The organism is Spirochaetae bacterium HGW-Spirochaetae-1 (assembly GCA_002839375.1).
Taxonomy (GTDB): domain Bacteria; phylum Spirochaetota; class UBA4802; order UBA4802; family UBA5550; genus PGXY01.
In genome coordinates this window covers 115,344-341,966 of record PGXY01000006.1, presented here as the reverse complement: position 1 = coordinate 341,966, position 226,623 = coordinate 115,344, and the positions used below count along the sequence as shown (strand labels likewise).

216 protein-coding genes and 1 tRNA gene (1 of these 217 cut by a window edge) are annotated in these 226,623 nt (G+C 47.0%); 56 read left to right on the top strand and 161 right to left on the bottom strand.

Annotated features, from left to right (window positions below; genetic code table 11):
- Nucleotides 1–109 precede the first annotated feature (109 nt).
- From CVV44_13700 to CVV44_13590, 23 genes are all read right to left on the bottom strand, one after another.
- Nucleotides 110–694 (bottom strand): hypothetical protein, encoded by a 585-nt coding sequence (locus tag CVV44_13700; GenBank protein ID PKL38215.1) that lies wholly within the window; start codon nucleotides 692–694, stop codon nucleotides 110–112.
- Nucleotides 695–717: 23 nt separating this feature from the next.
- The gene (locus CVV44_13695) at nucleotides 718–1,572 is read right to left on the bottom strand and encodes a hypothetical protein (GenBank protein ID PKL38214.1); all 855 of its coding nucleotides are present in this window, start codon (nucleotides 1,570–1,572) and stop codon (nucleotides 718–720) included.
- A gap of 2 nt (nucleotides 1,573–1,574) precedes the next feature.
- The gene (locus CVV44_13690) at nucleotides 1,575–2,375 is read right to left on the bottom strand and encodes a 3-hydroxybutyrate dehydrogenase (GenBank protein PKL38213.1); all 801 of its coding nucleotides are present in this window, start codon (nucleotides 2,373–2,375) and stop codon (nucleotides 1,575–1,577) included.
- Between the two features lie 33 nt (nucleotides 2,376–2,408).
- Nucleotides 2,409–3,236 (bottom strand): hypothetical protein, encoded by an 828-nt coding sequence (locus CVV44_13685; protein PKL38212.1) that lies wholly within the window; start codon nucleotides 3,234–3,236, stop codon nucleotides 2,409–2,411.
- Nucleotides 3,233–3,727: a CoA-binding protein gene (locus tag CVV44_13680; GenBank protein ID PKL38211.1), complete on the bottom strand. Its 495-nt coding sequence runs from the start codon at nucleotides 3,725–3,727 to the stop codon at nucleotides 3,233–3,235. Before CVV44_13680 ends, CVV44_13685 begins: the two co-directional genes overlap by 4 nt.
- Nucleotides 3,728–3,951: 224 nt before the next feature.
- Nucleotides 3,952–4,593: a cobalamin-binding protein gene (locus CVV44_13675; protein ID PKL38210.1), complete on the bottom strand. Its 642-nt coding sequence runs from the start codon at nucleotides 4,591–4,593 to the stop codon at nucleotides 3,952–3,954.
- A 32-nt stretch (nucleotides 4,594–4,625) separates the two neighbouring features.
- Nucleotides 4,626–6,812, bottom strand: a complete 2,187-nt coding sequence (locus tag CVV44_13670; protein ID PKL38209.1) for a hypothetical protein — start codon at nucleotides 6,810–6,812, stop codon at nucleotides 4,626–4,628.
- Complete coding sequence (locus CVV44_13665; GenBank protein PKL38208.1) at nucleotides 6,809–7,213, bottom strand: hypothetical protein; 405 nt, start codon at nucleotides 7,211–7,213, stop codon at nucleotides 6,809–6,811. The genes CVV44_13670 and CVV44_13665 overlap by 4 nt, the downstream gene beginning before the upstream one ends.
- Nucleotides 7,206–7,808 carry a cobalamin biosynthesis protein P47K gene (locus CVV44_13660; GenBank protein ID PKL38207.1) on the bottom strand — a complete coding sequence of 201 codons (603 nt, stop codon included), beginning with the start codon at nucleotides 7,806–7,808 and terminating at the stop codon, nucleotides 7,206–7,208. The genes CVV44_13665 and CVV44_13660 overlap by 8 nt, the downstream gene beginning before the upstream one ends.
- A 9-nt stretch (nucleotides 7,809–7,817) precedes the next feature.
- Nucleotides 7,818–8,954 carry a uroporphyrinogen-III decarboxylase gene (locus CVV44_13655; protein ID PKL38206.1) on the bottom strand — a complete coding sequence of 379 codons (1,137 nt, stop codon included), beginning with the start codon at nucleotides 8,952–8,954 and terminating at the stop codon, nucleotides 7,818–7,820.
- A 33-nt stretch (nucleotides 8,955–8,987) separates the two neighbouring features.
- The gene (locus tag CVV44_13650) at nucleotides 8,988–9,998 is read right to left on the bottom strand and encodes a methylcobamide--CoM methyltransferase (GenBank protein ID PKL38205.1); all 1,011 of its coding nucleotides are present in this window, start codon (nucleotides 9,996–9,998) and stop codon (nucleotides 8,988–8,990) included.
- Nucleotides 9,999–10,080: 82 nt separating this feature from the next.
- Entirely contained in the window at nucleotides 10,081–11,040 is a 960-nt protein-coding gene (locus CVV44_13645; GenBank protein PKL38204.1) for an amidohydrolase, read from the bottom strand.
- Between the two features lie 37 nt (nucleotides 11,041–11,077).
- Nucleotides 11,078–11,290, bottom strand: coding sequence for a hypothetical protein (locus tag CVV44_13640; GenBank protein PKL38203.1), 213 nt, complete (start codon nucleotides 11,288–11,290; stop codon nucleotides 11,078–11,080).
- Nucleotides 11,291–11,326: 36 nt separating this feature from the next.
- Nucleotides 11,327–12,028, bottom strand: coding sequence for a hypothetical protein (locus CVV44_13635; GenBank protein PKL38202.1), 702 nt, complete (start codon nucleotides 12,026–12,028; stop codon nucleotides 11,327–11,329).
- 26 nt (nucleotides 12,029–12,054) lie between these two features.
- Entirely contained in the window at nucleotides 12,055–12,825 is a 771-nt protein-coding gene (locus CVV44_13630; protein PKL38201.1) for a 3-oxoacid CoA-transferase, read from the bottom strand.
- Nucleotides 12,826–12,845: 20 nt separating this feature from the next.
- Entirely contained in the window at nucleotides 12,846–13,802 is a 957-nt protein-coding gene (locus CVV44_13625) for a CoA transferase subunit A (protein ID PKL38224.1), read from the bottom strand.
- A gap of 235 nt (nucleotides 13,803–14,037) precedes the next feature.
- The gene (locus CVV44_13620) at nucleotides 14,038–15,051 is read right to left on the bottom strand and encodes an amidohydrolase (protein ID PKL38200.1); all 1,014 of its coding nucleotides are present in this window, start codon (nucleotides 15,049–15,051) and stop codon (nucleotides 14,038–14,040) included.
- Between the two features lie 42 nt (nucleotides 15,052–15,093).
- Complete coding sequence (locus CVV44_13615) at nucleotides 15,094–16,512, bottom strand: flavin oxidoreductase (protein PKL38199.1); 1,419 nt, start codon at nucleotides 16,510–16,512, stop codon at nucleotides 15,094–15,096.
- Between the two features lie 40 nt (nucleotides 16,513–16,552).
- Nucleotides 16,553–18,115 (bottom strand): hypothetical protein, encoded by a 1,563-nt coding sequence (locus CVV44_13610; protein ID PKL38198.1) that lies wholly within the window; start codon nucleotides 18,113–18,115, stop codon nucleotides 16,553–16,555.
- Between the two features lie 15 nt (nucleotides 18,116–18,130).
- A complete protein-coding gene (locus CVV44_13605) occupies nucleotides 18,131–19,300 on the bottom strand; it encodes an acyl-CoA dehydrogenase (protein ID PKL38197.1) in 1,170 nt (389 codons plus the stop codon).
- Between the two features lie 55 nt (nucleotides 19,301–19,355).
- A complete protein-coding gene (locus CVV44_13600; GenBank protein PKL38196.1) occupies nucleotides 19,356–20,183 on the bottom strand; it encodes a hypothetical protein in 828 nt (275 codons plus the stop codon).
- 9 nt (nucleotides 20,184–20,192) lie between these two features.
- Nucleotides 20,193–20,606 (bottom strand): hypothetical protein, encoded by a 414-nt coding sequence (locus CVV44_13595; protein ID PKL38195.1) that lies wholly within the window; start codon nucleotides 20,604–20,606, stop codon nucleotides 20,193–20,195.
- Entirely contained in the window at nucleotides 20,606–21,787 is a 1,182-nt protein-coding gene (locus CVV44_13590; protein ID PKL38194.1) for a hypothetical protein, read from the bottom strand. Before CVV44_13590 ends, CVV44_13595 begins: the two co-directional genes overlap by 1 nt.
- Nucleotides 21,788–22,097: 310 nt before the next feature.
- Here CVV44_13590 and CVV44_13585 point away from each other — a divergent pair, with 310 nt between their 5' ends.
- On the top strand, nucleotides 22,098–22,964 hold the full coding sequence (locus CVV44_13585) for a hypothetical protein (protein PKL38193.1): 867 nt from the start codon (nucleotides 22,098–22,100) through the stop codon (nucleotides 22,962–22,964).
- Between the two features lie 2 nt (nucleotides 22,965–22,966).
- Nucleotides 22,967–23,809: a hypothetical protein gene (locus CVV44_13580; GenBank protein PKL38192.1), complete on the top strand. Its 843-nt coding sequence runs from the start codon at nucleotides 22,967–22,969 to the stop codon at nucleotides 23,807–23,809.
- Nucleotides 23,810–24,502: 693 nt separating this feature from the next.
- Here the strand turns inward: CVV44_13580 and CVV44_13575 are convergent.
- Nucleotides 24,503–26,938 carry a hypothetical protein gene (locus CVV44_13575; GenBank protein PKL38191.1) on the bottom strand — a complete coding sequence of 812 codons (2,436 nt, stop codon included), beginning with the start codon at nucleotides 26,936–26,938 and terminating at the stop codon, nucleotides 24,503–24,505.
- A 135-nt stretch (nucleotides 26,939–27,073) separates the two neighbouring features.
- On the opposite strand from CVV44_13575, the gene CVV44_13570 reads away from it, so the two are divergent.
- Nucleotides 27,074–29,620 carry a hypothetical protein gene (locus CVV44_13570; GenBank protein ID PKL38190.1) on the top strand — a complete coding sequence of 849 codons (2,547 nt, stop codon included), beginning with the start codon at nucleotides 27,074–27,076 and terminating at the stop codon, nucleotides 29,618–29,620.
- A complete protein-coding gene (locus CVV44_13565; protein PKL38189.1) occupies nucleotides 29,613–30,194 on the top strand; it encodes a hypothetical protein in 582 nt (193 codons plus the stop codon). Before CVV44_13570 ends, CVV44_13565 begins: the two co-directional genes overlap by 8 nt.
- A 93-nt stretch (nucleotides 30,195–30,287) precedes the next feature.
- Here the strand turns inward: CVV44_13565 and CVV44_13560 are convergent, their stop codons facing one another.
- From CVV44_13560 to CVV44_13540, 5 genes are all read right to left on the bottom strand, one after another.
- Nucleotides 30,288–32,798 (bottom strand): hypothetical protein, encoded by a 2,511-nt coding sequence (locus CVV44_13560; GenBank protein PKL38188.1) that lies wholly within the window; start codon nucleotides 32,796–32,798, stop codon nucleotides 30,288–30,290.
- Between the two features lie 249 nt (nucleotides 32,799–33,047).
- On the bottom strand, nucleotides 33,048–33,929 hold the full coding sequence (locus CVV44_13555) for an MBL fold metallo-hydrolase (GenBank protein PKL38187.1): 882 nt from the start codon (nucleotides 33,927–33,929) through the stop codon (nucleotides 33,048–33,050).
- Between the two features lie 2 nt (nucleotides 33,930–33,931).
- The gene (locus CVV44_13550; protein ID PKL38186.1) at nucleotides 33,932–34,783 is read right to left on the bottom strand and encodes a phosphohydrolase; all 852 of its coding nucleotides are present in this window, start codon (nucleotides 34,781–34,783) and stop codon (nucleotides 33,932–33,934) included.
- A 157-nt stretch (nucleotides 34,784–34,940) separates the two neighbouring features.
- Nucleotides 34,941–35,291, bottom strand: a complete 351-nt coding sequence (locus CVV44_13545) for a hypothetical protein (protein ID PKL38185.1) — start codon at nucleotides 35,289–35,291, stop codon at nucleotides 34,941–34,943.
- Between the two features lie 66 nt (nucleotides 35,292–35,357).
- Complete coding sequence (locus CVV44_13540; GenBank protein PKL38184.1) at nucleotides 35,358–36,524, bottom strand: hypothetical protein; 1,167 nt, start codon at nucleotides 36,522–36,524, stop codon at nucleotides 35,358–35,360.
- A gap of 400 nt (nucleotides 36,525–36,924) precedes the next feature.
- On the opposite strand from CVV44_13540, the gene CVV44_13535 reads away from it, so the two are divergent.
- The 4 genes from CVV44_13535 (at nucleotide 36,925) to CVV44_13520 (ending at nucleotide 40,899) form a co-directional block, all read left to right on the top strand.
- Nucleotides 36,925–37,938, top strand: a complete 1,014-nt coding sequence (locus tag CVV44_13535) for a hypothetical protein (protein PKL38183.1) — start codon at nucleotides 36,925–36,927, stop codon at nucleotides 37,936–37,938.
- Nucleotides 37,939–38,040: 102 nt separating this feature from the next.
- Entirely contained in the window at nucleotides 38,041–39,345 is a 1,305-nt protein-coding gene (locus CVV44_13530; GenBank protein ID PKL38223.1) for a glutamine synthetase, read from the top strand.
- Nucleotides 39,346–39,368: 23 nt separating this feature from the next.
- Nucleotides 39,369–40,454 carry a hypothetical protein gene (locus CVV44_13525; GenBank protein PKL38182.1) on the top strand — a complete coding sequence of 362 codons (1,086 nt, stop codon included), beginning with the start codon at nucleotides 39,369–39,371 and terminating at the stop codon, nucleotides 40,452–40,454.
- Between the two features lie 85 nt (nucleotides 40,455–40,539).
- Nucleotides 40,540–40,899, top strand: coding sequence for a hypothetical protein (locus CVV44_13520; GenBank protein PKL38181.1), 360 nt, complete (start codon nucleotides 40,540–40,542; stop codon nucleotides 40,897–40,899).
- Between the two features lie 3 nt (nucleotides 40,900–40,902).
- Here CVV44_13520 and CVV44_13515 read toward each other — a convergent pair whose 3' ends face one another.
- From CVV44_13515 to CVV44_13415, 21 genes are all read right to left on the bottom strand, one after another.
- Nucleotides 40,903–41,559, bottom strand: a complete 657-nt coding sequence (locus CVV44_13515) for a riboflavin synthase (GenBank protein PKL38180.1) — start codon at nucleotides 41,557–41,559, stop codon at nucleotides 40,903–40,905.
- A gap of 8 nt (nucleotides 41,560–41,567) precedes the next feature.
- On the bottom strand, nucleotides 41,568–42,803 hold the full coding sequence (ribD, locus tag CVV44_13510; GenBank protein ID PKL38179.1) for a riboflavin biosynthesis protein RibD: 1,236 nt from the start codon (nucleotides 42,801–42,803) through the stop codon (nucleotides 41,568–41,570).
- Nucleotides 42,796–43,692 (bottom strand): hypothetical protein, encoded by an 897-nt coding sequence (locus tag CVV44_13505; protein PKL38178.1) that lies wholly within the window; start codon nucleotides 43,690–43,692, stop codon nucleotides 42,796–42,798. The genes ribD and CVV44_13505 overlap by 8 nt, the downstream gene beginning before the upstream one ends.
- 12 nt (nucleotides 43,693–43,704) lie before the next feature.
- Nucleotides 43,705–44,589, bottom strand: coding sequence for a protein translocase subunit SecF (gene secF, locus CVV44_13500; GenBank protein ID PKL38177.1), 885 nt, complete (start codon nucleotides 44,587–44,589; stop codon nucleotides 43,705–43,707).
- A 20-nt stretch (nucleotides 44,590–44,609) separates the two neighbouring features.
- The gene (gene secD, locus CVV44_13495; protein PKL38176.1) at nucleotides 44,610–46,265 is read right to left on the bottom strand and encodes a protein translocase subunit SecD; all 1,656 of its coding nucleotides are present in this window, start codon (nucleotides 46,263–46,265) and stop codon (nucleotides 44,610–44,612) included.
- 18 nt (nucleotides 46,266–46,283) lie between these two features.
- Complete coding sequence (locus CVV44_13490) at nucleotides 46,284–46,919, bottom strand: hypothetical protein (protein ID PKL38175.1); 636 nt, start codon at nucleotides 46,917–46,919, stop codon at nucleotides 46,284–46,286.
- 9 nt (nucleotides 46,920–46,928) lie between these two features.
- Nucleotides 46,929–47,228 carry a preprotein translocase subunit YajC gene (yajC, locus tag CVV44_13485; GenBank protein ID PKL38174.1) on the bottom strand — a complete coding sequence of 100 codons (300 nt, stop codon included), beginning with the start codon at nucleotides 47,226–47,228 and terminating at the stop codon, nucleotides 46,929–46,931.
- Between the two features lie 113 nt (nucleotides 47,229–47,341).
- Nucleotides 47,342–47,983 carry a hypothetical protein gene (locus tag CVV44_13480; protein PKL38222.1) on the bottom strand — a complete coding sequence of 214 codons (642 nt, stop codon included), beginning with the start codon at nucleotides 47,981–47,983 and terminating at the stop codon, nucleotides 47,342–47,344.
- 70 nt (nucleotides 47,984–48,053) lie between these two features.
- Nucleotides 48,054–48,554 (bottom strand): hypothetical protein, encoded by a 501-nt coding sequence (locus CVV44_13475; GenBank protein ID PKL38173.1) that lies wholly within the window; start codon nucleotides 48,552–48,554, stop codon nucleotides 48,054–48,056.
- Nucleotides 48,554–51,085 carry an outer membrane protein assembly factor BamA gene (gene bamA, locus CVV44_13470; protein PKL38172.1) on the bottom strand — a complete coding sequence of 844 codons (2,532 nt, stop codon included), beginning with the start codon at nucleotides 51,083–51,085 and terminating at the stop codon, nucleotides 48,554–48,556. Before bamA ends, CVV44_13475 begins: the two co-directional genes overlap by 1 nt.
- A 173-nt stretch (nucleotides 51,086–51,258) precedes the next feature.
- Complete coding sequence (locus CVV44_13465; protein PKL38171.1) at nucleotides 51,259–51,660, bottom strand: hypothetical protein; 402 nt, start codon at nucleotides 51,658–51,660, stop codon at nucleotides 51,259–51,261.
- A gap of 37 nt (nucleotides 51,661–51,697) precedes the next feature.
- Nucleotides 51,698–52,312: a hypothetical protein gene (locus CVV44_13460; GenBank protein PKL38170.1), complete on the bottom strand. Its 615-nt coding sequence runs from the start codon at nucleotides 52,310–52,312 to the stop codon at nucleotides 51,698–51,700.
- A gap of 214 nt (nucleotides 52,313–52,526) precedes the next feature.
- Entirely contained in the window at nucleotides 52,527–54,035 is a 1,509-nt protein-coding gene (locus CVV44_13455) for a hypothetical protein (GenBank protein ID PKL38169.1), read from the bottom strand.
- Between the two features lie 350 nt (nucleotides 54,036–54,385).
- Nucleotides 54,386–55,537 (bottom strand): methionine adenosyltransferase, encoded by a 1,152-nt coding sequence (locus CVV44_13450; protein PKL38168.1) that lies wholly within the window; start codon nucleotides 55,535–55,537, stop codon nucleotides 54,386–54,388.
- Between the two features lie 21 nt (nucleotides 55,538–55,558).
- Nucleotides 55,559–55,747 (bottom strand): ferredoxin, encoded by a 189-nt coding sequence (locus CVV44_13445; GenBank protein PKL38167.1) that lies wholly within the window; start codon nucleotides 55,745–55,747, stop codon nucleotides 55,559–55,561.
- Between the two features lie 52 nt (nucleotides 55,748–55,799).
- A complete protein-coding gene (gene secG / locus CVV44_13440; GenBank protein ID PKL38166.1) occupies nucleotides 55,800–56,153 on the bottom strand; it encodes a preprotein translocase subunit SecG in 354 nt (117 codons plus the stop codon).
- A 91-nt stretch (nucleotides 56,154–56,244) separates the two neighbouring features.
- Nucleotides 56,245–56,997: a triose-phosphate isomerase gene (locus tag CVV44_13435; protein PKL38165.1), complete on the bottom strand. Its 753-nt coding sequence runs from the start codon at nucleotides 56,995–56,997 to the stop codon at nucleotides 56,245–56,247.
- Nucleotides 56,998–57,019: 22 nt separating this feature from the next.
- Nucleotides 57,020–58,030, bottom strand: coding sequence for a type I glyceraldehyde-3-phosphate dehydrogenase (gap, locus tag CVV44_13430; protein PKL38164.1), 1,011 nt, complete (start codon nucleotides 58,028–58,030; stop codon nucleotides 57,020–57,022).
- A gap of 271 nt (nucleotides 58,031–58,301) precedes the next feature.
- Nucleotides 58,302–59,120 carry a hypothetical protein gene (locus CVV44_13425; protein ID PKL38163.1) on the bottom strand — a complete coding sequence of 273 codons (819 nt, stop codon included), beginning with the start codon at nucleotides 59,118–59,120 and terminating at the stop codon, nucleotides 58,302–58,304.
- Between the two features lie 185 nt (nucleotides 59,121–59,305).
- Nucleotides 59,306–60,931 carry a hypothetical protein gene (locus CVV44_13420; protein PKL38162.1) on the bottom strand — a complete coding sequence of 542 codons (1,626 nt, stop codon included), beginning with the start codon at nucleotides 60,929–60,931 and terminating at the stop codon, nucleotides 59,306–59,308.
- Nucleotides 60,928–61,464, bottom strand: coding sequence for a hypothetical protein (locus CVV44_13415; GenBank protein ID PKL38161.1), 537 nt, complete (start codon nucleotides 61,462–61,464; stop codon nucleotides 60,928–60,930). Before CVV44_13415 ends, CVV44_13420 begins: the two co-directional genes overlap by 4 nt.
- Here CVV44_13415 and CVV44_13410 point away from each other — a divergent pair.
- Nucleotides 61,447–61,683: a hypothetical protein gene (locus CVV44_13410; GenBank protein ID PKL38160.1), complete on the top strand. Its 237-nt coding sequence runs from the start codon at nucleotides 61,447–61,449 to the stop codon at nucleotides 61,681–61,683. The genes CVV44_13415 and CVV44_13410 overlap by 18 nt on opposite strands.
- A gap of 82 nt (nucleotides 61,684–61,765) precedes the next feature.
- Here the strand turns inward: CVV44_13410 and CVV44_13405 are convergent, their stop codons facing one another.
- Together CVV44_13405 and CVV44_13400 are read right to left on the bottom strand one after the other, a co-directional pair.
- Complete coding sequence (locus CVV44_13405; GenBank protein ID PKL38159.1) at nucleotides 61,766–61,954, bottom strand: hypothetical protein; 189 nt, start codon at nucleotides 61,952–61,954, stop codon at nucleotides 61,766–61,768.
- 121 nt (nucleotides 61,955–62,075) lie between these two features.
- Nucleotides 62,076–63,401 carry a hypothetical protein gene (locus CVV44_13400; protein ID PKL38158.1) on the bottom strand — a complete coding sequence of 442 codons (1,326 nt, stop codon included), beginning with the start codon at nucleotides 63,399–63,401 and terminating at the stop codon, nucleotides 62,076–62,078.
- Nucleotides 63,402–63,825: 424 nt separating this feature from the next.
- Between CVV44_13400 and CVV44_13395 the strand changes: the two genes are divergently transcribed.
- Nucleotides 63,826–64,110, top strand: coding sequence for a hypothetical protein (locus CVV44_13395; GenBank protein ID PKL38157.1), 285 nt, complete (start codon nucleotides 63,826–63,828; stop codon nucleotides 64,108–64,110).
- Between the two features lie 44 nt (nucleotides 64,111–64,154).
- Here the strand turns inward: CVV44_13395 and CVV44_13390 are convergent, their stop codons facing one another.
- The 3 genes from CVV44_13390 to CVV44_13380 all read right to left on the bottom strand — a co-directional run bounded on the left by CVV44_13390 (nucleotide 64,155) and on the right by CVV44_13380 (nucleotide 67,417).
- On the bottom strand, nucleotides 64,155–64,766 hold the full coding sequence (locus CVV44_13390) for a hypothetical protein (protein ID PKL38156.1): 612 nt from the start codon (nucleotides 64,764–64,766) through the stop codon (nucleotides 64,155–64,157).
- On the bottom strand, nucleotides 64,754–65,098 hold the full coding sequence (locus CVV44_13385; protein PKL38155.1) for a hypothetical protein: 345 nt from the start codon (nucleotides 65,096–65,098) through the stop codon (nucleotides 64,754–64,756). The genes CVV44_13390 and CVV44_13385 overlap by 13 nt, the downstream gene beginning before the upstream one ends.
- 168 nt (nucleotides 65,099–65,266) lie before the next feature.
- Nucleotides 65,267–67,417, bottom strand: coding sequence for a hypothetical protein (locus tag CVV44_13380; protein PKL38154.1), 2,151 nt, complete (start codon nucleotides 67,415–67,417; stop codon nucleotides 65,267–65,269).
- Between the two features lie 279 nt (nucleotides 67,418–67,696).
- On the opposite strand from CVV44_13380, the gene CVV44_13375 reads away from it, so the two are divergent.
- Nucleotides 67,697–68,329 (top strand): hypothetical protein, encoded by a 633-nt coding sequence (locus CVV44_13375; GenBank protein PKL38153.1) that lies wholly within the window; start codon nucleotides 67,697–67,699, stop codon nucleotides 68,327–68,329.
- 36 nt (nucleotides 68,330–68,365) lie between these two features.
- On the top strand, nucleotides 68,366–68,563 hold the full coding sequence (locus CVV44_13370) for a hypothetical protein (GenBank protein ID PKL38152.1): 198 nt from the start codon (nucleotides 68,366–68,368) through the stop codon (nucleotides 68,561–68,563).
- Nucleotides 68,564–68,598: 35 nt separating this feature from the next.
- On the opposite strand, the gene CVV44_13365 is transcribed toward CVV44_13370, so the two are convergent.
- The 9 genes from CVV44_13365 to CVV44_13325 form a co-directional block, all read right to left on the bottom strand.
- The gene (locus tag CVV44_13365; protein ID PKL38151.1) at nucleotides 68,599–69,279 is read right to left on the bottom strand and encodes a hypothetical protein; all 681 of its coding nucleotides are present in this window, start codon (nucleotides 69,277–69,279) and stop codon (nucleotides 68,599–68,601) included.
- On the bottom strand, nucleotides 69,276–69,848 hold the full coding sequence (locus tag CVV44_13360) for an RNA polymerase subunit sigma (GenBank protein PKL38150.1): 573 nt from the start codon (nucleotides 69,846–69,848) through the stop codon (nucleotides 69,276–69,278). Before CVV44_13360 ends, CVV44_13365 begins: the two co-directional genes overlap by 4 nt.
- A gap of 132 nt (nucleotides 69,849–69,980) precedes the next feature.
- Nucleotides 69,981–71,201, bottom strand: coding sequence for a tyrosine--tRNA ligase (locus tag CVV44_13355; GenBank protein PKL38149.1), 1,221 nt, complete (start codon nucleotides 71,199–71,201; stop codon nucleotides 69,981–69,983).
- 103 nt (nucleotides 71,202–71,304) lie between these two features.
- A complete protein-coding gene (locus CVV44_13350) occupies nucleotides 71,305–71,610 on the bottom strand; it encodes a hypothetical protein (protein ID PKL38148.1) in 306 nt (101 codons plus the stop codon).
- 330 nt (nucleotides 71,611–71,940) lie between these two features.
- On the bottom strand, nucleotides 71,941–73,029 hold the full coding sequence (gene dnaJ, locus CVV44_13345) for a molecular chaperone DnaJ (protein ID PKL38147.1): 1,089 nt from the start codon (nucleotides 73,027–73,029) through the stop codon (nucleotides 71,941–71,943).
- A 128-nt stretch (nucleotides 73,030–73,157) separates the two neighbouring features.
- Nucleotides 73,158–75,095: a molecular chaperone DnaK gene (locus CVV44_13340; GenBank protein PKL38146.1), complete on the bottom strand. Its 1,938-nt coding sequence runs from the start codon at nucleotides 75,093–75,095 to the stop codon at nucleotides 73,158–73,160.
- A gap of 134 nt (nucleotides 75,096–75,229) precedes the next feature.
- Complete coding sequence (gene grpE, locus CVV44_13335; protein ID PKL38145.1) at nucleotides 75,230–75,982, bottom strand: nucleotide exchange factor GrpE; 753 nt, start codon at nucleotides 75,980–75,982, stop codon at nucleotides 75,230–75,232.
- Between the two features lie 134 nt (nucleotides 75,983–76,116).
- Nucleotides 76,117–77,175 carry a heat-inducible transcription repressor HrcA gene (hrcA, locus tag CVV44_13330; GenBank protein PKL38144.1) on the bottom strand — a complete coding sequence of 353 codons (1,059 nt, stop codon included), beginning with the start codon at nucleotides 77,173–77,175 and terminating at the stop codon, nucleotides 76,117–76,119.
- Nucleotides 77,176–77,268: 93 nt separating this feature from the next.
- Entirely contained in the window at nucleotides 77,269–78,090 is an 822-nt protein-coding gene (locus CVV44_13325) for a hypothetical protein (GenBank protein PKL38143.1), read from the bottom strand.
- A gap of 365 nt (nucleotides 78,091–78,455) precedes the next feature.
- On the opposite strand from CVV44_13325, the gene CVV44_13320 reads away from it, so the two are divergent.
- The gene (locus tag CVV44_13320) at nucleotides 78,456–79,775 is read left to right on the top strand and encodes an inositol-3-phosphate synthase (protein PKL38142.1); all 1,320 of its coding nucleotides are present in this window, start codon (nucleotides 78,456–78,458) and stop codon (nucleotides 79,773–79,775) included.
- Between the two features lie 62 nt (nucleotides 79,776–79,837).
- Here the strand turns inward: CVV44_13320 and CVV44_13315 are convergent, their stop codons facing one another.
- On the bottom strand, nucleotides 79,838–82,294 hold the full coding sequence (locus CVV44_13315) for a hypothetical protein (protein PKL38141.1): 2,457 nt from the start codon (nucleotides 82,292–82,294) through the stop codon (nucleotides 79,838–79,840).
- Nucleotides 82,295–82,401: 107 nt separating this feature from the next.
- The gene (rsmA, locus tag CVV44_13310) at nucleotides 82,402–83,247 is read right to left on the bottom strand and encodes a ribosomal RNA small subunit methyltransferase A (protein ID PKL38140.1); all 846 of its coding nucleotides are present in this window, start codon (nucleotides 83,245–83,247) and stop codon (nucleotides 82,402–82,404) included.
- A gap of 166 nt (nucleotides 83,248–83,413) precedes the next feature.
- On the opposite strand from rsmA, the gene CVV44_13305 reads away from it, so the two are divergent.
- Entirely contained in the window at nucleotides 83,414–85,297 is a 1,884-nt protein-coding gene (locus tag CVV44_13305) for a hypothetical protein (GenBank protein ID PKL38139.1), read from the top strand.
- Nucleotides 85,298–85,594: 297 nt separating this feature from the next.
- On the top strand, nucleotides 85,595–87,766 hold the full coding sequence (locus CVV44_13300) for a glutamine synthetase type III (GenBank protein ID PKL38138.1): 2,172 nt from the start codon (nucleotides 85,595–85,597) through the stop codon (nucleotides 87,764–87,766).
- A 75-nt stretch (nucleotides 87,767–87,841) separates the two neighbouring features.
- On the opposite strand, the gene CVV44_13295 is transcribed toward CVV44_13300, so the two are convergent.
- The 4 genes from CVV44_13295 to CVV44_13280 all read right to left on the bottom strand — a co-directional run bounded on the left by CVV44_13295 (nucleotide 87,842) and on the right by CVV44_13280 (nucleotide 91,903).
- Complete coding sequence (locus tag CVV44_13295; protein ID PKL38137.1) at nucleotides 87,842–88,243, bottom strand: VapC toxin family PIN domain ribonuclease; 402 nt, start codon at nucleotides 88,241–88,243, stop codon at nucleotides 87,842–87,844.
- On the bottom strand, nucleotides 88,243–88,473 hold the full coding sequence (locus CVV44_13290) for an AbrB/MazE/SpoVT family DNA-binding domain-containing protein (GenBank protein ID PKL38136.1): 231 nt from the start codon (nucleotides 88,471–88,473) through the stop codon (nucleotides 88,243–88,245). Before CVV44_13290 ends, CVV44_13295 begins: the two co-directional genes overlap by 1 nt.
- Nucleotides 88,474–88,925: 452 nt before the next feature.
- Nucleotides 88,926–90,239, bottom strand: coding sequence for a histone deacetylase (locus CVV44_13285; GenBank protein ID PKL38135.1), 1,314 nt, complete (start codon nucleotides 90,237–90,239; stop codon nucleotides 88,926–88,928).
- Nucleotides 90,240–90,241: 2 nt separating this feature from the next.
- Entirely contained in the window at nucleotides 90,242–91,903 is a 1,662-nt protein-coding gene (locus CVV44_13280; protein ID PKL38134.1) for a hydantoinase, read from the bottom strand.
- A gap of 142 nt (nucleotides 91,904–92,045) precedes the next feature.
- Between CVV44_13280 and manA the strand changes: the two genes are divergently transcribed.
- Entirely contained in the window at nucleotides 92,046–93,236 is a 1,191-nt protein-coding gene (gene manA, locus CVV44_13275) for a mannose-6-phosphate isomerase, class I (GenBank protein PKL38133.1), read from the top strand.
- Between the two features lie 2 nt (nucleotides 93,237–93,238).
- On the opposite strand, the gene CVV44_13270 is transcribed toward manA, so the two are convergent.
- The 24 genes from CVV44_13270 to CVV44_13155 form a co-directional block, all read right to left on the bottom strand.
- Nucleotides 93,239–93,925 carry a hypothetical protein gene (locus tag CVV44_13270; GenBank protein ID PKL38132.1) on the bottom strand — a complete coding sequence of 229 codons (687 nt, stop codon included), beginning with the start codon at nucleotides 93,923–93,925 and terminating at the stop codon, nucleotides 93,239–93,241.
- Nucleotides 93,926–93,932: 7 nt separating this feature from the next.
- Nucleotides 93,933–94,934 carry an AmmeMemoRadiSam system radical SAM enzyme gene (amrS, locus tag CVV44_13265; protein PKL38131.1) on the bottom strand — a complete coding sequence of 334 codons (1,002 nt, stop codon included), beginning with the start codon at nucleotides 94,932–94,934 and terminating at the stop codon, nucleotides 93,933–93,935.
- A gap of 8 nt (nucleotides 94,935–94,942) precedes the next feature.
- On the bottom strand, nucleotides 94,943–95,356 hold the full coding sequence (locus CVV44_13260; GenBank protein ID PKL38130.1) for a cell division protein: 414 nt from the start codon (nucleotides 95,354–95,356) through the stop codon (nucleotides 94,943–94,945).
- A 48-nt stretch (nucleotides 95,357–95,404) separates the two neighbouring features.
- Nucleotides 95,405–95,626, bottom strand: coding sequence for a hypothetical protein (locus tag CVV44_13255; GenBank protein PKL38129.1), 222 nt, complete (start codon nucleotides 95,624–95,626; stop codon nucleotides 95,405–95,407).
- Nucleotides 95,627–95,695: 69 nt separating this feature from the next.
- A complete protein-coding gene (locus tag CVV44_13250) occupies nucleotides 95,696–96,670 on the bottom strand; it encodes a hypothetical protein (GenBank protein ID PKL38128.1) in 975 nt (324 codons plus the stop codon).
- A 9-nt stretch (nucleotides 96,671–96,679) separates the two neighbouring features.
- Nucleotides 96,680–97,012 (bottom strand): anti-sigma factor antagonist, encoded by a 333-nt coding sequence (locus tag CVV44_13245; GenBank protein PKL38127.1) that lies wholly within the window; start codon nucleotides 97,010–97,012, stop codon nucleotides 96,680–96,682.
- Between the two features lie 100 nt (nucleotides 97,013–97,112).
- Nucleotides 97,113–97,823, bottom strand: a complete 711-nt coding sequence (locus CVV44_13240) for a hypothetical protein (protein PKL38126.1) — start codon at nucleotides 97,821–97,823, stop codon at nucleotides 97,113–97,115.
- The gene (gene queC / locus CVV44_13235; protein ID PKL38125.1) at nucleotides 97,820–98,515 is read right to left on the bottom strand and encodes a 7-cyano-7-deazaguanine synthase QueC; all 696 of its coding nucleotides are present in this window, start codon (nucleotides 98,513–98,515) and stop codon (nucleotides 97,820–97,822) included. The genes CVV44_13240 and queC overlap by 4 nt, the downstream gene beginning before the upstream one ends.
- A gap of 122 nt (nucleotides 98,516–98,637) precedes the next feature.
- Nucleotides 98,638–99,954, bottom strand: coding sequence for a rod shape-determining protein RodA (locus CVV44_13230; GenBank protein ID PKL38124.1), 1,317 nt, complete (start codon nucleotides 99,952–99,954; stop codon nucleotides 98,638–98,640).
- A complete protein-coding gene (mrdA, locus tag CVV44_13225) occupies nucleotides 99,951–101,780 on the bottom strand; it encodes a penicillin-binding protein 2 (protein ID PKL38123.1) in 1,830 nt (609 codons plus the stop codon). Before mrdA ends, CVV44_13230 begins: the two co-directional genes overlap by 4 nt.
- Nucleotides 101,781–102,284 carry a rod shape-determining protein MreD gene (gene mreD / locus CVV44_13220; protein ID PKL38122.1) on the bottom strand — a complete coding sequence of 168 codons (504 nt, stop codon included), beginning with the start codon at nucleotides 102,282–102,284 and terminating at the stop codon, nucleotides 101,781–101,783. It lies immediately after the preceding gene.
- Nucleotides 102,281–103,144, bottom strand: coding sequence for a rod shape-determining protein MreC (mreC, locus tag CVV44_13215; GenBank protein ID PKL38121.1), 864 nt, complete (start codon nucleotides 103,142–103,144; stop codon nucleotides 102,281–102,283). The genes mreD and mreC overlap by 4 nt, the downstream gene beginning before the upstream one ends.
- Before the next feature lie 8 nt (nucleotides 103,145–103,152).
- On the bottom strand, nucleotides 103,153–104,178 hold the full coding sequence (locus tag CVV44_13210; GenBank protein PKL38120.1) for a rod shape-determining protein: 1,026 nt from the start codon (nucleotides 104,176–104,178) through the stop codon (nucleotides 103,153–103,155).
- Nucleotides 104,179–104,336: 158 nt separating this feature from the next.
- Nucleotides 104,337–105,341: a hypothetical protein gene (locus CVV44_13205; protein PKL38119.1), complete on the bottom strand. Its 1,005-nt coding sequence runs from the start codon at nucleotides 105,339–105,341 to the stop codon at nucleotides 104,337–104,339.
- 29 nt (nucleotides 105,342–105,370) lie between these two features.
- On the bottom strand, nucleotides 105,371–106,072 hold the full coding sequence (locus CVV44_13200; GenBank protein ID PKL38118.1) for a hypothetical protein: 702 nt from the start codon (nucleotides 106,070–106,072) through the stop codon (nucleotides 105,371–105,373).
- Between the two features lie 128 nt (nucleotides 106,073–106,200).
- A complete protein-coding gene (locus CVV44_13195) occupies nucleotides 106,201–107,172 on the bottom strand; it encodes a hypothetical protein (protein ID PKL38117.1) in 972 nt (323 codons plus the stop codon).
- Nucleotides 107,173–107,228: 56 nt separating this feature from the next.
- A complete protein-coding gene (locus tag CVV44_13190; GenBank protein PKL38116.1) occupies nucleotides 107,229–107,858 on the bottom strand; it encodes a 2-dehydro-3-deoxyphosphogluconate aldolase in 630 nt (209 codons plus the stop codon).
- Between the two features lie 174 nt (nucleotides 107,859–108,032).
- A complete protein-coding gene (locus CVV44_13185) occupies nucleotides 108,033–108,563 on the bottom strand; it encodes a hypothetical protein (protein ID PKL38115.1) in 531 nt (176 codons plus the stop codon).
- 116 nt (nucleotides 108,564–108,679) lie between these two features.
- Nucleotides 108,680–110,506: a glutamine--fructose-6-phosphate transaminase (isomerizing) gene (gene glmS, locus CVV44_13180; protein ID PKL38114.1), complete on the bottom strand. Its 1,827-nt coding sequence runs from the start codon at nucleotides 110,504–110,506 to the stop codon at nucleotides 108,680–108,682.
- 66 nt (nucleotides 110,507–110,572) lie between these two features.
- A complete protein-coding gene (locus tag CVV44_13175) occupies nucleotides 110,573–111,265 on the bottom strand; it encodes a hypothetical protein (GenBank protein ID PKL38113.1) in 693 nt (230 codons plus the stop codon).
- Entirely contained in the window at nucleotides 111,262–112,065 is an 804-nt protein-coding gene (locus tag CVV44_13170) for an indole-3-glycerol phosphate synthase TrpC (protein PKL38112.1), read from the bottom strand. The genes CVV44_13175 and CVV44_13170 overlap by 4 nt, the downstream gene beginning before the upstream one ends.
- 71 nt (nucleotides 112,066–112,136) lie before the next feature.
- Nucleotides 112,137–112,652 carry a hypothetical protein gene (locus CVV44_13165; GenBank protein ID PKL38111.1) on the bottom strand — a complete coding sequence of 172 codons (516 nt, stop codon included), beginning with the start codon at nucleotides 112,650–112,652 and terminating at the stop codon, nucleotides 112,137–112,139.
- Between the two features lie 3 nt (nucleotides 112,653–112,655).
- A complete protein-coding gene (locus CVV44_13160) occupies nucleotides 112,656–113,453 on the bottom strand; it encodes an amidohydrolase (protein PKL38110.1) in 798 nt (265 codons plus the stop codon).
- A 196-nt stretch (nucleotides 113,454–113,649) separates the two neighbouring features.
- A complete protein-coding gene (locus CVV44_13155) occupies nucleotides 113,650–114,714 on the bottom strand; it encodes a hypothetical protein (GenBank protein ID PKL38109.1) in 1,065 nt (354 codons plus the stop codon).
- Nucleotides 114,715–114,951: 237 nt separating this feature from the next.
- Between CVV44_13155 and CVV44_13150 the strand changes: the two genes are divergently transcribed.
- Entirely contained in the window at nucleotides 114,952–115,713 is a 762-nt protein-coding gene (locus CVV44_13150; protein PKL38108.1) for an imidazole glycerol phosphate synthase subunit HisF, read from the top strand.
- 11 nt (nucleotides 115,714–115,724) lie between these two features.
- On the opposite strand, the gene CVV44_13145 is transcribed toward CVV44_13150, so the two are convergent.
- Both CVV44_13145 and CVV44_13140 read right to left on the bottom strand, forming a co-directional pair.
- Nucleotides 115,725–116,828 (bottom strand): hypothetical protein, encoded by a 1,104-nt coding sequence (locus CVV44_13145; protein PKL38107.1) that lies wholly within the window; start codon nucleotides 116,826–116,828, stop codon nucleotides 115,725–115,727.
- 90 nt (nucleotides 116,829–116,918) lie between these two features.
- The gene (locus tag CVV44_13140) at nucleotides 116,919–117,365 is read right to left on the bottom strand and encodes a hypothetical protein (protein ID PKL38106.1); all 447 of its coding nucleotides are present in this window, start codon (nucleotides 117,363–117,365) and stop codon (nucleotides 116,919–116,921) included.
- Nucleotides 117,366–117,584: 219 nt separating this feature from the next.
- Here CVV44_13140 and CVV44_13135 point away from each other — a divergent pair, with 219 nt between their 5' ends.
- From CVV44_13135 to CVV44_13120, 4 genes are all read left to right on the top strand, one after another.
- The gene (locus CVV44_13135; protein ID PKL38105.1) at nucleotides 117,585–120,662 is read left to right on the top strand and encodes a hypothetical protein; all 3,078 of its coding nucleotides are present in this window, start codon (nucleotides 117,585–117,587) and stop codon (nucleotides 120,660–120,662) included.
- A 141-nt stretch (nucleotides 120,663–120,803) separates the two neighbouring features.
- On the top strand, nucleotides 120,804–122,303 hold the full coding sequence (locus CVV44_13130; protein PKL38104.1) for a hypothetical protein: 1,500 nt from the start codon (nucleotides 120,804–120,806) through the stop codon (nucleotides 122,301–122,303).
- 116 nt (nucleotides 122,304–122,419) lie between these two features.
- Complete coding sequence (gene glyQ, locus CVV44_13125; GenBank protein PKL38103.1) at nucleotides 122,420–123,316, top strand: glycine--tRNA ligase subunit alpha; 897 nt, start codon at nucleotides 122,420–122,422, stop codon at nucleotides 123,314–123,316.
- On the top strand, nucleotides 123,316–124,308 hold the full coding sequence (locus tag CVV44_13120) for a bifunctional oligoribonuclease/PAP phosphatase NrnA (protein PKL38102.1): 993 nt from the start codon (nucleotides 123,316–123,318) through the stop codon (nucleotides 124,306–124,308). Before glyQ ends, CVV44_13120 begins: the two co-directional genes overlap by 1 nt.
- An 8-nt stretch (nucleotides 124,309–124,316) precedes the next feature.
- Here CVV44_13120 and CVV44_13115 read toward each other — a convergent pair whose 3' ends face one another.
- The 10 genes from CVV44_13115 to CVV44_13070 form a co-directional block, all read right to left on the bottom strand.
- A complete protein-coding gene (locus tag CVV44_13115) occupies nucleotides 124,317–126,575 on the bottom strand; it encodes a hypothetical protein (protein PKL38101.1) in 2,259 nt (752 codons plus the stop codon).
- Nucleotides 126,576–126,753: 178 nt separating this feature from the next.
- Nucleotides 126,754–127,260: a tRNA (N6-threonylcarbamoyladenosine(37)-N6)-methyltransferase TrmO gene (tsaA, locus tag CVV44_13110; protein PKL38100.1), complete on the bottom strand. Its 507-nt coding sequence runs from the start codon at nucleotides 127,258–127,260 to the stop codon at nucleotides 126,754–126,756.
- A gap of 34 nt (nucleotides 127,261–127,294) precedes the next feature.
- The gene (locus tag CVV44_13105) at nucleotides 127,295–128,293 is read right to left on the bottom strand and encodes a hypothetical protein (GenBank protein ID PKL38099.1); all 999 of its coding nucleotides are present in this window, start codon (nucleotides 128,291–128,293) and stop codon (nucleotides 127,295–127,297) included.
- A 44-nt stretch (nucleotides 128,294–128,337) separates the two neighbouring features.
- On the bottom strand, nucleotides 128,338–128,739 hold the full coding sequence (locus CVV44_13100) for a hypothetical protein (GenBank protein ID PKL38098.1): 402 nt from the start codon (nucleotides 128,737–128,739) through the stop codon (nucleotides 128,338–128,340).
- Between the two features lie 42 nt (nucleotides 128,740–128,781).
- Complete coding sequence (locus CVV44_13095; GenBank protein ID PKL38097.1) at nucleotides 128,782–129,540, bottom strand: ABC transporter ATP-binding protein; 759 nt, start codon at nucleotides 129,538–129,540, stop codon at nucleotides 128,782–128,784.
- A 15-nt stretch (nucleotides 129,541–129,555) separates the two neighbouring features.
- Nucleotides 129,556–130,482, bottom strand: coding sequence for a ribosome small subunit-dependent GTPase A (gene rsgA / locus CVV44_13090; protein PKL38096.1), 927 nt, complete (start codon nucleotides 130,480–130,482; stop codon nucleotides 129,556–129,558).
- A gap of 188 nt (nucleotides 130,483–130,670) precedes the next feature.
- Nucleotides 130,671–131,063 carry a hypothetical protein gene (locus CVV44_13085; GenBank protein ID PKL38095.1) on the bottom strand — a complete coding sequence of 131 codons (393 nt, stop codon included), beginning with the start codon at nucleotides 131,061–131,063 and terminating at the stop codon, nucleotides 130,671–130,673.
- 2 nt (nucleotides 131,064–131,065) lie between these two features.
- Nucleotides 131,066–132,703 carry a DEAD/DEAH box helicase gene (locus tag CVV44_13080; GenBank protein PKL38221.1) on the bottom strand — a complete coding sequence of 546 codons (1,638 nt, stop codon included), beginning with the start codon at nucleotides 132,701–132,703 and terminating at the stop codon, nucleotides 131,066–131,068.
- A 70-nt stretch (nucleotides 132,704–132,773) separates the two neighbouring features.
- The gene (gene fliG / locus CVV44_13075) at nucleotides 132,774–133,787 is read right to left on the bottom strand and encodes a flagellar motor switch protein FliG (GenBank protein PKL38094.1); all 1,014 of its coding nucleotides are present in this window, start codon (nucleotides 133,785–133,787) and stop codon (nucleotides 132,774–132,776) included.
- Entirely contained in the window at nucleotides 133,784–134,662 is an 879-nt protein-coding gene (locus CVV44_13070) for a hypothetical protein (GenBank protein ID PKL38093.1), read from the bottom strand. Before CVV44_13070 ends, fliG begins: the two co-directional genes overlap by 4 nt.
- A gap of 151 nt (nucleotides 134,663–134,813) precedes the next feature.
- Here CVV44_13070 and CVV44_13065 point away from each other — a divergent pair, with 151 nt between their 5' ends.
- Nucleotides 134,814–135,473 carry a hypothetical protein gene (locus tag CVV44_13065; protein PKL38092.1) on the top strand — a complete coding sequence of 220 codons (660 nt, stop codon included), beginning with the start codon at nucleotides 134,814–134,816 and terminating at the stop codon, nucleotides 135,471–135,473.
- A 170-nt stretch (nucleotides 135,474–135,643) separates the two neighbouring features.
- Here CVV44_13065 and CVV44_13060 read toward each other — a convergent pair whose 3' ends face one another.
- Both CVV44_13060 and CVV44_13055 read right to left on the bottom strand, forming a co-directional pair.
- The gene (locus tag CVV44_13060; protein PKL38091.1) at nucleotides 135,644–136,588 is read right to left on the bottom strand and encodes a radical SAM protein; all 945 of its coding nucleotides are present in this window, start codon (nucleotides 136,586–136,588) and stop codon (nucleotides 135,644–135,646) included.
- A 12-nt stretch (nucleotides 136,589–136,600) separates the two neighbouring features.
- On the bottom strand, nucleotides 136,601–138,304 hold the full coding sequence (locus CVV44_13055; GenBank protein PKL38090.1) for a hypothetical protein: 1,704 nt from the start codon (nucleotides 138,302–138,304) through the stop codon (nucleotides 136,601–136,603).
- Nucleotides 138,305–138,638: 334 nt separating this feature from the next.
- Between CVV44_13055 and CVV44_13050 the strand changes: the two genes are divergently transcribed.
- From CVV44_13050 to CVV44_13015, 8 genes are all read left to right on the top strand, one after another.
- On the top strand, nucleotides 138,639–139,856 hold the full coding sequence (locus tag CVV44_13050) for a hypothetical protein (protein ID PKL38089.1): 1,218 nt from the start codon (nucleotides 138,639–138,641) through the stop codon (nucleotides 139,854–139,856).
- Nucleotides 139,857–139,898: 42 nt separating this feature from the next.
- A complete protein-coding gene (locus tag CVV44_13045) occupies nucleotides 139,899–140,618 on the top strand; it encodes a hypothetical protein (protein ID PKL38088.1) in 720 nt (239 codons plus the stop codon).
- An 88-nt stretch (nucleotides 140,619–140,706) separates the two neighbouring features.
- Nucleotides 140,707–141,138: a (Fe-S)-binding protein gene (locus CVV44_13040; GenBank protein PKL38087.1), complete on the top strand. Its 432-nt coding sequence runs from the start codon at nucleotides 140,707–140,709 to the stop codon at nucleotides 141,136–141,138.
- Nucleotides 141,051–143,804, top strand: a complete 2,754-nt coding sequence (locus tag CVV44_13035) for a hypothetical protein (protein PKL38086.1) — start codon at nucleotides 141,051–141,053, stop codon at nucleotides 143,802–143,804. The genes CVV44_13040 and CVV44_13035 overlap by 88 nt, the downstream gene beginning before the upstream one ends.
- Nucleotides 143,805–143,891: 87 nt before the next feature.
- Nucleotides 143,892–144,545: a DNA-binding response regulator gene (locus tag CVV44_13030; GenBank protein PKL38085.1), complete on the top strand. Its 654-nt coding sequence runs from the start codon at nucleotides 143,892–143,894 to the stop codon at nucleotides 144,543–144,545.
- Nucleotides 144,546–144,746: 201 nt separating this feature from the next.
- A complete protein-coding gene (locus tag CVV44_13025; protein PKL38084.1) occupies nucleotides 144,747–145,154 on the top strand; it encodes a hypothetical protein in 408 nt (135 codons plus the stop codon).
- Between the two features lie 11 nt (nucleotides 145,155–145,165).
- Nucleotides 145,166–145,543 (top strand): heat-shock protein Hsp20, encoded by a 378-nt coding sequence (locus tag CVV44_13020; GenBank protein ID PKL38083.1) that lies wholly within the window; start codon nucleotides 145,166–145,168, stop codon nucleotides 145,541–145,543.
- A 267-nt stretch (nucleotides 145,544–145,810) separates the two neighbouring features.
- Nucleotides 145,811–147,145: an MFS transporter gene (locus CVV44_13015; GenBank protein PKL38082.1), complete on the top strand. Its 1,335-nt coding sequence runs from the start codon at nucleotides 145,811–145,813 to the stop codon at nucleotides 147,143–147,145.
- Between the two features lie 161 nt (nucleotides 147,146–147,306).
- Here the strand turns inward: CVV44_13015 and CVV44_13010 are convergent, their stop codons facing one another.
- Nucleotides 147,307–148,176 carry a hypothetical protein gene (locus tag CVV44_13010; GenBank protein ID PKL38081.1) on the bottom strand — a complete coding sequence of 290 codons (870 nt, stop codon included), beginning with the start codon at nucleotides 148,174–148,176 and terminating at the stop codon, nucleotides 147,307–147,309.
- A gap of 498 nt (nucleotides 148,177–148,674) precedes the next feature.
- Between CVV44_13010 and CVV44_13005 the strand changes: the two genes are divergently transcribed.
- A complete protein-coding gene (locus tag CVV44_13005; protein PKL38080.1) occupies nucleotides 148,675–150,285 on the top strand; it encodes a hypothetical protein in 1,611 nt (536 codons plus the stop codon).
- Nucleotides 150,286–150,405: 120 nt separating this feature from the next.
- On the opposite strand, the gene CVV44_13000 is transcribed toward CVV44_13005, so the two are convergent.
- On the bottom strand, nucleotides 150,406–152,517 hold the full coding sequence (locus tag CVV44_13000) for an elongation factor G (GenBank protein PKL38079.1): 2,112 nt from the start codon (nucleotides 152,515–152,517) through the stop codon (nucleotides 150,406–150,408).
- Nucleotides 152,518–152,900: 383 nt separating this feature from the next.
- Here CVV44_13000 and CVV44_12995 point away from each other — a divergent pair, with 383 nt between their 5' ends.
- Together CVV44_12995 and CVV44_12990 are read left to right on the top strand one after the other, a co-directional pair.
- On the top strand, nucleotides 152,901–154,316 hold the full coding sequence (locus CVV44_12995; GenBank protein PKL38078.1) for a hypothetical protein: 1,416 nt from the start codon (nucleotides 152,901–152,903) through the stop codon (nucleotides 154,314–154,316).
- Nucleotides 154,313–154,837 (top strand): hypothetical protein, encoded by a 525-nt coding sequence (locus tag CVV44_12990; protein ID PKL38077.1) that lies wholly within the window; start codon nucleotides 154,313–154,315, stop codon nucleotides 154,835–154,837. The genes CVV44_12995 and CVV44_12990 overlap by 4 nt, the downstream gene beginning before the upstream one ends.
- Nucleotides 154,838–154,840: 3 nt before the next feature.
- On the opposite strand, the gene CVV44_12985 is transcribed toward CVV44_12990, so the two are convergent.
- A complete protein-coding gene (locus CVV44_12985; GenBank protein ID PKL38076.1) occupies nucleotides 154,841–155,983 on the bottom strand; it encodes an aspartate aminotransferase in 1,143 nt (380 codons plus the stop codon).
- A gap of 73 nt (nucleotides 155,984–156,056) precedes the next feature.
- The gene (locus tag CVV44_12980) at nucleotides 156,057–157,532 is read right to left on the bottom strand and encodes a hypothetical protein (GenBank protein PKL38075.1); all 1,476 of its coding nucleotides are present in this window, start codon (nucleotides 157,530–157,532) and stop codon (nucleotides 156,057–156,059) included.
- 241 nt (nucleotides 157,533–157,773) lie between these two features.
- Here CVV44_12980 and CVV44_12975 point away from each other — a divergent pair, with 241 nt between their 5' ends.
- The 4 genes from CVV44_12975 (at nucleotide 157,774) to CVV44_12960 (ending at nucleotide 160,881) form a co-directional block, all read left to right on the top strand.
- Complete coding sequence (locus tag CVV44_12975) at nucleotides 157,774–158,040, top strand: hypothetical protein (protein ID PKL38074.1); 267 nt, start codon at nucleotides 157,774–157,776, stop codon at nucleotides 158,038–158,040.
- Between the two features lies 1 nt (nucleotide 158,041).
- Nucleotides 158,042–158,734, top strand: coding sequence for a hypothetical protein (locus CVV44_12970; GenBank protein PKL38073.1), 693 nt, complete (start codon nucleotides 158,042–158,044; stop codon nucleotides 158,732–158,734).
- 27 nt (nucleotides 158,735–158,761) lie between these two features.
- Nucleotides 158,762–159,259, top strand: coding sequence for a hypothetical protein (locus CVV44_12965; GenBank protein PKL38072.1), 498 nt, complete (start codon nucleotides 158,762–158,764; stop codon nucleotides 159,257–159,259).
- A 65-nt stretch (nucleotides 159,260–159,324) separates the two neighbouring features.
- On the top strand, nucleotides 159,325–160,881 hold the full coding sequence (locus CVV44_12960) for a hypothetical protein (GenBank protein ID PKL38071.1): 1,557 nt from the start codon (nucleotides 159,325–159,327) through the stop codon (nucleotides 160,879–160,881).
- A gap of 22 nt (nucleotides 160,882–160,903) precedes the next feature.
- Here the strand turns inward: CVV44_12960 and mviN are convergent, their stop codons facing one another.
- Complete coding sequence (gene mviN / locus CVV44_12955) at nucleotides 160,904–162,532, bottom strand: murein biosynthesis integral membrane protein MurJ (protein PKL38070.1); 1,629 nt, start codon at nucleotides 162,530–162,532, stop codon at nucleotides 160,904–160,906.
- Here mviN and CVV44_12950 point away from each other — a divergent pair.
- From CVV44_12950 to CVV44_12940, 3 genes are read left to right on the top strand one after another with little or no spacing between them, the layout of a single operon-like run.
- Complete coding sequence (locus CVV44_12950; protein PKL38069.1) at nucleotides 162,531–164,096, top strand: hypothetical protein; 1,566 nt, start codon at nucleotides 162,531–162,533, stop codon at nucleotides 164,094–164,096. The two genes, mviN and CVV44_12950, sit on opposite strands and share 2 nt — an antisense overlap.
- A 39-nt stretch (nucleotides 164,097–164,135) precedes the next feature.
- On the top strand, nucleotides 164,136–165,014 hold the full coding sequence (locus CVV44_12945; GenBank protein ID PKL38068.1) for a hypothetical protein: 879 nt from the start codon (nucleotides 164,136–164,138) through the stop codon (nucleotides 165,012–165,014).
- Nucleotides 164,954–165,790, top strand: coding sequence for a hypothetical protein (locus CVV44_12940; protein PKL38067.1), 837 nt, complete (start codon nucleotides 164,954–164,956; stop codon nucleotides 165,788–165,790). The genes CVV44_12945 and CVV44_12940 overlap by 61 nt, the downstream gene beginning before the upstream one ends.
- A gap of 25 nt (nucleotides 165,791–165,815) precedes the next feature.
- Here CVV44_12940 and CVV44_12935 read toward each other — a convergent pair whose 3' ends face one another.
- The 27 genes from CVV44_12935 to CVV44_12805 all read right to left on the bottom strand — a co-directional run bounded on the left by CVV44_12935 (nucleotide 165,816) and on the right by CVV44_12805 (nucleotide 191,398).
- Nucleotides 165,816–166,166, bottom strand: coding sequence for a hypothetical protein (locus CVV44_12935; GenBank protein PKL38066.1), 351 nt, complete (start codon nucleotides 166,164–166,166; stop codon nucleotides 165,816–165,818).
- Between the two features lie 27 nt (nucleotides 166,167–166,193).
- Complete coding sequence (aroB, locus tag CVV44_12930; GenBank protein PKL38065.1) at nucleotides 166,194–167,288, bottom strand: 3-dehydroquinate synthase; 1,095 nt, start codon at nucleotides 167,286–167,288, stop codon at nucleotides 166,194–166,196.
- Entirely contained in the window at nucleotides 167,273–167,728 is a 456-nt protein-coding gene (locus tag CVV44_12925) for an NUDIX hydrolase (protein ID PKL38064.1), read from the bottom strand. The genes aroB and CVV44_12925 overlap by 16 nt, the downstream gene beginning before the upstream one ends.
- Nucleotides 167,722–168,513 (bottom strand): ribonuclease III, encoded by a 792-nt coding sequence (rnc, locus tag CVV44_12920; protein PKL38063.1) that lies wholly within the window; start codon nucleotides 168,511–168,513, stop codon nucleotides 167,722–167,724. Before rnc ends, CVV44_12925 begins: the two co-directional genes overlap by 7 nt.
- 35 nt (nucleotides 168,514–168,548) lie before the next feature.
- Nucleotides 168,549–168,779: an acyl carrier protein gene (locus tag CVV44_12915; GenBank protein PKL38062.1), complete on the bottom strand. Its 231-nt coding sequence runs from the start codon at nucleotides 168,777–168,779 to the stop codon at nucleotides 168,549–168,551.
- A 124-nt stretch (nucleotides 168,780–168,903) separates the two neighbouring features.
- A complete protein-coding gene (rpmF, locus tag CVV44_12910) occupies nucleotides 168,904–169,095 on the bottom strand; it encodes a 50S ribosomal protein L32 (protein ID PKL38061.1) in 192 nt (63 codons plus the stop codon).
- Nucleotides 169,096–169,264: 169 nt separating this feature from the next.
- On the bottom strand, nucleotides 169,265–169,957 hold the full coding sequence (locus CVV44_12905) for a hypothetical protein (GenBank protein PKL38060.1): 693 nt from the start codon (nucleotides 169,955–169,957) through the stop codon (nucleotides 169,265–169,267).
- Between the two features lie 19 nt (nucleotides 169,958–169,976).
- On the bottom strand, nucleotides 169,977–171,644 hold the full coding sequence (locus tag CVV44_12900; protein ID PKL38059.1) for a hypothetical protein: 1,668 nt from the start codon (nucleotides 171,642–171,644) through the stop codon (nucleotides 169,977–169,979).
- Nucleotides 171,645–171,698: 54 nt separating this feature from the next.
- On the bottom strand, nucleotides 171,699–172,385 hold the full coding sequence (locus tag CVV44_12895) for a cytidylate kinase (protein ID PKL38058.1): 687 nt from the start codon (nucleotides 172,383–172,385) through the stop codon (nucleotides 171,699–171,701).
- A gap of 44 nt (nucleotides 172,386–172,429) precedes the next feature.
- Nucleotides 172,430–173,476, bottom strand: coding sequence for a prephenate dehydratase (locus tag CVV44_12890; GenBank protein PKL38057.1), 1,047 nt, complete (start codon nucleotides 173,474–173,476; stop codon nucleotides 172,430–172,432).
- A gap of 1 nt (nucleotide 173,477) precedes the next feature.
- A complete protein-coding gene (scpB, locus tag CVV44_12885; protein PKL38220.1) occupies nucleotides 173,478–174,143 on the bottom strand; it encodes an SMC-Scp complex subunit ScpB in 666 nt (221 codons plus the stop codon).
- A gap of 127 nt (nucleotides 174,144–174,270) precedes the next feature.
- The gene (locus CVV44_12880) at nucleotides 174,271–175,053 is read right to left on the bottom strand and encodes a ribulose phosphate epimerase (GenBank protein ID PKL38056.1); all 783 of its coding nucleotides are present in this window, start codon (nucleotides 175,051–175,053) and stop codon (nucleotides 174,271–174,273) included.
- A 276-nt stretch (nucleotides 175,054–175,329) separates the two neighbouring features.
- On the bottom strand, nucleotides 175,330–175,689 hold the full coding sequence (locus CVV44_12875; protein ID PKL38055.1) for a two-component system response regulator: 360 nt from the start codon (nucleotides 175,687–175,689) through the stop codon (nucleotides 175,330–175,332).
- Nucleotides 175,690–175,858: 169 nt separating this feature from the next.
- Nucleotides 175,859–176,932, bottom strand: a complete 1,074-nt coding sequence (locus tag CVV44_12870) for a chemotaxis response regulator protein-glutamate methylesterase (protein ID PKL38054.1) — start codon at nucleotides 176,930–176,932, stop codon at nucleotides 175,859–175,861.
- Nucleotides 176,925–180,218, bottom strand: coding sequence for a hypothetical protein (locus tag CVV44_12865; GenBank protein ID PKL38053.1), 3,294 nt, complete (start codon nucleotides 180,216–180,218; stop codon nucleotides 176,925–176,927). Before CVV44_12865 ends, CVV44_12870 begins: the two co-directional genes overlap by 8 nt.
- 91 nt (nucleotides 180,219–180,309) lie before the next feature.
- Complete coding sequence (locus CVV44_12860) at nucleotides 180,310–180,858, bottom strand: chemotaxis protein CheW (GenBank protein ID PKL38052.1); 549 nt, start codon at nucleotides 180,856–180,858, stop codon at nucleotides 180,310–180,312.
- Nucleotides 180,859–181,100: 242 nt separating this feature from the next.
- On the bottom strand, nucleotides 181,101–183,077 hold the full coding sequence (locus CVV44_12855; protein ID PKL38051.1) for a hypothetical protein: 1,977 nt from the start codon (nucleotides 183,075–183,077) through the stop codon (nucleotides 181,101–181,103).
- A gap of 13 nt (nucleotides 183,078–183,090) precedes the next feature.
- Nucleotides 183,091–183,660, bottom strand: a complete 570-nt coding sequence (locus CVV44_12850; protein PKL38050.1) for a hypothetical protein — start codon at nucleotides 183,658–183,660, stop codon at nucleotides 183,091–183,093.
- Between the two features lie 90 nt (nucleotides 183,661–183,750).
- On the bottom strand, nucleotides 183,751–184,083 hold the full coding sequence (locus CVV44_12845; GenBank protein ID PKL38049.1) for a cell division protein ZapA: 333 nt from the start codon (nucleotides 184,081–184,083) through the stop codon (nucleotides 183,751–183,753).
- 35 nt (nucleotides 184,084–184,118) lie between these two features.
- A complete protein-coding gene (locus tag CVV44_12840; GenBank protein ID PKL38048.1) occupies nucleotides 184,119–184,880 on the bottom strand; it encodes a hypothetical protein in 762 nt (253 codons plus the stop codon).
- A gap of 246 nt (nucleotides 184,881–185,126) precedes the next feature.
- Nucleotides 185,127–186,044: a hypothetical protein gene (locus tag CVV44_12835; GenBank protein ID PKL38047.1), complete on the bottom strand. Its 918-nt coding sequence runs from the start codon at nucleotides 186,042–186,044 to the stop codon at nucleotides 185,127–185,129.
- Nucleotides 186,045–186,060: 16 nt separating this feature from the next.
- A complete protein-coding gene (locus CVV44_12830; GenBank protein ID PKL38046.1) occupies nucleotides 186,061–186,417 on the bottom strand; it encodes a 50S ribosomal protein L20 in 357 nt (118 codons plus the stop codon).
- A 177-nt stretch (nucleotides 186,418–186,594) separates the two neighbouring features.
- Nucleotides 186,595–186,792 (bottom strand): 50S ribosomal protein L35, encoded by a 198-nt coding sequence (locus CVV44_12825; protein ID PKL38045.1) that lies wholly within the window; start codon nucleotides 186,790–186,792, stop codon nucleotides 186,595–186,597.
- Between the two features lie 33 nt (nucleotides 186,793–186,825).
- A complete protein-coding gene (locus tag CVV44_12820) occupies nucleotides 186,826–187,380 on the bottom strand; it encodes a translation initiation factor IF-3 (GenBank protein ID PKL38044.1) in 555 nt (184 codons plus the stop codon).
- A 251-nt stretch (nucleotides 187,381–187,631) separates the two neighbouring features.
- Nucleotides 187,632–189,551, bottom strand: a complete 1,920-nt coding sequence (locus CVV44_12815; GenBank protein PKL38043.1) for a threonine--tRNA ligase — start codon at nucleotides 189,549–189,551, stop codon at nucleotides 187,632–187,634.
- Between the two features lie 30 nt (nucleotides 189,552–189,581).
- A tRNA-Val gene (locus CVV44_12810) sits at nucleotides 189,582–189,655 on the bottom strand.
- 72 nt (nucleotides 189,656–189,727) lie between these two features.
- A complete protein-coding gene (locus CVV44_12805) occupies nucleotides 189,728–191,398 on the bottom strand; it encodes a hypothetical protein (protein PKL38042.1) in 1,671 nt (556 codons plus the stop codon).
- 365 nt (nucleotides 191,399–191,763) lie between these two features.
- Between CVV44_12805 and CVV44_12800 the strand changes: the two genes are divergently transcribed.
- The 11 genes from CVV44_12800 to CVV44_12750 all read left to right on the top strand — a co-directional run bounded on the left by CVV44_12800 (nucleotide 191,764) and on the right by CVV44_12750 (nucleotide 201,673).
- Nucleotides 191,764–192,525, top strand: a complete 762-nt coding sequence (locus CVV44_12800) for a hypothetical protein (GenBank protein ID PKL38041.1) — start codon at nucleotides 191,764–191,766, stop codon at nucleotides 192,523–192,525.
- Nucleotides 192,526–192,631: 106 nt separating this feature from the next.
- Nucleotides 192,632–193,096 (top strand): 6,7-dimethyl-8-ribityllumazine synthase, encoded by a 465-nt coding sequence (locus tag CVV44_12795; protein ID PKL38040.1) that lies wholly within the window; start codon nucleotides 192,632–192,634, stop codon nucleotides 193,094–193,096.
- Entirely contained in the window at nucleotides 193,096–193,536 is a 441-nt protein-coding gene (gene nusB / locus CVV44_12790; GenBank protein PKL38039.1) for a transcription antitermination factor NusB, read from the top strand. Before CVV44_12795 ends, nusB begins: the two co-directional genes overlap by 1 nt.
- Complete coding sequence (locus CVV44_12785) at nucleotides 193,520–195,571, top strand: hypothetical protein (GenBank protein PKL38038.1); 2,052 nt, start codon at nucleotides 193,520–193,522, stop codon at nucleotides 195,569–195,571. The genes nusB and CVV44_12785 overlap by 17 nt, the downstream gene beginning before the upstream one ends.
- Nucleotides 195,568–196,722 (top strand): deoxyguanosinetriphosphate triphosphohydrolase, encoded by a 1,155-nt coding sequence (locus CVV44_12780; GenBank protein ID PKL38037.1) that lies wholly within the window; start codon nucleotides 195,568–195,570, stop codon nucleotides 196,720–196,722. The genes CVV44_12785 and CVV44_12780 overlap by 4 nt, the downstream gene beginning before the upstream one ends.
- Before the next feature lie 13 nt (nucleotides 196,723–196,735).
- Nucleotides 196,736–197,236, top strand: coding sequence for a hypothetical protein (locus CVV44_12775; protein PKL38036.1), 501 nt, complete (start codon nucleotides 196,736–196,738; stop codon nucleotides 197,234–197,236).
- 1 nt (nucleotide 197,237) lies between these two features.
- Entirely contained in the window at nucleotides 197,238–198,476 is a 1,239-nt protein-coding gene (locus tag CVV44_12770; protein PKL38035.1) for a hypothetical protein, read from the top strand.
- Between the two features lie 112 nt (nucleotides 198,477–198,588).
- Complete coding sequence (locus tag CVV44_12765; protein PKL38034.1) at nucleotides 198,589–199,251, top strand: hypothetical protein; 663 nt, start codon at nucleotides 198,589–198,591, stop codon at nucleotides 199,249–199,251.
- 66 nt (nucleotides 199,252–199,317) lie between these two features.
- Entirely contained in the window at nucleotides 199,318–200,592 is a 1,275-nt protein-coding gene (locus tag CVV44_12760) for a hypothetical protein (GenBank protein ID PKL38033.1), read from the top strand.
- 91 nt (nucleotides 200,593–200,683) lie between these two features.
- The gene (locus CVV44_12755) at nucleotides 200,684–201,124 is read left to right on the top strand and encodes a hypothetical protein (protein ID PKL38032.1); all 441 of its coding nucleotides are present in this window, start codon (nucleotides 200,684–200,686) and stop codon (nucleotides 201,122–201,124) included.
- Between the two features lie 15 nt (nucleotides 201,125–201,139).
- Nucleotides 201,140–201,673: a hypothetical protein gene (locus tag CVV44_12750; protein ID PKL38031.1), complete on the top strand. Its 534-nt coding sequence runs from the start codon at nucleotides 201,140–201,142 to the stop codon at nucleotides 201,671–201,673.
- A gap of 28 nt (nucleotides 201,674–201,701) precedes the next feature.
- Here the strand turns inward: CVV44_12750 and priA are convergent, their stop codons facing one another.
- The 9 genes from priA to CVV44_12705 form a co-directional block, all read right to left on the bottom strand.
- Complete coding sequence (priA, locus tag CVV44_12745) at nucleotides 201,702–203,660, bottom strand: primosomal protein N' (GenBank protein ID PKL38030.1); 1,959 nt, start codon at nucleotides 203,658–203,660, stop codon at nucleotides 201,702–201,704.
- A gap of 1 nt (nucleotide 203,661) precedes the next feature.
- The gene (locus tag CVV44_12740; protein ID PKL38029.1) at nucleotides 203,662–204,342 is read right to left on the bottom strand and encodes a hypothetical protein; all 681 of its coding nucleotides are present in this window, start codon (nucleotides 204,340–204,342) and stop codon (nucleotides 203,662–203,664) included.
- Between the two features lie 2 nt (nucleotides 204,343–204,344).
- On the bottom strand, nucleotides 204,345–205,700 hold the full coding sequence (locus tag CVV44_12735) for a Fis family transcriptional regulator (protein PKL38028.1): 1,356 nt from the start codon (nucleotides 205,698–205,700) through the stop codon (nucleotides 204,345–204,347).
- On the bottom strand, nucleotides 205,675–207,501 hold the full coding sequence (locus CVV44_12730; protein ID PKL38027.1) for a hypothetical protein: 1,827 nt from the start codon (nucleotides 207,499–207,501) through the stop codon (nucleotides 205,675–205,677). The genes CVV44_12735 and CVV44_12730 overlap by 26 nt, the downstream gene beginning before the upstream one ends.
- A 77-nt stretch (nucleotides 207,502–207,578) precedes the next feature.
- Nucleotides 207,579–207,845, bottom strand: a complete 267-nt coding sequence (locus CVV44_12725) for a phosphocarrier protein HPr (GenBank protein ID PKL38026.1) — start codon at nucleotides 207,843–207,845, stop codon at nucleotides 207,579–207,581.
- Nucleotides 207,842–208,792, bottom strand: coding sequence for an HPr kinase/phosphorylase (locus tag CVV44_12720; protein PKL38025.1), 951 nt, complete (start codon nucleotides 208,790–208,792; stop codon nucleotides 207,842–207,844). The genes CVV44_12725 and CVV44_12720 overlap by 4 nt, the downstream gene beginning before the upstream one ends.
- Nucleotides 208,793–208,813: 21 nt before the next feature.
- A complete protein-coding gene (gene raiA / locus CVV44_12715) occupies nucleotides 208,814–209,623 on the bottom strand; it encodes a ribosomal subunit interface protein (GenBank protein PKL38024.1) in 810 nt (269 codons plus the stop codon).
- Nucleotides 209,620–211,128, bottom strand: a complete 1,509-nt coding sequence (rpoN, locus tag CVV44_12710; GenBank protein PKL38023.1) for an RNA polymerase sigma-54 factor — start codon at nucleotides 211,126–211,128, stop codon at nucleotides 209,620–209,622. Before rpoN ends, raiA begins: the two co-directional genes overlap by 4 nt.
- 249 nt (nucleotides 211,129–211,377) lie before the next feature.
- Nucleotides 211,378–212,022: a hypothetical protein gene (locus tag CVV44_12705; protein ID PKL38022.1), complete on the bottom strand. Its 645-nt coding sequence runs from the start codon at nucleotides 212,020–212,022 to the stop codon at nucleotides 211,378–211,380.
- A gap of 688 nt (nucleotides 212,023–212,710) precedes the next feature.
- Here CVV44_12705 and CVV44_12700 point away from each other — a divergent pair.
- Both CVV44_12700 and CVV44_12695 read left to right on the top strand, forming a co-directional pair.
- Nucleotides 212,711–213,202, top strand: coding sequence for a hypothetical protein (locus CVV44_12700; protein ID PKL38021.1), 492 nt, complete (start codon nucleotides 212,711–212,713; stop codon nucleotides 213,200–213,202).
- Nucleotides 213,203–213,303: 101 nt separating this feature from the next.
- Nucleotides 213,304–213,606, top strand: coding sequence for a hypothetical protein (locus CVV44_12695; GenBank protein ID PKL38020.1), 303 nt, complete (start codon nucleotides 213,304–213,306; stop codon nucleotides 213,604–213,606).
- 61 nt (nucleotides 213,607–213,667) lie between these two features.
- Here the strand turns inward: CVV44_12695 and CVV44_12690 are convergent, their stop codons facing one another.
- From CVV44_12690 to CVV44_12655, 8 genes are all read right to left on the bottom strand, one after another.
- Nucleotides 213,668–215,299 (bottom strand): hypothetical protein, encoded by a 1,632-nt coding sequence (locus CVV44_12690; GenBank protein ID PKL38019.1) that lies wholly within the window; start codon nucleotides 215,297–215,299, stop codon nucleotides 213,668–213,670.
- Between the two features lie 174 nt (nucleotides 215,300–215,473).
- A complete protein-coding gene (locus CVV44_12685; GenBank protein PKL38219.1) occupies nucleotides 215,474–216,496 on the bottom strand; it encodes a chemotaxis response regulator protein-glutamate methylesterase in 1,023 nt (340 codons plus the stop codon).
- A 13-nt stretch (nucleotides 216,497–216,509) separates the two neighbouring features.
- Nucleotides 216,510–217,091 (bottom strand): chemotaxis protein CheD, encoded by a 582-nt coding sequence (locus CVV44_12680; GenBank protein ID PKL38018.1) that lies wholly within the window; start codon nucleotides 217,089–217,091, stop codon nucleotides 216,510–216,512.
- A 34-nt stretch (nucleotides 217,092–217,125) separates the two neighbouring features.
- Nucleotides 217,126–217,962, bottom strand: coding sequence for a chemotaxis protein CheR (locus CVV44_12675; GenBank protein ID PKL38017.1), 837 nt, complete (start codon nucleotides 217,960–217,962; stop codon nucleotides 217,126–217,128).
- 24 nt (nucleotides 217,963–217,986) lie between these two features.
- Complete coding sequence (locus CVV44_12670; protein PKL38016.1) at nucleotides 217,987–218,571, bottom strand: hypothetical protein; 585 nt, start codon at nucleotides 218,569–218,571, stop codon at nucleotides 217,987–217,989.
- A gap of 35 nt (nucleotides 218,572–218,606) precedes the next feature.
- Nucleotides 218,607–218,987: a two-component system response regulator gene (locus CVV44_12665; GenBank protein PKL38015.1), complete on the bottom strand. Its 381-nt coding sequence runs from the start codon at nucleotides 218,985–218,987 to the stop codon at nucleotides 218,607–218,609.
- Nucleotides 218,988–219,044: 57 nt separating this feature from the next.
- Nucleotides 219,045–219,335 (bottom strand): hypothetical protein, encoded by a 291-nt coding sequence (locus tag CVV44_12660; GenBank protein PKL38014.1) that lies wholly within the window; start codon nucleotides 219,333–219,335, stop codon nucleotides 219,045–219,047.
- A gap of 26 nt (nucleotides 219,336–219,361) precedes the next feature.
- Nucleotides 219,362–221,476 carry a chemotaxis protein CheA gene (locus CVV44_12655; protein PKL38013.1) on the bottom strand — a complete coding sequence of 705 codons (2,115 nt, stop codon included), beginning with the start codon at nucleotides 221,474–221,476 and terminating at the stop codon, nucleotides 219,362–219,364.
- A gap of 310 nt (nucleotides 221,477–221,786) precedes the next feature.
- Here CVV44_12655 and CVV44_12650 point away from each other — a divergent pair, with 310 nt between their 5' ends.
- Both CVV44_12650 and CVV44_12645 read left to right on the top strand, forming a co-directional pair.
- A complete protein-coding gene (locus CVV44_12650) occupies nucleotides 221,787–222,455 on the top strand; it encodes a lytic transglycosylase (GenBank protein PKL38012.1) in 669 nt (222 codons plus the stop codon).
- A gap of 98 nt (nucleotides 222,456–222,553) precedes the next feature.
- Nucleotides 222,554–223,300 (top strand): hypothetical protein, encoded by a 747-nt coding sequence (locus CVV44_12645; GenBank protein PKL38011.1) that lies wholly within the window; start codon nucleotides 222,554–222,556, stop codon nucleotides 223,298–223,300.
- Nucleotides 223,301–223,358: 58 nt separating this feature from the next.
- Here CVV44_12645 and CVV44_12640 read toward each other — a convergent pair whose 3' ends face one another.
- From CVV44_12640 to CVV44_12625, 4 genes are all read right to left on the bottom strand, one after another.
- A complete protein-coding gene (locus CVV44_12640; protein ID PKL38010.1) occupies nucleotides 223,359–223,832 on the bottom strand; it encodes a hypothetical protein in 474 nt (157 codons plus the stop codon).
- A 19-nt stretch (nucleotides 223,833–223,851) separates the two neighbouring features.
- Nucleotides 223,852–224,955 (bottom strand): hypothetical protein, encoded by a 1,104-nt coding sequence (locus CVV44_12635; protein ID PKL38009.1) that lies wholly within the window; start codon nucleotides 224,953–224,955, stop codon nucleotides 223,852–223,854.
- 91 nt (nucleotides 224,956–225,046) lie between these two features.
- Nucleotides 225,047–225,490 carry a hypothetical protein gene (locus tag CVV44_12630; GenBank protein ID PKL38008.1) on the bottom strand — a complete coding sequence of 148 codons (444 nt, stop codon included), beginning with the start codon at nucleotides 225,488–225,490 and terminating at the stop codon, nucleotides 225,047–225,049.
- Entirely contained in the window at nucleotides 225,490–225,981 is a 492-nt protein-coding gene (locus CVV44_12625; GenBank protein PKL38007.1) for a hypothetical protein, read from the bottom strand. The genes CVV44_12630 and CVV44_12625 overlap by 1 nt, the downstream gene beginning before the upstream one ends.
- A gap of 182 nt (nucleotides 225,982–226,163) precedes the next feature.
- On the opposite strand from CVV44_12625, the gene CVV44_12620 reads away from it, so the two are divergent.
- Nucleotides 226,164–226,623, top strand: the beginning of a protein-coding gene (locus CVV44_12620) for a hypothetical protein (protein PKL38006.1). 725 nt of this gene lie beyond the right edge of the window; only the first 460 of its 1,185 coding nucleotides appear in the window; the start codon lies at nucleotides 226,164–226,166; its stop codon lies off the right edge, out of view.

The window sequence follows — 226,623 nt, the reverse complement described above, 5'->3', positions numbered from 1 at the left end:
TTCAAAAGAAGAGAAAACCTGTTGGCAGTCAACCCTTCTTTAACAAGAAAGGGTTGCACTTGTTACTTGAATCCAAGATATAATTTAAATTTAATGAATGAAACCAGCATTATTTCATCCTCTCCTTTTCAAGCAAACTAATAACTTTCTTATATTCATCTCCATCTTGTCGCCACAAATAACATGTATTCAGAAGTGTTCCAAGAAAATAATTCTCAATGTCTTTGTTCCCGGCGATAATACTGTAATCCAGAGGCTTCTGTGCTCTGATGGCATAGGTCCCCTGGATAGCCCCGGAGGACATGGCTATTAACAGTGTCCTCAAATGGGCGCATCCCTTTTCCCGTCCCAGCAGTTCCTGCACTCTTCCGGTAAAGCCTTTCACTATCGACTCCCCTTCAATCTTTCTCAAACTGTTTTCTATTTTAAGACAATCCTTGCGCGGGGTTTTAATCATATGAACTTCGACATCGACAATTTTCATGGTACCCATATCGATAAGAAGACGCACTGACATATTATGAAAAATACCCTTGGGTCTCTTCTCGCCCGTCACCAGATGATTTTCCTTATAGCGATTATCAACAAGCCGTCCTTCAACAACGGCATAACCGGGACCGGCATCATAGGTCGTTACTGTTATGATCCGCTCCTGAATACATTCTCTGTTTGTTGTAACATCCTTTAGTTTCATGAATTATCCTCCAGACCTTCATCTCATTCATAGTAATACGGCGCAAGATTATATCTTCCGGGAATACGGTGATCGTGGCTGCAAACCATTTCGATAGAAGGCTCCATTGCCGCAAGTTTGTATAAAGCGGCGATAGTCCTGTCCGCTTCATCCTTTTCATGAACCAGTGTTTTCATCAACCGCGATTTCGGCGCAAGTTTTTCAAGATTCTCGGGAAAATAAAAAGAATCACCCCCGAAGAGAAAACGTCTTCCAGAAGGCATGGTAAGGATCAATCCCATTAATCCCTCGGTGTGGCCGGGAAGATCGACAAGAACAAAAGAGCCGTCTCCGAATACGTCAAAGGAATCAAGGAACGTAAGAAATCCCTTACCCGGGATTGTTGTTATCTGTTTTATAGTGAGCACACCATCCCTGCCGAATTGTTCACGGATATACGCGCGTTTATGTGATTTTTCGGCTGTTGCCGTCTCAAATTCTTTCCTGCTGACAATAAATTCGGCATGGGGAAAATCCAGCATTCCCCCGGCATGATCCCAGTGCAGATGGGATATTATCACATGTTTCACCGACATCGTGTCATAACCCAGGGCTTTAATCTGTTTTACCACGGGATCGACATCCGGATCGAAATCAATTTTCATGATGAGCTTATTGAAAAGCCAGTTATGCCGATATTTGAGAGGTCGCATCTCTTCATTTATTCGTTCTCCCAGGCCGGTGTCGAAAAGGACTAGATCACCTTTCCGTTCTATCAGGATGCTGAGGATGGGAAACCTGACCTTTTTCCAGTGTTCCCCCCTGACAAAAAGACCTTTCGGAACGGTCGCATAACCCGAGGATAAAAAAAATAATTTCATCACGACCTCCCGTCTCATTTTCAATAAAACACGGACCCGCCGCAGACATTAATTGCCTGACCGGTTATCCCGCGACCTTCTTCCGATGCCAGATAGAGGGCCATGGAAGCGATCTCTTCCACATCGAGCATCCTTCGTTGTATGCTCATAGGCTTGATTCGTTCTTCAATGACCGCTTCCCGTGTCGTGTTCAGCATTCCGGCAAGCTGGTCGACGGCTCCGCCGGGACCGGAAACCAGGTCTGTATCGACGACCCCGGGACAGATGGCATTAACGGTTATCTCTCCCAGTCCGAGCAGCCCAAGCTCGACGGCTACCGTCCTGGTAAGACCTATTACGGCATGCTTTGATGCACTATATGCCGAGTTAGTCGGGCTTGCCTGTTTGCCCTGAATAGAGGCCATGTTTATAATGCGACCTTTCTTTCTCTCGACTAAAAGCGGCAGAAAGACCCGCGTCATATAATAACAGCCAAAGAGGTTTACTTCGATTATCTTCCTCCACTCCACGTCATTGGAGGCAAACATAAAAGAACGCTTTCCCATGATCCCGGCGTTGTTCACAAGGATATCCAGTCCCCCGTATTCTCTCACCACCAAGTCTTTAAGACGAACGACATCATTCTGTCGCGACACATCGGTTCTGAGATGAATTGCTTTCGAACCGAGTTTCCTTATCTCTTCCACAGTCGCCAGGGCCTCCCCTTCATCGATATCGACGACAACGACATTCGCTCCTTCTCCGGCGAAAGACTGCGCAATGGCTTTCCCTATTCCTTTTCCCGCTCCGGTTATTACTGCGGTTATATTTTTCAGTTTCATATATGATCCTTTTACACAGAAATTTTTTATTGTTTACATTTTCTTCATTATAAGATTATCCAGCAACGTGTCGGATATCAGCTTGAGGAGTTTTACGATTCTATATTGAAATTGATTTTCCGTGACAAGATATCTCGGTTTTGGGTTTTCCGCGCTCAGAGCCTCGTAGATTTTTAAAGCCACTCTTTCAGGTGCTATCCCCTTTTCATTTGCCGTATGAATTTCATGCTCGATCTTCTTCCTGTTAGCATCATAAAAAATTGATCCGCTGAATTGTTCTACCCTGTTATCGATATCCTTATCCCATAAGGGTGTCTTTATAAGCCCGGGCTGGATGACCGTTACCTTCACATCATGCGGCATCAGTTCCCTGCGCAGCGAATCGGACCATCCTTCAAGAGCATGTTTGCTCGCCGCGTATGGTCCGGAAAAGTGCATTGCCAGGAACCCGGCGGCGCTTGAGATGTTGATTATTCTTCCCTTTGATTCAAGCAACAGGGGGAAAAAATGCCTTGTCATCCTCTGTGTCCCGAAAAGGTTTATCTCAAATTGCCGTTCAAACCGTTTCTGGGGGAAATCCATCAGGGGTCCCGGAAAGAAAACGCCCGCATTGTTGACAACGGCCCACAGGCCCGTTTTTTGTCTTTTTACGAATTTTACAGCCTTTGTCACTTCATCATCATTCGTGATATCAATTTTTATCGTCTTTATATCATCAGCTTTCCTGTATCGCGATAATCCTTTTTCATCGATATCAGCAGCGTAGACTCCCCATCCATTGAGAGATAAAATTTCAGTTATGGCCTTCCCAATTCCGGAAGCCGCCCCGGTTACAATGACCCATTTTTTTGCAATTGTCATTTAGCCACCTTCCCATATGCGCATTTCCGATAATCAATATGATTATCAATTTTATCCTGACCCGTGGCAAGCCACCACCAGCGATGCAGCAGGTGATATGAACGAACAGGTCGGGCGTGCATCAGAATGCATCGTCCATATATAACATCAATCCCCTTTGACATGCATATCGCTACGGCTTCTTCGGATGCAGCACCGTTTTGCATCCAAACCATGCCGATGGCTGATTTGGTAATCTCTCTGACCAGTTTTTCAGTACTAACCGGGGGGAGAATAATCAGGATATTCTTCACTTCCGGCGGCAGATCAAAGACGCTTCGGAAGCAGTTGTCCCCGTCAATGGTCTTCCTGGAAGTGTTTACGGGATAGAGCTTATACCCTCTTCTTTTCAATTCCCGATACGCGAGGCAACCGAACTTTCCTGCGCTTTCGGTCGCTCCGACGACCCCAATGACTCGCGGCGCGATAAATTTATTTATTAAATCTTTCATTCAGGTCACGCAATAATATCCGCATAATCTCTTCGGGCACATCCAGTGCATGAAGGGCATATTGCCCATCATGTCCCGCCTTCACCGAAGCCTGTCAATCCAGCTCATTTCTTGTTCATCAAGCAGCAGATCTTTATTGGTTACAGCCCTTTGAAGAATATCAAGAGACAACTATGCCGTGTGTATTGAACTGCTTGACCATTATTTCATCTCTGATTTTATGTTTACTTTTTTTTCGAAAGAAGATAATCCTTGGCTTTTATTGACGCATCATTTGCATCCGGTGAATATTTATCCGCTTTAACCTGATCAGCATATTCCTGATTGACAGGCGCTCCACCGATCATTATACAGTACTTGTCCCGGACTCCAGCTTTCTCGAATTCTTTAATAACATCCCCAATAGCAGGCATAGTGGTCGTTAATAATGCAGATAGACAAATAATGTCCGCTCCGACCTCTTCCGCCTTCTGGATGAAATTGATATCAGGTACATCTACCCCCAGGTCATAAACCGTCGCACCAGCACCTTTCAACATCATTGCAACAAGATTCTTGCCGATATCGTGTAGGTCTCCTCTAACAGTGCCAATGACCACCTTTCCGATAGTTTCAATTCCCTGGTCTGACATGAGTGGCTCCAAAATGGCCAACCCGGCAGTCATCGCTCTTGCCGCTACCAGCATTTCCGGAACAAAAATTTTATGCTGCGAAAAACTTTCTCCGACTACAGCCATGGCGCTGATCAAGCCCTCATTCAGAATACTTTGCACCGGAATGTCGTCCACGACCGCCTGGTTCACCAATTCCTTCACCAGTTTTACCTTTCCTTTTCCCACTGCCTCTGAAATTTCCTGAACTATCATAAGAATTCTCCTTAACGTATATTAATCACCAATTAAAAGGTAATATTTCCCATAAACAACTCGTTAAAATCATTTTCTCCCGACAGATTTACTTCGCGCGAGTTGGTAATTATCTTTTCAATTCTTGATAACGAATGTTCCACAGTAAGATATTTAAAAACACCGCCAAGCGATGTATTGCCGGCTATTTCAGTTTTTTCAATAAATTCATCCGGGATGAGTCCTATATAAGCGGTATTATGAAGGTTAACGGTATACCCGAATCCACCGGCGAAGAACACGGCATCAATATCATTATAATTTATTCCATAATGTTTGATCAAAATATCTACTCCTGAACGAATTGCAGATTTTGCCAGCTGGATTTCCCTGACATCCTTCTGTGTGATCAGAATTTCTCTGTCATTCAGCCCTTTATAAAGAGCGAATCCCCTGTTGAAAAACTTTTCTTCCATAAGACCACTGCTATCTATTATTTTCTCTTTCAATAATTCTGCGGCAATATCTATTATCCCCGAGCCACAGATCCCTTTCGGCGGCAGATGTCCAATTGTTGCAAGTTTCACATCGTCTCCGATTAACTGAACACCGCATATTGCTCCGGAAACGCTTCCCGTTCCGCATGTAATATTGCCGCCTTCAAAGGCAGGTCCGGCGGCTGTAGATGTGCACAGTATGCCGTCCCTGCATCCAAGGGCTATTTCGCCATTTGTGCCGAGATCAATAAAAAGGGACGGTTTTTTTAACGTATCAAAATTGCAGCAGAATAGTCCTGAAACAATATCACCGCCGACATATGTTGATATTCCGGGCATTATTATGACCTTGCATTCAGAATTAATGCCGAAGATATCGCTTGCCAGAACCTCAATTCTATCTATATTCACGGGAGTGAAAGGCGAGACACCCAGAGAAATGCAGGAATACCCCATGAGAAAATGGATCATGGTCGTATTTCCGGATATTACAATCTTCAATAATTCATGTAAAGAAATACCTTCCGCGGACAGCATTTCCATGATGCATTTTTTCAGATCGCTTACGATTGCTTTTTTCAGCGGTTCCGATTTGCCCTGATTTGATGCTCTTATCCTTGAGATAACATCAGCGCCATATATCCTCTGGGAATTGAGCGAAGTATATGTCCGGATCACTTCGCCGCTCTTCATTGCAAAAAGCTGTGATGCGATTGTCGTTGTCCCTATATCTATGACTATTGCATACTTGTTATCTGTCTTTAAACACATTTCGTCATTGTTTTTATCGTAATCCGCTACTATCGTAAAATCGGAATTATAACCGGAATCGAGCTCTATCGTGCAGTCCTTCCCGGGGTATGCTTTGCAGGCAAGCCTGCATCCATGTTGTATGTCATCAAAATTGATTGTATCTCTGTCAGCCTGTGAAATATCAAGATTGCCTTCTATCACACGGATCCTGCATTTACCGCATGTGCCCATCCCCCCGCACGCCGCATTATGATAATATTTATTCCGGATTAATGCTTCGAGCAGGCTTTCACCCGCATTGCAGCTCATAATAAATTTTCTATTTCCGAAAATGACTGTTATGTCTGCATGCGGGACGCTGCGAAACTTACATTCAATGGAATCACAGTTACTGCAGTTATGATTGACGTTGCATAACGAAATATCGTCTGACAGCTTTAATACAAAACCTATTGTCTTAACAGGATCAAACATATTTCCTTCGGTTATATTAATGCCCAGCAGTCCGGCTGAATCCGTCTGTTTATGGATGATTCTCTGAAAACTCATCGAGATGTCTTTCGGGGCTTCCAGCCTCACCGCTATTCCCATATTGATCTTGCGACATTCCTCTTTTACTATTTCATTTACGATGTTTTCCATCAGGAGAAAGTGGTAATTGGCCATTGCATCGGCCAGCATACCGCCTATATAATCCCCATTCTTAAATAATTCCGTGCATGTTTTAGATGCATCCCGTCCTATTGTTGCAATGACATATAAAACCTTCGTGCCTGATGGAAGTTGAGCGCATGCGGTTGAATCATCAATAATACCGAAATTCATTATTATCGCCGGTTTAATGATTTGAAACAAATCGTGCGATATTTCCTCATAAGATTCCATAACCGCACCAAAAACCGGACTGTCTTCACGGCAATCGATCAGCCTCAGGATATCTTCCCTCTTTATTTCAAAAGAAAAATCATTAATCATCATAATACTTATCATGCATCAATTTCATTGAACAACTGCCGGAGCTTGGCAACAAACAAGGCTTCATTAATCGATATGCCAATGGCGGCAACAATGATTACAACAGAATCATCGAAAGAACCTCCAATGCTTTCTGTTGATACATCTCCCTCAGTCAAGGAGAGAAATGATAATCGATCACCGGATTGAATGGAAACCTTTATATGACCGATAATCCCGTCATTCTGCCCTATCCATTCTGCCGCTCGATAGATGAAGGAAACCACTTCAGATTCTATTATGTTAAAATCTCCCTTGATCCTCTTTTCAGACGAAAACACTGCTGCGTCTTTAAGATGAGGCGCACTTTTATTCAGGGTCAGTTTATTAAACTTTTTATCTGAACGGCGATGATGAATTTCACTACATTTATACATGCATTATCCCTGTCCATACGGAATGTTCGATTCCCTTTTTTGCGCTCACAAAAAACATCTCTGACTTATTATTAATCAAACTCAGCTCATCATGAAGCATGGATATTGTTTCATTGTTTAAGAGATCACACTTGTTCACCAAAAGCACGTCGGCACTCTCAACCTGTCCCCTGACTAAATCCGGTACAGATTTTACAAATATCTTCCACCTCTGACCATCTATAACTACAATACTCAATATTGAATCAATACCGTCTGCATAATCCTGGATCTTTCTGCAAATATTTGCAGGATATGCAAGCCCGGTCGTTTCAACTATTACCCATTCAGGATTAATAGTTGAAGATATTTCATTCAGTGTTGAGATAAGATCTCCGCTAAGCGAGCAGCAAATACAGCCCGAAAACAGAGACCTTACGCTGTAACCGCTTGCACGGATAATCACATCATCAATACCGACTTTACCTATCTCATTTTCAACAATAGCCAGTCTGGTTGCATACGCACCCTCTTTGCCGCTTATGTATTCAGCGATAGAAAGCAGCAGGCTGGTTTTACCCGATCCCAGAAATCCCCCCAGAACGATCAGATTCATACCATGCCGCTACTTGTTTTTTGCCGCGTCAAGACAGGCTTTCCCCATCATCTGCACATTTTCGAGTTTGGCATTGAATGGGATATCGCACCCTGATGAAAGTATGAATCCCGTCGGACCCATCGTCCTGATCAGGTTCATGGAATAATCATAGACCTTGTCCGGAGTGCCGAACGCCAGCATTTCGGCGGGGACATCCCCCATAATACACATCATGTCCCCGACAACCTCCTTGGCTTTATGGATATTTGTATTACCATCAAGAGCCATAATGCATCTCCCTTTCGGTAGCTCACGGAAGTATTCAAGGCCACGTTCCCAGTCGGAATCGAGATGAAAAATCGGCACCACGTTTTTGGATAAAAGCATTAATGCGAGGTCTTTCATATATTGCCATGAAAACCGCTCGAACATCTCTTTATTTACTATTCCCGGCGTGCCCCTCCAGCCTCCAATCCATGCGCCGTATGGCTTCAGCATTTTCAATTGCAGCTTATAAAGCGTTTTATTTACCGTATGGACTTTTTTAAAAACTTCATCCACCTTGTCAGGTATCTCCATAAGATCATCAATCAGGAATGATTCCATTGATCGTCCGCCACAAAACATCTCGAAAGGACTGCCGAATCCCGGACCACCAATACAAACATAACCGGCCTTCATAAAGGGCTTCCTGGCCTTTCGTATCTTCCAGAAATAACGAGGCGCATATTGCATCGGATTATCCAGTTTCTTCCGCATAAAACCAAGGTACCATCTGAAAAATCCCTTTTTCAGGATATCGTCATAGTCTTCCTGTTTGATCAGTTCCTGCTCATGAATCTGCCACAACTCATTGTCAGACAGGTGCACTCCCGGAACTTTAACTTCCGAAAGCCAGGAAGTTGCTAGAAGCTTAGGGTCAAATACCATATTCTGAATACCGTCAACACCTCCGATTTTTTCAAGTGCTCCTAAATTTACCTTGTAATTAAGATCCATGTCTTTAATATAATCGCCAAGCTTCACGCCTTCTATTTTGGCGTAAATCGATGTACCGCAGGGTATAAAAGGCACTTTATCAACCGGCTCAAGAGCAACTGCCTTGTTTATCCTGTTCAATTTTTCTTCATATGGTGTCATGTGGTATTTCCTCCTTTTAAACATTAAACGATTAATTGAGATCAAAATATATTATAATCATCTTCTGCTGTTGTATTGAACAAGGGCATCATAGAAAGCTTCCACGTTTTCGATCGGAGTTTGGGGAGGTACATCGCATCCTGATGATAAGACGAAATTCCTGTAACCGGCTGTTTTTTCAAGCAGATCGTTAACCCTGGTCCTCATTAATTCCGTTGTCCCGTTACGGAAACCCCCCGCCGGTTCGATATTTCCGAATGCGATACTTGTATCAGGAATCTGGGGCATGATATCGGCCATATCGACAACATTACCAAAATGGTATCCCATCGCGCCTGTCGATAAAAGTGAGGGAACAAGTTTCTCCGTATTGCCGCAATTGTGAAGAATTATCATAAAATTTTCATCCTGAAGTGCATCCACAATATTTTTCACATATTCAGATGAAAACTCAGTGCACATCTCCGGGGACAGTAAACCGGCGGCAGGCTCAGCGATGATCAGACCGTTTACTTCTTTATTCTTATAAGCTTTACCATATTCGACGAGAAAACGGGTGCATTTGTCCAGTACCCTATGAACCGTTTCAGGTTCGGTTATCATCTGCACCATGATTTCCGTCATATCCATGAGCCTTCCGGCCAGTGACATAGGTCCGATAATTCCGCCAAAGACGGGTTTGTCTGTTATATTCTTAGCAGCCAGTTCGGCAGCAGTTATATACATGCCGGTTCTGCCTGCACCAATTTCAGGAATTTTGAGTATATCAGCTTCATCTGAATCGTTGACTATTGCAGCAATGACTGATGGAACTTCATTTTCGGTAAATTGAATCGGACTGCCGAATGCTTCCGCTTCAACGGAAAGATCCATTATGGTTACCGCTGCTATTGAAGGGTACTTATGGGACAATGCTTCGATACATTGTGCCTGCGATGCACCATCCCGCACAACATCCATTATTTGTTTATTCGCAAGTTTAAGGCCCGGGTAAGTCATAATCGGGAGGACTTTACGTTCCGATGAATTAATAATTTCTTCAACCCAATGTTGCATGTTTAATTTCATAATCCTCCAATGATACCATTTAGTATGAGATTTTATAATATCTGATTAAGCATTTCCTGAAAATTTTCTAAATCCCAATATATCATTTTCTTAATCTCGGAAAAAGATCAAGAGCGTTCTTAAATTCAATTTTCTTTAAGTCATCCTCGGAAAAACCGTCATACGCATGGAGCCCTTTTATCGTCTCTGCTGACAATATATCAGGCGCGAAAGGATAATCAGTACCTAAAAGAATCTGTTCCGGTTCAACCAGCTCCCGCAATGTCCTGAATACATATGGATTTGCCGACAGTCCGGTATCATAATACAGCTTTTTTAAATAATAAGGAACACCCTTGGGCACGGCCTTCCCGGCATCAGGAATTACAAACTGCCCAAGTGAAATCCGCCATGTTAAACATGGTAAAGCTCCGCCTGCATGTGCAAATATCCAACGAATATTTGGATATCTCTCAAGCACACCCTTATAAAGAAGATTAAAAATAACACGAGCGGTTTCAAAGGTCACTTCCATAAGAAATGTTGGTATTTCTTTTCCGAGTGGATTCCCGGCCTCTGGTTCAGTCGAATGAACGTAAACAACTGCATTTCTTTTATCAAGATCAGCATAAAGCTCATCATAGAGATCATCGCCGATATAAATACCCTTTGTGTTTGATAGAACGACAAGACCATCAAGATGTAACACATCCAGCGCATATGACAGCTCTTCCATGGACGATGCAACATCCGGTAATGGGAGGATCGCAAACGCACCGAAGCGCAGAGGATAGTCGGAAATTATTTTTGCTGATACTTCATTGGATAAACGCGCCAGTCTTTTTGCAAATGATGCATCTCCGAAAAAGATACCGGGGCTGGACATGGAGGTAATTACGGTCTGTATTCCGTTAGCGTCCATAACGGCAAGTGCTTGCTCCACAGACCATTCCGGGAACATCTTTCCCAGCGAACCTTTTATCCCGATTGTTTCCAGCTCCCTGAGATATTCAACAGGAATAATGTGATTGTGTACGTCAATCCGATATGCATCAGTGTTCAATACAGCCTCCTTTTATTCCACGGTTAAAACCAGATTATTAGATGTTAACATCCCGCTTCAACATCTCCGCAAGTTGCCCGACCATATCCGCGTCTGAATAAAGATTGCGCGAACCGTCAACATACGTCTGTGTAATTTCATTAATACTTGATATCGATTTGACTATTTCATTGAGCGCAATCTGTTGCATGCCCATCATCTCTTTAATCTGATCGGATTTGACTTTAAAGTTTTCCGACACCCTCATCATACCGGCCTCCAATTTCTTGAGGGCCTCGTTTCCCCGCTAGGCCATGGAAGTAACTTCCTCGATCGACAGGTTGACTTTTTGTATTTGTTCACCGATCAGAGTGGTCATTAAAAACAGATCCTCCATCTTTTGAAGCAGTGTGAGAAGCCCTTGATGCTGGTCATGGAAGACTTCAAAGAATGAATTGGCGTTATTGGTGAGGAGATCTGAATGATCTACAAGCTTAGTTGATGTTTGCGCTACAGAATTTAGAAGCGCTTTTATTTTTTCATACTGTTTAACATTTACAGCGCTTTCATTCTCAGATCTTTCTATTGCCGCCTGTATTATTATTTTTATAAAAAATAATAATACATACACTGAAAGGATAGTGATCAAACTTGAAATGAAACTTGCTGTAAAAGCTAATAAATCATTTTCCTGAAAATGATTTATTGAGATATAAGCATATACATCTAAAACAATGAACAATACTGTAATGCCACTGAGCCAAAGTTTATTATTAAAAAGCGATGCTTGAACAATTACTACGAAAATAAAATACACAGGGATAGATCCGATCATCTTCATGATATCCAAATTCACATAAAAATACATATAACATAAATGTGAAGGAAAAACAATAAGACCTACCAAATAATACACAACCAGCAATCTGGATTTATATCGAATTTCTAATGACATATCCTTATATCGATACAAAATTTTTTCATCTATGATTTGATATAATTTATTCATAATTTACTTCAATCCAATTAGGATCGTCATCTCCCGATGATATATCTTCCCGGATCGACCTGTTCCCTCAGTATCTGCAGCTCCTCTTCTTTCGGATGATCCGTATCTGCAAGATTATCCGCCCAGATCAGTTCAAACCCGCAGTTATCCTGCACATCCTGACGCGAATACCCGGGATTGATCGACAGGACTTTCATCCTTTTCGTTCCATCATCGAATCCCATGATAGCCATGTTTGTAATTATCCGGTACGGGCCGGTGCCTGCAGGCAAACCAGCGTCATACCGTGAAGTCCCGCCGGTGAGATATCCCGGCGAGGTGATAAAATCGAGCTTTTCGGTAAAACGTTTCGAGTCCTGGGGCGTCATCATCATGGTGCGCCAGCAGAGGGAAGCCAGGTCGTTCGCCCCGCCCGATCCCGGAAAGCGAACTTTTGGTTTCGCGTGATCGTCACCGATCATTGTTGAGTTGATATTCCCATACATGTCTATCTGGGCACCGCCCAGGAAGGTATAGTCCACCATGCCCCGCTGGCAGGTCTCCATTACATCGGGCATGGAGCTGGCCAGGATCGCCTTGTGAAATGTCCGGGAGTCGCCTACTGATATCGGCATGGCAGGCAGGATCGGAGCGACACCGCCCGCTTCGAACATGATAGTGAGATTAGGTGAATAGGTCTTCTGGGCCAACATGGCAGCTGCGCAGGGAGCACCGGTGCCCACGACTACGGTCGCCCCGTCCTGGAGGTTCCAAGCAGCAATGCATATCATGAGCTCCATGGAATTATAATCTGTCATGACGTGGTCCCTTTTTTTATTTAAATCAGGTTTTCGATCGCCCGAAGCTTTATCATTTTCTCAATTCCTCCATTGAGGCGGAGGTACTCATTGAAATCACGGGTTTCCAGCACTTCTTTTTTAAAAAACATTCTGAAGAGTTCCGGGTCCTTTTCCAGGGAAAGCCAGCGTTTCAGGTATTCCTCGTCGGAAAAGTACTCATAGGGCATGTTCCCAGGATAACTACCGTAGGGAACTTCAACAACGGCATCAACGCACCAGAAAGGAATAAACGTCAGGTGCGGAGCGCGCCGGATTTCTTCATTGGGAACAATCCTTTCAGTAGTCAGGACAACCCGTTTTGCCGCTTTTGCCAGATCCTGGTCTGAAACCGATGCTCCATAGATACGGGCGTTGCCGTAGATATCGCACTCATGCACATGAATGGCCGCAAGATCGGGATAGAGCGCTGGGCAGGCAGTGAATTTTTTCCCGGTAAACGGACACTCAATTTCCTTTGCTGCGCTGTAAGTAAATGTGTCAGTGCCCAGCATGTTCCGCGCGGGAATAAAGGAGATTCCCATGGCCGCCGCCTTGAGACGCCATGACATGGCGGCATTGGTCCATTCAGTGAGTCGTATCCTGCCGCTCTCAACAGCCTTTCTTGCGTTGGGCGAAAGCCCCCGGGCTTCCAGCCCGATAATATAGGCTATATCCAGCCTGTCGATGCAGTCTCCGGCAACCAGTATCTGCATGTCATGGGTTGATGTGTGACCGGCGAAGGCTAGGTTCTTTTTTCCCTGGCGGCAAATCTCATGTAGTATGGCCGTAGGAATCCGGTTTGCACCGAAACCTCCCATGGCAAGATAGTCACCGTCATTAAGCATTGTTTTTACCGCCTTCCGGGCGCTGATAACTTTATTCACCATAGCCCTTGACTTGGTCCTGAAGAATCCCCTTGCCAGATCCGGGTCGGGATCCGTGAACAATGTATTCATCCCCTGGAGAAAACCATTTTCATTGGTTGATTTGCTTGTTTTTGAATTCATGCTGATTCCACTAAATAATCATTAACTCTAATATATTCAGGTAACCGGTTATCTTTGTATCTTTCTGTAAAAATAGGGGGACGGGGCAAAAAGGACTGATAAATCGCCTTTAACAATGCACTCCTCCTGTCCCCCGTGTGAGGAAATAACTGTATTAGATTATCCAGACGAAATTGGCGAATACTCAACCGGCTTTAATTCTTCGCTTCGTCGTATCGATCCCCATGAGCCGTCCCAGATTTCCGCCGAACATTTTTGCGCGATCTTCATCGGTGATCGGAAGGTATCCATATTGATCCTGCATATCCTCAGGAATCTGGAAATCCCGAAAGCCCTTGACCGCTCCAAGGATCTGGGCAGCGAATCCGGCATAATCCGTCCCCCAGGTAATTCTATCCGGACCTACAAAACGCATCGCCTCTCCCAGCAGCCGCGCGAATTTCCTCGGCGCCGTAATGGCCCATGGAACCAGGAGGCTCATGCAGATATATACATTGGGATGTCCCAGGGCCACCATGTTGAGCACATCGGCATAGGGATATCCCATGTGAAAAGCGTTGATTTTCAGGTCAGGGAAATCACGGGCAACATCATCGAGCTGCACGGGATGGCAGTACTTACTCTTTCCGGGCGGCACCCATACCATACCGGTATGAAAGTCCAGGACAATGCCCAACTCCTGAGCCTTCTCGTAGAAAGGCCACAACTCAGGATCATTCATATAGGTATCTTCCGGTGAGTAGTATTTAAATATCTTCGCACCCTTTTCCTTCACCCAGTACTCCAGTTCCCAGATGGCATTTTTCACGCCACGCTGCTTGATTGGCGAGATATTTGGCTGGTACATGAACCGGTCAGGATTCGTTTCGACGATCTTCGCCATTTCGCCGTTTGTGCACCACCGGCTGGTATACCCGGTCGTATCCATCATGGATTCGGGAAGCAGACATGCGATGTCTACTCCATATTTGTCCATGGCCCTAATGATGTTTTCCGGAGAAGCATCCTTTTGGGCTTCCCATTCTTCAACTCCTTCTGCTGCTTTGATGAGAAGTTTCGGCGGTGCTCCGGTCATCAGGGGCCGCCGTATGTTATCGATGGCCCGCCACCACATCTGCACGCCGGGAAAATGATTCACCGGTTCCATATCACCGATAAGATGGCACTCGGGATCTATCTTGAAATAGTTATCGCTCATGTTTCCACTCCTTGAGTACAATTTTGCAAAACGAGACTACCCTTATATTTGCTCGAGACCAGAAGATCTCTTGATGAATTTTTCCGCATGCTTCTCCAGCGGACCGCCCTTGATCCAAAGCTCCGGATAGTTCTTTTCCCTGCCCGCGGTAGGATTAACCAGACAGTGCATCCATCTCGATTCAAAAAGATTCATATAGCAATTCTGACAGCGGGAGCATTTTACGATGTCTTCAATTCTTCCGGACTTGACCTTTGCGGGCCAGAAAGGATCGGCTATGGATTGACGGCCAAGGGATATAATATCGGCATTGCCGTCTTTAATGGCATTTATCGCCGTTTCAGGCGAAATGAAATTCGGCACTATAACCGGCAGCGCGGTAGTTTTTTTAAATCCTGGCGCCCATCTGGTAAAATCATTTTCATCGTCGGGCGCAAAACCGGCGCCCGGATTTTCATAAGAACCCTGGGAGACATTTATAAAATTTGCCCCTGCGTCTCTGCACATTGCGGCGATTTGAGTTGCCTCATCATGTGAGAGCCCTCCCTTCATTAGTTCATCACCGGACAGACGACATCCGACCGGCATGTTCGGCCCCACCTTGCTCCTGATTTTACGGACGATATTTAAAAGAAAACGTGCTCGGTTTTCCAGTGAACCGCCGTATAAATCATTCCGGTGGTTCGATCTGGGTGAAAGGAAGGAATGTATCAAATACCCGTGCGGGCTGTGGATTTCAATGCCATCATAAAAAATCTCCTTTGCCGCCAGGGCCTGTTCCGCCATTCCATCTTCAAGGTCTACGATTTCCGGAATGCTGAGTTTTCGCGGGACATCACCGTCGATAACGTGCGCCATCGCAGGCATAAGCTGGTTTATCAGTCCCGACAACAGTGAATGAAAGACTTCATACTGCTCATCATTCATTTTTCGTATGCTGTCAAATCCGTCTTTGTATCCCATATTTGTCAATATCTGCTCGATATCAAGTCCTGAACGGGAAGCAAGACGCCGAATCTGTTTTTCCCATCCCTTGTTGAAATTGCGGGCTTCCATTCTCATTGGTATAGCGGACGGTCCGGCTGCCGGTACATCCGGCGTCTCGTGGGCCGGATGCCCCTGCCTGCCCCATCCGGGGCTTAATTGTATAAAAATTTTGCATTTATTGAACGAATGCACATATTCAACTATTTCACTATGAAAACGCATATACCGCTGGTCGGTTAGCAGAAGCGGATTTAGACTATCACACCCCCTCCATCTTTTTGAATTCATGACGACACATTCGGTAATCAATAATCCGAAACCACCCCTAGCTCTGGTGGCATACCAGGCTATACTCTGTTCGCTCGGGTATCCCATAGGACCTGTATACCCCATGTTCATGGGTGACATCGCGATTCTATTTTTTATTTCACAATCACCGATTTGAATTGGTTGAAATAACGCATCAAAAGTCATGTTTCTATCCCTCCTGTAATATTTTGCTGCAAAGGCAACTTCAGCTGATAACCCTTTCTTTACCTTTCCAGAACTTAGCCTTTATTTCCTTCTTGATGATCTTCCCGATAATTGTTTTCGGGATAGAATCCCAGAAGGCCACCGCCTTGGGGCACTTGTACCCCGCCAGCGTATTCCTGCAATGATCGATGATCTCCTCCTCGGTCGCCTTTGCCCCGGGCTTAAGGACAACCACCGCCTGTACAATTTCCCCCCACTTCGCATCCGGGGCCGAAACCACCGAGCATTCGGACACCGACGGGTGCTGGTAGATCACGTTTTCCACCTCACCCGGATAAACGTTCTCCCCTCCCGAGATGATCATGTCCGCCTTTCGATCCGTCATGAAGATGTACCCGTCTCTATCGATGTAACCGATGTCTCCGGTATGATACCAGCCATCGATCAGGGAACTTCTGTTCGCTTCCTCATTTTTCCAGTATCCCATCATGATGTGCTTCCCTTTCGCACAAATCTCCCCCATTTCACCCGGTTTCAGGATATTGTTTTTATCATCTACAATTTTAATCCTCGAACACGGGGATGGTTTACCGGCACTGACAAGGTATTTCGATTTCGGGCCTTGAAGAAAATGATCTTCCATTGCCAGCATACTTATGGCTGCGCCGGCCGTTTCTGTGGCGCCATAACCCTGGCAGAATTTGTTGCCAAATTTTTGTATGCATTTTTTAAGTACTTCCGTGGGAAAAGGACTTCCCGCATAAGAACACACTCTCAGGCTGGAAAGGTCGTATTTATCCACGTCGGAATTATCCACCATCCAGCCGTATATCGTGGGAACGAGATTTATATGCGTGCACTTCTCGTTCTGGATGAGCTCGAAGATTTTTCCCAGGTTCGGCTTCCTGTTTATACATACTTTACCGGAAACCATGAATATGGCGAGGATCGGCCACCACGAGACATGGAATATAGGAAGAACATAGCAGGTCGAGTCATTCCTGGTAAATTCCATAGCAAGGGCGGAGGTCAATCCGGCCAGCATACAGCTTCGATGATTCAGCATGACGCCCTTGGGAAGACCTGTCGTTCCCCCAGTGTACATAAGGACCGCCAGATCCTCCTCCTGCACGCTATAAACATCCGTATCGGGCTCGGCATCGGAGGAATTCAATAGGAACTCTTCATAATTTGCAAAGCCATCGACAGAATTATCAATAGTTATCCATTTCTTGATGTTTTTCAATTCCTCCTTCATTTTACTCACTCGTTCTTCAAATCCGTCCCCGACAACAAGGAGCGTCGATTCACAATGGTTAATGATATAGACGAGTTCCTGGTCTCCCAGACGATGGTTTATCGGTGTCACACATATCCCTATTTTAGCCGCACCAAAATACACCTCAAGATATTTCGAACAGTTATCGGCCAGAACACAGAGACGGTCCCCCTTCTTGAATCCCATTTTTACAAGGGCGTTTGCGAATCTATTAACGCGATTGTTGAATTCACGGTAGGTCAGTCGTGTATCCTCAAATACAATAGCCGTCTTATCAGGGAAGAACTGAGCTCCGTTTCTTGTAAGATCACCCAATGTATACATTAAACACCTCCTTTATCATGGCCATGATTTAGGCAGTCCCTGAAACTGCATCAGCATATTGCGGCTCATCTCGTTGGATATGGGTGAGAACTGAATCTGGTAGGCGTCCCGCAGAAACATCGATACAGGGTACTCATTACATATACCGTATCCGCCGAATATCTCCGAACCATAAGTCCCGGCATGACGCGCACCTTCAGCAGCCACCAGTTTGGCCATAGTCGCCTCAAGATGATAGGGTTTCACATTGTCACAGAGCCAGGCCGACTTGTAGGTAAGATTTCTCGAGTTTTCCAGGTTGATATACATATCAGCAAGATAGTTCTGCAGAATCTGGAATCGGCTGATTGGACCGCCGAAGGCATTCCGCTCCTGAACATACCTCATGCACGCTTCATATATGGCAGCGATAATTCCAACTCCCATCATGGCAACACCGATACGTTCCGGGTTCAGAACCGTCATTATTTCAAAGAAGGCATTTCCCCTCGTACCCAGCATGTTCTCCTTGGGCACTTCAACATTATCGAAAAATATCTCAACCGATTCACAATGATGGCAGCTTATCTTGCCGATCTTGTTGATTGTTATTCCCTTCGAATCGCCGGGCACTATGAACGTGCTCCAGGACTTTGCCTTTTTTGCATCCTTCTCGGTTTTGCAGATGGTCATGAGTCCATCCGCCACATGCGCGCCGGTGATAAAGACTTTTTGTCCGTTGATTACGAAACGATCGCTCTTCTCTTCGGCCGTGGTGGAAAGCGCGCCGAGAATATCGGTGCCACCCGCCGGCTCCGTCAGAGCCATGCAAGTTTTATATTTGCCTTCAGCTATAAGTGGAAGGTATTTCTCCTTCTGTTCCTTTGTTCCGAGTTCGCTGATAAAGCGAACGCCGAAACCGCTGGTGACACCCACTGCCAGGGCCACGGACATAGATCGTTTGCATATCTCTTCATAGGCGAGCATTATATCAAACTGTCCCAGACCCTGTCCGCCGTATTCCTCGGCAATCGACGCTCCGAACATTCCAAGATCGACAAATTTCTGCCAAAGTTCATTCGGCGGGAAGTCGACATTCTCATCCATCCACCTTACATATTCCCAGGAAAGCTCTTTTTCACAGAAAGCTTTCATCGTGTCCTTTATTATTCGTTGTTCATCGGTTAATCCGAAATCCATAATCATTCTCCTGTATTATAGGCCGTAGAAGTACAACCTGGTGCACCTCTACGGTCTTTTTTCACTTTTTAACATCCGATGCGCTATTCGCCGCTTTTTGAGCATTCAACAGCACTTCAGGTTTTTGCCGGAGAGTGTCCATAACCGCCTGGATTTCCGGTGAATATATAAGCCACTGGATCGCGTTCCGCTCAAGAGCCAGTGCCGCGTCGATGCTCCCGCACTCAAGGGAGCGCGCCATGACCTCCTTGCCCATCCTGATGGCTATCGGTTTCTTTGTGGCCAGATTCGTCACCAGCGCTTCGAAATCTTTCTCAAAGGTCTCATCGGGAAACACGCGGGTGAGTAAACCCATTTCGTACATCTCTCGGGCCGGGTAGTCCTTCCTTCCGCTATAGATAATCTCGCGAGCCCGGAATATCGGCATAGATCGGGTAATACGCACTGTGCCTCCCCAGCCAGGAAGTATTCCCATGTTGATCTCCGTAGTGCCCAGCTTCGCCGACTCACAGGCATACACAAGATCGCACATGAGGGCCAGCTCAAGTCCCCCGGCAAGGCAGTAGCCCTTTATCTTCGCCACCACCACCTTCTCACACTGTTCTATGGCCTTATTCAGGTCAAAGCCATCATGGGCCAACCAGTTGAGAGAACTCTTGTGTTCCGCCAACGAGGGGAACACCGAAAGGTCTCCGCCCGTGCAGAATGATTTACCCGCACCGGAAAGGACAACAACGCCGACCTGACTTTCATCGCGCACCCTGCGGAAGGCATCGAGAAGCTCGGCAGCCATTTCGCGGTTGATGGCGTTTTTCTTATTTTCACGGTTCAGCGTGATATTACACACGGAGCCGCTAACTTCATAGAGAATTGTCGCATACGCGCTCATGGCTCCTCCTTACATGCCAGCAGGCTTGAAATAGGGCATGAAAAAATCTTCACGCTGGAAAAAGGTCACTTCGACATCCATGCCGATTTTTATTTCTTTGGGATCGCACTCTACAATCCGCGTCATTAACCGAACTCCCTCATCAAGGTCTACGTAGGCGACAGTATACGGGATCTCATCCATAAACCGGGGCTCTACCATGCTGTAAGCGGTGGAGAATGTGAAGATCGTTCCCTTGCCACTTGCTTCTATCCAGTCCAGATTGCCGGACCAGCATTCCGGACAATATTTTCGAGGATAAAAAATCTTTGCACCGCAGTCCCTGCACGTCTGGATCAGCAGTTTGCCCTCTTTTGTTCCCTCCCAGAATTTAAGAGACCAGGGCTGCACTTCAGGTAATGGTTTTGTCATATCGAAGCTCATTATAGTTCCCTCCCCCAGATAGTTGCTATATTGTTGAAGCCGGAACCACCGGCTGTGTTCTGGTACACGTATTTGCAATCCTTGACCTGTCGCTCACCGGCCTTGCCCATGAGCTGGCGCGCCGTTTCCACATAGGTTGCTGCACTAACTCCAGAGCCGGTATGCCCCCTTCCCGGCGCATCACCGATGGTTGACCAGGGGATATCGCCGCCGAAGGACATGCGTCCCTCCAGAAAATATTTACCTCCTTGCCCCCTCGGCGCCACTTCAAGCGCTTCAGCCATAAGGGGATGCGCGAGAGGATACGCAAGATAGCAGTTCCACAGATTAACATCTTCTTTCCTGATGCCGGCCTGCGCCATCGCCTCTTTTGCGGTAACGATTAAACCGTCTACGACCCCCATGAAATCGCGCAGAATGGGGGAACCGCTGAAATATCGTACAGACTCACCGAGCTTGTATGCCGCGGGCCGCTTCATTTTCATCGCATCCTCGGCGGAGACAACCACCATGGCGCATCCTCCATCACCGAGAACATTGCTCTCCCTTTTGTGAAGCGGTGTGTTTAGGAGATCAGAAGAGAGAACCTTTTCGGGTGATGGGACGTCCTTGCCATAAAAAATTGAATTGGGATCGCGGCTTGCCCAGCTTCGTAATGCAGTAACGACTGAAGCCATCTCCATCTCGGTACAGCCGGTTTCAAGCATGTACCGGTTGGCCATCATGCCCATGATGATGTTATAGGTCGAGCCGTAGGGGTATTCCCACTGCAGGTCAACACCGGCCCTGGCGAAGAAGTTCACTACGTCGGGCAGGGGAATTGTCGAATGTACCGTAACATGGGGAATGAGCACCGCTTTCGCCACACCGCTCTCAATCCACTGCTCGGCCATTCTCAGACAGTTAGATGTGGACGCGCCTCCGGCATTCACCACGACACTGTCCCTAACACCTTTAAGTCCCAGCTCTTCAGGCAGTTTACCAAAAGATAATTCGCCGGTAAGACGCTCCTGGGCCTGGGGTGACACTATCACTGTTCCTTCGATATCATTCTTATGAAGTCCTGAATCCTTTACCGCCTGCATGCATGTTTCATAGAGAATGTCCCATCGGGTTCTCTCCGGCATGGTGGCTGTGGGGACTTCTCCGATACCTATAATCGCGATTTTCCCTTTACTCATAATCTTTTTACCTCCCGGTCGGTCCTGTTTGACTATTTGACTTGACGGTACCGTTCCGTATTGTATTATTGATTTATACTATGATAATTAATAGTATCGTTCTATACCGTCAAGTCAAATAATCTTTTTTTCTGATTTTTTTAGAAAAAAGTGAAGAAAATAATAGGGGCAAGGGCTTATCCAATATTTATGTTGCATAATTATTATCATGGCATAATTGTGATTTTTATATCACATTAATCGGAATACAGTAAAACAAGTGCTTACCGGGCATTTGCTTTATTTCATTTATCATATAGGTAAAAATCGAATGGAAATCGAAGACAGAATAACTATATCGGAACTGGCCCGAATTACCGGAATCCCTGCCTCGACCATCAGGTTTTACCTGCGGGAAGGCCTAATCACACCGCCGGTTAAACAAAGCAGGACGAGAGCTTACTATAATAACGATAATATTATGGAGCTGAAAAGGCTCAGAAAACTCCGCGATGAAGATGGCCTTTCCATTGAGGAAATAAGGAAGATTGCACGATATCCAGGCGCTGTAAAGGAAAAGGGCGTTACTAATGAATCATCCCAGCCTGACAGGAGGAGCGATATTCTTGATTCGGCGATAGAATTATTCCGGAGCAAGGGATACGATGCGATCAATATTAACGATATAGCCGAAAAGGCCGGAATCAGTAAGGGGACTTTTTATAAACACTTCCGTGATAAGGAGAACCTGTTTTATGAATGCGCCGATAAAGTGTTCCTTGATATCGACAGGGAGTTCAGGGAACTGCTGGACGAAAAAAATATAGTTAAACGTCTGGAGCTCCGCACTTCACTCTTCATAAGGACTCATCATTACATGATAGACATGTTGCATATTATGCGCGGCTCATCAACAGGAGCCAATTCCGAAAACAGTGTAAGACTCAACCGTATAATTGATAACCTGATAAATCCTATCGCCAGTGACCTCAAAGAAGGAATTAAACAGGGTATTTTCAGGGACATGGATACAACCATCGTTGCCCACCTTCTCATGGGAGCGGCCGAATATGGTATCTATTTCTGTGAAGGTAAAAACAACGAGGAGATCGACCAATTGGTAGAGAAAGGATTAAGGTTAATAATGCAGGGCGCTATACGTACTCCTTTAAACAGTGAAACAGTGGGACTTGTATAACAATGAATCCTACCAATTATTACAAAATTTCAGAGCTGTCACGGATTACGGAAACGCCCATTCCCACAATCCACTACTACCTGAAAGAAAGACTGCTTCCTCCAGCGTTGAAGACAGGAAAAACAACGGCCTACTATACCGATGAACATATTGCCCGTCTCCAGCTTATCAGAAAACTGCAAATCAAAGAACGAAAATCTCTCGCCTCCATTAAAGAGTGGTTGGATCGTGTACCCACTTCAGAGCCACACGTTGAAGAAACGTTAATCGTATCCAGTGAGAAGAGAAGCGCCATTGTCAAGACAGCCATCGAACTCTTCATCCGCAAAGGTCTGGGTGAGACCAGTATTGATGACATCGTTAACAACGCCAGGATAGGAAAAGGTACCTTTTATAAATTTTTCAAAGACAAGAATGACCTCTTCTTTCAGTGCGCCGACAGTGTGTTCTATGAGATGTACAGTCATGTTTGGAAAGAAATAAAAGATGAGCGCGACATGACCCGACGTCTTTTCAAGCGCGGTGCGGCATTCCTCGATTCATACCCCAGATGGGTCGACATGATGAACCTTGTGAGGCATGCATCTGTCGGGAGCGAACCTTTCTTTAAAACCAAATTCAAAGAAATCCTGGACCAGATAATGCGGCCCATAGCCCGTGACATTGAGGTCCTTCAGCACGAAGGCAAGATAGATGCTGATCTTGACTGCCTGGGCATGGCCTACCTGCTCATGGGAATGACTGAATATGGCGCCTGGCTCAGCCATAACTGTAATTACGATACTAAAGAGATAATAAAAACCTTACAGGATTTAATCAATAATGGACTGGTGAGAAAAAAATAGGATGGTCCCGTACCGCTTACCTGTTAAAATCACAACATTCACCAAACTATTATCTGATTGTTCTAAGGGATTCTCAGGATCTTGACTATTCTTAACAATTTTTATTTCATTTATCCTTTCAGAAGGGATGTGTTCAGGTTGGGGATCTCTTTTGGGGTTATTAGTAGCAATTCTTTTCTCTTTTTCCATTTTGCCGGTAAAGTATTAAGAATGTCCTTTAGTTTTATGGCCTCTTCTTTTTTAGTCAGCAGAAAATCGACGAGTTCCCTGGCTGTTTCAAGACGGCCTTTGTCTCGAGTTCATGATTGGGTGGTAACGGTTTTAATTTATAATCACTCATGTTTTTTTATACCTTCATTATCAGACCACAATGGGCTCTTCTCCCAATCGAAAGGGAATCCCATTGATCGTCGAGAAATATTCAATACCAACAGTACCCGGACTCTTTGTCCCTCGCTCAATCGGTATTCAATAATTGACGTTAGGCGCAGGTAGCAAAATGTAGCAAAACGAAATGAACAGCGTTGAACGGAAGTAAACGTAGATGAAAAAAGCAATTGACTTTTTCCCTTATAATAGTAACAGTAATATACAACAAGAAACGCCGGTAAACATGGATAGAACTTTTCCTGGCCAGCTTCCCAAGCTGAACGTCGCCGGTTCGACTCCGGTCACCCGCTCATAATTTTATCATCACAATATAAGCCGCACAACCGATCGAACTTTAAACTGCATCATTCTGCCGTAAAAAGCTATCCTGCCGCCGAAACCGACAGTCACCGTGGCAATAGTCATGCCCATGATAAATAGTGAAACCAGCAGGCCCCGTCCTGTCAGCTTGCCTACGACCAGGCGCCCGTAATGCTGGACAGGTGAAATAATGCCGGGGTTCAGAACTGAAAATTCCGCCGTGCTCTCGGGGCTCCAGTGATACTCCTTTCTGCCATTTACGACACGGTAATATTTCGCACGGACTCCCACATGGTATGTACCCGTGGCAAGACTGTCCACCGTCAAGATATTATTCTTCTGCAATACCCTGAGGGGCGGAGTTCCCTTTTTCCTGTCGATATACAGGGAGTACCCCAGCACCTGTTCCTGCCTGACATTCTTCATTTCTATTGGTGCCTTGAAAGCCTCTCCCGTCCAGGGTTTTCCCGTATCGAAAGGAAAGAGTATCCGCAATGAAGGCTCTTTGGTCCGGGAAGCCAGCCATCGCATATCCACGGGCTCCTTACGCTTGGTCCGGTCAAGAAGGTCTTCCGGGGTCAGGTTCTTCACATCACCCACCACTATATAATAATCGGCGATCCTGCTTCTCTGATTGGTTTTATCAATGGCGCCAAGGCTGAAAAAATATATCCCCGATTCCAGGCCGCTGAACTTTGCCTCAAAGTTGGTTGTAAAAGTCTCGGGCCTGGTGACGGAATCCTTAGAGAGACTGTAGACAAAACCTTTCAGCCTTTCTGTATCATCAATGGTCCACCGGAACACGGGTTCCCGGGAATCGACAGCCTTTCCCTGGGGATGCGTCGGTGAAAGTACAATGGGCATGGGCAGAGGATTGGAACTCACCTGTATTTTATAGTGAATGGTCCTGCTATAGTTGCCTGCCCCATCTACGGATCGTATATGGAAGTAGGTGATTCCATCTTCCAGTTCCGGCAGAATCATCCTTCTTGTTCCTGCATTAAGGTTCTGGATGGTTGGATTAAGATCTGCGGTTATGCCGCCGCGCATGGGTTTACTCACCATGGTTGCGTAACCCACAATTTCCGATTCATCAAAGGGGGGTACCCATTCAATCCTGGCCACGGAATTTCTTGACCATATACCTTCCGGATGGGTAACGGAATAAACCCTGGGAGGCGCGGCATATACATCGGTCAGCTTGGCGATTATCCTGTCAGCCGCCTCCCAGAATACGATGGCCTTATTTCCCGCTGTAACGGCAAAGGGATTTCGTGCCGCGGGCGGTTCCTGCGATATTTTTTCCTCGGCCGAAAGCTCCCGTGTACGGGTATTGTAAAGCCTGGTGAATATCTTTGATCTCCCTTCCCTGGTATCATACCATGCAATAAGAAGCTCATTGCTTCTGGACAGCGCCAGTTTCGGCGCGTAGCAGTTTGCCCTGGTATCCGAAATGGTTACCGGCCTGGCGCTCCAGTCAGCGCCCTTTTCCCTGCCGACAAGCAGTTTAATCGACCAGCTCTTTTCATCATTATTCTGATAAACGACATAGAGAGAATCATCCTTCATGAAAAGATCAGGCGCCTCACTATTAGCAGCGCTTGTGGTAATCAGTTCCATGGAGCTCCAACTCCTGCCGTAATTCGATGAACGGGTATAATAAAGATCATCGGTAAAATTCTTGCCCTTCCCCTGCCAGACCATGTAGATACCCGACCCGGAAAAGTGAATCGCCGGAAAGAATGCTCCCTTCATTTCCGGAGTCAGCTTGATAAGGGACTGCGTCGTTGTAAACTTTACCTCATCGGAGCTTTCCGCATGAAAAAGATTAAATGCCCCACCGGCAAAGGCATGATAAAAGAGATGCAGCATTCCCCTGTCATCGTAATAGACACGGGGAAGCATTTCCATTTCATAGCCGATAAAAATCTGCTGCGGCTGCGACCACTGCGCCCCCATATCGGCGGACTTCACATAAAAAATACGGTTCGTGGCTTCATCCACAATATGATTCTGCCAGGCGACGAATATGTGTCCGTTGCCTGAAATGGCTACCTTGGGATTATTGTCTATGATGGTATTTACTTCCGAAATAATTATCGGTTTGAGGTAATTCATGCCTCCATCAAATGAAACCGATACATATATGCCATGCTTTCCCTTGTCATCACCTTCATAGACGGCTATTACATAATTGCCCTGTGACGCAACGTTGACATTTTTCACCTTTATATTATAGGGTGAAACGTAATAGCTTTTTTCCCATCCCACCGGCTTCGTGGTCACATCGCCGGACTGGAAAAGAAGCAATGCGATGACGGCCATTACCAGAATGACCAGGGCCGACCACAGGCCTTCCCTGAAAAATGCCACCCTGAAACAAAGGTTTGCTATGTAGGAATATAGACTTTTCATTGTTATAGACTCTTTGAGACTCATTCAAAGGTAGCAACTGATGCTCCCTCATGTCAAGATAAAGTTACACTCAACAGATAATATCGGCACATTCACCAATAATTACAGATATATAAAAATTTAATTGCATTCCTGCATCATTCCCGATAATTATGTCTTATGGAAATAAGCGATATCATTCAAAGCGACAGGGACCGTCTTTTCATTGTTGATCCCGAATGTTATATTATTTTCACCGGTGATTCAACACTGGACGAACAGCCCTTCATCCGCATAGGAAACTGGCAGGACATGCCCGTGGAACTGATACCCCTGATTGAAAATATAATCATAACCGATGGCATACCAGGCAATCCCTCCCATGAGCAATTTAACATCGACGTACGAAACCTGGGTAAAAACAGATACATAGGCAGCGAGAACATAGTACGCCGTTTTCTTGATTATCAGAGAATTTTCGGCCTTGATCTGACCAATGCCATTATAGTTAACATAGAGAAAGATATTCCCGAACTGTCGCAGGAAAAAAACATTTCGGGTAAAAACCATTTTATCGGTGTTTTCTACCGCGATGGAAACTTTAAAACTGTTCACAATGAAAGTGCCATCATGGATCTGAAAGACGCGGAAAATCAAACCCTGACGGCAACGGCAATACAATCCAGGATGAGCGAGATCTTTCAGAAATGCGATCGCTACGATGGATCAGGAATGATAATTCTTCAGCATAATCCCCTGTTCTATCACCGGGGATACCTGACATCATATCTCTTCCCATCACGGTACCTGAAGGATTTCAGCAGGCTCGAAATCAATCCCCTGCGGATAAAAAACATAATTTTCCCTTCGGGGAATTATCTGAATCTAAGCCGTTTTTTAAAATGGAAGCATATCAACAAAGGGAATATAACCGTATTCAGCGACCACGAAGTGCAGTTCCAGCTCATTAAAGGCCTGTTCAGAAACTGCACCATGAACCGACAGAGTTTTCAGGGCCTGCAGTATAACTCCGGCGACGGCCTGACCGTCACCGGCTATGCTAACAGTTATAACGTACGCGTCTCCTACAAACAGGGTCCTTCCGATAACGATGTTGTAAACATCGCCTTTATCAAGGGAACTTCGGGAATCCAGAAAGTACTTAGTGACGACGTGGATGCTGTTTTTATAGAATATTCAGTCTTTGAAGAAACCAGCCTTCTTTTCAAATCAACGGTTATTCCCGTGGCTGTCATCAATGACCGGAACAGGAATATCGCACCGATATTGGCAAGTGGTATCACCCTTCTGCATCACGGTGTTCCCTATGAATTCAAGAAGATTAATTCCCTTGAAGAGATACTTGAGCGTTACAGCCCCATACCGGACCTGTCTCTTATGCTTACACCGGAGTCCGCCGAAAGCATCGAAGCCATCATGGAAAAACTGGGAGGGGGCCAATCCGGCGAAACAGAATACCAAAAAAGGCTATACAACCTTCGTGCCATTCTTAGGGCGATGCTCAATGCAACGGGAAACCGAAAACTCTTTCAGCAGATAAAATCACTCATTCAATCAATTGATTTTCACCTGAAGCAGGAACAGCTTTTCAACGATGATATACGAACCATGATTGATCTGGTTATTTTCGATAATTACATCTACACCTTCATTACAGAAACGCAGCCTTCGGGACCGCCGGTTTTTGTCGATGAGATAGAAACCGTTCATCGCTATCCCGCGGAATATGTATCAGCCCAGATTCCATCGAGCGAAAAAATAATAACAGACCGGATCCGTCTCATGAAACTGCTGGAATGTTACCGTGAAGCCAGGACAGCTCATGCCGGTTATTTCAATGATGAAGTGGAGAAGCTTACCAGGGCTATTGAGGATCGAAAAAATCGCTACGCTGAGGATCTTCACGAGGAGCCCGCCATAATCAATGGTAATGGCGTAATCCCGGCTGGGAAAATCACATCGCTGTCAGACCAATCGTATGCAGACCGTGACGCCGATGGAATAATCATAACTGCCGGGGAGACCGGTCTTCCACGTTTGATGAACGGGTTAAAACAGGGTTTCCATGCAGCCGTCGCAGCTTTTCAGACTATGCGCATGGAGGCTCCATGGAAACTGGCGGGTATTTCTTCTATCGTGCTGCTCGTCCTGGTTCTTTCAGTCATCCTTCTGTTAAACTACGGCGATACTGCCGATAAAAACATCAATGCTCCCGGAAAAAACGGTACTGCCTCACATACAGGAAAGGCCTTGTCTCCCGATAAAGCAGTCACGGGGCCGGTGACAAAAAGTACTGAAATACTTTCAGCGGAGCAGATAAGGACATATGATAAAATTCCCGTTAATTTTAAATCCGTTATAACCGACACCGATATTTACCGCTATGCGAACCGTGTCGCTGTCAGGAATGGCTATAATGAAATCGCCGTTGGAACCATACAGGGCAAAGATCCCCACTGGATATTCCCCTCCAATGTTTTTCTCCTTCTCGATGGCGAACAAATCATCGTCGTACAGGGCGACACTCTGTGGGATATCGCCCGTAGAAAACTCATGGAAACCGATATTCTCTTTTACCAGACCGTTACGGCGCTGCGTAAAGCCCGCGGCAAAGAACGGGATGAACTTCAGAAAAAGGCTGAAGGATACGCCTTTTCGCAAAAACACAGGATAATTCTGCAGGACCTGCTGAAAAAAAATGATTAATGGCAAATTACATTATTATACGGAGCCGGTGGAAATAGAGGTATATCTCAAAAAAATCGGCAAGGTCCGCACCATAATCAAAGATCTCAGCATCGAGCTCATCGATGTTGTGCCAATCAGCGAAAAGAGCAGGGAAATATTCGACTCCTTCAAAGAAAGCAACGAACCCATCGATCTCATGGAGGTGCAGAATAACTTCCCGGAACTCATTAAATTCATCTATGAATCTTACTATAAGAACATGGACCTTTTTGAAAAACTGAGCATGCACTTTAAATCGGGACTCACGGGAAGCAATGATTCCTGGAGGCTGGCCATATATTTTACGGAGCTTCTGCTGAAATATGAACCCACCGTTGCATCATCGCAGTACCTGGGCGACTTCCAGACCTACAACCTCAATTATCTCATCATAAAATTGAACGAGCTGGGAGAAAAATTTCTCCTGGAGGATTCCACTGTGGCATATCTCATAAAACGGCGAAACCTGGCCTACCGGGACAAGCCCAGGGACCGGCAATTCGAAAAGCTCGTGGAATTATGGGAATATAATATCAAGGAAAAATTCTATTAGCAATCGTCTGTTTGAGGGAAATTGCTGATGATGATCATCCTGTCCGCCCGGGTTTTCCGGACAGACAGGATGATTAGATGCGCGATAAGGCCTTTACCGGTACACGGCCTTTAATGAATTCCGTACAGAAGCTACCTCGCCGCTGTCAAGCCCCACAAAAATATCGTTCCCCTTGATCCCGGCTGATGTTTTCACTGATCTGTCGAAACGATGGGTCCACTGTATGCCGCCATTCTTCATGTTCAGGGCATAGATCTGGTTTCCACTCGTTATAAACAGAAATTCACCGTTCGTCGAGGGACTGGATTTCACCTTGCTTCCCGTTTCGAGTTTCCACATCATCTTGCCGCCATCCGCCGACAGGGCATAGAGGTTTCCGTCATTGGAACCGAAAAATACCATCCCACCACTGATAAGCGGTGTTGAAAAAATGGAATCACCAGATTTAAATTTCCATTTCTCATTGCCCTTGTCTGTATCGATTGCGTAGAACGAACCGCTATAGCAGCCGACAAACAGTGTTTTTCCTGATATCATCGGTGATGAGGAAACCATCCTGCTGTCTGTCTTAAACTTCCACTGAACGTTTCCTTTTTTCGCATCCATCGCATAGATATAATGGTCTTCAGCGCCTACGTAGAGTTTCCCATTGTTATAGGCTACGGACGAGTAAACACCGTTTTCCAGGTCGGTATGCCATAATTCTTTACCTGCGGTGCTGAATGCATAGACCCTGCCAAAACTCGTGGCAAGAAATATGGTATCCTTTTCAATAACGGGTTTTGAACCAAACAGCAGCGCGCCGAACATCTTATTCTTCCATGATATCTGACCGGTTGTTATCCGTATTGAATAAAAATCACCGTTATTTGCCACTACGTATGCATTCCCTTCATGGATAACGGGAGTGGACTCAATGCCCCGCTTCAGATTAGCCTTCCATATCCGAGCCCCTTCCCTGTTCATGGCGACGACACTTCCATCCCCGGCCACGACAAGAAGATAATTGCCGTAAGCGATGGGGTCCACCAGGACCTGGGATCCCACGTTCTGGCTCCAATTCAGGCGATCGAGAAGTTTTTCCTGTTCCAGTTCAACTTTTATTTCCTTCGATTCTCCTGTATTGAGTACAACCTCGGCCGTGTATTTTTTAAAGCCGCGCGACACAACCTGGATTTCGATTTTTTTCCCGGCTCCGGGCTGAACGGTTACACGGTCCTTACCGACAAATTTGGAATTAACATAAATACTGCTGTTACTCACGGGAGAAATAATCGTCAATTTTGCTTTTTCCATAAGCTGTACATCCAGGACCCTGTTTTCACCCTCCTTAAGGGTGACCTCGTCCTTATACGAACCAAATCCCGGCGCCATGACTTCAACAGTCAGAGACGCGCCCGGCATGGGTTTCAATACAGCCGTATCATATCCGATAAACTTTGAGTTCACATAAATGGAGCTTTTCTTTACCGGTGAATTTATAGTGAGCTGTGTTACGGCCCCTTCCTTTTTCTGCTCAACCAGTTTCTGTTCCCTGGCCTGGTCAATGGCCTTGTCCAGCTCCTTTACCTCTTCAACGTATCTGGTTTCTATCTTCTCCTGGATTTTTATCTGAACTACTTCTTCCTTTTCCTTCTTCATGATATCAAGGGAAGCCAGGGCAGTGGTGATATCCTTTTCCTGTTTTAGAAACTTTTTACTTTTTTCTTCTTTTTTGTCTTCAGGCGCCTTCTGATTATCAGCCACCTGGACTTCCTTCATTTCTTCTTTCTTCTCTGCAATTTTTTCTTTGGCCAGTTCCTCTTTTATCGTTTCAACGTGTTCGGCCACGATATCATTGATTACAATATTCTCCGCTTCAGCCTTTTTATTGTCGATAAAAGCCGAACTGTTGGCATCGATAACGATAGTCTCTTCATCGACTTTTTCCTTCAACATTGTCAGAGCCTCGGATTTTGCAATGACCTCATCATCAACCCTGTCAAGAGCGGGAACACGCCGACTCAATTCTACTTTACCGTCGACCACGGCTACTTTCATCTGCTCACCGGGCTGTGACTCAACAACAAACTTTGTTCCCCGGACAGCAGCAACAGCTGTTGGAGTCTTGATTCTAAAGCTATCCCCTTTCAGAAGCTTTTTAGGATTAACAATAGTCCGTCCCACCTTCAGCTCCAGTGAATTGTTTTCCGTACCACTGGCGTTTTTAATAATCTCCTCAATTACCAGGTGAGAGCTTTCCTTTACGGTTATAAAGGAATCGGTCCCAATGGCTATATTACACTGCGCCTTAGCACCGGTTTTAATTTCATTGCCCTGCACAAGCTTCATTTGCTGCTGGGCCGCGTTCCATATCTCTCCGGTTTTAACCTGGACATCGCCAATGGAAAAAACCAGTTTGGCGTCATTCATGAAGTCACTGGCAGCCTGGTCCTTTCCACCTCCCTTGCATCCTGTCAGCACCAAACCGACCAGGGCGAAAAAAAGCACAACAGTTTTACTATATTTCTTCATGGGCACCTCCACGTCTCGCATGAAATTTTTACAAAAAAAGCAAAGAGTACAAAAATATGATTTTTTCGGAATTTTGTGGCACACCTGCATAAATCCTCTTTAATATACTTAAATTAAATTTAAACGTCAACAAATAAGCCCGCCCGTATGGGCTGTTGCAAACCATAGTGCTTATCAACAATGTATCAACAATTGTTTATAAAAAATAACATCTCTGCTAATATTATTCCCGTCATATCACTTGATTTCAGATTCTTTATCATACCATATCTTTTTCAGGGCACCAGTATAATACTTATATCCTGCACCAATAGGGTAAAAAAATATCATCGGGCATAATTATATTTCAATTATTTCGCCTTCCCGGGCCCCATCTATCATCAGGGACAGACCCTTGGCTTTCATGCGCTGTCGGTAATGGGATATAATTTTATCCATATCATCATCGTTACGAAGGGGCTCGTGATGAAAAAAGAGTACCTTTTTCACCGTACCCTTTAATGCCAGGTTAACTACATGATGGGTTGTACTGTGCCCCCATCCTCTTTTAGCCTCATACTCCGAAGGGATATACTGGGAATCGGCTACAAGGAGATCACTGCCCCGCACAAAATCAATAACTGCCCGGTTCATTCCCTGTATGACCGATTCCACATCGGGATCACTGTCTTTGTAAATGTTATAATATGGCTCATTATCGGCCAGATATACGAATATCCTGCCCTCCTGTTCAACCCGGTACCCCAGACAGTTCACGGGATGATTCAGCTTCCGCGTCGATATGGTCACACCGCCCAGATTGAAGGTCTGTCCGTCTACGAGTTCAACGTACTTGATATTCGCCCGCAGTTCAGCCATCCGGATGGGGAAGTAAGTATACTGCATCTGCCCGTTTAGAATATCCTCCAGGGACAACTCGTGTGTCCGTGGACCATATATGGTAATATCATTGCCGGGAATAAAAAGCGCGGGGAAAAATGGCAGACCGTTAATATGATCCCAGTGAGGATGGGAGATAAAAAGGGATATCCTGTGAGGTTTTGACAGATCCAGGGAAAGCCCCAGATTTCTCAAGCCCGATCCGGCATCAAAAATGATGCGCTCGTCGCCGGCGGTAAAAAGCTCCAGGCAGGATGTATTTCCCCCGTAACGTACCGTATAGGGACCGGGAACAGGTATTGAACCGCGTACGCCCCAGATCTTTAATCTGAACCTGCTCATATTTACTGAAGAAATTTCCTCGCCTTCATTATTTCATCTTTGATCGAACCCAACGATTCAAAGAGTGTATTCTCTTCAAGATTCAACATGGTCCAGATTTCCTCCGGGATCGGCTCAATCAGGCCATGGACCATTCTACATATCTCCAGCTTATTGATGGAATAGTTGGCCAGCGATACCACCATGGAGTAGACCGCCGACTTCCCCTGCGTTACCGGAGCATGATGCTTTCCCACGGCATAGAGCAGATTATTTTCAAACTTCCAGTTTTTACCGATGGCGATTCCGATTTCCTCGTGGGTCAGTCCCAGTATTTTCTTTTCTATGATGGTTATGGGATATTTTTCATCCGACGCGACTTCCAGTATCTTTCTCATCTCGTCCTGGAACACATTGTTGATAAGGACCTTGCCTATATCGTGAATCAAACCCGCCACAAAATATTCTTCCCGCAGCTTGGCGTCAATACCGATGAGCCCGGCAATGACTTTCGATGCAGCGGCAACACCGAATGAATGCTTCCAGAATTCCTCACCATCCAGAACCGTGTTGGCTTTTACATTAACATTTCCCACAACAACGCTTGAAAGTGCCACATTTTTTATGGTATTTATCCCCAGAATGACCACAGCCTGCTTCAGGGATTTAATCTCCTGGGAAAAACCAAAATAGGCGCTATTGACCATTTTTATGACCTTTGCCGTGAGCACCGGGTCCATCTGGATTACTTCAGTAAGATGCTGGGCCGATGAAGTAACATCATTGGCAACCTGCACCACTTTATGTATAACCGGCGACAAGGGAGGCATTTTCTCAATGGAGGCTTTTACCGTGGCAATCAGGCTATCTTTCATCTAGGGGGCTCATTTACATTTAATTTCCAGACCGGGTCATCAGCGATAGCCCACCCAATACAGAATATCGAGGATTATCACCGTAATCAGGAACAGTGAAAAGGCGACAATGATTTTCCATGCGGCATTTTTCATTTCAACAACTCCAACACTCGTTTCATCGCCCACCACGTATCACCTGGATGATTTTTGTTTCGCCGTCTCTCTCCACCACAAAGGTAACCGCTGTTCCCTTCTTGCCCAGCACGAGTTTTTTATATACATAATCGTGACGAAGTCCTTTGAGCGGTACACTGTCTATCTGAATTATCACATCATCGGGGCGCATACCTGCATTGTAGGCGGGACTGTCCACCACTACTTCATGAACAACATAGGGAGTCTCACTACTTACCTTCCCGTCCCCAATGGGAACCCGTATTCCCAGCAGCGGACCCTCGGGCTTCGAGCAGTTGAACGAAAGCAATACCGTTAGAATAAGTAGGATATTTCTGCCTGAAAAATTCATAAAACTACTCCTGGTTGCCTGTATCTTTTCTCCGGTAAATCCGACCTTAATGCGCCTGTTAGACAATTATTTACCGTCCGTCTTCTCTTTTTTGTCTGTATCATTCATGTTTTCCACGGGAGTTGCGGGTTTTTCTTCTTTTACAGTTTCATCAGGGGCTTTTTTTTCTTCCTGCACTGCGTCCTTATCAATCTCATCATCGACTTTTATTTTATCAAGAAAGCCCTCAACAGCGGATTTTTTCGAAAGCCTGCTATAGTTATCAAGTAAATGAAGCTTGTACTGATCCACGCTCATGGAAGCACCTGAAGATTCCTCTTTTTTTTCTGATGAAAGAACCTCAAAAGTAGCACTGATTAATTTATAGTTAAAATCGTCGACATACTGACGCAGTATATCCTCGGCCCTGTCGAACTCGTTATCCATGAGATAACGTGCCGCGCGCTCTTCCCGCCGGTACCGCACCCTTTTAATGAGCTTATTGTCATCAACGGATTTATTCTGCGCCCCATCCTGAAGTTCCCTCTTTTCAATTTCTTCAAAGCTCACATTGAGTTCGTTCAGAAATGCATCCCCTTCCTTGTCCAGAAACCGGTTAAAAAAGGGATTTCCCTCTTCCTTCTCCTTTTTAAGCACCTGTTTATATATATTGCGCTTAACCTCGGGATTCTGGCTCTCAAAAAGCGCCAGGAAGGCATATCGCTTGGCGCGACGTGCCATTTTAATGCCTTCCTCGTATTTATATATCTTATACGAAAAAAGCTTGGGATTTGAGGCTTCCCCGATGGTATAATGGGTCATACTTATGGTTCTGTCCCGATACCCCAGGGTGAGATACAGCCTTGCCCGTGAGTTTTTCGACTTGATTATTCCAGGCGCCAGCCTGTCCAGGATGTTTTTTGAATCCTCAAGGTACAAATCCCTCAGAATTGATTCATAGAGCTTGACCATCTCTCCCTGGCAGGCATAAACTTTTTTATAAGCCCGTTTGTAATCGGACTGCAGGTAGGCAACATCGGCGTTAAAATGCATTTCGTAGATTTTCATGAAACCATCGGCTTTCGCATCGGCAAAATTGGTCAGGCTGACATTGATAAATTCAATAAAAGCCTTATTTTCCTTTAATATTCTCTCGGAAGTCGTCTGATCGGTAAATGCCGGCACCGGAACAGTGCGGGAGAAAAGCAAAATTATTGTGATAATGATCCTTTTTGCATTTCTGTTTTTTATCATTATAGTCTATCCTCTGTTCTTTCCTGCTAACCATTAGTCATGAGGATATGCCCCATACCCTCACTTCATCAGTCGCCGTCTATTCGGTCACGTCACTGATATATTTATCGTAATTATTGTACTCAAATAAAAATAATTTATAGCGTTTAAACATTAATTATTTTTTAAACAAATGTCATCAACATTTTCATAAATTCCGGAAAAAACAGCATCTCACTGTAGCGGATTTATTGCCCTGGGGGCGCTATTTTTATATTGACACAGGGACTTTGGCACTTTAAGATAACCGGCATTCAACCGGAAAAATTTCCGAGGCGTACATTCTGTGTATTCCATTCTGACAATTTCAGACAGGAAATATCACTAAAGCAAGTCCAGGCAAATGAGACAGACAAATAGTATGAATAATGAAACCAATATCATGTCAGATGAGAATATTTTAATCGTAAAGGCCCGTTTTAAATCAGCCGGAATGAATCTCTACGGTCAGGTCCTTATAATTTTCAACAACCAAAAACTATTTGAATCATATAACGCCGTTGTTTCGACCTACTCCGATGCCTATGATCTTGAACTCCATACAAGCTGGGACCGATACGAAGAATTTATAGCCGATCTCAAATGGAAAGGACATTTTAACACCAGCATGACCACGTCCCTGATAAATCAGTTTAAGGAGCTCTCCAGCGACAATGGCGCCATGACCCGATTTTTTAGCAGCGTCAACAATTATGATTATGACAATCTCGATATTTTACTATATGACCTGATAAACCGGATTTTCCATGAAAAAAATCTCACCCTGGAGTCGGTTATACAGGAAATAACGCCGGCAGAATTTTATGAAGTCAAGGAACGAAGAAGCAAGCCGCTGGATAAATCTGCAGGGGGCAAGGGGCTGTCAGACAAACTGGGCCTGGGAAAGGATGCTGTAATCCTCACTCTTAAACCCCTTCTTGCTCCGGTAAAAGGAACCCCCATCTATGCACTGAAAATCGGCGATATTATCATGTCCAAGGTACTGCCGAATTCGGAAAAACAGAATCACTACATCGACATCCTGGGCCTGCGAGAAGAAAATCAGATACGCCCGGTACCTGCCGAGGTTATTGATATAAAGGCAGGTACGGGAAAAAATGACCCCATAGAGATACTGACCAAACTTGGAGATGATATCTATGGAAAAATCATTGAAGATGAGAAACAGGTGAAATTGCGGATATACAATCCCGCCGTAGACGGATATATTGCCGGCGGTACGCCTTTTCAAAAGACCAACAAGACCAACAAGGCTAAAACACTTTTAGATGACGGCGCGATTCCATTTGGACTCTCCAGGGGAACCATAACAATACTCCTTCTTTTTATGGCCATCATGATCATGTTTACCGTACTCATCTTTCTGAGCTGGTAAAACGGTAAGGCGGAGTCCTTTCATGCTCACCGATGCAATCGGAAATAATAACAGTTTTTTTCAAACAGATAAACTACATTTACGGAGATAAGTGCCCCCATGATGCATGACCAGGATAAGGAATATGTTCTAAAACTTGCCCATGAAAACAAGGTCAAGTTTATACGTTTATGGTTTACCGATATCCTCGGTTTTCTGAAAAGTTTCGCCATAACGATAGACGAACTCGAGGACGCCCTGACTGAAGGTGTCCGCTTTGACGGAGCCACTCTCCAGGGCTTCATCCGCTCAAATGAAAGTGAAATGATCGCCATGCCTGACGTTTCCACCTTCCAGATTCTGCCCTGGCGCCCGAAAGAAGATTCCGTTGCCAGGTTTTTCTGTGATATCCTCCTCGACGACAAAAAACACTTTGAAGGAGATTCCCGGTATATCCTCAAGCAGAACATGCAGAAGGCCGCTGAAAAGGGGCTTGCCTTCTATACGGGACCTGAAATCGAGTTCTTCTTTTTTAAAAATTCCTCCTCACCGGAAACACTCGATCGCGGCGGCTATTTCGACCTTACTCCCCTTGATACCGCAGCCGATTATCGGAGACAGACGGTGCTGACCCTGGAAAAAATGGGAATCAATGTCATCTCATCGCATCATGAAGGATCACACAGCCAGCATGAAATAGACCTGAGGCATGAAGACGCCCTCTCCACGGCCGATAATATCATGACATTCAAGCTGATAACCAAGGAAGTCGGCCAGCTCAACGATATCTACGCTTCTTTCATGCCCAAGCCCCTGGCTAACCAGAACGGTTCGGGACTGCATATTCATCAATCCCTGTTCAGGGGAGACAAGAACATCTTCTTCGATAAAAACCGCGAGCATTACCTTTCTGCCAACGGGGAACATTTTATCGCGGGACTTCTGCATCACAGCAGGGAATTCTTCGCTCTTACAAACCAGTGGATTAATTCATATAAACGGATAATACACGGTTTTGAGTGTCCCACTCATGCCACCTGGGGTATCACCAGCCAGGAGGCCATGGTGAGAATACCGCAATGCGCATCGCACAAATCCAATTCAATGCGGGTTGAATTACGCAATCCCGATCCCTCATGCAATCCCTACCTGGCTTTTTCGGCCATGCTTGCGGCAGGCCTCAAGGGCATAGAGGAAAAATATAAACTTCCGGCACCCCTCGACGTGGAGAACGACCTGAATAAATTCGAGCCGCTTCCCACGCAGCTCCAGGAGGCACTGAAGGATTTTGAAAAAAGCGATTTCATGAAAGAGACCGTGGGCGCAATCATCCACAAAAAATTCGTTGAAAATAAATTATTCGAACTCCATAAGTACAACCGATATATCACTGACTATGAAATAAATGAATATCTTCCGTTGTTATAATCCATGCACAGTAGCAGGAGCCTATGAATCATATTAATGTCGCCCTCATAGGCTGCGGCCGTATCGGTTTTTTGCTGGAAAATGATCCTCTGCGCAATAAACCATGCACACATTATGGCGGCTGCCTTTCAGCGGGAATTTCCATCACCCATGCAGTGGACATCAATGAAGCGAGACTGCACCATTTTGCTTCACTGGCAGGCCTTAGTTCCAGTACAATTTTCCGTTCCCATACCGATCTTTTCAGACAGGCCGCACCTGAAATGGTGATTGTGGCCACCTGGACTGAAAGCCATCATGAAATAGGTATTGCAGCCGCAAAAAACGGCGCCAGACTAATAGTTATGGAAAAACCCATTGCCCCCAGCCTGATAAAAACCCGTGAATTATTGCGCGCCTGTAAAGATAGTGGAACAATTCTTCTTGTAAACCATGAAAGAAGATACGACAACAGATATAAAAAAGTAAAGAGTCTGATAGAATCAGGCGCTATTGGAGAAATAAGAACCGTTCATGCGTCGGTTCTGACCGGCGAATACCGGGGCAATTCCCGTATCGATGAAGGCGGCGGTCCCCTGCTGCACGACGGTACACACCTCGTAGACATCATACGTTTTTTCTTCGGTGAAATAACTTGTGTCTCGGGCGAAATAACCCGGTACACGAGAAAAAGCGGGTTCGAAGACAGGGCAGCAGCCTGGTTGAAGACCGATACGGGAATAGATATTTTTCTCGAAGCCGGCGGTAAAAGAAATTATTTCACTTTCGAACTGGTCATATGGGGCAGCGAGGGGAAAATAGTCATTGGCAACGGTTATGAAAAATTGTATAAAAATGAAAAATCCGGATTTTACAAGGGATTCCGCGATCTGAGGGAACGGGCTTTTCCGCGTTACAAGAAGACCAGTTGCTTCAGCAATTTGTACGAGGAAACGAAAAGACTGATAAAAAACACTGAATTGCCGGTTACCTCCTCGTCGCTGGATGGATACAAGGCCCTGGAAATAATACACGCCATCTACCTTTCGGCGCATAAAAACGGTCAAAAAATCAATTTGCCCGTGTCCCCCTCTTCTATCCGGTTAAATAAAATATTCGATCTGGGCTGAATCTATTGCATAGTTAAAAAAAAGACTTTTTAAATATAGCTACATGAGGTATAATATCATAAATTAATACCTGCCGATTCCGGGCATGAGGAAACAGATGGAAATCACTATATCAGTAAGTAAAAAAGGACGGGCTGTTGTCATTCTGAACGGAAAGTTCAATATAGAGCATGTGCAGATCTTTGAAGAAAAAATGTCACAGCTCTTTTCCGCTAAAGCGAAGCTCATTGTCATTGACTTAAAAAAGGTCAGGCTCATCGATTCATCGGGCATCGGCTCGTTGATAAAAACTTTGAACACGGCGAAAAACAGCGAAAGCGAGCTTATACTTATTAATATCACCGAAGAGATCGCAAATATCTTTTCCATTTCGTATCTTGATAAATTTTTTACCATCAAAACAGACAAGGAGCTTATGCGTCTCTATCCTGACCTGAACCTGTAACGTTTATATATACCCCTCTTCGAAAAGTTTTCGCCGCAAAACATCGTCGCGATCCGATTCGTGTTCGTCTTTATTATTACCCAGCATTCGCTCTACATACTTGGCAAGAATATCAACCTCAATATTGACCGTGCCGCCCGGCTTCCAATCGCCGATAATTGTTTTTGACAAGGTTTCCGGTATGAGATACAGGACAAATGAATCATCATGCAGTGAAACCACGGTGAGAGATATACCGTCGACAGAGACAGAACCTTTCGCCACCACATATCTTAAAAGCTCATGAGAAGCGGCTATATGTATCTCCTGACCGCTGGCATCTTTTTTTACGGATTGTATAATACCCGTACCGTCTACATGTCCCTGAACAATATGGCCCCCGAATCTCGACGAAGGAGTCATGGCCCTTTCCAGGTTTACCTTCCTCCCCGGCTTGAATTCCCCCAGGGTGGTGATTGATGCTGTAATCTTTGAAACAAAAACTGTAAAGGATCTGCTTTTGACTTCTGTTACGGTCTGACAGGCACCATTAATTGAAATGGAATCGCCAATCCGCGTTTCACCCAGGACTACCTGCGCCTCGATCTCGAGAAGATATCCATCTCCCGAGGAAGTGATGCTTTTCACAGAGCCAATCTCTTCTATCAGTCCGGTAAACACGTTTCACCTCACATCATTTCGAAATTATACGATTCCCTGTACCCATTATAAAAAATATCATTTTTAATAATCATGCCCGATATGTCGTGAAGCATCAGTGAATCGGCAATACGGGATTTTTCCCTGCCCCTCATCACCGGCAGACCACTGCCAAGCACCTTGGGAGCTATGATATACAGGAACTGATCAATGGCCCCGGCATCGAGGAATGAGCCGTTCAGCGTGCCTCCTCCCTCGAGCATGGCCAGCATAACGCCTCGGTCATAAAGGACCTGTAGAACTCCGTCCACCATATCAAGGTAGTCATGGCAGTCAACGGTTTCAATATTTAATTTTTCCAGTAACCGCGACCTTTCTCCACCTTTCTCGGCCATGGACTCATACACGTCTTTTCGTTCGATTATGATATAATTGCCGTCGGTAAAAAATTTTTTAGTTTCATCAATTTCTTCGGGCAGACCGATCAATACCCTCAGGGGCTGCACGATATTGTCCGGTTCTCTTTCCACAAGCCCTTCAAGAAAAATGTTTCTCCTGCCGAAAAAAGGAATTTTCCCTTTAAAATATTCAGTCACTTCATCACTGAATGATTCAAGGCGTACATTGAGGGATGGATTATCGTTAAGATACGTATTTTTACCGACGATTATGGCATCGACCCTGGCCCGCAACCGGTGCGTAATGAAACGTGAATGTTCCGATGAAATCCATTGTGAACTACCCGTGTCGGCGGCAATCCTTCCATCGAGAGTAATGGCGCTTTTATTCAGTATATATGGCCTTTTTCGAAGAATATATTTTTTAAAGGGCCGCAGGAGATCCGCCGCCTGAGCGGTATATTCATGCATGAGCACGACATCAATGCCGGCATCCTTTAATCGCTTCACGCCCTTCCCTGCCACAAGTGGATTGGGATCTAGCATGGCCAGATATACCCGTTTTATTCCCGATGCAATAATTGCCTCGGTGCATGGCGGTGTCTTGCCGTGATGATTGCAGGGTTCAAGGGAGACATACATAAAAGCACCATCTATACTATTTCCCGTCTTTGCAGACCATTCACGGGCCGATTTCAATGCCACGACCTCGGCATGATCAGAGCCGCAGGGACGGGTTCCGCCCATAGAAATGACCGTATCATTTTTTACGATGACCGCACCAACGGCCGGATTGGGCGACGTGCTCCCCATTTGGTCAAAGGCTATACCCAGGGCCATCGCCATGTATGTTTGATGCTCACTCATGCGTTGCCGGTCCAAAGTTATTTAACAATAATTCATGATCCTTATCAAGCCCTGCCCCGTTTATCAAATCTTTTTTCATCTGATCCATTACTGACCGGTTATAGTTTCTCGTGCGCATATAGCCGCCGAGAATGCTGCCTGTGTAGAAAAAGGTACCAATGGCCCCGATAAAGATGCCGGCAGCTTTGTTATTATAGTGAAAGGCTGAATATGTCAATACCGCACTCAGGGATATTACCACAAGAGCTACCAGGCCTGTATTAGTATCACCGGAATAAACATATCCCATACCGGGTATGATGCCGAAAACGGACGCCGCTACAGGCGATTTGAGCCGGCCATGGCCTTCCTTTGCCCAGGCAACCAGTTCCGCGTATGCACTGAAATCCCTGCCGGCATACATCCGCCTCGTTTCTTCAAGTGCAGTAAAATTACCGGTCATACAAAAAGACAAAGTTCTTCGCCTGAACATCATTTCATCAAACAGGTCATTCCCGCCCATGGTCCATTGACTGATCAGGGTATCCATACGCTCATATCGTGACAGCTCCAGGGATGCATCGATTGCAAACAATAGCAAAGGTGGATTAGACATTTTTGTATTAGCATCAAATTTCGTCAGCAGCGTATTGAACTGCCGTCCCCTGAAGAGAAGATAATTTTCCATGACTGAGAACTCAAGGGGGGACAAATACCCCGGGTGGTAGGCATTCAGGCGGAGAAGTTCCGTATATGCCCGGTAATATTCCTCCTGATTGACAAGGTTCTTCGTAAAGGAATATATATGCCGGGCGCTGTATTCTTCTGTCAGGGGATCATTTTCCCCCTGACCATGGATTGCTGATAAAAATATAATGAAAAACAGGGCTGTAAAAAATGATATTTTCACCGCATTAAAACATCATTTTTTTATCAATAATTTTTCCCAGGCCACCAATATTGGTGAAGCAATGTATATGGAAGAATAGGTACCGACGGCGATGCCGAAAAGCAATACCTTGGCAAAATCATTCAATACCTCACCACCGAGAAAATACAATGCTGCAACGGAAAAGAGCGTGGTCAAAGATGTGAGGAGGGTCCTGCTCATGGACTGATTTACGGATTTATCAATTACCTCGGTAAATGTCTGTTTCGACTTTACCTGAACGTTTTCCCGTATCCGGTCAAATATAACAATAGTATCGTTGACTGAATATCCGAAAATAGTCAGCAAGGCAGCTACTACGGGAATATTTAATTCAACCCTAGCAAAACCGATAAATGCCACTGAAATGGCAATGTCATGAAGCAGCGCCGCCATGGCTCCCACTGAATACTTGAATTCGAAGCGAAAGGCCAGATAAACGGTCATCAGTATAATCGATATTATAAAAAGTTTTATTGCTGAACGCTTTAAAATATTTCCTATGGCAGGACCAACGGTTTCTTCGCTGAGAAATTCAATATTCTTAAAATTTTTGTTTAACTCCGTCTTGATCTGCTCCAGGCTCTTTTTACTATCATCGGTACTGTCACCGGCAAGTTTTGTGGATATGATGAATTCATTGAGATCTTTTTCTCCGATCTGCTGGATCAGGGGATTCATACCGCTCAATGACTTCCTTAAGTCAGTTTCGCTCACATGCTTTTCAAATTTGGCAATTATTTTGACACCGCCGACGAAATCAATACCGAAATTGATACCGCCCTGCATAACAGTAAAGGTGGTAAAAGCTATAAACAAGCCCGCTGAAACAGCATAGGCAATATATCTAAATTTCAGAAATTCAATGGTCGATTTCAAGCTCTCTCTCCTTGTTATGCTTAAATATGAAGCTTCTTTATCTTCTTGTTCAGGGATATGATCTCATATACAAAACGCGTGACATAGAGCGCCGTGAACATACTGGTCAGAATTCCAATAAAAAGAATGACGGCAAATCCCTTAATCGGCCCGGTCCCGAACTGGGACAGGATAAAAGCCGCAATGAGTGTTGTCAGGTTCGCGTCAAAGATGGTCCAGAAGGCCTTGTCAAACCCATATACAATGGACATGCGCACGGATTTTCCCGAGGCAAGTTCCTCCTTTATCCTCTCATAGATTATAACATTGGCGTCAACGGCCATACCAACTGTAAGAATGAATCCGGCAATACCTGGAAGAGTCAGGGTAAATCCCAGGAGTGAAAGCAGGGCCAACATAAATATCATGTTTAAAATAAGGCCTATGGCTGAAATGAGACCGCCCATTTTATAATAGACGATCATGAACAGAATAACCCCTGCCATACCTATGATCATGGCCTTAATCCCCGATTCGATAGAGTCCTGCCCCAGAGAGGGACCCACGGTACGTTCTTCGATAATCTGCAAGGTGACAGGAAGAGCGCCTTCCTTGATGATCCTGGCCAGGGTCTGAGCTTCCTCATGAGAGAAACCACCGCTGATATGGCCGCTTCCCGTGGTTATCTGCTCATTGATATGAGGCGCGTTTCTAATATTATTATCGAGTATAATGGCAAGCCGTTTGTCGCGATTCTCTTCACGGGTGACGTTGGCAAACTTGGCGGCTCCCTCAGCGGTCGTCTTGAACTGAACAACAATCCGTCCATATTCATCTCTGTCAACCGTGGCTTCTTTTATGTCAGTACCGGCCACGGCAATTTTCTTTTCCAGGGCCATGGGATATACGGGAAAAATCTTTTTGCTGTCTTTATCTCTTTCAAAATAAAACATGAGCTCCAGCGTATCGGGAAGTCCAATGGCTTTTGCCGCTTCATCAAGAAGCTGTTTCTGTCCTCCCCATTCCTGGGGCAGTTCTTTTGCTTTATAATTATTTTTGATCCATTCTGCTGAAGAGCGGGAATATTTTTCGTCCACCAGGCGGTATTCGAGACTTCCCGTGGTTCCAATTGCTTTTTTTACTGCCCGGGGATCTTTAACACCGGGAAGCTGTATTTCTATTGCCTCAGCACCGCTGGGCCTGATGGACGGTTCGGAAACACCGAACTTGTCTATCCTGTTCCGCAGCAGTTCCAGGGCCTGTTGGGTTATTTCAATTTTATCTTTTTCTTCCAGAGTTCGTCCCAGTTTTGCCTCGATGCCGGAAAAATCGGCCCTGAGAACCAGGTGCATCCCGCCCTGGAGGTCAAGACCCAGGTTGATCTTTTTCGCCATGAGCTTTTCTTCGACCCAGTGCTTGAGAAGACGGGCCTCGGTAACGCCATCTAGAATTCTCACCTTGTTCATGAAGGCATCGGTGAGTGACCTGCCCGATACGATAAGAGAGGTACCATTATCTTTTATGGTAAATTTATCACCGGCAAATATCTTTTTAACTGCATCTTTCTGCTCTACGGTTATGTCCTTGTTGAGCAGCACCTCCATATCCTTCTCGCCTACCGTGGGCAGAATGAGTATGACTGATAATGCAACCAGTACCAATATCCAGATAAGCTTATATATCATTCCTCTTGTCATTGATTTCCTCTAATTATATCATAGCCTGTTTTTAGGAAAAGTTCTCATCACACTTCTTGAAGAGCCCTTTGAACGCATGCGGTACAGTATGAAGATAAACAGAATAAGAAGTACGAGAGCTACCCTGACAACCGTATCAGTGGTCTTCCCGGAAAAACCGAAAAGTCCCTTCTGCTTCTCACCGTCATCAGCGGATGATCCGGGGGTTTCCTCGGGCATTTTTACAATGACATCCTCGACAGCAGCGCCTCGCTTCATGGTGATGCCGATATCGGGAATGCGCACATACTTAAAATCCCCTTCCTGTACAGGAAGCAGGGATTCGGAAATATTAAATCCCGGGTTACCGGCCGGCTCCTGGTCTTTTTTCGGGATGACGGTTTTTTTCATCTCCGCTGTGCCGGCGGTTTTATTGCCCTCTTTCTTTGTTTTGACAGCGGGCTTTACCACTTCAATGGACTTTTCTTCGACTTTCCGCCCGGTGTCAGGCTCATTCACGACAGCATCATCGGTAATAACATCACGGGAACCATCGATTTTATTCACATCGGTGCTTCCCGCCGGCGCATCAACATCCTGCGCCCGGATAACCGCCGTCGTAAAAATAAAAGCAGCAGCCAAAAGAATAAATAGTATTATACGATGTTTCTTCATACGCATTGATCAGGATATTTTTGCCGTAATACTGTTTCTCGTAAATTCAGCCTTTGCCCCATCGGCAATTTTCAGTATCACCGTATCATCATCCTTAAAACTGGAGACAACACCGTAAATACCGCCGGCTGTCAGCACTTTATCGCCCTTCTGAATGGAAGAGATCATATCTTTTCGCTCTTTCTCTTTTTTCTGCTGAGGACGGATTAAAAGAAAATAGAAGATCACAAACATTAAAACGAAGGGAACGATCGTAAGCCATCCCGATCCGCCGGCTCCCTGAGCGCCGCCTGACTGTGCAGGCCCCATAGCATAAGCAATTCCAGATAATTGTAACAAGGTTTTCCTCCCAATTTAAAAAAAATCAAAGACAATATGCAATACTTACAATATTAATGTCAACCTTTTAAAGTGTGAAATTTTCAATCAACGGCAATTATGACCGGTGTGGAGATCTGCACGTACTGTTCCAGCTCAACTACGTCATTGTTGAACATCCTGACACATCCGCTCGACGCGAGATGGCCTATTGAATCGGGATCATTGTTCCCATGGATAGCGATACCAAAACCGATGCCGGAGACTTTCCCATTTTTTTCAGGAATCCCTTTCTTTTCAAGCATATCCCGGTATCGCTTTTTATCATCCTCATTAGGATAGCTCAAGCCGTAGAAACGAGGACCGTAGGCATTGTCTCCAAGATCCACGCGCGGTTTCCCGAACTGGTGATGCCCGTCCCTGGCCCGAAAAAAAGCAGCATTCATGGTTTTTAACTTTCTATACGCATCGGAATTTCTGTCGGCATCCATGCTCAGAATCTCATGGACGAAATACAGGCCTTCCGGAGTCCGGTTGTCTCCCTCGTGAAGCTTGGCCCCCCTGTCGGGGTTCTCGCCGTAGGATATGCTGTATATTGCGATTTGTTTTATATTCCGGTCATATACCGTGAGAGTGTAATCTCTCTTACTGACATAAATGAGCCACTTGCCTGAATAATTTTTAAAGGCGTTTTCCACGGCCCTTTCCCTGCTTGAAAAGCAGCCCGTGAGGACAAACAGAAACATGAATGTAATGCAGAGAAGTAGCCTTATTTTCATAATCACCTTCTCCTCCCTTTTCCGGATGAATACATGATTACCGGACAACGGGATCCCTCCTCTGCTCCTGGCGCATAACTTCGCGAATAACTTCCTCGGTGATATCATATTTTTTCTGCGAATATAAAACCTCATCGCCCATATTGAGGACAAAATCGGCGCCGATTTCCTTTGCCACGACTTCCACTGCCGTGCTTATCTTCTTCAGGATTTCTTCCTTGAATGCCTGTTCCTTTTTATCCAGACGCCCGCTCCCGTCCCGCAGTGACTGCAGATCCTGCATGAGCTTTTTCCTGTCGCCTTCCCCCGAGAGGAGTTTTTCCTCTATCTCCCGCATCCGGCTCTGCAGCTGTTCCCTTTCCTTCTTCAGCGAGGCGGCCGTTTCAGAGCGGTTTCGGAGGATTTCATACACGGAGCCCAGGTTCATGTACCGGATAGTTACCGTTTCTTTCGGCCCCTTCTGTTCGGGCCTCAAGGATGAACAGGATACTGCCATGACAGCCGCTGCCGCCAGTGATAACAGGGCAGTGCTTTTCATCAGAAGCGCATATCCCCAATCTGGAATTGAAAGGTCAGGTCCCCCACGTTCCTGAAGGATGAACCGTCATAGATGAACTTCTTGCCGAACCAGAATCGCAGAGGCATCATGGGAATCTGTATCCGGAAACCGAAGCCATAGGAATACTTGAAATACTGAAGCAGGTTCACCCTGCTGCTGAAAATCTGGTTAATGGCATACAGATCACCATTATCTTTATCAGTTTGAATGGTAGTCTGCGCATCGCTGCCTTCCGTAAGCTGTTTTTCCCAGAAGGTATCAGTCCAGAGCGAACCGGCGTCAAAGAAAAGGACCAGCCAGAGCATCTGGGGATGGATCGGCACACGGAACTCCACGCCGTAGAGGATGCGGTGATACAGTCCATTATAGGCCCATGAATCGGGAAATGCAAAATCATAGTAGTCCCAGCCTCGAAGGGTTTCGGGACCGCCGATGGTGAGTCGATCCTCGGCCTCAAGCCACTGGTTGGTCTCATAGTTTTGGTGTGGATTGCCCAGCGGCCGTACAATAAAGGATCCATTTGCACGGAACTCAAAAACACAGGGGTGCGACTTCAGAAAAGGGAGATGAAAAGGTGAATAATAGAGATAGAGCTCGGGATCAAAACGGACGTAATGGTCCTGGCCGCCGTAAATGGCGCCGCCCGTCAGTTCTATGGACATTCCCACACGGGAACCCGAGGTGGGGTTCAGGTAGTTGTCCTTGGAATCCCGGAAGGCATAGAATGATTGTGATCGTTTTTCCTGAATTCTATCCGCCGCAGCTATAAATATTTCGTCACTGGCATTGCCCGTAGGATTGAGATAGCTCTTGAAGGCATGGGACCAGTTGGTACCGATCACATAGTAATACATGAAGCGGTAGCTGAGTCCCAGGGAATAGCCGAAGGCCTGTTTCTGATATTCGGCCGTCTGATTCGTATTACTAAACATGGACGATGTTTCAATGGTATATAGATAATAGAATATGGATGTGGAAAATGCTACCGGATAGTCCATGAGCCACGGTTCCGTAAAGGAGAGCGTGATGGATGAGCGGCGCGGGCCATATTCAAACTTAACTCCCACACGCTGACCGTTGCCCAGGAAGTTGTTTTCCGTGATATCGGAGAAGATGGAAAAACCGGACTGTGTCCCGTAACCGCCGCCCAGGGAGATGGTTCCTGAAGGCTGCTCTTCCACATCCACGACAAGGTTCATGTAACCTTCCCTGCTGCCGGGCCGTACATCGAAGTCAACCTGTTTGAAATATCCCAGGTTATAGACCTTCTCTCGCGAGACCTGCATTTTTGCTGAATTAAAGAGCTCTCCTTCTTTTATAACCAGTTCCCGTCGAATGACCTTCTCTTTGGTCTTCTTGTTCCCTTTAATAATAATGGATTCCACGTAGGCCTGGGTTCCCTCGGTAACAACATAATCTATGGTCACATACTTTCGCTTTTCTTTTTTACCCTCGACATCGACCTCTTTTTCAGTTATAGACCGCTTGGGAATGACACGGGCGAATATATAGCCTTTTGACGCATACTTGAAACTTATCATCTGGCGGTCCATCTGGAACTTGGTGTCGTTGAAAACCTCGCCGTTTTCCTTCAGCTCAAAGTCTTTGGAAATTTCCTCGGGCGTAAAGATTGTTTTCTCCTTCTCACCGCTAATGGTCACTGTTGATTTGTCGAAATAATACTTTTCACCCTCACTGATTTTTATCACGATATAGATAACACGGGTTTCTTTTTTCTCCGGGTCTTCCCATTCATAGTCAACACTGTCTTCAAGAATCTGTGCGTCCAGATAACCCTTCTCCCTGTAGAAGCCGACGATCTTGGCCTTGTCCTGGTCATAGATTTCTTTTTTAAACGCCCCGTCGCGGATAAGCCCCTCTTCCTTTGTCTCCATCAGATCCTGAACTTCCTCGGAATAAAGCTTATCGGTTCCCAGAATGGATATTTTCTGAACCTTGATCTGCTCCCCTTCATCGATTATGATCTGCACATTGACATCATCTTCATCCTTCACCGGCAGGACTTTGTATGTTATGTGCGCATTGAAGAGTCCCTCACCGTCATACTTCTCCTTGAGCAGGGCTACGCTCTTCTCCAGGTAGTCCTTGCGGTATACTTCGCCTTCCTTCAAAAGAATCGTTTCCTTGAGATCGGTTTCAACAAATTCATCGAGCCCTCTGAATTCAATGGATGCAATCCGGGGCCTTTCCTTGCAGATAAAACGAAGCTGGACACCGTCCTGAAACTCCTCGATCTCCACGTCGACCTTTTCAAATTTTCCTTTATCGAAAATATCCTTTATATCCTTGCGCACCTCGGCTGATTTAAGGGGATATCCCGCCGACGTCCTCATTATGTACAGCAGGTCTTCGGGACTTACGGATTTCAGTCCTACGAAATCAATTTTCCTGACGATCTTGCCCTCGTATTTCGACGGCTGGGAGGACACTCCGGTAATAGCCAGGACAGCAAGGAGAGCGGTGAGCGTTAACGAGATGTATAGTTTCATATATTACCGTTTCAGCATTCTATTTTTCATTGTTCATAATTTCCGTGCAGGACCGGACGATGCGGTTTGTCAGCCCCACGACTCTTATCATTATAAGTTCTTTCATGTCAAGGAATTATAATGATATTCGGTATTTATTGTCACCACAAATACCTTCCCGGAAAGACCCGGGATTAATCTGTTGTGGCAATGGTAAACTTCGGGATTCCCGCCTGATTAAGTCTGTCCATAATGGTGACTATCATTTCATAATCCGCCTTTCTGTCACCGCGAATTACTACTGACAAATCACTGTTGGAAGTTTTGAGTCTCTTTAATTCTTCTACTATGGTTTCTTTCGTATAGAGAACATCATTTATAAAAATTTCATTTCTCTCATTTATGGAAACCACTATATCGCCGCCCTTATACTGGGCCGTCTGTTCCGCCTTGGGAAGATGTACCGTAATGGAAGATTCCGACCCGAGACTGGAAGTGACCATGAAAAAAGCAACCAGGAGAAACACCAGGTCAATCAGGGAGGTGATATCAATAAGTGCCCTGTGCTGTAGCCTGCTTTTAAATTTCAATGTCATGATATTTTTTCCAAACCATGCATTCCCGACAGACCCGTTATGACCGCATACCAATGAAGCTGTTGCCGATGTATTCTACTTCCCGTATATAAATTTCAATGCGGCCGACCAGAAAATTATAAAACATAAGCGACGGGATGGCCACCAGAAGGCCAAGAGCCGTTGTCACCAGCGCTTCGGTGATTCCCATGGCAAGCAGGTCATGTGCCGAAGGCCCCATGCTGGCCAGACCGCTGAAGGATTTCATCATACCCGTAACAGTCCCCAACAGCCCGAACATGGGAGACACGGTGGCTATTGTTGCCACCACACTACCGTATTTTTCAATGGAGCGGATCGCCCTTTCCGCCATATCGCGTATGCGCATTTCAAAATCGCCGGGCTCCTTCCAGTTCTCGACTATTTCCCTGATCATTACAACCAGGGGTCCCGAATAGCCCTCGTACAAACGCTTCGCCTCATCGAACCGGTCAGCCTCTATTTTTGCGCCGAGTGAACTGATCAGGAGGCGGTAATCTATATTGATCCTCCGGTAGAATATCATCCTCTCCACAAAAACGGCCAGCACCGTAACGGAGCATATAAAGATCGGCAGCAGCATTACCCATACAGGAATGGAATCAAAAATTGATATGAAGAATTTGCCTGTCATAGTTTATACACCGGTAATAATTGATTTGTACTACACACATGAACCCTGAAAGCGGTAAAAAACGCCAACAAATAAAATGATCTGCATATCTCTTTTTAACAGCTTTCACAATTTGTATACTGAAACGGGATTATGTTACAATACATTCACGGATATTCCGCCCTTGCAGAAAATTCCAGGCCTCTCAAGAATCTCCTCGTAGTGCCTTATCGCATTAAATGATTATGCGCAGACCCGCCAGAACGGTGAACCCCGGTTCCGCATATCCGGGAATATAACAGTAATTCATGTTATAGAGATTGTTCAGCTTGATATTAAAGAACAGGGAATCGACCATTTGAATCCGCAGCTCAAGCATCCCTACAATAAAATCCCCGAGTTTTTCACTTGAACCGGGATACACATACATGGAACTGTTATATTCATTAGACCATTCAAGCGCCCATTTCTCCGAGGTGAAAGTAACACCACCGTTAAACCGGTGTTCCGGACGATATGTAATATTGTCATCGGCGTAATATCTGTCAAACCGGTAGCTGAACAGAAAACCCACTTCGTAGGCGAACATGGCAACATCTATCGCGGCTTCATTTTCCATGCCGAGAGAATGGGCATGAACTGTTTCGGCACTCAATACATTCCCGGGCAAAAGACCAAAGTTGTAATTATAAAAATTATTATTATCCTCAAATAAACCGCGGCATTTAATTTTTATCTTTTTAATGTAAATATCTGACTTGCTTTTTTTCGACAGCTCGAAACTTCCCTTCACGTCGCCCTTATGCACTTTCCCCGGAGGAAGATTATTGTTAGGATAAATAAATTTCTGGTCAAAATATAAATCTTCGGGCATAAAAGGAACCAGATCATATATATAGGCTCCTTCCAGAATGAAATATTTCAGACCCACGCTGGCAATCTGGGCTTTTCCCGAAGGAAAGAAGCCGGCATCACGATTCCAGTCCATAATGCCACCGGCGCTGATTTTTATATATTCCATGATTTTGAAACTTCCCAGAATCTCATTACCCACATGGTAGTCATCATTGGTAGTATTCTTATAAAAATAATGGCTCGAATAATGCCGGAAGGACCATTGATACGATGACGACCAGACATACTCCCATTCAATTTCCTCGTTCAGCTTGTAGAAGCTCATGTCGTATGGATCTGCTCCCATAAGTCGGTGAACATACTGGCCTCCGCCGAAATTGACCTGCCAGCGTGAGGGCGTGGGTTTATATTCATTTTTTAAAAGCAGAACGATCTTGTCCTTCTCTTCCCGGTTATAGAAACTGTTGCCGAACATGCCATGAGATTCATTATATATATCGAGCTGCGGTATGATCGACCAGTTTTTAGTGATTTGACCTTTGCCGGAAAAGCCCACCTCGCTTTCATAAAAAGATGAATTATCATAGCCAAAATCATTCGACCTGGTGAAATCGGTGTTGAGCTGATAGGTAAAACTGTCGGTACTCTGGATGAGACTCAGTGTGGACAGAATATTATTATACTGCCCATACATCAATTCAGCATCAATATTGATATTCTTTCCGTTATTTTTTTCCTGCGGGGATATCTCATTTTCAGCAAGCGGTGCATCTGTCACAGGCAATTCGGCGCCGGTGACGGTGTCCTGCGAAAAAACAGAACAGGGGATGATGATGGCCAGAAAGAAAAAAAACAGGCTGGCTCTCTTTTTAATTGATACAAAATTCATGATTCATCTCATTTTTCAAAACGAAGTGTGCAGCAAAGTGAGATGAAAAAATGGCAGGTTTTTAAATTTCCATTCGTTTAACCCTGGCACCGCACTTTCTGCATGTATATTGTTCCTGCGGAATACCACAGTCGATATATACCCGGACCTGGTATCCGCAGGGGCAGTTGTAACCGAAGGTTTTCAATTTTGTTTCTTTCATTGCCTGAATTCCTCAATGATATATATACATAGTATCGGAATTACAGCCTTCATTACTTAAAAATTGAAAACCTTCAATCTTACAAAAAGAACCTTAGATTGATTGAGTGATTAAGAGAACCTCAATAAATCAGGTTTTAATAGTTACTTTATTTCAGCAAAGCAGCCTTATCGGTTTTTTCCCAGAAGAATCCGGCATCCTCCCTGCCAAAATGCCCGTAATTGGTGGTAGCCCTGTAAATCGGCCTGTGCAGATCCAGCGTTTTCATGATTCCCGATGGCTTCATGTCAAAGACAGCGCGCACTCTCTCGGCGATTTTTTCTTCTGAAATGATACCGGTTCCAAAAGTGTCTACCATGACAGAAACGGGATCAGGAACTCCTATGGCATAAGCAAGCTGCACCTCGCAGCGGAAAGCAAGCCCGGCAGCGACAATATTTTTGGCGATATAGCGGGCCATATAGGCCGCAGAGCGGTCCACCTTGGAGGGATCTTTACCTGAAAATGCTCCGCCGCCATGGCGTCCCATGCCGCCGTAGGTATCAACGATTATCTTCCGCCCTGTCAGACCCGTATCACCGTGAGGGCCGCCCACGACAAATCTGCCCGTGGGATTTATATAAAATTTTGTGTTTTTATCAAGGTACTCTGCTGGAATAACTTTTTTCACCGTGGTCTCAATTACGCCTTCGGATATGGTCTTCAGGTCCACATCAGGAGCATGCTGTGTGGATATAACAACTGCATCAACCCTTTTCGGTTTGCCATCGACATATTCAATGGTGACCTGGGACTTGGAATCAGGCCTGATAAATGTCAATTCCCCCGAACGGCGAACATCGGCGAGACGTTTAACCAGTTTATGAGCCAGCAGAATAGGCATCGGCATGAGTTCCGGAGTTTCAGCAACGGCATAACCGAACATCATCCCCTGATCACCGGCGCCCTGTTCTGTAAACAGTCCCTGCCCTTCCGTTACACCCTGGGAAATATCGGGTGACTGAGCGTGCACGTGAATCTTTACCGCGCATGTTGACGCATCAAAACCGATGTCAGGATCGGTATACCCTATGTCTGCCGCCACCATGCGGGCGATTTTTTCATAATCGACACTCTGCTGAGAGGTTATTTCTCCGGAAAGAACTATCAAATCAGTTGTTGCCAGCGTTTCGAGTGCAACCCGGGAATATTTATCTCCCTTCAGATGCTCATCAAGAATCGCATCGGATATCTGGTCACAGACCTTATCGGGATGTCCCTCGGATACCGATTCCGATGTAAAAATATAGTCCTTAAGCATAACAATTTACCTCGTCAATATTTATTTCCAATGTATGCACTCAGCAGGACAGTTGTCAATGACATCCTGAATCTCACTCTCCGACGCCATTGAGCTATCCTGCGCAACGCTTACACCATTGCTATTCATTTTAAAAACCACAGGCAACATATCAATACAGAGCTCACACCCCGTACATTCCTTTTCATCTACAAATACAGATCGTGCCATAAAGAACCCCTGCTTGCAAGAAACGCTTTAAATCCTGGATTAATGCAGGATATTATTTATTTCCCGACGGCTTTTCATCGGGCTGTTGTGGGGCATCCTTAACCGGTTCCTTCTGGACAACTCCGGATGGAGCAGACTCATCGACGGAAAGTACCTTCTTCTCAAGAGAAGTGGTTTTACTCGATTCGAAAACCGCCAGACCCAGCGATCCCAGCATGAAGAGGCCGATCATAACAGCCGTTATCTTCGTGATGACATCGGCTGTAGAACTGCCGAAGGCCGACTGGCTTGATCCGCCCAGTATCCCCATTCCGGCGCTTTTATCGGCCTGAAGAAGAATAATAATGACCAGGATAACACACAGTATCACAAAAAGAACAGTGGAGACAGAAATTAAAATTCCCATAGAATTTCCTCATAATTATAACGGCATGTGCTGCCGTCATACACAATATTAATTATTCCTCAGATACAGTTCAATACTATACCAATGTCGTTTAAACATGTACAATGTCAAGAAAAGAATCAGATTTCAGGCTTGCGCCTCCCACGAGAACGCCATCGATATTTTCCCTGGAGAAAAGACCCTTGATATTGTCCGGTTTCACCGAACCTCCATATAATATGGACACCGAATCGGCGATTTTGGTTCCATAAATATCCTTCAGAAGGTCCCTTATCTTGGCATGAGCCTCTTCAGCAATTTCCGGTGTGGCTACCTTGCCGGTACCGATGGCCCAGACAGGTTCATAGGCAATCACCACCTTCTCCATCTGGGCTGCTGTTATATCTTTCAGCGCCCCTTCAATCTGCCTTTTGAGAACCGCATCTGTTATGCTTTTTTCCCTTTCTTCCAGCAGCTCACCGACACAGATAACCGGTTCCAGGCCGTGTTTGAAAGCAGCCTTGACCTTTTTATTGACATCGCCGTCGGTTTCACCGAAAACGTGGCGCCGCTCCGAATGCCCTATGAGTATATACCGGCAGCCCGCGTCTTTCACCATGGCGGGAGAAACTTCACCGGTAAAGGCCCCCTCGTCCTCGAAATACATATTCTGCATGCCCACATCAATGGCCGTGCCTTTACACATGTCGGCACAATGACGTGCAAATGGAGCTGGAGGAAAGATAATAACTTCTTTCTTTCCCGTAGAGCCCAGTCCCGAAATAAGCTCTTTTACCAGCTTTTCCGCTTCCAGATACGTCTTGTACATCTTCCAGTTCCCGGCAAATATCTCTCTTCTTCCCATGTCACTTCCCCGTATTCCGATTCTATTGCATGATAAACTTGATGAGGTCCGCTACCCTTACGGAATATCCCCACTCATTGTCATACCAGCTTATAACTTTCACCATCCGGTTTTCCATAACTTTTGTCGAAAGGGCATCCACAATCGATGAATGTGAATTCTTCACAAAATCTATGGAAACCAGTTCCAGTTCACAGAATTCAAGAATGCCTTTCATCTTGCCGTTTGCTGCATTCTTAAGGGCTGCGTTGACGCTCTCGGCCGTCACATCCTTTTTCACCGTACAGACGAAATCCACGACTGAAACGTCGGGTGTCGGTACGCGGATAGCGCCTCCATCCAGTTTACCCTTCAGTTCCGGAATAACAAGAGCCACGGCCTTTGCAGCACCTGTTGTCGTGGGAATCATGGACATTGCAGCAGCCCTGGCCCTTCTCAGGTCCTTGTGGGGAAGATCCAGAATCCGCTGATCATTGGTATACGAGTGGATAGTGGTCATCATGCCATGCACAATGCCGAATTCATCATTAAGAACCTTGGCCACGGGGGCAAGACAGTTCGTTGTACAGGAAGCATTCGATATGATATGATGTTCGTCTTTATTATATTTATCTTCGTTAACACCAAGTACGATGGTAATATCTTCATTCTTTGCCGGCGCTGAAATGATAACCTTCTTTGCTCCCGCTTCAATGTGATATACGGCCTTTTCCTTGCTGGTGAATTGGCCCGTGGACTCCACAACCACATCCACTCCCTCGGACTTCCAGGGAATCTGGCGGGGGTCTTTTTCAGAATGAACCTTGATTTTTTTACCATTAACTACAATCGAATCTTCAGTATGGGATACTTCACCCTCAAAAATCCCGAAAACCGAATCGTACTTCAATAAATGAGCAAGAGTTTTCGCATCCGTCAGGTCGTTAATACTGACTATCTCAACATCTGCGAAATTTTTCTGATCGGAAACAATTTTTCTCAATACATTTCTGCCGATCCTTCCAAAACCATTAATCCCTACTTTAATGCTCATTTTTTCCTCCGTATAATATTATTATATTATTGTAATATTTTTTTAAATTTTTATTATGCGATGCCTGATTATCCCGTAAGGCTGTAAATAATTCAAGGCATTATTTGTGGGCCCGGACAATAAACACTTGCCCCGTAGGTATGACGGGGATGGATAAATGCCCGTTAAAATAATGATATTTATATACTTGAATCAAGTATACAGTTGAAAAATAAAAGAAACAAGTTTTAATGATATCAACAAATAAAGTGGAAGAATTTCAAACGGATTACTATTTGTCAAGTATTTCAGAAACCTCGGGGGAAATACTGGCCATTTTGAACCGCTCATTAAGAAATTTCAGTAGAATATCGTTGAACATATCGGGATTTTCGAAAAATGGGATGTGCCCTTCACTGTCGAACTCGGCAAATTCCGCATCCCTGATTCCCCTGGCAAGAGCAGCGGAAGTCTCGATAGGTACCAGCGTATCATTCTTATTCCCCATGACCAAAACGGGAATATCCACGGTATGGAGAATACCGGAATGATCAATACCCCGGCATATGGCCAGATTGTTGCTGAAAACCTCCCGGTTCAGTGCCGTTGCACATTTATCAGCCATCCTCGTCATCAGCCCACCTTTTTTACTGAAAACCTGCTTAAGAAGATTATTGTAAAAAGTCATGAAGTCATTTTTACTTACATCTAAAAAAGACTCCACCATGGAAAGACTGGCGCCGGTTGAGATGAGAACCATGGCATCGATGGGAACGGTCCGCCTCGAAAAAAGATCGAGACAAATGCTCCCCCCCATGGAGTGTCCTATGAGTACCAGAGATTCGATTTCCTCCATTTCTATGACGCCCGTAAGGGCCCTTGAATAATCCTCAAGAGTGGGCACATGATCACAGGGGGAGAGGCCATGACCGGGAAGATCGATGGCTATGACACGATAATACTGGCTGAAATATTTCAGCTGTTTATAATAAAATCTTGAATCGGCTCCCAGGCCATGGACAAAGAAAAGAGCACGGGTATCCCTGCCGGCATTTGTTCTATAAGAGACGGAACAGCCGTTCTGAATGCATGTTCTTATTTCTATCGTCATACTCACAGATATCCTTTTAATAATTAATGTTCTTACACGGATACCCCTGAAATCTGATTTTCAGAGGTTCACGTATGTATTCTCTTCCGGCCCTTTTGTTACAGACTAAAATAGCCGGGGATATAGCGCCGGAATCCCCCTACTGTAATTATCGTCAAATGACTCATTCCCCTCCATCGAATGTATCAATGGTGAAGCAGATTTTTAACATTCCGTATTCTCGCGTCGTACCGGTTCAGAGAGAAAGCTCTTTCGGCAGCAGACCTTGCCTCGCCCCTTTTTCCCTGCACCAGGAGAGCTTCCGCCTGCTTCAGCCATGCCCCGTAATAGGCCGGAACAATTTCCGCGGCAGTCCGGAAATATTTTTCCGAGACCGTAAATTCCTCCTTGAAAAAATGAACCTTGCCCATGCGGAGATGACCCCAGACATTGCGTGGATATTTTTCCGTTACCCTGGCATAGCATTGTTCCGCTTCGGAAAGCTTCTCTTCGTGGAGATAAAAATCACCTTCCAGCATGTCGGTAACCCAGCAGTCTTCTCCCATGTAGCTGCGGTGTTCCCTGAAGTCCTTTTCCCGGTACCAGGAATGTCTTCTTATTTTCCCCAGCTCGTTCAGCAGCCTGTTCATCCATTCATGAACTGCAGGATCGTTTCTGACAAATATACCGCTCTCGTGGGACTTGAACCAGATGTCGTCGGAAACGAGTCCCTTTGCCTTCATCTCTTCATACATGGCGGTACCGGGATAGTAGGCAACGGGCGATACGATGCCGTCGCCGGGAAGTATTTTTTTAATGAGCTGTATTGTCTTCTTTACATCCGCCCCGGTTTCACCCAGCATGCCCGTCATGAGATATATGGACAGATATACTCCCGCCTTCCTGGTCGCCCCGGCAGCATTGACAATATCATCAATGCTGATATCCTTGTTATATCGGGCCAGGACTGATTCTGATCCCGATTCAACGCCGTACTGGATATGCTCGAGCCCGGCCAGTTTCATCTCCCGGAGCATGTCTTCATCGATGGTATCGACACGGGCCTGACAGTTCCACATGATGTAGAGACCGCTTTCGCGGATCATCCTGGTTAGTTTCATGACACGGTCTTTTTTCATGGTAAAATTGTCGTCACGGATGGAAAAATAAATGACGCCATATTTCCGGTGTATATGCACTATCTCGTTAAAAATATTTTCGGGACTGCGAAAAGCGGTCCTCCGGGACCAGAACGAAGGTGACGAACAAAATGTGCAGTTGCTCGGGCATCCCCTGGAAGTAACGATAAATTTATACTGCTCATTATGGTTAATGCCCATGGACCTTCCTGCAAAAGCCGACGGATAAGGCAGGCTGTCCAGGTCCGTTATTCTTTGTCCGCTGATTATTTTTTCGGCGCTCCTGCCATTCTCCATATCATCGAGCAGCCCGGCTATGGCATGTTCCGCCTCACCCTGAATTATATGATCGATCTGGGGATACCGGTCAATGATTTCACGGGCCAGAAAGGTGGCATGAGGACCGCCCGCTATGATTTTAATATTATGATGCCTCTCCTTAATCTTCTTTATCAGCTTAAGGGACTCGGTTCTGTTAAATGAAAAGATGGAAAGTCCCACCACGTGGGGCTTTTCTTTCTCGATATACGCAAGGGCGCCGCGGTGCCCCTCACGGCTGAAATTTGCCAATGTTATATCGAACCCCTTTTTCTCCAGCCAGGCAGCCATGGACGTGATGCCGTAGGGAAGCAGCGACAGGTAATAATCGTCCCTGTCATCATAATCGCAAAGATATGCCAGTAGTACTTTCACCGGCAATCCTCGTTGATGCTGTTTACATACAGGGAAGCGAGAGGCCAGGCTTCCCTTGCACCGTGAAACTGTGCACCGGCATCAGTGCCGGCTTTTCCGCTCACAAACTTATTCCAGTCGGCAAGAAATATTTTCGCTGCCGGACTATAGGACCAGTGCCATTTTTCTTCATTATAGCCGCTTTGTCTTCCCTCGGTATAGGGCCGGCAAAAACCATATTCAGCCCCATGGGCACAGAGCCAGTCAAAGATCACTTTCCCCTTCCCCTTCCCGAAATAGCTGTTAGCCAGGCTGTTAAAATCCACATCAGTCCCCCAGTGATGCCTCGACGTCCCGGGCATGGATGAATAGCGCAATATCTCCCGGGCCCTCTTCCCCGGGTCCGCGATTGATTTACGGAGATTGACACCGTTTACCAGGACCGTTCCATCCCATTTATCATTCCATATTTTTCGCTGATCCTGAAAGGTTCTGGTGGAACTTCTCACAAATATCCCGACACCGGGATTTTCCCGGTGAAATCGTTCCAGCATTTCCTTCAGCGCAGCAGCAGCGTCCTTCCTGAGAAAATGCTGTTTCTCGTCACAGGGAACACCTGCTTCTTTCAAAGATATAAAAGCCTTGTTTTGGGACGGATCGAATCTACCTGTTACATACTGCTCAATATCGATGGAACCGTAGAAATCTTTTTCAGCGCTGGAATAGGGACAGAAGAAGCAGAGGATGGCAAAAAAGAGTGGTACTATGTATAGTGATAAGTATTTACGCGATATGATTCTGCAAATACCTATCACTATTGTTAGCCTTAAAAAAACCGTTCCGAAGAAACAGTTTTCAATGTTCTTCCATCTGGCTGGCTGCGGGAGGATATATCCCCTTTGCCCGTCTGTAGACGGCAATGCCGAACCTGATGCATCCTGAAATCGCAACAAAGCCTGCGATCAAAACGGCAATCCAAATGGTATTCTCACAAAGAACATGGTATTCCCTTATAAAATCAAGTATAGCTTTATCAACTCCCATGGCACTCTCCCTTTAAATATTAGACTGATTTACTTTTCATATCGGAAGGCAATAATGTCAATATTTAATTTAGCCCTCGGGTTATTTTTTTTTAACCAAAAAACCCCGGCTGTCGTGGTTTTTATTCCCTCAGTTTCAGCTCCCGGCAGAACCTGGGCAGCTCTCCCCGGATTCCCGCATGGGAAATGAGATACAGATGGTCCCGGGCCCTGGTGAGTGCCACGTAGAAAAGCCTCCTTTCCTCTTCCAGGTATGCTGATTTATCGGGAATGATGGCATCGGCAATGCCTGCTATTATAACAGTTTTAAATTCAAGCCCTTTGGAAGCATGCATGGTAAGAAACCGGACATCCAGATTTTTCCTGTCACAGTGGATATTCTTTCGAAGGAATTCTCCCTGCCAATTGTTCCGATACAGGACGGCCGCATCGCCCGGTTCACAGTCCGCAAGAATTTCAGAAATAACCGCAGCCTCATTATCAAAACCCGAAACCCGTCGATGAACAATGCGCCCCCCCTTTCCGCGGCAGGAAACGGGTTTCTTATCCGTCCTGTTTTTATTATTTCCGATGAATGTATTGGACAGCTTCACAATCTCCTTTTTTGAACGATAGTTTTTATTGAGTGCATGCACCGTGACATCGCCAAAATAATCCCGCATGTTCACGATATATTCAACGCAGGCATCTCTGAAACCATAGATGGCCTGCCAGTCATCGCCCACGACAAAAAGGCTGTTTTTCCCATCCCCTACCAGAAGTTCAAGAAACCTGAACTGATCCCTGGATGTATCCTGAAATTCATCGACTAAAATGTATCGATAACGATGGGTCACCCGGTTTAAAACAGAACCGCAGCCCTCAAGAAGCCCGATGCAGAGACGGACCATGTCATTGAAATCGATGAGCCCCCGACATATTTTATATTCCCCGTACTGTTCCCGGATACTTTCCAGTTCCGCTGTCAGACCCAGCCTGTCCAGTTTCTGCCAAAGCCCACCGCTGATATGCGAAAATCCCACGAGTCGGCATATAATGTCCACGGGCAGGCCCTTCATGCCCTTCAGATTATTCCTGACGATCTCCCGCACCGCATCCCTGCTCTCATCTTCGTCGATTAAACGGGGAAATACGTCATATCCAGATATTGCTAAAAATTCCTCTCTGTATTTTTTCAGAAGCATAAAACAGAAGGAATGGAAAGTCTCTACAGTGACCAACCCGGCTTTCATACCCGTTTCACCGACAAGCCGCTGCCGTATCTCCTCCACGGCCTTCCTGCTGAAGGTTAATACAAGAAGATTCTCCTCCCGCAGATCCGTATAAACCAGGAGGCTCCGGATTTTTTCAATCAATGTTTTGGATTTCCCTGTACCCGCACCGGCCAGGACCAGTTGTATACCGGTTCGTGCCCGCGAAGCCGCATACTGTTCCCTGTTGAGTCTCACAATACCATATCCCCCTCATCCTGCAGTGCCCTGCTTATAATACGCTTCAACAGGTTCATTTAATGAATTTTTAATTTTTATTGCGGGAGGAATCTGAATTTTTTTTCGTAAAAGAGGCCAAATCATTACAGAGAATGCAGGGAATGAATATTGATACATATCTCCACACACTCGCCGTAGTTCGCTGGAGACACAGAGGTCACGGAGGTTTTTTGTCTTTTATACTGCATTTTAATTGTCATGCCGGCATTCCAATTTCATTCTCCGCGTTCTCAGCGCTTCCGTGATGATATTTTTTCTAATTCGTCCGGAATTCATTTTTCCCCTCACGAGAGAAGAATGCAAAAAAGATTCTTGACTATAAGAAAAGACTATGCATTATGTCGCATTAACACTGTCTTTCTGCTTCATGGAGGGGAATGATATGTTCAATGCCTGTGATGTTTCCATTGAAGACCTGATTCAGGCCCTGGATAATTCATTCCCCGGGAACGAAAAAATCCGCATCATCGAAACCATTCATGACGATCATACCGTTATTTTCAACTGGAAAAACAAGGGATATATTGCCAGCAGCTACGTCCACTGCGGCAGCCTCAGGCCGGAACCCCGCGTTGCCGTAGGAAGAATCCATGCCGAGCGGTATCCCGATGACACTTCGCACCTCATGCTGGAACAGGTCATCAACAGATGCATAAGCTCCCGATGACACGGGTCTCTAAACTACAAAGCATCATAAAACTGTCATACTATTTATTGAAACGAACTTCTAAAGGCCCGGACCCTGGCGCTCCAGGCCGATTCCCTGTCCCGCTCCATCTTTGAATAGATACAGCCGCAGTAATCCTGCCGATAGAATCCATGGAGCCGCGAGATTTCTACGGATTTTTTATATCCATCCTGTTTTTTAAAATCGGCGGCATGGAATTCGATACCATATTGATCCTGCAGCTCCCGGCCAAGAGCGTTAATCACGGCGGCATCCTTATGCGGACTGATGGAAAGTGATGTGGCAACGGCCTCCATCCGCAATTGTTCCGCCTTCTTGAAAGTTTCCCCAAGCCGGAACCTGAAGCACTCCCTGCACCGCACTGATCGTTCGCCATGAAACCGCAGGGGCCTCACGCGGGCAGTCCACCCCCTGATATCATACGGACCTTCCTCCAGGGGAAAATTCCTTGTCAGGGCATATTTTTTTAATTCATCAAGTCGTTTGTTGTATTCAGTACGCGGGCTGATATTTGGATTAAAAAAAAAGGCGGTAACGCAGTACTCTGCCGACAACACCTCATATACATGACCAGTGCAGGGCGCACAGCATGTATGAAGAAGCAATTTTTTCTTTTCCACTGTTATTTCAGATATTTATTACAAAATTCCGACAGCTTTTGCTCAGTGTCCGGGTTAATCTTGCCGTCAAGCCACATGAGTAGTTTCGAACGGATTGCATTCTCCCTGCTGTATTCATGATGAAGCACAAATTTTGCAATATCAAATTTCAGGCTTTCAAATATTTTCTCTGCAATTGTAAAATTTGACGGGCAGGGTCCCAGAATATCACAAATTCTCACCAAAATTTCATGTTTGTCCATTTCGCGGAGTTCTTCAAGCCAGCATTCACCGAAAATAGAATTGCAAAGATTTACCTCTTCACGCCGCTCAATAAAGGCCCTTTTAAATCCTTCGCAATTATCCATACATCTTCCTCCACCTCTTGATTAAAAATCTCCCTTCATGTACATGGACATCCGTTACCTTTATTTTATACAAAAAAAGTAGAAACGTCAATATACATGATCTAAAATTTTACATTAGGTGAAGAATAGACAATTTTTTTTATATACTTTCTACCCAGACGGGCTTTTTTATCCAATTTTGAATACAAGAGTCATAATATCCGCCTCGGGAGAGCTGAGACCCATAAATTTCTCATACGCCTTGTGAATACCCCTGGCAATCTCCGTTGGCTTTCGGGACCTGTTTTCCTTGATGACCTCGCGAAGACGCAGCAGACCAAACTTTTCACCCTTCTGATTTTTCGCATTTACCAGGGAGCGCGTATAAAGAATGCCAATATCTCCACGAAGCATATTTGTCCGTCCCGAACCATAGCTGGCGGATATATCATAACCCAGGGGTATTCCTTCCGTATCGAGCGAATCGAAATCGTTTTTTTCAACCCTGAAGAGGTCAAGGGAGGGGAATCCCGCATTGGTATACATGAGTCGCATGGTTTTTATATCATAATACATGTAATAGGATGTGACCAGCCCCCCCTTCCCTTTTGAATATTCATACACAACCCTGTTAAGGGTCTGGGTCACGGAATATGTCGACGGGGCGTCATTGAGACAGGATTGGAAAGCCGACCGCAGGAGAATGGAATAAAGAGCGCTGTTGATCCCCACACCGGAAACATCGGTGATAATAACGCCGATACCATCCTCGGCAGGACGAATAAAATCAAAATAATCCACGCCCTCGGCATAACGGGGAATCATGAAAGCGCCGAATTTAATTCCCTGCACATTGGGAAGTTCCCCGGGGATTGATTTGGCAAGAATATAAGACGAGAGGTCCAGCGTTCTGGCGATAAACTGTTCCTCACTGGCCTTTTGATATGTCAGTGTTGTGGAAATTATTTCGTTACTTTCCTTTTGGAACGTCGCCAGCTTTTCCAGCTCATCGGGAGTATAGGCAGCCAGGTTGTCTTTAGCGCCCAGGCAGACAAGGCCAATGACCCGTTTCTCATGATACATGGGCAATATGGTGACTACATCATTAGCGGTAAAAAAATCGATCATCTCGTCGCGAATATCGGCAAAGCTCTTATCATCAGTATAGATCCGTCCCACATTGAGCACCTCCTGGTTTCTCACAAACCAGCGGATAAGCGTGGAGTTTCTGTCCACGGGTTCCACGGCTCCATCTGAATCACCGCCCTTGTAGTGTGAAACCTCGTACTTTCTCGACTTCTCATTATAGACGAGATAGAAGGCCCGACGGAGATAGAGGCTCTTGAAGAGGGTATCAATTGTCCGTTCAACAACACTGTTGGGGTCCTTAATGTCTTCGATCTTGCGGATAAAGGTGTCCACAATGTTTTCAAACTGGTACTGCTTGCGTTTAAACATTCGGTCGATCTGGGGGTGGACATAAAAGGAGAGGATAAAAAAGATAATAACGACAAGGGCCACAATTATATGAAGCGGCAACCTGTCCAGGTAAAAGGAACCATTGTAATAGAAGGCAATAATGGCATAGATCGGAATAAAAATGATGGCCGATATTATACTGTACATGGCAGTTTTATGAATGGCAGTCCTTATCTCCATGAGGTTGTAGGATATTACCGAATAGAAAAGGGCCGCGGTAACAATAAACGAAGCAATGGATGGACCGATAGCATATAGCTTGGAATAATTGAGCAGCCTGGGCAGAATAATGGAACAGGTGGCGGCGAAAATGAGGGCAAAGGATGAACCCACAAAAAGGTAACGCATCTGGAGACGATAAATCTCAACTTTTGTACGGAAATACTTGCGTATGAAATTCGCCGTCCCCGCCAGGAGGTACAGAAAAGTAGCAGCTGCATACCAGGTATAAAAAGCTTTGAATTCCCGCACCAGCATACCGTCTTTGAAATAGGCCCTGGCAATAGTCAGGTCCGTATTCATTACCAGCGCGCCGATGATCGCTGAAGGAGTCAGGGTTAAGAGCGTAATATACAAAGGGAAGGCCTTGCCCGTCTTGGGAAACACGAGAGACATGGTAAAAAAGCTGGCAAAAAACATGATGGTGAACATCTGTGTAATTTTATTGAGATGCGTAAGATCAACTGTTTCCTGGAAGGCATAGGTCACGAACATGGTGAAAAGAATGCCGAGAGCCATGAGGTTATAGAAGACATAGTACCTGTTTACCTGGTCCCTCCAGTCTTTTATCAGAACAAATATGGCCATTCCCAGCAGGATTATGGATGCCAGAAGGGCCGAGATCATATTAATCGTATTCATCTCATCAACCTCAATACACAATTACCTTAATACCGATTTATCTTTTAATATTATCGTGAATAATAATAAAATTGTAAAGCAAGTTGTTTTTCATCTCACTTTTTAAATATTCATTTGAGGCGTATCCCCTATTATTGTTATTGACTATTTTATATTTCATGGTATCCTTTTAGTGGTATTATACATGCATGTTTCTTCATCATGAAGCAGATGCGGAAAATATAATAATTTACAGCTTATTACGGAGCGGATCCAGTGCTTACACCAGATACGGCCTTGATGATTGTCGATATGCAGAAATATTATCTATCGGAGGAATCATCCTATTATCACTATTTTACACATCTATGGCCCGACAGCATGGATTATATTCTTACACGATGCCGTGAAACAGTAATCCCCAATATACAACGCTTATACCGGTTCTTTCAGGAAAATTCCTGTCCCGTCGTATTCCTGCGATTATGCAGCTCCGATGAAGAACGGAGAGACCTGCACCGCTTTTTCAGGGAAACAAATGAAAAGGGCCGCCAACTGGGATTCCATAATATTTACCCACTTGCATCCGACCCAATGGCAGAGATCATTGACGAGTTTAGACCCGATCCCGACGATAAAAACTGCATTATCATAGACAAAACAACCTACAGCGCCTTTACCTCGACACAGATAGCACAGATATTCAAAGACAGGGGGATACAATCACTCGTTTTTACCGGGCTTGCCACCAGTCAGTGCGTTGAAACAACGGCGCGCGATGCCTCGGATCATGGCTTCACCATCTTGCATATAGAAGATGCCCAGGCTGATTATGATGACATAAGCCATAATTCCTCACTTTACAGTTCCCAGGGCGTTTGCGGCGGCATTATTTATGACACCAATAGATTTCTTGATTACCATGCCAGGTAAACCGGTCACAAGAAGCGTAACAACCAGGGTGTACATATGGAAAAACAACTGCAACGGATTAAAATAGGAGAGATTCTTGTCGGCAACGGCTTCATTTCCAGGGAAGAACTTGAGGAGGCTCTTGAGATTCAGGAAAAAAACGGCGGACTGTTGGGGATGATACTTCTTAACAGGGGTTTAATTTCAAAAGAAACGCTCCATACCGTTCTGTCGGCACAAAACAGGGAAAACTGACGGAAGATTACTTTCAGTGTAAAAGCTATTGCCCGTTATTTGAATACTCTGAAGCGGATATATTTTTCCTGTTCCCTGGCATCAGGAAACGCTGAAGCGGAAGCAAATTCCTTGCTGTTCAGACCCACCTCTTCAATACCGGGATTTTTCCACTGCCATGACTGCCTGTACTGCGCCTTCTGATTTGTCAGGCTGTATACGACTTTACGGAAACCCAGATCACGACGAAGCTTTTTAAATTTCTCAACGGTCGTCTCGCCCTCAATAAACAAATCCGAAACCTGGAGTATTTTCGCGTTATTTTTACTTAAAATTTTTACAACCTGCTCCATATCGGTTGCATCGTACATAGCCGTGGTTGCAAAGGAATCGCTGCTCTCGCTGTTTCCGGGATTAAACATCCCCGAGGTGAAAATTCCCGCACCGGTTATTATGATTACCGTTGCGGCAACGGCAGGCAGGGCTCGATAAAACACGGCCTTTCTCCGCCGCCATCGAACAACTTTCATTATCCTCATGGACATGTTTTCATGACAGAAATTCATATTACGGAAAGCAATACAATGGCATATAGTATCTTTCAATCGCCTGAATTCACCGCCGCACTGGATACACTCTTCCAGGTGCTGTAGTATAAAATCCTTTTCTTCCTGGATGGATATTTCATCATCATGCAAATCTGAAAGCTTATCAAATGAAATATGTTCGGCGCTCATACTAGCCCCCTGGCGTATAATCTGTTCTTCAAGAGCTCCCTACCCCGGTGAATCCGTACCTTGACATTGGATAATTTTATATCCAATATCTCCGCGATCTCATTATATGACAATCCCTCAATATCTCTCAGAATCAGAACTTCCCGGTAATCGTCGGGCAGATTATGAATTTCCTCTTTCACTATCCTGAGAGAATCGCTCATCACAATGTCGTTTTCGGGATCAGCGCGCTCGTCAGGTATTTGGATCTCATAATCCTCATCGTCTTTTACGGCATTTATGGGAACCGTCATATACCGCCTGGCTTTCTTGCGATAGTTTTTACAGTAATTTACCATGATACTGTAAAACCAGGTGGAAAATTTAGACTCCCTTCTGAAAGTCTTCAGGGCCTCCATTGCCATAATGAAGATATCCTGTGTGATATCCATGGCTTCGTCATAGTTATTAAACTGAGAAAATACATATCTGAATGCCATATTCTGATATTTCTCAATAATAACCGAGAAAGCCTCGATGTCACCAGCAAGAACCTTATCAACTATCTCTATATCATCTATGTCAGACATGAAGTCCCCTGGTTAGTTACACATTTTGTGCGATTTATTTTTTTTCTCATAATAAGATGTATGCCCGTTTTATGTCCCGATCCGTTCTCCATGATGAAACATAAAATCTTTCTATCCGGGCGCCGAACTGTATCATAAAAGAATCTTTACAAATCTTCTCTTGCCTACTTTCAATATGCCTTCACCAGCCACGGGAAGCTCTACTTCCAGTTCCTGATCCACGATCCGCTCCCCGTCCAGGGTAACCCCTCCACCCTGGATAAGCCTGCGCGCCTCGCCGTTGGTCTTTGACATACCCGCGAGCACCAGTAGTTTGATTATCCAGATTTTCCCATCCTTTAACTCACTTCCCGGAACGGTATATTCCTCGATTTCATCGGGTACATCCTTCTGGACGAATATTTTGTTAAATTCGGCTTCGGCCTCATCGGCCGTGTCCCGGCTGTAAAACTGTGCGCAGATTTCCTTTGCGAGCTTTACCTTTACATTCCGCGGATGCAGGGAACCATCGGACATGCCCTTTTTCAGGCTCTTCACCTCTTCCATGGGAAGGTCCGTAACCAGTTCATAGTAGAGAAACATCAGTTCATCCGATATGGACATGACCTTTCCAAAAATATCCCGGGGAGTCTCGTTGATGCCTATATAATTGTTAAGGGACTTGCTCATTTTCTGAACGCCGTCCAGACCCACCAGCAGGGGTAGAGTCATGATTACCTGGGGTTCCTGCCCATACTCACGCTGCAGGTCCCGGCCTACCAGGAGATTGAACTTCTGATCAGTGCCCCCCAACTCCACATCTGCCTTGAGTGCCACGGAATCATATCCCTGCACCAGGGGATACATGAATTCGAGAATTGATATGGGCTTCTGGTTCCGATACCGGTTGGAAAAATCATCACGCTCCAGCATGCGCGCCACATTATAACGGGAAGTAAGATCAAGCACATCGGCGAAAGTCATAGGCGTGCACCATCGGGAATTGAATTCCACAACGGTTTTCTCTTTATCAAGAATCTTGAAGACCTGCTTTTTATACGTCTCGGCATTTTCCAGAACCTCTTCCTTTGTCAGCCGTTTTCTTGTTTCCGATTTCCCCGAAGGGTCCCCGATCATACCGGTAAAATCACCGATAAGAAAAACAACGGTATGGCCCATATCCTGAAAATGTTTCATTTTCCGCAGCAATACCGTATGGCCGAGATGAATATCAGGTGCTGTAGGATCAAACCCGGCTTTTATGATAAGAGGTTTGTTTTCTTTTTCCGATTTCTCAATTTTTTTAAGAAATTCATCACGCGGAATTATTTCTTCCGTACCTCTCTCCAGCAATTCAATATTATTCTGAATCATTACAGTCCTTCCTGTTTCCTTATCATTTCACGGCATTAATTCGCAGGTTCCCGTGATAGTGCGTACCGGCAGCGTTCAAAGGCGGCTGATAGCATCCTGTACATCAATGCTCTTTTTTATCCTCATCCTCTTCATGAAATTCTTCTTCATCCAGGTTTTCCATCAGTTCTTCAATATCAAAGTCAGGCCCCATCTCAACCGTATAATGATACTGGGCTATAATGGCTACCAGTTCATTGCGGGATTCTTCAGCTTCCTTTTCAGTGTCGAACCTTACAATGATGGGCTCCCTGGTTCCTTCGAGAAAGACTTCGAAACCATACTTTTTTTCATCTTTTACAACGCCGCCCACAGCGGCGATTTTGGGAACGACAATGGCAATACTTCCATAATCAACTATTGGCAACATGTCCTTTCTCCCGTTTTGATATTTGCATACCGGGAATCCATATCCCACTATTAACCCATTATTATATCAGAATAGACGGATATTTCTCCCTCTGTTCCCTGTTCTTTACCCTGCAATACCGCCACCTGAATTAATTTTACAGGTTTATGCCTATATATATGTACGTCAAGATGAAAAATATTTATTCCTGAAGATCAAAGGAGGAGACAGAGAGCTCTTGTATGGATGCATTTCCTGCATGCCGCTGCAGGGGAAACAACTAAATAGTCTAACACAAGCCCCTCCCCCACAGCTTTTATCATTTTTCCCCGTTGTTCAGAGTAATGTTGCTCAGTTCAGATTTTCTCCCGAAAGCCGGGCAAATTCCTTGAGTAACTCTTTTTGTTTCGGTGATAGTTTCTTTGGCACGGCGATATTCACCTTTACCAGCTGATCACCTCTTCCATATGAGCCCAGGTACGGGATACCGTTTCCCTTGAGCCGGAAAATCTGACCATTTTCGGTACCTGGCGGTATTTTCATTTTGGCCTTTGCACCCGTTATGGTAGGCACCTCAATATCACCGCCGAGACAGACAATGGAAAACGACAGGTTGATGACACTCAATATGTCATTACCGTGACGTTCAAATAGTGGATGTTTCTTGACATGCATGACCACATAGAGGTCGCCCCGGGGACCGCTGCCAGGCCCCTGTTCACCCTCGCCGCTAATCTTCAGCCGCGATCCCGACTCCACACCGGCCGGGACTTTTACCGTGATGGTTCTTGACTTGACCTTGAGACCGCTGCCGTTGCATGAAGAGCACGGTGAAGTTATAATCTTCCCCTCACCGCGGCATCGCGGACAGGTCTGTGTTATTGAGAAAAATCCCTGTGTCTGCCGGATCTGTCCGATTCCGTTGCACACGGGACAAACCGTTGGCTTTGTGCCGGCCTTTGATCCGGTACCGTTGCATACGTCGCATGTTTCATTGCGGGGAATTTCAATTTGCGCCTCAAGGCCCGAGGCCGCTTCTTCAAGAGTAATACCCAGGTCATATTGAATATCAGACCCTCGTCTTACTCTCTGGCTGCGCGACCTCCCCCCCATGGATGATCCGAAAAGTCCTTCAAAAATATCACCGATGCCTCCCAGGTCCTCAAAAATATCGGCAAAATCGGAATAGGCGGTGCGCCCAAACCCTTCAAAGCCCTGAATCCCCTCATGGCCGAATTTATCATAGGAGGCCCTTTTCTTGGGATCACGGAGAACCTCATATGCTTCGGTGGCTTCTTTAAATTTTTCTTCAGATTCCTTGTCACCCTTATTTTTATCGGGGTGAAACTTCAGGGCGAGTTTCCGGTATGCCTGCTTCAGCTCCTGCTCCGTGGCATTTTTTGAAACTCCCAGCACTTCATAATAATCACGTTTAGCCAATGTTTTCCTCGCATCCCTCTATTAGAAACACCCGGGCTGACAGCCGATCTCCACGGCGTCATCCCGGTGTGACCGGTGGTATGCCGGATAAATCCCCGTCATTCACCGGTCAACTTTAGTTTAATATACTATTTTTTATCCTCATCATCCACAACTTCATAATCGGCGTCATAGACGTTTTCCTTACCCGAATCATCTGAAGCCTTCGCATCTTCTTCTTTGTCCCCTTCCGGGGCGCTTCCGCCCTGAGGGCCTTGCTGCTGTGATGCCTGCTGATAAATTCTCTGGGCAAAACCATGCGAGGCCTGCTCCAGTTTGCTTTTGGCATTTTTAATTTCACTTGCATTGTCCGAAGTCATTACCTTCTTAAGGTTTTCCATTTCTTTTTCAATGCTGCTTTTTTCAGCCGGTTCAATTTTATCGGCGTTGTCTTTGAGCATTTTTTCCATGGAATATATAAAGGTATCAGCCTCATTGCGCGCCTCAATCAGCTCTTTAGCCTTTTTATCCTCTTCGGCATGGGCCTCGGCGTCCCGCACCATCTTCTTGATCTCATCTTCATTCAGTCCGCTGGAAGATTCGATGGTAATTTTCTGTTCCTTGCCCGTTCCCAGGTCCTTTGCCGATACATGGACAATACCGTTTGCATCAATATCAAAAGTAACTTCAATCTGGGGCACTCCCCGGGGAGCCGGTGGAAGATCAGTCAGATCAAAGCGGCCAAGAGTCCTGTTCTGCGCCGCCAGTTCCCGCTCGCCCTGCAGTACATGTATGGATACTGCCGGCTGACTGTCCGTGGCCGTTGAGAATATCTGGCTCTTCCTTGTGGGAATCGTAGTATTCCTTTCTATCAGCTTTGTCATGACTCCACCAAGCGTTTCTATGCCCAGAGAGAGTGGTGTAACATCAAGGAGAAGCACGTCATGCACGTCGCCGGCCAGTACTCCTCCCTGGATAGCGGCTCCAAGTGCCACAACCTCGTCAGGATTGACCCCTTTATGCGGGTCTTTCCCGAATATTTGTTTTACCAGCTCCTGGACAGCCGGCATCCTCGTTGAACCGCCAACAAGAATAACTTCATCGATATCACCGGCCGTAAGTCCCGCATCCTCAAGAGCCTGGACACAGGGTGTTTTTGTTGACATGACTAGGTCTTCCACCAGCTGTTCAAACTTCGCCCTTGTCAGGGTTACGATAAGGTGTTTTGGCCCGCTCTGGTCTGCCGTGAGAAACGGAATGTTTATCTCCGTCTGCAGTTTGCTGGACAATTCAATCTTGGCCTTCTCAGCCGATTCCTTCAAACGCTGCAGGGCCATTTTATCAGTGGAAACATCAATTCCCGTCTGCTTCTTGAATTCAGTAATGAGCCATTCCATTATCCGCTGGTCAAAATCATCACCGCCCAGGTGAGTATTACCATTGGTCGATTTGACCTCGAAAACGCCGTCACCCAGTTCCAGAATGGAAATATCAAATGTACCGCCGCCCAGGTCGAATACGGCAATTTTCTCATTTTCCTTGTTTTTATCAAGACCATAGGCCAGGGCAGCTGCCGTGGGCTCATTGATGATACGCTCCACTTCGAGGCCGGCAATCCGGCCTGCATCCTTCGTAGCCTGCCGCTGGGCATCATTAAAATAGGCGGGCACGGTAATAACGGCCTTTGATACGGGTTCGCCGAGAAAATCCTCTGCCGTCTGTTTCATTTTCTGAAGAACACGCGCCGAAATTTCCTGGGGAGAGAAATCACCGGCGATTGTTTTCACCATTACCCCACCCTTGGAATCTTCCTCTACACGATAAGGAACCATTGCCTTTTCATGGGCAATTTCGTTATGACCGATCCCCATAAAACGTTTTATTGATCGAATCGTATTTTCCGGATTGGTGATGATCTGATTCTTTGCCACCTGCCCTACAAGCCGCTCCCCTTTATCATTAAACGCCACTATAGATGGAGTCGTTCTCTGTCCTTCGGAGTTTTGAATGACCACCGGTTCACCGCCCGTCATAACGGCCACGCATGAATTGGTTGTACCCAGGTCTATCCCGATTATTTTGCTCATATTCTGTCTCCTTCGTAATAAAATTTCATTTAATTATTTCATTTATTTTTGTAATATAAATTTTCCCTAAAAACCTGCCGACTCACTTCACAGAACCCGGCAGAAGATACGGCAACTAAAAAATCCTTTCAAATTCAGCTGTCATTGCCGGTGGTTGATTTTTTAACCGCCTTGGCAACCTTCACCTTGGAACTCCTGATTACCAGATCATCAATTCTGAATCCCTTCTGATGAACCGTTGTCACAGTGTCCCTGTCAATGGAATCATCCATCTCTATTTCCACCGCTTCATGGAAGTTGGGATCGAATTCCTTCCCCTGTGCATCGATTTCCACTATACCAAATTTTTCCAGAATTTCCTCTATTCTTTTAGAGATCAGCGACACTCCCTGCACAAAGGAAGAATGAGATTCATCGCAGGTAGCCCCGGTCTGCAGCACTGAACTGGATGCTTCCAGCGCCCGAAGGAGATCATCATTAATCTGTATTATCTCCGTAGCGAAATCCTTTATAGCGAATCGTTTGCCGTCTTCCTGCATTTTCACCATTCGTTTTTTATAATTCTCAAAGTCAGCCTGTCGCCTTTGCAGTAGATCCTTCATGGAATTGGCTTCCGCCTGTATCGTTATAAACTCTTCGTCCTTTTCCACCAGCTTCTCACGTAGAGAAACCAATTCGGGATCTTCAATATGAGGAGCATCTTTTCTTCGCTCCTCCTTTCTTCTTTCTGCCGCACGCCTGTCTGCATTTCTGCGATCATCGCCATCGGCGAGATCATGTACAACTTGCTCCTGAGCAGAATCATCACCGGCACCCATCAGATGGTCAGCACCAAGCGGTTCGCCGCCCTTATCAATATCGAGATTATCATTTTTCTTTTTTACCATGCACACTTTCCCTGTTTAATTAATTACACAATTATTATTAACCCGCCATATGGCCTGTTTTACAGACACCCCCGCACATGGCAGCAGGCGCCTTCGATCAATTGTTATACGACACTGATCTTTTAACCGGTCTGTCATTTGGACATTCGGGTCAACAGGTCGGAAACAACCTTCCCTGTATAATCCACAAGAGGGACCACCTTTTCATAATCCATTCTTGTGGGCCCCAACACACCTATTACACCCACATTTCTGTTGCCGATTTTATAGGGCGTGGCAACTACGCTGCATCCCGTCACCCTTGAATCGTCAATCTCTTCACCGATCATGGTCCTGATACCGTCCATTTCCATGGTTATCTCAAGAATTCCCCGGAGAATATTTTTTTCTTCTATAATATTAAGAAGGCTGTTTAACCGCTCCTCTTCAACCATTTCAGGAATTTTCAAAAGATTTTCTATGCCGTCAATGTGCAATTCCGATTCATTTTCTCCGATGAGGCCCAATTCTGCAATATCCAGGGCCATTTCCTTGTTCAATCCCGTCAGTTTTTCCAATCGAAGCCTTTCAAATATAGTCATCTTGATTTCATGGAGCGAATAACCGCAGAGTTCAGAAGTAAGATACCGGGAATATTCCAGAAGTGAATCGGGGGTCAGATTAGCCGAAACAACAACCTTCTTGGTAATCACCATGCCTGTCCTGGCGACAAGAATCATGAGTATCTCATTTGTGTCAACAGGAATCAGTTCAATCCTTTTTACCACGGCAAAATCAGTACGCGGTGTCAGCATGACACCGGCATATCTTGATGTATTGGAGAGCAGCTTTGTTATAGAATCAAAAATTTTATCGAGTTGAAGCTCCCGCGTTATCATCTCCTCCTTGATTCTGATTTCATCATTGTATGAGAAATTGTATTTTTCAAGAAGAGAATCAACGTAGAATCGGTATCCTCGGTCAGTGGGAATTCTCCCGGCCGAGGTATGAGGCTGTTTCAGGTAGCCCAGCATTTCAAGATCAGACATGACATTCCGCATGGTAGCGGGTGAAATCGAGAATGAATACTTCTGCACAAAAGAACGGGAGCCAACGGGCTTACCTGTAAGAATATATTCATACACAAGAGCTCGCAGAATGGCGGATTCACGTTCATCAAGCATTCTATCGTTATTCAAAGTTACTTCAGCCATGGGAAATGCCTCGTTATTAGCACTCAATATCTATGAGTGCTAATAATATACTAAGAAAAAAAAAAGATGTCAAGCCCTGAAAACTACTTTTTGTTACTTTTTAACATCTTTGTCTTTCTTTTTTTTCTCTTTTGCTTTATCTTCTGCTTCAAGTGCCTGCTTGGCAGCATCAATGGTATTCTTCAGTTTTGTTGCATCTTCATCCTCACCAAAAAGGACATGTATTTTCCTCAAGGCAGCCAGGAGTTCAATGGACTTTTTCAGGTCATCGCGTGCTTTGCCTGAAAGTTCATATTTGGTTCTGTACTGCTTGGCCGCTTCTGCCAGACCTTCCTTGCACATGTTCATAAGGTCAATCCGCTCCCTAAAATAGGGTTTGCGCGGGTCCCTGAACCTTGCAACAGCGGAAAAATCCGTGATATTTTTCGTGATAACGGCAACACGGGCCTGAAGCTCAACAAAGGACCATTTCCATTTGGAACCCTCACCTACCTTATTTCTCAGGCTGAAAAATATATTCTCCACCTTGATCATGTAATCAAGCACCTGTTTGGGGTTGAGCTGATCAATACGGAGGAGATATTCGTCATTATCCCTCAGGGAGCGTTCGATATCATCACCCACGATTTCTTCAAGCATCTGCAGTACTTTATAAAATTCCTTGCGGGCGTTATTCAGGAAGTTCTCATTTTTTATCCCCAGCATGTCCAGAGAGAGGTCATTCATGCGCAAATACAGATCTATAAGATTCATAAGATAGGTGGCTATTTCGAGATTATAATAGCTTTCAAGGTTAGGTTTCCTTTTTTTCCGCACAAGAAGTTCACTGGCCTTCTTGTTGATTTCATCAACCTCTTTCTTTATGTCCTTAATCTCGTCATTATAAGCAGCTTTTTCAGCTTTACCGATAGCCATTGTATCACCCGTTTTTACAAAAACATGAAATTATGCCGTGAAATGTTATTTCCGGTCATATAGTATATCGGCTTATTTGTCATCACAAAAAAGTATCATTTGCAGACATCAATAAAAATCAGGTGTGAATTCGTTAGCGGGGTATAAATTTATAATGATAAAAATCAAAAAATAATTTTACTTGACGAAAATAAGTAATAGGTCTACATATTTGCTATTGCCTTCCAGCTTTACGAAAGGCTGTGATCAGTATAGCAGGGAACTGAATTTCAATAAGCATAACTCCAATAAAGTAGCTTTATCAGCTCAATAAGCAAACCTGAATAATATATACTGAATAATTTTTTGTGGTTAAGGAGAAAACATTGGCCTTAAAAGATGCTAACATTAAAAAAGCTGAGGGGAAGCTTGGAATCGTTACCCCTGGTCTTGGTGCAGTTGCCACCACCTTTATTGCTGGTGTATGCCTGATCAGAAAGGGGTTACAAAAACCCATAGGTTCTCTGACCCAGATGGGCAAAATCAGGGTCGGCAAGGGTGACGATGCCCGGCATATTGACATCAAAGATTTTGTTTCTCTCGCCGGCCTTAAGGATATAGAATTCGGCGGGTGGGATATATTTGAAGACAATGTTTATGAAGCGGCGACAAAGGCTGCTGTTTTAAAGAAAGAGCATATTGACCCTATAAAGGATGAGCTTTCGGCCATCAAGCCCTGGAAAGCCGTCTTCAACAAAAAATATGTAAAAAGACTCGACGGGGTTTGGGTTAAAAAAGGGCCATCTTACTGGGACCTGGCACAGCAGGTTAAAGATGATATCCTAAACTTTAAAAAGGAAAAAAACCTGAGCAGAGTCGTTATGGTCTGGTGCGGAAGTACCGAGATATACCAGGAAATGATTCCCGGCGTCCATGATACACTGGCAAACTTTGAAAAAGCCCTGAAAGAAAGCCATGAAAGAATTTCTCCCAGCATGATCTATTGCTACGCGGCAATGGACCTGGGCATTCCTTATGCCAACGGCGCCCCCAACCTCTGTAATGATATACCGGCCCTCTGGGAACTGTCCGAATTACGAAAGGCTCCTATGTGCGGCAAGGATTTTAAAACCGGCCAGACCCTCATGAAAACGATTCTGGCTCCCGGCTTAAAGGCACGCATGCTGGGTGTCACTGGATGGTTCTCCACGAACATCCTGGGCAACAGGGATGGCGAAGTTCTCGATGATCCCGAATCATTCAAAACGAAAGAAGTCAGCAAGCTTTCGGTTCTGGACCAGATATTCCAGCAGAACCTGTATCCCGATCTCTACAAAAACTACTATCACAAGGTTACCATTAACTATTATCCTCCCCGGGGAGATAACAAAGAAGGATGGGACAACATTGATATTTTCGGCTGGCTGGGATACCCCATGCAGATCAAGGTAGACTTTCTCTGCCGCGATTCCATTCTGGCAGCTCCCATTGTTCTTGACCTGGCCCTCTTTCTTGATCTCTCACAGCGAGCCGGTTTCTGGGGCAACCAGGAATGGCTTTCCTTCTATTGGAAGAGCCCCATGCACGCAGTTGATGAGGAAGCGAACCACGATCTCTTCGTGCAGCTCATGAGACTGAAAAACACGCTGCGGTGGATGATGAATGAACCGCCGGTGACGTACCTTGGATCAGAAACATACGATTGACAAATTTCGCGGAGGGGCGATGGGAAACCATCGCCCTTTCTTTATTCCCCGGTAGCAGGCCTTCAGACCAATTCGGTCTCCCCATCCTTCTTTCCCAAATACTGACCTATTTTTAATATGCGGCAGCCATGCATTGAATCATCTGACGCTTCGGCAAGCCGGGCCACAATGGAATCAATCCGGACAGAACCTTCATCGGCAGTGCGCACTATCAGGGTTATACTGTTTGAACCCTCATCAACGCGGCTGCCCGATATAATATCGGAAAAGGCAAAGACCTTCTCCCCTTTCTTCGTTTTTTTAACCAGGGTAATTTCCGATTGAAGATTGTTCCTCATCCGAGAGAAGGTTGCAGCATCAGGGACCGCTATATGATACTCGAAGGCCCTGATAAGTGATCCCAGCGACTCCTTGCCGATAATCGTCCAGTAACCGGTCATTTCAATCCCTTCAGGAAGGAACCCTGAAAGCAGAGACATGGCTTTCTCCGTCACCGGTTTATACAGATCCATGTCGCAAAGCTCCGACATGCTTTCAACACCCAGCGAGAGGGCATAGCCCAAAGATATGCGTTCCCTTTTATTGAATCCCTGGGTAAACGAAATGGGCACATCGGCCATACGCAGAGCCCTTTTCATTACCTCTATAAAATCCAGGTGGGGCAGAAACCTGGCAGGCCCCCGCTTTGTGAAACGGACACGAATTCTCGAGTCTACACCGTACTTTTCCTCGAACTTTGCCGCGGCGCTGCGTATTTTTTCCGTATCCAGTTCCATGGCGGTCTTGTGAACTCCCGGCACCGCAAGACAGGCCGCCTGCCGCGTTTCCCAGCCCTGTATCAGGCGGTCGAAACCCGTATCAACGACCTGCCAGGGTAAAAGCACCTCGCTTCCCCTGGAAGCATGCATACCTTCCCACCCCGGCAATAGTGCATCGAGATTTTTACGCCAGATATCGAAACGGAAAAACTCTCCCCATGAATCAAAGAGGCACCCGTCCCGGTAAGATTGTAATATCACTGCGCCGAGACGCCGGTCGCCGCGGGCGAGAATTCCTTCCAGAAGCGAAGCCTGGACATCGTGATTTTTTATTTTCACAAATCGAGGCAGCCCCTGCTTCACGCGGAGTATGATATCTTCGACGTACGCGGCGTCCATTTGTTTCTCGCGCTGAAAGGGCGTATGCGGTTTCGGAACAAAGGGCGACAGGGTGACATGAATCTCTTTCCTTTTATTTCCCAGCATGATTATTTTTTTGAGAAGGCCGATTATGGCATCGGCCTCGTCGGTATCACCACAACCGGGAAGTCCCACCATGAAATAGAGCTTCACCAGGGTCCAGTTGCGTGTAAAGATATATTCCATAATGCAGAGCAGGTCCGCCTCGCTTACTTTCTTATTGGCTGTTTTCCGCATATCCTCCGAGGCGGACTCCACGGCAAAGGTGAGCGATGATTTCCGCACATCGGATATCCCCTCGATCACCGGAATGGTATTGAGATCCACACGAAGCGACGGCAGGGATACGGATATGCCCCGCTCGGTCAACCCCGGGAGTATAGTATTCAACAGCACCGGCAGGTCACGATAATCGCTCACGGAAAGAGAGGAGAGGGTCAGCTCATCATAACCCGTATTGCCCAATATGGTCGTGACCTTTTCGGCAAGAGCCCGGTAGTCGTAACTTCTGTAAGGGAGGTCATAATATCCCGCATGGCAGAACTTGCACAGATTGTAACAGCCGCGGCTGATTTCTACTACGGCACGCTCCTGGGCGATCCGCATGCCGGGAACAATGGGCCGCTCGGGATCTACGGGTTCATGGCCCCGGTAAATCCTTTTCTTCACCCTCTTCCCCTGAACATCGACGGGCAGCATGCCGTCATAGGTGAAATGATAATCGGAAGGATTCAGAACGCCCTCTATCCCGCTGAGACGCTCGATGGTTTCCCGGCGACTGCTTCCCCCGGCTTTACACTGCAGGAGAACCGTAAGAATATCCTGAATGCCCTCTTCCCCGTCGCCGATAAAAAAGACATCGATGAAGTCGGCCATGGGAAAAGGATTTGAGACCGCCTCGCCGCCGGCCATAATAATGGGATGGCCGTCGCTCCTCTCTGCCGCGAGAAGCGGTATGTGTCCCAGGTCAAGAATCTGCAAAACATTGGTGCACAGGAGTTCGTGCGAAAGATTAAATCCCAGCAGATCGAGGTCCGACAGTGGCGTATATGTTTCCAGGGTATAGAGGGGGATATTCTCTCTCCGGAGAAGCGATTCAAAATCCCGGGCTACGGCAAAGACCCGCTCACAGGCCACGTCTTCCATGCTGTTAGCCCGGTCATAGAGTATGCGGATCCCGTTATTGGACATGCCCACATCGTAAAGATCGGGATAGGATATGGCCATCCTCACGGAAACATCTTTTTTGATAACGGCGTTCAGCTCCCCCCCGATGTATCGGGCTGGTTTCTGTACCTGTAATAAAAATTTTTCGATATCCGCCGTTTGTATTGAACTCATAGTGTTCCGTTATCCTTTATTCATTCCATATTCCTGAAGCTTGCCGGGCTGATTCCATCGATCAATGTCCATGGCCTTCGGACTCACGGCATTCCCGATGTCGCATGTTACATATTGTCGTTTTTTGCGAAAAGAAGCGCCAGCCTGATATAATCGCCGGAACTCAATTCCTCGCCGCGTATTTTTTCATCAATCCCGGCCTCGGCGATGACAGAGCGCACCAGGTTTTTTTCCAGGCGGAGGTGAGGCGATTCGGAAAGCGTCTTCAAAAGTGTTTTCCGCCGTCCCCAGAAGGCCGATTTTACCAGAAGATGAAACATCTCCAGTTGCGCGTCATCGAGCTCCCGCGGTTCCCGCCGTGACAGGTGAAGAAAGGTGGATCCCACATCGGGCCGAGGATGAAAGACATCGTTCCCCAGTTGCAGCACGGCACGGGCCCGGTAATAATACCCCAACGTTACCGTGAGGGCCCCGTAAACCTTGCTGCCCGGCGGCGACATTATCCGGTCAGCCATCTCTTTCTGGACCATCACGAAAATATCACGGGCGCTGAATTTTCCGGCAACGGTAAAGAGTATTTCCGTAGCGCAGTAATAGGGCAGGTTCGATACAATTTTCGTAAAGTTGTCTTCCAGTTCTGTTTTCAGGAAATCACCATGAACCAGGGTGAAGTTCGGAACAGAACCAAGGCTGTCTTCGAGATACCGACAGATTCCCGAATCTATTTCCACTGCCGTGAGCCGGCTGCATCGTTCCGTCATTTTTCCCGTCAGCGCCCCGAGACCGGGTCCTATTTCAAGGATACGATCGCCGGTCTGAATATCAATGATCTTCAGCAGTTTATCCGTTGTGTAATCATCGACAAGGAAATTCTGGCCGTATTTCCTGTTGGGATGCAGGCCGTACCCTTCGGTGATGCTTTTCATATCGGCTTTTTTCATATTGTATGGCATTTCCCTGGAATGGTTCTATTTATCAATTCTATTTTAATAAAAATGATTGCATATTTGTCGTTTTTCTCTATAATGCGAGCATATACGGCATTTTAACGGCAAAAGCACAATGAAGACATTTAACTAAACTGACCACATTAATTAAGATACAAGGAATTATTAAATTATGAAAGAAAAATCCAGTATTAAAAAAATAGGGCATACCATTGAGGAAAAAATTGACAATAAAACAGAAGAATTACAGATAAAATACGGCAATATAACAATCAGGAAAAAAATACTCATAGGTGTTCTGGCCGTGGTGGTTCTGGTCTGGGGCATATCGAATATCCTCTCCCTGATGGAGCTCCGAAGCATTGGCCGCGAGGGTATTATCCAGAAATCACGGGCCATAACACTCATGGGAGAAGCCATCCGGCAGTACCAGTCGGAAAACTGGGACCGGGGCATATACGACCGTGAACAGCTCATAAAAGATATTAAAGGAAAATTCCTCTATACAGTCCCGGTTTTTTCATCAATCGTCACCATGAAAAAAAAGGCCGAAGAGCTGAACTACCAGTTCAGGGTCCCCAAAGTGAGTCCCAGAAATCCCGGGAATGAACCGACAGATCTGGAGAAGCAGGTACTGACAAAGCTGACGGAACAGAATCTCGATGAAGACTTCTTCCTGGATTTTAAAGATAATTCCATCCGCTATTTCAAGGCCATAAGACTGACAAAGGACTGTCTCATCTGCCACGGCGATCCGAAACTTTCCCAAAAGTTATGGGGACGCGATGACGGAACTGATCCCACGGGCGGCAGGATGGAGGGCTGGAAGGAAGGAGAGATACATGGGGCCTTTGAGATAGTATACTCCATGGATGAATACCTGAAAACCATGTACAACCTGACCATTAAAACTACCCTTATTAATATTATCATCATCGTCATTGCCGTCTTACTGATACGGCTTCTGGTTAAAAACGCCTTCTCTCCCCTGGATAGAATGTCACTTTCTCTCGCCGCCATAAACGAGGGTGCCGGTGACCTTACCAGGAAAATCGAGATGAAAACCGACGATGAGGTGGGACATCTTGCGGGTCTCTTCAATACCTTTCTCGGGCAGCTCGAGGATATGGTCATATCCGTCCGGGATTCGGCTGATCAGGTCGCTTCATCATCGACTGAGATGACCACTTCCAGCGTGAACCTTTCCAACGTCGCCCAGGACCAGGCGGCCTCCATCGAAGAAACATCTTCGGGCATGGAGGAAATCAAGGCCACCATTGATTCCGTATCCGGCAATGCCAAAAACCAGTCCCAAAAAGCTGATGCGACCCGGGCCTCAATGGAATTCCTGGCCGAGGCCATCGACAATATCAACAAGAACGCCCAGAACGCCAACAACATGGCCGAAGAGACGCACAACTACGCCAGGGATGGCGAAAACGTACTGGGCCAGACGGTTCTCAGCATGAAGGAAATTTATGACAGTTCATATAAAATCACGGAAATTGTCACCATCATATCGGATATTTCCGACCAGATCAACCTCCTCTCCCTCAATGCCTCTATCGAGGCGGCGCGGGCCGGAGATCACGGGCGGGGATTCGCCGTCGTAGCCGAGGAAATATCCAAACTGGCGGACCAGACAGCCAACAGTTCCGGGGAGATAACCAAGCTGATACAGGAGAGCAACCAGAAGATCAACTCGGGATCAGAACTCGTGGAGAGAACGGCAGAATCGCTGCGACAGATCATCAACAATGTAAAACAGACGGCCGGTCTCATGGAAAACATCGCCGAGTCGTCCATGCAACTGACTACGATGAGCAGCACTGTTTCCGAAGATGTACAGCGTGTGAGCCAGATGTCCGATGAGATATCACTTATGATGGAGGAACAGAGCATCTCCAGCAATGAAATCATCCGGGCCATCAACCAGATAAATGAGATCACCCAAAATGTGGCCAGCGGATCCGAAGAACTGGCAGCGGCGGCCGAGGAACTTTCTTCCCAGGCCGAAATACTTCGCTTCATCGTTGGAAAATTCAAGACCAGGTAAACGACCCTGTCCTGCGCTGCTTTCGATTGCGGTTGCAGCGCTATCCTGCATTTTTACTTCCGCTCCGGGCGTGCATTAATACCGGGCTCCCGGTCAGGATTCGGATACAATTTTTATTATTTTTTCTTTACTTATAACAATTAAGTTCTCTATTGTTACAAATGTTACAATATTGTTACGCAGATGTTAAATTTGACTGATAATACATATCTTTTAATCCCCTCATGTTGACAGGGAAAGGGGTTATAATTACGTTATTTATATTCAAAAATTTACAATAGGTTTCCTGGAGGAATTATGAAACGGAACGAACCGGTGTTGGCAGCAGAAAGAATTTATGAAATCGAGAGAGGAAAGGATAAACCGATCTCTTCATACTTTGGTGAAGATACTTTCAGCCGAAAGGTCATGCAGGACAAACTGCCAAAAAATGTTTATGATAAAATTATATCCGCTATTGAAGATGATAAAAATCTCGACATCGATACGGCCAATGCCGTAGCCCATGCCATGAAGGAATGGGCCATAGAACGGGGCGCAACGCATTTCGCCCACTGGTTTCAGCCCATGACAGGCGCCACAGCCGAAAAACACGACGCCTTTGTTGATCCCGTGGGTCCCGGCGAGGTGATGGAACGCTTCTCGGGCAAGCAACTGGTGCAGGGCGAACCCGACGCATCAAGCTTCCCCAGCGGGGGGCTCCGGGCAACTTTCGAGGCCAGGGGATATACAGCCTGGGACATGACGAGTCCGGCTTTTCTCCGCATGAACGGAATCGGAACAACATTGTGCATCCCCACGGCCTTCATCTCCTATACCGGGGAAGCCCTGGACAAAAAGACCCCGCTCCTTCGATCGGTCCGGGCCGTGAATAACAGCGCCATGCGGGTATTGAGACTTCTGGGCAATAACACATCGAAAAAAATAACGTCGAGCATCGGACCGGAGCAGGAATATTTCCTCATCGACAAGGATTACTTTTTCAAACGCCAGGACCTGGTGCTGGCGGGACGAACCGTCATCGGCGCTCCTCCGGCAAAAGGGCAGGAACTGGAAGACCAGTATTTCGGCAGCATCAAAGAGCGAGTCCAGTCATACATGCATGATGTAGAAGAGGCACTTTTCAGGCTGGGCATCCCCGCCAAGACGAGACACAACGAAGTTGCACCCAGCCAGTTCGAGATAGCTCCCGTTTATGAAGAAGCGAACCTGGCCGTGGATCACAACCAGCTTGTCATGGATACGCTGAAAATGGTTTCCAAGCGACACAATCTGTCGCTGCTGCTCCACGAGAAACCCTTTGCCGGCATCAACGGATCGGGGAAACACGTCAACTGGTCATTAAGTACCGACGACGGGGTGAACCTGCTGAACCCGGGCGACACTCCCCATGACAACATACAGTTCCTCATATTTCTCATCGCCACTATCAAGGCCGTGCACAAACACGCCGACCTGTTGAGGGCTTCCGTGGGTTCCGCCGCCAACGACCATCGTCTCGGCGCCAACGAAGCACCCCCGGCCATCATCTCCATATTCCTGGGCGACCAGCTTACAAATATTCTCGAGGATATCGAGAAAGGTAATGTGACTGCCGCCTCGGATCAGGAAATCATCGACATGGGGCTATCGGCCATTCCCCAGCTGAAAAAGGATAATACGGACCGCAACAGGACATCGCCCTTCGCTTTTACAGGCAACAAGTTTGAATTCAGGGCCGTGGGCTCATCACAGTCCATCGCCTTCCCCGTGACCGTACTGAACACGATCGTGGCAGAGAGCCTCGACGAAGTGGCAGCCAAGCTGGAAAAAAATAAAGGTTCCGACATCAAAAAAGCTGTTATTGAAATCGTCCGCGAGGAACTGAAAGATGTCAAAAGCGTCCTTTTCAACGGCGACAACTATGCGGACGAATGGCACAAGGAAGCTGAAAAACGCGGACTGCCAAATCTCAAGACAACACCGGAAGCACTGCGATCCCTTGTTGCTGAAAAGGCATTGAAACTCTTCGAGAAATACGGCGTGCTCTCTCAAGTTGAACTCAAATCACGCTATCACATACGCCTGGAAAAATACGCCAAGGATATTGAAATCGAAGCCAAGGCGCTTAAACAAATGGTGATGACACAGGTTATCCCCGCAGCAGTAAATTATCAGAAACACCTTGCGTCAGCCATCGGCAGTACCGCATCGGTACTGGGCGGCAGCGCCGATCTCGGCGCACAGAAAGATCTCCTGGGCGTCATATCGAAACTTATTAACGACAGCGCCAAGGGAATCGAAGTGCTGAGGGAAAAAGTTGCCAAGGCCGAGGGAATGGACGATGTCCAGAAAAAGGCCGATTTCATCAACAGCGACATAAAAACCCAGATGGCAGCGGTCCGCAAAGACGTAGACAGGCTGGAAACGCTGGTGGACGACGAACTGTGGCAGATACCTAAATTCTGGGAGATGCTTTTTATCTGCTAGGGAAATATTACATGCTAATAAACGTACGGGCAGGTCGCGACCTGCCCGTACGTTTATATCGGATATTGCTTTTTATCAGCTTTTAACCCAGTTCTCAATTCTAATTCCTTTTACTCTTTCGAATTCCTTTATATTATTGGTAACCAGTATCAATTTTTTTGATTTAGCCTGGGCTGAAATCAAAAAATCCATTGGTCCGATCATACTGCCATTTTTTTCCAGGTCTGCTTTAATAATGCCGAATTCGGCAGCATCATTATCATCAAAATATAAAATGTTGAAAACTGACAAAAACTCAATCAAAGAAATTTTATTCTTTTCAGGAAACCTGCTTTTTGCCACACCATATTCCAACTCTGCAACCGTTATCGATGAGATATAGATTTCTTTTTTTAATTTTGTTTTTAATGTTTGCAGTACATCAACGGGTTTTTTGTTAATTATATAAATGCAGATATTCGTATCGAGTAAATACATCACATATCTTCTCTCTTTTGATTCTTTCCCTGGTCGCGCCCCTCACTCATAAAATCATCGGTGAAGTTATTTAATCCATTCAGAAATACTTCCCAGGATTTATCATGAGGAAGAAGAATTACGGCATCGCCGACTTTCTGGATAAGCACGTCACTGCCGGAAAATTGAAATTCTTTCGGCAGCCTGACCGCCTGGCTCCGGCCATTCATAAAAAGTTTAGCACTTTGCATAATAGATACCTCTGGAATATAATATATATCATGGTATATATCCTGTCAACGCTTTAATGCAAAATTATCGCTTGCTGTCGATGCAGCCGTTATTAAAATGTGGAATTTTGATTTATAGTGGAGCCGGCTGGAAGGCAGAAATGAGGGTTCAATATTTAATTTTCATAAAAGATTCTCAACCGCAATAGAGTGTGGCATGGACGCCACACTCCTGGTGAGCCGGTCACGATGACCGTTGCGAACCGCCAGAATCGATTACGGAAAAATCATTGTATGTGTTCGTTCAACACCAGTGAAGATTTCGATAACGAGGATATTTATGGCAGTAAAGATAAGCCCCAGCGGCACTTGAGCTGCCAAGCCGCTCTGGCGTTTGAAGAGCGCCGGGGAGGTCGAGGGGGGGGCGGCGAAGCTCCCTCCTCGTTCTTCCAGTCCCGGGAATCAGGGACACCTCAGGCGAAACGCTTATACTCCCTATCCACCCTATTAATAAACTGAATAGTCTTATATTTCTTTGCCTTGCGTGCGCTCTCCAGGAGGCGGTATCCCTCATCCCTGCAGCGCTGACAGGCATGTACAGGTATCTCGATGCCCAGACTCAGGGGGTTTACACTGGAAGCGGACTCGAGCCGGATAACACCGGAACAGTCGCTGCAGATCATGACCGATTCCACCTGAGTTTCCTGTATCCCGTCTGTGTCATAAAAGATGTTCTTTCTCCTTCTGGAGAACTCACCTTCAGGAGGCAGGCTCCGGTCATTAACGGGATTGAAGTAGGCTTCCAGAACCGAATCGGTGAGTTTTTTTATATACCGGGTGGTTTCCTTGTCCTGCTGTATGGCCTCGCGGTTAAAATCGGGCTCGCGGACATGGGAATAATCCACACCGGCCATGGCCAGGACAATGCCCAGGTTCACGTAGGGCAGAGCTCCCTGGATCGAATATCCCCCTTCAAGCACGGCAATATGGGGACTGAGCTTTTCGTTCAGGATAGCGTAGCCCTGGGCCGAGAAATTCATATTGGTGATTGGATCGGTATAATGATTATCCTGACCTGCTGAATTTATGATTATTTCCGGTTTAAAATCGGCGAGAATGGGCAGCACCATGTTGTCAATGGTATACAGAAAACCGTCATCAGAGGTATGGGGCGGCAGCGGAATATTGATTGTCCTGCCCCGCGCATTGGGGCCGCCGTTCTCTTCGATATGGCCGGAGCCCGGGTACAGTGTCCTCCCGTCCTGGTGGAGAGATATAAAAAGAACATCCCGGTCATGCCAGTAAATATCCTGGGTCCCGTCGCCGTGATGACAGTCCGTATCGACGATGGCGATTCTTTTGGTGCCGTAATGTTCACGGATATACTCAAGCATGATCGCTTCATTGTTGATATTGCAGAAGCCCCGGTTCCCATGGACCGATTTCATTGCATGGTGTCCCGGAGGTCTCACCAGGGCGAAGGCCCTGTCCACTTCACCATCCATGACGAGCCGCGCCGCACGGATTGCCCCGCCAGCCGAGATCATATGCGATTCAGTGGTTACTGAATCCACATCGGGAAAACAGAAGTGGGTTCTCATGACATCGGCCTCCAGGGCCAGGTCGGGTTTATATTCCACGATTCCCTCGATGTCAAAAACACCCTCTTCACGCAGCTGATCCTGTGTATAAAGAAGGCGTTCCTCCCTCTCTGGATGGGATGCGGAAATGGCCCAGTCAAAGGCAGGGAAAAATATCAGTCCCATTCTGTTTTTCGCTTTCAGCATATCTACCTTCCCAGAAAATGGGTTACACCCGGTTTAATCTGGCATTTCACACGTATGTCCTTGCCGGAGCTGAAATAGCCGCTCACCATCTTGAAGGATGAGGATTCTATAATCTCCACATCCTCCTCCTTCATCCGGGGGTCCATCTGTTTTGCATACTCCCAGAGATAATTTTTCGCGTCCAATTCAGCGTCCTCAAGCCCGTAGCGGTGGGATACTTTCCTGCGAATATCCAGGTTGGGTATTATCAGGTCCCCCTTGCCCGTATCGACAAAAAGTTCAATATCCATGGTGGTCTTCGCCAGAGCGGCGCCTATGGCATTCGCCACATCATAGTTATCCGGTATGACCACATCCATGCCGAACTTCTTTTTAAAGAGGTCGACAAATCCCTGGACCGGCCCTCCCATGGCATAGATCTTTACCGGTTTAATGATCACGCCTTCAATCATTTCATGAATAGTATATACCGGCTTGTCATTCAGTTCAGCTATGAAACGGTCCACGGCATTCTTTATGGCGTCTACGGCATAACCAATGGCCGCAGCGGCCAGATCATCGGCAGTCATGCCGTTTTCCTCCGCCAGCGTCCCCAGGCCCTGAAGAGAACTATCCCTGTTTTTGAAGCTGATAATGCCCCTGGTATTAAAAGCATCCACCAGCGTGGGCCAGCTCCCGCCTTCTGCCATGGACGGGCCCCGGCGTTCCGGACCCACGGTCACTTCTCCATCTTTTACAAGAATCGCGGAATCACCGCCAATACCGATGGACCTGGTTTCCAGGGACCTGACCAGCGTGGGACGGGAATCGAAGGATATTCCCTGTCTCTCTATAAGCGGAACGCCCTGCACAAAGATGGCGATATCCGTTGTGGTTCCCCCGATATCAAGCACGATGGCATCATCCCTGATTCTGCACAGGGCAAGAATTCCCAGGATACTGGCAGCGGGACCCGACAGGATGGTTTCCACGGGAACGTTGCGGGAAAAATTGAGCGGCATTGTGCCACCGTCAGCCTTGAGTATATTAATCTTTGCATCGATGCCCAGTTCCTTCATACTGGAATCAATGGCGTCGGCAAAACCGTTGTATACTCTCCAGACAGCGGAGTTATAATAGGCCGTGGTGATCCTTCGGGGAAAGCTGAGCTGGCCGGAAAGTTTATGGCCCATGGTGATAAAATCCGTCATCTCTGAAAGGGCCTGGCTAATATTGTTTTCGCTGTCGGGATTTCTCGTGGAAAATTTGGTCACGGCGGCAAAGACCTTAATCCCCTGCTTCTGAAATTTTTTTATTATTTTTTCCAGTTCCTTCCGGTCCAGTTCCTTGACAATGGACCCGCGGTGATCAATGGAACCTTCTACAATGTGGCAGTTTTCATCAATGGCAAAATTACGAGGATCGATCCCCGGGCCGGAAGATATTATCATTCCTACTTTTTCGAGAACTCCCTCCACAATTGCATTGGTGGAAAGGGTCGTGCTGAGATTCACCCTGTCGATTTTCTGTAAATCAAAACCCGTCAGGACCCCTTTTATAGCTGCATTGATGGAGCTTAAAAGATTATAGTGATCCGTCACTGCCTTAAAAGTGGACAAAACCCGGTTATCATCTATAATTACCGCATCGGTATGGGTTCCTCCCACATCCAGCCCTAGAATCATTGAAATATCCTGCCTATGGAAATTAAGGTAATCGATTATAGGAATTGCGACAATGAATTGTCAAGGAAGATATATTAATTGTCTTGACATACCCGTCCTTTTTACCGCTCTTTTTTCCAGACAGTGAGAGAAATGAAAACTGATGCTATATCATGAGATCCATCGCCTGGCAAACACTATCCAGACATACTCCTGGGGCTCGCCTTCTTTCATAGCGGAACTTTTGCATATTGACAACATGTCCCGGGAGCCGCATGCAGAACTCTGGATGGGCACCCACCCACGGGGACCTTCGCAGGTTATAATGGAAGGAGGACCGGTTCCCCTCCCATCCCTTATAGCAGAATATCCGCATGAAATTCTGGGCCGGCGCGTAACCGCAAATTTCGGCAACGCCCTCCCTTTCCTTTTTAAGATTCTTGGCGTCGAAAGACCCCTATCCATCCAGGTCCATCCCGATAAACAACAGGCCGCGGCGGGTTTCAGCCGGGAAAACAATAAAGGCGTTCCCCCGGACTCGCCGGAAAGAAATTATCATGACGACAATCACAAACCGGAATTGATCTACGCACTAACGCCCTTTACAGCCCTGTGCGGGTTCCGGGCACCCCGCGTTATCGCCGATTACCTCGACAATATCGCTCCGCACACTTTGCGGGAGGAAACGACCATTCTCCGTTCCGGGGGATTAAAAACATTCTACAGCAGGCTCATGACCCTGGCCCCGGAGAGAAAAAAAGAAATCATCGATGAAACTGCTCTCAATGCCGCCAAACTCTCACGAGAGGACGGGGCATGCGCCTGGATCTGCCGTCTCAGCAAAGAGTATCCCGATGATGCGGGCATTCTCTCTCCGGTGATCCTGAACCTCGTGGAACTCAAGCCGGGACAGGCCATGTATCTGCCGGCAGGCCGCCTTCACGCCTATATTCACGGCTTGGGCATTGAACTCATGGCCAACTCGGACAATGTCATCCGGGGAGGACTAACGGGAAAAAACATTGATGTAGCTGAACTGCTTTCTATTGTAACATTCAGTGATACGCCCGTGGAGATTATGGAAGGAGCAGCAGACGGCAATGAAAAAGTATTCAGAACCGGCGCCGCGGAGTTTCAACTGTCGGAAATAAATACTTCAATATATCAGTCCTATCAAAGCGCTGAAATTAGAAATGTGGAAATACTGCTCTTTGTTGAAGGAACGGTGACGCTCGAATCCTCATCAACGGAACTTACCGCCTCGCCGGGAGACGTCTTTCTTATCCCGGCTTTAGCTCCGCCATACCGGATTACCGGTAACTGCCGAGTATTCAAGGCTGCCGTCCCACTGTAAATTCATGACCTCGTATAATTTTTCAGTATTCCCTCATTGAGAGGAATCTTCAGTTGGGCTACCGTACGGGAAGACCCTGCTTTTATGCTGAAGCCATTTTCCGGTATCCGCAGTGACTTCAACATCATTGTAACCAGGACAAGCCCAATTCCCGCTCCCTCGCGGTGAGGGTCATCGGCGATCTTCAGAAAATATTCTGAAATATCCTCGCACCGTCCGGCGTCCTGAAGTTTTTCCCGGACCTTTTTCTTTTCCAGTTCAGTCATGGGAACAGGATTCGCCACGGTTATGTTCAGGCTTCCATCGGAATAGTTAAAAAGCACATGAGCCTTGATATCATTCCTTTTCGCCAGCGACTCCAGATACCGGGCTTCCTCCCTGCTCATTTCCAGCTTGAAAACCTGCAGCGCCTTCTCATATCCTATGAGCTCATCAACCTCGCTCTTTGATTCATATCCCTCAAAAAAAATGAATTTAAAATTCGCCTTGATGGCGTTCATGAGCAGTTCCTTGATGCAGGTATACAGGGGCGCCAGCAGGGGGCCACAATCATTTTTTTTCAGGTAGAGAGACAGTATTTCCTTGAGCCTGTTTTCAACACCCTCATTAATGCCATAGGCAACAATAAGGATATTCTTGTTATCATCCACGGCTTTTCCGAGATCAATGCTGACAGAGGCTGTGTTCATATTACTATCAGCTGACAATTCCCGTGTCGAAGCCGCAATTCCGGCATTTCCCGCGATCAAGCGAGACTATTCTGGTAAAATAGCCGCTCCGTTTAACAAGAACCGTACCGCACGATGGGCAGGTTGTATCACTCCCTCCCAGGTGAGGGGATATATTTCCACAATACACATATTTAAGGGTTTTCGAGGCCTCCTTATGCACCTGGAGTAAAAAATCCACATCCGTTGGTGGAGCATCATATTGATACGACGGATAATAACGCGAGATGTGCCAGGGGATCATAACATCGATAGAGGCAATAAATTCAATTATATGCTTCATCTCATCCATATCGTCATTGACACCGGTCACAATGAGAGTGGTCAACTCGATATGACACTCCCGTTCATGGGATATTTTAATGGTATTAAGCACATCATCAAGATTTCCCTTTTGTATTTTTTTATACGTTTCAGGCCTGAAGGCCTTGAGGTCTATATTCATGGCATCGATGAACCTGAGCAGATCCGTGAGGGGCTTTTCATTTATAAAACCATTGGTCACCATGACATTTTTCAGACCTTTTATGCGGGCTTTTTCCGCCATCTCCAGAACGTATTCAATCCATATTGCCGGTTCTGAATAGGTATAGGCAATGCCTGTTGATTTTTTTTTAAGTGCCAGTTCAATTATTTCGTCGGGTTCGTGATAGACGGCATGGGCTGTGACATCCTGCGATATGTGCCAGTTCTGGCAGTAAGGGCATTTAAAATTGCAGCCTTTGGTTCCGATAGATAGTATTTCCGTGCCGGGATAGAAATGATAGAGCGGCTTTTTTTCCATGGGGTCCATGGAAATGGCCGTAACCTGGCCGTAGATCTCCGAATAGAGAAGACCCTGTTTATTAATACGGACCCCGCAAATACCGGTTTTTTTTTCAGGAATGACACAATTGTGCGGACATAGATGGCAGGCGACGCGAAGGGCATCGAGCTTTTCGTAATAATATGCCTCTTTCCCCTGTGCCATGGCAGGTATCAGGTTTTCTCAGGTTTCACCGCTTCTTTTTTTTGTTTTTTCTCATCGGCTTTTATCATTTCACATTTGCCTTCAAAGACGACACCATCGGCGATCTTCAACTGCGATGTACGGATATTGCCGAACAATCGTCCCGATGTGTGAATTTCCAGCTTGTTTTCCGCTTCGATATTGCCGAAAACGGTTCCCATGAGAATAACCGTTTTCGCCCTGATATTCGCTCTCACCTCGGCACCTTCACCGATAACGAGAAATCCTCCCGATGAAATCTCCCCGTCGAACTTCCCGTTAATCTGCAGTGATTTTTTAAATGTGAGGTCTCCGGAAAATTCCGTATCCCTGGCAAAAACCGTCGATATCATGCCGATATCATATACGGGATTTTTGCTGACCTGAATTACTTTTTTTGTCATGCCTGATCGTCCCTGGATATTAAGTGAAATAAGTAGCTGTATATGTCGTTACTTTGTCGTCATGGTAAAAACCCCGTCCCAGTCCTTGGGTGGTGGAGTCACTTTGTAATCATTGGCCCTCTTCAGATACACTCCCGACGGGCCGTCATGGGGATCAACCTTCAGGGCCATTTCAAAAGCCTTAATCGCGTCATCCCATTTGCGCTGTTTATATGCCGTTAAACCCAGATTGTAATATTTTAAAACCTCTTCTTTTTCCTTTGTAATCATGGACCCCTTCCCCCTTTCAACAATGGTTATAATGCAACACAAACAACAGTTGCAACCAAGATACCACGTTTAATATTCACGTTCAATAATAAAATTTGCCATTTCAATGAGTATTTTTTTATTCTCCGTATCTGGAAATGCACTTAATAGGGACAGAGCATCATCAATATATTTCCGGGCAATATTGAATGAATAATCAATACCACCCTCATCAATAATTTTTTTCCTGATAATCGCCCAGCTCTTTTCGTCGGCAATTTTCGCCATGGACCGCAATTCATTCCGCTCCTTTTCTTCAGCTTTGCCCAGAATATAAATAAAAGGAAGTGTTATCTTTCCATCATAAAAATCATTGCCACTGTCCTTTCCCGTCGTTGCATCCTGCTGCACAACATCGAGGGTGTCATCTATTATCTGAAAAGCCATCCCGAGATTGAATCCGAATTTCCCCACCTTCTCGCTCTGTTCAGCCGAAAGACCTCCTTTCCGTGCACCCAGCTTGGTACAGGTTTCCATGAAACAGGCTGTTTTAAGTTCGATTATTTTATAATAATGCTCTTCAGTAATGGAATCGATGTTGGAATACTGCAGCTGATAGAGTTCACCCTTGACCATGTCACGGGTGCCGTATACCATGGTGGGGAAAAGAGCACCGTCACCGTCATCAACGGCAATGCTGAGTGCCACGGTATACATGTAATCGCCGGCAAGAACAGCGGCCTTGCTTCCATATTTTTTTGATACGGTAAGGTCACCGCGCCGCAAAAGGGCCTGGTCAATGATATCATCGTGTATTAACGTGGCTGCGTGAACTATTTCCGCTGAAGCGGCCAGTTCAGTTATCCCTTCGGGCTGTCCGCCCAGAAGTCCGCTGCTGAGCAGAACCAGGGAAGCCCGGATCTTTTTCCCGCCCCGGGAAAAAAGATGGAGAGCGCTTTCATCAAGGAGGGTTATTCCCGTTGTCAGCTGCTTTTTAATATTTTCATCAACCTTTTTCAGCTGCTCTTCAATAGGTTGAAGTATGACTTTCAGTTCTTTCTTCATTCTTCCGCATCAATCGAAGGTGCTCAGACATTCCCGCCGTGAATCATAGATTTCGAATACCTTGTCGAGCATGGTTGTCTGAAACAGTCTAAGGAGGTTATCATTTACAATTACCAGCTTAATATCACCTTCATTGTCCTTAATTTTTCTTTTTATGGCAACAAGCGCACCCAACGCCGAACTGCATATATGTTTAACATTTATCATATCAATACAGATATTGGCCCTGTCATCGTCGAGACATTCCTGCAGGATGCCCTCCAGCTCTTCCGAACCTTCCTGGTCTATGCGGCCTTCAAGTGTTATTATTTCAACGCTGTCATGAGATTCTCTTTTCATCATGCCTCTCCACAAGTATCATGAAATTGATATACAGGAACAATATCCGGCAGCTTTTTATACACAGAGTCATTTAAGCTTAGTAATTATTGAACAAGTCACTTTATTTTTCAAGCTTTTTTATACCTGCCCTGGCAAGAGTAAGACAAAAAACAGCCTTTGCACCGGCATCTCTGATGATCCTGGAGCATTCATTTAAAGTTGCACCGGTCGTAAAGACATCGTCTACCAATAAAATTGTCTTGTTTGTAACATCCATTGTATCCTTTACGAAATATCTGTCCAGCACATTAAAAAAACGATTGTAATAGCCCTGCTCACGCTGGGTTTTTGAATCCTTTTTTTCCCGCATGATGTCCCTGTAGGGAATCGATGAATTTTTTGCCACATGTTGTGCCACCAGTTTCGACTGGTTATATCCTCTTTTCCACTCCTTAACCGGGTTCATGGGAACCGATGTCACCATATCGGCCTTCCCTCCCCATGACTCCCATGCCTTTAAGGCCTCCCCTCCCAGCAAACGGGAGAGACGTTTTTTGCCGCTGAACTTAAAATGATGAAGTATTTCCTTCGCCACGCCCGTATACTCCATTATGGCGATATTCTTTTTAAAAAATATTTCCCGGTTGCCGCACATGAGACATACGCCATCCATAACAAAACCAGAGCAGACAGGACAGGCATTATGAACAAACTCAATTTTTTCACGGCATAAAACACAGAGATGCCGGTCACTGGAGGAAACAGGGATTCCACAGTTAAGGCACCACGAAGGGAATAGAATATTGATTATGGCTTCATGAGCGGAAATCATGATTTCTTCCGGTATATCGTGGGATCAGGAACACCGGCTTCAGCAAATCCCCTGCTGCGGATGATACAACTGTCGCACTCACCGCACGATGTTCCGTCATCCCCGGGGTCATAACAACTGTGAGTCATGGAATAATCAACACCAAGTTCAACCCCCTTCCTGATGATTTCCGCCTTGGTCCATTCGAGAAGGGGCGTTTCGATGATAAAGCCCCGGCCTTCTACACCGGCCCTGGTTCCCGCATCAGCCATGACCTGGAATGCTCTGAAAAATTCCGGCCGGCAATCGGGATAGCCGCTGTAATCAACGGCATTGGCCCCGATAAAAATATGGCGCGCCCCCGACGATTCCGCATAGGCGAGGGCAAAGGAAAGAAAAATGATGTTTCGTGCCGGCACATAGGTGGATGGTATGACATCTGCATCATGCAGCCTGTTTTTTGGTACATCAATGCCGGAGTTTTTCACAAGAGCCGTACTGAAAACTTTCGATGGGATATCAATGATGACGTGGGATTCGGTCCTGAAAAACCCGGCCAGTTTTCCGGCAGATCGTAGCTCCACATCATGTCTCTGCCCGTAGTTGAAGGTCAATGCGTGCAGTGAGAAGCCACGCTGGACTGCTATGGCTGCAACCGTGGCCGAGTCGAGCCCGCCGCTTAAGAGAACTACCGCCTTTTCGTGCGAGGTCATAGATGCATTTCCTCCATATCAACTGTGCCACGTAGATATCATCCCTTCTCTTTGCTGCTGCAAAAAGAGGGGCATCGCCGTTACACTTATTTTAATGTTTAGTGATTGGCACGACCATACAATTAATATACGAACTTCCGCATCCGTATATTAATTAAAATTCCAACGGCAAGCATAGCCATGAGCAGATTCGATCCTCCATAGGAAACGAAGCTGAGAGGGAGGCCCGTTACGGGCATAATTCCGATTACCATGCCGATATTGATGAAAAAATGAAAGAAAAATATGGAAGTAATCCCGCTGGCCAGCATGGCTCCATATTTATCCTTCGACTCCAGGGCGATCTGAATACCCCTGAAAATGATCAGTGCCAGAAGTCCAAGGAGCAGTACGGCTCCGAAAAAGCCCCATTCTTCGGCAAACACGGAAAAAATAAAATCCGATGTCTTTTCCGGGAGGAAACCAAGCTGCGACTGTGTCCCGTTGAGAAAACCCTTTCCGAAAAAACCTCCCGAACCGATGGCGATTTTTGACTGGATTATATTATAGCCTGATCCATGAGGGTCCAGATCGGGATTGAGAAAAACGAGAATACGTTTTTTCTGGTACTCCTTGAACAGGTTCTGAATAACCACCGATGAGAAAAGCCCCATGGAAAGCACCGTCCCGAAGATATATACTCTCCTCAATATATTTTTCACATAAAAACGGTGCACGATGAACACAACAATGGCTATGATGAGGAAAAGGCCGGCAACCAGGAAAATCTTATGGACATCCTTAAAAAAATCCAGAAGAAAACTGCCTCCTTCGGCGCCAACCCATTCGCGGTAGGTGAGTATCATGGGCACCAGCAGTGCTATGGCCGCAATGGCTATGATGGATAGAAGGTGTGAGACGTCGGCACCTCCAACGAAAAGCATGGTAAAAAGAATGGGAATAAATATGACGGCAGTACCGAAATCGGGCTGCTTCAAAACGATAATGACGGGCACCATCGTGAGCAAAGAAGGAATCAGCAATTCACGGAAGTGCCTGATTTCACGTTCACGGATTTCGAGGTACTTCCCCAGGACAATGACAAGCGCTAGTTTCATGAACTCGGAAGGCTGTATGGAAAAAAATCCGAAATTGATCCAGGCCCTGGTGTTCCGTATGGGTGTGCCGAAAATAGTTGTCAATATCAGGATAAAAAGAAGCACGCCGTAGATGTGAAGGGCGTAATCCCCTATCTGCTGGTAGCTTACAAAAGTAATACCGATCATCAATATAAATCCTATGATAAACCACAGCAGCTGCTTCCGGTAGAGTCCGTTGTTCATCTTTTCAATCGGATCGAAGCCTCCGCTGTATATCATGAGGCATCCCATCATGACGACAATGGTCACCACAGCTACCAGCAAAAAATCTATCTTGTAATTGCCGTCTCTTCCTGTCATTGAAAGTATCCTGTTTCATAGAGCTTGGCGAAAATTCTCTCCGCAACCGGAACAGCCCCAACCGCCCCGGCAATACCATATTCAATAATGACTACCACCGCAATAGATTGTTCCGGTGTTCCGTTAAAAGGGCCATACCCCACAAACCAGGCATGCTGGGAAAATTTTTCCATCCGCTTTGATCTTGTCTGTGCTGTACCTGTTTTTCCCGCCACGGGGACCTTGAGATGCCTGAGGCCTCCCGATGTCCCGCTCATTACACTTAGGCGCATACCCTGCTTGACGGTATTGAGTGAAACGGGCGACAGGGGTATTTCCCTGACCTTCTCCCTTCCCACGACTTTTATTACCGTGTTGTTATCGGGTGACCTGATTTCCCTGATCATGTGCGGTTTGTACACCAGACCATTATTTACGATTCCCGCTATAAAATTAGCCATACCGACCGGCGTGAGGTGCAGAAAGCCCTGGCCAATGGAGAGATTGATTGTATCACCGTCAAACCAGGGCTGGCCGAAGGTTCTGAGTTTCCATTTTTTCGACGGAATAAATCCCTCCACTTCACCGGGCAGGTCAATTCCGCTTAATTGATCAAGGCCGAAATATTCCGCATACTTTAGTATATTCGTAGGGCCTATTTTATATCCCAGTTGGTAAAAATAAACACTGCATGATTTGGCAATGGCCCATTGGAGGTCAAGAGTTCCATGCGTTTCATAACAGAAAAAATCCTTGTCCTGGTAGCCCTGCAGCGTGTACTTACCACTGCAATAATAGCTCGTTGAGGGAGTTATCTTTTCCGTTTCCAGGGCGGCTATAGTAGTAACAAGCTTAAAGGTCGATGCCGGTGGGTATTTTGACTGGATACTCCTGTTCAGAAAGGGTCTGAGCTTATCGGCATTGAGATCCTTTACGAATTGAGTATTGTCCTTTGAAATGATAAGATTAGGATCAAAGTCGGGTTTGCTGACCATGGCAATAACTTCACCCGTAGCGGGCTTGATTACGATTGCAGCACCCAGCTGGCCGTCCATGGCCTCGAAGGTCGTTTTCTGGATATTAAAATCGATGGTTAGAACAATATTATTCCCCGACACGGGCCGCAGGCCCACTTCCTCTGCCTCAGTCCTGTTGCGGACATCAACAATTCTTCTTACATATCCGTCCTGACCCCGCAGAGTTGCATCATACTGCTTCTCTATTCCCGATTTCCCTATCTTCTGATAATGCCGGTATCCCTGCCCCTTTAACTGGTGATACTCATCCCTGCTGATACTGCCGATATATCCGACGACATGGGAAAACATATTTCCATAATTGTAAACGCGGACCGGTGCGTCCTCCCAATCAATATTTGGAAACCTGTCGGGGTGCGATGCAATTTTTACGATGGTATCGAAACCAATATCCTCAACAAGCACTATCCTCTCCCAGGGATTCCTGTTTTTTATTTCCTCAATGAAACTCTCAAAAGGAACCTTTGCCAGTGTTGAGACATTTTTCAGCACCCGGTTTAAATCGTCTTTTTCATTGAACTTGGAAGGGATTGTCGTGAGATTAAAAGACGGCCGGTTGGAAACAATGACCATGTTATTGCTGTCAATCTTGTAATTTCTGTCATAGAGCTCTCCCCGTGACGCAGGTATGGGGATATTATTCTCCATGTTTATTTTTGACTTCAGGCTGTATTCATCCCCATGGATGAGCTGCAGGTTTATAATTTGTATGATAAGGATAAGGAACAGGACGGAAACTATCGAAATATAAAAAAACATCCTTACCCTAAAGGCCTCAAGCATTTTGGCCTTTAACGATGTATGCCCCATTTACAGGTTCCCCTCCCTTTCAAGCTCTTTTGCGTAAATTTTATCGAGCAGGAGGAACATCAATGGCGCGACCAGGGCATTATAGAATGCCTCGGGGATGATGATATGAAGAACAGAAGACAGTGAAGCATGGTGGAAGATATAGCTGAGAAAAAGCATGATAACACCTTTCAGAAGAGAAGCCAGAAAAAGCAGCAGCGTGACCGTCACAATATTGCTTTTAAAAACGGCCCGGCCGAACATCCCAACGATAAAGGCTACCACGACCTTGGGAAACGTAAGCAGACCCAGGGGTGAATTGGAGATGGCATCGTGCAGCAAGCCGCCGGCAAAACCGCTCACCTCACCAAAAAAAGAACCAAAACTGTAAGACAGGTATACAACAATGATAAAGACCAGGTCGGGCTTGACTCCGGCTATGCGGATAGCATCGAAGGAAGAATGTCCCTGGATTATAAGAGAAACCACGATAAGGGCACCGGTGACCAAATAAGTGAATATCATTCCAGCTCCTCAAGAATCTTCAGTATTTCATTATCGGGCTCTTTTTTAACTATAAATACTTCTTCTACAAGATCATAATCAATAACAGGCTTTATGATGGCTCTCTGGTAAGCACTGGATTCCAGCACCTCACCTTTTATTACCGTTCCCACAATAAGGCCCGAGGGGAAAACCCCTCCCTGCCCTGACGTGATGATCACATCACCGTACTTAATGACTGCGGCACGGGACACATAATCAACGACACAGAGATTGGAACTGCTGGTAAGTCCCGAAAGGAGTCCCGGAAAACGGCTTTCCTGGATCATGACCCCCAGTTTCATATCCGGTGATATTATGGGAACAATACGCGAAATGCTGTGACGAACCTCGATAATTTTCCCCACAACGGCCTTTTCATCATTCCTGAATGCAATGACGGGCATGTTGATCTTGATGCCGTCACGGGATCCCCTGTTGATAATAAGAGTGCGAAACCAGTTATCGGGGTCCTTTGAGATTATAGACGCCGGTATTGTTTCATAGGGAATACGTTCTTTAAGCCCCATGAGAGACCTGAGACGCTCGTTTTCCCTCTTTATTTCCGAGAGTTCCTCGGTCATTGATTCATAGCGCTGCAACTTTTCCCGCGTTTTCTGGAGCTGGTTGCGGACGTCATTCAACTCGGTAAATCCAGCCCATATCCGGTGCACGCCGCCCTGAATACTGTCATATCCTTTCTGGAAGGGCATAATTAAAGCGCTCCCGATGCCCTCCAGTGTTAGAGTAAACGTGCTGGACTGAACCGAGAGCGATATTATGCAGAACAGAGTAAAACTGACAAAGGCAACAATGGTTTTATTTCTGATGAAGAATTCCACAAAACAACTTACTTCAGATTGGCTCTGTAAAGATTTTTAATTTCCTCAAGAAATTTCCCTGCACCGAGTACAACACAGGTCAGGGGATTTTCCGCCAGTATCACCGGTACACCGGTCTCCTTGCTTATATACTTATCGAGTCCCTTAAGGAGAGATCCGCCGCCCGTCATTACTATTCCTCTTTCGACTATATCGGCAGCCAGTTCCGGCGGTGTTTTTTCCAGAACATGTTTTATGCCGTCGAGAATCTGGTCAACAGGCTCTTTAAGCGCTTTCCGTATTTCCGCTGAATCAATTTCCAATGTTCTGGGAAGGCCTGAAATGGCATCGCGTCCCTTGAGTTCCATTAACTCAACTTTTTTCTCGGGGAAGGCGTTACCCAGACGAAACTTCACTTCTTCGGCCATTCTCTCGCCGATTACCAGGTTATACTGCGTCTTCATATATTTGATGATAGCCTCGTCAAACTCATCGCCGGCGATGCGGATGGAATCGGCAATTACCATTCCTCCCAGGGATATCACGGCAATCTCAGTGGTTCCTCCGCCGATATCAACAACCATGTGCCCGGCCGGTTCATGGATGGGAATGTTCGCCCCGATGGCGGCCGCCAGCGCTTCTTCTATGAGAAAAATTTCCCTGGCACCTGCCTGCTCCGCCGATTCACGGACAGCGCGCTTTTCCACCTCGGTTATTCCTGAAGGAACCCCGATTACCATTCGCGGACGGACAAGGGTTTTTCTCTTATGCACCTTCGTAATAAAATACCTGATCATCTTTTCAGTGGTATCAAAATCGGCGATTACTCCGTCTTTCATGGGACGGATCGCCACGATATCTCCCGGTGTCCTTCCCAGCATTCTCTTGGCTTCCTGGCCAACGGCAAGTACCTTGCCTGTGCTGGTCTGCACGGCAACAACCGAAGGTTCGCTCAAGACAATCCCCTGCCCTTTCACATGTACAAGAGTATTTGCCGTACCCAGGTCAATTCCCATGTCATTCGAAAACATTCCATACAATGAATTAAAAATCATATATTGCTCCTCGTCATCTGGTCAGAACCATACTATATGTATTATATAAAAAAGCCCCGGCATAATACGACATAACACTTGGACTTCTCTACTATAAAACTTCACGTTTTTGTCAAGCGATAATCAGACACAATGCCAAAAACTTTGATAAAACTGAATCACATAACACCAAGAAGTTTTTTAACTTCAGTGTTCGACCTGTCCGCTGCAAGTATTTCCGTCCATATGGCCTTTGCCCGGTCCCGAAACCCCATAGCAGAGTAATTCTTTCCTATCCATATGCGCGAAAAAGTGTCCCTCGCATCTATTTTAAGGACCGCATCAAAATGAGCCAGAGACTCCGTGTAAAGAGACTGGTTGTAGTAAATCTTACCCAGATTCATATGGACGAGCTTCAAAATTCGATCATCATTTGTTTTATCGATAACCGTTCTGTAATTCATAATGGCATTGGTATAGCGTCCGGCAATCCTTTCTGCCGTAGCCAGGAACAGCAATCCGCCCACACCCTCATCGGTCATTCCCTTGCTTGTTAAAAAGCTGAATCCAAACTCCTCGTTCTTGTTCAGAATATGCATGAGTGCAAAAAACCTGGCATCATCAACTTTTTCAAAGGTAAATTCTTCTGGATTGATCTTCCTGATAATCTCAAATATTTCTTCCCTGCTTAAAAAGCCGCTGAGATAACAGGATTGAGAGAGCATGAGAATGTGCTTTTTACCGGAATTTTCATCATCAAGAAGCGCCTGAACTTTTCTTAAATCACGTATTACATTAAAAAACTCTTTCCTCGCCTCACTGCTTATATCATCAACGGCATCATTTATAAGCAGTTCGGACAGATCCCCCGGCAGATATGCCATGCCAAGGAGAAAATGGGCCCTGGCGGAAAGGGCATATGCCTCTTCATCTATGGGGTTTTCTTCTTTGTACAGGTCAAAGACCTGGCAGAGGTCATGCAGTGCCAACTGTCTCTGCTGCTGATTCTTAATCTTTTCAGCTTCAATAATTTTAGTCTGCAATTTATTAAAGGTATATTTCCAGAACAGGAGATACTGCCTGTTCTGATACCCGGCATATCCCAGAGCCAGGCATAGAGAAAGGACTAATAAAATCTTAACTGACTTTCTGTCTTTCTTTTTTACTTTATACCTGTAATACATACCTTTTATCCTTCCGATGGTTGATCGCATTAAACGCGGGAAAGAAATGCCTCATAGCCTTCTTTTATTCCGGGCACCGCCTCTTTACCATTTTCAAATATAAAGAGCTTTTTCTCTTCCCTGCCCCTGATCTTCAGGGCTATATAATTGTCACCGGAATAAAACTGATCCAGCTTAAAGAAATCAAACCTGAAAAGTTTCGAATCGATTTTGAAATTAATCCCCTCTTTTTCAACAAGTAAACGGCCCCTGCCGATCCTCTTGATGTTCCTGTATTCCGTAAGACCGGGATCGATAACCCCTTTCCGGTGCTGATAATCCACGACTGAAGAATGGTCATCAAACAGTACGGCAATGGCTTCTCCGTTCTGCAGCCCGTTATCATAAGTCAGCGGGTCACCGACAAAGACACTATCATCCTCACCGTCTGAAAACACCTCGGGTATATTGTCGTCAATTATTACTTTGTCCTTTGCCAAAAAAAGTTCTTTTACTTCTTTGACCGGTTCTTCTACATCATTGTCGGCGGCTTTTTTTTCCCGTTTCTTATCCGCGTTGATTGATGGTTCATATCCAGCCGGATTCGTTTTCGACGAAGAAACAACTGATTCCTTCTGCTTCGGCGTACCGGCATACTCCGCCCTTCTCTCCTCTTTTAGTGAACCCGAGATAACAGAGAAGGCGAAGAGGAGAAGCCCCGATAGAATGAAAATCAATGATATATACAGCATTTCACACAGCCTGATCATAATAATAAAAAAAATTAAGAGGGGTCAAAACTCGGGAATTATACTTGCCGTTCAAATCAACGATGTCAAGATATTTTCCACGGGTAATCGTACTTATGCTGAATTATCTATCATTTCAGAGACCATAACCCTGCTTTCAGATAGGGTTCACCCCCTGCAGGAAAATCCGATGACTCATTACTGAATGTAACCAGCTTCCATTGAGCAGGATGGAAGGAAATATACTGTTTTTTCGATATAAAACGAGAATTTATCGCTGAAAGCACATAACCGCCCGGAGCAAGAGCCTCCAGGCTCCTGATTGCATCCTCATAATCCGTACGCACGGAAAAGCTGTTTTTTTTCCCGCGGGCAAAGGTCGGAGGATCAATCACCACAATTGAATATTTTTCTCCTCTTTTAATCAATCTTTTTATCCAGTTCAGGGCATCCCCGTAGATAAAATCCCGGTCATCCACGGCGATATCATTCAGACGGTAATTATTCATGGCACGACGCAACACCGTGCGGGATAAATCCACATTGACCGCGCGGGAAACTCTGTTCTTCAGGGCATGCACGGAAAAAAGAGCAGTATAGGAAAAGAGATTCAGCATCCCAGAGAAATTTTTTTCACGATAGAGGGGCTCCAGTTCACTGCGAATTTCCCTCATATCGAGAAAAATGCCCGTGCTCTGTCCCTCAAGAAGATCAGCCCCTGCCAGTATGTTGTTCTGACGGACAGTGTAGTCTTCCGGCGGGAGTTCGCCCTCAAGCAGCACGCTTCTTCGTAAATCGATAAAGTCCTGATTCCCTTTTACCGTAATCCTGTTCTTTGCCAGCACGCCCCTGACATTCACGGGAAGCTGCTCCAGGGCTTTCATGATTGCCTTACGCACCTCACCGATCAACTCTCTTTTACCGTTCACCGTTTCAACCAGGGCTTCATCATAGAACTGTATGAGAATATAGTCACCATACCTGTCCAGGGTCAGTCCCTCAATGCCGTCTCCCCGGGCATTGAAAAGACGGCAGCAGTTGGAATCCGATAATCCCAGCAGCCCTTCCCTCTTCTCAAATGCCGATAATAAATTTTTTAACATGGGGAACCCATTTTCTTCAGCATATTCTATGGAAAATCATGATATGAAAATACACCTTATTCATCGCGCCTGCGGATGGATTCCTCAATGCGCCGTTCAATTTCACGGTAGTTCTTTTCCCGAAGCAGATTGCCGTCCACGATATATGTCATACCGCAGGCAATGACCCTGTCGGCTTTTAAATAATCCATGAAATTGGCGGCGTTAACGCCTCCCGTGGGCATCAGATGCAGTTCCTTCATTTTAAAGGGCGCAGCAATGGCATTGATATACTCAATGCCTCCCAGGGCCGCTGCAGGAAATATTTTGACTATGGAGCCGAACTCCAGCGCCTTAATGATTTCGCTGGGAGTGGCGATACCCGGCACAAAAGGGATTTCCCTTGTCCGGGCATACGTAAGTAGATCGACATCAAGACCCGGAGATACGGCGAACCGCGCTCCCCCATCCTGAGCAGCTCTCAAGCCGTCCTTTGAAAGAACGCTGCCGGCGCCGATACTCATTTCAGGAAATTTTTCCACAACGGCTGTAATGCATTTCAATGCATTTTCAGTTCTAAGAGTGACTTCAATTACGGAAAGATCATGTTTCAGAAGCAGCTCCGCTACGCGGCAGGCATCATCGGTGTTCTCAAGAACCGCCACGGGAATAATTTTTGTTTTCCTGAGAATTTCCATCAGTTCCATGGGGTTTTATCCTCCTAAAAAAATATAAATTTAAAACGCCTCACACCCGGAATTCGGAGTTTGCTATAAATAAAAGGGATTGCCCCGGAAGCAAGGCAATCCCTTTTATCAACAATAAAGGAGGCAAGAAAGCGATTAAATATTCAGCAAATGAATACTAATCCCGTCCTTTTCTCAGCTTATTTTTGGATATGAAAGTTCGATTTTATTTCCATCGGGATCAAGAAAAACCACGGACTGGCCGTTACGGATGTTTTCCGGCCCGAAAACAATGGTTATCTCCAGTTCTTCCAACTCGTCCAGGGCATCTTCAAAATCCTCCTCATCAACATAAAAGGAAATGGCATATCCCGCATCTTCAGGACAGTTATACCCTTCCACTTCATTCAGGGCAATAACCATGTCGCCCATTTTGATAAAGGCCTGCCCGGCGTTACTCAATTTTTCCACAACCTCAAAATCGAAAAGATCCTTATAAAATTCGATGGACTTTTCCAGATTTGAGACGGTCAGACCAATATTATTAATACTTTCAATTACAATCATTTCAACCTCTTGTATCCCTTTCAATTCTTGAGTAGTATTTTTACTTCCCGTTGTCGAATCCCTGACTGCCGCAAGGAGAATCTTCCAGGTAAAACCGGCAACGGAGTCATTTAACAGCTGTTCCTCCTGCTGCACGGCAGCCCGGGCGAACTGATTCAAAAAGATAGTGAGCCATTTAAAAATTGTCAATCACTATACTTATGTCACGAAGAAAAAGTTATTTTTTATCACGGCCCGCAGAATTGCACAAAGGCATTCCACGGCAAAACCGGTGCTTACTCCACAGTAACGCTCTTGGCCAGGTTCCTGGGCTGGTCCACATCGCACCCTTTCAGTACGGCAATATGATAGGCCAGAAGCTGCAGGGGAACCACCGTAAGCAGCGGGGATACCATATTGTGCACCTCGGGAACGTGAATTACGTGATCGGCATATTTCCGCACATCCTCATCCCCCTCGCTGGCAATGACGATGATCTTTCCGTTCCGGGCCCGCACCTCTTCCATATTGCTGAGCACCTTGCTGTAAATATCATCCTTCAGCGCCACGAAAACCACGGGCATATTTTCATCAATAAGGGCGATGGGGCCGTGTTTCATCTCAGCCGCCGGATATCCCTCGGCATGAATATAGGAAATTTCCTTCAGCTTCAGTGCGCCCTCGAGAGCCACGGGAAACTGAACGCCACGGCCAAGATACAGGAAATTCATGCTGTCCTTGTACTCCCTGGCAATATCAATAATTTCCCTGTTCTCCAGGATAGTACCCAGATGCGATGGAACTCTCTGCAGATCGTTGATAATTCGCTTGCCCTCCTGCGGTGTCATATCCCTCCGCCGGGCCAGGAGCAGGGTGATCAGGATAAGAACCGTCACCTGAGAGGTGAAGGCCTTGGTGGAAGCGACGCCTATTTCCGGGCCTGCATGTATGTACATACCGCCGTCGGATTCGCGGGCGATGGTGCTTCCTACAACATTGGTTAGACCCAGAACCTTAATGCCGCGGGCCTTGGCCTCACGAAGTGCAGCCAGGGTGTCGGCCGTCTCGCCGGACTGGGATATGGTAATGACAAGATCGTTCTTTTTTAGAACCGGTTTCCGGTAACGAAACTCCGATGCGTACTCCACCTCGACGGGAATACGCGCGTACTCCTCAATGAGGTATTCGCCGATGAGTCCCGCGTGCCATGACGTACCACAGGCTATAAAAATAATTCTCTCGATCCCGAAAAGCTCCTGCTCCGTAAGTCGCAGTCCGTCGAGCCTCACATTGCCGAATTCGGGAACAACCCTGCCCCGGTAGGCATTCATAATGGTTTCGGGTTGTTCGCATATTTCCTTCAGCATATAATGGTTATATCCTGATTTCTCAATGGACTCGATATTCCAGTCTATGGCCTCCACTTCCTTGACGATATGATTCCGGTTGATGTCATAGGTCTTGTAAACATCCTTCCTGACCTCCATCACTTCGTTGTCCTCGAGATAGATGACATTCCTCGTATGTTCAACAATGGCACTGGCGTCCGAAGCCAGGATCATGCCGTTGTCACTGATACCCAGTATGAGCGGACTCCCCTTCCTTGCCGCCACGAGTTTGTCGGGTTCTTTTCTCGATAGAACGGCCAGGCCATAAGTTCCCTCCACGCGGGTCAGGGCCTTTATAACGGAATCGATGAGAGACTCGGTCTTATGATAATGCTCGATAAGGTGGGCCACAATTTCCGTATCGGTATCGCTGACGATGGTATGGCCTTCTTTTATCAGCGCCTCTTTCAGTGTGTTGTAATTTTCGATTATGCCGTTATGGACAAGGGTGATATCACCGCTGCAGTCGCAGTGCGGGTGGGCGTTTATTTCATTGGGCACACCATGGGTTGCCCATCGCGTATGGCCGATGCCCGTGTGATATCCACTGAGAGCTGCATAATCCAGGCAGGTCTCCAGTTCAACCAGCTTGCCGGGTTTTTTGCATATATAGAGATCGTCGCCAAGGAGGGCGATGCCCGCCGAATCGTATCCCCGGTATTCAAGACGCTTCAGGCCTGTCATAATGATTTCCGATGCGACGGCAGTTCCGACATAGCCCATTATTCCACACATAATAATCCTCTCCTATTTAATGATGTTATATGGCCTTAAACACATACACCATTATAGCGTCTTTTTTTACAATGCCTCACTATGAAAAACAGCAAAGAATTCATCAATCTTTTTTTTATCCTTCACGCCTTTTTCCCTTTCCACACTGCTGGAAAGATCAATACCATGGGGATGAATACTTCTCACCGCCTCTATTACGTTTCCGGCGTTGATACCGCCCGACAGGAAAAGACGGTGATCCTGTCCGAATTCTCTGATGAGGGACCAATCAAAGCCTTGTCCTGTCCCGCCATATTCGCCGCTGGTAAAAGAATCGAAGAGAACATAATCAGCCATGGAAGACCGGGCCCGCACCACGTCAGCGCCGTCCCGTATCCGGAAAGCCTGAATTATCCTGCATTTATCCAGGCCGGCACTATAAAGCGTTTTCCTCAGGCCATCGATGAATGCATTGTCCTCGTCACCGTGGAGCTGGATATAATCGATACCCGCCGTGGAAACCGCATCTGTTATTGTCTCAATCGCGGCATTCACAAAAACACCGGCATAACCCGCGTCATCGCCGAACCGCTTCCGGCAGGAGCTGACTATCGCCGCGGCATGGCTCGGAGAGATATACCGGGGACTCTTCTCAAAAAAAATAAATCCCAGGATCCGGGCTCCGGCGCTGATGCTGTAGAATGCGTCCTCCCGGCCGGTGATGCCGCAAATTTTTACAACGGGCCTGTTCATGTCCCCGTATCCGTCATCCCCGCTCATTGCGGCCCCATGACGGCGGTTATGGCCGCTCCAATATCACCGTGCTTCATGAATTCCTCGCCGATGAGAAAACCCTGCACGCCGCCCCTGCGCAACACAGCCACATCGCCGCCGGTCCTGATGCCGCTTTCCGAAATGAGAAGCGATCCCGTGGGAAGCCCGGCCGAATCGATGAGCCGCAGCGTATGATGAATATCGGTGTTGAAGGTGTTGAGATCCCTGTTGTTAATGCCGATTATGTCGACGCCCAGGTTCATGGCCCGCCGGTATTCCTCAATGGTATGCGTCTCGAAAAGAATACGCATACCCAGGTGTTTCGCCTGCGCGGAAAACTTCTTCACGTCCTCATCCGTCACCAGGGACGCGATGAGAAGAAAGGCCGAGGCACCGCAGAGAAATCCCTTCATGACCTGGTAGGGATCAAAGATGAAATCCTTCATGAGCAGGGGTTTGGAACACGCCTCCCCCGCTGAAACCAGGTAATCATAGGATCCCTGAAAATAACGCGGCTCTGTAAGAACCGATACGGCGCTTACCTGGGCTGCTTCATTATATATTCCGGCGATATCCGATATATCGAAATCCCGCCTGATAACGCCCTTTGACGGCGACGCCTTTTTAATCTCGGCAATAAGAAAGGGATCGCGCTCATGCTTCCGGGAAAGAAAATCAGCGGGACGCAACCCGTCTTCCATGACGGCATCAACCCGCGCCAGCATCTCCGTCACGGGCAGATCATGCTTTTCAATCTCTACCTGCTTTTTTCTTTCTTCAACTATTGTATCAAGAATTGTCGCCATAATATATTTCCATTAATAGATAATTTGCCGCCCCTTGGCACGGACAGGTCGCGACTGTCCGTACCGGGGAATCATTCCTTCACCACCACTTTTTCAAGCCAGATATTTATTGTATTGCCATAGGTATCCCGGCCTATCCTGAATTTTTTCACCCGGCCGCTCACGGTAACCAGGGTGCCGCTGCGCCACCATTTTTTCAGAAGATCGGGATCTTTTTTTATGATCGGCGCAAGGGCGTCAACGGCAATTTCTCCATGAAAGTAAAGCCACCGACTGTATTTAAATATACAGGTTACCCTTTTTTCCTGAAGGCTCTCGGGGAACACCAGTATAAAATCCGATTCAGTCTCGATTTCCTTGTGGATAAGATCAGTAAGAAAAATCCACAGTTCCCTCTCATAATATTTTCGGCTGCCGAAAAGGCCCTCGCGCCATTTCCCGTATATGGTCATGAGAGTGAAATAATTTGTCAGGGCATTATCCCCGGCTGAAAAATCCTGCGAAACGCCGGCAAAAACAGGAGTCATGAGCAGTGCCAGGACCAGGGATATGGTACACATTTTTTTATGGATTAATATCCTGCTCATCTCTCACGGCCCCCCTTGATTTCCGCTGCCGCAGAAGTCCGTATCGGCGTCCTGCCATACGGGAAAATCCCTGCGACACGATGTCAGCATGGAACCGGAAAGCACTGCCGTTGCGGTTCCGGCCTCTGCGTCCAGCCGGACAGCGTCATTTCCCCAGGGATCAATTATACAGGAGTCACCGGTATACCGGATACCTTTCGCGTCTTTGCCGACACGGTTTACGCCGGCCACATAGGCCTGGTTTTCCATGGCCCTGGCCTGCAGAAGAACCTGCCAGTGCCGGGCGCGCCGCTCGGGCCAGTTGGCAAAATACACGGCCATGTCGTAATCATTGTTCCTGTTGCGGCTCCACACGGGAAAACGCAGGTCATAGCAGATGAAGGGCCTCACGCGCCATCCCCTGCAGTCGATGGTGATATTTTCATTGCCCGGGGAAAATATCCCGTTTTCACCGGCCATGCGGAAAAGATGCCTCTTGTTGTAGATATGCAGTTTTCCCTGCGGTTCCGCCCAGACCATGCGATTGAAAAATCCCCCGCCATCGCCGACAATAAGGGTCCCGGCAACATGGGCATTGAGTTCACGGGCATTGTCCAGGAGCCATTGCACCGTGGGCCCGTCCATTCCTTCATGCATGGCCGCGGCGTTCATGGTGAAACCCGTATTGAACATTTCGGGGAGAAGCACCAGGTGTGTTTTTCCCTTCAGGGAACTCATCCGTTCCCGGAATACAGCGAGATTGCGGGTTTTATTCTCCCAGGCAAGATCTTCCTGCAGCATGGTAACAATGAGGTCTTTCATTCGTTTTCTTACATTCCCCCCGGGGTTCTTAAAAGACAATTCTCTTTACCGTAACAAAACACGGATTAATAGCAATAAATTTTCCATGACGCTGATATTTTCCTGAACCCGACATTCGTGCCGACAAGAGAACATCAGGGGTAATCGGGAAGCTGCTCAGGCACGACTGGCGGATCAGTCTGCCTCTTCCAGCGCTTCAGGCCGAAAGCATATCGATGAGCCCCGCCAGTATATGGCGGTATTTTTTATTCAACGTAAGACCGTCCAGCTTACCGCGGGCCTCCTCAAGAAATCGGGATTGCTGCATCGTGGTTTTTTCCAGGGAGCCGCTTTCCCGTATCGTCGTCCGCATGGTCTTCACATCTTTCTTCGTTTTCCCCGTCTTGAGGACGAGATTCATGAAATCGCTGCGTGCCTTCCCTTTCAGCGTTTCCAGGGTATACTGAATCAGCAGGGTTATCTTCCCTTCGAGAAGATCGGAGTCGGTTGACTTGCCCGTTTCTTTTTCATCACCGAAAACGCCGAGTATATCATCGCGGATCTGGAAAGATAGCCCCAGGGGCAGGGCGAACTCCCGCAGAGCGTCCTGTTCCCGTTCTCCTCCCGGCGTACTCAGGACATAGCCCATGAGAAGGGGATAGTAGATGGTATAATAGGCCGTTTTCAGCGTACTGATCCTTAGCGGGATATTTTCCGTTATGGAAATCTTTTTCGGCATGGTGTTCAGACTGTCCAGGACCTGTCCCCATGCCGTCATTTCATAGGTGCCGGAAAAAATACCGAGAAATCTCTTCCGCGCCCTGTTGCAGATATCTGCCGAGGCTACGATCTCCAGGGCATTGGCAAAAAGGACATCGGCCAGTACCAGGGCAACATCGGTTCCCAGTCTGTCATTACAGGTCAGCGCTCCGTATTTCTCTCCGGTCACGACATGAAATGCCTTCTCATTCCTTCGCATCACGGCCCTGTCGATAATGTCATCCTGAATCAGGAGAAAGGAATGCATCATTTCCAGCGAAGCGGCGATCCTGATCATTTCGTCCCTGGCGCCGCGACCTTTCCCGTAACCGTCACAGGCGAGGAGAAGGAGAAGGGGCCTGATACGCTTCCCTTCCCGCAGGCAGTAAGCGGCCAGATCGGCGTACATATCCTTCATGAACGGCCACCGGGCCTGCCTGATTTTCATGTCATAAAAGCCGCGTATTACCGAATCAATTTCAGGAATATTATCCCGTGCAAAGGCGGAAAATGGATTTGTCATCAGTCACGTCCGGTATTCTGGAATACGACAGGTTCCCTTTCGGCTTAACTGCGGCCTTATCTTGACGGCTCCGGAACCTGCCTGCAAAGTAGGGTTTCAAAAAGGATACGGGGTGTCAATTATTTTTCACCGTTGTAATATGACTATAAAAAAAGTCATTGCCAAAATCGGATCACCGTTTATTCCATGTTTTATGCTGTCTTAACCGCAAAACTTCGTACTGGTAAAGAGGAACCAATGCTGGCAAAACGCATTATACCATGCCTTGACGTGACAAACGGCAGGGTGGTCAAGGGAGTCAATTTCGTCAACCTGATCGACGCGGGAGATCCCGTGGAAAACGGAAGATTCTATGACGCCGAAGGCGCCGACGAGCTGGTTTTTCTCGACATCACGGCGTCATCGGACCGCCGGGACATCATACTGGACATGGTGAAACATGTAGCGGAAACCGTCCATATCCCCTTCACCGTGGGAGGCGGTATCCGTACCGTCGATGACGTGAGAATGATACTGGAAAACGGCGCCGACAAGGTTTCAATGAACACGGCGGCGGTTCTGAAGCCTGAAATTATCACAGAATCGGCTGTCCGTTTCGGCTCACAATGCATCCTGGTGGCCATCGATGCCAAAAAAAACGAGCACGGCAGTTGGACCGTGTACCTGCACGGAGGACGAACCCCCACGGAACTCGATGCCGTCCAGTGGGCCGTCAAGTCGCAGGAGATGGGCGCCGGCGAGATACTCCTCACGAGCATGGACCGCGACGGCACGAAGATAGGATATGATATAGAACTGACGCGGACTATAGCCGAGGCCGTGACCATCCCCGTCATTGCCTCGGGCGGCGTGGGAACCATAGATCACATGTATGAAGGGCTCACGGCCGGGAAGGCCGACGCCGTGCTGGCTGCCTCCATTTTTCACTTCCGGGAGATTTCAATACGTGAAGTAAAGGACACACTGAGAGCGAGGGGCGTTCCGATCCGGCCGGTATAACAACTCTTTCCTCAGAGCAGGAAAATGAGTATACCGCCCACAAGACAGATGAAGACGACAATGAGCACGAGGATAACGGGCATACTTATTTTTGACGGGGCCTCGGCGGAATCCTTCTGGCCCGTAGCGGCAGGGTCCTCGACGGCTACCTTGATATTCTCTTCTTCCTCATCGATGTGGACATAAATTCCCTTTGCTATGATGGCAAAAAACTTATACCCCTCCCTGCTGGTATACTTGGCCGAAACCACTCTTCCGATAATTGGTGCTATATTCCCTGTTTCTTCATCGTAGGCTTTGAAGGCCCGGGCAACCTGGATAGCCTTGGGATTTGAATCAATGATCTTGATTTTTATTCGGTCCCCGGCTACTACCTCGCCAACATCCTTGCCTTTGATGGGGGAAAGAATGAGACTCCCCTGTAGTATAAGCCGCACCTCTTTGCCTGAAAGGGGATCGTCGACTTTTTCAATTATTACTTCTTTATTCAACCGCTGTTCTTCTTCGAGTTTCTCATCACCCTGCTGTTTCAGCTGTTTCTTTATTTCTTCAGGATCGAGCTTTCTGCCGGTTACGGAGCTGAGTTCCATATCAAGCGACGATGACGGTTCATGATCAACAATTATCTTTATCTGCTGAAATCCAAGACGGTCCTGGACCATTTTTTTAAAGCGGTGATTGATTGTTATGGCGTCATTTATTTCCAGGAGCCTGTTCAACTCCTTATTAAATTCCATATTCATTGAGCCGTTTATCTCTTCCCGGGCATGATTGCACATGACAGCATCATGTTCGCCCTTATCGAGGAGCTTCTTCAACTCTTCCTCGAAATGGCGCCAGTCCAGGCTGGTTTTAATATCCTCTAAGGCGAAGGAGGGAGAAACAAGAACCGTTATATTGCTTACATAGGAATAAACAGAGTTGTAAAATATAATGAATGCCCCGTACTGGGATGATGATGAAAAACGTGCCTTGATGACATACTGATCCTTCAAGGCCCCTGCCACCATCTGTTTCGCTTTTTCCGTATCACCGTTACAATAATAAGTGGCTATATCGAATCTTCTGGTCTGTTCAACCAGTGAATCAGCTGCTGATTTGAGATTATCTGCCATTCCCTGCTCCCATTTCGTATGACTATCATCTATTTTGAATTATGTATATACCCAGGCAAGCCCCCGGCACAATTCAGGGGATTTTATACTTTACTTGACATGTTTCGTTACGGCTTTTTTCACCCGTTCAAGCACAACACGACGATTTATTGGTTTGAGTATATAATCGGCTATTCCCATGGAAATGAGATCCTGCATGACTCCTTTTGTCGTTTCCTCGCTTATGAACACTATAACCGGTCTATTGGGCTTGTCCTTCATTTCGAAAAGCATGGCATATCCGTCAAGGACCGGCATATCCAGGTCCGTGGTGATAATATCTACGGGTTTTGACAGTTTTTCCATAAGATTTATAGCCTCACGGCCATTTGAGGCCGACCCGACAACCTCATATTGTTCCGACTCAAAAATCTGCACAAGCTGCTTACGCTGAAATTCCTTGTCTTCCACTACCAGCAGCCGGTAAGGCTTCCCGCCGGGACGCAATCCATCGGACGCTTTGGTATTAAGATTAGGAAATGATTCTTCTTTCGGCATTACACTACTCCCATTTATTGCAAGAAAATATATAGTACTTTTTTAAATCTTTAAATATGAGTTGTCAATTTAAAAAAAAGGACTTCTCCTCATAATTAATAATTTGCTTTACAGCCTCTCCGGATTACTTTTACTCTTTTCAATGGTTTTCTTGACAAAAAAAGGCTACAGACTCATTGATTATAAGATGTATAACCGGGCATAATATTCCACAAAAATATGCATGGGACTTTTACCCGGTGGGCTTTCATTCATTATGGACCAAAAATAGAAAAAAGACAATATCCGCCAGTGAAAAATACTACTTTCAAAAAAAAATTGTTATTCATCGGGCTCCGATTATGGATACTGCTCCTCTTTATATCTGCCGGACCCGCTGTCTTTGCAGCCCTTTTATATGATCCCTCGCTGCACTGGAAAACCGTACAGACCGAACATTTTTACATCCACTATCACCAGGGACTTGAAGAAACAGCCCTTTCCATGAAAATAATTGCCGAGGATGTCCATTCCCGCCTGGCGCCCCGGATCAGGTGGAAACCCTGGGAAAGAACTCATGTAATACTCATCGACAACCTTGATGATGCCAACGGCATGGCCATGCCCTTCCCCGTCAACCGCGTTGAAATCTATGTTTCCCGGCCCAGCCTGAATTCATCACTGAACAATTTCACCAACTGGCTGGAGATGGTATTCACCCATGAGTACACGCACATCCTGACCCTGGACATGATACGGGGGTGTCCGGCCGTAACCCGGTATTTCCCGGGCCGGATATGGTTCCCCGGATCGTTCCAGCCCCTTTGGCTCATCGAGGGAAACGCCGTATTCCATGAATCGCGGGAAACGGGCCGTGGCCGCAACAACAGCACTTACACGGACATGGTACTGCGCACCGAAGTCAATGCAGGCACCCTGAAATCCATTTCCCAGGCCTCGCACTTTCCCCGTTCCTGGCCCATGGGTCAGGTTCCTTACCTGTACGGAGGCCTCTTCACGCAATACCTGAACCGGACTTATACCGAAGACAGCGTAGACGAGGTCTACCGGGAAAATGCCGACAACGTTATCCCCTATCTCATCAATAAGAACGCCCGCGATGTATACGGCCGCTCCTTCATCGACCTCTACCGGGACTGGGAGCAGTCCGTAAAAAACGGCTACAGGAAACAGATCGAATCGATCCGGGCCGCGGGTCTTTCACGGTACAAAATACTTTCACACACCGACAATAGCGCGACCCTGCCCCGGTTCAGCAGGACATCCCGGGCTCTGTATTTTATCCGGAAATCCCGCACGAGAGGCAACTCCCTGGTCAGATATGACTTCACATCGGGAGACAGCCGGAATCTGTGCCGGGTATTTTTTCCCGACAGCATGTCTGTAACGGGAAGCGATGATATCGTCATTTCCGACAAACAGTATTACCGGAATTTTTCCCTGTACAATGAGGCATACCGTTTCCGCGGTGCCTATAATGCGGTCACCTCGCGATTAAGGGGAAAATATATCGATATGACCGACGACGGAAATGCCGCCATATATATCGCCCAGAACAACGGCCGCTTCGACCTCGTTGAAACAGACCCATCTTTTAAGGCAAAGAAAATGCTCATCGCCGATACGGATATCCAGCTGTCCTTTGCCCGGCTCTCACCCGATGGCAGGGAGATCGTCTTTACGATAAAGGACCGCGGCGGATACACGGACCTGGCAATCATGAACCGCATCACGGGAAAATGTACGCGTATCACCCGCGACGCGTACAATGACATAGATCCCGCATGGCACCCCGCCGGTGACCGCATTATCTTCAGCTCCGACAGGAACGGGGTGTATAACCTCCACGAGTATGATAGAAACAAAGAAACCGTTACACGGCTCACTAATGTCATTGGCGGGGCCTTTTCACCGGATATATCGACGGACGGCACCATCATCGCCTTTGCCTCCTATGAAAAAAACGGCTACGCCATTTCCATCATGCCCTATCCGGGATCAGCGCTTAAGGGCGAACAGGCCGCCCTTTTCGATTCCCCCGAAACAGTACCGGCCCCGGCATATGAAAGCGGAAAACAGAAGACCGAAGCCCTGGACGCCGGTTTTTTCACCTCCCGCCGGGAAGAAACACGAGACCTGGCCGGATCTAAATCATATAACGCCTTCAACTCCGTCCTGCCGCAGGTAGTGCTTCCCCAGTTATATTCAAAGGAGATATACGAAGGCACCATGGACTACGCCCTGGGGTTTTATACCCTGGGTAACGATGTGCTGTACCGGCACAGCTACTTCATATCCATGTTTTATTTCTTCAAACAGAAGCAGCTGAATCTGGACCTGAGCTATACCTTTTCGGCCCTGTATCCCGATTTTACCGTGGGCTACAGCGATGATTCTATTTTCACGGGAAAGGATGACTTCCCCTGGGAGGGGGAACACAATACGCTCCTCTACCGGGAACTGAACAGGAGCGGCTACATCTCAGTCCTGTTCCCCTTTGTTGCTATATCAAGAATACAGGCCGTCAACCTGGCCTACATTTATGAGAAATCATTTATTGATACAAATAATACCGCTTCACGGTATTTCCCCCATTATGAAATAATGCAGGCGCGTATCCAGGGAGCCTGGCTCTTCGACAACACCAGGTCCCATGTCTATTCCATAAGTCCCGAGCAGGGCCGCAAGCTCCTGATCATTGCCGATATCTTCAACCGCGCCCTGGCTTCGGATTATTCCTATTACCGGGCAGCGGGGAATTATTCCGAATTTCTGCCGGGCTTTATGGACAACCATGTGACCAAGGTTCGGCTGCGGGGCGGAATCTATATCAACAAGCCCGACATGGTCAACAGCTTCAGCCTGGGACAGTACACCAGGGGAGAAACGGGAGATCCAGAGGATATTCGGGACGAATGGGGACTCCGGGGATACCCGGCCGGCAGGTTTTACGGCGACCGGCTCATGGCTGCCACACTGGAATACCGGTTTCCCCTCATCCAGTTTGACGCGGCCTATAATACCTTCCCGGTCATGTTCCGTGATCTCTGGCTTACCTGTTTTGCCGACTACGGCACTGTCTGGAACGGCGCCCTGTCCGTTGGAGACCTGAAACCGTCCGCAGGCGTCGAACTGCACACACGCATAACCCTGGGATACGCTGTTGATCTTAAGGCCTTCATCGGATATGCCCGGGGCTTTTCACCCGAAGGAGAAAACCAGGTCTATTTTGCCGTGGGGACAATTTTCGCCGGTTCACTCAAAAATTCAGGGAAAAGACTTGATTATTTCCAGTAAAAAAATTAAATTTGCCGTCAGTCCCACCGCCAATCAACCAAAAAAAATCGGGACCGGCGCCTTCCCCGTTCCTGTTAATGTAAACTCACGGGGCAGGACAACCGATAATGATGATATAATGATTTCCAGGAGCAATCGGTTTTGAATGATAATAACATTAAAGCGTATGTAATGAATCCCCCTGATTTTAAATCGGCCATTAAACATGGAGACGATTTTTACATCCAGTTCCACACCTTCAGACCCGATATCGAGGCTCAAATAATCAAAATCATCCATCGATACCTGGAAGAATATGACATTCTTTATATAAAGGATACAATAATCACCGTCGTCAAGGAACTCATCAATAATTCCATAAAAGCCAACCTGAAACGCCTGTATTTCAAATTAAAAGAGCTCGATATCAATAAAATCGAGGAATACCGCCAGGGAATGGAGAACTTCAAGATCGAAATATACCAGACAAGCACGGAAGAATATCTGGATAAACTGGAGGAGTCAAAACTCGTTGTCAGGGCGGCATTCAAAATTTCCGACGATCATATCCACATTAATGTGATAAATAATATCCCCATTCTGGAAGCGGAACTCAATAAAATAAACGCCCGCATTGCCAAGGCATATAAATACACTGACATATCCGACGCATTTGAAGACGTATTGGACGATTCCGAGGGAGCGGGCCTGGGACTTATAATGGCCATGATGCTCTTCAAGAACAGCGGTCTTAAGTCCGACTGCTTTAAAATTTACCGCAAGGGTGATCTGACCATTGCCACCATTTCCATACCCAAAAATCTCAGCGAGCCCGAATCGCGCATTGAAATAACGGAACGCATCCTCAAGGAAATCGATGAAATCCCGGCCTTTCCCGAGAATATCAGCGAAATCCAGAAATTGTGCAGCAATCCCGAAACGCCGATAAAACACATTGCCGAAAGCATATCCCGGGACCCGGGACTTACCACATCGATCCTTAAACTGGCCAATTCAGCAGGCTATATGAGCATCAGGAAGGTGGAAACCATCGAGGAGGCCGTGGTCAAGATTGGCATCAAAGGAATAAACACCCTTCTCGTGGCCACGGGCGTATACAAGATCATTGAAAACCGCTATAAGCGCTTTGAGGCCATATGGAAGGATTCCTATAAAAGGGCCTTTTACGCCCAGAAAATCGCTATTCAGCTCAAATACAACAAAATCAGTGAATTCGCCTACCTGGCCGCCCTTCTTGCCGACATAGGCAGAATTGTCATGCTTTCCGTTGATGAAAAACTGTTTAAAAAACTGCGAGAGATAACGGGAATAAAGGGGCTGGATGATTCGAATCTCCTGGAAGAAATCAGTCTCGGCATGAGCCACAGCACACTGGGAGCTCTCATCGGGAAAAAGTGGAAATTCAATGAAGCCCTCATATCCACCATCGAACTGCATCACCGGCCCCACATGGCCCCGGAAAAGCTAAAGGAACTCATCTATATCGTATACCTGGCAGACGCCTTCGTGGAAATTGAAAATAAAAAATTCCGCTTCGAATTCATGGACGAGGATGTGCTGGATTACTTCAAACTGGCGGATAAAAAGTATTATGAACAACTGCACAAGGTCCTGAAAGACACCTATACGGGCACCGTCTGAAAATAATTAATTTCACACGATAAACGCTCTCAGCTTTTTAATTGCTTGACGGGAACCTCGCCTCTCCCTTATCATTTTTTCTGTCAAAGAAATAAACTATACAAAGGGAATTTTTTATGCATTTCCAAGATATAATCGCCAATCTGAACAAATACTGGTCGGAACGCAACTGTATAATTATACAGGGATATGACCTGGAAGTGGGAGCCGGTACCTTCAACCCTGCCACGTTTCTCCGCGTCCTTGGTCCCGAACCCTGGAATGTAGCCTATGTGGAGCCATCCCGGCGTCCCACCGACGGCCGATATGGAGACAATCCCAATCGCCTTCAGCATTATTACCAATACCAGGTCATTATGAAACCGTCACCGGTCAATGTACAGGAGATGTACCTCGATTCCCTCCGGTATCTGGGCATAAAGCTGGAAGAGCACGATGTCCGCTTTGTTGAGGATGACTGGGAATCTCCCACACTGGGAGCTGCAGGACTTGGATGGGAGGTCTGGCTCGATGGCATGGAAATAACCCAGTTCACCTATTTTCAGCAGTGCGGCAGCATAGAACTGTCCCCTGTTTCCGTGGAACTCACCTACGGACTTGAACGTATCTGCATGTACATCCAGGGCGTCGATAACGTCTATGACCTGCAGTGGAACGATACTCTCTCCTACCGGGACGTGCATCACCGGAGCGAATTCGAATTTTCCCATTATAATTTCAATATAGCCGACGTAGACCTCCACTTCAAACTCTTTGACCTCTACGAAAAGGAATGCCTGGCCATTCTGGACCGCGAAGATATCCATATTGTTCTGCCGGCCTATGATTATGTACTGAAGTGTTCACATGTATTTAACATGCTCGATGCGCGGGGCGCCATCTCCGTTACGGAGCGCGTGGGCTACATTGCCAGGGTGCGCAATATAGCCAGGAGATGCGCCGAACAGTATGTCCAGATACGGGAAGAGATGGGATATCCCCTGCTTAAAAATAAAACGGTCACGGTGGGTTAATGGACTCAGGTTTTAAAAACATAGACAGCTACCTGAAGAAATATGATAAATTCATAATCTCAACGCATGAAAGTCCCGATGCCGACGGTCTTGGCGCGGAAATCGCCTTCAATGAACTGCTCCTGTCCCTGGGGAAAAAGTCCATAATCATCAATTCCGATCCCATGCCCTTCACAGTGAAATTCATCGACACGGAAAACGAAATCAATATCTTCGATGAACATTTCACCCTTCCCGACGACATCAATGAATATGCCCAGTTCGTCCTGGATACCAACGATTATGATAATATCGGCGCCGCATATCACACCCTTAAGGACAGGGTGCTTGATACCTTCATAATCGACCATCACGAGGGCGGCCGGGACAAGTTTGATTCAAATTTCATCAAGGTGGAAGCATCGTCGGCCTGCGAGATCGTTTATGACATCATTGAGTATTACGGGAAAGACATCACCTTTAAATCGGCCCAGGCAATTTACACCGGCATGGTCTTCGACACGGGCTCATTCCGGTATCCAAAAACATCACCCCTGACCTATCGTATCGCGGCCCACTGCATTGAAAAAGGAGCCAATCCCTTTAAAATCTATGAGCAGCTTTATGAAAACAATTCGCTGTCCAGTTTCGAACTGCGCAGCAGGATTCTCTCCACCATGGAGGTACTGCAGGGCGGAAGACTCATTGCCATGAAACTGACACCGGCCATGCTGGAGGCCACGGGAGCCTCCTTTGCCGAGGGAGAACCGGCCATCAACCTTCCCCTGACGGTCCGCGGTGTCGTGGCCAGTATCCTCATAAAGCAGGACCTGGAGGGTCCCGTAAAGGTCAGCATGCGAACCAAGGGCAATCATGACGTGGCGAAAATAGCCATGGAAAACGGCGGCGGCGGACATAAAAACGCGGCAGGGTTCAAATCAAAACTTTCATTCAATAAGACGTACCCCCTGGCCATAAATGAAATCAGTAAAATATTCGACGTTTCCGAATAATCCCCCCTTCAAACCCCGTCCATAATCTCACGGATCTTCCGGGCAAGACTGTCCATGGTATAAGGTTTCCCTATAAACTGTATCCCCTCATCAAGCACGCCATGATGAACAATGATGTTTTCATTATACCCCGATGTAAAGAGCACCTTAATACCCTGACGCTGTTTTACAATCGCATCGGCCAGGGTCTTGCCATTCATGCCGGGAAGCACTACGTCAGTGACGAGGATGTGGATATTCCCGCTGTATTCACGGGATTTCTCCAGCGCGCTTTCCGCCGTATTGCAGGATATGATGTTGTATCCAAGGCGCTCCAGGATATTGGTGGCAAAATTACGCACCATGTCATCATCTTCCACCAGTAAAATTGTCTCATTTCCGCCCACGGGAGGATTATCGGGAGGCTGGCTTTTCCCCTCGTCTTCTTCTTCCGATTCCACACGGGGCAGATATATGATAAATACAGAGCCCTGTCCCGGTTCAGAATCAACTTCAATGAAGCCCCCGTTCTGCTTGACCGCGCCATAGGTCGTGGCAAGCCCCAGGCCGGTTCCCTTTCCCTTGGGCTTTGTCGTAAAAAAAGGCTCAAAGAGATGTTCTCTTATTTCCCCGGGAATACCGATGCCCGTGTCAGAAACCGACAGCGTGATATAGCGGCCGGAAATTGTGTAGGGGTGCTGACGAACATAGTCATCCCCCAGGATCACTTCTCCTGTTTCGATGGTGAGAGTTCCCCCCTGGGGCATGGCATCGCGGGCGTTCACGGCCAGGTTAACGATTATCTGTTCTATCTGCCCTGGATCAGACTTTATCATGGCCCGATGAGACTTCGATTCTATCAGCAGCTGAATGTTTTCGCCGATTATCCTCTCCAGCATGTTTTTTGAACGGGACACCATTTTAACCAGGTCCATAACCCGGGGCTCGATGATCTGCTTGCGGGAAAAAGCCAGGAGCTGCCTCGTCAGGGTCGCGGCGCTTACCGCTGCGCTTTTGGCATCGGTAAGATGATTTTCAGGGGAACGTCCTTTTTTAAGATCGATAAGGGAAAGATCGACATTGCCGGAAATTGCCGTGAGGAGGTTATTAAAATCATGGGCGATTCCGCCCGCAAGTCTTCCTATGGATTCCATCCTCTGCGACTGAGCGAGCTGTTCAATGAGCCTGTTATTCTCGTCCTCGGCCTCCTTTTTACCCGTAATGTCCCTGAAATACCATACCCTTCCCAGGTATTGGCCATCTTTCCCCCTAACCGGTGACGAATAACGGTCAAATATTCTCCCGTCTGCAAGGAATATCTCATCACTGCTCTTCTCTTCCGGATGTTCATAGAGATACTGCACCCTGCATATGAATGCATCACTGTCACGCAGCTTTTCCATGATATACCGGAGTGCGCTCTGATCAGAGCCTGATGCAAGAATATGATTGGGTATTCCCCACAGCTCGCGGAACCGGCTGTTCCACGATATCATCCGCCCCTCACCATCCACGACAAGGATGCCGTCAGAGGAAGCCTCGGACTGGGCCTCGAGAAGAGATTTCTGGAACGAGAGCGCATCCTCGGCCTTCCTGCGCTCTTCGATATCAGCCTCGGCCCGCTCAAGGGATGCCTTGTTTATCCTGAAAATATTATAGACTGAAATACCTATAAAAATCAGGGCCATGGACATATCGGCCAGGTAGTCGGCGACGGCAAAATCGGGAATGGCAAGCTGGTAGCGGAATAATTTCATAAACAGAAAAAGCATGATAATATTTGCGGCAACATATAAAAGAATGACCTGCTTATAACGTGAAACAACCAGGGGAATCATGCTGAGAATAGGCACGATCATCACCAGGGAATCAAGTCGGGAAACGGCGTCGCCCCGGTCTACTATCATGACTATCCAGATAAGGATAAGGGCTGCCGACAGGAGAAAATGGGAAGCCAGGGCATAATAACCTTTTTTAAGCAGAATGAGGCATCCCAGGAAAATTGCTATTCCAACCGTTTCCGACAGCAGCACCGGGTAATTAAGCCCGCCATAGCCTTCGCCGGTCAACTGGATAAAGTAGCTGTATGATGTAATGAATGTGACAATACCAATACTTGTAACAGAAAGGTAATACATGAACCGGGCTTTGAGCTGCATTGTAAAATCGGCATTTTCATACACCTTCAAGGGTCCGGGAAGCTTTTTATTTCCCGACTCCGGCGCCCGCTGATCCCGGGCAAAAACACCGGACATGCCGCACCAGAGTCTTTTTATTCTCTCTCTCATGGATCACCTGTGAAAAATCTTTCGAGATGCATATCTTCAACACCTCGCAATCACCCTATTATTATACATCATTTTCGCCGTCAGTCAACAGCAAATATTTATAATCATTATAATCGGTAAAAACTAACGAGGCTCCCTGTGTTTCAGTTTGGTACCAGGGCATCGTGCGGAATTACGGTTATTTCTTATGCAGCCACTCTTCCCGGTCTCCCAGTTTTTTATTGAAAGAGCCGGTACTCTCGAGATTCTCCATCCATCCCGTGCGGACCTCCGCAGCTGAATCGAAAAGAGGATTATATGGCTTGATATCGAGAAGGGGCGTTCCATCGAGCATATCGACGCCCCTGACCCGCACTATGGCATTCTCCACGGCAACAAGTTCCACCAGGGTAAGGCCTATATGATTGGGCCGATGCGGCGACCGGATGGCGAAGATGCCGTGTTCCTCCCTGTCGGCATAGGGACGGGCCCTGAGCATCACCGTATCGCTCCGGTCAAAATAATAGACGAGAAAAATGTGAGAGAAACCCTCCAGGTCCTTGAGACCGTTCCGGTATTCTTCGAAGAGATGCACGGTTCCTTCGCTCTCGCGGTGCATTCTTCCCTGAATGGGGACCCGGTCCTCCACGGTCCGGAAGGGTGTATGGATGATGCCGATAGCGCCTATTTCAATTTTTTCTTTCATGTCTTTTTGTTACCGCGACACCTGAATTATTCCGCTACCGCGCAAGTATGGTTTTAATGTCAAGTTTTTCACCGAGGCGCGCCCCGGTCTGTCCCACGACACGCGACGATGCGAAGCTGGCCAGCTTTCCCGCGTCAAGGGGCTGCATGCCGTGAGTCAGGGCGTACAGAATGCCCGCCGCGTACATGTCTCCGGCGCCGTTGGTGTTCACCACCTTTGTTTTTACAGCCGTTACGTCATAGACCCGGTCCCCGGTTTTGATCAGGCTCCCCTGCGCCCCCAGTTTCACCACGGCATAGGGACAGAGGTCGTAGAGGGCATCGAGCGCATCGCGCTCAGCTTTTCCCGTGAATACACGGGCCTCGTCTTCGTTGACGAAAACGATATCGGCATAGTCCTTTACGGCACTGAAAAGGCGGTCGTATATGCGGCCGATAAGGGACGGATCGGAAAGATCAATTGATACGGCCAGGCCGTTATCCTTTGCCAGGCGCATGGCCTTCTGGCATGCCGCGTTCAGGTTGTCCAGCTCAAAGAGATATCCCTCGAGGTGCAGAACCTTTCCCCGACCCATCACGCTGTCAGGAACATCATCCTCTGAAAACTGCAGGGCCGCTCCCAGGTGCACGGCGAAGGTCCGCTCTGAATCGGGCGTTATAAAGGTTATGGCGTGGCCCGTGATACTGTCATGTCTTCCGATCATGGTCTCCACACCTATTTTCTTTGTTTCGGAAATGTATACATCGCCATGAGAGTCGCGTCCCACGGAACCGAGGAAGAGCCCCCTGCCGCTGAAATTAAGTATCCCCGCCAGGGTATTGGCCGAACTGCCGCCCGGGGTCATTTCCATGGGGAGTCCCTTTATCCGTTCCAGGATGGCGGCGCTCGTTTCGCGGTCGACCAGCTGCATACGGCCCTTTTCCAGTCCCAGCTCCTGCAAAAAAGAGTCTTCGACGCTGATGGTAAGATCAAGAAGCGCCGATCCTATGGCAATTACATCATACTCGGCACTGTCTTTAATATTCAAAATCATACATAAACTCCTGTCAGTAGTGTGTGAAAACCCGAATCATTCCCTTACCGCAATCTCTTTTTCAGATCGCGTTTCTTTATCACATAGTAAACCACGGCATAGTCGTTCCCCACTTCCACCCGGTTGACATCCCCGTCGCGGTCGGGAAACACCGTATCATTGAAAGTCTGCCGGGTATAAAAATAGGCGTTCATGAGCGCCGCCCTTTTGGCCGATTCAAAACGGGCAATACCCTCTGTTTCGGCCATGGGAAAACCACGGCAGACTATTTCATAGGTATTGTCATCGATGAACTTTTTTGAAATGAGGGCCGAGCGTTCATTACGCGCGCAGCCGCCGGCCATGACGGCGAAAAGAGTAATCCATATTAATAAACGTTTCATCACAATGCCTCCTTTATTTTTTTCTCTTCCTCCCCATTCCATAAAGAAAATTTCCTGACACATTCCCCCTTCTCCCTCGGGGAGAAGGGGGTCAGGGGGATGAGGTTAAAATATATCTATGGGCCCCTCGATATCGCCTTCGATGAACTGCGCTGCAAAACTGTTTTCATGGGAAAAAAAGGCCGCCCGGTCTCCACTGAATACAATTTTACCGCCGTAGAGCAACGCGATAGTGTCGGCTATCTTTTCCGCCACCTTCAGATCGTGCGTCACCACTATGGAAGTGGTCCGCAGAGATTCCCGTATTTCCAGGATAAGATCGGCCATGGAGTCGGAAAGAATGGGGTCAAGTCCGGCCGTGGGATCATCATAGAGGATAATGTCGGGGTTCATGCATATGGCCCTGGCGAGCCCCACCCGTTTCTGCATGCCTCCCGAGAGTTCCGAGGGAAGTTTTTTTTCATTGCCCCGGAGTCCCACGCGGGCCAGCGAAGCAAGAACACGCTCATCGGTTTCCGCACTGTCGATTCCCATACGCCGCAAACCGAAGGCGACATTCTCATGGACGTCCATGGAGTCGAAAAGGCCTCCCTTCTGGAACACGTAGGCCAGGCTTACGTCAGTAATGCTGCCGTGTCCGGCCCTGCCCCTCCCGGCATAGAACTCCCGGATATCCATGCCGTTGATGCCGATCGTACCTCTGAAGTTGTCTATAAGCCCGGCAACGGCCTTCAGGATTACCGATTTGCCCGAACCATTTTTGCCCAGGATAACCAGCGTTTCTCCGGCGCCCACATGCATATCAACGCCGTCTATCACTGTTTTCCCGTCAAAAGTTATGGTGAGGTCTTTTAGATCAATCATATCACGATTTTCTTCTCACGAATACATATTATCATAATACTCTTTTAAAGAATAGAGAATATTAAGGTATGATATATAGCGATCATAAAAAATGCCGCCGGCCTCAACCTGTTTTTTCACGCCGCACTCCGGCTCATGATCGTGCGTACAGGGCTTGAAGCGGCAGTCATCTATGTAATCCCTGAAGTCGCTGAAATAGCCGGCCAGGTCCCGGGGCTCGATATCCATAAGACCAAACTCCCGCAGGCCCGGCGAATCGATTATGGATGTCCGGTCATCGATATCGACCAGGGCCACATTGGTGGTTGTATGGCGCCCCTTGCCCGTGCTCTCCGAGACAGTGGATGTTTTAAGATCAAGACCGGGGTATATCCCGTTCAGTATCGATGATTTCCCCACGCCGGAATAACCCGCCAGGACGGAACATTTGCCTGCCGTCATTTTTTTCATCTCGCCCAGTCCCCTGCCGGTCCTGGCGCTGACGCTGATAACTTTCATGTTGGTCTTTTTATAATAAGACCGGATATATTCCTCGTCTTTCGGACCGGCCAGGTCGCTTTTGTTGACACAGAGGAGGACCGGGATGCCCTCTTTCTCACCGCGGACAAAAAGACGGTCCACGAACCTGAGGTTGAAGGGAGGCTCATCATAGGACTGGATAACGATGATCTGGTCCAGGTTCGACGCCAGGATATCCTCTTTCCGGTTTCCGCGGTCTTTTCTTGAAAATATATTTTTCCTTTCATGAATGGTTTCAATGACACCACCGCCTCCATCGGCATTGAGGAAAAAAGCCACCAGGTCTCCCACGGCGACGGGGTCGGAATATCTTTTCAGGCGCTTATCCTGCTTGATTTTACCGCGCAGTACGCAGGTATACTCTTCAGACCCGGACTTCACGGTATAATATCGGCCGAATCCCTTAATTACTTTTCCCTCCATAAATTTTCACCACAATTAAAAAAAAACTAAAGTTTTCACCATTGATGCCGATAATTGGACTACAAGTGGTAATATGGTATTTCCCTCCCGATTATATCATATTGTTAACTTGGCACTGCGTTAAATCATTTGAGGGCAGAATAGCCGCCCAGCTATTCTGCCTTCAGTCTATAGAGACCCTTCTTTTTTTATTCCGGTATATATGACATGATAACAGGCTTGAAATCGACGAGATCGGCGATAATCATGTCCAGAGCGCCCTTACCCCTGACCAGGAAGGTTACATAGTAGTCCATGCCTTCATGGATGGTGAGGAGCTGGTTCCGGAGCATCTTTCTCTTTTTTTTATCGGAAATATCAAAGACGATATCATGATTATTGGCGTCATAAAAGATGATTTTCTCAAATATGGCGTCCACATACTTGAGTTTCAGCTTCATGGTAGTTTCCTTGTCCCGGTATTGTTCAATGTCTGCCGCAATCCTGGACAGGGTTTTTCCCTCCTCCTGGGCGCTGACAGTGAACGTCCCGGCCAGGAGGCAGATGCATGTCAGCAGTATGCATGCTGGGATACGGAGCATTTTTACGGTCTCCTGAAAATGCCCTTTATTTTCTGAATCAGGGAACGTTTCTGCCTGTCCTTTTCCAGGAGCTCGCTGCTGGCAGTGAAGTTTTCCCCGTATTTCTCGCTATAGTACTTAAGACGATCTTCAATCCTGGTTTTACCTGCGGGTTTTTTATCGGCCTTCTTTACCGGGGATGCCGCTGCGGGGCGTTTTCCCCTGCCCGTTTCAACGGGAGACTGAGCTCTAACCGGCCTTGCTTCGTCGGTCCTCTTTCCCGTATTTTTCCTGGCGGGACGCCGTACAATGGTTTCAACGGCCTCCTCTTTTGCCACGGCGGCCGTACCGGCACTGACAGCGGCATGGGGCCTGGTCCGTTCCGGTTTTTTTCGCTGCACAATTTTTCTCGTATCCTGAGTCGTTTTGCCCCGGCCGTCCCTGCCTCTGCCGCCGCGGCCTCTCTCCGCTTCCTCGAACTTGTGTTTGCTTCTTTCAAGGTTGAAATACCTGCCGGCGCTTTTATCCTCTACATACAGGCTTTCATCGGCAAAGAGAACCGGTATTTTCATTCCCGTAAACGTTTCGATGGCTTCCAGGCCGTAAACATATTTTTCACAGGAGAGGGATATGGCATTTCCCGATTTTCCCGCCCTGGCCGTTCTTCCAATACGGTGAACATAATTCTCACAGTCCTCGGGCAGGTCATAATTAACCACGAGCTCGAGATCGTTGATATGCAGTCCCCGGGCCGCCACGTCCGTGGCCACGAGATACGGCACCGTGCCACTTTTCATGCCATCGATAACCTTCTGCCTTTTGGACTGGGGCAGATCGCCGATAATATACTCGGCATCGTAACCGTTAAGCCCGAGCCGCTGGGCCACCTCAAAGGCGGCCTGCTTGGTGTTGGTGAACACAAGAACATTTTTCGGCTGCAGTGAATTGAGCAGTCCGAGAAGGAGCTTCATCTTTTCATGACGTCCCACGTGGTAAAGCCCCTGGGTGATATTGTCCACGGTCATATTCTCCGGTGAGACGGAGACATCGGCCGGTTCGTTCATGTGTTCCCAGGCGAGATTCTTCACCTGGACGCTCAGCGTGGCACTGAACAGCATGGTGCGCCGCTCCTCCCTGGGCTTCATCCTTTTAAGCATCTTCTTCAGGTCGGGATAAAATCCCATATCGAAAAGCCGGTCGGCCTCATCGATGACCAGTATATCGATATCATTGAACTTGAGCTTGCCCGACTGGTTGAAATCTATGAGTCTGCCCGGCGTACCGATGATGATATTGACACCCTCACGGATCAGTTTTTCCTGCTGCGTATATCCCACACCGCCATAAAAGCTGCCGATCACCAGGTCAAGATGACGTCCCAGCAGTTCGGCCTCCTTTTCAATCTGTACGGCAAGTTCACGGGTGGGAACTATTATAAGCGCTTTCTTTTCCCGGGGAGTCTCGCTTTCAAGAAAAAGCTGAAAAATGGGTATAAGAAATGCCGCCGTTTTCCCCGATCCTGTCTGGGACTGGACAAGAATGTCCTTCCCTTTAAATACTTCCTTGTACGTCAATTCCTGAACCGGCATGCATTCCGCATAACCGGTTTCCTCTATTCCTCTGAGTAAATCCTCATTGAAATTCCATTCGCTGAATTTCATATTTATTTCATCCATTATTTAATTTATCAAGGCGAAGAAGCAATCCGTCATTATTGCATGACATAGCTTATTACTCCACAAAAATTTCGCCGTCCTTCTTAAAAACAATTTCTCCGCTGTCGTAGAGATTACGCATAATCTCCATAATGACGGACCTGCATTCCTCGACTTCCGTAAGCCGCAGAGACCCTATTGAATCCATCTCCGTTATGACATCCGTGGCGCGGTTCTGACTCATATTCCGGATAAACTTGAACCGGATATCATCACCGGCTCCCTTGAGGGCCCGTGCTATCAGTCGGTCGTCCTTTATCTCATCGATGAGAACACGCAAATCACGATTCGACAGGTTAACGACATTTTCAAAACTGAGAATACGGTTCCGTATCTCTTTTGTCACTTCGGGAAGAACCCCGTCCAGCTGGTTCAGAAGACGCTTTTCCTCATCATAACTCATGTTGTTGATTATGTTGATAAGCGAATTGACACCACCGTCACGTACATGAACGTTCTGCTGAAGAAAGGCCTTGTACCTCCTTTTCAAACCCCGCGCTATTTCCACCACGGCTTCCGGTGAAACGCTGTCGAGCCGTGCCATGCGCAGGGCTACCGTTTTAGCCGTTTCAGAAGGCAGTGCCTGGAGAATCCCGGCCGATATACTGGAGGGGAGATACGTCATGGCAACGGCAATCGTCTGGGGCATTTCCTCTTTCAGCAGTTTAGCCAGAAGCTCCGGCTCCAGTTCCCTGAGGAATTCGAATTCCCCGCGGACGTCCCGTGCTGAAACTTTATGCAGAATTTCATGGGCCTTGTCTATACCAAAAGTTTTTTCCAGGAGATCCAGGGCTGTCTTTTCCCCGGCATGCAGGTTGCGCCGCTCCTTCTTCAGGGCAATGAGGAATTCCCCGATGAGATCCTCCTTCTCTTCAATGGAAAGGCGGTCTATCCTTGCAATTTCAACGGTAATTTTTTCGATGCTGTCTTCGTCGAGATAACGCAGTATTTCCGATGCTATTTCAGGCCCAAGAGCGACCAGAAGGGCGGCCGCTCTTTCAGCGCCTGTCATATCAAATATTGACTTCATACTTCTGCCTTGTTTTCGGCCTGCAGATTTTCAGGTTCTTCCTTTTTTTTCTGAAATTTTTTCGAGCGCTCTACAGGGTTGATTACCGGTACGGGGCAAACCTCCACACACGTATAACAGTTGGTGCATTTATCATAGTCAATAACCGCGCAGAAATCGGTGACGTGAATGGCATCCTCGGGACAGTTCTTTTCGCAGAGTTTGCAGCCGATGCATCCAGCGGAGCATCCCTTTTTCATCACCGGCGCCTTTTCCCTGTTGAGACACATTACCCTGACTTCCGTATCTATCGGGGCAAGGGTGATAATATCCCGGGGGCACACATCAACACAGTTGTTGCATCCCGTACATTTATCAATTACTACAACGGGAAGACCCTTGTCTCCCATGTGAATGGCGTCAAAAGGGCATACCCTGGTGCAGTCGCCCAGACCGAGACAGCCGAATTCGCAGACCTTGAAACCGCCCATAATATTCTGCGCAGCGCTGCAGCTTCTGGGGCCGCTGTACTTGAATCGCTTCAATGCCTCGGCATGACCGCCCTGACAGTGAACCCGGGCAGTCATGGGACTTACACCTACCACGGGTTCAAGGCCCATTATTGAAGCGATTTTCGCTATTGAATCGGCCCCGCCCACGGGACAGAGGGATATCTCATAATGCTCTTCCACTATCCTGGTGGCATAGGCGGAGCAGCCGGGCATACCACAGGCCCCGCAGTTGGCCCCGGGCAGCACACTGAGAACCTGGTCGATTTTCGGGTCTTTTTCCACCATGAGTTTTATCTTGGCAATGGAAAGAATAAGTCCGAAAACCAGACCTACTCCCGCAAGGGACAAAATCGATGAAATGGAAGGAAAAAGAGCCTCAAACATTATGACATCCCCTGAAAATAGTGTGCAGAATACTTCAGTTATTCAATAACTTCTTAATTATACCAGAAAAAATATTTTCCGGTCTATTTCAACCATATATTTTTTATACTTGAAAATTTTTGATAAAATATCGATTATATCTATAAACACCATGCAGACGGTAAGCCTAAATCAGAATTTCCAGAGAAGTGTCATCACTGCCATAAAAAACAGTGATGATCTTGTCTTTATCACCTATTCCGCCCTGGAAGACACTGAAGAGAAGATAAAGTTCTCCCTGATGAAAATCCTTGAAAGATTTCACCGGCAGGAGATATTCACCCCCATACTTTCCTGTATAAAAGAGCTAATGGCCAATGCAACCAAGGCAAATGCGAAAAAAATCCTCATCGACGAGGGGAAAATAACCAATCCCGACGATCCGGTCCAGGTAGTGAAGCAGATACGCTCCATTTTAAACGAAGACGCCCTGCTGGAATACGGCATCAAGGCAAAAAGCAAACACCTGTCAACGCGTATCTATCTGAAGGTGCAGAACAAAAACCTCATTATTGAGGTTATAAACAATCTGCCCCTTTCTGACAAGGAATTAAAAAAAATCACCAGAAAGATAGAACAATCGTCTAAATACGACAATATTGCCGAGTTTTACATGGAAAATCCCGACCCGGAAGCCGAGGGTATGGGACTGGGCATATCCATGGTGGTGGTATTGCTGAAAAACATCGATATTCCCCACGACAATTTTGTCATCACTACCGACGGCAGGGAAAAAACCTACGCGAAAATACTGATTCCCCTTTCTGTCTGACACAATGCAATGCGCACAGGGGGCTTCTATCGAGCTTCTACCTACCTTCTATCGAGCTTCTATCGAGCTTCTACCTACCTTCTATCGAGCTTCTATCGAGCTTCTACCTACCTTCTGGCGAGCTTGTTATTATATCAAATTAGCGGCGTCCAAACTGCAGGGATGCGGCTTTATTCTGCCGCATCGGCCCGCATCCGGTAGAATATCCCCCTTTCCATTTCCTCTTTACTGAGAATCCCCCCCGTATCCATTTCTTCGATAATTTTCATGACCTCGACCTTCCGGAGTCCCAGGGTTCTGCTCAGGTCATCGATCGTCGACGGACGTCTCTTCAGAACGGCGCCAACGGCGTCATGGATCTCCGAGACGCTTCCGGTAATTTTTTTACTGTAATCGGGTTTCCCGATGATTTCCACGGCAAGGGGCAGGAAAAACTCTTTGATCTCCACCAGTCTCTTCCACGATGCCGTTTGCAGCCCGTATACGGCCCCGGGCCTGTCAAGACGATTGAGCTGTATTTCGTCCGGTCCTATTTTTTCACAGGCCTCTTTCAGTCTTGCCAGTTCGTCGGGAGTGTCATTGACCCCGGGCAGGATAAATATCTCTATTATCATCCTGCCCGCAAAAACCGGGCGGAAGTCCATCAGTCCCCGCACCAGCCTTTCCGCCGTGATTTCCCCCGTAGGTCTGAGCATCTTCCGGAAAACCGGCTCTGAAACGGCATCGAGGGAAGGAATGATAATGTCGGCGCGAACCAGGGCCTCCCTCACCTCTTCTTTCCAGAGAAGGGTACCGTTGGTCAGCACAACTACGGGATAACGGGGATAGCGCTCCTTCAGGTACGCGATGATGGTGCCGATACCGCTGTGGAGCGTGGGCTCCCCCGACCCGGAGAAGGTCAGCACATCCAGTTCCGGCGAGGATGACAGGTACGAATCGAGCTCCGCCAGTACATCCTTCACCGGCACATACTCGCGCAGCAGCGCCGTGCAGTCCGTGGTCTCTCCGCATTCACAGTAAATGCAGTTGAGAGAACATGTTTTATGGGGCACCAGGTCAATGCCCAGTGAAATTCCCAGCCTCCGGGAATTCACCGGGCCGAATACGTATTTCATAAAAAATATCCCCTACATGCCCGCAACAATCTCCATGGCCACATCCAGGTCAATAGAGATGAAATTACCGTTTTTGGCTCCCGAAACATATATGTCCCCAATACTGTTCGTCGCGTCACGCAGCTGCTTGTTTGCCTGCGCCTGGGACTTGATAAGGCCCGAGAGAAACATGTTCTTCTGGATATAGGTAAGAAAAAAAACTTCGTCGGTCAGCTTTTTCAAGAGCTCGCCGCCGGTTTTCACCTGCCTGATATTTTTCTCATTCATGACTTTTTTCAGGAACACATCGCTGCTGCTCATGTACAGGCCCCGGGCATCAGCGACAATGAACTGTTTCTTGTTGTTTTTATCAAAAAACCAGCACCCCTTATTCTTGCCCAGCGTGATATAGCCGAACCGGTTCCCCTGGGCATATTTTTTCTTCAGGTGAGCCTGCATCGCCGTATTCACGACCTGTATCTTCTTTTTATCCGTCATGGGCAGAAAGAGCGTGTATTCGCCAATAGTGGGATTTCCCACGAGTATATTGAAAATGCCGCTGCTGGCGGGAATAAAGTCCTTCGCCATATCGATACCGTAATCATTCCGGATGTCGGCTTTTATCTTGGCGTACTGGGCACAGAGCGGAGCAGGCTTCCGGCACATATCCTCCATCTTCTTCAGATCAAGACCCAGGTAACCGTAAATAACGGCCGTAGTGGGATAAATGCCCTCACCGGCACTCCCGGTTTTCAGGATATTGAGGATCGACGTCACCATGGGATCGCTGTTGTTGAAACTGGCCCCGATCTGCACCTGTACCTTGCGCGGCTCAAGATTCAAGCCCAGGACCAGGTAGTCCAGGGCGTTAAGAGTGGATGATGCCCCTGACATATCGGAATTATTTTCCGCGGGATACATGACGGGAACGGCTATATATCCGCTGGTATTATCCATATCGATTCCGGGAAACGGCGTATTGTTCCCCTGGGGAACGTTTTCCATCATCTCATCCCGGGGCTGCTTCTGCATTAAACCCTTCTGAAATGAATTGACGGCCTCCATGAGGAGGTCGCGGCGGGCGAATATATTGAGGTCGTTGGAATTCCGGCTTTTCCGCAGATAATCAATATAGAGCGGGTCCGCCGCAAGGGAGGAATCGGTATTCATGCCCAGATCGATTGCTTCGCGGAGCAGTTCCCCCTGGGAGGACACGATTAAATAATCATTGATGGCGGTACAGAATAGATCTTTCTGAACCTGGTACAGGTTGTAATTCTTGTAGGCCGTAATCACGGGAAAAACATCGGCGGCCGGGGCGTCCTTTTTCATTTTTTTGACTATCTGCACAAAACGCACCGGGAAGGACTTTCCATCCAGGACGGGGAGAAAAATCATCATCTTTTCCACCGTCTCGGTCTTATCGATATAGGCAAAGCCCAGGGGCTTTTCCGTATCGATGCCCGTCTCCTTGAGCGAATTCTCGTTCAGGGGATCGATGCCTGTTTTGTTTTTGAACTCCTCAATGTCCTTCAGAAAATCTTTTTTCTGTTCTATGGTCATGGAAGTCTTCATAAAATCGTTGATGGACCTGACCAGGGTGCTGATCTTCCCGCTCCTGGTAAAGGCCTTTGAAACGATGGGCGTCATGGATTCCATGACGAGCGCCTCGTCCCCGGCGGAACCCAGTGTTATGGCAAGAAAGAAGAGAATTATGGCTGCTGCTGTTTTTTTCATATCCTCGCTCCGTGTATTCCTGAAAATATACTTTTCGGCCAGTTTATTCCTCGTGAGAAAAGAGTCTGCGCCGGAATGCTTAAAAATAACATACTATTAATATTTAGTAAAACAAATTTCACTTTTTCCCGAAAAAATAATCCCCCCCTCACCCTTATCCTTTCCCTTAAATTCTGCTTGAATAATTAGACCGGCATTTTACACCGTTACTTCATCAATGTACCGGCACAAAAGAAATGTCGGGGATTTTCAGCACCGGGTTAAAAAAGTGTTGTAGATAATCCCGTCTTCGGTACAAAATTGACAAAGAGTTTTCACTGACACGAGGAGAGCAATGAGCGATATTAAAATACAGAAGAGCTATGATGAGATAAACGACAAAATAAGAAAAGGCGAAGCAGTCGTGGTCACCGCCGAAGAAATGCCCCGCATTGTCCGCGAGGAAGGGGTTAAAAAGGCCTTTAAAAAGGTGGATGTGGTAACAACAGGCACCTTCGGCATCATGTGTTCTTCGGGCGCCTTCCTCAACTTCGGCCATACCAGGCCCAAAATAAAGGCCTCGAAGGTATGGCTCAACGACGTTGAAGCTTATGGAGGCATTGCCGCCGTGGACTGCTACCTGGGCGCCACGCAGGTCCGGGACGAGGACCCGCTGAACAAGGTGCATCCCGGCAGTTTCAGATACGGCGGCGGGCATGTCATCGAAGATCTCATTGCCGGGAAAGAGATCACCCTGAAAGCGAAGGGCTACGGCACCGACTGCTATCCCCTGCAGGATTTCGAAAAAACCATAACCATCTCGGACCTGCGCAACGCCATGCTCTACAACCCTAGAAATTCATACCAGGGATACAACTGCGCCGTCAACATGTCGAAGAAAACAATATACACCTACATGGGTATTTTAAGACCCGAATTGCAGAACGCCAACTATTCCAGCGCCGGCGAACTGAGCCCCCTCATGAATGATCCCTATTACTGGACCATAGGAACGGGAACGAAAATATTCCTGGGAGGCGCCGTGGGTGCCGTCACATGGTACGGCACGCAGCACTCACCCGATGCACGGCGCGGCGAAAACGGCATTCCAAGGGAAGGCGCCGGAACCCTTTCCGTGACCGGCGACATGAAAGAGATGGATACCCGTTTTATCCGGGGAGCCTCCATCACCGGCTACGGCTGCTCCCTCATGGTGGGCCTGGGTATCCCCATTCCCATCCTGAACGAGGACCTGGCTTATTTCACCGGCATATCGAACCGGGACATCTATTATCCCGTTGTCGATTACGGTTATGATTATCCCTCGGGGGTCAACAGGACACTGGGAGAAGTGAGCTTTGCCCAAATGCAATCGGGAATCATTCAGGTCCAGGGAAGGGACGTAGCCGCGGCACCCCTGTCGAGCTATCCCATGGCCAAAAAAATAGCGGTAATATTGAAAGAATGGATTGAAAAAGGTTTTACCGTCGGAGTACCACAGATACAGTTCCCATCCGTTTCGTATGACGGCAACAGGGACGCCGGTTCCACTCCCGGGGCTGAAGGGAAATAAACGGGATCGCCCGAAACGGACTGACACGCACGGAATAATGCAATGCGGTATCGGGAAAAAATATACAGGGATTACGAGAAGACTTCACGGTGGACCGCCTTCAGGGTTAAAATAGACACCACCGATCTTTTAATCCGGGCCCGGTTCGATCTGAGCGGCAAAACCGGCAGTATCGTCCGGCGGTTGAGAAATGACCTGCTGGACCATATCTCCCGGAACGAGAGTTTTCTCACATCGCTCACGCCCCTGCCCTGCGAAGAAGGCTGTCCCGAAATCGCCGCCCTGATGCACCGAGCAGCCGAAAAGGCGGGAGTGGGCCCCATGGCGGCCGTAGCCGGGGCGATAGCTGAAATTACGGGACGTGAACTGCTCAGCGACACAACGGAAATAATAGTGGAAAATGGCGGCGATATATGGCTCAGTGTCATCGAGCCCGTTACCATAAAAATCTTTTCCGGGAACGGACATTTTGCCGATTCCCTGTCCCTGCGCATCATGCCGGACCGGACACCCTGCGGGATATGCACCTCTTCCGGCAGAATGGGCCATTCTCTGAGTTTCGGAAAGGCCGATACGGCCACGGTGATTTCACCTGACGCGGCCCTTGCCGATGCCGTGGCCACGGAAACCTGCAACCGCGTCACCGGCGAAGAGTCTCTTACTCCCGCGCTGGAATACGCCATGGGTGTTGAGGAAATTTCCGGCGTCGTCATTGTTTACCGCGACAAGCTGGCGGCGCAGGGACAGATTGAATTCACCTGAACCGGCTCGACGGAATGGATTGTTGTAATACAAATAGCGATATCAAGCATATATGACTGACATTGACAAGCATAGAGAGGAGAGAACCATGGTTTCAAAAAATATCCTATTGATATTCACCAGCCGAATAATGTACAAGCCGATCATCTATCGTCTCGTAAAAGATTTCGATATAATCTTCAACGTATTGGAAGCAAAAATCTATCCGAAGCATGAGGGGCGGATCATTCTCGAGCTGAAGGGTCTCCAGGAGGATATGGACAAGTGCATCGAGTATCTCGAGAGTGAGGGCGTCCAGATTGAACTCCTGGCGGACATGATACGCAGAGACGAAGAAAAGTGTGTCCACTGCGGTGCCTGTACCGGCGTCTGCCGCGTCGATGCCCTGGAAGTAAACAGGGGAACCATGGAAGTGGAATTCGACCCTGAAAAATGCGTCGCCTGCGGCATGTGTATGAAGGCATGCCCGGTCAACGCCATGACGGGAACCACAATCGATCTGGATATCAAGGCCAGGTGATGCTGAAAGCCGAAGGATACCGGACCGGTGAAATTCTTTTGGAGAATGACATCTGCACTATCCTCCGCGGCACCGGAATATCCGATGGCAGCCCCGTTCAGATCCGCGTTTATAAACCAGGCTCCCCACAATGGGAGGACCGAACGGTCCTCAGGAACGATTTTGAGATAACAGCATCCCTGTCCCATATCACCGGCGTTATGCAGTATATCAAACTGCTCTTCCGGGGACAGTACCCCGCCGTCATATTTCCCGACCGGGGACTCCCCCTCAACCTGCAACTGCGGACACAGCCGTCGACACTTGAGGAACTGCTGAAAACAGCCATAAACATAGCAGACACCCTGAGACTCGTCCATGAAAACGGCATCATTCACGGCAACCTGACACCATTTAATATCTACCTGTATGACAAAACCGGCAGCGCCGCAATAACCGGTTTCTCCATGGCCCCGGCAAGGGAAATGAAAATCCCCGATGCCACGGATAGTGACGCTCCCGGAGCCTCACGTGATTATCGCGAGGATTACCATTCTCTCGGCGTTATATTCTATGAAATGTTCACGGGAGTTCTTCCCTTCACCGGCTCATCGGCCATGGGGTACTTTATACCGCCTTCGACATCGCAGGTAAAACCTCCTCATGAAATCAACAAGGCCCTTCCACTCGTGCTGTCGCAAATAATAATGAAACTCATGTCAAAAAATCCTGGAGAGAGATGCGACGACGTAAAGGGAATCATCGTCGAGTTGCAGACTATCCTTCAGTCGGCACTGGAAAACCGACATCGCACCGGCCAGGGGATCTCGATCTGGAGAGACCTGACCGTTACTTCGGGACATGACTCCCGGGGGAGGATTACCCAGAATTACTCCATCATTGAAGACGACACCCTGCGCAGGCAGGTAGAAAAAGCCCTCATCGACTCTGAAGAAAAGTACCGGAACCTTTTTGAATCGGCGAAGGACGCCATCGCCATATTCAATAAAGAGCGCATCATTGACTGCAACCAGAGCCTCTGTGATCTTTTTCATATAACGAAGGAGGCTATCGTCCGGTACGATCTTTCCAGGCTTGCCCCTGAATTTCAGCCCGAAGAAATCTCATCGGAGAAAAAACTTATCCAGCAGATTAAACTGGCCGACAAGGGCATAGCCGGACGATTCGAATGGCTTTTTCTCAGGCTTGACGGCGAACCTTTTTTCGCCGAATTGAATATCAATCCCGTGGAAATCAATAATGACCACTGTTACCAGGCCATAATCCGCGATATCTCCTACCGAAAGGAAGCGGAAAAAGCCCTGAAGGATTCGGAAACCAAGCTTCGCGCCCTAATCGAAAACAGCTCCGATATCATTTCCATTCTTGACCGAAGCGGGCTGCACATGTACGACAGCAGTCCCATCGAAAGAATTCTGGGATTCCGGCCCGAGGACATCGTGGGATCGCAGGCCCTGGACTACATCCATCCCGACGATGCATCCCGAATCAGAAAACATTTTAAACAGCTGCTGAAGCTGCCGGGTCAGATAAGGACAATGGAATTCCGCCACACTCATAAAAACGGATCATGGCATCTCATGGAATCCACGGTAAGGAACCTGCTTCATGATCCCCTTATAGGAGGCGTAGTACTCAACACACGGGACATCACGGAAAGGAAGCGTACTGAAGAGGTTCTTAAAATTTACAGCAATATTGTGTCATCCTCACAGGAACTCATGGCATTTATAGACACGAGCAGGATATTTCTGGCTGCCAATAATGCCTTCCTGCATGCCTTCAATAAAAAACGGCGTGATGTAATAAACAGATCCATTGATGCGATTTTTCACGACAACGATGAGATCAAAAATGTCTTCGCATCCAATTATGAAAACTCCCTGATCGGCAAGGCCATCCACACCATCATGTGGTACGATATTCCCGACGGAAAGCGGACCTTTTATGATTTGTCCATGCATCCCTTTATCGACAGGAATAATATCATCACCGGTGTCGTCATCAGTCTGAGGGACACGACCAGGGAACTGCAGCAGGAGATGCAGATTCTCAACGTTGGGGAAAAGGAGAGGAAAAAAATAGGCATAGAGCTTCATGACGGTCTCAGCCACGATCTTCTGGGTATTGCAATCCGCAGCAGAATGCTTGCCGAAAGGCTGCAAGACAGAAGTATGGATGAGTCCTCAGATGCAATGAAAATCGAGGAAATGATCAATAATGCCATCAACACCACGAGAAATATAGCACAGGGTGTTTTTCCTGTTAACCTGGAAAAAACAGGCTTTGACGGTCTCTTCAAAAAGATAAAAATGGACCTGGAGGAACAGCATGGTATTTCCTGCAAGGTATCCATGCATGGACAGCTCCAGATCGAAAACCAGAAAATAGCCATACACCTTCACCACATTATCCAGGAAGCTGTCATAAATATAATCAAACACTCAGGGGCCACCCGGGTACATCTTACACTGACCAATGATGACGATGACAATGTGACGCTCATCATCGGGGATGATGGCAGGGGAATTCGCGTTGACAAGGAATCAAGCACGGGAATGGGTCTCAATATCATGTACTACCGGGCGCGTCTCATCGGTGCTCAGCTCACTATTGACAGCAGTCCCGGGGGCGGTACGGAAATAATCTGTTCCTTCCGGCTCTAAAAATATTTTTTGATTGTTATTTTAAGCGCTCTGTATTCAGTATAAAAACCGTCTCATATACAATACCATAAACACTGGAACAACAAAATGAACAGGACCGTGAGAATACTGGTTATTGATGATCACCCCATTGTGCGTGATGGACTTGAACACCTCCTGGCCCGGGAGGAAGACCTGGTAATCTGCGGTTTTGCCGAGGATGCCGAGAGTGGGATGAGAACCATCAATGAAGTTCATCCCGACCTGGCTATTGTGGATATTTCCCTGAAGGCCGGAAAAAGCGGTCTTGAACTTACCAAGATGATTCATACTCAATATCCTTCCCTGCCCGTTCTCATATTATCCATGCACGATGAGTCCCTTTACGCCGAGAGAGTAATCCGTTCCGGCGCCAGGGGCTATGTAATGAAACATGAAATGACCAGCACCATCGTCAATGCCATACGACAGGTCATGGGCGGTAAAATCTTTCTTAGTGAAAAGATGACATCACGTCTCCTGGATAACCTGATGTTCGACCAGCCGCAGAAAATCACCAATCCCGTGGAAAAACTCACGGACCGGGAACTGGAGGTTTTCCGGCTCATGGGGCAAGGAACTAAAACCAGCGAAATCGCCGAAAAACTCAAAGTGAGTGTTAAAACCATCGATACACACCGGCTGCGTATAAAAAACAAGCTGAACCTGAAAAGCAGCTCTGAGCTCATCAAATTTGCCGTGGAATGGTCCGGCAATCAATGATTTCAGGCCCACCTCCTACGTGTATTTTATTTTATTCTTAAATACTTAAAAATCGGAAAATTTTTTACTCCCCTCTTGACGATAGGTAAAAAATTATATATATTCTTATTGTTAGCACTCAACGATATAGAGTGCTAACAATTAAATGAATGAATTAAATTATTTTATTTATAAAAATAATAATTAAAAAGGAGGCTTCTCATGTATACTTATAGCATATTTAATGACATGCTTTCCCCTCTTGACATTATGGATACTTTCTTCTTTGGCGAAAAAACAGGAAGAAATGCATCTAATTATCCCGTTGTGAACATGTATGAAGGCCATGATACTATTGAAATCAGGGCTCTCATACCCGGTATATCCCCCGAGAATCTGAATATGGAGCTTCATGACGAAAATCTGATTCTGAAGGGTGATAAAAAGAATGACCGCACCGAGGACACCTATCTTAGAGCGGAAAGAAGCTTTGGTTCCTTCACAAAAACCATCAGGCTTCCATTCAGGGTCAATACCGAAACGATTCAGGCAAAACTGGAGAACGGTGTTCTCAGAGTGACTCTGGAAAAAAGTGAAGAAGTGAAACCAAGAAAAATAGCGATTCAGTAAGGAGGTTCGCCATGACAAAAAACACCCATGCAAACACCAAAAGCATTGAAAATCAGGGCTGTTCCGCGGCGCCGGACGTGGATATTTATGAAAGCCCCAATGAATACATGATGAAATTCGAAATACCCGGGGTGACGCGCCAGGATCTGGCCATCACTCTTGAAAACAATGAGCTGGAGATCAGGGGCGCCGTTGACGGCAGCAGCCTCAATGATTACCGGCACATCTATTCAGAGTACGCCCTGGATAATTATTACAGAAAATTCGCCGTGGGCGACGACATCGATGCGGATAAAGTTGAAGCAAAACTGGAAAACGGCGTTCTAACCCTGACGCTGCATAAAAGGGAAGAACGCAAGCCGAGGAAGATAGAAATCCTCACGCATTAACAATGAAAAGTCAGGATAGCGTATAGTAAACGATTTTAATATGAGGCAATTGTCCGGGGACATTGCCTCTTTTTTTGCCCTTAAATTTATCCACACCTACCCTTTCGATATCAGTATTTATCTGCCTAAACCTGATTCATTCATTCCGAGAAAAATATATCCAAAAAGAAATATCCTTGATAAATTGTGAGCCTTTTTATTTTATAACTAAAATCTTAGCGGTTAAAAACAAATTTTTGAAATTTACAAAAACAAGGAGGACAATGAATGTCTAATGAAAAAGTCATGAATCGATGGTTCGTCGTTGTCGGCGCGATCTTGATTCAACTTGCACTTGGTGCAATCTATGCATGGTCAGCATTTACCAAAGTTCTTACCGATTCTAACGGTGCGTATAAATTTTCCGCTGGCCAGACAGCCTGGATCTTCTCCGCAGGCCTTTTCTTTTTTGCTCTCGTAATGGTATGGGCAGGCAGAAAACTTGCCACTATAGGCCCGCAAAAACTCGCCATGGCCGGTGGTCTGGTCCTGGGCATCGGGTATGTTCTTGCCGGACTATTCGGCAGCAGTTTCATAACCCAGCTTATTTTCATTGGCGTCATAGGCGGCTCCGGTATTGGTCTTGCCTATGTTGTACCGATAGCTGTTGGCGTTAAATGGTTCCCGGACAAAAAAGGTATGCTGACCGGTCTTGCCGTTGCCGGTTTCGGATTCGGAGCCACTATATGGGTCAAATGGGCCGGCTCATGGGGAGGCGGTCTTCTTAACAACCTCAGCCTGGCAGGACTCGATGGCACCCGCAGTGTTTTTCTCCTTTATGGAATTATTTTCGCAGCCATGGTCCTCATTGGCAGCCTCGTCATGAAAGAGCCCCCTGCAGGATGGCTTCCCGAAGGGTATACCCCGCCGAAGGCAGGCGACGCAAAAGCAAGTGGAACAGTTGATTTCGATTCAAGCGAAATGATCAAAACTCCCCAGTACTACATGCTTTTCATCACGTTTCTCTTTTCCGCCCTGGCAGGCCTCATGGTTATTTACTGTATCAAGCTCTTCGGTATTGACGCCCTTACTTATGCCAAGCTTGGCACTCTTGACCCCTCAACAGAGGGTTTCAGTGATGTCGTAAAAGCTGCCGGCGCTACGGCTGGAACCGCAATGGCATGGTATGCCATACTCAACGGCCTTGGCCGTATCGCATGGGGAACCGTATCTGACAAGATCGGCCGGAAAATGTCCCTTTTCCTCATGACCCTTTTTCAGGGAATCATCATGCTTTCTTTTTACAAGCTTGGTGCTACCGAAAATGGATTGATCATCGCCGCAAGCATCATCGGCTTCAATTTCGGCGGAAACTTTGCATTGTTCCCCGCAGCTACTGCTGATTTCTTCGGAACATCCACGGTCGGCAAAAACTATGGCTATGTATTTTTCGCATACGGTATCGCGGGAATCGTTGGTCCCCAGATAGCCGGTATTTTCAAGGATGCAGCCAAAGGAGCCACTGACCCATCTGCCTGGTTGACTCCCTTCATCATTGCCGGTGTCGCCTGTCTTCTCGGCGCAGTGATTTCAATTATCTCCAAACCGCCTAAAAAAGCATAATCGCCGCTTCACGGGCATAAAATAAAAGGGCCTCCCTGTAAAGGGGGGCCTTTTTTTCAATCCTTATGGGAGAGCCCGCGACGCCGAGACATACGGGGTCAGAGCCCTGCCATAAATTAAAATGCCGGTATATACAATGGTTTGTCAAAGAAATGCAGAGATCAATTTGAATAGTACCCGAAGATGAAAGGTATCACAATAAATTCGCCTTTCATATCTGAAGGCGCGTTCCCGAAATTCTTCGAGACCTTTATTGAGTCAACACAGGATTCATCCAGAGCCTTGTTGCCATAGGAATCGAGGATCTCCACATGGACCACCTCTCCGAAGCGATCCATGACAAAATAGAGTTTCACCTTCTGACTGGGGATAGCCATGATGCGCATTCTTCCCGGGGCATATCCACCGAAGGCCGCATTGGCCATGAGGGGGGGGTACCAGTGTGCAGCGATTTTATCCTTCATAGCCTTGAAATAGGCAAAATTTTTGAATTTTGCCGTATTATAGGAGAACATTCCTGAATTCGAATAGTAAATGGCATTCTCCAGGGTTACATCATTCTTATCCGGTATTGCTATCTGATCCCAAAAATTTTTCTGTCCCGTCGATCCCTTTTCGGGCATGAATTTACGCAACAAAGCCACAACTTCCGATTCATCATTCAGCAGAATTTTTTCTTTTGCCGAACCGCCTTTCACGGCCATGGGCGCCCTCTCACCGGATCCATCACCCTTTTTGAGCTTGAAATCCCGGGAATTATTGAGCCACCGGTCACCCTTCTTTCTGGTGATAAATCCCTTCGCCGAAGAATCCTGATCGGACAGAAGCGTTTTAGGAGTGATATCCCTTTTCCCGTCCTGGTTGACATTGACGATGATATCCCTGCCGCCGACAGTCCTGTCGCGAAAAAGACGTTCCTGCTTTCTCATATCATCCATGGCCGGCAGCATAAGGGCCATGGATATGACCATGTGCAGAAATAGTGATATTATCAACACCAGTGACAAATGTATGCTGTAGTTTTTTTCCATTTGGATCAATTCAGGATTGATACGCATTTCCGTACCTATGAGTACAAGGGCATATAATACATAAGTCCCTGCACCTCTGTATAGTTACAAAGAAATCAAGGCAACACATTTACCATGCAGCCCGGTAAATTATCATCATTCTATCAATCTATAAATGAAATGCAATTAGAAGGTTTAAAAACTATAAAATATGCAAGCAGAGGATTTCGTGATAGAGGATGACAGTACCGAAACTCATGCGGTGCTGCCTCTCCCCTTCCCTGCCGGAATTACCATACTCTACTGACAAATTTATTAATAACAAAACACGCTTTAATGACGAATTTCTCGTTTAACTGCCTGAACACAAATCCATTAAAATACCGTCCGACCGGTTTTTTTATTGACAAATATTAACATAAAATCTAATCTATACATTAATCAACCATAAAGACTTTCCCAAAGATAAAACTTCTACCAGCCCGCTTGAATCGGGCAAAAAATCTGGGGGGTACCGTTATGAAATGCTTGATAATACGTTTTTTGCCCGTAATATTCGTGATCATTTTTTTCTCAGGGACAGGACTTATCGCATCGGAACTGCACCAGGAGGACGGTATCTTTCCCAGTCACAGCGCGGAATATGCACGTACCCTTAACAGAAACGCTTCTACCGATGCCGATGCCGCCTTTTATAACCCGGCAGGCCTGGCCATGATGGAGAAAACCGGCCTGTATATCAATTTCAGCAGCCAGACCCTGCACAAGAAGCGACTCCATTCCATGGACTTCCACGATCTGGATATTTCACTGCCGAGCCTGGGAATAAATCTCAGCGGACCGACACAGTATTCCGGCGCCTATTCCAACATGGCACGGGGAAGCGTCAACGGCGATGACAGCTATTACGCTGAAGTAACGGCCCCCACCATGCCCGACTTCAATATCGTGTATAAGGGAGAGAACTGGGCGGCCTATTTATCCCTGGGTATTATGCAGGCCGCGCCGGATTTCACCTTTCCCCGGGGTCTCGCCGTGGTGGACTGGGGAAACCTTGCCATTGGTGAACAGGTAAACGCTATAAACGACTACCTGCTGGGCTCCACATTCCAGAGCTATACCTACGAATCAAGCAGCGCAGTCAGGACAGAATACTATATCGGCACGACAATGGGAGCAGCCTACCGGATATTCAAAATGCTCTCCGCCGCGGTTGGTGTCCGTTACATCTATTACACGGGCGGCCAGACAATTACAATGACAGGGGTTCAGGAAACCTTCTCAAACGTCATCGCTCAGACCCTCTTTGACGATGGAAATTCCGACTGGGATATCGAAACCACCTATACCGGTCACGGAATCGGCATCGTTTCCGGTCTGGACTTTAAACCGGTAAAGACCCTCAACATCGGTGTGCGGTATGAATATTATCTGCCCGCCATCCTGACAAAAAAGACACACAGCTTTGTTGTAAGCCCCTTGATTGAAGCAACCGGGCAACTTGATATATTCAAGGATGGCAGCGCCAACAATGATTTCAACGGGGGAGCCGGGTATGCCTCGGGTAACGGCCAGTCAACATTGAAGGTCACCTATCCCCAGTCCGTGTCCATGGGCATCTCCTACCAGGTCATCAGGAGCCTGCGATTTGAAGTGAGTGGAGATATGTACCTGAGACCGTATGTAGACCAGGACGGCATGGAAAAGGACTACAACATTGGGTATCGTGCCGGGGGCTGCATCGAATACATGCCCAACGATTATATAAAAGTAAGTACCGGGTATAGTTACAATGACACCGGCATAAAGAATGAGTATCGCAATGAAATAGATCCCCTTCTTCTCAGCCACACCATCGGGGCCGGGGTCGGCATAAAGGTGAACGAGTCTCTTGAAGTGAATATGGGCATCCAGTATGTCCTTTATATGAATGCCACGGTAAATCAGGTAATTCCCGTCACTTCGACAATGGAAATTGCGGGAATTCCCGTTGAGGTCAATTCAACCAGCTATATCAGAAAAGAATTTGCCGAAGAGACTTATATAATCGCCTTTGGTGTTACCTATCGCATGTTCGGTGATTCCGGGAAAAAAGAAGGAGAGGATAAAAAAGCGAAGTTACAGCTGTAAGAAAATCCTGATAAATCATTATTAAAAATAGAATACGCCATGGCTTCCGTGTAATGGAACAGGCACAAAAAAGGGGCGCCTCTTCGAAGGCGCCCCTTTTTTCTTTTATTGAGTTTGATATTATTTTTCCGCTTCTTCCTCGAGCTGCTTTTTCCGGGCAGCGATGATATTTTCCGCTTCCTTGCCGGAAATGGGATCGTAATGCGAGAAGGCCATTTCAAAGGACGCCTTTCCCTGGGTCATGGAACGCAGATCAATGCTGTATCTCATCATCTCGGAAAGAGGAACCGTTGCCTTGATGACGGAAACGCTGCCGCTCGACTCCTCGGCACTGTCCATGCCCAGAACCCTGCCGCGCCGGCTGGTGATATCGCTGAGGATATCACCCATGAAATTCTTATCAACAAAGATGCTGACATTCATGATGGGCTCCAGAAGCTGCGGACCGGCATTTTCCATGCCCTGCTTAAAGGCCTGGCGAGCAGCTATCCTGAAAGCCATCTCCGACGAGTCAACATCATGGTACTTACCGTCAAAGAGGTCTACGGCCACGTCAACAACGGGGAATTTTCCCAGCACGCCCTCATCCAGTCCGTCAATGATGCCCTTTTCAACGCCGGGTATGTACTGCTTCGGCACGGAACCGCCAAAAATGGATTCGGAAAATTTAAAACCCACTCCCCGGGGCTGCGGCTCCACGCGGATAAAAACCTCGCCGAACTGCCCGTGTCCGCCCGATTGTTTCTTGTGGCGGTAATGGGACTCGGTTTTTTTGGTGATGGTTTCCCTGAAGGGCACCCGGGGAACCCTCGTCTTCACATCAAGCTTGTTCTTTTCCCTGACGTTCTCCAGGATGATTCCCAGCTGAAGCTCACCCATGCCCGAGAGCACTGTCTCCCGCGTCTCGGCATTATATGCATATTTCAGCGTCGGGTTCTCATCGGTGATTTTATGGAAAAACTGGCCTATCTTGTCCACGTCACTCTTGTTCACGGGCTCCACGGCATAGGAATACAGGGGATTCGGCAGTTTTATGACCGGAAGGACAACGCTTTTCGCCGCATCGCAGAGAGTGTCGCCCGTGGATGTTTTATCGAGCTTGACCACTACGCCGATATCTCCGGCAACGATTGACGGCATATCATACTGTTTGCTGCCCACCATGGAATACAGTTTGGTGAGACGCTCCCTGGCGTTTTTCGTGCTGTTTTGAACATCCGTGTCGGGGTAGAGGGTGCCTGATATGATCTTCAGGTAGTTGAAACGGCCGGCATATTGGTCAATATAGGTCTTCCATACAACGGCGACCAGCGAGCCATCGGACTTAAGCGCAACGGGTATTGCCGTTTCCTTATCTCCCATCTTGTGGCCTTTAAATTCCTTCCCCACGGCCGGTGCAGGAGCATAATCCTTGATAATACGGAGAAGGGTCTTTATCCCTATTACCTTCTCTGACGATCCGCATATGACCGTTGTCAGTTTGGCATCCCTGAGCTGAGCCCTCAGGCCGCGCTTGATCTCATCTTCGGTAAGCATCTCGCCTTCAAGAAATTTTTCGATAAGGGCGTCATCGCTCTCAGCGGCCATTTCCATGAGCTTTCCTTTCTCATCCTCGGCCTTGTCCTTATACTCGGCAGGGATGTCGGCCACGGTGACGGTCTTCCCGTCGCCCTTGGGTGTCAAGAGCTTCATGTCTATTATATCGACAACACCGTTAAAATTTGCGCCCTCACCCTGGGGAATAGTGAGCGAGGCCACGGTGACACCCAGGTTGCTTTTCAGGTTCTGCAGGACAGCTTCATAACCGGCGCGTTCCTTATCCATTTTATTGACAAAAATAATCCGTGGTATATTGTTCTCTTTCAGGTATCGCCAGGCCTTTTCGGTCTCGATCTGAACTCCGTCTACGGAATCCACAACGAGAATGGCGCATTCGGCAGCCTGCAGCGCCGCCCGGGATTCGCCAATAAAATCGGCCGTTCCGGGAGTGTCAAGAATGTTGATTTTGACATCATCCATTTCAATAAATCCCATGGCACTTCTGATGGAAATTTTACGTTTCTTCTCATCTTCATCGAAATCAGAGGCCAGTGTGCCGGCATCGACGCTTCCCATTTTATCAAGTTTACCGCCGACAAAAAGCATGGCATCCAGAAGTGTCGATTTTCCCGTTCCATTATGGCCGATAATCGCCACGTTTCTGATCTGCTCAGTTTTGTACTCTTTAATCATTAGCTTTCCTCCTAGAAAAGATCCGGATATATCAACCCCCCCCGATATTCCTGAAAACCGGTGATGATTATATATGTACGGGTTGAAAAGAATCTAATTACTCAGTAACTGTTATACGACATACCGTGGATTACACTCTGCAAAAGTATGTGGTTATAAGCGTTATAAGAGCTGAATATATTACCAATTCTGTGAAAATACAATTGTCCTTTAAATTTGTAAAGTATTTTTAAGGACAAATAGAATTGACTAATAAATATTTTATTGATAAAATAACACTTTCACTGCACTTTAAAGAAATTTATTAAAGAGTTTGCTAGAATCCTGAAAAATCAGCCATACTGCCATGGCGGATCAGTAACCAGGACGGAAATGGAGATACAATGCGGCGCTTACTGACAGTTGCCTCCCTTTTATTATGTTTTATTTCATATACGACCGACAGCCTTTTTGCCGCCGCCTACGAGGCATCGACGCTGCACAATGCTGTTGCGCGCAGCGAGAATGTCCAGTCCCTTTTCGTGGACCGGTGGTCCCTCATACAGGAAAACAACTGGAACCTGGATTTTTTCGGCAGGATAAACTGGGTCCCTGATTTTCAGGTATATGACGTCGACGCATCGGGTGATAAAACGGCCGTAAATATGCGTCTCATCCGTACCTACGGCGGTTTTACCTATCTTCACAATTTTGGGAAGGAAAAGACCGGCGGGGGGATGCTGGAGCCGGGACGTATCAGGGCGGGGTTTACTACCATCGGCTACCATTACGGACTGACGCGCTCAGTGGAAATAGACCGGGGCTCTGCCGGAAACGATACAGTCACCGATTACAAGTACACCCAGTTTTTTGATGACATCTTCGCCGCTTCCTTTATCTGGGAACCCTATGGATATTTCCACGGCGGCATCATTGTCAACAACCAGATCAAGCCCAATGACGACGGCACCATGAGCTATTTTAATTCGACCCGCCTGAAGGCCCGGTACTTCATTAATTTCAATATCCTGTTTTTTCTGGACAGCAATATGATCTTCGACAATGGATCCATTGACTCCATGGAAATACAGGTCAACGCCAACATGCTCTACGGTTTTTTTGCCGGTCCTCTACATCCCCTGGTGCCGGAAACCACCGTGGGATTTAAAATGATCGGAGCCTACAATGACGAGCCCTATGACGCGGTCTGGGTTAACCAGACCATAGATGATCCTCTCTATAAAAAAGAATCGGCACATCTCTTTCTCTACTCCCTTGGCCTTAAAGAAAAACTCTTCAACCGCCTCTACCTTGAAACGTATCTCGAATTCCAGAGCCATTCCGGGACACTCATCGATAAGCGTACTGAAGAAAAACTGTCTTTCAGTCCCGTACGGACCTTTTCCTGTTCCCTGGGATATGATTTTTTCCACGAGTATCCCCGGTCGCAGCTCATCCCGAAAATCGGCTACAGCAGCTTCTGGGACCCGGCTGTTGGGGTTCACGGCGAATCAGTACGGTACCGGGCCCAGGGCATGTTTTTCTCGCTGTACTTTCAGTCCCTGATTATGGGCAATGACATAAGCGCCGAATTTCGCACATCCTATAACGATGCAGCGCAATTGAACAAACTGGTGGAAACCGTGGACAAAGTAAACCTGGAACTGCAGCTGACCTACTCCTTTAATTCATCGACGGTGTTCAGGGACACCGGGGACCCCTTTGACACAAAAGAAGAGCTGGCCAGGGGTGAAACAAAAGAAGAGACCCCAAAGAACACTGAAGGGAACGTTAAGGAGCCTGCGGAGATACAGCCATGAAAGGACCACAAATCATCAAATCTCTGAGTTTCACCGTCGCACTGTGTATGCTTTCATGCAGCTATGGCATGGATGCACTGGAAGGCCTCATTACCAAGCGTGCCAGCTTTTCCATCGAGGCTGAGTATTCCGGAGGATTTGTCACCGTCACCTGGGACGAGTCGCCCAGCACCAATTGCTTCGCGGGAAATGAAATTTACATGACCACTGAGCCCTATAATGAATATAGCAACTATGTAGTTATCGCCGCTCCATATGCGCTTGATTCAGGGATCGTATTTCCACCCAATGTTCCTTTTATTGAAAACCTTGCTCTGAGCAATCTGGGCTTCCACAGCATCGCTGTAAATGTATCATCCGTACCCACCGGCATATATTACTTCCGTGTCGGACAGGTTTTCTATGAAGAAGAAAAACTTCCCGATGGTTCGAAACAATGCTATACCGACGGTCAATTTAATTATGAAGACCACGCCACCCTGGACGCCATCAGCGGATACCGGGGCGTGGCCATTCCCTGAAATCTACCGGCTCTTCAGATATCCTTCAATGCGGTCCAGGCCTTCCCTGATATTCTCAATGGAGTTGGCATAGGAAAAGCGCAGGAATCCCTCACCGCCGGAGCCGAAATCCACTCCCGGCGTGACTCCCACCTTCACCGCATCCAGTATTTTAAAGGCCTCGGCGTATGAATCGGTGCAGAAGGCCCGGGCGTCGGCGAAGACATAGAAGGCGCCCGTGGGTTCCGTATGAATGATGAAACCCATATCGCGCAGGCGGCCTATCATGTATTTGCGCCGTTCATTATAGTGGCGCTTCATCATTTCCAGGTCGGGGCCCACCTCCGTCAGGGCGGCGATACCGGCGAGCTGCACGAAGCTGTTGGCCGAGATCATGAAGTTCTGGTGTATCCGCTCCATGACGCCGTTAAATTCCCTGGGAAAAATAACGTATCCAAGGCGCCAGCCCGTCATGGCATAGAGCTTGGAGAAACCGTTTATGACAAAGGCATTCTTCGTGAATTCCAGAATGGAGTGAGCCTTCCCTTCGTAGACAAGGCCGTGGTATATCTCGTCGGAAAGAATGTACTGGTGGTCGAATTGGGCAATATCCTGCAGGTTTTTTTCCGTCATGACGATTCCCGTGGGATTGGAGGGGGAGTTAATGATGATGCCCCTTGTCCGGGGCGAGATAAGCTTCTCTATTTCTTCAGGCCGGTACTGAAACCCGTCCTGGGGACGCGTTTTTATATCTACGACGCGGCCCCCTGCGGCCTCGACGAAATTGGGATAACAGGCATAATGCGGGTTTGAAAGGATGATCTCCTCGCCCTTTTCCACCAGGGAAAGCATGGTGAGAAGCATGGCCGGTGATGTTCCCGATGTAACCAGTATCTGGTCCGGCGATATGGTTACGCCGTATTCCGCGTAATAGTGCCGGCATATGGCCTCGCGGAGTTCCATCATGCCCATGGCATGGGTATAGTGCGTCTTCCCGGTCCTGATGGCCTCTATGGCCGCGTCCTGTATCGCTTTCGGCGTATCGAAGTCGGGCTCTCCCACTTCCAGGTGGACGACATTTTCTCCTGCCTTTTCCAGCTCCTGCGCCCGGGCCATGACGTCCATGACCATGAATGATGTTACGTGTTCCGCCCTGTCTGAAATCATGAATTACTACTCCCTGTCGTTATCCGCACCTGGCAGCATGACTGTATGACGCGGACTGCTTAAAGCCGCCCCTTCAGTTGACGTATCTTCCCTCGGTCTCGTCCTTTCGGTCTTCCGTGAATTCATAATCGGGCACCAGTTTTTTCAGGCGCTGCCGTATCGCCAGCGACGAAAGTTCATGGAGCCCCTGCACTTCCCTGTCGAGAAAATCAAAAATCATCTGTGCCGGGATACCGGTATTGTTCATCTTTACGAGGATTTTATCATTATCGGTTTTCACCAGGTCCCCGTCTTCGTAGAAGAGCTCCTCGTAGCCTTTTTCTCCGGGTCGGAGTCCCGTAAATTCTATTTTGATGTCGATATCGGGCCGGTACCCGTACAGTTCGATGAGCCGCCGGGCTATGTCCTGGACCAGGTATTGCTCTCCCATATCGAGAACGAATATCTCTCCGCCGCCGGAAAGTGCGGCCGCATTTATCACCAGGAGAGATGCCTCGGGAATGCTCATGAAATACCGCGTGACGCCGGGGTCCGTGACCGTAACCGGGCCGCCCCGCTCGATCTGCTCCCGAAAAAGGGGTATGACAGAACCGCGGCTCCCGATGACATTGCCAAAACGCACAATGGCCGTCCTGAGGCCTTCCCTGCCGTTGTACAGAGCCGTGACCATCTCGGCGAGACGCTTCGTCGCCCCCATCACGCTCGTGGGACGGACCGCCTTGTCCGTAGATATGAAGATAAACTGGTCGACGCCGTACCGCACTGAGAGATCCAATACATTCCGTGTGCCCTGCACGTTATTGAGTATAGCCTCTCCCTCGTTATATTCCATGAGGGGAACGTGCTTGTGGGCCGCAGCGTGAAAAACGATCTCGGGACGGTGTTCCTGAAATACTTTCTCAAGCATGCGTCCCTCTTTCACATCGGCGATCCTGTACACAATCCGGGGCTTTCTTTCCATGAAATCCATGTATTCATTGAGAGACTTCACCAGCGTATATATGGAAAACTCGCCGCGTCCCACGGCTATTATCTTACCCACGTTGAACTTCAGGAGCTGGCGGCATATTTCGGAGCCGATGCTTCCGCCGGCCCCGGTTATAAGGATCGTTCGACCCGACAGTTTTTTTTCGATGGCGTCGATATCCACATCATACTCATCGCGCTTAAGAAGGTCCGACAGGGTGAATTCCTGCAGGGACGGATAGAGGGGCACCGTATCAAAAAACTTTTCTCCCTGGGGAATGATATGGATATGAATGCCGGGATTATAGGCGATGATGGCGCCCACCACCCGGTTCACGGAACCATGGGGAGCCGACGGCATAGCTATAATGACCCGTGATACCTCATTGCGCTCCAGGATCACCGTCACATCGGAAGTCTTCCCGAGCACCATTTTGCCGTCAATAACCGTCCCGGTTTTACCGGGATCATCGTCAACAAAACCGATGATTTCCACGGCCCTGCCCCGTTTGACAAATTCCGCCAGGAGCATGCGTCCCGCTTCACCGGCACCGGCAATGAGTATGTGACTCTTTTTTCTCATGACGGATCACTATAGCCGGCAAGGCGCTGAAAATGCAAACAAAATTATCAACGCCTCTAAAAAGGGAGAGGAATTATCCTCTCAATGAGGATTTCACCGGCCGATACTTTTTTTTATTGATTTATACGGTCAGGCGACGTTAGTGGTATTTTTCAGTATATTGAGAAGGTAACAGATCCCGATCCGCAGAGGGAACCATCTTATTTAGTGCCAGCAATATTATATACAAAACGAGGATACCATGCAAAATAAAACATTTTCAATGGCTGTATTTATCGCGGCCCTGCTATCCATTGGCTGCGTGCTCATTTTTGAGGATCCGGCAAGGCCTTTTACCGTGGGGCAGTCCATCGCGCTTTACGCCCTGGCCTTTCTTCCCGCCCTGGGCATCGCCATGCTTTTCGATCCCTATCCGGCCAGCGTGAAGGCCAAATATCTCAAGGTCAACTTCTATACGCAGGATAAGACCGCTGAGGAACTGGTGGCAGAGGTTGAACAGCAAAAATAACATGGATAAAAAAGCCGTTCTCTTCGATATAGACGGCACCATCATGAACTGCCACAGCGCGGGCAAGACGTCCCTCATGGAGGCCACGGAATCGGTTTTCGGCACCACGGGACAGATGTCCACGATGAATATGCAGGGAAAAACAGACCCCCTCATACTTTTCGAATCCCTTATTGATGAGGGATTCGGTCAGAAGGATATTGAAGCGAAGATTCCGTCCCTGAAAGAAGAGTATTTTCGCCTTCTTGACGGCAGAATGAAAAATCACCAGTGCACCATAATGCCCGGCATTGAGAAACTGGTGCCTCTGCTGGCCCATCGGGATGATATCATTCTGGGTCTTCTCACGGGAAATTTCGAGCGGGGGGCTCAAATTAAAATCGGCAGGTTCGATTTGAACCGGTATTTCGCCCTGGGCGTTTACGGCGATGATTCACACCTGCGCAACGAAATGCCGGCCATTGCCAGGCAAAAAATAAGGAAAAGCCACAACCTGGATATCGACTTCAGCCGGATGATCATCATCGGCGATACCGTGTATGACATCCGGTGTGCAAAGCACGCCGGGGCCGTATCTGTTGCTGTCGGCACCGGATGGGTCGACCGTTCAGTGCTGCTGGCGGAAAATCCCGACTTCTACTTCGACGATCTCGGCGACGTAGAACTATTTTTACGTGTAATCAATGAAATTTAACGATCAAAAAATAACCTGGAGGACATTATGCAAGTTGGACATTACGCTGTGGCCCTCACCATAGCATCATTCGCCCCGGAACTCACGGGCGGTCACGTCGAGGCATTCTCACCTGAAGCCATTTTAGTCACATTTATCGCAACACAGCTGCCGAATATGGACGCCATTCCCATTATGCTGGGATGGGCAAAAAAATCATTCCACTGCACCTGGACGCATTCCCTGTTCTTTCCACTCGTGGTGGGGTTGCTGCTATGGCCCTTTAACCTGTCGTGGGCCATTCTATCCATGGTGAGTCTGTACATCCATTACCTGTCTGACATGCCCAGCAGCGTGGGGCTTCCCCTGCTCCTTCCCCTTTCCAGAAAAAGATATACTCTGAGCCTGTGGGCAGATACGGGGGCCTTCGGCTGGGTGAGCTTCAGGGGCACCTATGAGCAGGCATGGACATGGATTCTGGAAGGCGGCGCGTATCTCGTGCTCTTCATCCGGGCCTACCAGCTGGGAGTCTGGCCCTTTATATAAGGACCGGATTCTCCCTTTTTATATTTCCATCGATGTCCGAAAAAATAACACGGAGTGGTTGAGCCATGCATGTAAAAAAATCCTATGAGTATATAATAATCGGCAGCGGTTTCGGCGGCGCCATGACAGCCCATGCCCTGGCCAAAGCCGGCAAAGAGGTTCTCATTATAGAACGGGGAAAGCATGTTGTGCGCGACGATTCCTGCTGGGATGAGGTTCGACTCCATCTGAAGGATCCCCTGTACCGGAGCCCGGTCTCCTTTTTCGTGGACCAGAAAAAAGGTCCGCTGAAAGAAGAGCATACCGACGATACGGTGGGCGGCATGTCAACAATGTACGGCGCCGTATCGTTCCGCATGCGTGAGGATGATTTTCTCGGCGCTCCCCTGGAAGGAACCGCGGAACGCGATACTTCCTGCGCCTGGCCCTACGGGTACAAGGAACTGAAATCCTGGTACGACAAGGCTGAGCGGATTCTCGGTATAGCCGGAGTCCGCGGACAGGATATAACGGAACCACCTATAAAAAATGACTATCTCCATGCACCTCACCCGGGACTTTCATCGCCATCAAAAATAATTTGGGACAGCGCTAAAAAACTGGGCATGCATCCCTTTTTTCTTCCCATGGCCATCAACTTCAGCGGCAAATACGGCAAAGAGAAATGCATACTCTGTCCGACCTGCGACCATTATCTCTGTAAAATAGAGGCAAAAAACGACCTGGCCGTAATGGTGCTTCCCGAGGCCGAGAAAAAAGGAGTCACGATCTTATCCGATACAGCTGTCTTGAAAATAAACGTCTCGGGAAGGAAAGCCCGTTCCGTGGATATCATTTCCCTGAAAACCGGAGAAAGAAACACCATCCAGGGTAAAAATATCATAGTTTCGGGCGGAGCCCTGGCGTCGCCCCATCTCCTCCTGGCCTCGGGCATCGACGGCATAACGGGTAATGATCTTATCGGCCGCAATCTCATGCGTCACATCAACGGCGTGGTGGCGGGCATCTTCCCCTATGTTACGAACCCGGAAAACAAGCTTCAGAAACAGATCGGTATCCCGGATTTTTATTACGGCGACCCGGATAAAAAACTCGCCCCCGCAGGTACATGGGGGATGATACAGGATGTATCCAGCATCGGCAAGGGTGTCATCAAGGCCAATGCGCCAATGGGCCTGAAAAATATCGCCGCCTTCTTTTCCGATTATCTTATAAATCTTCTCTGCATCGCCGAGGATATGCCCCAGTACCGCAACCGGGTCTTTTGTGATACGAGCCGGAAAGACCTCTATGGCATGCCTGCTCTCATGGTACATCACCGCTACACTGCCCGGGACCTGGCGGTTCGAAAGGCGCTCTATGGCAAAGCCAGGGGAATCCTGCGCAGGGCCGGGGCTCTCATGTTCTACAATATGCCAATTGAGACCTTTTCACACGCCCTGGGGACCTGCCGCATGGGCGAGGATAGCGGCAATTCCGTCGTTGACAGCCGGTGCCGCGTATGGGGCATGGACAACCTCTATGTAATCGATGCCAGTGTTATGCCCTCGGGCGGGTCAGTGAATCCGAGCCTGACCATTGCCGCGCTGGCCCTTAAAGCGGCGGATGAAATGAAGGGTTGAGAAAACAGGCCGGGGGGAAATATCAGCGTTTCAGCCTCCGGTAGACATACTGCATCTCTTCCACCTTCAGGATGAAACAGGAGAGGGCATACACAAGTCCTCCCGCCGTTACTATCGCCATAAGGACCAGGGCCCTGAGCCAGAGGCGGGCGCTGTTCCAGTCGATGAGCCTCGCGATGAAATGGCAGACGAGAAGCATCAGCAGTGAGGCAGCGAGAAATTTCATCGCCGCTATAAAAAGTTTTTTAAGACCCAGCCTCCCTATCTTTCTCCGCAGCATGATTACAAGAAAAACCACCTGGAGAGTTGTAGAAATGGAAAGGGCCAGCATGAGACCGGCGTGCTTTAGTCCCGTATCCATGAGAAAATATCCCAGGACCGTATTGGAAACCAGTGCCATGGTAGCGCCTATAACCGGAGTAACCGTATCCTTCAATGAATAAAAGGTGGGAGTCGTCAGACGCAGTATTGAAACGGCCGTGATCCCCAGCGAGGCGTAGAAAAGGGCCAGCTGCGTCATCTCGGCATCAAAGGGTGTAAACTTGCCGTGCAGATATATGACCGAAATAACGGGGTATCCCAGGCCCATGAGAGCCACCGTGGCCGGCACGGCCAGAAAAAGAGCGCCGCTCATGGATTGGATATAAAGCTTTTTCAGTTTATCAAGATCGTCCGTGGCTGTCAGCTTTGACATCTCGGGAAGAATCACATTCCCTATGGAAACGATGAAAACACCCAGGACCAGTTCCGTGAGCCGGTCGGAATAATAGAGATAGGATATGCTCCCTTTATCCTTGAAGGACGCAAGGATCGTAATAATGAGGCTGTTGATCTGGTAGATTGCCATACCATAAAGTGCGGGCCCCAGCATGCGGAATATCCTACGCATCCCGGGATGCTTGAGATCAAAGGATATTTTCATTTTAAATCCCGCCCTGATCATATAGGGTATCTGTAATATGACCTGGAGCAGGCCGCCCAGGAGAACCCCGATGGCCACACCGTGCAGGGGCTGATCAAAAAAACGGCTTAAAAAAATAATTCCCGTGATTATTCCCACATTGAGCAGCACGGGTGCGAAGGACGGCGCGAAAAAATATTTATGTGAATTAAGTACACCCATGGCAAAGGCAACGAGGCTGACGAAAAAAAGATAGGGAAACATAATCATGTTAAGATCCGTGGCAAGGGACAGGAGTGAAGGGTCCTTGAAGCCTATGGCAAAAAGCCTTACGATCTCGGGAGAAAAATATTCACCCAGTCCGATGAGGAAGATAAGGGCCACTATCTGCAGGGTAAGGGTCTTCTGGGCCAGCTCCAGGGCCTCATCCCTTCCTTTATTGACCAGGTATTCCGTATACACGGGTATAAATGATATGGTCAGTGCACCCTCGGCAACGAAACGCCGGAACAGGTTGGGAATTTTGAAAGCCACAAAGAATGCATCGGTCGTCCCGCTGGCGCCGAAAAATGACGCCATGAGCATATCACGGAGAAATCCCAGAATACGGCTGGCTAGAGTGGCAAGGGCTACAATGCCTGTGGATCGGATAATTGAATTCATAGATGTTTGGCTGACAAAATATGTTGACAAATGGCAGTATCCACACAATAAATCAAGAAAATAATAATTAATAAAGAAGTAAACCATGAAAATTTATCAAACCGTTCTGCTCGCGATTCTTATGCTCACTTCCGCTTCAGGCCCCCTCCTGGCAGGTTACTATGAACAGGGCCGGCAATTCTATGTATACAAGAAATATGACAAGGCACGCGAGATGTTTCTTAAAGCCGTGGAGAAAAATCCTCACGGTGACGCTTATTATTTCCTCGGAGAGATAGAAAAGCTCCAGGGAAATTTCGACGATTCGGCAAAATATTTCAACGAAGCCACCAAAATTAAAAACACAACGGGCAAATTCCTGCGAAACGCCTACTGGAATCTCATCGTTCTTGCCGAACAGAAGGGTGATTACGACAATGTGGTGATTACCTGCAAGAGGATGTGGGATCACCTCAAGGATGACGGTGCCCGGCAGAAAATCGAATCCCTCATCAACAAGGGCCTCTGGACAAACAATCAGGATGCCATCGACCTGTATAAAAAGGGGATAGAAAAAAAGAAGCGCGGCAGCATCGAGGAAGCCATTTCCCTGTTCAAAGACGCCCTGGGCCAGGATTCCTCCTTCCTTGCTCCAAAATTCGAGATCGCCATGGCTGCATACAAAAAGGGCCAGACCAGTGAGGCCGCATCATATCTGCGGGAAATAACGTCACGTATTCCCTATTACGCTGAGGCCCATATCGCTCTTGGCGACATCTACTACCAGGATCAGTCCTATTCTTACGCCATAACCCATTTTTCCAAGGCCCTGGAATTCGGTTTTATCAGCAACTCCACGGAATACATCCTCAGCCTGAAAATGGCGGAAAGCTATTATAATGAAAACGATTATGACAAATCGGCGGAAAAGGCCGACAGGGCCCACTCACTGAACCGGAAGGCTGTAAAACCCCTGATCCTGCTCTCGGCTATTCAGATTAAACAGCAAAAATATGATGAGGCGCTTAAAACACTCCAGGAAGCCGACAGGCTGGAGAGTGATAATTCCCTGGTTCTCTTCCAGATCGGCAGCATTTATTACAAACAGAATGACTGGCGTTACCTCACCTATTTTGACCGGCTCTTCGACACTATCAAACAGAACAAAGATGAAATTCAAAAATACAACAAGACTTTTATCATCCTGATAAAAGGGCACTTTGAAAAAAACAACTTTGCCCGCCTCAATGAAATCATTGCCGCCCTGCCCGAGTCCCAGGTCAGCTATGATATAACGCTCCTCCAGGCAAAATCATATTTCAGCATGAAAAAGTACGATGAGGCCATAGACGTTTTTGAAAAGCTGTCGCTGAAAAATGACGATAAATTCATGCTTGGCCAGGCTTATGCCCGCAGCGGCAGAAAATCCCAGGCCATTGAAATCATGAACTCCCTCATGTACTATGACAACTACCGTCAGCTGGCTGAGAAGGACCCCCAGCTGTCCCGTCTGTTGAAGGAGATAGAAAAACAGAAAAAGACCGAAGAGGAAGAAATAAGAAAAAAAGAAGAAATGAGGCGGGAGAAGGAAAAGGAAATCAACAATACAACACCCGCAAACGGTCCTGTCGATACAATCAACAGTAAACCCGATACGGAGGTAAATCCCTGACATGCCATCGGGTAAACAGACATCAATTACAGGAAAGTTTTGAAAAAAGCATCAAGCATCGTCATCGCCGCAGCATTGATCACGGCATGCATGACAGCCGTTGCGCTCAACGTGTTTTTTGAAACCGGAACTTCGATGTTGTTTCTCTACATCCCCGGCTCGCTCTTGTATGCACTGCTGGGGTATTTTTCCCAGGCCACGGCGATATCACGGCTCGACTATCACCAAAGCGGTGAAGGCGGCATCGCCTTTCTCGCCACAGTGCTCACGGCTGCACTCTTGACGGAAAGACCTCTCCTTATATTTATTTTCATCTTTCTGGCCATGATGTTTCATAACACGATAATGGAGAAAATTCTTTATAGGGACAACAGGGACAGGTTCATCTATGGAACCCTGATAAATATCGTCGTTATTATCATCACGGCATACCTGGTGAATACCGGCACACGGGGACCGGAAAAACATATTCATACAGCGCTCACGGGATATCTGCACACCAGTGATCATTCGATAACGCGTGTAATTATATATTGCCTGGTCATTTTGATTTTTTCCGTTCTCTTTTTTCTTTTAAAGCCGGAATTAAAGGCTTTCTCTCTCGGCAAAGAACACTGCCTCGGTGCGGGCATCAATTATCGTGCCATGTCCTGCCTGATCCCGGTTTTTTACAATCTTGTTTTTTCCCTTGTGTTCATTACCATTGGCTACATGGGAGGAACAGCCTTGTATTTTTTTCAGTCACAACTCCGCAGCGGAAGGATGCTGTCAGCCATGGTCATGACCGTCCTCTATTCGCAATTACTGCTTCTGGTCCTGCACTTTTCGGGCACTAATATCACTGTTTTAATTTCATTATGCATGTCCTACACTTTCACCATTATCCTGGCCGCGCGAAGGAGATATGTACCGGTATGATCGAGATATTACACTGCACCTATCCACAAAACAATCCCGTCCTGAAGGATATATCCCTGACGATTAATACGGGAGAAATAGCCGGCATAATAGGAAAACCAGGTACCGGCAAATCGATGTTACTGAAAACACTGTCTGGCATGAATCAGAGGAGAGGCCCCGGGTCCGGTTCAGTAGCAATACATAATAAAAAAATAAATGCCTTCGGCAGAAAAGAATTGGCCCGAACCATTTCATATTATAACGGCAGAAAACCGGACAACATGGATGAATCACTCTTTGATTTTCTCATGCTTTCCAGAATCAGTCACAAAAACTTTTTCCGGGCCTTTTCAGAATACGATCTGCAGGTAGTAGAACAGAATATAGGCTATTTCGATCTTACCGACCTGCAGAAAAAACGCCTTGGGGAACTCTCAGACATACAGATGAAAAAGGCAATGCTCGCCGTATCGTTCATCCGTACACCGAAAATACTTCTCATGGACAATCCCACGGCGGGACTGGATATCGGCACCATCCATACCCTCTCCCGTGAAATAACCCGCTCAGTTGCAGAGGGAGATACAACAGCTGTTATTGTAACTCACGACCTCAATTTTATTGCTCAAATCGCCGACAGAATTATAATAATAGAGGGGGGCGAAATCGCCGAGGACGGCACTGTCGATTTGTTAAACGCGGAAACTATCAGGAAATATTATTCAGTCGAGGTTTTCGTATCACGGAATGTTTACAACGGCAGGCCCAATATCCATCTTTTCCCCAACAACTGAAGGGAAAAGGCCCGCATGCAGGATTTCAGGTATAATAACGGATCTTCCTTACGCCTTCCTCAAGGCTCTCGGCAAAAATAAGCAGGCTGTATACATCGATAATTTCAGACATCCTGACCACGTCCTCTCCCGCCCAGAGAATAATCACCCGCTTGTCCTTCCTTTTCGCCACCTGGGAAACATCTACAAGGGCATGCAGTCCTCCCGAGGTAACCAGGGTTACATTCTCCAGATTGACAATGGCGCTCTCCTTGTCGGAAATGCGATTAATGAGCGACCTGAAGGTATCAATGGTGTTGTTCGTAAGGCTGCCGCTCAGTTCAACAACCTTTACGTTTTCAAACTCCCTCAGGGAATAATTTAGTGTTTCCGCCACGTCATGAACCTGCTGATTAAGTTAATTTTAACTTCCTGCAAAAACGCTTCCCAGCACTTCCCGCAGCAGGTTTTCATCAACCTGCTGGTCTATCACCGGCTGACCCGGCCTTTTCAACAATACAAAATTTATTTTCCCGCCAATGTTCTTCTTGTCATAGGCCATATGCCGCATAATGCTTTCCATTTCGGGGTTAATCTGGTGTTGTATCAGGCCGTATTTATCCAGGATCTCCCGTATCATGTTCATATCGGCCTCTGAAAGCCAGCCAGCCCGACGAGAGATTTCACTCTCGGCCAGCATCCCCAGGGCCACAGCCTCACCATGGGATATTCCCCTGTATTCCATAAAGGACTCGATGGCATGGCCCACGGTGTGACCGTAGTTGAGAATAGCTCTGAGTCCCGATTCCTTTTCGTCTTTTTCCACGACACCCGTTTTAAAAAGAGCGGACCTGTAGATAAGTTCGGATATAAAAGCCGGATTCTTTATTTCTCCCCATGATCCCGATTGAAGCATCTCCAGCGTTCTTTTCTCACCAATAAGGCCATGTTTGAATATTTCAGCGAGCCCGTTCCTGAACTCATTTTCAGGAAGGGTGGTGAGAAAATAAATATCAGTCAATACCTGTTTCGGCTGGTGAAAGGCGCCCACAATATTTTTCCCCAGCTGGAGATTAACCGCCACCTTTCCGCCGATACTTGAATCCACCATGGCAAGAAGCGTCGTGGGCACGTGCACGATCGGGATTCCCCTCATATACAGCGATGCCAGAAAACCGGCGAAATCACCGACTACGCCGCCGCCGACAGCGCACACGGCCGACTTCCTGGTAAGACCTTTTTCGATAAATCCGCGCAAAAATTCTTCCGCGTAACGATAATTTTTATTTTCCTCGCCGTCATCCATGAGAAAAAGGTGGCCTGACTTCGCCATTGAAACAAAAGAATCGATATATTCCCGGTGAAGCCCGTATACCTTTTTGCTGACGACAAAGGCCGTTTTATCGGAATCAAGTATCCCTTTAAAATTTTCCTGTCGTGCGATGAACCTCTCACCGATGAGAATGTCATATTCCCATGATGCCGTTTTGGCGGTTATGCTTTCTATTCGTCGAGCCATAATTTCCCGAGATATATTGTCTGAGGCTTGTTTCTTATTATGTTGACCAGTTCATCATTAATGGGAGGATAAATTTTAAGCTGTTCCAGCTCCTGGGCATTGAAATATCCATAGCCGCTGAGTCGGTTATCATCGCCAAGGCGGTAATCGCCTCCTTCATAGGAACAGTGAAAGCATATATTTATGATGTGCCGCTTCTCATCGGGATCAATGGAGTCACAAACCAGCGCAATTTTCTGTACGGCAACATCGATATTGAGCTCCTCATTGAACTCTCTCTTCAAGGCCTCTTCCAGTGTCTCCAGAAAAGAGACCCCGCCGCCGGGAAGCAGCCAGTACTCATTGCCGTCCTTCTTGTGGGATATAAGAAGAACCCGTTTATCGTTGATGACGATACCCGCAACACGGACCCTGACATCCTTTTCATCGAAATTCAAAATACCGCATCCCCTTTATCGATTTTCTTGAGCGCTATGCTGGCGGCATGCATTTCCGCCTTCCTTTTACTGCTTCCGCTTCCCCGGGTGACCTCTTTGCCGTTGACGACAAGTCTGACAAAAAACTCCTTCTGATGGTCGGGACCGCGCTCCTCCACCACTTCATATATTGGCCTTTCCTTGTACTTTTTCTGGACATATTCCTGCAAGGTTGTCTTGGGATCACGCTGATAAGTGAGATTGTCAATGCGGTCAATGTGCTGCTTCAGCAGGAGAAGAACGAATTTTCGGCTTTCCTTCAGGCCCGAGTCAAGGTAGAAGGCCCCGATGATGGCTTCAAGCGTGTTGGCGAGTATCGATGCCCGGTTCCTTCCTCCGCTCATCTCCTCGCCGCGGCCCATGAGGATATAGCTTCCCAGGTTCAGTTCCTGAGCCACCTGAGCCAGAATATCCTCGGAAACAACAACTGATTTAATTTTAGCCAGATCACCCTCATGGTAATCCTCGAAATGTTTGAACAGGTATTCATTCACAATAAGGCCAAGAACCGAATCACCCAGGTACTCCAGCCTTTCATTATCACGCACCTCGGATTCCGATTCGTTGATATAGGAACGATGAACCAATGCCCTGTTTAAAAAAATTCTATCCCTGAATTTAATTTTTAAGACACCCTGCAGTTTATCAAGCTGTCGGTATCTGCTTTTCTTATTATCTTTTTCCGTCTGAATTTTTTTATTCTCTTTTTTTTCAGGAATACTTTTGTCTTTTAATTCTTCAGCTGTCATATTCGTCTGTTCGTTATTATAATAATTTCGCAGTATTAAATTCGATCCTGAATATACTTAACCACATCGTCGACTGTCTGCAGACGTTCAGCATCTTCCTCAGGAATCTCAATATTGAATTCCACCTCAAAAGCCATTATGAGCTCCACGGAATCAATTGAATCTGCTCCCAGATCTTCAATAAAAGAAGCGTCTTTCGTAACGTTCTCTTCCTCGATATTCAACTGCTTTATTATGATGTTTTTTACTTTGTTAAAAATATCCATGTCATGCCTCCCGGGAGAAAAACATTGTCACACGTTATATAGCGCATTACCTCCTGTCAAGAGTTAATGCAAAAAGGGATGCTCATGCAGCATCCCTCGCAAATGACCTGATCCATTCACATGTTCAGTCTTTTATTTTAACTTTCTTTTCCACTACCAGGTTCCCTTTATAATAGCCGCATTCAGGACACACACGGTGTGGCATAGTATAAGCCCCGCACTTCGGACATGGCCTCAATGAGGGAACACCTATTGCATCATGAGATCTTCTCATCCGGATTTTAGACTTCGATTTCCTACGCTTTGGTACCGCCACAACTATTCTCCATTCACTTTTATTTTCTCAGACTTCAGCATCGCCGAACATATTTTCATCTGCTTTCGGGAATATAATAAATATCCTTCAAACTCAGGAAGTTAAAGGGAATATCTAATATCAGCTCTTTTTATGTCAAGTTATATTTGACCATCTATAAAAATTTCTATTACTTAGGCAACCCCAAAAGAAGCATCCTTTTTTTCGCCTTCTCTGCAAGCGGGGACTGGGGGTATGACATAATTATATTGTTGTAATATTTTTTCGCCATGGCCTTATCATTTTTCAGGCCGTATACCCGTCCCATGTTATATAAAATCTGATCATCCAGGATGCCATTCAGATATTTACCCTCAAGAGTCTTGTATATTTCAATTGCCCTGTCCAAATCGGCGCGTTCTTCCGCCGCAGAGGAAGCCTTCAGCAGGGCCAGTGCCGCAAATAACTCGGAAGGAGTCGATCCGGCAAAGGATACGAGTGCCTCTTCAGCCTCTTTGTATTTCTTTACTGAATAGTAAAGATTCCCGGCAGAGTAGAGGGACATATGATGAACAAATCCGAAGTAGCTGGAATCGTGCAATTTTTTCAGTTCTGCTATAGTTTTCTCAATATTTTCAGGATTTTCAGTTCCCTGAAGCTGATACATCTGCATTATAGTCTCATAGCGAACCATCTGGCTTTCCGATCGTTTTTCAAAAATAATGGAAGAGACAATTAACAGAACAACGGCTATCAACAGGGATATAAAAGAATATAAAACCAGCTTACGATTTCCCTTGATAACATCCTTCACTTTCATGAGGAACTTCTCTACGGGATTCCTTTCAATATCAATGTTGTTCCTTACATTTATTCGTGCCATTCAAGCTCCTGTGCTACAACTAATTTAACTTAATATTTACCATATTCCCCAGGGTCATGGTGCTGGGACTTGTTTCCTTTAATATCTTATCCAGTTCTTCTTTTTCAGAAATCACATCAAACTGCTTGATACTGAGAGAGAGCCTCTTTCGTTTAACATCAACTCCCAGGACTACGGCATTGACAACATCACCAACGGAAAACTCCGCATCAAGGTCCTCAATCCTGCTCTTGGATACTTCGGAGATATGAACCAGACCTTCAACATTTTCTTCAAGTTTTAAGAATATTCCGAATTGTGTGATACCCGATATGGTACCCCTCACCTGCATCCTGGGCTGGTATTTTTCACTAATTGCCTCCCAGGGTGATTTGAGCAACTGCTTCATCCCACAGGCGATTTTCATCTCTTCTTTTTTTATTTCCAGAACCTTCAAGTCAACCTCATCACCCACACGGAACTGCTCCGGAAGATTTGAATTGTGGTCATCCCAGCTTATATCGGAAATATGGATTAAACCGTCTATGTCATCTTCAAGTTCGACAAAAAGACCGAATTTCACAATTTTTTTAATTTTTTTGCGGTGAACGGATCCAACGGGAAAGCGCTCATGGATGGTCATCCAGGGATTGGGCTGAGTCTGCCGATAGCCGAGAAGGAGCTTCCTTTCATCCTTATTTATATCGAGAATTACAACATCTATCTCCTGTCCCTTCTCAAGGATATCCTTGGCCGATGCGTTGTTTTTTGTCCAGCTTAGCTCACTATTGGAAAGAAAACCCTCTACATCATTTCCCACATCCACAAAGGCGCCCATGTTTACTATGGTCACCACGGTACCCTTGAGGATCTCTCCCTGCCTGAATTGAGCGTCCAGATTGATCCAGGGATCTTCGGCCATCTGCTTCAGGCCGAGCGATATCTTCCCTTCTTCGCGGTTAATGTTTAAAATAATAAATTCCCTTTTTTCGTGCTGCTTGAGTATTTTCCTCTGCTTGAAAACATTTTTCCATGACATATCGTTACGGTGAAGCAGAGCATCTATTCCTTCAACGCGGACAAAGGCACCGAATTCGACAAATTTAATTACTTCGCCTTCCACCTTATCGCCTGCGGAGTAGTTGGCCGCGAAGCTCTCCCATTTTCTGACATTTTCCTCATCAAGAAATTCTTTGCGCGATACTACGATTGATTTCTTTTTCCGGTCTATGCTCTTTATTTTAAACTGGCATTCACCATCAGTAGAGGATTCGCCTTTCAGATCACCGCTAAGGGAAAATGGGAGAAAGGCCCTCACACCATCGCAGCTGACGAGTTTGCCCTTGCTGGTTGCAGCAATGACCCTACCGCTTATTGTTTCAACGCCGTCACCCAACTTCCTGGTGAACTCGTTCCACACAAGTTCTTCTTCGGCGGCCTTTTTTGAAAACTGGTAGACACCGTCAACTATTCTCCTGTTCTGCAGCATGACATCGACCATTGTGCCGACTGAAGGAGGAACATCAAATTCCTCGAGCGAGATTCGTCCATCCGATTTAGTACCGACGTTCACATACGCATAATCATTATCTATAGTAACGATTTCACCGTGTATTATCTGTCCTGGTTTGATTTCATCGAGAGCTGAATCTGCTATTTGCTCCATGTCGATGGATTCATTGAATTCTTCAGCCTGTAAATGGTCCATAATCAGCCACCTTAAAAAATAATGTACCAACCAGGCGGATCGCTCTGGCTAGTCTTAAAACTCCAGCTTACCCTTGATCGTTTTTACAATAAATTCTATAACCTGCTTTTTGCTCATCGATGAAGTATCACAGTAAATGGCATCATCGGCCTGCTTCAGTGCGCCGAATTCCCGAGATCTGTCCTGTTCATCTCGCTGTATAATCTGGGTTTTGATGGAATTTTCGTCAACATTTTTTCCCATTTCCCTGTATTCTTTGATACGCCGTTCTGCCCTGATGTCAACAGAGGCATCAAGATAAATCTTCACGTCGGCATCGGGGAAAACAATGGTACCTATATCTCTTCCATCCATTATTATGGAATCCTTTTCCGACCATTTTCTCAGTAGGCCATTGACAAACTCCCGTACCGCTCTATTGTCGGATACAATACCGATATTTCCGGCAATAACTTCGTTCCTGATGAGCTCCGATACATCGGCGGAATTTACATATGTGCACGAGCTTCCATCTCTGTTAAATTTCTGTTCAATAATCAGGCCGTGAAGGCCTTTCTCAAAATCCATACCCTCGCTCAATGATTCATGTGTCTGCAGAAAAAACCAGGTCACTGAACGGTAGATTGCGCCGGAATCGATATATTTCATTCCCAGGGCCAGCGCCGCTTCCTTTGAAACGCTGCTCTTGCCCGAACCCGCAGGGCCGTCAATTGCGGCAATAATCCGCTTACCCGTGTTCATAGTCGCTCACCATACATTGTCATTATATCCAATCGCTGCCGGGATTATTTCCCCACGGGATAGGAACCGAGAATTTTCAGGAAGACCGTCTCCTCGCGCATGTGTTCAAGAGCCTGCTGGATTTTGACCTCGTCCCTGTGTCCGATAAAGTCGATAAAGAAATTGTATTCCCACATCTTTTTCTTGTCGGGGCGTGATTCAATTTTTGTCATATTAATGCCTGCATCGGCAAAAGGCTGGAGCAGCTTCACCAGGGCGGCCGGCTTATCCTTGACAGCGCACACGATGGAGGTCTTATCATTGCCCGTTGTCCGGTTAGCCATACGTCCGATTACAAAAAACCTTGTGTAATTCTGCCGTATATCCTCGACCCTTGTAGCCAGTACATTGAGGCCATATATCTCGGCCGCAACGTGAGCGGCAATGGCAGCTGCGGTTTTATCCTTCCGGGCCTCCTCTGCCGCCGTAGTGGTGGAATCCACCGATATAATCTCCGCACCGGGAACATTGGTCCGTATCCATCCTTTACATTGCCCCAGAGGCTGGGGATGGGAATATATTTTTTTTATTGATGAAATATCCTCACTCTGGGAAAGCACACTGTATGAGATACGAACATACTGTTCGGCGATGATGGAAAGATCCGTTTCTATGAGCTCATCGAGTGTATAGGTTACAGCTCCCTCCGTGCTGTTTTCAATGGGTACCACGCCGAAGGCCGCGTCTCCCGATTCGACCTCACGGAATACGTCGGGAATTGTTTTCTGCGAAAGAGTATTGACCGAGGTTCCGAATATCGTTGTACAGGCAATGCTGGAAAAGGTTCCTTCAGGCCCGAGATATGCAACCCTGATGGGCCGAATGCTATTGACGATACCGAAAAAAAGCTCCGTGAGAACCTTATCAATGGCTTCCATGGGAAGGGGGCCGTTATAGCCTTGTTTGAAAAAATCAATCATCCGCCCCTTCTCGGAAAAAAGGGTGCCTTCAGCGACCGAATCGTCCGACTTCAGGTCTTCCGCGTACTGCGCAGACCATTCGGCCAGAGCCTTCATCAATCTGTCATCGATTTTCTGTAATTTGTCATTCACGTCATTCTTCGCTGTCCAGGGAAAATTCCTTTATTTCCGACAGTTTTGGCAGGTCCGATAATCTGTTCAAGCCGAAAAACCGCAGAAACTCATCGGTTGTACCGTACGCCAGGGGCCGGCCTGGCAGGTTCATCCGGCCTACAGGTTTAATAAGATTCCTCTTCATGAGGTTTGCCACCATCATCCGCGAAGAGACTCCGCGCAGATCATCAATCTCGGCCAGCACTATGGGTTGTTTATATGAAACAATTGCCAGGGTCTCCAGCATGCCCTTGCTAAGTGTCTCCCGCCTCTTCATCCCAAGTGCGTGTCGCAGCTGTTCGGCATAGCGGGCATTGGTAACAAACTGGAATCCATTTGCAATCTCCACGAGAAGAATACCGCCATCCCGTTCCTCGTACTCATCCACCAGGGAATCCATTACAATTTTTGCCTGGGTGGGATCCACGGAAAAATTTTTGACAAAAAAAGACGAAGAGAGCGGCTCATTGGTCAGAAAGAGAACCGATTCAAAAAGGCCCTTGAGCTCCAGTTCATCCCGCTCGACATCGTCTACTTCTTCTCCCGATGAATCATCTGACCCATCTTCCTCAGACGTATCGCCGGAAATATCTTCGGCTTCAGAGTCCTTTGATGATTCATCATCGACATCGTCATCTGCGGACATGACGGACTCTTCAGAGGATTCAGAGTCCGACTCATCGGAAAAATCATCATGGATTAAATCATCATCCTTCTGATTTTGTACATCCTTTTCTTCCATGGCTCCTCATGATATGGTAGATATGCGCGGGTCAGTCGCCTTCACCGGCATCAATTTGCTTTGAAGAAAAATTGCGGACCAGGCGAATTTCACCAAAAACCCTGTGTTGTACTATTTTGATGATCTTCGTTTTAGCCATTTCCAGAATAGCCAGGAATGTAGCCACTACTTCGGGCCTACTGGGCCGATTCTGAAAAATTTCAATGAAAACGATGAAATCGTTCTCTTTCAGCAATTCAGTTATATATTCAATCCTGTCACTGACGAGGATTTCGTCAAATATAATTTCTTCCTGTTCCACCGTGCTCTGGGATTCCAGAACATTGGCAAAGGCCCTTAAAAGATCGAAAAGGGACACGTCCAGATATTCTTCCGTTCCGGCCTCGAGATCTTCGGGTTCATTATGCCGCGTGTATACATCGGCCTGAAATTCAAAACTCTCCCTGAAAAACCGGGAAGATTGCTGAAATTTTTTATATTCCAGCAGTTTATTGATAAGTTCAGGCGGTAGGGGCGGTGTAAAATATTCATCCTCGATGTTTTCCGAAGGTAGAAGGGCCCTGCTTTTATAAAAAAGCAGTTCCGAAGCCATCCAGATAAATTCCGAGGCAATACGGACATTCATTTTTTCCATCATTTTGAGGTATTCAATGTATTGTATCGTTATATCGGAAATAGAAATTTCAGTAATATCAATTTTGGCTTTTTTTATCAAATCCCACAAGATATCCAGCGGACCGTCAAAATTATCGATATGGATGACATATTTGTTATCCGCGTCATTATTCTGGAGTTCTTCTCTTTCTTCTAGCATGCCGTCTACTTACCGAGATTAATTTGATCCTGTAGTTTTACGATGATGTCTGTTTTTTGATTAGTGTGGTATAGTAATGAATCAGACTTGAAAAATACACAAAAATTACAATAACATTTCTGCTGGAAAGCTTTTTTTCTTTACTTCAAATGTTGCCCAAGACTCCCAATAAGAGCACGAAAGGTAATCAAAAAAATCCTCAGAAAATTAAAACCCCTCTTCAGTCTCAACAGGAAGAGGGGTTGGCGATTTCACATTATATGTATCAGATAAAACTTATGAAAGGGCTTTCTCTGCGGCTTTCTGGAGTCTTTCCGGTGGAAATGGTTTAACAACAAAATCCTTAACACCAAGCTTTATTGCCTTGGTAAGCAGATTTTCCTGTCCGAGAGCCGTTACCATAATTATCCGTGCGTCAGGATCAAAAGTCAGTATTTCCTCAGCAGCCTCAATCCCGTCTTTCTCCCTCATGGTAATATCCATGGTTGTAAGATCAGGTTTCAGCTTTTTATACAGATTTACCGCTTCATTTCCGTTTTCGGCTTCACCAACAATTTCATGTCCCGCAGGAACAAGCGCATCCTTGACAAGCGTTCTCATGAATTTTGCATCATCAACGATTAAAACTCTCGCCATTTTTTATCTCCACAAATTTTTGTCTAAAAGAAGAAAATCTATTTATTCATCACATCTTTCTACCATACCAGTTAAACCGTTATGGTAATAAAAATCAATTAAAATATCGACCGAACCATTCAATTTTTAAAGCAATATATGCCCTGCGCCCCTTCAGCATAGCACGTTATTATATATGTTCAACAATTTTTTTTGTAATATCGGAAAGAGGCACCACTTCTTTTACTCCACCCTTTTCCACGGCAACCCTGTTCATACCGAATACCACGGAAGTTTCTTCATTCTGGGCAATAGTATAACCGCCGCTCTTTCTGATATAGCCTATGCCGTCGGCACCATCCTTCCCCATCCCGGTCATGATGACGGCAACAGTTTCTCTCCCCACTGTTTCAGCCAGCGAATTGAAAAGCACATCTATTGATGGCCGATGACCCGACACTTTTTCCCCTTTAACTACTCGTACAACCAGGTCATTGCGTCTTTTTTCCAGGAGCAAGTGAGAATGTCCCGGCGCTATAAACCCGCAGCCCGGCAGAGCCCTGTCTCCATCTTCGGCCTCTTTTATATCCAGATAGGAACTGCTGTTCAGACGATCTGCAAAAGCCTTGGTAAAGCCCTCGGGCATATGCTGCACGACCAGGACAGGCGCCGGAAAGTTTTCAGGAAAGGCCTTAAAAACCTGGAGAAGGGCCGAGGGGCCTCCCGTGGAAGTTCCTATTCCCACAACCTTCTGGCTTTTACTCTCCTTGCCGAAAACACGGTTCTTGACGACATCCTCCAACTGGGGACCGACCATCTTCATTATTTCCGGGTCCTTCTTCTGTGCCCTTTTGGCGACAGTTATACCGGCAACGGATTTTACTTTCGTAATGAGAAGATCGCCGATTTCATCAACGGACAGGGAAAGCATCGAGGATGGTTTAGGAATAAAATCAACCGCACCCAGATCAAGGGCCTTGAATGTTGCATCTGCTCCATGCTGTGTCAGCACGCTCATCATTATGACCGGCTTTGGTCTTGTTTCTATGATGGCTTTCAGTGCTGACAGGCCATCCAGTATGGGCATCTCGATGTCCATGGTAATAACATCAGGATCCAATTCTTCATTCTTATATATGGCGGTTTTTCCGTTATTGGCGGTACCGATGACCTTGATCTGTGGATCACTCTCAAGAATGTCCGTGGTTATTTTTCTCACAAGAGCAGAATCATCCACAACCAGGACTCGTATCTGCTTAGACATGAGTCGACCTCAGCTTATCAACCATCCGTTTCATTGAATTCGTTTCCGGCAGAAGAAGCAGATTTCCGATAACCTGATCATTCTCAAAATAGAATGCCGTATCCATTATAATGGCATAATCACTGGTCATATTATATTTAATGAGAATTGAGTCCATGATAGATTGCATATAATCATGCACTATGGTTGGAACCTCGGGTTTTATTGCCAGGGCTGTCTTCTCAGCAAAAACGTTGAGCACCGAAGATCCGATAATATTCGTTATCTCCATAAGGGCTGATTCGCCGTCCTCGTTAAGAATTTTTGATTCCTTCGAGGATGAACCATACAGCATATCAATCAGTTCAAAACCGACATTTTCATCAATAATAAACAGCATGGTTCCCTGGGCCTCGCCTACCACGGGAAGCATGACACCAATATAGGCACTGTCGATGTTCCCCACTTTTTCCGGAATTTTTTCCGTAGGCCACACATTTACTTCCGGAATTGAAAGGTCAATCCTCTTCTGGAGAATTTTAGAAAGCGATTCCGCGGCATTGGCAGCGCCGATGTTGGCGATGAGCTGGAATTCCCGGAGCGCATCGGGCCCGATATCCAGGGTGGAAATCATGTGGGCATTGGGATCGCCGCCAATGGTGCTCTGTATATTATCCTTGAGCTCCTTTCTGAAATCAGCCAGGGCTGCGTGGACTTTTTCCTCAACCTCCACTTCCCCTTCTTCAGGATGAGCTTCTTCTTCATCAGTCATATCTTCAATCAGCTCTTCCGGTATGGGCTCTTCTTTTATCTTGCTGCTTTCAGGTTCTTTAAAGTCCGGTTTTGTCTCCACTTCCGGACTCCCGGCCATGCTTATCCCGGGAAGAGGTATATCTTTTTTTCCGATCGTCTCAGTTGTTGGTTCAAAAGGCAGCGGTTCATCCTTCCTGATCCGTTCCTTGCCCAAATCCAGCGGCGGGAGAGCGGATTCCCTTACGGCAACCTGCTTTGACGATTTCTGCACATAATCCTCAATCTCATCCATTTCCTCGATTTCCGCCTCGCGGAAACGAAGAACGGCATCCCTGTCAAGGTGTGACATCTTTTCCTGATCAATGATGGTTTTATTGATCATGGCTGCCACGTCAAGAATAAGACAGATGCTCCCGTCACCGAGAATGGAAGCGCCGGCAAGACCCTCCACTGTCTTATAATTCTGTTCCAGGGACTTGATAACGATCTCCAGCTTCCCTTCGAGAAAATCCACCATGAGTCCTATTTTCCTGTTCCCATAGGCCACAACAACGACAGGAATCTTATCGTCGGGCTTAAGGGCACTTTTCATTGTAACAAACTGGTTCAGACGCAGCAGTGAGAGTATTTCACCACGCAGATTTATAACCTCATGGCCCTCGATGGTGGTGATATCGGACTGTGATATTTTAATAGTTTCGTTAACATCGGAAAGAGGAATGGCAAACATTTCCTTCCGCACCCTGGTCATGATGGCCGGAATGATGGCTAGAGTCAGCGGGAATGCCATGACAAAACGGGTTCCCATACCGAACTCGGTTTCTATGCTCACGTTTCCATTGAGCTCATTGACTATTTCCTTCACAACATTCATTCCAACGCCGCGCCCGGAAATGTCCGTTACCTTTTTCGCCGTTGAAAAACCGGGAGCGAATATGAAGTTGTAGATATCGCTGTTATCCATATTGGCCAGCGCTTCCGCGGTTGTCATATTTTTTTCTATAACCTTTCTTTTTATCAGGTCGGCATCAAGGCCGCGACCGTCGTCACTGACTTCCACGAATATCTGGTTGCCTCCCTGGTGCGCGTTGAGAGTGACATGGGCTATTTCCGATTTACCCAGCTTCCGCCGTTCTTCAGGCAGTTCAATGCCGTGATCCATGGCATTCCGGATCAGGTGCATCAGTGGTTCGCCGATCGCATCAATAACTTTTTTATCCAGCTCAGTCTCCTCTCCCTGGATAATGAGTTCAATCTTTTTGCCATGTTCCTTGGCAAGGTCGCGGACCAGCCTGTTAAACCTGGTGAGAACCTGCCCGATGGGCACCATCCTGGTTTTCATGATGCCGGTCTGCAGGTCTTTGGCGATTCGGGACATCTGCTCCATTCTGTTTTTAAATTCATTGACAATGGATTTGTCGCCGCTCAACTTCCTGAGCTCTTCATAGAGGCGGTAGAAACCGGAATTGGCAATGACCAGTTCCCCCACATTGTTCAGGAGATGGTCCAGTTTATCGATAGAAACCTTGACCGTTTTCAGGATGGGGCCCCGTCTTTTATCGGTCTCGTCCCGATCCAGGCCCTTGTGCTCATCCTTCTCTATTTCAGCTACAATCGGTTCATCTTCCGCATCGGGCTCTACATATTCATCAACAACATCTTCCACGGCAATTTCGATCGCTTCAGGTTTTTCCGCTGCAATGGGACCCGCTCCATCCTGTGAGACGAGATTCACATCTTCGAGTGAACCGAATTTCAGCATCAGCTTGCCGTCCTTGCGTTCTATCCCTATGGTTTTCAGAGCAACGCCGGCTATTTGATCGATATTGCAGGATTTGATAATATCGTTTTTATTCTTGTCAGTACACAGGATGATCTTGAATATATTGCCGGAACTATCATCGCTGAGGTCTTCCAGTGAGGGGATGGTTTTCACCACGTGACCAAGCTTTTCCAGGTTACTCATGACAAGCTGGCCCTTGATCCACTTCATCTGTGCTCCCGATTCAATCGTGACGGTTATTTCAAAGCAGAGACTTCCCTGCTCGATATAATCGCGGATACTCTTGCTGTCTTCGGCATCAAGGACGGTTTTGGGTGCATTCTCAACCTGAGAACCCTTCTTCCCCGCAGTCTCCTTCTTGCCCTGTGCTTTTTCTCCCTTGCGGCCGCGTTCACTAACGGCAATTATTTCATCTATTATCCAGGTCAGGTCCTGCGTCGGTTCCTCACCCGATGAAACAGTTTCAATGACGGAATTGATGGCATCGAAACACTTGAATATTACATCAACAATCTGCGGGGTTATTTCCATGGTCTGGTCCCGTATGCCCTGCAGAAGATTTTCCATCTTGTGAGCCAGATCACTGAGATCGTTGAGACCCACAAAAGCCGCAGAACTCTTGAGAGAATGGGCTGCGCGGAAAATATTGTTGATGATATCACTGTTGCCGGGATTTTTTTCCAGTTCCAGCAGGTTTTGATTTAATTCCTGAAGCTGTTCATCCGCTTCTTCGAGAAAAATATCCTGATATTCGCCGAGGGAAAATGTCATACATTTACTCCGTTTTTGCTCTCACAATTTTTTATTACATCAATGGAAACCGCAAAGATCCCCGGAAGGGATCTCTACAATCCGAATCTGATTATCGCATCAATTCGCTCTGAACAAGGGCCGTTTCATCTTCTTCTTCAAAAATGATATTGCTGATATTCAGAATGACTATAAGCCTGTCCTTGAGGCGGCCGATACCGGTTATGAATTCATCGGATACACCTTCAATAAGTTCCGAGGGAGGATCTACGTGACTCACGGGGATCCTCACAACCTGGTGGACATTGTCAACGAGAAGACCTATCTGTTTGTCATTGGTTTCAATGACAATAATACGCGTCAGATCGGTTATTTTTCCCTGGGTATAACCGAAACGCTTTCTTACATCCACAACGGGGATCACATTCCCCCGCAGGTTGATCACACCCTTGATAAAATGAGGGGTGTTGGGAAGACGCGTGATGTCGGGAATACGTAATATCTCATGAACCGCCAGGATATCAACACCATATTCCACATCATCGAGGACAAAACTGACCAGCTGGATAATACTGGAACCGCTGATCACCTCCTCCACTTCAATGGACTGGTCATTTTCCTTTTGTTCCTTATCTTTTTTCAGTAGTTCTCTTATATCCATGTTTCTATCCTGAAAGTTATTTATATCAATTATCTCATTCTTTAAAATAATTTCCAAATATAAAAATATTTATGATGAAAAAATTGTCTTTTCTGCTACTTCCACACGGCCATGTATCCGGGACAAAACCGGGAAAAGTGCCATTTCAGTAGTATAAAAATGCACACTTTTATTTAATACTAAAAATTTTTTGCCATATTTCAACCCTTTTTTTAATGGCATTATCATTTTAAAATATCGGTTTATTTTTTTAAAATAACAACTCCCTTTTTACGGGCGGCAAAGTATATATTATTTTCCGAGAGGGTGATATTTCCGGTGAGTACGGGCGGTGAAACCATGGACCATACTATGAGGCCATTATCCTTTTTCAGGACGTAAAAACTCTGATCGCAGAGAATATATATCCTCCTTTCATCAAAAACAGGGTCGCGGGAGATGACATTTCGCACCTGGGAACTCCATAGAATTTCACCATGGTTGCTGATTTTACTGATCCGCCCAGCGGTGCTGAAAGTATAGAGATATCCTTTTTCAACCTGCATGGAAGCATGGGAGCGCTCATGAAGGTCAAGAGTCCATAACTTTTCGTCATTCTTGAAATCATAGCAGATGACAGCGCCCGTATCGGTCAACAGGTACATCCTGGAATCCCCACTGACAGCCATGGTAATTATAGAGTCAAACTGTCTTTTAAACACCTTGATGCCTTTTCTTTTATCAAAGCCCACCATAATTCCGTTTTTACCCGGTACAAAAATCATATGCTGAGTCACAATGAGAGCCGCCGGCCCTTCTCCCAGCGTGTTGCGCCATATCTCGGTTCCATCCTTTTTCAGCCGCAGTACCGTTCCCCGGCTGGAAAGGAGATACACTGAGTCGCCATCCCCTGCCAGTTTTACTGTCCTGTCCGGTGATGAAAAAGTCCGTTTCTGCCATCGCAGGGAGCCTTTCAATATATCCAGTGATACGATCGCACCGTCTTCCGAAGCCACATACATAGAATCGGCCATAAGCAAAGGTTTTATATGGATACTCCTCTTCAGGTCCAGGTCCCATTGCGCACCACCGGAACCGGCAGCCGCGAAATAACCGTTGCTCCCGGCCATGATGAGGGAATCCCCGTAGCGTGAGTATATGATAAAAGATGAAGGCACGATTTTATCTACTGACAGCAGTCCGGCGGTTTTCTCCTGGAGAGTTTGTTGCCTTACCGGAACCGATGACTTTTCAATGCGGTCGGTGACAATAACCGGGAAAGGTTTTTCCCACGGACTCGTCATGGCAAGACCAAGTATCATTTCCTGTATCGGTGTGTTTTTTACCCGGGGTTTCTGTATCTTTTCTATCCTCGCGGTAAAATTCTCCTCCGTCATACCCCTGTAAAGGGAAATGGTTTCCCGTATGCGGCAGGACTGTTTTTCTTCCAGTATAACCGATTGATTCATCAATTCCGACTTTATCCTGTCCGTTATTTCACTGTCCAGGCTGACACCAGATGGGATCCTTCTGCTCATCCTTATTTTACCCTGGAGAACCTCGTATACCGTTTCCCCGTTATCCATGACAGCAACGCCGAAAACGGTCCCTTTCACCTCGGCCATGGAATCGGCTGCTCTGACCATCACAGAATCCCCGGCGGCAAGTCTGTTCACATGCAGGACAACGCTTCCCTTCTCCAGAGTCAGGGTGAAGTACATTTTTCCCTGCAATATCCCGGCGCGGCTTAAAACAAACCTGCTGTTTTCACCGGCTTGAACCGAAATTTTCCCTCCCGAGCCCGTTCCCGTCTCCAGGGAGATGCCGGACCCGGTTTCAGTTGTGATCACCGCACCTTCCTGCAACGGCATAGGGGAATGCGTTTCCGAGAGAAGACCGCCCTGAAAGACCTGCACTTTCCCTCCCGCGGCAGTGATTACCGTGGTCATGGCGGGGATGCGCATCAGATGCCAGGTCAGACCCGCAGCAATGGCTACACTCACGAGTGCCGGAATACCGACTTTTCCGTACCGGCGAAGCATGTCCATGGGAGAAAGGCGCATCCTGTCACCGGCAGCTGCCGTTTTAATGCGCTGCAGGGCATACCGGGGATCCAGAGCAGGGGCCGGTGCAAACACTTCAGTTCTTTCGAGCAGGGCAGTAAGTTTATGCGTATTTAACGTTCCCTGCCGTCCCTTTGACACCGCTGACGCGGCATACTGTATTAGGTCATCATGCATAGTAATCCATCCACTAGATTATACCACGGTCACTTAAAAATAGCGCAATATTTTCCACGGCCCTCTTCATTCTCCATTTCGCCGTGCGCTCCGAGCACTTCAGCACCGTAGCGATATCACTGTATTTCATTTTATGATCAAAACGAAGCAGGAAAACATCACGAAAACGTTCTTTCAGACTGTTCACCGCGTCACTGAAGGCCTGTATGTCATGGCGGGTAAGGATTACATCTTCGGGGGACGGTTCCGCCTCATCCTTTTCACTGATGACGAGGGCCGCCTGCCTGACCAGGTCATCATGCCTTTTGCGCTTCTTTAATTCATTTTTACTGCAATTGACGGCTATCTGATAGATCCATGCGGAAAATGATTTCTGAGGGTTAAATGTATGGACATGCCGGAAAACACGGATGAAAACATTATGGAGCACATCTTCAACAAGATCTGTGTCTCTCACATAATAATAAATCAGTTTGAATAGTTTCTGATAATAACGGGCATACAATGCATTAAAGGCCTTTTCGTCCCCTGCCCTGAAAATTTTTACCAGGTCCTCATCGCTGGTTTGGCTGAATTCATTCATGACCGGTATTACGCACGCTGATTATAATGGTTTTCGGGAATAAAAACCCCTGCGGATCCGGGAAGGAGCCTAAATCAGCAGCGCCTGTAATTATCTTTCCTGCTCCTGCATGATGGCGTCTTTTCTGGAGAATATATCGCCGATCAGCCCTTCATCGAGCATCGATATAAGATTTTGCGCCTTTTCTTCCACGGCGCTATCGAACCCGCTTTTCAGTTTTTTAACCTGGAAATACTCATCGGCGATATTGAGAGCCACCAGTATGGCCACCTGCGTCATACTGGCATTGGCAATATTGGCGCTCACTTCCTCCATTTTCCCGTTTACATAATCGGAAAGCTGGAGAATATATTCGGGAGGCGCATCACCCTTGATGGTGTAGGTTTGTCCGAATATATTTACCTTTACTTTATTTGTTTCCATGACCTGTCCTCCCCATAAGGGATGCCGGAATAATCCTACTTGTCATCTTCTTCTATGATAAGGAATTCATCATCATCAAAATCGTCTTTGCTGCTCTTTTTTCCTTTTATCTCTTCTTCGCCCGGTTCAGACTCATCGATTATAATCGTGTCTTCATCAACATCATCAATGACTATTTCGTCTTCATCATCGTCGAGAAGGATGATATCATCCTCGTCTCCCGGGGATGATTCAATGATAATGTCATCACCAGCACCCGTTTCTTCATCGTCTATGATAATGATGTCCTCTTCGCCTTCGGAAAGGGTCATCTCATCGGAGTCATCCACGGTTTCCACCGTGATTTCATCCTCACCCACTTCTTCGATTATCGGTTCATCATCGGTAATGATTATCTCGTCCTCGACAGGTTTGGATACCGGGGCTGGTTTTACTGCTGCTGCCCGCGGAGCTTCCCTGACCGGCTCTCTCGTTTCCCGAGGTGAAGGTGAAATGGGAATGGCACCGCCGGTATGCAGAACATCGAGCTTGCCGAGAAGAGCAATAATCTTCTTCTCAAGGACTTCCTCTTTCTCCTTGATTTCGCGCAACTCCCTGGAAGTCTCATCCAGTTCCTTTTTGATCCTGGCTATTTCCTGTTCTTTTTCTTCCAGGCTCAGCCTTACTTCTTCGACTTCGCCCTTCAGGTTTTCATTATCGCTTTCCAGCTTGGCGTTTTCCGATCTCAAATCCCCTATAAGTTGCAGGGCCTTTACTACTCTGCTTTCCAGTTCTTCCAGTTGCTGCATAGTTATCATGTTATATACCTCCAGGATACTCTTCTAAACAAACAAGTTTGAAATAATAATAAATACCAATATGGTACTATTATATTCGGCTCCTTTGGACAACTCTTTAAGTCATATATGCAAATTTTGACAATAATTATTGCCAGGCATCAATTCCATCAAAGAGACATCACACCTTATTCCAGTATACATAGGAAATAGATCAAGTCAAGTAGATATTTTCAACGAAACTGGGGACACTTCAGGGTGTTGATATTAAAATTCAACACCCATATCAATACCGAAAACGGCTTTTGTAAAATTATCATTCCAGACGGGATTCACCACGGCATAAAACCCGACATAGAAGGATCGGGTAAAAAACCAACGCCCTCCCAGGGAGAGCAGAAATGGTTCAACAGCGCCCCCTTCCATGGGAATATCATCCTCCATTATTTTTCCTCTATAGAGACGGAATGACCATGAAGCCTCAAAATAGGGAATGAAAGGGTAGATGCCATCGGTATTCAGGGCGCAGGCCAGGTTCATAAAATCATTTTTGAGCCTCGGGCCCGATAAAAATGCATCGCGGGCAAAGGGATTCAGGCCCAGCAGGGTGCGATACGTATCGGCGCTCACGGGATTGATGTGAAAACCACCGTAAAAGCTTTCATTATTCCCCTGTCGAAAAATATAATCGAGATTGAAATGAAGAAAAAGCCACGGAAGGATATCATACTTGCCCGCAACTCCCGCTTCAAGCTCATGGCGCCCCAGGGCCAGACTGCTCCAATCACCGCCGCCATATGCATCGGGGCCTGAAGGAATTCTGAACTGCAGCTTGAAGCCCAGGTGCAGCGTATTTCCGGCATAGTCTCCGGCATAATACCAGAGCTTCAGAAGCATATCCCCCATGACGTCTTCGCGGGTGTCAGCAATGCCCCGGTGCAGGTAATCAGCCATGAGCCAGAAAGAAAACCGGGGCAGGATGCCGAATCCCATGCCAATTCTTTCCTTCCGGTAATAATCATTTACCCGATGAACTTCTTCCCTGAAAATAAATTCAAAATTTTCTTCTGTTATGGTATATACTGTATCGGTAAGGGGCAGTGCATCGGCGGATTTATCCCATGGGCATAAAAAAATCAGCGCCGTTACAAGTGCGCTGATTTTCCGTTTTCTTCTGATGTTCATTGCCGGAGAGGGACCGTTATGCGGCTTTACCCCTGACTTTATCGACAATTTTCTGAAAGGCGCTCATGTCGGAAACAGCCAGTTCAGCCAGCATCTTCCGGTTGATGACAACTCCCGACGCCTTTAACGCGCCTATAAGCTTGCTGTAGGACATATCGCAGATTTTTGCAGCGGCGCTGATCCTGACAATCCACAGTGCGCGCATATCTCTTTTTTTCCTTCTGCGATCCTTGTATGAATTCGTTAACGCTCTCCGGCGTGCGTCCTTAGCTGTTCTGTAAAGCGTGCTGCGGCTGCCTATAAAGCCTTTCACGTCCTTCAGAATTTTTTTTGCCCGCCTGCGGTGAATTCGGCCTGTCGTTGCTCGTGCCATAGTAAACCATCCTGTTTATTAAAATATCGTCCATGAACACCGGCCGGGAACAGAACATGGGGGGAATCATTATGATTCGCTTTTATCCCGGGGTTCGTATTCCTCCATCGCATGATTATTCAATCACACGATGATGCGTTCATGAAATCGATGTATTTTCAAAGATATAAATGCAATCTATGCGTAGGGCATCATGCGCTTAACGCGCCTCGTTTCGGATTCACTTACTACCGTTGTTCCGCGAAGACCTCTTTTCCTTTTGGAACTCTTGCTCTCCAGGAGGTGACTTTTAAATCCCTTGGCCCGGATTACCTTGCCGGTTTTAGAAAGCTTGAATCGCTTTTTTGCTCCGCTGTTGGTCTTAAGTTTCGGCATTGCTCAAACTCCTCTATTTCCTTTGTCTGTACCTTATTTTTTCTTAATTCCCGCTTTGAGACTCATAACCATGGTTATATTCCGCCCTTCCTGGGACGCATTCTTTTCCACGAGAGCCATTTCATCGAGGTTTTCCTGTATTCTTTTCATAACCTCAAATCCCAGTTCGGAGTGGACCATTTCCCTGCCTCTGAACATGAGAGTAAATTTTACCTTGTCGCCTTTTTCCAGAAATTCCTTGGCATGCTTGACCTTATGTTCGAAATCATGGGAATCAATGGATGGTCTCATCTTTATTTCTTTTATATGAATGATTTTCTGTTTCTTTTTCGCTTCCCGCGCTTTTTTGGTCTGCTCAAACTTGAATTTACTATAATCAACGATCTTAACGATGGGAGGATCCTGATTCGGTGATATTTCAACCAAGTCAAGTTCTCTGCTTTTTGCCATCTCCAGTGCTGCTTTTGTGTCAATTACGTCCGATTCTAATCCTTCTTCACCAACAAGCCGGACTTTGTCAGACCTTATTTCCTCATTAGTCCTGAATTCCTCAGACCTGCTTGGTTCAGGCCTTCTCGCTTTTTTCATATATTCCTGGATACCCCCATTCCGTTTAATTTTTCATCTTAAAAGTCAGATTGAATGCTAATAGTTGTTAAAATCAACAAAAATTCTCACATTCGGTCCTGTTTTTTCCAAAACAGTTTTTACATGTGATCATGATAATAATGGGGACCCGGATAACAGGGCATAGTATATCATATATCCGGACAGATTTGACGGATCGTAATATAAATTCAATTATTTTATTTTTTAATATCGTATTTTTTATGATTAACCTATTTTTTTTCACGTATTTCAGTCTTTAACAGTGATATGAAATCATCAAGCTGCATGTTTTCCGATTTATTTTCCCCGCGTCGACGAACGGAAACCGTTCCCTCTTCTGCCTCTTTCTTGCCCACAACAGCGATAAAAGGAACCTTCTTTGCAATGGCTTCCCTGATTTTATATCCTATGGATTCATTTCTTATGTCAATTTCGGGACGAAGCTCTTCAAGAAGCAGCCTGTTTTTCAGGGTTTCTATGTATTCCGCCTGTTCCTCCGACAGGGATGCCAGGATCACCTGAATAGGAGCCAGCCAGAGAGGGAATTTCCCGCTGTAGTGCTCGATCAGTATACCGATAAACCGCTCCAGCGATCCCAGAAGTGCACGGTGAATCATGATGGGCCGGTGCTTCTGGCCATCGGAACCGATGTATGAGATATCAAATCGCTCCGGGAGGTTAAAATCCACCTGAATGGTGCTGCACTGCCACTCGCGTCCAATGGCGTCCCTGATCTTGATATCGATTTTGGGACCGTAGAAGACACCTTCTCCGGGATCGAGCGTGTACTTGATTGAATTCTTCTCCAGGGCGCTTCTCAGTGCATTTGTAGCCACTTCCCAGTTGGCATCGGTGCCCACGGATTTTTCCGGTCGCGTTGAGAGATAAATACTCTTTTCCTGGAAGCCAAAAACAGCCAGCATCTCCAGGGTAAATTCAAGCACATTGCGAATTTCATCCTCTATCTGGTCCTCGCGGCAGAAGATATGGGCATCGTCCTGGGTAAATCCCCTGACCCGGGTGAGTCCATGAAGTACGCCGGACCGCTCATAGCGGTACACGGTGCCCATCTCGAAAGCCCTGTAGGGAAGATCCCGGTAGCTCTTCATGGAACTGTTGAATATCTGTATCTGCGACGGGCAGTTCATGGGCTTGAGATAATAATCCTGACCGTCGATCTGGATGGGAGAATACATGTTCTCGGTATAGAAACCAAGGTGCCCCGACGTTTCATAGAGATTCGAACGGGCTATATGAGGGACACCGTAAAGTTTGTATCCCCTCTTCAGGTGTTCCATGGTTTCGAATTTATCAATCACAAAACGAAGAATGGCCCCATTGGGATGCCACAGGGGAAGACCGGCGCCCACATCGTTGCTGAAGGAAAAGAGATCCAGCTCTTTCCCGAGCCTGCGGTGATCACGCTTTTTAGCTTCCTCAATGAGTTCCAGGTGCTTCTTCAGTTCTTTCTTGTCGGGGAAGGCGATGCCGTAAATACGCTGAAGCATTTTATTTTTTTCATCGCCGCGCCAGTATGCGCCGGCAATGGCAACAAGCTTGAAGGCCTTTATCTGCGAGGTATTGCGGAGATGGGGACCGCGGCAAAGATCGACGAACTCACCCTGGCGGTACATGGAGACAGTATCATCGGAAAACTCACCAATCATCTCCACCTTGTATGTCTCGCCCATATCACCGAAGAGTTTCAGGGCCTCCTGGCGAGAAATAATCTCGCGCCTGATCTCAAGGGCCTCATCAACGATCTTCTGCATTTCGCCTTCAATTTTTTCCAGGTCCTCGGGCGTAAAGTTGACGGCAACGTCGATATCATAATAGAAACCCGATTCAATGGCGGGACCGATGGCAAATTTTGCCTCGGGATACAGCCTCTTAATGGCCTGGGCCATGAGGTGCGAGGCCGAGTGCCAGAATATATCCTTCCCTCCTTCAGAGGTGAAGGTGATAACGTTCATCTGCGCATCGCCGTTTACCGGTGCGGCAAGGTCAACCTTTTCACCGTTTATCTCGGCCGCAAGAGCTGCGGCCTGGAGTCCCTTGCCTATTGTACCAATAATATCATAAACACTATTTCCCTTCTCCGACTCTATCTGAGAACCGTCGGGGAGAGAAATTTTAATCTGATTGCCCATTGTTTTTACCAGGTTTAATAAAGTGCAAATTGGGCGATACTGGAATCGAACCAGTGACCTCCTGCATGTCGAGCAGGCACTCTAACCAGCTGAGCTAATCGCCCTATTTGTAGTAGATACAAGATGAGTATTTACCGACTTGATCAAATGTAAATATTTTTTGGAAGGTGATATTGTCAACTACTTTTTACGGTTTCTTCCTGGAATATCCCCAGGCATATCTCTTCAATGGTTTTTCCCCGATCAATATTGGCCGCTGATCCCTCAATGGGCTTTTTAACAACCTCCGTAAGCCCCATGAGAGACTCCCTGAGACCCGTCACATTTTTCACCTGTTCCGTGGAATTTTCCAGTATTTCCCTGCTGAAATCCTGCGACTCGGAGCTGATAGCGGTTATTTCTCCCAGCTTGTCGATGATATTCTTTGTGCTCTCGGCAATAACAAAAAATTTAGAGGATATGGATTCGAAAAAGTCATTAACATTCTTTATAAGATCATGGGTACTGTTTATGTTATCCTCAATATTGGGGATATTATTGTGGATATGGTTCTGCAGTTCACTGATATTCTCGGAGATGGTCATGAACTGGCTGAACTCATCGGGTTTCCGCGCAGACTCGATGCGCGACATCATGCCGATGACGTTCATGGAATTGAGGATGTTCTTGAGAAATTTCACGATATTGTCGATCTCGCCGTAGTCCTCATTGAACTTGTGAATGGTACCGTTGGAATCTCCCAGATTTTTTTCGATCTCGTTGAGCTGCATACTCAGCTCCCCGAGATTATTGGAAAGATATCCGGCTATATTATTGCTCTCCGCGGCCTGGTTGCTCAGAATTTCCGTCATTTCCCTGAGCGTTGACGACTCATCGATGAGACTGTCGCAAAACTCCACGCTGCTCAGGGAAAAATCAAGCTGACTCCTGGACCTGGCATTGACATCCTGGGCCGTCTGCCACACCATTGCGGCCTGGTCCATTATACTCGATATGGCGCCGCCGTACTGCTTTTCCTTCCCGATAAGCTCAAGTGTATTTTTTACCGAGGAATTGAGCCCCTCACCGGTCTTGGCCACGTTGGCTGATCCGTTAATAGCACCCACGGCATCCTCATCCATCTGCGATATTTTACCGTCCAGTTCAGAAAGCATTACCTTTTGCTCATCGATCTGACCGCCCGAGTCAGCGGCCCGCGATACCAGCTGATCGATGGAATCCTTCTGTTTACCGAGAATATCATTAAACCCGATAAAACTGAGATATCCGCTTTCGATATCGTCGAGAACCTTTTCGTTATTGGATATAAGCTTGACTATGCCTTCGGTAATGGGAGTGACCACGGCCATAATGCTGGCCAGGTTCTGATTGATGAAATTAGACATCTCGTTGAGCTTGTTGGCGAGAATATCGAAAACACCCGATGTGTGGGCGTACTTGCTCGATACGATTGAGGCATTCAGGGCCAGGGTAAATATCTCGTCCGTATCGTTGCGGATGTCTATGGCAATGGAAGTGAGTTTATTGATCTCCCCTTCCAGTGTATTGAGCGTTGCTTTGATATTGTTTATAGTTTCAATTATCTCGGAGAAATACTGAACGTTCCTGTCGAGCTGTTCGGAATTATCCACGATACTCTCCAGGGAAACCCGGAAGTTCGTGTATACCTTTTCATATTTCTCCTTGAGCAGTTTGTTACGGTCAATAAGGGAGCGCACCAGTTCAAGGCTATCCGCTGTGATTTCCTTCCTCGTGTGTGAGTGGCGGTTTACATCCAGCGCCGTCTGAATAATGGCCTGGACTACGTTCCCAATTTCTTCTATTTTATCTTTGTTTTTATTTTCCATATTCTATTATTCTAACCGGAATAATCCCTCCTCGGGAAAACTATCGAGATGCCTCATGCTTATTTATAACTTTGCCTGTATTTAATCTCGAAATACCGTGCAGACAAATATACTCTTTTTCTTCAATGATCATCTAAAATTTAAATTATAATGTCTTCTCTATATTATTAAAACAAAAAAATACGCGTGAAAAGCTTTTTTTTCAATCCGTTCCTTATTAATGATTATTTTTTTCTTGTCTAATTTCATCATGTGCCATATTGAGTACCAGTGAATATACTCACGGGTATCCATAAAAAAAGCGGGACTTGCATCCCTCCTGCAGGGGACGACCGTAATTGTAAAACATACAGAGGAGAAGGATCATGATTACAGAAAGAATTGAGGACAATATACTTATTGCCAGTTTCGAGCATGGAAAGTTCAACTCCATAACCCATGAATCAGTACAACAGCTGAGAGCCATGGTAAAAAAAGTCAACGAAGATGACTCCATAAAAGGGCTCGTTCTAACCGGCGCTGGAAAGGTATTCAGCTCCGGTTTCGACCTCCCCATGTTTCTCGGTTTTAAGGACCTTAAGGAAGCAGTGGCTTTTTTTGAAGAGGCCGAGGACGTATTCATTGATTTCTTCATGTGCAGAAAACCGGTAATAGCTGCCATAAACGGCGCAGCCATGGCCGGCGGCATGATCCTTTCCATGGCATGTGATTACCGTATAGTAAAAAACCATCCGAAAATCCAGCTCGGCATGACAGAGATAAAAATCGGCCTGGGACTGTCCATTGTCCAGACCGAAATCATGCGTTTCGGCCTCGACAGCGACAGAATGTACCGCGATATCATGTACTTCGGTGAGCGTTTCGGCGTGGAAAAGGCCAAGGAACTGGGCATAGTCGACGAGATAGTTGAAGAAGATCAACTCATCGCCAGGGCCAAACAGATTGTTACGACCTGGATAGACAATCCTGCCAGGGCTTTCTCCCTGCTGAAGGTATCACTGAGACGCCCCATGGAAGAGAGGATGAGACAGCGACTGAAAAACGAGAACTGGCAGGATGGATTCAAATGCATGTTCGATCCCCAGACCAGAGCCACACTGGAATTGGTCCAAAAGATGATGGGATAAAGAAAATACTTGACTCTTTCGCTATTAAACCCCATGTAATTAATCAGTAATTTTTATTTACATGGGGTCTGAATTTCCCTTAATTTAAACAAAAGGCATATATCATATGAAAACAATTGAAGGCAAACTTGACGCGACGGGATTGCGATTCGCCATTATCATCTCCCGTTTCAATGAATTTATCACGGGCAAACTTCTCGGCGGTGCTCTGGACTGCCTGCGGCGCAACAATGCCGATGATGGGAAAATTACCGTTGTCTGGGTGCCCGGTGCCTTCGAAATTCCGGCCATCACGCGGAAAATAGCCGATTCGGGCAACTACGACGCCGTTATCTGCCTGGGAGCCGTTATACGGGGATCCACACCGCATTTCGATTACGTGTCGTCCGAGGTATCAAAGGGCGTCGCACAGGTTGCCATTAACGCCGTCATGCCCGTGGTCTTCGGCGTTCTGACAACGGACACCATCGAACAGGCCATCGAGCGGGCCGGTACAAAATCGGGAAACAAGGGATTCGACGCCGCCCTGTCCGCCATCGAGATGGCGAACCTCTACAGACAGATCGGATAATGGGCCATAGAAGAAAAGCCCGTGAATATGCCCTCCAGGGTTTGTATATGCATGAACTCCGGATGAGGGAAGGTACCGTCAGTTCCGAAGCGCTTAGAAAGGATGTGACATCACTGGAATGGGTCGATGTGGAAATATCCCCCGATATCAGGGAATTTGCCGTAACGCTGATTATGGGAGCGCTGACAAACCGGGACACCATTGATACGCTCATCGACAGGCATTCCCGGAACTGGAAGCTGGAACGGCTCAGCATCGTGGATAAATCGATACTACGGCTTTCCATCTTCGAGATGGTTTATCTTCCCGAGATTCCCGTGGCGGTAACGATCAATGAAGGGATCGAACTGGGAAAGATCTACGGCGGAGAGGGTTCGGGCCAGTTTATAAACGGCATTCTCGACGCTGTCAATAAATCCGAAATTGAAACCAAGGAATGACAGTTCCGTGAAAAAAAAATTTTTCAAAATCGACGAAGACCAGCTGCAGACCAACCGTATCAAATCCATCGAAAAGGATGGACAGGAGCCTGTATCACGGAAAAAGGCCCTGATAATAGTCTCTTCCATAGCCATACTGGCCGTGACGGCCCTTCTCGTCGCGGTGACTCTCTTTTATACGAAACCGGGAAGCTTCCTGTCACCGGGCAATGGCGACACGCCGGCCGGCAAAGAAAAATTATTCGATAACGATAACAAAACACCGATCCTCGAATCGGAGAACATCCATATAAAACGCGGCAAGGATTCTTACCAGAAAAAATATTATACCGATGCCATAACCGAATTCAACGAGGTCCTGGAATCGGACGCCGGCGACCAGGACAAGGCCATCGCCCTGGCCTATCTCGGAATGATCAGCGATGACCGGGGTGAATACGAACGAGCCATCGAGTTCTATTCCCGGGCCCTGGTGTATGATAAAAGCAATCCCGAGATACTGAAATACCTGGCCGTTTCATACCGCCATACAAAACAATACGACAAAGCCCTGGAGAACCTTAAAACGGCGCTCTCGCTACACCCCAATGATGTGGATATCCGTATCCTCATGGGCAACATCTATTTTGAAACGGGACGGTACGACGAGGCCATAGAACAGTACCGGGCCGTTCTGGAAGTCTCCCCGGACAATGCCAAGGTCATGTACAACATCGCCTCGGCGCTCATGAAAAAAGGCGATGAATTCTCCGCCGTGGAATATTTCAAGAAGGCGGGAGCCACGGACCGCATCGGCGATATCGCCCACCAGGCCTATTCACGTCTCGGTGTCATCTACATTGACCGGAAGGACTTCGCCCTGGCAGAACAGTACCTTAAGCAGGCCGTGTCCATCCGCCCAACGGATCCCGTGAACCATTACAACCTGGGCATCGCTTATCTCAGGCAGGATAAAAAGGACCCCGCCCTGGAGGAATTTATCCGGGCCGAATCCCTTTCTTCAGGTGACAATACCATGCTGGAAAATCTCGGCAACGTGTACCTGGACATGAACCAGTTTGACCGGAGTCTGAAAGCCTTTGAAAAGCTGCTGGAAACAAACAAGAGAAACATAAAGATACTTTCGAAAATCGGCGAGATTTATTACCAGAAGGGTGAACTGGACCGCGCCTACGAGGTCTACAAAAAAATAACCATGCTTGAACCGGTCACGGAAAACGCACGGGTCGCCTATCTGAACATGGGGAACATTCTCGATGACGCCCAGCGCTTTGACGAGGCCATCGAGGCCTACAAAAAAGCCCTGAGTATAAACCCCAAGGACGACGCGGCCCATTACAACCTTGGGCTTACCTACCGCAATGCCCAGAAGCCGGAACTGGCTATTCAGTCCTGGAAAGAAGCATCACGCCTGAATCCCGAGAATCCCCGGGCACGACTTGCAATCGCCGATTATTATTATGAATACAAGTTTTACGATCTGGCGGAAAAGGAATACCAGGACATCCTTCTCCGATGGCCCGGGCTCCAGGAAGCGCATTTCAAGATGGGCACCATCTATTACAAACGCAACCAGCTGCCCTATGCTTTGAAGGCATTCCAGCGGACCGTTGAAATCAATGAGAACAATGAGCTCTCAAGAAAGGCCTACATCAATATGGCCATCATCAATTCGGAGCTGACGGACACGGAAGACAGCATCAACCAATCTCTGCAGATGGTTCAGAAAGCACTCCTTATCAAGCCCAGCGACGCCGAAGCGCTTCTCGCTTTCGGTGTTCTTTATACGAAAAAGGAAATGACCGACAGGGCCATCGAGTCCTTCTACCAGGCCATCAAAAATTCCAGCGATAACGCGCTGATCGCCAGGGCCTACAACAATATCGGAAAATGCTATTGCAAAAAAAAGGAGTACCGTAAAGCACTTCAGGCCTTCACCCGCGGCATCGAGGAAGACCCGGTCAATGAAGAGATCAGGATGAACAGGAAGGCGGCCACACAGGCCTACGAACGAGAGTTGTCGCTTGATAGATGAAACGCATTGACCTGAAATATCTGGAGTCGGCTGAAGACGCTACACTGTCCCCTTTCGCGGCCCGTTCCTTTCTATCCCGTGGAAGAAAATTCACCGAAGAACAGCATCAGTACAGGACCGAGTTCCAGCGTGACAGGGAACGCATCATCCATTCACGGGCCTTCCGCAGGCTCGAGTATAAAACCCAGGTATTCATAAACCATGAAGGCGACCATTACCGGACCCGCCTGACGCACACAATAGAGGTAGCGCAGATTTCCCGGACGATTGCCAGGGCCATGCGCCTTAACGAAGACCTGGCCGAAAGTATTGCCCTGGCCCACGACCTGGGACACACTCCCTTCGGTCATGCCGGAGAGCGGCAGCTCGACGTGCTGTTGAAAGACCATGGCGGCTTTGAACACAACCGGCAGAGCCTCCGTATCGTGGATGTTCTCGAGAGAAGCTATGAACCCTTCGAGGGGCTGAACCTCACATGGGAAACCCGCGAGGGAATCATCAAACACAGTCCCGATCTCGATAAAAATAAATATGCCGAATTCAATCCCGGGGAACAGCCGTCCCTGGAGGCCCAGATCATCGACCTGGCCGATGAAATTGCCTACAACAACCACGACCTCGACGATGGCTTCAGTTCCGGCATACTGTCCCTGGATGAACTCATGTCGCTGGACATCTGGCAGCTCGCCAGGAAACGCTTTTCTGATCAGATCCCGGCCGAACCGAAACTGGCCGTGCGGATGATAATTCGGAATATTATAAATCTCCTTGTTTCCGACCTCATCGATGTCACGCTTAATAGGATTGACGAAATGGGTCTCACGAATTATATGGACATCAGGAAAGCGGATACTGCCATGGCGGGTTTCAGCAACGACGTGCGTTCCGCCACCAATGAAACAAAGCGTTTTTTGAAAAAAAGGCTCTATCAGCACTATCGTGTTACACGGATGTCGATAAAAGCCGAAAAGGTTGTCCGGGACCTTTTTACAATTTACATGGAACATCCCGACACGCTTCCCGATGATTATCAGAAGCGGATAGCCAGTGATGGTGTTCTCCTGACGGTGACGGATTATATCGCCGGCATGACCGACCGTTTTGCCCTGGAAGAACACCAGAAATTAACCGATCCTACGATCGGTGTTTAGCGGAGCTCCTTTAATGGAAAATAATTCAATAGAGATGCCTGAGTATCTGATCGAACAGTTGGAAAACGGCACGCTTGAAGATACGATAGTGCTGGACAGAAACGGAAACTGGTGGCATAACGGCAACCCTTTTAAAAACAGGAAAATCATTGATTTTTTCAACAAGTCCATCGCCAAGGCCAATGAGGGAATCTGGGTCCTGCAGTATGATAAATACATTTACCCCATCACGGTGGAGGATGTTCCCATTTTCATCACCGGTGTGCGATTTGAAGGCTTCTCCGACTTTGAAAAAGTCATCATGAACCTTTCTTCGGGAACCGAGGAAATACTGGACGTAAACACACTGGTATACCGCAACAGCACACTGTACTGCACCGTGGGAAACGGAGAATTCCCGGCTAAATTCATGCGCTCACCGGCCTTCCATGTCCTGGACCGGCTCGATGAAAACAACGGGCAGTACTATCTTACTATGTGCGGCAGGCGCATACCTTTGAAACAGGACGGTTGACATGAAAAAATATCTCTACTCCATTCTTCTTCTCGCAATCCTGGGGGCGGTCCTGGCCGGCGCCCTTTTCTACCAGCACTATGATCCCGACGCCAGCATGGGCATTCTCTCCTGCGGGAATGGCCTGGAAAATCCATGCATTTCCGTTGGCCAGTCCCCCTATTCAAAAATACTGGGGATACCCATAGCCGCCTTCGGCCTGTTATATTATCTTATCATAATATTCACCCTTCTCATTGCCGATTATGCCAGGGACTGGTACCTGACAGCGACAACGGCACTTACACTCCCCCTATCGCTGCTGGCTCTCGTTGCCGATATCATCCTCGCCGCGATCATGATTTCCATCGGTGATTTCTGTACACTCTGTTTCTACACCTACATGGTGAACGCACTTATATTCATTCTCGCCCTGTTCTGGTACAGGCACGTCCGGAGCAGCGGAACCATAGCGCTTCTTTCCATGGCAAAGGAGACCGTCAAAACGGGACCACAGACAGCCGATAAAAGGGCCGCGCTGTCATCATACACACTTTTTATTTTTCTCCTGGCCTTCTCTATTTTCGCCACCAATTTCATCATGAACGCAAAAACCTCGGGAAACAGGGCTTCGGACAAACAGATTCAATCCTTTTTGACAAAGTTCTATGCATCGGAAATTGAAGAGCTGGACCTTCCGGACACGAAGCTGGTCCTGGGAAACCCCGACGCGGATGTGACAATCATCGTTTTTACCGACTTTCTCTGCAGCGCCTGTTATTCCTTTTATAAAACCGAGAAATACCTCCTGTCTCGCTTCAAGGGACAGGTTAAAATACTCTATTACCATTATCCCCTTGATTCTCTGTGCAACAGCGATGTGGGCAGAACCGTATACGCCAATTCATGTACGGCCTCCAGAGCCGTCAACGCCGCGGCGGACCAGAACATCCTGGTTGATTATCTCATTGCACATTTCGCCCGTTACAAGGAATTCAAGCATGAATACACTGCCGAATGGGCTACAACCGTGCTCCGTGACCTGGTTAAAAGCGGAAATATCCGTACCAGCGATATGAAGACATTTGAGAAAGACATGGATTCCAAAAAAAACCGCCAGATCACGGAAGATCATATTAAATCCGCTGTGCGTCTTAAAATTGATGCCACCCCCACTCTTTTTATAGCGGGTCGCCGCCTTGTTGGGGTTCCTCCCAGGGATCTCCTGGAAGCCCTAGTGGCAGCAGAGCTCAAAAAATAAAATAAGAGATTTTTTTATTTGACCCTCCCCAAAATCATGATATAATTCAAAATATGCACGGTTGCCGGATTACATATCAACCGTGCGGCAATCATCGTGAAGATGCCAGAGAATGAAAAAATATCTGCATGCCATACTATTCATCTTTTTACCGGGAATTATAGCCGCCGGCTGTTACATCAACGTACTGATTCCCTGGGAGGACGGAAATATCCCCTATTTTTTTTCCGGTCAATTCACTGAGCAGGAGGTTCTGACAGTTGAAGCGGCCATGGATGAATGGGAGGCGGCCTGCGGCGTCACCTTTGAAGAAGTGCTCCCAAATTCCTATGCCTATGAAATAATCAAGACCGGAAGATCGAATACATGGGCTTCCAGCATCGGGGAAAATAACGTCTACAATCACATGTTCTACGGAACCGGCACAGATGCTTATAGTCACGTACTCCATGAACTGGGCCATTGCCTGGGACTCCTTCATGAACACCAGCGCCCCGACAGGGACGATTTTGTCACGATCGTGTGGAACAAGATCTGGCCTGAATATGCTTTTAATTTCGAGATCAGGAACAATCCCCTGCTGGTGGAAGAAAACTACGCCTACGATTATTATTCCGTCATGCACTACAACTCCCGGGGCTTCAGCATTGACGGTTCTGAAACTATTATTCCCGTTGATCCTGAAATTGAAATTATACGGGCCGACCATCTGACGGCCGACGATAAAGCAAAATGCAGTGAAATTTATTCACCCCTCCTCGAAGATGAAAATTAATGAGAGGCAGCAGGGCATACATGCTCTGATACCGGAAACAGCGAGCCAGGGCATTATTAATCCATAATGAAAAGAACCTATAACATACTGAAAATTGCAATTTTGCTCCATGCACTTGTCATTGCACCGGGCATTGCCCTGTACTCCCAGGAGAACAATGAAAATATCACAGATAACAAAAATACGGAAGGACTAATAATAACGGAACCACCGCTCCCAAAAACGGACATAAAGGAAGACGCGAAGAAAGAGGAAAAAAAAGAGGAGAAGGAGGCCGTAAAGCAGACCCCGGAAGAGAGAGCAGCAGATATAGCTGAACTGAGAAAGGAGATAGATGATCTGAAAAAAAGGCTCGATGAATCGGAAAAAAGAATCGATGTCATAAGCGGGTTAAAGATCAGCGGTTTTTTTGACGTCTTCATTTCCAATTATCAGAACAAACCAAATATCTTCGAAATTGGAGATTTTGAACTGGACTTCGAACATAGTTATGAGTCGTTTCAGGTAGCAGCTGCACTGGTGTTCAACAAGGGCGCAGAGCTTGATGTAGCCTTCATCGACTATCACCTGTACGGCGGCAGGATATCCCCCCGGGGCAGGCTCTTCAGCGAGAAGGGCGTCCATCTACAGGTGGGAAAATTCGACGTCCCCTTCGGCAATGACTGGCAGCACTTCGCCGCCACAGACCGCATCTCCGTGAGCGACCCTCTCACAACGGAACTCATTATGGATGGGGGATATAACGACGTGGGCGGAAGGATACTGCTTAATTTTGTATCCTTCTACGGCACCTTTTATCTCCTCAGGGGAATAGAGGAAGGATATTCCTACGGCGGCAATAGTTTCGGTGGACGAGTGGGAGTAACGCCCTTCAGCAATCCCTATTCATTGCAAAAGGGCGGCATTCCCCTTCTTGATATCGGGTTCTCATATATCCATGATGTAAACAAGGCCTGGGCAAGCACAGAACATCTGCTGGCTGTGGACATAGAAAGCAAGGTGGGCGCCTTCATTCTGCAGGGAGAGTACTACCGCCGAAATAAACTGGTAGGCATACGCTTTAACGGGTTTCAGATAACGACGGGTATAGACTTTCAGAATATCAATGCCATCCCGCTTATTCTTTTTCTCCGCTACGACCTGTATAATATGCAAAGATACAAGGTAACTTCAGAGGATAATTACCTGACACGAATCACGGGCGGTATCAATATCAATATAGCACACATTTCGTATTTGAAATTCGAATACCAGCGGTATCTCACGACGTATGATGATTTTACCGCCGACGAATATTATAGTGCCAACCTTTTCTATATACAGCTTATGATAACGTTCTGATGAAAAAAAAAGATTGAATATGAATGAAATGAAAAATAATAATTTCCATGGCCTCGTATATCAGCTGTATTGGGGATTGAGGTAAACCGTCATGATCCGCAAATCTTCAATCATCGTCATCACCGCCTCGCTGCTTCTTATTGCGGCAGACATTTTCCTTGCAGCCGGAAAAGAGCAGGATATTCACCCCTTCGTATCGGACGGCAGCTTTTGCAAAAAATGCCATGAGAAGGAGACGTTCGAGCACCCTGATAAATCGTGTACACCGTATTGTCTGACATGCCATAGCACCATAGGAAGCAAGCATCACCCCGTTGATGTACGTTTAAAGAAAGTAATCGACATCGAACTGACCGATAATCAGAGAATAGCATGCAGGACCTGTCATAATCTCAAGCAGAAACGATATGACGCGACATCATGGAGGGCCGAAAGCCTGTATGAAAAGGTCTTCCGTAAAGAAACCACTTACAAGACATTTTTTCTACAAACGCGAAACACCAATGGTGAACTCTGTAAAAAATGCCATTGAGGAGGAGACAAACAGATGGTCAGCAACAATAAAAGAAAAATCATACTCATCAATAAAAATTTTCAAATCAAACTCATTTTCAAATTCATCGCCGTCAATATACTTATTCTTCTTATTTTCGGCATCTTTATGTATCTCTTCACCGATAGCGAGATTGACAAAAATCTTTTTACCGCCCATGTAACCTATAAAAACATGAAACAGATGATTCTGCCCATCATAGTGACACTTTCCACCATCAATATAGTTGTGTCATCGATTATCATTTATATTTTTGTCCTGTACGCATCACACCGGATCGCCGGGCCAATGTACCGGTTCAACGCCATTCTTGATGCAATAAGCGCTAAAAATCTCACAGGCCCCACTCGCCTCCGTGAAGGAGACCAGTTCATTGAACTTTCCGATTCAATGCACAGGCTGGTGACCGGTCTTGCCGATGATATCAAAAGCATACGCAGTGAGCTTGACAGGGCCGGTGAGGACGCCGAATCGCTGAAAAAAAGCATGGAGAAAATAAACGAGGTGGTGGGAAAATACAGCATTTGACAGGAAGCCGTGCGTAACCATTTCCGCACTACATCATATCATGAGGATCAATATCGATTTCCAGATAAACATTGTTTGAATTAATAGCCCCTCGAGACGCAACAATGACCTTCCTCAGCACATCAACCGAACTCGATTTCATGATAATATGATGCCGGTAATTTCCGCCAATCTTTTCCATGGGAGCAGCCGCAGGCCCCAACACCTGAATATTCGCACCTGCCGCAACAACGGCATTGTCAATTGATGTCTTTAATTTCCCAATGGCTGCAATGACATCACTCTCTTCTTTCCCCCTCACCAGGAGACGGGCAATACGGGTATAGGGAGGATAATTGAGCGACTTTCTCACCAGCATTTCGCTCCGGTAAAAGCCTTCATAATCCTGCTGCCTGATAAAAGTGAAAAGGGGATGCTCATCATCGAGAGTCTGCAGGATAACCTTTCCGGGCTCACTGCCGCGCCCCGACCTGCCGGCCACCTGCACAAGGAGAGAAAATATTCTTTCCGAAGCCCTGAAGTCAGGAATATTAAGACCGATGTCGGCCATGAGTATTCCCACGAGGGATACATTGGGAAAATCGAATCCCTTTGCCACCATCTGTGTTCCCACAAGAATATCGATTTCTCCTTTCTTCATACTGTCCATGAGTTCAAAAACCGATCCCTTTTTTCTCGAGGAGTCCTGGTCCAGACGGAAAATTCTCATACCCCGGAAGGTTTCTTCAATAATCTCCTCGACACGCTGTGTCCCGGAACCAAGCTTGGTAAGCTCCCGGGACCCGCATTTCACACACATAACAGGCAGTTGGACCGAATAACCGCAGTAATGACATAGAAGATCGCCGCCCTTATGATAATTCATGCTGATATTACAATGCGGGCATTCAATAACATGGCCGCAGTCCTCGCAGATAACGAAGGGTGAAAACCCGCGGCGGTTGAGAAGGTAGATCACCTGCCTCCCCGCGTCAACGGCTCTTTTTGTGTCAAGCTTGAGCGGATTGGAAATGACCTTGTCAGGACTTCCGCCCGACACCTTCACGATACTTATTTCGGGAAGGCGTGCCCCGCCGAAACGCTGTGTCAGACGGTGTATACGTATTATGCCGTTTTCACCGGCATACAGCGTCTCCAGGGAAGGTGTGGCCGAACCCATGACAACGAGAGTCTTCTCTTTTTTGCTACGGTACAATGCCACCCTTCGAGCGTTATACCGGGGGGTGCTATGTTCCTTATATGAACCGTCATGTTCCTCATCGACTATTATCAGGCCCAGGTCCGGGCATTGCATAAATATGGCGGAACGTGTCCCGATAACAACTCGCGCCTCGCCCCGGTAAAAGCGCATCCAGTTGAAAAGACGCTGGTTCGGCGTAAGATGGCTGTGGTAAATCACCAGGTCATCACCGAAGACGTGGAAAAGTCTTTCATAAATCTGCGAGGACAGAGAAATCTCCGGCACCAGGTAAATGACAGACCTGCCCTGCTCCAGCATTTTTTTTGCCAGCTCAATATAGACCTCGGTCTTCCCGCTTCCCGTTATGCCGAAAATGCAGTGCAGAAGCCTGTTCTCCTCCCGGGATAACAGTATATCCTGAAAAACTTTTTCCTGTTCCGATGTGAGGGCGATGGGCGCCGTTTCCTGCCGTGTAAAAGGGACCTTGTATCTTGCTGACGGTTTCAGTCCCGAAGGAAGGGCCATGGAAACGGCCTCCCCCACTGAAGAGATATAGGTATATGCGACGAAACGGCACAAATCGACGAGGCGTTCATTAAAAATGGATTCACTGTCAATGACTTCCAGTATATCCTTAATTTCAAATCCCGAGGGCTCCTCATCATGCACCCGTATGACAAAGGCGATAACATTCCTGCGGGCAAAATTTACTTTTACCCTTTTCCCCGGCTCCACATTCATTCCCGGGGGTATACGATAGGTAAAAGATGATTCCAGGGGATATCCCGTTAAAACATCGGCAAACATGCTAAGACAGGCCCAGTTCCTGTATTTTGCCCATCACATTTTTCAGGGTTGCCCAGGCAGTTCTCTTCAACTCCGTATTCTTCAGCAGCGTGACGGGATGTTCAATCGTGTACCAGAAAACACCCGAACTGCCGTGAACAATTTTCTGAAGCGGCTGTATCTCTCCCATTACAATAATAATCTTCGGATTGATGACGGCCATTTCCTGACTTATTACAGACAGGCAGTTCTGCATCATCTGCCCCGGCGATACCAGGCGGTCCGACGACTCGCATTTGACCAGATTCGTAATATAACAGCGGGCCGGCGCGAGATTCATGGCTTCCACCATTTTCCTTATCATCTCAACGGATTCCCTTCTGTACAACCTTATCTCTACCTGGCTGATAAGCCGGGGAGAATTCAGTATAATCATGACCCCGCTGCTTCCATCTCCATAACCATATTTTCTTTCCTCCGTGGCACCGCAGAGCGCGCACGATTCAACGAGCGACCGCAGTTCATCACTGCTTCGGGAATAGGTTTTTCCCGTCACCGGTTCCATCCTGAGTGGCACCTGATCCTTTTCGAGCCAATCCCGAAGAAAAAGTACCTCCTCCTCGCTGCGAAAAAGAGGCATAAGCCTTTTCCTGTATTGACCCTTTAGAACAGAGGTCAGTTCACTGTAATAGTTTCTTGCCATTATTACAACTTGTCTATGTTAATATTATACTGCTTGATTTTACGATGCAGGTTCGTTCGTTCAATTCCCAGGTCCCTGGCGGTACCGGTAATGTTTTTACCGTTTTTCTTCAGGGCCGCCATTATATAATCCTTTTCAAATCCCTCACGTGCCTTTTTAAGCGGCGAGATATCGTTCACGACAAGATCATCGTAATCATACGATTCCATGTGCTTCCGTATATCATCTCCACCGATGACCTCTCCGGGGACCATGACAACCAGTCTTTCAATTACATTTTTCAATTCCCTCACATTCCCGGGCCAGGTATGTGTCCGCAACACATTGAGTCCCTCGTCGGAAATCTCCTTTAAGCCCATGCCGTGTTCTTCGGAAAACTTTTTCAGAAAATAATTCATCAGTACCTCCACATCCTCCATCCTGTCCAGAAGAGTGGGAGCTTCGATAGGAATAACATTGAGACGATAATAGAGGTCCTCCCTGAATTTTCCCTCTTCAATGGCCCGCCGCACATCAATATTTGTGCCCGAGATGACCCGGACATCAACGGTGATAGTTTCATTCCCACCCACCCGTTCAAATTGCTGTTCCTGCAGGACCCGGAGAACCTTGGCCTGGGCAGAGAGGCTCATATCACACACTTCATCAAGAAATATTGTGCCGTTGCTGGCAAGCTCAAACTTCCCCAGGCGCCGTGATACGGCTCCCGTGAAGGCCCCTTTTTCATGACCGAAAAGTTCGCTCTCAATCAGTTCATCGGGAATCGCGGCGCAGTTTACTTTTATAAAAGGCTTATCAGATCGCCGTGAACGCTGATAAATGGCCCTGGCGATAAGCTCCTTTCCCGTTCCGCTTTCACCGGTTATGAATACACGGGCATTTGTTTTCGCAGCGGTTTCTATGACTTTTTTTATATCAATTATCTTTTCCGACTGACCTACCATCTCATCTTCAATATGGAATTCCCTGCGGAGCTTCAGGTTCTCTTTTCTGAGGCGAACCTGCTCGACGGCATTATTCACCGACGTAACAACACGCTCCAGTGTCGGCGGCTTCTCGAGAAAATCGAAGGCGCCCATTCGCGTTGCCTTTACCGCAATGTCAATGGAACCGTGACCCGATATCATGATAACCGCTGTTTCCGGGTATAATTTTTTAGCACTCTCCAACAGGTTCATTCCATCAGCATCGGGCAGCCACACATCGAGAATAATAAGGTCCACCTCGTTACTTCCGAGAAACTTAACGGCATCACCGCTATTTTCACTCGAATAAACCGTATGTCCCTCATCCTGGAGGATGGAACTTATAGTGGTTATAATATTTTTCTCATCATCTACTATCAGTATTCTTGCCATAAAAACTTCCCTCGCCTGCATCCACAGGCAGTTCAATATAAAATGTCGTTCCCCTGTCTTCGTTGCGCCGGCAATAGACAATTCCGCCGTGCTCAATTATTATCTTTTCCACAATGGAGAGCCCCAGACCCGTGCCCGATTTTTTCCGCGTGAAGCCAGGCATAAATATCCTCATCAGGTCCTCTTCACTAACACCGGTTCCGTTGTCACATACGCTTACAAGGACCATGGAACTGAATCCTTCATGGGTGCATTTCGCATGAATATCAATAGCGCCCTCATTGTTCATGGCCTGAATAGCGTTCTGAATTATATTGTTCAGAGCCTGCCGGATCAGGTCCTTGTCGATAAACACGGGCGGAACATCTTCATCAACGCTTACGGAAAAACTGATTTTCTCATGACCGCTGAAAAACATGACGCTGTTCTCGATAACCGGCTTAAGAATAACCCATTCCCGCTTCATGTCCGGAAGTCTGGCAAATTTTGTAAATTCGCTGAGAATATTCTTCAGGACATTCACCTCTTCGATGATTGTCTGTGTTCCCGTAAGAATAATGGATTCCACATCGGGATGTTTTTCTATATACCGCCTTCTCATACGTTCCGCCGAAAGACTGATGGGTGTCAACGGATTTTTAATTTCATGCACTACCCGCCGTGCCATATCCCTCCAGGCCTCCAGAACCTGTTTCTGGTACATGAGCTTGCGGTTCGCGTCCAGGTCGGCCACCATCTTGTTGAAAGAGGTCACCAGAATGCCGATTTCATCATCGCTTTTCTTTTCAAGCCTGATATCAAAATTACCCTGTGACAGGTCTTTGGCTGCGTCGGCAAGATCAAGAATAGGACGCGTGATGTTTTTTGAAAGATACAGGCTGATAAGAATTGATATGAAAATGACAACTATTGAAATGGAAAGAAGAAATATTCCGCCCCAGTTCTTGAAATAATCCTGCAGATAGGAATGCCGGTCCAGGTCCTCCAGGGAATTGCTGAAGAGAAGAGCCCTGCTTTCCACAACGGGAGGTATTTCGGAGCTCATTGATATGAGAAAACCATTACTCCGCAAGGCAACGGCCACATGTTCCCGCCCCTCTATAAAAATCCTGTCAATCCTCCGGGGCTCCCTGATTTCAATGGCGGAATAAAATTCACACCATTCGTCCCTGCCGTTAATAACACGCTCGTCCAGGGGAATCAACATATGATTATCACCGCGCCCGACTTCACGATAAAATCGGATAGTCCGCCCCTTTCCTGCATAGAGGGCCTTGATTTTCTCGCGTCCCATTTCGCTCCCGCAGGACAGTATGCCCGTGCGCATGAATGAATCCAGGGAACTTATTTCGGCCGATAGAGACTCACTTATGTTCAAAACCGATTCATCGGTCATTTCCATGGCCACTTTCAGGGCCTGCTCGGTTTTTTCCGATTCAAAGCGCGAGAGTATTTCATGGATAAAGTTATTTGAAGCAAAAATAACGGGCAGCGAAGACAATATGGTCACAAAAATAAAGGCAAGGACAAGTTTGTTTTTATAACTTCCACCGATGGAAGAAGGTTTCACTTTTAAATTGCGACGGAATGAAATAATGATAAAGTAAATTGCAGCGATTATAGGAACGGACATGATGGTATTGACAAAAAAGTCCGTACCGATAAACATCTTTGTGTTCTCATCGGGAAAAAGACCGATGACAAGAACGGCAAAAAACACAAAGATGCCCAAGAGGAATACGGCATCCTGCAGCCCATTCTCATCTATGGTGATAAATCTTCTGATTATATTTTTTTTCATCAATTTGAAAACGGAAGAATCCGTATGAATCTGAAAGAATGAGGTTCTTAACCTGATTGCCGGTGCATTACACCCAACTAGTTTAAATTGAATCCATTTTCAATCATCGAGACAATAATATCAACGATTTCTTCCTCCCTGTCCCCGTCGGCCCGAACCTTAAGCCGGGTCCCGGAAACGATGGCAAGCCCCAGTACGGACATAATTGATTTACAATCGGCCTCGACACCGTCCTTCACAAGAGCCACCTGGCAGGGAAATTTCATCGCTTCCCTCACCAGCATCATGGCGGGACGCGCATGTACACCGGCATCACTCTTCACGACAACCTCTTTTTCAATCATTTGTTATGGTTCTCCGTCTTAATCCATTCCTGTATCCTTCGATCCAGCTCCTGGGCCGAATGTACACCCAGTTTTTTCAACCTCTGGTTCAGCGCGGCGGTTTCAAGGATGATGGGGATATTCCGACCCGGACGAACCGGGATCGTGATATAGGGTATGTCGATATCCAGTATGGTGTATTTTTTATCATCGAGACCCAGCCTGTCATATTCCACGTTGCTGTCCCACTCCTCCAGCATGGCCACCATTTCTATCCGTTTCCTGTTCCTCACGGACCTGATGCCGAATATCTCCCGCACGTTGATGATACCGAGACCACGGATCTCCATATGATGCCGGAGCAGAGGCGTGCCGCTCCCCATGAGAAGGGACTCATCGACCTTTATGATCTCAACCATGTCATCGGCCACGAGGCGGTGGCCGCGTTCTATAAGCTCCAGGGCGCATTCGCTCTTCCCCACGCCGCTCTGGCCGAGAATAAGAACACCCACGCCGAAGACATCCACCAGGGTGGCATGCATGGTCACGGACGGGGCGAAAATTTCATCGAGAAAATGAATGAGCAGGCTGATAAACCGCGTTGTATCACGGGTCGTAACCATGACCGGCACATTGTTTTTGTCGGCGTAACGGCAGAAATCTTCATCGGGCTGCTCATCGTGGGTAAAAACACAGCATAGAACTTCGTATGAAAAAAACTTTTCATAGGCCTTTTGCTTGTCCCCGGGTGGAAGCTGCCGCATATAGGCCGTCTCGCCGAGACCGAAAATCTGTATGCGGTCATAGGCAAAAAAGTCATAAAACCCGGCCAGGGTGAGGCCGGGCCGGTTGATATCACCAACCCGGATTTCCCTGTTCAGCCCGCCCTCACCGGCGATAAGCCTGATCTGAAGATCGATGCGCGGCGTGTTATCGAGAAAATTTTTAACTCGTAGTTTCTTGTCCATATGGTTTCAGTTGGCCACCCGTCAGAAGGCGGGCACCATAACTTCGCAGTCCTTGCCGTTTTTATATATCACGTTGAAATACTGTGACTCCACATTGAAAAACGGCATGTACACCGCGCCATTCTTTTCAATTTCCTTTATTGCCTCGTCCAGCGTCATTTTCTTAACCTGGGATGACTCTACCTTCCTGAACTTAATTTTCGGTTTAACCAGGGAATCATCGAGTACCTCCAGTTCATACTCCGTGAAGGTATCATGCTCGAAACGATGTTCTTTAATATCCTCGAAAGGAATTTCCACCATTTTAATCTTGTCCTTGTCGCGGTACAGTGCGGCATAGGATTTATTGGAGTAATCCTCGTCGCTGTCGATAACACTCACTCCTCTTTTAAAAAGGAAAAAATCCGTGGCGTTATTCTTCATCTGGAAATACGCCTCGATACGGTCAATTGGTTTATTGCTCACCTGGTTGAGGCGGACCGCCTTCCCGGTGGCCTCTTCGTAGCCCATGACCATGCCGGCTGCTTCACCACTGCGGATGCCTTTATGCATCTGGTGTTTTTCTTTATATTTTACTATCTGCTTTTCCATCTTATCGACGAGAAGGTCGATTGCCGAGAAAAACGTCTCGGCTTTTTCCCTTCCATGGAACTGTATACCATCACCGTTAATTACCACTTCCGCACCCCGGTCCAGTTTTTCCAGGTACAGAATGACATGAGCATCGATGAGTTGCTGGAAATACTGCTCTAGCTTTTCAATTTTTCTTTCCGCGTATTCCTGCAAAGTCTCAGTAACAGTAAGATGTCTGCCGGTTATTGTGATGTTCATAGAGTAATACTCTCCTGTGTTTTGATCATGTTGATTTTTTTCCGCTTACCCGAGGACGGAATGTCAAGCACCCCCCGGTATTTCGCCACTGTTCTTCGTGCGATATCAACCCCCTTTTTCCTCAGAATTTCAACGATCTCTTCATCACTGAAGGGATTGTCGGGAGATTCCTCCGCCACGAGTTTTACTATCTCGCTTTTGACCTGGTCGGATGAATGCTCCTCGCCGGCCTGCTGCTGCGGGCCCGACTTCAGCTTCGAGACAAAAAAATATTTAAGTTCAAAAACTCCCCACATTGTCTGTGCGTATTTTCCCGTGGTGACCCTGCTCACCGTAGACTCATGAATTCCCAGTTCCCGGGCGATATCCAGGTGCGTCAGGTATTTAAGATTGCCGGGACCCGAAACAAGAAAGTCCCCCTGGCGCTCCACGATAGCCTTCACGACTTTCATGATAGTTTCACGCCTGCTGCTTATGTTTTTTATGAAATGGCGCGCAGCCTGTATTTTATCCTGAATATACTCCCGCTGTTTTTTTTCAATGTTTTTTTTCTTCAGAAGGCTCATATAATACGAATTGATTTTTATGCGCGGCACCCAGTCGTCATTCATGGTGATAATCACTTCGCCGTCGACCAGGCGCACTTCCACATCGGGAATGATGTATTTCACATCTTTACGCGAATAGTTACGCCCCGGGAATGGATTCAGGTTCTGCACCTCCCGGCTGTGCTCCAGAACATCCTGGAGCGGGATGTCAAGCTTCTTCGCAATTACATCGTAATTAAGCTTTTCCAGGTCAGTGAAATGCTCGTCGATTATCCGGTACAGGATATGGTCCTGGGGATAAAAATGGCGGCACTGTACGAGGAGGCTTTCCCGGATCGAGGTCACGGCGCAGCCTATGGGATCGAAAAGCTGGATCACAGCGGCCTTTTCCCTCAGCGTCTCCGGGGAGACCTTGAAGTCCCGTGCTATGTCCTCCAGGGGCGCCGCGAGGAGCCCGTTCTCGTCCAGGGAGGTGATGACACCCTCGTAGAGCAGGTAGTCCTTTTCATCGCGCGCCGTCATTTTCGCCTGCCAGAGGAGATGCTCCACCAGGGACTCATCCTGGGACACGGCGTTCTCAATATACTGACGTTTCCGGTCGAACTCAAAATCGGAAGACATGCCGCTGTCGCTGGTATCGCCGAAGCGCTCTTCCAGCTCATCATGCCGTTCGGAAAAATAATCATCGCCCGTGAGGTTCCGTTCAAGGATATCGCCTTCATCGGACTCGGGCGTTTCAATGGTCTGATAGTCTTCTTCCAGGGTGGGATTAATCAGGAACTCTTCCGATATTTTCTGGGCCATCTCCAGGGTCGAGAGCTGAAGCATTTCAATGCTCTGCCTCAGGGACTGGGTCATAACCAGTTTTTGCGACTGTTTTATATCTAATCTGTAGGAACCTGCCATGTATACTCCACTGCACTGATCATGATACGCTGCGCATCCAACCGTATCCATGTAATGAACAAACCGCGCCGGTGTCAAAGTGTATCTTCAAAGAACAGTTACGTCTATGTTAAAAAGGTACATCACGGCGCCCTAAAAATCAAGATACTTTTTGCATAAAATGAAATATAAATATGAGGGGTGATAGTTCCCTGCCCGGTTACAGTTTTAGTGCAGAACCGGGAAAATACATTTTTTAATAATTAGAAATGCCCGGCTGCGGACCGGGCATTGCTTTGCTGCTATGGAATATGCACTATTTTAATAATCGGCACCAATGCTACTATTGCTGCCGATGGTGATACGGACACCCACTAAGACGTTTATGCCATAAAGTTTAATAGGAGACGTATTCATCAAACTGTTATAGTTATAGTCTTTCTTTTCTTTAGAATAAATATCATAGTGAAAACCCAGATCCAAAAAGGGGGCCACATGCTGGGTCAGGTCAAACTGGGCGCCGGTGTTTATCGCCATAACAATACCACCGCTGTAGTCATCTTTATCAAGTTCGTGATTTGTATATATGGTAGGTGAACCAAAATCATTTCCAACATAAGGTATCGTGACCGAAGACATACCGGCTAAAATCGATGAACGCCATCCAATTCTGCCAAATTTCCAGACATATTCAACACCAATGAGATTTGACATATATTTGTAATCCATGGTCTTTGATGTATTATGATAAGTTTCTGAATAGAGGTCCATTTGAAATTTATATACTAAATTCCAGCTATCAATAATATTATACCCGATACCAAGCCCCCCGCCAAACTGTGTTTTGGCGTCATTGGTTGTTACTAGTGATCCAAAACCATCAATATAGAAATTATTCAAAGCAAAGGCCGACGATGATACGAACATGAAGAGTATGGCTGTCAGAATGATTGCGTTCTTTTTCAATGTCTTTCTCCTGATTACCGGGATTTTCCCTGACCTGACTTGATTTCTATCATACAGAAAAACAGACAGGAGTCAAGAAAAATCACGGATATTTTTCATTTCTTCTTTATAGTAACTTTCGGCAGGCATAGAGACAAAAACCAATCTTATTTTAAGAACAATTGTCAAATAATACGAAGAGGGTGGAATTCACAGGAAGATCGCGAAGGGTGCGAAGAACAGGGGGGTCAGAGCCTGTTTTGTGCCGTGTCTGAAAAACAGGGGTCAGAGCCTATCGTGTCGTATCCCCAAAAACAATGCGGGGTCAGAGCCCTGTTCGGCCTTCAACGATAATACGGTGAAACATTTGCTACTCCCGACACACTGATACTAATACCGTTGCAAGTGTAATATCACACTCAACATTTTACTATATTTATATATTTTATTTTGCATCTTTTAATTAGTGAGGACTGAATGGACTCGTATATTACTCTCATTATCATCCTGGCCGTATGGATTCTTCTGAACCGCGTCATCTTCCCCAAAATGGGAATACCCACGTGAATGTCGCCGGAATGCCGCGGGTCCGCGGACAAAAATATCAGCGACGAAAAGAGCATGAAAAAGCCTGATATGCTTGACAGAAAATAGCATTGCCTGCATAAGTAAGTCCTACGATTATTTATATTCTGGAAAAGGAACAATGATGAAGAAAATTACCGTACTGCTTTCTATATTTATGGTTGCGGCCCTGGGGTGTGCCGGCAACTTCGACTCATCCACGGAAAAGGGATTTGTGACCATGGATTTTGATACGACGTATGACGATATAACTACACCGGTTGAAAACAAGGTTTATACCAGTGTAGCGGGTGAGTCTTGTGTTGCAGGTGCTTCGTGCCTCATTATTTATTATAACGGTACATATGAAAATATACAATATTCGGGTCTTTCATTGAGAAATAACGATAACACCTTCAATCTTCAGATTTTTAAGAGCAGTACGGATACAGAATATACCGTAATTTACAAAAATGGGGATTCCGTTACTAAATGTCAACAGGCAGGAACTGTCATCTTCGATAATGAACCTGTCAGCAATACAAATGGATATACCGACGGCAATTTTACAAATAACTCAATTTGTAGTACGACAGAAAATTATGGCGATAGCGATTTCAAAGCAAAAACATATTGATTCTATAATAAAATAGTGGCCTCTGTAGGGATGCGATTAATCGCGTCCCTACAGAGGCCACACAATATATCCCATTTTACATCCATTCCGGGGAAACACCCATGATTAAAAAATTATTCTTTCTTATATCCTTCTTCTCAGTAACAGGCATCATGCTCTCGGCCTGCGCCAATCCCTGCAGCATAAAGGACCCGGCCTGCCAGGAGCTCTGCAAATGCACCAGCCTTGAATGCCGAAAGTCCTGCGAGCCCGCCGGCATTGATTACCGCCAGAACAACAGCGAGCGTGACCGCTACAGGTACAACTCCAACAATGAAACCTTTCATGTCGATAACTGCTCAGTGCGCTGCGACAAGGAATACAAACGCTGTTTGGAGAGATGCAAAGAGGTTAAGGCGCAATAGGATTATTGCGGTTGTTGGTTGTAGAGGCGCCGCATGCAGCGCCTCTACGATACGGAAAATATCAATTCTCCACCCGCTTTAAAATCGTTTCAATATCAATGGCAAAATTTTCAAAAATAACATTGCGGGCGAAGTCCCTCCGCAGGAGTGCGATGTTGTAATCCACCAGGCTCTTCAGCTCCTGCTGGCGCGCCATAAACAGGCTGTCCAGGGCGAGCTTCAGCTGTACCGCGCTGTACCGGCCGCGGCGGAACTTGGTGAGCACCTGGAAATAGTAGTTCTCGGCATACTCCCGGGCCTGCTTCGTCTGTTCATAGACTTTGAAGTCCACATCGCACTGCATCACCAGGGACTTGATCTCATCGCGCATGGACTTCTCCAGACTCTCGAGCTGCACATGGGACTTCTGGATATTCAGGCGCGCGTCCCGCAGGCGCGTCTCTGCCGCCGTGTTTCCCAGGGGATAGGTTGCTTCAAGGGACACGGAATAGTTTTCATTTATCGTATTGAATGATTCGCCATAGGCCGGGTCATAATCGGCGCTTCCCACACTGGCCTTCATTTTCAACGAGGGATAGAGGTTCCGATAGGCCATTTTATATTCCAGTTCGGCGTTTTTTATCATGACGCGCTGGTTGTTGTAGTCGATGCGCTTCACAAAGGCGTCCTTCAGGGCCTGCTCCACGCTGATTTCCGGTCCGGTCTTCTGGAAGGTCTGGCCCAGTTCTATTTCCAGGCCCTCGTCGAGATTCAGGGTTCGGAGCACGGCGAGCCTGGCGTCAAAGAGATATTTCCTGGCCATATCCACGTTGGTCTTTCCCTGGAGCACCTTGCTGTTCCAGTCCATGATGTCCTCGTTTTCTGAAAGGCCCAGCCGCAGTTTACGGGCGATAAGATTCCGTATTTCCTCGGTACTTTTGAGATTCTCCTGACCGGTCTTCACGTTTTCCTCGGCAATGGCCACATTCCAGTACCCTATGAGGGCCTCGACAAGCAGCCCCGACAGTTTCATCTTCACGGCCTGTTTCTGCATTTTTTCAGCATTGGAGATGCTCTGCTCCGTCATGCGGTCCGTGGCGCCGAAAAGGTTTTTCATGAGGTCCTGTTCCAGCTCCACCTTCAGATTGTTCTGATAGCCCTTCCCTCCCATGGGTGGAAAGCCCGAGATGGGATCACGGGGGCTGTCAATGATCACACTGTTCGCACTGACACTTACTTTTGTCCCCGTGTTAAAATTACGGAATATACCGGCTGTTATGTTCGTGGTTCTGGTCGATTCGCCATTAAATATTACCGTGCTTTCATTGGGATTCTTTTCAAAGCTATGGCCGATGTTCCCAAAAACAGTATAATCATATTTGCTCTGGTAGTTCCTCATGGCCGAGCCCGTGCCCTTGTATTCCAGAAGGGCCTGCTTCACGTCCAGGTTGTTGCGCAGAAGATATTCGATGACGCGGTCCACGGTGAGTTTCAGCTTTTTATCCTGCTGTATTTTATCCGCCAGGCCGCCGGTGTCGGTTTTTTTCTCTATCGCAACGGTCTTTTCTTTTTCCGCAGCGGCGTTATCGCCATTCTCCTGGGAAAAAATTGACTGGCTGAAAAATAGACAGGCGCCCAGCAGGGCAGCCGCAATTATGATTTTCCTGTTCCTGAACATATCTTCCTCCGCATCAAAGGCAATTGAACTGTGCATGGTTGTGTATCGGGACTTTTCAAAAATCCGCAGATGAAGAACACTTCATAACAGGCCGGGACAATTAGTCAACGATAATATTGAAAAGCATAACTGTTTACATGAACTCATTGGAGTGGATTTACTCACTTGTCCGGTAACATCATAAGAGTCGGCAGGATAGTACTGCGCAGGTCACTTTATATTTTTTATAAAATCTATTATCCCCCCGATATTCCGCTCCTCACAGGTGGCGCCCAGTTTCATGGCCTCGCGGGGCATGCCGTAAACGATACACGAGGCTTCGTTCTGGCCCACGGTGTAAGCCCCGGCGTCTTTCATTTCCAGGAGACCGGCCGCGCCGTCATTTCCCATGCCGGTACAGAGAATTCCCGTGGCGGCCCTGCCGGCGGCCTGGCTCACGGAACGGAAAAGCACATCCACGGACGGTTTATGCCGGTTGACGGGAGGCCCGTCATTGACTTCGATGTAATAGCCGTTGCTGTCGGCCCGGAGAAGCATGTGCCTGCCCCCCGGCGCGATGAGGGCCATGCCCCGGTAGAGACGATCGCCGTGCTTCCCTTCCCTGACAAGAATTTTTGTCTTGGTGTTGACCCGGTTGGCAAAGGCCTCGGTGAATTTTTCCGGCATGTGCTGTGTAATGACGATGCCGGGCACCGAATCGGGAAGGCTCACCAGTATTTCATCTATGACCTCGGTGCCTCCCGTGGACGCGCCTATGGCCACGATCTGCTCACTCCGCACCTTTGTCTTCAGGGGATCACGCTTGGCGAGAATGACATCGGCGCTGAATTTCTCTTCCACCTCGAGCATGGGCGCGGCCAAGCGTCCGCTCATTTTCACCTGTGATGCCATGAATACCTTTTCCATTATGAGACGGGAAAAATCCTGCACCTCCTTTTCGTTGTCAATGGCAGGTTTCAGCATGAAATCAACGGCCCCCAGATGAAGAGCCTTGAGGGTCACATCGGCTCCCTGGACAGTGAGTGTGCTCACCATGATAACCGGCATGGGGCTGGCAATCATCAATTTCGAAAGAAAGGTCAGGCCGTCCATACGAGGCATCTCCACATCGAGGGTGAGGACATCGGGTTTAAGCGCCTTTATTTTATTCACGGCGATGAAAGGATCAATGGCAGTGCCCACCACTTCGATCCGGGGCGACCGGGAAAGCGTGTCGGTCAGAAATTTCCTCATCACTGCCGAATCGTCAATTATCAGGACTTTGATCTTTTCCACCGTGGAATCTCCTTTGAACGAACTCCTGTTCCCGCTGCATAATGTTCTCAAAAACCTCCACCTTGGTGGATTTTTTCAGATACACCTTCCCGCTCCGCACATCCATCATGAGTTTTCGTGTAAAATTGTCACCCACATCACTGGTGACAATCTCAATATCCTCCATTTCCATCATGACACGGGCTACGCGAATATTGTCCATGGGGATACTCTCGGAGTTTCCCATAAAATCCAGCACGTGCCCGCCGCCGAAAATTTTCGCCGTCAGGTTCGCCTTAACCGCACCGCAATTCTGAACGGCAGCCAGGAGCTTGTTTACGGCCGTAATGCCGTACCGGGCCGAGCGGTCTGAAAATATATCGCTGCTGGATATTCTGCCGGGAAGCATGAAGTGATTCATGCCGGCCACTCCGTTTTTCCCGTCATGCAGACAAAGGGCCACACAGGAGCCCAATAGCGTGCCAATGAGTTCATCCTCATTGGAGGCGAAGAACTCGCCGGGATGAATAATCTTGATCAATTTATTATATTTCAGACTATGTCTTTCATACATCACTTCATCCTCCGGGGTTAACGGCTTAAACGTATCACCGTTTCCCTCCGCCCGCTTTGGCGTAAATTGTATTTCCCGTTAACACAAAATCATCGGTGATGGTAGTTATGTTTTCCGAATGCCCTATAAAAAGGCATCCCCTGTCATCAAGATACCGGTGAAATCGTTTGAAAACATTTACCTGGGTTTCCTTGTCGAAATATATGATCACGTTCCGGCAGAAAATGATATCAAAGGGGTCTTTCATGGGATAGTGCTCCTGCATGAGATTCAGCCTCCTGAAATATATCATCTTTTTTAAATCATCGCGTACCCTGAAAAGCCCGCCGTTTTCGCCCTTCCCCCGCAGAAAATATTTTTTTAAAACAGGCATGTCTATATTCTCGACAACATCCTTTTTGTATATACCTTCGGCGGCGGTCTGCAAAACATTTGTATCGATGTCCGTGGCCAGAATTTTTATAACGGGCTTTTTCCGGTTTTCATAATATTCCATGAGCGTGATGGCGACACTGTAGGGTTCCTCTCCAGTTGAGCAGCCGGCGCTCCAGATGCGGATTTCCCTTGTATTGCGTGATTCAAATTCCGGAAGAAAAATATCACGCATATGCTCAAAATGCCTGTTCTCCCGGAAAAACTCCGTCTTGTTTGTCGTTATGGCGTTTATGAAGTGAATTTTTTCCTCATCGTAATTCTCCATAAGGAAATTGTAGTAATCGTTGAATGTGGGAATTGCGAGAAAGCGACAGCGGCGGGACAACCGTGCCTGCAGCAGGCTTTTTTTCAGATCGGAAAGTTTAATACCGGCTTCCCTGTATATGATATCTCTGAAAAGATAAAACTCATTATCACCAATATCGTTGACAAGCATTACACTACCCGTATGTCCTGAATTCTATTCAAAAAGCACGATTCTTCCAACTCTCTTCTTGCTGCGAAATTCGGTGTCGATATATTCCTTTTCCAGCTTTGTAAATTCCGATGCCTCCTCGTTGTTCTTCAGTATCTGCCTGTAAACCGTTCCTTCACGCGGAATAAAATAAAGCCGCCTCCGGAAATCTCCACCCAGGTCGCTCCGCTCCACGTGAATATTCTCCAGGGTAAAATACTCATGGATAAACCGGATGTTGGCCTCAATCAATTCGGTCCCGACTCCGGTGCCGGCATATCCAGCCCCAAAAATCTTCGCTTTGACGAATTTCCTGTCACCGCCCTGTTTAACCAATTCGCCCATCAGGTACTCCATGCTGGTAATACCGCTCCGTGCGATCTCGCTCATGACAATCCCTTCCGTACCTATACCGCCGGGCACGATAAAAAGCCCCATGCCGCCGATACCCCGCATCTTGTCGTAGAGACAGACGCAGAGGCACGACCCCGCCACCGTTCCCATGACGCAATCATCTTTCGTAGCGAAATAATCACCGGGATACAGTATATATAAGGGCTTATTGAATTTGCTGCTATCACTTTTAATCATCGATTGACTGCCGGAATTCCATTCTTGCCCACAGATCAGGCTTTAAGAAATTTCTGCACTACCTGGACAAGGTCCGCAGGCTGGAACGGCTTGACTATCCATCCCGAAGCTCCCGCTTCCTTACCCTCTTTAATCTTAACGTCCCCCGATTCCGTTGTCAGAACTATCACCGGTGTGAACTTGTCCGTCTTCTTGAATTCCTTGATAAAGGCTATGCCGTCCATCTGGGGCATATTTATGTCGCAGATACAGATTGCCACATCGCCGCCCTGGGATTTTATCTCTTTAATTTTTTCCAGGGCGTCTTCCCCGTTTTCCGCATGTTGTATGGGATATCCCATTTTCTTCACTGCGAATTCGACACTGATTCGTATTGTCGGTGAATCATCAATTATCATGATATATTTATTATCCATCGAGTCCTCCCGCTGAAATAGTTCATTGCCATTCCTGTTATATTATGTAATACCATGTCATGTTTTTAAACCGCAGATATGCATCTGTTTCTTAATCGTATCTGACACGCCTTTAAGCTTTATCATCTTACCGCTCCCCCGAGCCTCACGGCCTGCCGCGATGATAACCTGCACGATGGAAAGGTCCACCCTCTTCACCCTGGAAAAATCAATCATTACTTCATCGGCGGCATCCAGTTCCCTGACAAAATCATCGTAGAATTTTTTCACCTGTTTTACACCGATAAAATCGCTGTCAATTTCCATAAAAACTCCTCCCTGTTCCCTGACAGTATACACAGAATTCATTCTCAACAGCCTGCCTGATCAGCGGCTCAACGATTCCCCAGTTCTTCGATTAATCCGAAGATATCGATGATCAGGGCGACCCTGCCGTCACCGAGAATTGCCGCGCCGGAAACGGCCCGGCTGGCCGTAATAAAATTATCCAGGCTTTTGATCACTATCTGCTGCTGCCCTACCAGGTCATCGACCAGCAGACCGATACGCGACGTATTGGACTCAACGATTACAACGAGTCCCTCCCAGGGATCATGGCAGCGTGATTCTATTTTGAAAATATCGTAAAGCCGCACGAGGGAAACATATTCTCCCCGAACCTGGATAACCTCTCCCTTGCCTTCAACGGTTTTGATGCCGTCCTGTTTGGGGCGTATAGACTCCACGACTGACAGGAGCGGGATGATGTAGATATAATTACCGATATTCACCAGCATACCGTCAATGATCGCCAGTGTCAGCGGCAGCTTTAACCGCATGGTCGTGCCCTGGCCCTCTCTGGACCGGATTTCCACGTTGCCGCGCAATCCTTCGATATTCGTTCTCACAACATCCATGCCCACGCCCCTTCCGGAAAGATCTCCCACCTTCTCGGCCGTGGAGAAACCGGGCATGAACAAAAATGACAGTATCTTTTCCCTGCTCAGGTCATCATCGGGCTTGACAAGTCCCATTGCAATGGCCTTTTCCTTTACCCTGTCGACATATATTCCCTTCCCATCATCGATAATCTCGATATATACGTTGCCTTCCTGATGGTAAGCCTTAAGCACGATAGTTCCCTGCGCGGACTTCCCTGCCGCTTCACGCTCCCGGGGACTCTCGATCCCGTGATCGATGGAATTTCGTATCATGTGCTTCAGGGGATCACCGATTTTTTCAATCACGGTTTTGTCGAGCTCGGTCTCCCCGCCTTCGATTACCAGCCTGATATCCTTCCCCAGGGAATGCGAGCTGTCCCTGACGAAACGCTTGAACTGCTCAAAGGTGGGGCCGATGGGTATCATCCTGATTGACATGATCTGTCCCTGGAATTCCCGGGTGGTCCTGTCCAGGGCATAGAGGGCGTTTTTGAGTTTAAATCCCGACTCCTCCTCCATTTCCTCGGCAATCCGCATCAGGCTCGACTGTCCTATCACAATTTCCCCCAGGAGGTTCATGAGATTGTCCAGCTTTAACGTATCGACACGGATTGTGGTTGTTTCAATTTTTTTCTTTAATTTTTCCTGGTCTTTCAGGGCATCGTTTATCTGTTCTTCCGTTGCGTATCCCTTATCAACTATTATGTTCCCAAGTTTTTTATTCACGTCGTCCTGAAAGGCTATGACCTCTTCCAGTTCATCTTCAGTGAGTATCCCCTTCTTCACCATGATTTCACCGATTTTTATTTCATCGGTGGTGACATCGAGCTCCTCGTTTTCATAAAAATCAAAGGTAACATCCTTAATCTCAATTTCGTTGTCATCTTCAACGAAGAGGAAAACCGCCTTGATCTTGTCAATCGGCTGGTCCGATTTGAGGACAATGTCCCAGCCCAGGTAACACTTTTCAGGATCAAAATCCCTGAAGAGGGGCAGTTTTTTTTTGTCGACGCGCCGGGCGATCACTTCACCCAGACCGGCCAGGTCTTCCATGAGAATCAGCGGATCAATACCGAACTCGAATATATCTTCCCTGAACCTGGCTTTTATATGATAATAACGCAGACCGTGATGCATATCCTGCCTGCTTTTTTGTTCCTGCTCCTTTTTCTGGGGCTTCACTGCCGTCTTGCCAAGGATGTGTGTTATGCGGTTGAGAAGATCAATACGTTTTTCATCGTGGTCGCTCTTTTTCTCCTCGGACCCGAATATCTCTGTCTTGACCCAGTCAATGCTTTCCAGTACCACATCGATGAGCGCATCATTTATCGACAATTTCCCCGATCGGACTTCGTCAATGAGACTTTCCACCCGGTGCGTGAACTCATAGACTCCGGTGAGACCTACAATGCCCGAACTTCCCTTTAACGTATGAAAGGACCGGAACACGCCATTGATGATTGTCTCATCCCGGGGATTCTCCTCGAGATTTACAATATCGGATTCCAGGTTGGTAATGATTTCCCTGGCCTCTCCCATGAAAACATTCAGAATATCAGTTTGTCCCATGGCCCAGCTCCACTTTTGTGATCATTTTTTGGATACATTTAAGTCATGCGCTATTCATACTTCAGCAGGATCAGTAAAAAAATGGTATCATTGAAAACATGATTAATCAATAAAAAAAAGAGCTTTCAGGATAATGAAAAATTCCAGCATTGATTCAGTCATATTTCTATATTATTTTTTAATAGTTCTTAGAATAGAACGAAAACACCATGCAATCGCGTAATAAGAGGATATACGGACGGATATTGATTCCAGTAAACGTCATACGACATAAATACTTAATAAATTGTACTTGCGCGATTCAGGGAAAATGATAGCAGGAGAATACTTTCGGTATTTACAAATGAAAAAATTACATATCCATATAATTACCGCCGTTATGACGCTCCTGTTTACAGCTGCCATGATGCATCAGGACAGCCCGGCCGTCGCCAGGATATATCAGCAGGTCGACCGGGAAGGCAACATAACCTATTACAACACGCCGCCATGGGAGGGAGGAAAACCCGTCACCAAAAATCTCTCCAGCAGGTATGATTCCCTCATTGAACAGGTCGCATCGGAAGAGAAGGTGGACCCGCTGCTCATCAAATGCATTATCAAGATCGAATCGGACTTCAGGGCCGATGCCGTTTCCGTGGCCGGTGCCATGGGGCTCATGCAGCTCATGCAGGAAACGGCGGACTGTTACAAGGTGAGTGATCCCTTCGATCCCGGCCAAAATGTCCGAGCGGGAGTAAAACATTTCAGATCCCTTCTCTCTTATTTCCAGAATGATATCCCCCTGGCCCTGGCCGCATACCACGCAGGCCTTGGCCGCGTAAAACGCAGAATGGCCATTCCGCCCATTGATTCAACCATCCACTATGTCAACGCCATTATGCGCCTTTACCGGGGAAGCTCCGATTACTCCGACCAGGTAAAACGGCTTTATAAAAAAATCGACAGCGAAGGCGACGTTATCATCTACAGCCGCTGATCACGAAAAAGCACGGCGAATCTTTTTCATATTTGCTTGACAAAGCCCGCTCCAGGAGCATATCATTCACGAAGAAATCACTCAGGAGGCATCGCATAATGAAAAGAATTCCGGTTCTGGTTCTCATACTTCTTATTTCCATCACTCCGGGCTGCAAGAAAAACAGCCCCGATTCGGACGAAATCTCCCTTGCTAAAAAATATGCCCGTTATTCGACACCGGTATACAAGGACAGGGAGCTTAACACATGGCTCGCCACGCTTTCTAAAACCGAATCAGTCGATCTTCTCGCCCTGGAGAAGGTGCTTATCAAAAATAAACCCGTTGAGATAGCCTCTGTCAAACTCTCCGACGACAGCAAGGGATTCGTGGCCGCCGCCAACCTGGCGGACAGGCCCCTGGTATTCATTGAAGATACCAAAGCCCATGTACGGAACAATGAAGGAAGCAAAGTTGAAGCCACGATTCCCCGGGGAACCATCGGTTTCATCATGGAAGAAAAGGGTAACTGGGTACAGGTATACGTGGGCAAAATAGGAGAAAAATATATCACAAAACAATGGGTACAGGGCGGATTCAGTACCGAAACCGCTCTGATCCTTGAGGCAAGGACCTACGAAGAGGCCTGTTCCGTTCTGGCAAAAAAGAAAACTGAAGTTAAGCCGGAACTATGGGAAGAGGCCCTTGAAAAGCTGCAGAACCTGAAATCATCTTCCTCCATTTTCGCCGGGCTTGCCTCGGATAAAATGGCCGCCCTGGAAGGCAAAGTCGCTGTGGAGGAGGAAAAAGAAGAAACTGTCGGTGGCGACAATACAGAACATACAGAGGGGGAAAATATGCCCTGAGTGGGCTCGTCCGGCCAGTTATTACCGACACCTGCGGCACGCCGGTTAAGATAGCGTTTCATTGCCCCTCTTCCAGGCGCCTGTGTTCGAACCGCCATTCCCCGTCAATAGTAACAAGGCCATAAACGCCGCTGCTGACGGGGCCCGGATTGAACAGCAGGGGTTTTCCGGGAAGAAGGAATTTTTTATGCGTATGGCCGAAGAAGATAAAGTCAGCCGCGCTCTTTCGGCCTTCACGCAGAATATCCTCATATCCCTGATGCAGCCGGAACAGGTCTCCGTGGGTCACCATGATGCGCCGGTCCCCCACATCGTGGAAAACGACCTGCTCCATGTCTGTTACGCGTCCCATATCGACATTGCCGGGAACCCTGACAACAACCGCCTCCAGGGGAATCCCGGCGTGAAAAAGGTCCCCCACGCCGTCACCGCAATGAATGAGCATGTCAAAGGGATATTCATGTTCCACTATTCGCCGTAGCGCATGAAGATTGCCATGACTGTCGGAAACGACAACGATCCTGTAGCTCATCCTCGCGACAAACGCCCCGTCAGCCCGTATACTTGATCATCATGAGGGTGCAGTCATCGATGGAGATTGTATCATCACCGGAAAGCATATCCCTTATCCGGCTGAACTTTTCCAGGGCATCGGTCCCCGTGTCTTCCAGGGCCCGCATGAATATGTCTTCGTCTATTGTATTCTGAGGATTTTTCAGCAGATCAACGACTCCGTCGGTATAGATCAGTACCCCGTCACCGGCCTCCAGCCTGATACTGCTGTCGGCGTAGACCGCGTCCTTTATGGGCCCCAGGAAGGCACCATTGCCCTGCAGTTCCTTTATTCCCCGCGTGTTGACAAGATAGGGAAGCGGGTGACCCGCGTTGCAGTAGACCATTTCCGCTGTGGCCCGCACAAGACGCCCGCAGAACATGGTAACGAATGATTCCAGGGGAAGGTTTTCGCTCAACTCCCTGTTCATAATGCTCATGATACCGGCCGGGTCATCGCTATCTTTAATCGCGTTCCGGAACACCATTTTCACGATGGCCGTGTACAGGGCCGCCGATATGCTGTGACCCGAGACATCGGCGACAAAATACAGGATATCGCCGTTCCTGAAAATTACATAGTCATAGAGATCACCGCCGATATCGGAGAGAGGCCTGGACCATATATTGATGATGAATCTGTCGGTAGCCACAAGGGGATCGGGGAAAAGATATTTCTGCAGCTTCCTGGCCATGAGGAGTTCAACCTTCATGAACTCATTGAAATTGATCATATCGCCGATATGCAGGCCGTTTTCAATTCTTTTCAGCATGACTTCAGTGTCTTCCGGTTTTCTGATGAAGTCATATACTCCCAGGCGGTATGCCTCGGCCCGATGTTCCGGGTCGGAGCTTCCCGACATCATGAGTACGGGAACATGCGTCACGTTTTTTTCCCTGATGGCCATGAGGAAATCGATTCCGTTCATCCCGGGCATGTTCATGTCGAGAATGATGAGATCCACAGGACCTGACTTTAACAGCTCCAGCGCTTCCCTGCCGTTGGATACGGGGATAATATCGTACCCGGCAAGAGAAAGCACTTTGTGCAGCATTTTCCGTACGAGCTCTTCATCGTCAACAACAAGGATTCTTTTGGGCATACACCGGTCCGGTTAACAATAATTCAATAGGTATCCGTACAAGTATAACAGGAATAAAACGAATACGTCAAGATGAATTTGCGAGGTTAATCTATGATACGGGCTGAAATTTCCTTCTTTCATAGAAGAACATCGCCCATGCCAGAAACGATACGATCAGCAGGTATACCACGGTATTGAAACCCAGCTGTGAGCCATCGGTTCTTCTCTGCAGGAGGAGCTCCAGGTATTTCTTTTCATCGGGGATGAATTCCTTGCCTTCATATACCTTGTTATCAAAATATATGAGCGAGTTCTTGATCTTCATACCGTCTATATCGAAATGCTCATAGAGGGCGAAAATCTGGGGATTTCTCAGGAGGATATAGGCCTGCCGGTAATTGTCCTGCATGTTGTTTTCACTGTTAAGGAGCGAATGAATACGGGGCTCTACGGAAAAACGGGAATATGCCGAAAGAGACGCGGTGATGAGGGCAAGCGCGAGAGTCACGATGGCGAAATAAAAATAGAGTTTGGTGTCGTTGAATATAGTCATTATTTTTTTTCCTGAAGGAGAGTTATGATATTCTTTTTCTCATAGCCAAGGTCCGTCAGGACCAGGTCATTTTCCTCGATAAAATTGCCCGACGATGATCCTTCACTGACCAGCTGTTCCCTGTTTATCTTCAGCAGATCAAGGAGAGGCCCGATTTCCGCATCGGTCCGCACTACCTGTAAATCCAGGATTCCCGTATCAAAGGGAAGGATTACCGGCACTTCAAAGGGAAAGGAGTCCACGGCCTTTTTCGTCTCGGGATCAATGAGACGGATTGTTCCTTTCATATTGAGAAAAGCCACGCTATTGTTCTCATTGCGTATACCGCCGCTGAAATGGACAGTGTACACTTCCTTGTTATCCTGAATGGCGAAGTCGATTTTAACACTTGGCGAGGCGACATTTTCCGGTTTAACCGTACAACCCGTAAAAAACAGCACAACAAGGGCGAATAGTGCGCCTGAGAGGAAGGCAGTATTTTTTTTATCCATGATTTGTTTTAACTTCCGGCTTTAATTTTTTTTACAATACGCTTTACTGTAATATTAAAATGAATCCGTCAAGAAAAATATATGGCTTGACAAAAGATTAATTCCCCGCTGTAGTATTCCGCTTCAGGGGTACGGGACCTGTCCTGGTCCACCACCCTATCAAACCAGAAGGGAGATTTCACATGTCACAGAACCGGAAAACACAGAAAAATATATTCACCGCCATGGCCTTATTTTCAGCCCTTGCATTCGCCTTTGTTATGCACTTTGCACCCGTACTGGAAGGAAAAGAGACCCCAGGGTCGGCCAATACGAACAGATACAATGAAACAGCCCGGTTTCTTGCCGGCAGGAGCATCGATAAAGCATCATCGCTCTATTCCTATACACAGACAAAATACTACAAGAATTATACCCGGCAGCTCAATGACGGGTGGAATAAATTTCAGAAACCCAATCTGAACAGCATGACGGCCTGGTGGAAACGGTATGCACCGGCCAAAGTCGAAAAAAATGTCCTCTACCCCTTCAGCGGACCCGACATCATGAATGTTCTGGCCTTTTTCCCCAACAATGAAACCTATACCATGTTCGGCCTTGAACTGCCCGGCATAGTCCCGGACCCGTACGACATCAGTGAGG

Bases quoted from the DNA above. Each gene is read 5' to 3' on its own strand.
- CVV44_12915 (PKL38062.1), bottom strand. From the start codon at position 168,779: ATGGATATTTTTAACAAAGTAAAAAACATCATAATAAAGCAGTTGAAT.
- CVV44_13435 (PKL38165.1), bottom strand. From the start codon at position 56,997: ATGGGAAGAAGAGAGATATTTGCCGGGAACTGGAAGATGTACAAGACG.
- CVV44_12765 (PKL38034.1), top strand. From the start codon at position 198,589: ATGAAAAAATATCTGCATGCCATACTATTCATCTTTTTACCGGGAATT.
- CVV44_13595 (PKL38195.1), bottom strand. From the start codon at position 20,606: ATGAGCTTCGATATGACAAAACCATTACCTGAAGTGCAGCCCTGGTCT.
- CVV44_13100 (PKL38098.1), bottom strand. From the start codon at position 128,739: ATGTGTCAGGAAATTTTCTTTATGGAATGGGGAGGAAGAGAAAAAAAT.
- mreD (PKL38122.1), bottom strand. From the start codon at position 102,284: ATGATATTCACTTATTTGGTCACCGGTGCCCTTATCGTGGTTTCTCTT.
- CVV44_13690 (PKL38213.1), bottom strand. From the start codon at position 2,375: ATGAAACTGAAAAATATAACCGCAGTAATAACCGGAGCGGGAAAAGGA.
- CVV44_12850 (PKL38050.1), bottom strand. From the start codon at position 183,660: ATGAATGAATTCAGCCAAACCAGCGATGAGGACCTGGTAAAAATTTTC.
- CVV44_13240 (PKL38126.1), bottom strand. From the start codon at position 97,823: ATGATTTCCGCTCATGAAGCCATAATCAATATTCTATTCCCTTCGTGG.
- CVV44_13615 (PKL38199.1), bottom strand. From the start codon at position 16,512: ATGACTTTTGATGCGTTATTTCAACCAATTCAAATCGGTGATTGTGAA.
- CVV44_12665 (PKL38015.1), bottom strand. From the start codon at position 218,987: ATGGATAATAAATATATCATGATAATTGATGATTCACCGACAATACGA.
- CVV44_13545 (PKL38185.1), bottom strand. From the start codon at position 35,291: ATGAATTTTTCAGGCAGAAATATCCTACTTATTCTAACGGTATTGCTT.
- CVV44_13395 (PKL38157.1), top strand. From the start codon at position 63,826: ATGTTCAATGCCTGTGATGTTTCCATTGAAGACCTGATTCAGGCCCTG.
- CVV44_13210 (PKL38120.1), bottom strand. From the start codon at position 104,178: ATGATTTTTAATTCATTGTATGGAATGTTTTCGAATGACATGGGAATT.
- CVV44_13050 (PKL38089.1), top strand. From the start codon at position 138,639: ATGAGCGATATTAAAATACAGAAGAGCTATGATGAGATAAACGACAAA.
- CVV44_12770 (PKL38035.1), top strand. From the start codon at position 197,238: ATGAAAAAATATCTCTACTCCATTCTTCTTCTCGCAATCCTGGGGGCG.
- mrdA (PKL38123.1), bottom strand. From the start codon at position 101,780: ATGGGGCATACATCGTTAAAGGCCAAAATGCTTGAGGCCTTTAGGGTA.
- CVV44_13060 (PKL38091.1), bottom strand. From the start codon at position 136,588: ATGAAATACGTATTCGGCCCGGTGAATTCCCGGAGGCTGGGAATTTCA.
- ribD (PKL38179.1), bottom strand. From the start codon at position 42,803: ATGAGTGAGCATCAAACATACATGGCGATGGCCCTGGGTATAGCCTTT.
- CVV44_13020 (PKL38083.1), top strand. From the start codon at position 145,166: ATGACAAAAAACACCCATGCAAACACCAAAAGCATTGAAAATCAGGGC.
- CVV44_13665 (PKL38208.1), bottom strand. From the start codon at position 7,213: ATGTATAAATGTAGTGAAATTCATCATCGCCGTTCAGATAAAAAGTTT.
- CVV44_13580 (PKL38192.1), top strand. From the start codon at position 22,967: ATGAATCCTACCAATTATTACAAAATTTCAGAGCTGTCACGGATTACG.
- CVV44_13045 (PKL38088.1), top strand. From the start codon at position 139,899: ATGCGGTATCGGGAAAAAATATACAGGGATTACGAGAAGACTTCACGG.
- CVV44_13085 (PKL38095.1), bottom strand. From the start codon at position 131,063: ATGCTCCGTATCCCAGCATGCATACTGCTGACATGCATCTGCCTCCTG.
- CVV44_12815 (PKL38043.1), bottom strand. From the start codon at position 189,551: ATGGGCAATCAGATTAAAATTTCTCTCCCCGACGGTTCTCAGATAGAG.
- CVV44_13600 (PKL38196.1), bottom strand. From the start codon at position 20,183: ATGAGCGCGTATGCGACAATTCTCTATGAAGTTAGCGGCTCCGTGTGT.
- CVV44_12905 (PKL38060.1), bottom strand. From the start codon at position 169,957: ATGGCACGAATAAATGTAAGGAACAACATTGATATTGAAAGGAATCCC.
- CVV44_13315 (PKL38141.1), bottom strand. From the start codon at position 82,294: ATGAGTTCAATACAAACGGCGGATATCGAAAAATTTTTATTACAGGTA.
- tsaA (PKL38100.1), bottom strand. From the start codon at position 127,260: ATGAAAGAAAAAATTGAAATAGGCGCTATCGGCATCATCCATACACCC.
- CVV44_12975 (PKL38074.1), top strand. From the start codon at position 157,774: ATGCAAAATAAAACATTTTCAATGGCTGTATTTATCGCGGCCCTGCTA.
- CVV44_13305 (PKL38139.1), top strand. From the start codon at position 83,414: ATGAAAGAAAAATCCAGTATTAAAAAAATAGGGCATACCATTGAGGAA.
- CVV44_12940 (PKL38067.1), top strand. From the start codon at position 164,954: ATGCATGTCCTACACTTTCACCATTATCCTGGCCGCGCGAAGGAGATA.
- CVV44_13570 (PKL38190.1), top strand. From the start codon at position 27,074: ATGGAAATAAGCGATATCATTCAAAGCGACAGGGACCGTCTTTTCATT.
- secD (PKL38176.1), bottom strand. From the start codon at position 46,265: ATGACAAGAGGAATGATATATAAGCTTATCTGGATATTGGTACTGGTT.
- manA (PKL38133.1), top strand. From the start codon at position 92,046: ATGCTATATCATGAGATCCATCGCCTGGCAAACACTATCCAGACATAC.
- CVV44_12985 (PKL38076.1), bottom strand. From the start codon at position 155,983: ATGATTTCAGACAGGGCGGAACACGTAACATCATTCATGGTCATGGAC.
- CVV44_13030 (PKL38085.1), top strand. From the start codon at position 143,892: ATGAACAGGACCGTGAGAATACTGGTTATTGATGATCACCCCATTGTG.
- CVV44_13105 (PKL38099.1), bottom strand. From the start codon at position 128,293: ATGATTTTGAATATTAAAGACAGTGCCGAGTATGATGTAATTGCCATA.
- CVV44_12690 (PKL38019.1), bottom strand. From the start codon at position 215,299: ATGCACAGTTCAATTGCCTTTGATGCGGAGGAAGATATGTTCAGGAAC.
- CVV44_12820 (PKL38044.1), bottom strand. From the start codon at position 187,380: ATGAAAAAAGCGAGAAGGCCTGAACCAAGCAGGTCTGAGGAATTCAGG.
- CVV44_12840 (PKL38048.1), bottom strand. From the start codon at position 184,880: ATGATAACTATGCAGCAACTGGAAGAACTGGAAAGCAGAGTAGTAAAG.
- CVV44_12895 (PKL38058.1), bottom strand. From the start codon at position 172,385: ATGAACACGGGTAAGCGGATTATTGCCGCAATTGACGGCCCTGCGGGT.
- CVV44_13670 (PKL38209.1), bottom strand. From the start codon at position 6,812: ATGATAAGTATTATGATGATTAATGATTTTTCTTTTGAAATAAAGAGG.
- CVV44_12750 (PKL38031.1), top strand. From the start codon at position 201,140: ATGGTCAGCAACAATAAAAGAAAAATCATACTCATCAATAAAAATTTT.
- CVV44_13625 (PKL38224.1), bottom strand. From the start codon at position 13,802: ATGAATACATTGTTCACGGATCCCGACCCGGATCTGGCAAGGGGATTC.
- fliG (PKL38094.1), bottom strand. From the start codon at position 133,787: ATGAAGTCAATATTTGATATGACAGGCGCTGAAAGAGCGGCCGCCCTT.
- CVV44_12990 (PKL38077.1), top strand. From the start codon at position 154,313: ATGAAAGGACCACAAATCATCAAATCTCTGAGTTTCACCGTCGCACTG.
- CVV44_12960 (PKL38071.1), top strand. From the start codon at position 159,325: ATGCATGTAAAAAAATCCTATGAGTATATAATAATCGGCAGCGGTTTC.
- CVV44_12865 (PKL38053.1), bottom strand. From the start codon at position 180,218: ATGACATTTTCCCTCGGCGAATATCAGGATATTTTTCTCGAAGAAGCG.
- CVV44_13155 (PKL38109.1), bottom strand. From the start codon at position 114,714: ATGACAAATCCATTTTCCGCCTTTGCACGGGATAATATTCCTGAAATT.
- CVV44_13150 (PKL38108.1), top strand. From the start codon at position 114,952: ATGCTGGCAAAACGCATTATACCATGCCTTGACGTGACAAACGGCAGG.
- CVV44_13455 (PKL38169.1), bottom strand. From the start codon at position 54,035: ATGAATTTTGTATCAATTAAAAAGAGAGCCAGCCTGTTTTTTTTCTTT.
- CVV44_12995 (PKL38078.1), top strand. From the start codon at position 152,901: ATGCGGCGCTTACTGACAGTTGCCTCCCTTTTATTATGTTTTATTTCA.
- CVV44_13540 (PKL38184.1), bottom strand. From the start codon at position 36,524: ATGATAAAAAACAGAAATGCAAAAAGGATCATTATCACAATAATTTTG.
- CVV44_13255 (PKL38129.1), bottom strand. From the start codon at position 95,626: ATGATTACAAAGGAAAAAGAAGAGGTTTTAAAATATTACAATCTGGGT.
- CVV44_13280 (PKL38134.1), bottom strand. From the start codon at position 91,903: ATGATTCTAGGGCTGGATGTGGGAGGAACCCATACCGATGCGGTAATT.
- CVV44_13520 (PKL38181.1), top strand. From the start codon at position 40,540: ATGAGGAAACAGATGGAAATCACTATATCAGTAAGTAAAAAAGGACGG.
- CVV44_13010 (PKL38081.1), bottom strand. From the start codon at position 148,176: ATGGAAAAAAACTACAGCATACATTTGTCACTGGTGTTGATAATATCA.
- CVV44_13245 (PKL38127.1), bottom strand. From the start codon at position 97,012: ATGATGAAAAGAGAATCTCATGACAGCGTTGAAATAATAACACTTGAA.
- CVV44_13160 (PKL38110.1), bottom strand. From the start codon at position 113,453: ATGAAAGACCTCATTGTTACCATGCTGCAGGAAGATCTTGCCTGGGAG.
- gap (PKL38164.1), bottom strand. From the start codon at position 58,030: ATGAGCATTAAAGTAGGGATTAATGGTTTTGGAAGGATCGGCAGAAAT.
- CVV44_13380 (PKL38154.1), bottom strand. From the start codon at position 67,417: ATGAATACGATTAATATGATCTCGGCCCTTCTGGCATCCATAATCCTG.
- CVV44_13140 (PKL38106.1), bottom strand. From the start codon at position 117,365: ATGCCGAAAGAAGAATCATTTCCTAATCTTAATACCAAAGCGTCCGAT.
- CVV44_13340 (PKL38146.1), bottom strand. From the start codon at position 75,095: ATGAGCAAAATAATCGGGATAGACCTGGGTACAACCAATTCATGCGTG.
- CVV44_12735 (PKL38028.1), bottom strand. From the start codon at position 205,700: ATGGCAAGAATACTGATAGTAGATGATGAGAAAAATATTATAACCACT.
- grpE (PKL38145.1), bottom strand. From the start codon at position 75,982: ATGGTAAAAAAGAAAAATGATAATCTCGATATTGATAAGGGCGGCGAA.
- CVV44_12775 (PKL38036.1), top strand. From the start codon at position 196,736: ATGGAAAATAATTCAATAGAGATGCCTGAGTATCTGATCGAACAGTTG.
- CVV44_13590 (PKL38194.1), bottom strand. From the start codon at position 21,787: ATGAGTAAAGGGAAAATCGCGATTATAGGTATCGGAGAAGTCCCCACA.
- CVV44_13165 (PKL38111.1), bottom strand. From the start codon at position 112,652: ATGAGCAGGATATTAATCCATAAAAAAATGTGTACCATATCCCTGGTC.
- CVV44_12875 (PKL38055.1), bottom strand. From the start codon at position 175,689: ATGGCGAGAGTTTTAATCGTTGATGATGCAAAATTCATGAGAACGCTT.
- queC (PKL38125.1), bottom strand. From the start codon at position 98,515: ATGACCTCGCACGAAAAGGCGGTAGTTCTCTTAAGCGGCGGGCTCGAC.
- mviN (PKL38070.1), bottom strand. From the start codon at position 162,532: ATGGTTTACTTCTTTATTAATTATTATTTTCTTGATTTATTGTGTGGA.
- bamA (PKL38172.1), bottom strand. From the start codon at position 51,085: ATGAAACTATACATCTCGTTAACGCTCACCGCTCTCCTTGCTGTCCTG.
- CVV44_13555 (PKL38187.1), bottom strand. From the start codon at position 33,929: ATGAGCAGGTTCAGATTAAAGATCTGGGGCGTACGCGGTTCAATACCT.
- CVV44_12740 (PKL38029.1), bottom strand. From the start codon at position 204,342: ATGGCAAGAAACTATTACAGTGAACTGACCTCTGTTCTAAAGGGTCAA.
- CVV44_12730 (PKL38027.1), bottom strand. From the start codon at position 207,501: ATGAAAAAAAATATAATCAGAAGATTTATCACCATAGATGAGAATGGG.
- CVV44_13080 (PKL38221.1), bottom strand. From the start codon at position 132,703: ATGAAATTCAGCGAATGGAATTTCAATGAGGATTTACTCAGAGGAATA.
- CVV44_13135 (PKL38105.1), top strand. From the start codon at position 117,585: ATGCATGGGACTTTTACCCGGTGGGCTTTCATTCATTATGGACCAAAA.
- CVV44_12830 (PKL38046.1), bottom strand. From the start codon at position 186,417: ATGGCACGAGCAACGACAGGCCGAATTCACCGCAGGCGGGCAAAAAAA.
- CVV44_13635 (PKL38202.1), bottom strand. From the start codon at position 12,028: ATGAATAAATTATATCAAATCATAGATGAAAAAATTTTGTATCGATAT.
- CVV44_13565 (PKL38189.1), top strand. From the start codon at position 29,613: ATGATTAATGGCAAATTACATTATTATACGGAGCCGGTGGAAATAGAG.
- CVV44_13660 (PKL38207.1), bottom strand. From the start codon at position 7,808: ATGAATCTGATCGTTCTGGGGGGATTTCTGGGATCGGGTAAAACCAGC.
- CVV44_12980 (PKL38075.1), bottom strand. From the start codon at position 157,532: ATGAGAAAAAAGAGTCACATACTCATTGCCGGTGCCGGTGAAGCGGGA.
- CVV44_13000 (PKL38079.1), bottom strand. From the start codon at position 152,517: ATGATTAAAGAGTACAAAACTGAGCAGATCAGAAACGTGGCGATTATC.
- CVV44_13385 (PKL38155.1), bottom strand. From the start codon at position 65,098: ATGGATAATTGCGAAGGATTTAAAAGGGCCTTTATTGAGCGGCGTGAA.
- rpoN (PKL38023.1), bottom strand. From the start codon at position 211,128: ATGGATACGGTTGGATGCGCAGCGTATCATGATCAGTGCAGTGGAGTA.
- CVV44_13480 (PKL38222.1), bottom strand. From the start codon at position 47,983: ATGTTTCTGTTTGTCCTCACGGGCTGCTTTTCAAGCAGGGAAAGGGCC.
- CVV44_13205 (PKL38119.1), bottom strand. From the start codon at position 105,341: ATGTATTACAGGTATAAAGTAAAAAAGAAAGACAGAAAGTCAGTTAAG.
- CVV44_13535 (PKL38183.1), top strand. From the start codon at position 36,925: ATGAATAATGAAACCAATATCATGTCAGATGAGAATATTTTAATCGTA.
- CVV44_13055 (PKL38090.1), bottom strand. From the start codon at position 138,304: ATGAAAAAAACAGCAGCAGCCATAATTCTCTTCTTTCTTGCCATAACA.
- scpB (PKL38220.1), bottom strand. From the start codon at position 174,143: ATGTCCGCAGATGACGATGTCGATGATGAATCATCAAAGGACTCTGAA.
- CVV44_13610 (PKL38198.1), bottom strand. From the start codon at position 18,115: ATGTATACATTGGGTGATCTTACAAGAAACGGAGCTCAGTTCTTCCCT.
- CVV44_13450 (PKL38168.1), bottom strand. From the start codon at position 55,537: ATGCTTAAGGACTATATTTTTACATCGGAATCGGTATCCGAGGGACAT.
- CVV44_12880 (PKL38056.1), bottom strand. From the start codon at position 175,053: ATGCTAGAAGAAAGAGAAGAACTCCAGAATAATGACGCGGATAACAAA.
- CVV44_12695 (PKL38020.1), top strand. From the start codon at position 213,304: ATGATTAAAAAATTATTCTTTCTTATATCCTTCTTCTCAGTAACAGGC.
- CVV44_13490 (PKL38175.1), bottom strand. From the start codon at position 46,919: ATGAAGAAACATCGTATAATACTATTTATTCTTTTGGCTGCTGCTTTT.
- priA (PKL38030.1), bottom strand. From the start codon at position 203,660: ATGTTTGCCGATGTTTTAACGGGATATCCCCTGGAATCATCTTTTACC.
- CVV44_12675 (PKL38017.1), bottom strand. From the start codon at position 217,962: ATGCTTGTCAACGATATTGGTGATAATGAGTTTTATCTTTTCAGAGAT.
- CVV44_13650 (PKL38205.1), bottom strand. From the start codon at position 9,998: ATGAAATTAAACATGCAACATTGGGTTGAAGAAATTATTAATTCATCG.
- CVV44_13200 (PKL38118.1), bottom strand. From the start codon at position 106,072: ATGCTGTATATATCATTGATTTTCATTCTATCGGGGCTTCTCCTCTTC.
- CVV44_13630 (PKL38201.1), bottom strand. From the start codon at position 12,825: ATGACAGATTATAATTCCATGGAGCTCATGATATGCATTGCTGCTTGG.
- CVV44_12970 (PKL38073.1), top strand. From the start codon at position 158,042: ATGGATAAAAAAGCCGTTCTCTTCGATATAGACGGCACCATCATGAAC.
- CVV44_13035 (PKL38086.1), top strand. From the start codon at position 141,051: ATGCGTCGCCTGCGGCATGTGTATGAAGGCATGCCCGGTCAACGCCAT.
- CVV44_13230 (PKL38124.1), bottom strand. From the start codon at position 99,954: ATGACAGGAAGAGACGGCAATTACAAGATAGATTTTTTGCTGGTAGCT.
- CVV44_13575 (PKL38191.1), bottom strand. From the start codon at position 26,938: ATGAGTCTCAAAGAGTCTATAACAATGAAAAGTCTATATTCCTACATA.
- CVV44_12630 (PKL38008.1), bottom strand. From the start codon at position 225,490: ATGACTATATTCAACGACACCAAACTCTATTTTTATTTCGCCATCGTG.
- CVV44_13475 (PKL38173.1), bottom strand. From the start codon at position 48,554: ATGAAAAGCACTGCCCTGTTATCACTGGCGGCAGCGGCTGTCATGGCA.
- raiA (PKL38024.1), bottom strand. From the start codon at position 209,623: ATGAACATCACAATAACCGGCAGACATCTTACTGTTACTGAGACTTTG.
- CVV44_13550 (PKL38186.1), bottom strand. From the start codon at position 34,783: ATGAAAGATAGCCTGATTGCCACGGTAAAAGCCTCCATTGAGAAAATG.
- rsmA (PKL38140.1), bottom strand. From the start codon at position 83,247: ATGCCATACAATATGAAAAAAGCCGATATGAAAAGCATCACCGAAGGG.
- CVV44_13620 (PKL38200.1), bottom strand. From the start codon at position 15,051: ATGAGCGATAACTATTTCAAGATAGATCCCGAGTGCCATCTTATCGGT.
- CVV44_13355 (PKL38149.1), bottom strand. From the start codon at position 71,201: ATGATTCAGAATAATATTGAATTGCTGGAGAGAGGTACGGAAGAAATA.
- CVV44_13065 (PKL38092.1), top strand. From the start codon at position 134,814: ATGCAGACGGTAAGCCTAAATCAGAATTTCCAGAGAAGTGTCATCACT.
- CVV44_13465 (PKL38171.1), bottom strand. From the start codon at position 51,660: ATGACATTGAAATTTAAAAGCAGGCTACAGCACAGGGCACTTATTGAT.
- CVV44_12805 (PKL38042.1), bottom strand. From the start codon at position 191,398: ATGGAAAATAAAAACAAAGATAAAATAGAAGAAATTGGGAACGTAGTC.
- CVV44_12625 (PKL38007.1), bottom strand. From the start codon at position 225,981: ATGGATAAAAAAAATACTGCCTTCCTCTCAGGCGCACTATTCGCCCTT.
- CVV44_12760 (PKL38033.1), top strand. From the start codon at position 199,318: ATGAAAAGAACCTATAACATACTGAAAATTGCAATTTTGCTCCATGCA.
- CVV44_12720 (PKL38025.1), bottom strand. From the start codon at position 208,792: ATGGACAAGAAACTACGAGTTAAAAATTTTCTCGATAACACGCCGCGC.
- CVV44_13195 (PKL38117.1), bottom strand. From the start codon at position 107,172: ATGTTAAAAAATTTATTATCGGCATTTGAGAAGAGGGAAGGGCTGCTG.
- CVV44_13585 (PKL38193.1), top strand. From the start codon at position 22,098: ATGGAAATCGAAGACAGAATAACTATATCGGAACTGGCCCGAATTACC.
- CVV44_13120 (PKL38102.1), top strand. From the start codon at position 123,316: ATGGACTCAGGTTTTAAAAACATAGACAGCTACCTGAAGAAATATGAT.
- CVV44_12680 (PKL38018.1), bottom strand. From the start codon at position 217,091: ATGTATGAAAGACATAGTCTGAAATATAATAAATTGATCAAGATTATT.
- CVV44_12950 (PKL38069.1), top strand. From the start codon at position 162,531: ATGAAAATTTATCAAACCGTTCTGCTCGCGATTCTTATGCTCACTTCC.
- CVV44_13015 (PKL38082.1), top strand. From the start codon at position 145,811: ATGTCTAATGAAAAAGTCATGAATCGATGGTTCGTCGTTGTCGGCGCG.
- CVV44_12755 (PKL38032.1), top strand. From the start codon at position 200,684: ATGATCCGCAAATCTTCAATCATCGTCATCACCGCCTCGCTGCTTCTT.
- yajC (PKL38174.1), bottom strand. From the start codon at position 47,228: ATGGGGCCTGCACAGTCAGGCGGCGCTCAGGGAGCCGGCGGATCGGGA.
- CVV44_13295 (PKL38137.1), bottom strand. From the start codon at position 88,243: ATGTATTTACTCGATACGAATATCTGCATTTATATAATTAACAAAAAA.
- CVV44_12685 (PKL38219.1), bottom strand. From the start codon at position 216,496: ATGAGGAAATTTCTGACCGACACGCTTTCCCGGTCGCCCCGGATCGAA.
- CVV44_13365 (PKL38151.1), bottom strand. From the start codon at position 69,279: ATGAGCGCCGAACATATTTCATTTGATAAGCTTTCAGATTTGCATGAT.
- CVV44_12650 (PKL38012.1), top strand. From the start codon at position 221,787: ATGATAGCAGGAGAATACTTTCGGTATTTACAAATGAAAAAATTACAT.
- CVV44_12700 (PKL38021.1), top strand. From the start codon at position 212,711: ATGAAGAAAATTACCGTACTGCTTTCTATATTTATGGTTGCGGCCCTG.
- CVV44_13415 (PKL38161.1), bottom strand. From the start codon at position 61,464: ATGCTGGAACGATTTCACCGGGAAAATCCCGGTGTCGGGATATTTGTG.
- rsgA (PKL38096.1), bottom strand. From the start codon at position 130,482: ATGGAGGGAAAAGTAATTAAGGGATTCGGCCGATATTATACCGTGAAG.
- CVV44_12795 (PKL38040.1), top strand. From the start codon at position 192,632: ATGAAAACAATTGAAGGCAAACTTGACGCGACGGGATTGCGATTCGCC.
- CVV44_13005 (PKL38080.1), top strand. From the start codon at position 148,675: ATGAAATGCTTGATAATACGTTTTTTGCCCGTAATATTCGTGATCATT.
- rnc (PKL38063.1), bottom strand. From the start codon at position 168,513: ATGACAGCTGAAGAATTAAAAGACAAAAGTATTCCTGAAAAAAAAGAG.
- CVV44_13095 (PKL38097.1), bottom strand. From the start codon at position 129,540: ATGATTGATCTAAAAGACCTCACCATAACTTTTGACGGGAAAACAGTG.
- aroB (PKL38065.1), bottom strand. From the start codon at position 167,288: ATGGCTCGACGAATAGAAAGCATAACCGCCAAAACGGCATCATGGGAA.
- CVV44_13115 (PKL38101.1), bottom strand. From the start codon at position 126,575: ATGAGAGAGAGAATAAAAAGACTCTGGTGCGGCATGTCCGGTGTTTTT.
- CVV44_12965 (PKL38072.1), top strand. From the start codon at position 158,762: ATGCAAGTTGGACATTACGCTGTGGCCCTCACCATAGCATCATTCGCC.
- CVV44_13190 (PKL38116.1), bottom strand. From the start codon at position 107,858: ATGGAACTGATGGAAATTCTCAGGAAAACAAAAATTATTCCCGTGGCG.
- CVV44_13680 (PKL38211.1), bottom strand. From the start codon at position 3,727: ATGAAAGATTTAATAAATAAATTTATCGCGCCGCGAGTCATTGGGGTC.
- CVV44_13175 (PKL38113.1), bottom strand. From the start codon at position 111,265: ATGAGCGGGGATGACGGATACGGGGACATGAACAGGCCCGTTGTAAAA.
- CVV44_13325 (PKL38143.1), bottom strand. From the start codon at position 78,090: ATGGCTATCGGTAAAGCTGAAAAAGCTGCTTATAATGACGAGATTAAG.
- CVV44_12800 (PKL38041.1), top strand. From the start codon at position 191,764: ATGATTACAGAAAGAATTGAGGACAATATACTTATTGCCAGTTTCGAG.
- CVV44_13640 (PKL38203.1), bottom strand. From the start codon at position 11,290: ATGATGAGGGTGTCGGAAAACTTTAAAGTCAAATCCGATCAGATTAAA.
- CVV44_12660 (PKL38014.1), bottom strand. From the start codon at position 219,335: ATGAATTCTGTGTATACTGTCAGGGAACAGGGAGGAGTTTTTATGGAA.
- CVV44_13360 (PKL38150.1), bottom strand. From the start codon at position 69,848: ATGTCTGACATAGATGATATAGAGATAGTTGATAAGGTTCTTGCTGGT.
- glyQ (PKL38103.1), top strand. From the start codon at position 122,420: ATGCATTTCCAAGATATAATCGCCAATCTGAACAAATACTGGTCGGAA.
- CVV44_12860 (PKL38052.1), bottom strand. From the start codon at position 180,858: ATGGATATAAGAGAACTACTGAAAAAAGATAAGGAACAAAAGGAAAAT.
- CVV44_12900 (PKL38059.1), bottom strand. From the start codon at position 171,644: ATGGACCATTTACAGGCTGAAGAATTCAATGAATCCATCGACATGGAG.
- secG (PKL38166.1), bottom strand. From the start codon at position 56,153: ATGGGAATTTTAATTTCTGTCTCCACTGTTCTTTTTGTGATACTGTGT.
- CVV44_13685 (PKL38212.1), bottom strand. From the start codon at position 3,236: ATGACAATTGCAAAAAAATGGGTCATTGTAACCGGGGCGGCTTCCGGA.
- CVV44_12725 (PKL38026.1), bottom strand. From the start codon at position 207,845: ATGATTGAAAAAGAGGTTGTCGTGAAGAGTGATGCCGGTGTACATGCG.
- CVV44_13425 (PKL38163.1), bottom strand. From the start codon at position 59,120: ATGACGATAGAAATAAGAACATGCATTCAGAACGGCTGTTCCGTCTCT.
- CVV44_13530 (PKL38223.1), top strand. From the start codon at position 38,041: ATGCATGACCAGGATAAGGAATATGTTCTAAAACTTGCCCATGAAAAC.
- CVV44_12825 (PKL38045.1), bottom strand. From the start codon at position 186,792: ATGCCGAAACTTAAGACCAACAGCGGAGCAAAAAAGCGATTCAAGCTT.
- CVV44_13025 (PKL38084.1), top strand. From the start codon at position 144,747: ATGTATACTTATAGCATATTTAATGACATGCTTTCCCCTCTTGACATT.
- CVV44_12670 (PKL38016.1), bottom strand. From the start codon at position 218,571: ATGATTAAAAGTGATAGCAGCAAATTCAATAAGCCCTTATATATACTG.
- CVV44_13700 (PKL38215.1), bottom strand. From the start codon at position 694: ATGAAACTAAAGGATGTTACAACAAACAGAGAATGTATTCAGGAGCGG.
- CVV44_13655 (PKL38206.1), bottom strand. From the start codon at position 8,954: ATGTTTAAAAGGAGGAAATACCACATGACACCATATGAAGAAAAATTG.
- CVV44_13285 (PKL38135.1), bottom strand. From the start codon at position 90,239: ATGCTGAAAGCGAAAAACAGAATGGGACTGATATTTTTCCCTGCCTTT.
- CVV44_13290 (PKL38136.1), bottom strand. From the start codon at position 88,473: ATGCAAAGTGCTAAACTTTTTATGAATGGCCGGAGCCAGGCGGTCAGG.
- CVV44_13250 (PKL38128.1), bottom strand. From the start codon at position 96,670: ATGAAGAAAGAACTGAAAGTCATACTTCAACCTATTGAAGAGCAGCTG.
- CVV44_13040 (PKL38087.1), top strand. From the start codon at position 140,707: ATGGTTTCAAAAAATATCCTATTGATATTCACCAGCCGAATAATGTAC.
- CVV44_13695 (PKL38214.1), bottom strand. From the start codon at position 1,572: ATGAGACGGGAGGTCGTGATGAAATTATTTTTTTTATCCTCGGGTTAT.
- CVV44_13270 (PKL38132.1), bottom strand. From the start codon at position 93,925: ATGAACACAGCCTCTGTCAGCATTGATCTCGGAAAAGCCGTGGATGAT.
- CVV44_13260 (PKL38130.1), bottom strand. From the start codon at position 95,356: ATGACAAAAAAAGTAATTCAGGTCAGCAAAAATCCCGTATATGATATC.
- CVV44_13350 (PKL38148.1), bottom strand. From the start codon at position 71,610: ATGTTGCCAATAGTTGATTATGGAAGTATTGCCATTGTCGTTCCCAAA.
- CVV44_13405 (PKL38159.1), bottom strand. From the start codon at position 61,954: ATGGGAGTTGATAAAGCTATACTTGATTTTATAAGGGAATACCATGTT.
- nusB (PKL38039.1), top strand. From the start codon at position 193,096: ATGGGCCATAGAAGAAAAGCCCGTGAATATGCCCTCCAGGGTTTGTAT.
- CVV44_12635 (PKL38009.1), bottom strand. From the start codon at position 224,955: ATGCCCAAAAGAATCCTTGTTGTTGACGATGAAGAGCTCGTACGGAAA.
- CVV44_13460 (PKL38170.1), bottom strand. From the start codon at position 52,312: ATGACAGGCAAATTCTTCATATCAATTTTTGATTCCATTCCTGTATGG.
- CVV44_12845 (PKL38049.1), bottom strand. From the start codon at position 184,083: ATGGAAACAAATAAAGTAAAGGTAAATATATTCGGACAAACCTACACC.
- CVV44_12835 (PKL38047.1), bottom strand. From the start codon at position 186,044: ATGAACATCAGAAGAAAACGGAAAATCAGCGCACTTGTAACGGCGCTG.
- CVV44_13675 (PKL38210.1), bottom strand. From the start codon at position 4,593: ATGATAGTTCAGGAAATTTCAGAGGCAGTGGGAAAAGGAAAGGTAAAA.
- CVV44_13445 (PKL38167.1), bottom strand. From the start codon at position 55,747: ATGGCACGATCTGTATTTGTAGATGAAAAGGAATGTACGGGGTGTGAG.
- CVV44_12655 (PKL38013.1), bottom strand. From the start codon at position 221,476: ATGGGACAAACTGATATTCTGAATGTTTTCATGGGAGAGGCCAGGGAA.
- amrS (PKL38131.1), bottom strand. From the start codon at position 94,934: ATGGCACAGGGGAAAGAGGCATATTATTACGAAAAGCTCGATGCCCTT.
- CVV44_13370 (PKL38152.1), top strand. From the start codon at position 68,366: ATGGAAAAACAACTGCAACGGATTAAAATAGGAGAGATTCTTGTCGGC.
- CVV44_12645 (PKL38011.1), top strand. From the start codon at position 222,554: ATGAAAAGAATTCCGGTTCTGGTTCTCATACTTCTTATTTCCATCACT.
- CVV44_13605 (PKL38197.1), bottom strand. From the start codon at position 19,300: ATGATTATGGATTTCGGATTAACCGATGAACAACGAATAATAAAGGAC.
- CVV44_12640 (PKL38010.1), bottom strand. From the start codon at position 223,832: ATGAGCTACAGGATCGTTGTCGTTTCCGACAGTCATGGCAATCTTCAT.
- CVV44_13300 (PKL38138.1), top strand. From the start codon at position 85,595: ATGAAACGGAACGAACCGGTGTTGGCAGCAGAAAGAATTTATGAAATC.
- CVV44_13145 (PKL38107.1), bottom strand. From the start codon at position 116,828: ATGGCAGATAATCTCAAATCAGCAGCTGATTCACTGGTTGAACAGACC.
- CVV44_12780 (PKL38037.1), top strand. From the start codon at position 195,568: ATGAAACGCATTGACCTGAAATATCTGGAGTCGGCTGAAGACGCTACA.
- CVV44_13525 (PKL38182.1), top strand. From the start codon at position 39,369: ATGAATCATATTAATGTCGCCCTCATAGGCTGCGGCCGTATCGGTTTT.
- CVV44_13170 (PKL38112.1), bottom strand. From the start codon at position 112,065: ATGGCGACAATTCTTGATACAATAGTTGAAGAAAGAAAAAAGCAGGTA.
- CVV44_13070 (PKL38093.1), bottom strand. From the start codon at position 134,662: ATGTTTGAGGCTCTTTTTCCTTCCATTTCATCGATTTTGTCCCTTGCG.
- CVV44_12855 (PKL38051.1), bottom strand. From the start codon at position 183,077: ATGCATGATGACCTAATACAGTATGCCGCGTCAGCGGTGTCAAAGGGA.
- CVV44_13375 (PKL38153.1), top strand. From the start codon at position 67,697: ATGATTGTCGATATGCAGAAATATTATCTATCGGAGGAATCATCCTAT.
- hrcA (PKL38144.1), bottom strand. From the start codon at position 77,175: ATGGCTGAAGTAACTTTGAATAACGATAGAATGCTTGATGAACGTGAA.
- CVV44_13560 (PKL38188.1), bottom strand. From the start codon at position 32,798: ATGCAGGTGTGCCACAAAATTCCGAAAAAATCATATTTTTGTACTCTT.
- CVV44_12870 (PKL38054.1), bottom strand. From the start codon at position 176,932: ATGTCTAAGCAGATACGAGTCCTGGTTGTGGATGATTCTGCTCTTGTG.
- glmS (PKL38114.1), bottom strand. From the start codon at position 110,506: ATGTGTGGAATAATGGGCTATGTCGGAACTGCCGTCGCATCGGAAATC.